The organism is Pragia fontium DSM 5563 = ATCC 49100 (assembly GCF_900112475.1).
Classification (GTDB): domain Bacteria; phylum Pseudomonadota; class Gammaproteobacteria; order Enterobacterales; family Enterobacteriaceae; genus Pragia; species Pragia fontium.
In genome coordinates, this window is record NZ_FOLW01000002.1 from 305584 (window position 1) to 536269 (window position 230686).

Consider the following 230686-nt stretch of genomic DNA (forward strand, 5'->3'; position numbering starts at 1 on the left):
GGGGATGAAGAACCCAAGGTTCGAGTCGAACGCAGAGAGACAACGTTGCCAGCGGCAACGGCCCGGAGGGCAATCACTCCTGTCATTTGACGTATAGATACCGTTATTAAGGGCGATGCTGATCAGTTAAGTATTTTTCATTCCATTCACCCTGTCATTCCGGCGAAAGCCGGAATCTAGGTTTTAGCTTAATGACAATGTTTGACCTAAAAGCGAAGTCTCTGCTTTTAACAATGTCAGGAGACTAATGTTTAATTAAACGCGTTCAGCGTTATAGCAGGTAATATCTACCTCGACTTTGCAATCAACAACTAAGTCCGCAACAGCACAAATTCGTGCCGGTGGGTGTTCGGCGAAGAATTCACTGAAGACTTTATTAAATGACTGAAAATAACGAGCATCGGTTAATATCACTTTGACGTGCACAACGTCTTTCAGCTGATATCCGGCATTGGTCATAATATCCAGACAGTTTTGAATGGCGAGTCGTGATTGTTCAATAATACCGCCTTCGACAATTTCACCCTCTTTCATTGGTGTTTGTCCTGAAACATAAAGCCAACCGCCAGCCTCTACTGCTTTAGCGAAGGGAAGGTGCTGTCCACCGGTTCCGGTACTACCGCTAACACCATAACGTTTAATTGACATGATTTTCTCCTGTAGATTAACGAGTCAGAAAACGTCTCGCTCTTGGTTTATTGACAGTTTTGTCCTGATAGCTGGAAGGTTGATATGTCGGTCATTTGAACGATGGCAACCTTTCTCTATAACGGAATCAGGGAGCATGGGGTATCGCATCCCGTTCATCATATTATAATAAATCGCTACAACGAGCATTAGGTAAGCCGAATGGCTAAGGCAATCACGGCCGCTTTTTGCAGACCGTTCTTTCTCCTCCTGTGCTAAATTGGATTATTAATGATTATATAATCCTCTATTGTTAGTACATTTGTCCGCGTGTTCCGGAGTTTCTTGAACATATGTTTAATATGGGCGGTATTTACCACGTAAAGCACTGTAATTAACAATGTTTGGCTACCCGGTTGTTTGATGGTAGGGGATTGTTGTAGGCTGTAGGCTTATATATTGGGCAAGACACCGGACGGATAAAATGAATTACCAAAATGATGATATAAGAATAAAAGAGATTAATGAGCTATTACCTCCGGTTGCACTGCTGGAAAAGTTTCCTGCGACAGAAAAGGCGGCAGTCACCGTGGCCAGTTCTCGTGAATCTATTCACAATATTCTTGCAGGAGAAGATGACCGTTTGTTAGTGGTGATTGGACCATGTTCCATTCATGATACTGAAGCGGCTCTGGAATATGCTCGTCGCCTAAGTGATATACGTAAGCGTCTGGATAAAGATCTGGAAATCGTGATGCGAGTTTATTTTGAAAAGCCGCGCACCACTGTAGGCTGGAAAGGGCTGATTAACGATCCTCACTTAAACCACAGCTATCAGATTAATGATGGTTTACGTATTGCTCGTAAACTGCTGCTGGATATTAATGACAGTGGTTTACCAACTGCTGGTGAGTTTCTGGATATGATTACGCCACAGTATCTGGCTGACTTGATGAGCTGGGGTGCTATTGGCGCTCGAACTACCGAGTCTCAGGTTCATCGTGAGCTGGCTTCAGGTTTATCATGTCCGGTTGGCTTTAAAAATGGCACTGACGGTACCATTAAGGTTGCGATTGATGCGATCAACGCTGCTGGAGCACCGCACTGCTTTTTGTCCGTAACCAAATATGGACATTCTGCGATAGTGAATACTCGTGGTAACCACGACTGTCATATTATTTTACGCGGTGGAAAAGAACCAAATTACAGCGCTGAGCATGTTCAGGCCGTAAAAGAGGGTCTGAATAAGGCTAAGCTACCGCTTAACGTGATGATTGATTTCAGCCACGCTAATAGCAGCAAGCAGTATAAGAAACAGATGGAAGTTTGTGATGATGTCTGTCAGCAGATTTCTGGCGGCGATACAGCGATTACCGGTGTAATGGTGGAAAGTCATTTGGTTGAAGGGGCTCAAAATCTGGAAAGTGGCGATCCGTTAATTTACGGTCAAAGCGTTACCGATGCTTGTATTGGTTGGGATGATACTGAACTGCTGCTGCAAAACTTGGCGTACGCTGTGCGGGCGCGTCGTGGTTAGTTGATGATGGTTTCGTGTTATTAAGAACGGGCCATGGTTGGCCCGTTTTATTTTTGATTTGTGGGTAGCTGAGAAATTACTTTGCTTTACCCTGATTGGCTACCGCCGCCGCTTTGGCCGCAATTTCATCCGCATTACCTAAGTAGTAGTGTTTTATCGGATTCATATTTTCATCAAATTCGTAAACTAACGGTACGCCGGTAGGAATATTGAGTTCAAGAACCTCATCTTCATCCATATTGTCCAGATATTTGACCAGTGCCCGAATCGAGTTACCGTGTGCGGCAATAATGACTCGTTCGCCGCTGGCAATACGCGGTTTGATGATATCGCTCCAGTAAGGGATAACCCGCTCGATGGTGGTTGCCAGGCTTTCGGTTACCGGCAGTTCTGATGGTTTCAGATTGGCATAGCGGCGATCATGACCAGGATAACGCTCATCTTCTTTTGTTAGTTCTGGGGGCGTAATAGCAAAACCGCGTCGCCAGAGTTTAACCTGCTCATCACCATATTTTTTTGCTGTTTCAGCTTTGTTCAAGCCCTGCAAGGCACCATAGTGGCGCTCATTCAGTTTCCATGATTTTTCTACCGGTAACCACTGACAATCCATGGTATCCAGAATATTCCAAAGGGTATGAATAGCGCGTTTTAAAACGGAGGTATAGGCAAAGTCAAAGACAAAACCTTCGGCTTTTAACAACTCCCCGGCCTGCGCAGCTTCAGCTCTGCCTTTATCGGAAAGTTCAACGTCAGTCCAACCGGTAAAACGGTTTTCTTTATTCCATTCACTTTCACCGTGTCTAACGAGAACTAATTTTGTTATAGCCATTGTTTTCTCCTTACAGCAGGAATGATTTAATGATAACGATTCTTATTATACTCTCATTGTTAAGAATTCAAAGATAAGACTAATACTTAATAATAGGTGAAAATGTGAAGGTCAGCGCCATTGTCAGAAAAATAACAAAATCTCTTTAGTATCAGTTTGTTGATAGGTAAAAGGGATGGGGTATCGGGGCGATAGCGGGGATAATCCAGCGAGCCGTAAGCAGAGGGGATTAGGCGATAACCATTATTGGAATCGCCATAAAATAGGGGGTTACTTAACTCAATTGCCGATCAATCTTATTCCGTGATGCTTTCTGATTGGCTGTAGTGGATGTCACTCACCGCGCGCAGGCGCTCGGCGGCCTGTTCAGCAGTAAGATCGCGTTGGGCTTCCGCTAACATCTCATAACCAACCATAAATTTACGGACGGTGGCAGAACGCAACAGGGGAGGATAGAAGTGAGCATGTAGCTGCCAGTGTGCATTCTCCCGTTGATTAAACGGCGCACCGTGCCAGCCCATAGAGTAAGGAAAGGCGCATTGAAACAGGTTGTCATAGCGGCTGGTCAGCTTTTTTAGCGCGAGTGCCAGATCGGCCCGTTGTTCAATATTCAGTTCGGTTAATTGGCGAATAGGGGTTTTGGGTAACAGTAGCGTTTCAAACGGCCACGATGCCCAGTAGGGAACAACAGCCAGCCAGTGCTTTGTTTCAACGACGGTACGCTGACCATCAGCCAGTTCGCGCTGCACATAATCCACTAACATTGGTGAATGATACTGGTCAAAATAGGCTTTTTGTCGTTGGTCTTCTTGCTCAGCTTCATTAGGGAGAAAGCTGTTAGCCCAAATTTGACCGTGGGGATGAGGATTGGAGCACCCCATGACTGCACCTTTGTTTTCAAATATCTGAACCCAAGGATAGTGCTCTCCCAGCTCCCGCATTTGTTGCTGCCAGGTAGTGATAATCTGTTCCAGAGCAGCAAGGGAAAGCTCTGGTAATGTTTTGCCGTGGTCAGGAGAGAAGCAAACAACCCGGCTGGTACCACGAGCACTCTGACAACGCATTAATGGATCGGTCGATATTTCTGCATTGGGGGTATCGGGCATCAGAGCGGCGAAGTCATTGGTGAATACATAGCAGCCTTGGTAGTCTGGATTGATATCACCGGTTATGCGGGTATTGCCCGCGCAGAGAAAACAGTCGGGATCGTGCGCTGGGCGTTTATCCTGCGCGATGGATTCCTGCTGGCCCAACCACGGGCGTTTAGCCCGATGAGGGGAAACTAAAATCCATTGGCCGGACAGTGGATTAAGCCGGCGATGGGGATGATCGATGGGATTGAAATCTTCAGTGGTTGGATGATTCATCGGGATACCCTTGCGGATTTGCCTGTTGCCAGCGCCAAGTATCGGCACACATATCATCCAGGTTCAGTTTTACTCGCCAGTTTAATTCATTGGCGGCTTTATTTGGATCGGCCCAGTAACTGGCTAAATCACCATCACGTCTTGGTGCAAATTGATAGGTAACCGGTTTACCACAGGCTTTACTAAAAGAATTAACCACGTCCAGTACGCTATAGCCAAAGCCCGCACCGAGATTATAGATATGGATACCGGCATGGTGGGTTAATTTATTCAGGGCAGCGATATGGCCGTCGGCTACATCGACAACGTGAATATAGTCACGTACGCAGGTACCGTCAGGCGTCGGGTAGTCATTGCCAAAGATGGATAGATGATCGCGACGACCTACGGCGACCTGAGCGATAAACGGCATGAGATTATTCGGAATACCCTGAGGATCTTCACCCATTAAGCCAGAAGGATGTGCGCCAACTGGATTGAAGTAGCGTAGCAGGGAGATACTCCATTCCGGCTCCGCTTTTTGTAGATCCTGTAAGCATTGTTCAATCATCAGCTTACTATTGCCATAGGGGCTGGAAGGGCGACCAGTTGGCATAGTTTCAGCATAAGGTGTAATGGGTTGTTCGCCGTACACGGTGGCGGAGGAGCTAAAAATAAAGTTTTTAACGCCCGCACGACGCATGGCCTCCACCAGAACCAGAGAACCATGGATATTATTATCATAATATTCCAGGGGCTTATTGACGGATTCACCAACGGCTTTAAGCGCTGCAAAATGGATCACTGCATCTATTTTGTGTTGATTAAAAATCTTATCCAGCAAGGCAGCATCGCGAACATCTCCCGAATAAAATACCGGTTGGTGTCCGGTGATCTGTTCAATTCGCTTTAATACACTCGCCTTGCTGTTACATAGATTATCAATAATAACGGGAGTATGTCCGGCTTCAATTAACTGCACACAGGTATGACTGCCAATGTAACCCGTACCGCCTGTGATAAGTACATTCATTGATGCTTCTTCCTTAAGATATATTTTAGATAGGTTAACACAGCCCATTAATTCAAAAGCTGATAGCGATCGAATTATGAAAACGTTTACATCTGAGGGGCTTTCTAAAGCGAGAGAATAGGGGAATTGATAATAAAAAGGAAATACTTATAGCATGCCCCGCACTGATAATTGCAGGGCATGTTTGGATGATTAACGGTGTAACCAACCTTTAGTGGCAGATTTGCTCTTAATTTTGATGCTGTTTGGTGGGGTAACAAACAGATAATCAATCGCGTTATCCAGTCCAATAGACTTATAACCGCCTAGCTCAAATTCGTATGGATTTTCGTTGGCATTACCATAGATAACGGTTTCAAATTTTAATGGGCGAGTCCCATTATTGATTAACCAAGATTTATCCATTTTAGTCTCTGGCACTAAACGCACGGTGGTGCCGTTAACCAGATCAAAATCGCTGGTTTTAATCAGAGCATATTCCGTAACCTGATTATCATCAGTCACAATATAAACATGGTTCACAAAGAAGAAATAGACGCCAGCAATAGCAAACAGGGCGAGTGCGGGTACGCCTTTTTTCAGTTTGTCGTGTTTACGAAATACAATGAACAACGCGAGCGCAATGATTGCCGCAGTAACACCAAAAATGATGTATATAGTATTGATTGGAAACATGAAGTGTTAATCCTTAAACATAGCCAATGTGTAATTTATATTTATTTTGAACGGCTGGTATCAACCTATTTTATGCACAAAGCGTGGTCTTCCCTAACCAGTTCATGGTGGAGTCTAGCACTATAGCTAACGGTATCCAATAATTGACGAGTTTAAAAACACGCTTTAGATGTTTGGTTTGATGGTTCAGGCTTGCCAGGATTCACTGGTGATAACCTGAGCAAGGGGGATAAGGGCATTCATGCTTTGCTGATGAAGTTCTAACGTTGCCGCGGCACAGAGATCCTCCAGAATAGTAACCCGGAAGCCTAAATCATGTGCCTGACGAGCGGTGCTCTGAATCGCCATGATGGAGCTGACGCCTGCCAGCACCACATGCTGGTAACCTCGACCGGTTAACCAGTCATACAGATGATTACCGGCAAAAGCAGACACCGCCTTTTTCACCACCACTTCATCTTCGGGCTGAACATCCAATCCTTTTACCCAGTGACATCCAGCATCGCTCAAGCGTAGAGCTCCATTTTGTTTTGCCGTATTAAACAACGGTGAATAAGGGGGAATGTCGTGATAATCATCGGCAAATCCCACTTTTACCCAAATGACAGGAATATGTTTGATGCGAGCATAAGCAACGGCCTGATTGGTTCGAGAGACGATTTGACGCAGCTGAACCTGTTGATAGCTGCCGTTAGATTTTTCGTGTTCACCAACAATGTCTTCGATTAAATCAATAATAATGAGTGCGCTGGACATACAATGGCCCCTATTTATTTATCCATATTCCCTTGTCATTCCGTCTCAGGATGACAGCTGTTCAATACCATAAGCATAGCTGCTTGCCATCGGAATAAAGCTCAGGCGGTGAGTGATACATTCTGGTGCATCTTCCGCATGATGAGAAACAAACAATAGCTGGCTTTTTCCTTCCTTGATCAGCACGTCTATCCAACGTTTGACCAATTGACGGTTTAATGGGTCCAGCCCCTGAAGGGGTTCATCAAGAATAAGCAAGGCCGGATGTTTAACCAGCGCTCGGGCGATCAGGGTTAAACGCTGTTGTCCCCAGGATAAAGCCTGAAATGGCGTATTAGCGAGATCGGCCAGACCTAATAAATCCAGCCACTGTTGGGTCAGGCTATCTTGGGTATCGGATGTTGCCTGATAAATACCAATAGAATCTAAATAACCAGAGAGAATCACATTACGCACGCTGACGCTTACTCGGTAATCCTGATGCAGACTGCTGCTGACGTAACCGATGTGTTTTTTGATATCCCAGATTGTCTCTCCGCTGCCACGACGACGGCCAAACAGCGTCAGGTCATTGCTATAACCTTGAGGATGGTCACCGGTAATTAAACTTAATAGGGTGGATTTACCTGCGCCGTTAGGCCCGATAATTTGCCAGTGTTCGTTGGGATTTACTTGCCAGTTGAGCCCATCAATGATTGGACGATCGTTATACGAGATATAGCAATGGTTTAAGGTGATCAGGGGCAAATCTGCCGGCAGCGGCGTATCAATTGTGAATTCAGGTGGAGGTAATGACATGCCTGATATGCGTTCGGTTTGGGCCAGTTGTGCGATTAACGCTTCAGACATAATCTCTTGGCGTAAACCGGTGCGGGTGAGATGACAGTCTGCCAGAATACCGGTGTGGCTAATAAAATCCGGTATTTCATCAAAGCGATTTAACACCAATACCAGCGTTAACCCTTTATTTGACAACTCGGCCAACAGAATCGCCAGTTGTTCTCGTGAAGCGATATCAAGACCGTCAAAAGGTTCATCCAAAATCAGTAAATCAGGTGAGGAGAGTAAAGCCTGACACAGCAGCGTTTTACGCGTTTCACCGGTGGACAGGTATTTAAAACGACGGCTTAATAAATGAGATATACCGAACATGTTAGCCAAACGCAGACATTCTGCTTCATCGTGATGGTTCATCTGGATAATTTCAGCGGTTGTTCGGCCGGTATCATTTTCCCCTTCACTAAGCAGGTCGGTATTATTACGCAGCCACTCTTCCTCTATGAGTTTTTGTAATTGTTCGAAAGAGAGCCTGACAATATGCTGAAAATGGTTTTCACGTTTACCGCTTAACAGGATTAATTCATCTGAGAGTGCGCGGGCAAGGGCTGACTTACCACTACCGTTGGCACCGACGAATGCCCAACTTTCTCCTTCATTCAGGCATAAGTCCGGCAGAGAGAGAGTTTTAGTATCGCTCAGGCGAAAGCAACCCTCTGAAATAGTTAACTGTTTCATATCCTAACCCCTTCACTTGCCATATTGGTAAATTGTTATTTATTTTTTATAGTGTTTGCGGTTTAGCATGACAAAATAAATATTAAAAGACAGCAACATAATGTGCGGGTTTTAAAAAGTTATGCTGAATATGTATTGAATAGGATGAGCCGTGGTGAAAATCGACAGCCCAATGACTTGGGCTGTAAGCGGCATATTTATCAGGGCATGACGATGACTAAAAATTATATTTTACTGAATAGATAATTCCGTCCTGTAAGAAGCTTTCACCGAGCTTATTATCCGCATAGCGATATTGGATACCGGTAGTGATTTTGCTATTGGGTTTCCACCAGAGAGCTTGAGCACCATTAATACCATCGCGTCCACCATTGCCTTTAGCGTACTTATCAGCCCGATCAAATTCATATTCGGACCAGTTGGTTAGTGCGAATTTCTCTCCCCATAGCGTGAAGTCATATCCGGCAACCCAGCCAAAGACATAACCATTATTGCCACTGTAATAGGTTTGATCGGTGTAACGCTTGGCAATAAACGGTTTATACCAGAAGTTATCGAGTTTGAGGTTATAGCCGATACCGTATAGTCCCATCACATCATGAAAATTGCGTCCATTGGGTGAACCGTAAGTCCCATAGAGATGGGTATATAAGTTAAAACCGCTGTCCCATAAATAGATGCGGTTAGTATTTTTAAAGGTATATCGCTGTTCGCTGCCGGGCTTATCGTGTCGGTTATTGAATGGGTTTTCCCAATCGAAGAAACCGTATAGTTCACCCCAGCTAAAGCCAGCACCACCTTCCAGTTCCAGATAGGCAAAGTCATCTTTATGGGATTGTTTCGACGTTCGATGGGTGGTGTGTGAAGTCCAGTCAAGATAATGCAGCCCGATATCGGCAAAACTCCATAAATATTCAGCTTGAGCGGTAGGGGGAACGGTGAACGAGGTCATCACAATCAGAGCAGAAAGATGTTTTTTCATTGACGTTATATCCTTTATGTCAGAAGTCTATTCAGAGAAAAATTCTCTGATAAAGTGAAATATTATTGTTATGGGATGCCGATAAAGAATGGCGCTTTATTATTAGATAGTGAGAGGAGGTAATACCAATACTCTATTTTTGATTATCGATATAAATTTAATATTAATCTTCTGGTGTTTTTTAATGGCCATTTAAAGGGTAATAACAACAATTCGTTATTTATATTTTGTGATGTAACGCATAAATAAATGCTTATTATTTTTTGGAATAGATAATCTTAAGGAATGAAAAGAGAGCTGTCGCGAAATAATAAATTTATTTGAAGTTTAATCCGAAAAGTTGATTTAGGCCTTAGCGGTTATTGTAGGCGTAAATGGTTGATAGAGCATAGTGTTGGTCAATTAAGAAAATGTGAGGCGTTTATTCTTTGGTTTTTTCTATTGAGCGCTGGAATTCAGCCGACAACTGAGAGAGGGAGCACGGCCAGCATGGAAGCTGGGCGAGGCGCTGCTTTGCCGGGAGCAAATCAGCGCCGGTGCGTTAACCCGAATGAAGGCGGAGGGGAGTCGCGAAGCGACCTGAATTCGGGGGCGAAGGCGCGGGGTGCAGGGGCGTTCGCCATAACGCCCTCTGCTCGGCCACGTATACTGATGTTGATTTATTCTCTGTACTGATAGTGGACGAAACTTTCGCTGTTATTAAGCTTAATTAACAAACATTACCAATAAGGCATGTTTTTCTCACAACAACACCTGACTCAACACTCATGACTTAACCTTGGTTAAAAAACTTTTTCCTTCACTAAACGACGGTAAATTAAACCAACTCGCCAGACTTTGGCCAATATCAATAAAGGTTTCTCTGACGCCCAGATTTTCAGCCGGGATTTGTTTGCCATAGACCAGTACCGGAATATGTTCTCGAGTATGATCGGTACCGGGCCAACTGGGATCACAACCGTGATCGGCGGTAATAATCACGACATCATCGTCGCGCAGTCGTGAATACAGTTCCGGCAGTCGGCGATCGAACAGTTCCAGTGCGGCGGCGTAGCCAGCAATGTCACGGCGATGGCCGTAGTTTTGGTCGAAATCAACAAAGTTGGTCATAATAATGCTGAAATCGTTATCTTCAGATGTCGCTTTTAACGTGGCGTCCCATAAGTTATCCAGCCCATTAGCCTTTATTTTTTGCGTAATGCCAACGCCGGCATAGATATCGGAAATTTTACCGATGGCGATAACGTTACCGCCAGCATCAGCCAGCTTTTTCAATACGGTATCCGCCGGTGGTGGTACTGCCAAATCCTGACGATTACCGGTTCGATTAAAGCCGCTGGTGGCATCACCGACAAAGGGACGGGCGATGACCCGACAGATATTATAGGCATCAACCTCTTCACGCGCGATTTCACACAGCTGATACAGTTTCTCCAGACCGAAGGTTTGCTCATGACAGGCAATTTGAAACACTGAATCGGCAGAGGTGTAAAAGATGGGTTTGCCGGTTCTCATATGTTCCTCGCCATACTGTTCCAGAATAACGGTGCCGGATGAATGGCAGTTTCCCAGATAGCCGGGCAAATTGGCTCGCTTGACTAGATTATCCAGCAGAGATTGAGGAAACGAATTAATGGGTTGACTGAAATATCCCCAGTCAAAGCGTACCGGCACCCCAGCCAGCTCCCAGTGACCAGACGGCGTATCTTTACCGGAAGACGCCTCTTTGGCTGCACCATAAGAACCTATCAGCGAAGGGTTGGCTGAAAAACCCGCCGGCAGGCTACCACTAGCCATTTGTCCCGCTAGCCCTAACCCCAGACGTTCCAGATTAGGCAGGTGTAATGTGCTGTGAGCATCGGATTTAGTGCGTTTGGTCGCACAATATTCAGCAATATGCCCCAAGGTATTTGAACCGACATCGCCAAAACGATCGGCGTCGGGAGTGGCTCCGAGACCAAAAGAATCCATAATTAAAATAATTGCGCGCATCTTATTTCCCAATAATTAAACGTCAGTCAATTGAACACATCTTTTATATATAACAGGAATTCCACTTCGATAGGTAAATTTAATCGATATTAAATTCATATCGATCCTGTGGCTAAACAATATTGGTAAAGCTCTTTTATATATCGGTATAAATAAAAAGGATTAAAAAAGAATGGCTCAATATGTTGATTAACATTTTTAATAAGGGATGCATTATGTCAAAAATAGAATTATCTCAGAATCCATTTTACGCGGCCGATATTATTCGTGCATACAGACCTGACTTTACTCCCCGCGTTGCCTTTATTTTAGGTTCGGGCTTGGGGGCTTTAGCGGAACAAATAGAAGATGCCGTTGCTATTTCCTACCAGAAGTTGCCGGGATTTCCGGTCAGCACGGTACACGGCCATGCCGGCGAACTGGTATTAGGAACGCTGGCGGGAGTGCCAGTTGCCTGTATGAAAGGGCGAGGTCACTTCTACGAAGGGCGAGGTATGTCGGTGCTAACGGATGCCATCCGCACCTTTAAGCTCTTGGGCTGCGAACTGCTGTTTTCAACCAATGCAGCGGGTTCACTGCGTCCGGAAGTTGAACCGGGCAGTCTGGTTGCTCTGTATGACCACATCAACACCATGCCGGGCACACCGATGGTGGGGCCAAATGATGACCGCTTTGGTGAACGCTTCTTCACGCTTGCTAATGCCTATGATGCGGATTACCGCGCACAGTTACAACAGGTGGCTAAAGCGTCCGGATTCCCGCTTTCCGAAGGGGTATTTGTTTCTTATCCCGGGCCGAATTTTGAAACCGCCGCTGAGATCCGCATGATGCAGATGATCGGAGGAGACGTGGTCGGCATGTCGGTGGTGCCTGAAGTGATTTCCGCCCGTCACTGTGGGTTGAAAGTGGTCGCGGTGTCGGCAATTACTAACCTGGCAGAAGGTCTGGGGAACGTGAAGCTCTCCCATGAACAGACCCTCGCGGCAGCTAAATTATCCAGTGCCAACTTCATTACGCTGATTTGTGGTTTCTTACGCCAGTTGGCTTGAGACAGAAAGCAACGTTGAGGAGACAGCGATGTCAGCATTGATGGGGTTATCTGTTAATTCGAACGCAGTATGGATAAATAACGCGAAGGGAAAACAGCATGGGCATTAAAAGTCGATTAAAAATCATGTCGTTTTTACAGTATTTCATCTGGGGAAGCTGGCTGGTCACGCTGGGTTCTTACATGATGAATACGCTTCATTTTAACGGCTCATCCGTCGGCATGGTCTATAGCACCAAAGGGCTGGCTGCGGTGCTGATGCCGAGTCTGGTTGGTATTATTGCCGATAAATGGATGTCTGCGAACCGGGTTTATACCTTGTGCCACTTCCTCTGTGCTGGCGCGCTGTTCTATTCGGCAACGGTTAACGACCCTAACCTGATGTTTTGGGTGATGCTGGTGAATGCGATGGCATTTATGCCGACTATCGCTTTGTCTAATACCATCTCCTATAGCTGTCTGGAAAAAGCGGGGCTGGATACAGTAGTGAACTTTCCCCCGATTCGAGTATTTGGCACGCTTGGTTTTATCGTGGCGATGTGGGCCATCAGCCTGATGCGTCTTGAGCTGAGTAATATACAGCTCTATATCGCTTCTGGTGCTTCTCTGCTGCTGGCCCTGTACTCATTAACCTTACCGGCTATACCCACTGCCGGGAAAAAGCGCAATCAGGGTTGGGTCAGCTCGCTGGGTTTAGATGCCTTTGTCTTGTTTAAAAAGCCCAGAATGGCGGTGTTCTTTCTCTTCGCCATGTTATTAGGGGCGGTTCTGCAAATCACCAATACTTTTGGTAGCCCATTCCTGCATGATTTTGCTTTAAATCCTGAGTTTAAAGACAGTTTTGTGGTGCAGTATCCGTCTATTCTGCTGTCCGTTTCACAGATGGCGGAAGTGCTGTTTATCTTAGCTATTCCGTTTTTCCTGAAACGTTTTGGCATTAAAACCGTGATGTTATTAAGCATGGTGGCATGGACGCTACGTTTCGGACTATTCGCTTATGGTGATCCTTCCGCCAGTGGTTTTGTGTTGTTAATGCTATCGATGATTGTTTATGGCTGCGCCTTTGACTTCTTCAATATCTCTGGTTCGGTTTTTGTTGAGCAGGAGGTCAGTTCTGATATTCGCGCCAGTGCACAGGGGCTGTTTATGACCATGGTTAACGGTGTTGGCGCCTATGTTGGTGCGATTCTGAGTGGTCGAGTTGTTGACTATTTTTCAGTGGATGGCATCAAGGATTGGCACACCATCTGGTTGGTTTTTGCTGCTTATGCTCTGATTCTGGCGGTGATATTCCATTTCACTTTTCAATATCAGCATCGGCCAGAGAAGTTAGCAAAAGCCAGTGTTGCTCAATAGTTGAACTGAGGGGCCCATTCAGGCTCCTCAATAACGCAATCTTTAAGAAAGCATGACGTAGCAACAGATATTGCTGCGTTGATTACCGTATTTTAATGGAGTAATGAATGAAAGAAATCCTTATGTCTTCCGGGGTTGGTTTTGCCGTCGGTGCGCTGTGTACTTTTCTCAGATTGCCGATTCCTGCCCCTAATGTGTTACCTGGGGTATTGACGATAGTTTTTATGTACTTCGGTTATCTGACGATTAAATGGTTCATACAGTAATAATGAAAGGAAAAGACAGCATGCACAACTTGAAAGCAACGGCACAACAGGCTTTGAATTTGATGGATTTGACGTCGTTAAACGCTAACGATACCCGCACGGTGATTAATCAACTTTGTCACAACGCTAACACGGCTTATGGTCATCCGGCGGCAGTTTGCGTTTACCCGGCGTTTATTGCTGACGCCAGACAGGCTTTAGCACAGCAGGGGATATCGGTGGTTAAGATTGCCACGGTAACTAACTTCCCTTATGGGGCAGATAATATTGAACTTGCCGAGCAAGAAACCAGAGCCGCGATTGCGGCGGGTGCCGATGAAGTCGATGTGGTATTTCCGTGGCGTGCATTACAGACCGGCAATGGGCAGATCGGTTACGATTTGGTGGTTGCATGTAAGGCGGTTTGCGGCGATAAACTGCTGAAAGTCATTATTGAAAGTGGTGAGCTGAAAACCCCTGAATTGATTCGTCAGGCTTCGGAGATTGCCATTGATGCCGGAGCGGATTTTATTAAAACCTCTACTGGTAAAGTGACAGTGAATGCAACGCCGCAGGCCGCGCAAATTATGCTGAGCGTTATTGCTGAAAAAGGCGGTCGCTGTGGCTTTAAAGCGGCTGGTGGGGTGCGTTCTGCCGAAGAAGCTCGGGTTTATCTCTCTATCGCCGCTGATTTACTGGGGGAGGCATGGATTACGCCGGCGCATTTCCGCTTCGGTGCCTCCAGTTTGTTAACTAGCCTGCTGGCAACATTGGATGGTCAGCGATCTACGGTTTCAACGGCGGCTTATTGATTAAACCTGCAATCTTGCTTACCGAGTGAAGTTCTGACCAACGACTTTTTATAATAAAAAGATAGGCATTGCCTAAACAGGAGTCTTTGTGAATCAGACTGAGCGGGTATATCGCACTGACCTGAAATTATTACGTTATTTTCTGGCCGTTGCGGAAGAACTCCACTTTGGTAAGGCGGCGGCTCGGTTGAATATGTCACAACCACCGCTGAGCATTCATATTAAGGAGCTGGAATCTCAACTGGGTACCATGCTGTTTTTACGTCACTCCCGCAGCGTAGCCCTGACCCATGCCGGGAGAGTATTGATGGAAGAAACTCGTAATCTGTTGTCTACCGCGAATCAGGCATTGGCTCGGGTTGAGCAAATTGGTCGTGGTGAGCGGGGTAGAATCGAACTGGGCATAGTGGGTACTGCGCTGTGGGGATCATTAAGGCCAGCGCTGTATCGTTTTATCAAGGATAATCCTACCGTAGATATTATCTTCCGCGAGAAATCTCCCGGTGTGCAAATGACATTGCTGGAGCGACATGAGATTGATGCTGGTATTTGGCGCATGGCGGATACACCGCCCCTTGGTTTAAACAGTCTGCGTTTGCAGCAGGCCTCTTTTTTAGTCGCGTTACCCACTGAACATCGTTTAACTCGATATTCATCCATTCCATTACATGAGTTGAGAAACGAACCGTTTGTCGCTTTACCCGCGGTACATTCTGACTGGTCTTTTTTACAAAAGGTATGTTTTCGAGCCGGTTTTTCGCCCCATATTGTTCGGGAAGCGATTGAACCACAAACCGTATTGGCGCTGATCAGTATGGGGCTGGGGATTACCTTCATGGCGGATAGCTATGCGCAGATGAACTGGCCCGGTGTGGTATTCCGTCCTTTGGACGAGCGTATCCCCGCAGATTTATATGTGGTTTACGATGAACTACAAGTGACTTCAACCACACTGCGGCTGATTGAAGAGATGAAACAGGTTTCTGAGGTGGTATAACTCTATTTACCGTTATCTGTGGAGGCAGATAACGGTACGTTATGGATTTAGCAAAGTGTAGCGATAATCACACTTTCAGCGCTAAAGGTTGCCCAAAGTTGCTGTCCAGCTACCGGAGATATACGGTCGGCTTGCTGATTACTGATGGTGGAACACAGGGTTTCTCCATCGTCCAGTTTAAGCAGAATCTCACTGCGATGTTCACTGCGCGTGACTGAAATGACCACACCTGACAGGCAGTTATCGCTTTCAATGACCGGTTTGGTATGCAGGTCAATCAGCGGTGCTTTGATCAGCGCCAATATCTCTTTGCCATCCGTTAGTTGCAGCCGCTCAATACTTTGTTGGGTGAGGGAAGCGTTAATTCGCGTTTTACCATCGGCCATCAATAGCGTAATGCACTCAGGCAGCGTCGTTTTATGCTGAGTATCGATGGTGCCGAAAAACTGATTACGGGCGCTGGTTTGTAGTGAAAAGCGAGCAATAGCCCCCAACAGGCTATCAAGCGGCATGGTATCGTCTTGTAGAACGTCGAAGGCTTTTTGCTGTATTTTTTCCAATAGATCGTAAAGCTGAATCAGACGCTGACCGTAAGTGGTCAAATGTGCACCGCCGCCGCCTTTACCGCCGGTAGCTCGCTCAACTAATAGATGCTCGGTTAGCTGATTCATTTCATTAACGGCATCCCAAGCGCTTTTGTAGCTGATACCCGCGAGTTTGGCGCCTTGACTGATTGAACCCGTATGGGCTATCTGTTTTAATAGTGCGATACGACGCGGATCGGCAAACAGATTTCCCTGTAGTTTTAGGGTAAGCAGAATTTCAGCATTCATGGCGAATAGGTCCGTTTAATCAAGGCGTGATACATTGTCACTCATTTTAGACATTCTGCCAAACGGGCACGCCGCACATTTAGCTGAAATTTAGCGGCAGATTGCTGTTAGACTCTGTGCTAATATTTATCTATCCGTCAGATATTGAACAACAGGAAGTGCTGAAGCGCTTTGTACTGAATTGAGGAACTTATGTCTGAGTTGTTTTCACTATTAAAAAGTTTGCTTTTTGCGGCCTGCATGGTTCCCGTGGTAATGGCACTGATTCTGGGAGCTATTTACGGATTGGGTGAAGTCTTTAATATGATTTCCAGATTCGGTCGTAACGATCACCGTCAAACTGAACATAAAAACTGATTTTTATCAGCTAATGATTTTAAATACCGGCCCTGTTTATCAGGGCCGGTATTTTTTTGCCTCAGGATACCTCCCTCGGCTTATTCTGGCATAAAGCCAATTTGAAGCGGTGACAAGCCAATAACAAAGCGTTATATTATTCTTTATATATCGATAAGCGTATTGACCGTCCTGACAATAGAATAATAATGAGGCTAGATAGATGAAGACAAAATTGCAGTTTACCGCCGTTGTGGCGTTATTAGCCGCCAGCCTGTTTCAAACGGCGGCCGCGGCTGAGAAAGTTACCGTATTTGCAGCGGCTTCGTTAACCAATGCATTGGGTGAGATTGCTACGGAATATCAGAAAAAAACCGGCGTAGAAATCAAATCTTCTTTTGCTTCATCTTCAACTCTGGCTCGTCAGATTGAGCAGGGCGCTCCGGCAGATCTGTTTATTTCTGCTGATCAGCAGTGGATGGACTATGTGATAGACAAAAAACTGATGGATGATAAAACCCGCGTTACGCTATTAGGCAATGATCTGGTGCTGGTTGCCCCGCTGAATAGCCCGCTTAAGCACGTTAATGTCAATAAAGTGACTGACTGGTCATCGCTGTTAAAAGACAGTCGTTTGGCGGTTGGTGATCCCGATCATGTACCGGCAGGTATTTACACCAAGCAGGCTCTGACCTATTTAGGCACATGGGATCAGTTGGCACCAAAAATGGCTCGTGCGAATAACGTTCGTGCTGCATTGGCATTGGTTGAACGAGAGGAAGCGCCGTTGGGCATTGTGTATGGTTCCGATGCGGTGGCCAGCAAGAAGGTGAAAGTAGTGGGTATCTTCCCGGAAGAGAGCCACTTACCGGTAGAGTATCCAATGGCCACCGTGAAAGATCATTCAACGCCGGTGGTTGAGGCATTCTTCAAATATCTGGCAACGCCTGAAGCGTCTGCGGTATTTGAGCGTTATGGTTTTAGCCCACGTCATCAATGATGTTATCTCAATATGAATTAGAAGCCCTGCTACTCAGCCTGAAAGTAGCCGGAGTGGCAGTTGCCTTTAGCCTGCCAATAGGGATTTTTGTCGCATGGATTCTGGCTCGCTGCAACTTTCCCGGTAAAGCGCTGGTTGATAGCGTCATTCATCTACCGCTGGTATTGCCGCCGGTGGTTATCGGCTATTTGCTGCTGATTGGGATGGGGCGTAAGGGAATTATTGGTGAATGGTTGTATAACTGGTTTGGTTTTAGTTTTACCTTTAGTTGGCGAGGGGCGGCACTGGCCTCGGCAATTATTGCTTTTCCGCTGATGGTGAGAGCGATTCGCTTGGCATTAGAGGCGGTCGATACCAAACTGGAGCAGGCTGCCCGAACCTTAGGGGCGGGTTTCTGGCGGGTACTGTTTACCGTGACGTTACCGTTATCGTTTCCCGGGCTGCTGGCTGGCGTGGTGCTGGCTTTTGCTCGTTCACTGGGGGAGTTTGGTGCCACCATTACCTTCGTGTCCAACATTCCCGGTGAAACTCGCACCATTCCATTAGCCATGTATACGCTGATTGAAACCCCCGGCGCGGAAGGGGATGCCGCCAGACTGTGCATTATTGCTATTTTATTGTCGCTGCTATCGCTACTGATGTCGGAATGGCTATCGCGTTGGAGCCAACGGAGGTTGAAAGGCTAATGCTAACCTTGAACTTTAAACAGCGTTTGGGTGACTTAGGGCTGGATGTGTCCGTTCAGGTGCCCGGCAACGGTATTACCGCCGTTTTTGGTTTATCCGGAGCGGGTAAAACTTCGCTGATTAATGCCGTTAGTGGATTAACGCATCCTGACAGCGGAGAAATTATCTTAAACCAGCGAGTTTTGGTTGATTGTGCTAAAGGTTATTTTTTACCCCCTGAAAAGCGACATATTGGTTATGTGTTTCAAGAAGCCCGGCTATTTCCCCATTACAGTACCAAAGGTAATCTACAGTATGGAATGAAGCCCAGTATGGCTGCTCAATTCGATACCATTGTTGAGCTATTGGGTATTGGTCATTTACTTAAGCGCTTTCCGATGACCTTATCCGGTGGTGAAAAACAGCGGGTAGCAATAGGCAGAGCTTTGCTGACCGCGCCGGAGCTACTGTTGATGGATGAGCCTCTGGCCTCGCTGGATGTACCGCGTAAACGGGAATTGATCCCTTATTTGGAGCGTTTGGCACACGATGTAAATATTCCTATTCTGTACGTGACCCACAGTCTGGAAGAGATTTTACGCTTGGCTAAACAGGTTATCATTCTGGATGCGGGGAAAGTCAGGGCCTCTGGAGAACTGGAAACCGTTTGGGCCAGTGAAGCGATGAGCCCATGGTTACATCAGGAAGAGCGCAGCAGCATTCTTAATCTAACGCTACTTAAACAGCATGATAACTATCCAATGACTGGTTTGGCGTTAGGGGATGATTGCTTATGGGTCAGTAAGGTTGATGCTCGACCCGGGGAAAAACTACGCGTGCGTATTAACGCTGCGGATGTATCTTTGGTATTAGCGCTGCCGCAACAAAGCAGCATTCGTAATATTCTCGCCGCTGAGGTCGTAGACGTGTATACATCGGAAGATAAGGTAGACGTCAAGTTATCCGTTGGTCAGCACTACCTCTGGGCTCGGATCACGCCATGGGCCCGAGACGAATTAAATATTGTCGTAGGGCAGCGGCTGTACGCTCAAATTAAGAGTGTATCGATGAGTCGTGAAGCCTGGTAAAACAGCTGGTTATTCAGGGGAACCTGAATAACCAGTTTGGCCCAGCTACAGCACATATTGCCGAATAGTATTGGCAATTGCGGGTGTTTCATTCTCGCCAATAACCATATCGGCGTGGACTTTGACATCTTGGTTACTATTCCCCATCGCGACGCCTAATCCTACCTGCGTGAGCATACTCACATCGTTGAGGTTATCACCGAAGGCGATAACCTTATCCATACTGATACCCTGAGATTCAACCCATTCACGTAGCCGGTTACCTTTGCTGTTACCCTGTTGAGCAAGGTCGATCTGGTTATGCCAGGAACGCTCACAGGAAAGCCCCAGTTCATCTTCTATCAGTGCGCTGAAGTGGTTTAAGGCATCGGTATCTTCGCTGGACGTGGCAAATTTCCACACGTTCTCTGCATTGTTAATGGCTGTTTCAAACGTATCGACGTGCAGTATATTCGGCCGTTGGTTCTCGGGCAGGCGCTCTGACCAGGCATACCAGCGGGTAATATTGTCATCACGCTGTTCAAAGGTCATGGCATTATCAATATACATCAGGCTCTGAATAGGGTAATCACGTAACAGTTGTGCTACGCGTATTGCCTGTGGCTTGGTTAGCGGTGTTCCCGACAGAACCTGCTGTTTTTGATAATCATAACTATAGGTGCCATTACAGCAGATGGCAGGGGTATCAAGTTGCAAGGCCTGATAAAAAGGGTGAATGGCCACATGGTGACGGCCGGTCACAATGATCACCTTCACGCCTTGCTTACGCGCCTGAGTGAGCGCTTCTAGCGACTCTGGCAAGATCTGTTTCTGTGAGTTAAGCAAGGTTCCGTCTAGGTCAAGGGCAATAATTTGATATTTCATAACCTGTATGCCATCTGTTTTTTATGAGTGAAAGAAGAAGAATATCGGCATTAATTCGAGCATAAAAGCCTCCTATTATCAAAGTTTAATTGTCGACATAGACGGATAAGCATGATTGGTAACATATCTGTAATATTACTGGAATATTCTATGTAAACGCATAACAGGACTTACTGTATTTCTTGTGTGGCAAGTAAAGGCTTATTGACAGGTAAGTTATACATATTATTGGAAATCAGGCGGATAAGCGTATTTATTCTATTGATGAGATAAAGCCTGTGTAATGTAGCATTGTTAGAATGTCATAAAGATTTTTTTCAGACTTTTTTAAGCATAAATCTCTAGTAAACCAGTGTAAAAAAAATTTCTTAAAGCAGAATTTCGACACGAATTGAAGTTACCCGCCTTACGCAATGTAGCAGTATTAGTAGGAATTTTTTACTTATCCACTATTCCTGTGGATAACCTTGTGCATTAACGTTAGAAAAGCGGTTTTGGCCTAGGTATCATGCGGCTTGTTCGGATTTTGTCTGCATTCTCGACGATGATTAAAAATCATTTATTATCATGCAGTTAATTAAAATCAAGAGGCCTAAAACCAACGCATTTCCGTTTAGTATTATTCACCTATAGAATAAGTCGAAATATAAAATGTCAACTTTTTTCTGGGGATAAATTACATTTCTATAGCTTGACTATTCACCTTTATGGTTATACCTAGCAACTGACATTTTTGTTGTTTTAAAATTAAGCAGTTAGCTAAAGTTATTTTATACTGGATTAATATACAGTATAATGCGAGTGGCAAAAACCTGTCTAGCTCCACATAATAGATTTTGCGATCTTCACCGAACTTTGTTTTTAGGTCACTGGTTTTTCAATTCAGGTAGCATGAGCGATGAGTAAAACATTCAAATTAAATTCAGCCTTTCAACCCGCAGGGGATCAACCTGAGGCCATCAGACGGTTGAGTGAAGGATTAGAAGATGGATTAGCCCATCAAACGCTGCTTGGCGTAACGGGCTCCGGTAAGACCTTTACCATTGCCAATGTCATTGCTCAACTTGATCGACCAACAATGATACTTGCACCAAACAAAACGTTGGCGGCACAGTTGTACGGTGAAATGAAGGCTTTCTTTCCTGAGAATGCGGTAGAGTATTTCGTTTCTTACTATGACTACTATCAACCCGAAGCGTATGTACCCAGCTCTGATACGTTTATTGAGAAAGATGCCTCTATTAACGAACATATAGAGCAAATGCGCTTGTCTGCGACTAAAGCGTTATTGGAACGCCGCGATGTGGTGCTGGTTGCGTCGGTGTCTGCCATCTATGGTCTGGGCGATCCTGATGCTTATTTAAAAATGATGCTGCATTTGACCCGCGGGATGATTATCGATCAGCGTTCCATTCTTAAGCGGCTATCGGAATTGCAATATACCCGCAACGATCAGGTTTTTCAGCGCAGTACTTTCCGGGTACGTGGCGAAGTGATTGACGTTTTCCCGGCGGAATCCGATGAGTATGCACTGCGTATTGAACTATTTGATGATGAGGTTGAGCGGTTATCGGTATTTGATCCGTTAACCGGTCAGGTTCAACAAGTGGTACCTCGTTTTACCATCTACCCTAAAACCCACTATGTCACGCCGCGCGAACGTATTCTGGAAGCGATTGAAGGCATTAAAGTGGAGTTGGCGGATCGCCGCAGAGTGTTGCTGGCAAATGATAAGCTGGTGGAAGAACAACGTCTGACCCAACGTACTCAGTTTGACATTGAGATGATGAATGAGCTGGGTTACTGCTCAGGAATAGAAAACTATTCGCGCTACCTGTCCGGACGTGGTGAGGGCTATCCGCCGCCAACCCTGTTTGACTATCTGCCGGCAGACGGTTTATTGGTGATTGATGAGTCTCACGTCACTGTGCCACAGATTGGGGGGATGTATCGCGGCGACCGTTCCCGTAAAGAGACGCTGGTAGAGTACGGTTTCCGCCTGCCTTCGGCACTGGATAACCGACCGCTGCGCTTTGAAGAGTTTGAACAACTGGCACCACAGACCATTTATGTCTCCGCTACGCCGGGCAATTACGAGCTGGAAAAATCTGGCGGAGAGATCATCGAGCAGGTGGTGCGTCCGACAGGGCTTCTGGATCCGGAGATTGAAGTCAGGCCGGTGGGCACTCAGGTTGACGACCTGTTATCCGAAATTCGTATTCGGGTAGAGAAGAATGAACGGGTACTGGTTACCACGCTAACCAAACGTATGGCTGAAGATCTGACGGAATATCTGGAAGAGCACGGCGAGCGAGTACGCTATTTGCACTCAGATATTGATACCGTTGAACGGGTGGAGATTATCCGCGATTTGCGCCTAGGCGAGTTCGACGTTCTGGTAGGTATCAACCTCTTGCGAGAAGGTCTGGATATGCCGGAAGTGTCGCTGGTTGCCATTTTGGATGCCGATAAAGAAGGCTTCTTGCGCTCAGAACGTTCGCTGATTCAGACCATTGGTCGTGCGGCGCGAAATCTGAACGGTAAAGCGATTCTCTATGGCGATAGAGTGACTAACTCGATGGCTAAGGCGATAGGAGAAACCGAACGGCGTAGAGCGCGGCAAATAGCGTATAACGCCGAGAATGGTATTGTGCCGCAGGGACTGAATAAGTCCGTTGAGGATATTCTTGAGTTAGGCCAGGGTCTGGGTACGCTGAAAAATAATAAAGGTCGCGGCAAGAAGAAAGCCGCAGAGCCAGCGGCAGATTACACTGCACTGACACCGCAGGCGTTGGATAAGAAAATCCGCGAGCTGGAAGGCAAGATGTATGAACATGCGCAGAATCTGGAGTTTGAAGAGGCTGCTCATCTCAGGGATCAATTACAGAAACTGAGGGAACAGTTTATTGCCCTGTCATAACTCTCGTTAAAATATTAGCGACTGCGGCCAGCTTGTTAAATACATGACTGGCCGTTTTTATTGGCGACGATTGCGGATTAACCGATCTTGCTCCACGCCGGCATTCGCGGTTGGCTCGATGTTTTTGAGTTGGCCGTTTGACTGTATCAACTGCCAGCCCTGACTTTTATCATAGTAATAAACGTTGCCGTCTTTACCTGCGTAGACACGTTGTGCTGAACGAACTGAATTGCTGTCGATGCTTTGGGGAGATGGCGCATTACGGTAAACGCCAGAATCCAGGTCATTTTGAGCATGGCTGCTGCTGTAGCTAACTGTTCCCCGCTGTTTATTTCCGGTGATTTTATGATAGCCACTGCTGCCGATATGGTCATGATTGATAGTCGAGTCCGACCAGACTATTCGAGTGGTCTGATCCAAGGTGTTTCCCTGACCCGCATCAAGATTATTAAGCATCACAACAGGGCCATTGCCCCAGAGATTGCCAAAAGGTCGGTACCAGATGGAAACGTCGCTTTGGTTGGAAATCAACTGATGTACGCCTTCTGGCATAGTATTGGCAAACTGATTGAGATTCACCATTAGCGTTTTCTGCTGAAGGGCGGTATTGATCTGTGCTAAATAGTTAGCTCGATCGGATGCGCTGCCGGGAAGGTTGGTTTGTTGAATAATCATGTCGTATAGCCGGGTGGTACCGGCCAGCATATTGCTTTCAATCAAGGCCGAGAACCAGATAACGCCATATAACCTCTGGCTGGCGCTATTTTCATGCTTATTTGTTGCCATGCCTCGATTAAATGAAACGGCCAAACGTCCGGTAACTTGATGACCTTGCAGACTATCTAGCTGGGGTGGATAAAAGGTTACCGGAGCGCGGCTAATTACCGTGTAATGACGAGATGGCTGAGTATGTTCTGAATAGGTAATTTGACCCGAAGATGAAATGGTTTTAGCTGCCAGTACCGGTTGGGTAGAGGTAAGGACGAGACTTAGCAATGCTATAGACAGGGGCACAGCTTTATTTAACATGGCAATGTTTCTCCGGTATAGACCGCTAATATTGAATAATATAGGATTTGCAACTCAGTCATCTTTAAATGCAAAAGCGACATAAATCGGTCTTATCTTTAATGATACGTTAGACGATCAAGACGTTGTCAGTTGCAAAAGATTATCTTCCAACCCGGTAAATTGGTGAGTGTAGGGCCGTGACCAGACAGCGGCATCTTGCTATACTTTGCCCTCTTTATAACAGTATAAGTGGTTATTTAATGCAACATCAGTCAAAAGATCCCCTTCACGGCATTACGCTGGAACGTTTATTAACGACGTTAGTAGAAAAATACGGTTGGGAGTCGCTGGCTCGTGAAGTGAGTATCAACTGTTTCAAAAATGACCCCAGCATTAAATCCAGCCTGAAATTTCTGCGCCGTACTCCATGGGCCCGTAAACAGGTAGAAGATCTGTATATCCATAGCCTCAACGATAATCTTGATAATAAACGTGATGAAGTTAACAATCCGTGGGGAAAGTGGGTTAAGTAACTAATTGATGGTTAAATGAATTTTTCTATTATGCTATGTTATTCATACCCTTATGTTTGCATAGCGATAGGTTATGGATGACTTTTCTCCCTCCGATCTCAAAATCATTCTACATTCCCCAAAAGCTAATCTTTACGGCCTTGAACACCTTTTAAGGAAAACTGGCGAGGACAGTTGGCAGTTCGCCCAAAGTTTGCAAATTTTGACGGTTTTGGCTGCGTTATTTCATGATGTAGGTAAGTCGTCCGTTGGTTTTCAAAACAAACTTAAAGGTATCGATAGCGGACTGAAAGGTGATCCATTTCGCCATGAATGGGTCTCTATGCGAATTTTTCAGGCGATTGTTGGTAAGGCTGAAACCGATGAGCAATGGTTAACTTTCCTGAAAGATTTTAACCAGTTTGAACAGGATTATCCCCAGTGGCAGCAGGATATTTTTAAAGATGGCATTGATAATGACGATAAACAAGATGCCAGATATTACGCCTGGCAATCGTTGCCTCCACTGGCCCGTGCCGTTGGTTGGCTAATTACCTCCCATCATCGGATGCCGTTTTATGCTGATGGGGAAGAAAATAGTGAACGTTCAATTGATGAGGCATTTTTCAAACATCTGAGTCCGGTTAATGGCTGGGTACAGAATCGATATGAGCCTGTGGCCAAGGAATATATTCAGTCGTTCTGGACGTTTGAGAGCATGGTTACCGAGAGTCACTCATGGCGGAAAAGTATCGCTCGTTGGGCAGATAAAGCCCTGAGTGACAGATATTTAGCCCAGCAGAACAATTTTAGCTTTTTTGACCCGCTCTTGATGCACTTATCCCGCATGAGCCTGATGGTGGGGGATCACACTTATTCTGGTTTACCTCGCCATCGTCAGTACGGCGATAAAGATTTTTCTCTATATGCCAATACCGAGAAAAGGGATGAAAAAGCATCTCAGGTCAAGATGCGTCAGCGATTGGATGAACACCTGTTAGGCGTTGCCCGTCAGTCTGAACAGTTTAGTCAACTGCTGCCAAAGATTGCCGATAATCTGCCATCCATTGCCGATCATAAAGCGTTTAAGAAACGCACTGCCGATCCACGTTTTAGTTGGCAAAATCAGGCTTATGAGTTGGCCTGTCAGTTAAGAACTAAAAGTGAACGTGGCGGGTTCTTTGGCATCAATATCGCCTCTACCGGATGTGGTAAGACTCTGGGTAACGGCCGGATTATGTACGGATTAAGCGATCCGGATAAAGGTGCGCGTTTTACCATGGCGCTGGGCTTACGCGTGCTGACGTTACAAACCGGTCGGGAATACCGACAGCGCATGAGCTTAACCAAAGAGGATTTAGCTATTCTGGTTGGTGGTCAGGCGGTTATCGATGTGTTTAACCTGCGTCATGATGATAAAGAGAAGCGGATGGTGCTCAATGATGAAACGGAGCACCATCAAGCCCAGATAAATCATTATGGGATTGGTAGTGAGTCAGCGCAGGATTTTCAAGATGATTACGTTTACTTTGACAGCCCGATAGAAGATCACCATTTAGGTTCGGTTCTGCGCGACGAGAAAGCCAAAAAGTTACTGTATGCGCCCATTGTCACCTGCACCATTGATCACTTGGTTGGAGCGACAGAAACTGCCAGAGGCGGCAAATTTATCGTGCCTATGCTGCGGCTGTTGTCATCGGATTTGATTCTGGATGAACCGGATGATTTTAATCTGGAAGACTTACCGGCCCTGACGCGATTGGTGAATATGGCTGGGATGCTCGGTAGCCGAATATTACTCTCTTCAGCAACCTTGCCACCGGATATGCTGGCTGGACTATTTGAGGCCTATCAGGCCGGGCGGATGATTTGGAATCGTCATCATGCTATTCAGGCATCGCCGGTTGTCTGCGCCTGGTTTGACGAAACCGAGGTTAAATCGGTGGATTGCGTCGATAAGGCGCAGTTTACTCAGGAAAATACTCAGTTTGTTGCTAATCGCGTTATCAGGCTGAATCAATCTCCAATACTGCGGCAGGGGGCTATCTTGCCTTTGTCGGTTAAGCCAAAGAAAAGCCTTGAATTTAATCAGTTGGCGCAGGATCTGTTGCAGGGTATACAACGGTTACATAGCGATCATCAGCAAACCTGCCCGCAAACCGGCAAGCGAGTGAGCTTTGGCTTAATTCGATTAAGTAACATTAGTCCATTGGTTGAACTGGCTCAGGCCCTTTATCAAAGCGATGGTTTGGCCGATGCTGACATCCGGTTATGCGTTTATCATGCCAGACAACTTTTTGCCCTGCGTTCTGATTTAGAAAATCAGTTGGATCAGATTCTTCATCGTAAAGAACAACAGAATATATTTCGCCATCCGGCGGTGGCATCTGTATTAGCTGAATCGGCGTCACCGAATGTGATATTTATCGTACTGGCTACACCGGTGGCGGAAGTTGGGCGCGATCATGATTATGATTGGGCGATTGTTGAGCCTTCCAGTATGCGTTCGATTATTCAATTAGCCGGGCGGATACAGCGGCATCGGCAGGAGCCGGTATCGACGCCGAATATGCTGATGATGAGTACGAATATTCGGGCGTTGCAGCAGGGGAAAGACTTGGGAGCGGGTCATATACCGGTGTTTTGTCTGCCGGGGTTTGAATCTACCTCGAATAAACTAAGCGGGCCAGAACTCATATTACGTTCACATAACTCGGCGGATATCTTACTGACTGCGTTAGACAATATTAATTCAGTTTCGCGTATCAGTAAGCCTAAACCGCAGATTCCATTAATTGCTTTGGAACATGCGGCGATTGCCCGAGTCATGAATAAGCCTGATGGAAAGCTGAATTTAGTGAATGCATGGTGGCGTCCTTCGCCCAATTCGGTGGTTCAATCAGCGAATCCTTATTTATTTCATTTACAAAAGCAAACACCATTTAGGAAAAGTGTTCGGCAGACGCATTATATTTGTTTAATTAACGATGAGGAAAAGTTTGAATTCAGGGATATGAAGTATATCACTCAGACGGAACAAGCTAAATTTGAGGTGGATATCAATATTGTGCATAACCATAAGGTAACTCCATGGTTGAATCAGCAGTATAAAACAGTATTGGAAGGGCTGGCGGATGACATTGGGGAAAAAGACTTAAATAAGCTGGGGATTAAATTTGGCTTTGTTGATTTAGATGAACGTCAATTATCATGGAAATTTCATCCATTGCTGGGTTTTTGGCCTAAATAAAATAGGAAAAGTTTTATGTTGCCTTTGGTTTGTCAACTTTTTTATTTAAATGACCCGTCTAAAAACGCTAATATTTTGCAAGATTTAGGTTTTAAATAGTCACCAATATATAGATAAATGAGAAAGGGATGTTTATTTGTTGTACTACTGAATAGTTTTTTCAATATTAATGTTGATATTAATCATCTTAATATACGGTTGACTGCTACGATGATGTTTTTTATGCGTAACATCTAATATTTCAATATTCATTATTGAATTGGTTTTCTCTAAAATTAATTATAACTCATCGACTTTATTCATATTTGTATTGTATTGAAAGGAGATAGGCATGCCGGTTCAACGGGCAGTTCATGCTTTTATCAATGAGCGCTTGCAGGCTAAACTTGATAAAGCAAAGTCGCCGCAGGAGATTAATGACTTAAAGTTAAAATATCACCCTCACGAATGGATCGCGGATGCTGCACGAAGAGCATCACAAATACAGTTCGCGACTCATACGGTTAAAGGTATTCATCCTGATAGTAAAGGGACGAATATAAATGCTCAGTTAATTAAAATAACTGATGGATTAGTGAGTTCAGCAGATTTAAATACACACGCTTTAGATATTGTTGGTAATGCTGCCGCACTTGATGTTTATAAATTCTTAAGCGTTAGCGTTGATGAAAATAGCACCATATTAGATTTAGTATTAAAGGAAGATTCCCAACTGTTATCGGTTTTTTCCGAGAGTCCACAGCAGGCAAAACAATATTTAGCGGCATTTAAAAGCATTACTCAACGCTCAATGGAAAATGTGAAAGTCTATGAGCTAATGAAACAGCTCTTATGGCCCGTTAATATTGATGCCCAACAGCAAGATAATTATCTTAATATTGTTCCTTTATATCCCACCAGTTTTGTTCATCAGGTGTATCAAAACCTGCAAGAAATTCGATTTAGCGATGAAGTTAAATTAGCCAAAGACGCGCGCAAAAATGAAAAAGGTCATGAGGTCGGATATACCATTGTGCCTGATATTGCCTATGTAAAATTAGGGGGAACCAAGCCACAAAATATCTCTCAGCTTAATTCAGAACGCGGCGGGCGTAATTATCTCCTGCCATCTCTCCCGCCGACTAATCAACCAGAAGATACCTCTGCATGGCGGGTTAAACCTCCGGTATTGGAAAGTTCAATTTTTGACCGGGCATTCAATTATTTTGCCAAAAAACATATCAGGCGTTTCTGCCAGAACGTTATTGATGAATCTCGCAACAATGCATCCGTTCGTGAAAAGCGGCAATTGATTATTAAAGATATTCTTGAAGTTTTGATGAGGTATGGTGAACAAGTCCGTGGTTTTGACGGTGGTTGGTCTAAACATGGTGGCTTAAAGGCTTCTCAGGCGTTTTGGTTAGATCCTAAACGTGCGGATATTGATGCCGAATGGGCTGAACTAAGGGAGACAAGCGATTGGAAAATGGAGCTGGCTCATGATTTTGGCGTATGGCTTAACCACCGCTTAAATGATGCCTACCGGGATAATAAATACATACATCTGGCGGATACTGAGCAGAAAGAATGGAAATACGACATGGCGGATCTGATCAAACAAAGTATTCGGGAAGGATGGGGAATATTTGAATGAAATACTATTTAGTGATTCCTCATATCAAAATTCAGAATGCCAACTGCATTTCCAGCCCGTTGACCTATGGTTTTCCAGCAATCACCGCATTTACCGGTGCTGTACATGCGCTGAGTCGCAAGTTAACTGAAACATTTGATGTCAAATTAGAGGGGGTTGCCATTGCCGCCCATCGTTGTGACGTTCAACGTTCCAGACCTAATAATTACGCTTCAGACTGGAGCTTTATTCAGTCTCGCCATCCGATTAAAAAAGATGGCAATTCCCCTTCAATTATTGAGGAAGGGTATGCACATCTGGATGTAAGTTTAGTGATTGAAGTTATTGGTGACATGGATTGGAATCCGCAAGAGAAACAGCTTTTTTGTGACGCGGTATATCTGCAATTAATGCAACAACGTTTGGCGGGTGGAAGCGTTTTAAGTATCGGAACGGCTCAGCGTCGAATTCAGCTGCATAACGATCCTAAAGGCGATAACGAGGCCATTAAAGCGATCAAAATTCAAATTAGTCCATCGTTTCTATTGATGGATAGCCAACAGGCTTTGATTAAACATACCAAGAAGCTACAGGCTAAACATCCTGATAAAACAGCGCTGGATGCCTTAATTGACCTGTGTAGTATCCATGTGCATCCAGAGAGCGTTGGTGATGCCAGAGATGATATTAGCAAGGGGAACGTCACCTGGACGATGTCATCAGAGAAAAATGGCTGGTTAGTTCCCATCCCCGTTGGCTATAAAGGGATTGCGCCTGAATTTGGCGCTAATCAGGTAGCAGATATTCGAGCACCTCAATATCCGACTCACTTTGTTGAAACGGTCTATTCAGTCGGCGAATGGCGTTTTACCTATAAGGTTAACGATTTCAATACCATTTTCTGGCGCCATCACACCGATCTCGATAATCAATTATTTCTTGTCAGTCAGTCCTCAGCGAATGATGAAAACTTACAAACTTTATTTTAATTAAATAGTTAATCAGAATTTTTTCAAGGAGAGTCTCCATGTCTAAAACCATATTAAAAACAGCCTCAGTATTAGCTTTTGAACGTAATTTTGATGTATCTGACGGGGTGTTTTTTCAGACCAACTGGCAACAGCGTGATGGTTTTAACAAAGTTAAAATTAGTGAAAAGTCAGTACGCGGCACTATTTCAAATCGGTTAAAAAATGCGATTGCCAGCGATCCAACCAAACTAGATTCAGAGATCCAGAAAGCCAATTTGCAAACCGTTGATATGGCAGCCCTGAGTCAGGAAAACGACACTCTGGTTGTGAAATGGAGCCTGAAAGTATTACCGTTTACCGGCAAGCCCTGCGTTTGTAATGACGCCAACTACCAAAACAAACTGGAGCAAACGTTAAAAACCTATATTGATAAGGTCGGTTTTGATGAACTGGCTAAACGCTATGCCAGCAATATTGCTAATGGGCGTTTCTTATGGCGTAACCGTATGGGTGCTGAGTTTATTGATGTGGTGGTTAAGGCGGAAGGGGAGAAGCCGCTGACGTTTAAAGCCAAAGATTACTCGCTGATGAGCTTTGATAAACCCGATGGTGAATTGGAGAAATTGGCAAGCTGGATCAAGCAGGGCTTAAGCGGTGAAAAATTTGTTCTGCTGCATATTGAAACTTATGCCAAAGTCGGCAGCGGGAAAGAAGTTTATCCTTCTCAGGAACTGATTCTGGATAAGGGGAGAAAGAGCAAAACTCTGTATCAGATTGATGAAGCCGCAGCGATGCATTCACAAAAAATCAGTAATGCGTTAAGAACCATTGATACATGGTATCCGGATGCTCAATTCCCTATAGCGGTTGAGCCTTATGGCTCAGTAACGTCAATGGGTACCGCTTTTCGTCAGCCAAAAGCGAAGGCAGATTTTTATACGCTGTTTGATGCATGGGTACTAAAAGATCAGGAATTGACGTTGGAGCAGCGGCACTATGTGGCGGCTATTCTGATTCGTGGTGGCGTATTTGGTGAAAGCGGTAAGGAGTAACTGATGGATCGTTATATTGATATCCAGATTTTGCACAATCCTGAAATTGCGTCGGCGTTGGTGATGAATCAGCTTTTTTACCAACTGCACCTTACGCTGGTGGAGAATGCGAATCCAGTAGCCGTTAGTTTTCCTGATTATCACGTGGATGCCGATAATCACCGGAATAATACGCTGGGGAATCGGTTAAGGCTGCATGGTTCGGCGACGGCTTTGAATTCACTGAATATTCAGCAATATCTTATCGACATATCGAATTATGCTTTGCTGGGAGAAATTAAACCGGTTCCAGACGTGGTGCAAGGGTATGCGGCATTTGTGCGTAAACATAGCAAAAGCCCCAGAGATATTGATAGAAAACGTCAATATTTGCTTAAAAAAGCCGGTGGTGAATGGAATGATATGGCCGAGAAAAGCCTGAGTCGTTTTATTGAGAAGTTACGCTGTCAATTGCCGTTTATCCATCTGGTTAGCCATAGTTCTAAACCGGCAGAAGACGGGGGAAAAAATTATTTCCACCTGTTTATCAACAAAGAGACTGGCGAAGTGCAGCAAGGAAAGCTGACGAAATATGGGTTAAGCGATGCGCAACATCGGACAACGGTTCCTATTTTTTGACCGAATAAATTGATGTTCTTTAAAAAAATAGCGTTAACTTAAATAAACCCTTTTTTTAGCGATGTATTTTCGTTTTATATAAAACAATAAGTTACGATGACCGCTGAAAAAAGGGTATTTTGACTTAATTTCGGATAGATGTCTGATATTATCGGGGCTGTAGAGGGATTTATTGGTAAAATTTCTACTGAACCGCCGTATAGGCGGCTTAGAAAAAAGCGGTCGGAGTCAGCATTAACACGCTCTACTGAACCGCCGTATAGGCGGCTTAGAAAATAACGGGTGCTCTACGGGTGCTCTAACGGGTCTGAACCGCCGTATAGGCGGCTTAGAAAATACGGGCGCTGTAATCTATTTGCCATGTTTCCTGAACTGCCGCATAGGCAGTCCAACCCACAGTCATAAAACCAGCAACTCTTTTTATCTTTCCTTTATGTAAATCACCGGGTTTTTCGCTACATTGACGACGGCTTTTGGCTTTAATCCCTTATTTATCGTCATCTCAGCATCAGATCGCACCTTGATCCACCGCATTTATTTTCCGTGCTGTTATACTTAATTCATTCACCTGACAGGAAAGTCAGTGTCGGTGTATCAGGATAGATATCAGACTATTTGATTTATTGAGGGAGAAAAAATGAAGTCGTTCATTCTTAAAAGTATTGGTGCCGCCTGTATTGCGTTAAGTATGGCAGGATGTGCCTCTAATATTTCTTCAGATTCTTATTCTGATCAGCAGGTTGGTCAGGCTAGTCGTACCTTTGCCGGAACTATTGTTAGTTCCCGAGTGGTTAACGTGGAAGGTAACAACGAGGTTGGTGGGCTGGTGGGGTCTGTTGCTGGTGGTGTTGCCGGTTCTGCCATTGGTGGTGGTTTCCGAGCGAATGCGCTAGGGGCCATTGGTGGAGCATTGCTTGGTGGTGTGTTGGGTTCTTCTGTTGAAAAGGGTGTGTCCCAACAGAAGGCGATTGAGTATGTGATTCAGACTGAACGTGACGGACTGATTACCGTTGCTCAGGGTATAGACAATCCTTTGGGTAACGGTCAGAAGGTATTAGTGATTCAAGGGAAAACAACCCGAGTGATAGCGGATACCCGCCCATAGTCAGGCGTTCGATAATAAAAAAGCGCGTTAAGTACGCGCTTTTTTATTGACTGAAATATTATTCGCCAAACTTCCGTAGTGCACATTCCAGCGCTTTATGTAGCATATCGCGATCGTGGCGATAGGGAATATCCTCCGCTTCCAGCGGCTGCTGGACAATCACCTTATCTTTAATGCCTTCAATGCTGGTATGCGGGCCAATAATAATGCCATCAATTTTTCGCCCGCCAATGGCTTGCTCAATGATGCCCATTTTAATCTGTAGAGTGAGTGATGCTGCTGCGGGGCTAAGCTCTTTAGCCAAATTACCAATATAGATAATACGTGCTTTGCTGCGCTGCATCGCCTCAGCGATTTCTTTTAACAGCAGCGGTGGCATCAGACTGGTCATAAAGCTACCGGGACCGACCAGAATCAGTTCAGCCCGATCAATTGCTTCAACCGCTTCATAGGTCGCAGCCACGTGCGGCTCCAGCATCAATTGCTGCGGCATCTGTTTCAGGCTATCAACGTTAACTTCACCGTGTATTAGATTTCCCTCAACGTCAATCGCCGCCAGATCGACCGGATGTTCCGACATGGGAATTAAATAGGCTCGTACTTTTAGCATATTGCGAATAAGATTAATCGCGTCTAATGGGCGAACGCTCAGATTATCCAGCGCTTTTAACATTAAATTGCCCAAATTATGACCGGCCAGTTCACCATTGCCACTAAAGCGGTATTCAAACATGGTGGAGGCAATGCTAGGCTCAGTGATTAATTGATTCAGGCAGTTGCGCAGATCGCCCCAGGCTATTCCGCCTTCAGATTGACGAATACGCCCGGTTGAACCGCCGTTGTCGGTGGTGGTAACAATACCCGTAAGGCGAGAATCAAGAGAGGAAAGTGCTGACATAACGCGGCCTAAACCGTGTCCTCCGCCGAGGGCCACCACGTGTTCCAAATCACTTAACGTGCGATTACGCATGCGATTCCTTCATATAGGGATTGATTTTGCGGCATAAGTTACCCGATTTTGTTACAAAAGGCGAAGGTTGCGTTATTTAACATGACATTTATTAATATTGACTTATATCAAGCTGGCCGCTGCGTTTTTTCAGTATGGTCACAGCCACTAAAATAAAGAATAAACGTTATGTAATTATTTATATAGCGATTATTAATGCTGGTAGTCGTCGTTATTAAACATTAATATCTATATATTGCACGGTCAACTGCCCAATTACGGGTAGTAAAACCGGCAAACAATGAAACTCTGAGCTGCTTCAACCTAAGTCAGTGAATGATATGGTGCTGCAGCCGTGACATTAAGTCACCAGGGTGTAAGGTAGAAATGCCTGCACCTCCCGAATTGGAAAGGTGTTTTATGGTATCGCAATTAACCGATGCTTTTGATCGCAAGTTTTATTATTTGCGCCTATCGATTACAGACGTCTGCAACTTTCGTTGCAACTACTGTCTTCCTGATGGTTATAAACCAAACGCCAATAAGCGTTTTTTAACGCTGGATGAAATTAAGCGCGTGGGTAGAGGCTTTGCTGAACTGGGTACAGAGAAAGTGCGTCTGACCGGGGGAGAGCCTACACTACGTCGTGATTTCGTCGATATTGTGGCGGCTATCCGTGAGAACTCAGCGATTAGAACGTTGGCGGTAACTACCAACGGCTATCGCATGGCGCGAGATGTCCAGAGTTGGAAAGATGCCGGTTTAACCTCAATTAACGTCAGCGTAGATAGCCTAGACGCGCGTCAGTTTCATACTATTACCGGTCAGGATAAATTCCGTCAGGTGATGGACGGGATTGATGCTGGCTTTGCCGCTGGTTTCAATACGATTAAAGTGAATACCGTGCTGATGCGCGACGTTAACGATCGCAGTCTGGCCACCTTCCTTAACTGGATTAAAGATCGCCCCATCCAATTGCGCTTCATTGAACTGATGGAAACCGGAGAGGGTACCGATCTATTCCGTAAGCATCACGTATCTGGTGACGTCATTCGCCGCCAACTGCTGGAGCAGGGGTGGCAGCAAAGGGTTAGAGATCGCAGCGACGGTCCAGCACAGGTGTTTACCCATCCTGATTATCAGGGCCAAATTGGCCTGATTATGCCTTATGAAAAAGATTTTTGCCTGAGCTGTAACCGCCTGCGGGTTTCCGCCGTGGGTAACCTTCATCTGTGTTTGTTTGGTGAGCAAGGTATTTCTCTACGGGATTTACTCACCGACGACAATCAGTTAGAAGCGTTGAAAGCGCGCATTCAGGATAAGCTGTTGACGAAAAAGCAGACGCACTTTCTGCATCAGGGCAACAGCGGTATTACGCAAAATCTGTCATTTATTGGCGGCTGATATCCGCTCAAGTGGATATCGCCGTACATCATGATGTTAAGGAGCTAAGCATGGGACATGCAGCCAGTGAATTTATTCCCGTTTCTCTTGCGGTATTAACCGTTTCTGATTCTCGCAGTGAAGCGGAAGATACCTCAGGTCATTATCTGGTTGAAGCGGCGGCAGCGGTTGGCCATCAGGTCGTCGATAAACGTATTATTAAAGACAATATTTATCAAATTCGAGCGGTGGTGTCGGGCTGGATTGCCGATCCATCGGTGCAGGGGATAGTGATTACCGGCGGTACTGGTTTTACTGCCCGTGATAATACACCGGAAGCGATACAACCGTTATTTGACCGTCAGGTAGAAGGCTTTGGTGAGCTGTTCCGCATGTTGTCTTATGAGGATATCGGCACCTCGACCATTCAGTCTCGTGCTCTTGCCGGTATAGCTAACCAGACCATTATTTTTGCCGTGCCGGGTTCAACCAATGCCTGCAAAATGGCTTGGGAACGCATTATCGTTGAGCAACTGGATGCCCGTCATCGTCCGTGTAACTTTCTTCCTCATTTGAGCAAAAAATAGAGATAGATTTAACCATGTCACAGTTAACCCATATTAATGCTTCCGGTGAAGCACACATGGTCGATGTTTCTGCTAAAAGCGAAACCGTGCGCGAAGCGCGTGCCGAAGCCTACGTTGAAATGAGTGAGCAAACGTTAACCATGATTATGCAGGGTAGCCATCATAAAGGTGATGTGTTTGCTACCGCACGCATTGCCGGTATTCAGGCGGCAAAACGTACTTGGGAACTGATCCCTCTCTGTCATCCGCTGCTGTTAAGCAAGGTCGAAGTTTCTCTTGAGGCGCAGCCAGAGAATAATCGAGTGCGCATTGAGTCCTGCTGTCGATTAACCGGTAAAACCGGCGTAGAGATGGAAGCGCTGACTGCCGCATCCGTGGCGGCGCTGACCATTTATGATATGTGTAAAGCGGTGCAGAAGGATATGGTGATCGGCCCGGTGAGACTATTAACCAAGAGCGGCGGTAAATCCGGTGACTTTCAGGCGGAGGCATAATGATTAAGGTGATCTTTTTTGCTCAGGTCAGAGAACTGGTGGGTACCGACCAACTGGCGTTACCGGCAGAGTATCCGACGGTAGAGGCATTACGTCAGGCATTGTGTAGCCGCGGTAACAAATGGCCTTTGGCACTGGAGCCGGGCAAGTTGTTGATGGCGGTAAACCAGATGCTGGTGACTGCCGAGCACCCGATTGCAGATGGCGATGAAGTGGCATTTTTCCCACCGGTCACAGGGGGCTAAGATGTCTGAAGATAAGAATACGCGTATAACTGTCAGTCCGGCGGCGTTTAATGTCGGTGATGAATATCAATGGCTGTCCCAATGTGATGATGATGGTGCGGTAGTGACCTTTACCGGCAAGGTGCGCAATCATAATCTGGGGGATAGCGTAAGCGCTTTGACGCTGGAACACTATCCGGGCATGACCGAGAAGTCTCTGGCCGAGATTATTATCGCCGCTCGCCAACGCTGGCCTTTACAACGGGTGAACGTTATTCACCGCATCGGTGAACTGTTCCCTGGTGATGAAATCGTGTTTGTCGGTGTGACCAGCGCCCACCGCAGTTCAGCCTTTGAAGCGGCTGAATTTATTATGGATTACCTGAAAACCAAAGCCCCATTCTGGAAACGCGAAGCGACTCAGGAAGGGGACCGCTGGGTGGATTCTCGAGAGAGTGATAAGCAGGCGGCAGAGCGTTGGTAGATCCTGTATTCCCTCCTTTATTCCAGTGGTGCATACCTTCGTCATTCCGGTGAAAACCGGAATCCAGGTTTTAGCTTAATGACCACGCTTGGCTTAAGGGCGAGATGATTCGCTGCGCTCACCCTTCGGGCCATTCACTATGTGAATGTTTGTTTCGCCTACGGCTACGCGTTCTAGCTTCCGCTAGGATGACGGTATAAATGCAGGGATAGCAACAATCAGACTATAGAAATCCCCCTAATCGTGATTTCCTCCTCCGTCATTCCGGTGAAAACCGGAATCTAGGTTTTAGCTTAACGACCACGCTTGGCCTAAGGGCGAGATGATTCGCTGCGCTCACCCTTCGGGCCATTCACTATGTGAATGTTTGCTTCGCCTACGGCTACGCGTTCTAGCTTCCGCTGGGATGACGGTATAAATGCAGCGATGACAATATAAATGTTGGGGTAGCGACAATCAGACTATAGAAGTCCCCTAACCGTGATTCTCTCCTCCGTCATTCCGGTGAAAACCGGAATCCAGGTTTTGGCTTAATGACTACGCTTGGCTTAAGGGCGAGATCCTAGCTTCCGCTCTGAGGAATCCCCACAAATTTTTTCTTTAGGGATTCAAAGGATTAAAGTAGGCATTTTGTGAGCGATTTGTTCCATCTTATGAGTGACTCAGTCAGAATATGATCGCATTCCCCCCTTCGTCATTCCGGTGAAAACCGGAATCTAATGTTTTAGCTTAACGACAACGCTTGGCTTAAGAACGAGGTCCCCGCTTTCGCAGGGATGACGGTATAAATGCGGGAATGACAATATAAATCATAGTTAAGAATTCATGTTTATTTTTCTGGGGATTCCTCAGAGCTTCCGCTAGGATGACGGTATAAATGCAAGGATGACAATGTCACTACTGGGATAACAAGAGAAAGACACATACATATTAATGTTGCGGGCCTCATTCAAATAATCAGTTCTCAGTTTGAATCTTTGAGAGATCCCAATCATTCTCTACTAACCAAGCATTTATCCTTAGTTATTTAAATGAAACAACCTTGTGTTTACATTCTTGCCAGTCGCCCAAAAGGCGCTTTATATGTCGGAGTGACATCTAATCTGCCTAATCGAATAGAGTGTCATCAACGGGGCGAAGTCTTGGGTTTTACCCAGAAATATAATATTAAACGCTTAGTTTGGTATGAATTACATTCTTCAATGTATCAGGCCATCACTCGAGAAAAGAATATTAAACATTGGCGACGTATATGGAAGATTGAATTGATAGAAAATATGAATCCTGACTGGGATGATTTGTCGAAAACCTTAAGTGCTTAGACCTATTAGTGGTGCTTTATCCCCATTTTTCACACCAAAAATGATATAATCCCCCAGTTCCAGAGCCTGTTTTGCGGGCTTTCTTTTTTTCAGTTTCACAGAGGCTTTAATGACACGCGTTGCAATTGTATATCACAGCGGATATGGACATACGGCAAAAGTCGCAGAGGCGGTAGCGAAAGGATTGATGGAAGTCAGTGATACACTGGTTGATATGGTGCCTATTGATGCGGAAGGTAATTTACCCGAACAGGCATGGGATGCGTTAGCCGTTGCAGATGGAATTATTTTTGGTAGTCCTACCTATATGAGCGGTCCATCGTGGCAGTTTAAGAAATTTGCCGATGGGTCATCGGCTCCTTGGGTGGCTCAGCAGTGGAAGGATAAGTTGTTTGCTGGGTTTACCAACTCGGCAAGTATGAACGGCGATAAGCTCAGCACGTTGGATTATATGTTTCATTTGTCCCAGCAACACGGCGGCATTTGGGTAGGAATGGGAATGCTGCCTTCCAATACCAAAGCGGCAACCCGTAATGATGTTAACTATATTGCTGGCGTTTCTGGTTTGATGACCGTATCACCGGCAGATGCCTCAGTTGAGGAAGCACCGCTGCCGGGTGAGTTAGAAACGGCACGTTTATTTGGTCAGAGAATTGCACAGTTAACCTGTCGCTGGGTCAGATAATTCTTTAACCAGAAGTGAGATGGTTATCGCGCGATTTGTCACGTTTCTTTACCAGACATGACGAAATTATTTTTACCATCAGATGTCATAATATGTGGTAACCTTAATCTAAGTTCGTTCGTTTTTATAACACTATGTTTGACTCTTAAGATAGAAGGACAAATTTAATGGATCCACGTCACAACGGTACTATCGTAGAACACGCCAATACCGGTCTTCAGGCGTTTATGGCTCAGGTCTACGGATGGATGACCTGTGGTCTGTTATTGACCGCATTTACTGCCTGGTTTGTTACCGGAACAGCGTTGCAGAGCTTCATTTTCTCCAGCAACATTACCTTTTTCGGGCTGATTATCGTACAGCTTGGTGTGGTGTTTTTCCTATCCGGCATGCTGAACCGCATTAGTGGTTCCTTAGCCACTACGCTGTTTATGCTTTACTCCGTGCTGACTGGCTTGACCATGTCCAGCATCTTTGTGGCTTATACCAGCAGTTCTATTGCCAGCACGTTCTTTGTTACGGCAGGAACTTTCGGTGCCATGAGCCTGTATGGTTATACCACCAAGCGTGATTTAAGCGGTTTGGGCAGCATGATGATTATGGGCCTGATCGGTATTCTTCTGGCTTCTCTGGTGAATATCTTCCTGAAGAGCCCGGCGTTAACTTGGGCGATCACCTATATCGGTGTGATTGTATTTGTGGGCTTAACCGCTTATGACACCCAAAAGCTGAAGCAAATTGGTGAGCAGGTGTCTCTTGATGACCGCGAAGGTTATCGCAAGTCTTCTATTATGGGCGCGTTAACCCTGTATTTAGACTTCATCAACCTGTTCTTAATGCTGCTGCGTATTTTAGGCGATCGTCGCTAATATCGGCATCTGATTGAATGTAAAAGGGCGCGATATATTCGCGCCCTTTGTTTATTTAACGCCTGCCATATCATTTCTTCTGTGGTTTCCGGACATAAAAAAGGCCCTCAATGAGGGCCTTTTACGATCAACGATAAAAATCAGAACGGTGCATTAATATCAACGATATCGATCAATTTATGGTTAGCAAACTCTTTAAGTCCTAAACCAATCAGTTCACGGCCAAAGCCTGAACGACGCACGCCACCGAATGGTAAGTCAGCTTTTACCATGGTTGGGTGGTTAACGAAGATCATACCGGTAGAAATGCGCTTAGCAACTTCAGCACCGTGTTCCGGACGAGCGGTAAAGACTGAACCACCTAGTCCAAAAGGTGTATCGTTGGCGATACGTACTGCATCATCTTCGTCTTTGGCTTTAAACAGCATAGAAACTGGACCAAAGAATTCCCAGTAATAGGCTGGGTTATCAGGTGTCACATTGGTGAGGATAGTTGGCTGTACAAAAGCACCTTGAGAAGGAACTTTAGGGCCAACTTCGATTGCTGTCGCACCGTGAGCCACCGCCTGACGAACTTTATCTTTCACTTCATCCGCAGCTTGCTGGGAAGAGAGTGGTGCCAGCGTGGTTGTTTCATCAAACGGGTCGCCTGCTTTTAATGCAGCAACGCCTTCCTGATATTGGCTAAGGAAGTCATCATAGATTTTTGCATCGATAATCATACGCTTAGATGATACGCAGACTTGACCACCATTCCAGTGACGGCCAAATACCGCCCAGCGTACGGTTTCTTTCAATGGCGCATCGGCTAAAACCACAAAGGCATCAGCGCCACCTAATTCCATAGTACATTTTTTCAGAGCTTTACCAGCCTGAGAGGCGATAACTGAACCCGCGCCTTCAGAGCCGGTTAATGCGACACCGTGTACACGAGGATCGTTGATAATGGTTTCAACCTGAGTGCGGGTGGCATACAGGTTTTGCAGTAAGCCTTCCGGCAAGCCTGCTTCAAGAACAACGCGCTCAAATGCCGCGGCGCTTTGTGGTACGTTGGACGCATGTTTCAGCAGCAGGGTATTACCCACCGCCAATTGAGGTGCCAGGATGCGTGCAATTTGGTAATAAGGGAAGTTCCATGGCTCAATCGCCAATAAGACACCCAGCGGATCGCAGACCAGAATTGCCTGACCTTCCGCCGGATCGGCTACCGGCAGCTTCTCTGGCTTCAGCAGTTCTTCCGCATTTTTAACATAGTATTCAAATATTTGAGCGGATAGCTCTACTTCTCCCTGAGCTTCGCTGTAGAGTTTGCCCATTTCAATGGTCAGTAATTTAGCAATCTCTTTCTTTTCCTTGCGCAGGCCATCGGCAACGCGCTGTAGCAGAGCAAGACGCTCGGCAATCGGTTTTTCTTTCCAACTCAGAAAAGCATTGTGTGCTTTATCAATGGCGCCGGCCACTTCAGCATCGGTTGCATCAGGGAAAGTTTTAAGGGTTTCACCGGTGTAGGGGTTTACGGTTTTGTAACTCATAGTGGTATCCTTATTATTGTTGACGTCGCACACGCAGAGACGTGTGGTGATATCTAACAGATGGGGAAACATGATCCTTATTGTGTCAGAGGTATCTGACGACTGGACGGTATAATGACTCATCCAGAAAAGAAATTATAAACTAGTTACATATTTGTAGCATGTCTATTATCTGATTGATGCTATAAACAAAATCTATGATAGGCGTTAATTTGTGCTAACTCTTCGTATTAGAAGGTTTATCTGATCTATTAATGAACAGAGTGGCTTGGTATTTTATTCAATTACCTGTAACAAAAAATATACAATGTAACGGATAGCATTTAAGTTTGTTAAGGTTGGCAACTGGCATGGTTAGCGTTATATTTTGAATTGTTGCACTAAGTCTGGGAAGTTCTGCTATACTTACTCTAATCGGCGTACTTTCGGTCTACGCCATATTCCTCGCGGTCATGTCACAATGTCATACCTCGTATTAATAATCTCGTCAGGACCGTAGCAAATAGTTATTCCTGCTTAGGATAATTTGCCGGGCGAGTCTGGAGTTTTTCCTTTTATGTCTTTTGATTCTCTCGGCTTAAATGCCGAAATTTTGCGCGCGGTTGAAGAACAAGGCTACCGTGAGCCAACCCCTATTCAGCAACAGGCTATTCCGGTGGTGTTATCCGGCCGTGATTTAATGGCCTGTGCTCAAACCGGTACGGGTAAAACCGCCGGTTTCACGCTGCCACTATTACAGCTGTTAACGGCAAACAATGACTCGCCTCGCGGCCGTCGTCCTGTACGTGCATTGATTCTGACGCCGACCCGTGAGCTGGCTGCGCAGGTTGGTGAGAATGTGCAGGAATATAGCCGTCATTTAAATATTCGTTCGCTGGTGGTGTTTGGCGGCGTTAGCATTAATCCACAGATGATGAAACTGCGTGGTGGTGTTGATGTACTGGTAGCGACTCCTGGTCGTTTACTGGATCTGGAACATCAGAATGCGGTAGACCTTTCTAAGGTTGAAATTTTAGTCCTGGATGAAGCGGATCGCATGTTGGATATGGGCTTTATCCATGATATCCGTCGGGTTCTGGCTAAACTGCCGGTGAAGCGTCAGAACTTGCTGTTCTCAGCGACGTTCTCTGATGAAATTAAAGGATTGGCATCGAAGCTGCTGCATAATCCGGCTTCAGTCGAAGTCGCCAAGCGTAATACCCCATCAGAACTGGTAGATCAGAAAGTCCACTTGGTTGATAAAAAACGCAAGCGTGAACTGCTATCTCAGATGATTGGTCAGGGCCAGTGGCAACAGGTGTTGGTCTTTACCCGCACCAAGCACGGCGCTAACCATTTGGCGGAGCAGCTTAATAAAGATGGTATTACTGCTTCGGCTATCCACGGTAATAAAAGTCAGGGTGCCCGTACCCGAGCGCTGGATGAGTTTAAGAATGGTAAAATCCGCGTTCTGGTAGCAACAGATATCGCCGCTCGCGGTTTGGATATCGACCATCTGCCGCACGTGGTGAACTATGAGCTACCAAACGTACCGGAAGATTACGTTCACCGTATCGGTCGTACTGGCCGTGCTGAATGTACCGGTGAAGCGGTTTCTCTGGTTTGTGTCGATGAGCATAAGCTATTGCGTGATATTGAGCGCCTGTTGAAGTTAGAGATTCCACGTATCGCTTTTGAAGGTTACGATCCTGATCCAACTATCAAAGCTGAGCCGATTATCAATGGGCGTCAGGGAAGAGGTCAGGGACAAGGACCTCGTCAAAATTCAGGTCGCGGACGTTCTTCCTCTCAGGGGAATGGTCATAAAGATGGCGGCCCATGGGGTAACAGAAATGGTCAGGCGGCTGAAGGCCGTGCTGATAGTAAGCCTCGTAGCCAGAAGCCGCGCTCAGATAAGCCAGCGCAGCAGAAACGTGCATCGTTCTCTGGCGCACGTCGTTCAGGTTCTGGCGGCGAATAAGCGGTAGCTAACGATTTTTAAATTAAAAAGCCTTCCTTGATGGAAGGCTTTTTTTGCTATTTTGTTTGATTCTGAAAGGTGTTGTACTTGAAGGACGGGCGACGGGTAATAAAAAGCCCGCTAAAATATATAGCGGGCTTGTTGCCATCTCTAGATAAGTTTTAGTTAGCGATACCCTGACTACGCAGGTAATCATCATAGTTGCCGCTGAAGTCTGTGACTTTCTCTGGCGTAATTTCGATGATGCGTGTTGCCAATGAGCTAACGAACTCTCGGTCATGGGAAACGAAAATCAAGGTGCCCTGATAGAGTTCCAGCGCCATATTCAGTGATTCGATAGATTCCATATCCAAGTGGTTGGTTGGTTCATCCATAATCAGAATATTTGGGCGGGTCATCATCAATTTGCCGAACAGCATGCGTCCTTTTTCACCACCGGACAGCACCTTAATGGATTTCTTGATGTCATCCTGAGAGAACAGCAGTCGACCCAGCACGCTGCGTACAGACTGTTCGTCATCGTTTGGCTGCATCCATAGGCTCATCCAGTCAAATACGGTCATATCCACTTCAAAATCGGTGGCATGATCCTGAGCATAATAGCCAATGCTGGCATTTTCAGACCACTTCAGACGACCAGCATCCGGGGTTAATTCTTCGATCAGGGTTTTCAGCAGGGTAGTTTTACCCACGCCGTTGGTACCCAGAACCGCCACTTTTTCGCCGACTTCCAGCATTAGATTCAGGTTTTTAAACAGCGGTGGATTGCCATCATAACCTTTGGACAGGTTTTCCACTTCCAGTGCATTACGGAACAGTTTCTTATCTTGTTCAAAACGGATAAATGGATTCTGACGGCTGGAGGCTTTCACTTCTTCCAGTTGGATTTTATCAATCTGACGGGCGCGAGATGTTGCCTGACGAGATTTAGAGGCATTGGCGCTAAAGCGGCTAACGAAAGATTGCAGTTCGTTGATCTGCGCTTTTTTCTTGGCATTGTCCGATAATAGACGCTCGCGAGCCTGAGTCGAGGCAGTCATATAATCATCATAGTTACCCGGATAAACCCGTAGCTCACCGTAATCCAGATCGGCCATATGGGTACAGACCATATTCAGGAAGTGACGGTCATGGGAAATGATGATCATGGTACTGTTACGATCGTTCAGGGTTTGTTCCAACCAACGGATAGTATCGATATCCAGGTTGTTGGTTGGTTCGTCCAGCAGCAGAATATCTGGATCGGCAAACAGTGCCTGAGCCAGCAATACCCGAAGTTTCCAGCCGGGTGCAACTTCGCTCATTGGGCCATAGTGCTGTTCGACCGGGATACCGACGCCCAGCAGCAGTTCGCCCGCGCGGGACTCCGCAGTGTAACCGTCCATTTCGCCGTACAGCACTTCAAGATCGGCCACTTTTAGCCCATCTTCTTCGCTCATTTCCGGCAGGTTATAGATGCGGTCGCGTTCTTCTTTGACTTCCCACAGCTCACCGTGACCCATAATTACGGTATCCAGTACGCTGAACTCTTCATAGGCAAACTGATCCTGCTTTAGTTTACCCAGACGTTCGTTAGGATCGAGGAATACGTTACCGCCACTCGGCGCAAGATCGCCGCCGAGGATTTTCATAAAGGTTGATTTACCGCTACCGTTGGCACCGATTAAACCGTAGCGGTTTCCACCGCCAAATTTGACAGAGATGTTCTCAAACAGCGGCTTGGAGCCAAACTGCATAGTAATATTATTGCTGATTAACAAGGCGCATACTCATAGGTTGAAAATGTGATATTAGGCACATTATGCCACAGTTTTATAGCATTTAGGCAGTGATGTCAGCGGATAGTTTGTAAATCGGTTACCGATGGAAGATGGGCGATTAAATTCTGAAGAATGAGGAGAGAACATTAAATAATTTCATATTTTTTTTATTGCCATCTTTATACGCTTAAATCGTTGTAAGAGTGTTATCTCGCCACTAGTATAGCCGTGTTGATATTTATTCTATTTTTTAGCAAGGAGTGCTAAACGTGCCGGTTATCTTAGTTGTTCTTATTCAAATTATGTGCGGCGTGCACGTGGTGAAAACCGGTCAGGAGCGCTATTGGCTCTATCTGATTATTGGTTTACCGGGTATCGGTTGTGCAGTTTATGCATTAGCCATTTTAGTGCCGGATTTATTGGGTAGCCGTGATGGTAAACGCCTGATTCGCCAAGCTCATGACAAGATGGATCCTGAACGTCATGTACGCATGCTGCGTGATGAATTGGTGATCTCCGAAACCAGCCAAAACCATGTGCGTTTGGCCGATGAGTTAGCGCGAATCGGCCAGATGGAAGAGGCGGTGGTTCATTATCAGAAAGCCTTAACCGGTATTTTTACCCACGATCCCGATATTATGGTTAAGCTGGCTAAGGCTCAATTTGATAGCCATGATGTCGTTTCCTGCAAGAAAACCCTGGAAACCTTGATTCAGATGAATCCTGATTATCAGTCTCAGGACGGTCATTTACTGTATGCCCGAACGCTACAGGAATTGGGTGATCTGCATAAAGCCGACGAAGAGTTTCGGGTGTTGGTTGAGTACTATACCGGTCCGGAAGCGCGCTTTCGCTATTACCTGATGCTGCGTGAAAAAGGTGAGCTGATTGGGGCAAAACATCAGCTAGAGACGATTACCGTTATGGCGCGTCGGGCGAAGCCACACTACCGTAAACTGCATAAAGAATGGCTGGTCAAAGCGAATCAGGAATTGAAGACATTTGCTTAATTTGTGTTTGAGTGTGATAAAAATAAAATGGCCGACAGAATTCTGCGGCCATTTTTTATTGAACAGTGGAATAATGCTGTCAGTGATATTTATCCCACTTCGGATACGTTAGCCAATTGTCATCAAGCTGGCGTTTCCTCCTGCGGCGGCAGTATTGATACTTAATGCCCGTTCCAGTAACAATCTCTCCAGCAGAATGTTGGTGTCACCGCTGGCAAAACCTTGTACAGACACGATTGGACCGTTACGCTGGGCAATCTGCTTGCTAACCTGTTGTAATTTATCGCTGTCGCCATGATAAATCACTGCGTCAAACAAGACATCGGTTTTGCTCCAGTCGGCAACCAAGCCAATTTGTTGACGAACTTCATCCGGAAGCGATTGGCACAGTTCCTGTCCTAAAGCGTTGTCCACTAATAGGGCTTTACAACCGCTGGCCAGAACGGCCGCCAATTGGTTCAGCGCATCGATATCGTTGTTATTCAGACAAAGTACCCGATGGCGTGGTAGCAGGGCGTAGCTGTTGCGTTCACCGGTTGGGCCGTTTAGCAGACGAACGGTTCCAGCCTGTGAATAGTCAGCATAGTTGTCACAGAGTGCGGCCAACTGGTTTTTGCCCTGTGACTGCGCCCATTGTTTAAATTGCTGTAGTGGTTGAAGCAATATTTCTTTAGTCTGGCTATCGACTTGCCGCAGCTTATCACTGCGTAATAAAGCGGTGGACAGGGCATCTTCCGGGCGCTGTGATAGCAGGCGATAGAGATACAGCGGACCACCGGCTTTAGGTCCTGTGCCGGACAGACCTTCACCACCAAACGGTTGCACGCCGACGATCGCACCGACAACGTTGCGGTTTACGTAGAGGTTACCCACCGCTGCACGCTCGGTAATTTGCGTGATGGTTTCGTCAATGCGCGTATGGATACCCATGGTTAAGCCATAACCGGCGGCATTAATTTGTTCAACAAGTTGACCAAGGTTTTCCCGACGATAGCGAATAACGTGTAGCACCGGGCCGAATACTTCTTTGGTTAGTTCATCGAAACTTTTTAGCTCAATTAAGGTTGGTTTAACAAAAGTTCCTTTTGACCAGAGCGTCTGATCGGCATCGTTGCCAAAAGCAGCCTGATAAACCGGGCGTCCTTTAGCGCGCATGGTTTCTATATGTTTTTCAATATTGGTTTTGGCCTGTTCATCGATAACTGGCCCAATATCGGTAGACAGACAGTCTGGATTAGCCATGCGACATTCACTCATAGCGCCTTTCAACATGGTGATAGTACGATCGGCGATATCTTCCTGTAGACACAGCATACGCAGGGCGGAACAGCGTTGGCCTGCGCTGTCGAAGGCAGAGGCAACCACATCGGTCACCACTTGTTCGGTTAAGGCCGAGGAGTCGACAATCATGGCGTTTAGTCCGCCAGTTTCTGCAATCAACGGTGTGGTATGACCAAAAGCGTCTAATCGTCCGGCTATGTTACGTTGTAACGTCATCGCAACTTCAGTGGAACCGGTGAACATCACGCCGCGGATACGACTGTCATTGACCAGTTTGGCTCCGATGGTTTCGCCTTTACCTGGCAGCAGTTGCACAGCGCCAAGTGGGATTCCAGCCTGATGCATCAGTTGAATAGCCTGAATCGCAATCAACGGTGTTTGCTCCGCGGGTTTAGCCAATACGGTATTACCGGCAGCGAGGGCTGCGGCGACCTGACCGGTAAATATTGCCAGCGGGAAGTTCCATGGACTGATACAGACCACCGGGCCTAATGGGCGGTGAGTATCATTACTGAAGTCATGCTGTACCAGTTCAGCGTAATAGCGTAAGAAGTCGATGGCTTCCCGAACTTCCGATATCGCATTACTGAAGGTTTTACCGGCTTCTCTCACCAGTAGGCCAATTAATGGCTGTAGCTGGTTTTCCATCAGTGAAGCGGTGCGGTTAAGCAATTCTGCGCGTTGTTCCGGTGGAGTAGCAAACCAGATAGGGGCAAAATTGACCGCGCTATTTATCGCTTGTTCTGTTTCTTGCTCGGTTGCTTCTCTAACCTCACCAACGCAGTCACGACGATCGGCAGGGTTATAGACCTTAATCGGGCTAACGTCAGCGGAGAGTTCACCGTCAATTAACGGTTGAGCCATACAAACGTTGGATACCCCCGACAGCAGCGCCGAAGAGAGTGAGGCCAGCCGATGTTCATTAGAGAGATCGAGGCCGTTAGCATTGAGGCGTACGCTGCCGTACAGGTTTCTCGGTAATGGAATTTTCGAGTGCGGCTTGCCCATTCCTCCTTCAGACAGGGATTGAGATTCAATCACTTTGACCGGATCGGCCACCAGTTCTTCCAGAGAGATGGTACTGTCAGCGATGCGGTTAACGAATGAGGTGTTTGCGCCATTTTCCAGTAAGCGACGAACCAGATAGGCCAGTAAGGTTTCATGGGTGCCTACTGGTGCGTAGATACGGCAAGGACGCTGTAGCTTACCATCTGTGTGTTTTCCCACTACGTGGTAATACAGTGGTTCACCCATACCGTGCAGGCACTGGAATTCATACTGCCCTGGGTAGTAGTTCTGACCCGCCAGATAATAGATAGCGGCCAGAGTATGGGCATTATGGGTGGCGAACTGTGGATAGATAGCTTCCGGCACCGCCAGTAATTTACGGGCGCAAGCCAGATAGGAAACATCGGTGTAAACTTTACGGGTATAGACCGGATAACCTTCCAGCCCATCAACCTGAGCGCGTTTGATTTCGCTATCCCAGTAAGCGCCTTTAACCAGACGGATCATCAAGCGGTGCTGGCTGCGGTGAGCCAGATCGATCAAATAGTCAATCACGTATGGGCAGCGTTTCTGATAGGCCTGAACCACAAAGCCAATACCGTTCCAGTTAGCCAGTTTGGGTTCAAAGCAGAGTTTTTCCAGCAGATCTAACGATATTTCTAAACGGTCGGCTTCTTCCGCATCAATATTCAAACCAATATCGTATTGGCGAGCCAGTAGGGTTAGTTCTAACAGGCGAGGATACAGCTCATTCATGACCCGGTCATATTGTGCTCGGCTATAGCGCGGGTGTAGCGCTGATAGCTTGATGGAGATACCGGGACCTTCATAAATACCGCGCCCGTTGGCGGCTTTACCAATTGCGTGGATGGCTTGCTGATAGGAGAACAGATAACGTTGAGCGTCGTCTTCGGTTAATGCCGCCTCTCCCAACATATCGTAAGAGTAGCGGAAGCCTTTATCTTCTTGCTTATGGGCATTAGCCAGTGCTTCAGAAATGGTTTCGCCGGTAACAAACTGTTCGCCCATCAGACGCATGGCCATATCAACCCCTTTACGAATCAGGGGTTCGCCACTTTTACCAATGATTCGGTTAAGGGAGGATGATAGCTGAGATTCATTATGGGTAGAGACCAGCTTACCGGTGAGTAACAGACCCCAAGTCGCGGCATTAACAAACATCGAAGGGCTTTGACCGAGATGGGCGTTCCAATTGCCGCTGCTAATTTTGTCTCGAATTAACGCATCGCGGGTGGCTTTATCAGGAATACGCAATAAGGCCTCAGCTAAGCACATTAACGCGACGCCTTCAGAGGAGGACAGGGAGAATTCCTGTAAGAGCCCCTGAACCATACCGGCTCGACCGATGCCCGTTTTCTGATTCCGCAATTTTTCTGCCAGCTTATAAGCCAATTGATGTGCGGATTCACTTTGCTCCGGTGTCAGGCGAGCCTGTTCCAGCAGGCGAGGGATCACTTCTGTTTCAGGCGGACGATAGGCGGCGGTAATCGCCGCCCGGTTAACCGATTGTGGTTGCACATTTTCGGCAAACTCGAGGAATGGTTGGTACGCCTGTTCAGGCATAACCTCCAGTGAGGCGTCATTATCCTGTGGATTGCCTCTCTCGTTGGCTGAAAGTTCAAGAGGAATATTGCCATTTTCCAACTGTTCCAAATAGTTGAAAATAGATTGTTTAATTAGCCAGTGGGGAGTGCGATCCAATGATTGGGCCGCTTTTTTTATTCTATCGCGCGTTGCTTCATCCAGCTTCACGCCCATCGTGGTCATTCCCATTCTGCTTCCTCTACGCCTGTTGTATTAAACAGGTGGTTATTATTTGTGGTTCACTCTCTTTGCTATCGATTCATGGTAAGGCGGGCAAAAGAGAGACAGAGAAAAATTGAAAATCCAATAAATGGTTATGCTGATATCAATGCATATTGCCCATTGAGAATAGGCGGTAACACCTTAATGTTGCAACTTTGTTTTAATATGGTTGCACCTGTTATGTGATCTTGATCCATATCGGTGAATAATTCTATAGAAAAGGCTTTTTTTGGAACATCTATCGTAAACTTGTAATCTATTGATAAGATATGGATAATTCCAAGCTTTTGTTCAGCGTAGTCTTAGGCAGTAATTTTTTGGTCTCGGGATAATAATGCCAAAATTGTGATCCAGTGTAATATTTTTGTAATTAGTTTGTTAAATATGTTGTTGGTTTTTTGTTTTGTTGTCTAGGATGAATGGGACCGACCAGTAGAAAGGTAGCACCTGAAGCAAGGATGAAGTGATCCATCTTCAATGGATGAAGTAATACTGAGTTAACCCAAATTTACAGAAGTGCTACCCGTAGCAGCGATATAAAAACGTTAACTTAATAATAGAAAATACGTGAATGTGGAGAGCTGCATGAACGCAAGCATACCGATGTTAGTGACCTTTGTGGTCTATATAGTGGGAATGATCGTGATTGGATTGGCTGCTTATCGGGCAACCAACAATTTTGGCGATTATATTTTAGGTGGCCGTCGTTTAGGCAGTTTTGTTACCGCATTATCAGCTGGCGCATCGGATATGAGCGGTTGGCTGCTGATGGGGCTACCCGGCGCAATATTCCTGTCGGGCATTTCGGAAAGCTGGATTGCCATCGGTTTAACCATCGGGGCTTATTTAAACTGGCGTATTGTTGCCGGTCGTCTGCGAGTACATACCGAAGTTAACCATAATGCTTTAACGTTACCGGATTATTTTACCACCCGTTTTGAAGATAAAAGCCGCGTTCTGCGTATTTTCTCTGCCGTCGTTATCCTTATTTTCTTCACCATTTATTGTGCGTCTGGCGTAGTAGCCGGTGCGCGTTTGTTTGAAAGTACCTTTGGTATGGATTACAGCACCGCCCTGTGGGTTGGCGCTGCGGCAACTATTGCCTATACCTTTATCGGTGGTTTCCTGGCGGTAAGCTGGACGGATACGGTTCAGGCTTCCCTGATGATTTTTGCCCTGATTTTAACGCCGGTGATGGTGATCATTGCCGTTGGTGGTATTGATAGCTCAATGCTGGTGATTGCGGCGAAGAATCCGGAATATCTGGATATGTTTAAAGGCTTAAACTTTGTGGCGATCATTTCGTTAATGGGTTGGGGCTTGGGCTACTTTGGTCAGCCACATATTCTGGCACGTTTTATGGCGGCAGACTCTCACCATGTGATTCATAATGCGCGTCGCATTAGTATGACCTGGATGATTTTCTGTTTGGCTGGTGCAGTGGCGGTGGGTTTCTTCGGCATTGCATTCTTCTCTAATAATCCATCGTTAGCCGGTAACGTTAGCCAAAACGGTGAGCGGGTGTTTATCGAACTGGCGAAAATTCTGTTTAATCCATGGATTGCCGGTATTTTACTGTCGGCTATTCTGGCTGCGGTAATGAGTACCCTAAGTTGTCAGTTATTGGTTTGTTCAAGTGCTTTAACCGAAGACTTTTACAAAGCATTCCTGCGTAAGAATGCCAGCCAGCGTGAGTTGGTATGGGTTGGTCGATTGATGGTGCTGTTAGTGGCGGTAATTGCCATTGTGTTGGCGTCTAATCCTGAAAACCGCGTATTGGGTCTGGTAGCTTATGCTTGGGCCGGTTTTGGGGCTGCTTTTGGTCCGGTTATTCTATTGTCGGTGATGTGGTCTGGTATGTCCCGTAATGGAGCGTTGGCAGGGATGGTTGTCGGTGCAGCAACAGTGCTTATCTGGAAACAATATGGTTGGTTTAATCTGTATGAGATTATCCCTGGCTTTATTTTCGCCGCCATTGCGATTGTTGTTTTTAGCAAGATAGGTAAAGGCCCGTCAGAGAATATGTTGAACCGTTTTAATGAAGCTGAAAAAGAGTTTCAGAGCGTAAAAGAGTAATTTATTGCGGTTGTCTTATGGCGCCGAATGGCGCCATTCTTGTTAGTTAAGTTTTATAATAGCGAAAGTTTCGTCCACTATTAGTACAGAGAATAAATAAAAATAGGAGCACGTGGCCGAGCAAAGGCGCTAAGGCGAGCGCCTCTGCACTCCGCGCCTTCGCCCCCGAATTCAGGTCGCTGTGCGACTTCCCTCCGCCCTCATTTGGGTTAACGCACCGGGGCTGATTCGTTCCAGACGAAGCAGCCCCTCGTCCCGCATCCTTGCTGGACGTGCTCCCTCATTCAGTTGTCGGCTGAATTCCAGCGCTCAATAAAAAAGACAAAAGATAAAATTCACTTATGGCACTTTTTTAACTGATTTTTATTATGTCCAATGGCGTCATTTTTACTAATATTTCATTTACCCTTTAATCGGCAAATAGATATCGGTTATCAGCTCGGCCTCTGGCGTGTCGTGAGGGTTATTCATATAGATTTCAAACGCGGGGTGGTCGGCACACTCGTAGCCGCTGGTTGGTAGCCATTGGCCATAAAAAGTTTGGTAGGCCTGATGTAGCGTGGAGTAGGGGCCAATATGACGATATTTGGCATAGCGACCGGCAGCCAGCTTTATCGGTTGAATCTGTTTGTCCGATGGTTCGCTTTCTAGCGGTTGGTTGAACTGGATACAAGCGTCGGAGCGGCATTTTTCCGGCGCGGTACCTAAAGGGTCATCATAATAGATACCCAGTCCATAACGTACTTGAGGGGCTAGCCCGCTGGCGATAGTCCAGTCCCAAAGCTGGTTAAAGGCCTGATAAATTTCCATGTAGGGGCCGTTATGTCGGATGCCATAAACCGTTTCTTCCTGACGAGTTTCAATGGTGATGTTCACGTTAATAATCTCCGTATGTATTGGTGGATAGATAAAATTAGGGCGAGAGTCGTCCGCGTTGTTACCGGCCTTGCGATACTGTGCCGGTGACAGGGAAAACTGGGTTTTGAAGGCTTTGGAAAATGACTGCGGGGTTTCATATCCTGCCTCCATAGCGATATGGGTAATCGGCAGTGAACCTCGTGCAATATGAGCCGCCGCGCGGTCTAACCGTAAGCGACGGTGGGTGTCGGCGACGGTTTCTCCAGTGAGCGCCGTATAAATACGGTGAAAATGGTAGAGTGAAAAAGCAGACTCTTTGGCCAGAAAACCAATATCTAACGGATTATCCAGATTACGGGCAATAAATGCATAGGCATGACGGATACGTTTTTGATAATCCTGTTCGGTTTTGGGCTTTTTCATTATGCTCTATTCCATTTTAAGCTTTTATTGATGATTGCGGTTTAGTGGGAATTATAGCGGCACTTTGCCACGATACTTATCCGTGGTTGCGGAAAATGCGATAGGCCGTAGTGAATAGCAAAATCAAACGCGCATCCGGCTGATAGCGGGATGCGCGTTGGCAATCTAACAATAGTCAGGGATAAAAGGCGGAATTATTTTTCGGTAATTGGAAAGTAGATATCGGTGAGCAATTGGTCTTCTGGTGTGTTCATCGGGTTATTCAAATACACCTCAAATGAGGGTTGGTCTGTTTTTTTATAATTACTTTGGGGCAGCCACTGATTATAAAATTGGTCATAGACCGTTTCCAGTGCGGCATAAGAGCCAGTATGGTGATACTTGGCATAGCAGCCACCGGTAATCTCTACCGGACGGACAATTTCAGACAACTGCTCATCTTGTAACGGTTGGTCAAGCTGCATGCAGGCATCGGAGCGGCATTGTTCTGGTGCTTTGGTTTTGGGGTTATCAAGAAAAATGGCAACCCCGTATTTAATATGGGTGGTAATTCCTTCAGCCTGAGCCCAATCCCATATTGCCTGAAAGGCTCTGTGAATTTGTGGATAGGGGCCACAATGCCTTATGCCATACACAGTAATGGTTTCGCGGGTTTCAATGGTGATATTCATGTTAGATCTCTCCATATTATTGGTGTTAGGTCACTATGGGTTTAAGCGATCTCCCGGCCTGAATGAACGGCTTTCAGTAATTCATTAACTTCCGGATGTTCAAACATCTCTTGCAGTTCACAAGAAAGCTTCCTGCGCCAGTTTGGATATTGATCGGTGGTGCCCGGAACATTAACTGGCATCACGATACCTAGCCAATCCTCCGGTTGTAACCCCACCAACAGACTGGCGGATAAAGCGATAAACTGATGAATCGCATAGCTTAACTCAGCGGTCATCATTGACATATCTTGGGGTTTTTCTGTCAATAAACCGCATTCTATTAGTGTTGCTATCAGCGCCCGTTTATTTTCTTCCCGGCTTAGCCTTAAGGCGTTATAAGTGGCTTTATCCGGGTATAAGCCAAGAGATTCTCCCAGTTCCAAATCGCCAGCGTGCCAATAGCTACGCAGGGTTGGCAGGTCGTGAGTGGTAATGGTGGCCATCGATTGAGCTGGATAGTCTTGCGGTAGCTTAAAGTGGTTAATGCCGGCCTGTTCAAAATAGAGGACTTTATAAGAGTATACACCGTACTGTTGCAGCTTATGGACGATCTCCGGTGGCACGATGCCTAAGTCTTCACCAATCACCATACATTTTTGCCGCTGACTCTCCAAGGCTAAAATAGCCAATAGGTCATCAACCGGATAAGTCACATAACCGCCCATATCTGCGGTTTCACCATAAGGTATCCACCATAAGCGTAGCAGAGACATCACATGATCGATGCGCAGCGCACCGCAATGAGTCATATTATCCCGCAGCAGATCGATAAAGGGCTGGTAGGCTCGTTGTTGGAGAATCAAAGGGTCCATTGGTGGTAATCCCCAATTTTGCCCTAAAGGCCCCAACGGGTCCGGTGGTGCACCGATGCTGGCTTTCATACGATAAAGGGTTTTATCACACCAGGTATCGGAACCGCCTTCGGCTACTCCGACCGCTAAATCTCGGTAAAGGCCAATGGCCATTCCTTGACGTTGACTCAGCGCAAAGCATTCTCCTAGCTGAGTATGTGCCAACCACTGGAGCCAAGCGTAAAAGCGAACCTCATCCGGATGTCGCTGAACAAACTGCCGCACAGCTGGATTAGCGGCGTCATGATACTCCACAGGCCAAGCCGGCCAGCCCCACATCTGCTTATTCTCTGCCGTTAGCCAGCCATGTAGGGCATCGAACTCGGCCTGTTGTTGTAGCGCTTGAGCGCAATTCTGCTGAAAATAGGCGAAGGCCTGTACCCGTTCATGGCGTTCATCTAACAGTTTAAACTGTTGGTAGGCAAGGTCTAATCCTTCCAGCTTTAACGCCATTACCTGAGGATAGTCAACCAATACGGTTTCGCGTGCTTCCCGCAGGCGTTGCTGGATGGGCTCGTTATGCAACCAATGCTGTGCCGCTTCATTTTGCTGAAACTCGGGCACCGCCATCACATCAATATAGATAATGTTCAGCCAATTGCGGGAGGAAGGGCTATAAGGACTGGCGCTTTGTGGGTTAGCCGGATATAACGCATGGATTGGGTTCAGACCGATAAAAGCCCCACCGCGTTGGGCTATTTCCCGTAGAGCGTGTTTTAAATCGCTAAAATCACCAATTCCCCAGTTAGTTTCTGAACGCAGGCTATACAGTTGAATACAGCTTCCCCATAACCGCTCGCCGTTGAGTAGGGAAGAGGGTTCAAAGCAGCGCTCAGGTGTAATAATCACTTTGCACTGCCAGTTACCTGTGGGGGAATTGAGGATTAATTGATGGTAGCCCAGCGGTAGAGATGATGGCAGGGTGATGGCGATATCGGTACTCTGAGTTTCACCGTGATAGGGCTGTTCATAAGGTAGCGCGACGAGTGATAAATCCTCTAATTGCAGATGCCATTGATATTCACCGGGCTGATTGAGGATCAGTTGATATTCACTACCATAGTAAAAAACCTTAACCGGACTAATCACGCTGTGATCAACCTGCGTCTCTGATGCCGCCATGGCAGAAAATAGCCGTTCCCGAATATCGGGATGGATAACTTCATGTTGCCCTTTGGCGTTAATATAGCTGGTGGCAATACCGGCAAGATCGAGCTTTCGGTTAGTTGCTGGAATATCACTCACTATCGGGCTGGGAGGAAGCTTGTCCATGAATCTACCTATAATGACGTCCCCTGCTGGTTTGAGCAGGGGACGTTAAGCGTTGGGGTATTCAATAATCAACCGACTACAGTCTGGTTGGTTCAATTTCCCAAATCTCTTCTGCATACTCTAAAATAGTGCGGTCAGAGGAGAAATAGCCCATATTGGCGATGTTGAGCGCTGCTTTACGTGCCCATAGGTCAGGTTTTCGGTAAAGCTTATCTACTTCATCCTGAGTGTTCACATAAGAACGATAGTCCGCCAGCAGTTGGTAATAGTCACCAAAGTTAACCAATGAGTCATACAACGCACCGTAGCGATGTGGTTCTTCAGGATTAAACACCCCGGTGGCGATTTGACTTAATACTTGATTAAGTTCGACGTCTTTTTCATAAATTTTACGCGGGTCATAGCCGTTCGCTCGTAGCGCTTCAACCTGTTCCGCGGTATTGCCGAAAATAAAGATATTGTCATCACCAACGTGCTCTTTGATTTCGATATTGGCACCGTCTAGCGTACCAATCGTCAGTGCGCCGTTCATGGCAAACTTCATGTTGCTGGTGCCTGATGCCTCGGTACCCGCCAGCGAAATTTGTTCGGACAGATCGGCAGCCGGAATAATCAACTGTGCCAAGCTAACGCTGTAGTTAGGGATAAACACCACTTTAAGTTTGTTTTTGATCCTTTCATCGTTGTTAATGACTTTGGCAACGTCATTAATTAGTTGAATAATCAGCTTGGCATTCACGTAAGAAGAGGCGGCTTTACCGGCAAAAATCACTGCCCGTGGTACCCAGTCTTCATCTGGTGCTTGCAGAATACGATTATAGCGGGCGATGACCTGTAGCAGATTAAGCAGTTGACGTTTATATTCATGAATCCGTTTAACCTGAACATCAAACAAGGCATTCGGATTAAGAATCACGTTGAGGTTTTCGGCTACATAGGTAGCCAGCTCTTTTTTATTCTGTAGTTTGACTCGTTTGATTTGATCGATAAACGCAGGGTAATCCACCATCTCATTCAAATAAGAGAGCTTACTTAAGTCGGTGCGCCAGGTTTTATCAATGGACTCATCCAGTAGGGCTGATAAGGGGCGATTAGCCAGCCCCAACCAGCGTCTGGGTGTAACGCCGTTAGTTTTATTACAGAAGTGATGAGGGAAGACTTTGGCAAAATCGGCAAATAGCGATTGAACCATTAATTCAGAATGTAGCGCTGACACGCCATTCACTTTATGACTGCCAACCACCGCTAACCAAGCCATTCGTACCCGACGACCGTTACTTTCATCGATCAGTGAAACACGGCTAAGGAGCTCCGGATCGCCAGGATAGTTTTCCTGCACGACCCGCAGGAAGTAATCATTAATTTCGAAAATAATCTGTAAATGGCGCGGCAGGATTTTACCCATCATATCCACCGGCCAGGTTTCCAGCGCTTCGCTCATCAATGTATGGTTGGTATAAGAGAAGATACGAATGGTCATTTCCCAGGCATCTTCCCAGTTAAAATTATGATGATCGATTAATAAACGCATCAATTCAGGAATAGCCAACACCGGATGGGTGTCATTTAAATGAATGGCAACTTTGTCTGCCAAATTGTCATAGGTTTCATACAGGAGCCAATGGCTGCGTAGAATATCCTGTAGTGTGGCGGAAACCAGAAAGTATTCCTGACACAGACGTAGTTCGCGGCCTGAGGAAGTTGAATCATTAGGATAGAGAACGCGGGAAACGTTTTCAGAGTTGTTTTTATTTTTTACTGCGGCAAAGTAATCGCCCTGATTAAACTTACCCAGATTAATTTCGTCACTGGCCCGTGCCGACCACAGGCGTAAGGTGTTGGTGGCGTCGGTATCATAACCGGGAATGATTTGGTCATAGGCACAGGCCAGAATTTCCTCGGTTTCAACCCAGTGGGAAATTTTTCCCTCAGTCTGAACTCGACCACCGAAGAACACCCGATAGCGTATGTCATGGCGTGGAAATTCCCAGGCATTACCGTATTCCAGCCAGTTATCCGGTGATTCTGCCTGTTGTCCGTTAACGATATTTTGTTTGAACATGCCGTATTCGTAACGGATACCATACCCGCGTGCCGGTAGACCCAGCGTAGCCAAAGAATCAAGGAAGCAGGCGGCTAAACGCCCCAAACCACCGTTACCCAGACCGGGGTCGTTTTCTTCATTGATTAATTGCTCCAGATTGAACCCCATACTATCGAGGGCCTGAGCTAAGTCATCATAAATGCCCAAATTCAATAAAGAGTTGGAGAGGGTTCTGCCGATTAAAAACTCCATGGATAAGTAGGACACCCGACGACCTGACTGTGAAAAGTGCGCGCGGGTTGAACGTAGCCAGCGCTCAACCATCAGGTCGCGTACCGAAAAAGAGATGGCGTTTAGCCAGTCGTGTTCTGTGGCTAGGGCAGGTTCTTTACCAATAACAAACTTCAATTTTTCCTGAATGCTATTTTTCAGATTTCTGATGCGTTCTTCTGGTGTTTCAAAGTTAAATTGTGAAGACATGTTTTTTATCCATATTTAATGTAGTTAGTGTTAAGGGTAAATCCATGATTTGCCTCGGAGGCCTACCGTTGTTTTTTCCAGCGGTAGGCTTGATTCCCGATGCCCTTATCCTTGTCGATAACAACAGGTCATGTCAGTTCATCGTTAAGTTACTGTTCAATGTTTCAACACAATAAGAAAAATTAACCTAATTGTTGGTACATGGCTAAATATTGTTGCGCGGCAATGTGCCAGCTAAAGTCTTTCTCCATGCCCTGACGCTGCACCCGGCGCCACTTCACCGGTTCTGACCACAGGGCAAATACCCGACGGATGGCATCGTGTAATTCATCAACTTGACTGTCGCGGAAGACAAAACCGGTGGCGGTTTTATCCGCCAGATTTTCCAGAGAGCAGTCAACAACCGTGTCGGCTAATCCGCCGGTGTGTCGCACCAAAGGAAGGGTGCCGTATTTCAAACCATAAAGTTGCGTCAGGCCGCAGGGTTCGAAACGGCTGGGGACCAAAATGACATCGGCGGCGGCAATAATTTGGTGGGCGAAGGATTCGTCATAGCCAATTTTAACCGCAACCTGTTTCGGGTACTGTTTAGCCAGCTTCTGATAAGCGTTCTGTAAATCAGCATCGCCGCTGCCCAGCAACATCAACTGACCACCAAACTCCAGTAGTTTAGGTAGCGCAGCCAGCAGTAAGTCCAGACCTTTCTGACCGCTGAGCCGACTAATGACGGCAAATAGGGGAAATTCTGACGTGATGGTTAAGCCTGCCTGAGTTTGCAGTGTGGCTTTGCATTCAGCTTTACCGGCCATTTTTCTGGGGCTGTAGTCAGCGGGTAGCAGTTGGTCTTTTTGTGGGCTCCAGATGTTGTAGTCAACGCCATTGAGGATTCCCATCAGCTTGCCATGTTGTTTACGCTGGTTAAGCAGGTTTTCCATACCAAAGCCAAATTCCGGGCGTGTGATCTCTTGCGCGTAGGTAGGACTAACGGCGGTAATCATATCAGCGTAATACAGACCCGCTTTTAGATAGGAGATTTGGCCATAAAACTCCAACCCTTCCGGCTGCATAAAGTGGGATGGTAATTCAAGCTCATGTAGATGACGGGCAGAGAAATTGCCCTGATAGGCCAGATTATGCACGGTAAATACCGAGCGAGCCGGGTAACCTCGGGCGGCAAGATAGGCACCGGCGAGTCCGGCGTGCCAGTCGTGGGCATGTACCACATCCGGTTGCCAATAGAAATCGATACCGCAGGCCAGTTCACAGGCGACCCAACCAAGCAGAGCAAAGCGTTTATAGTTATCGGCATATTCGAGTTGATCGCCGTCGTGATAAGGGCTACCTGGGCGTTGGTAAAGGTCGGGGGCATCGATGAGATAGATGCCAACGTGATTATAAACCCCGTAGCGTAGGGTTATTTTGCCAGCAAAAGTATTTTGCTCACTGACTATCGAGGTTTTGCCAATTCCTTGCAACAGTGCTGGAAAGCCGGGCATCAGCAGCCGAACTTCGGCACCTGCGGCTATCTGCGCGTTGGGGAGGGCGCCAAGCACATCGGCCAAACCTCCGGTTTTCAATAAGGGAAATAGTTCGGAACATGCGTGTAAAACTCGCATCATAACTCCTGTTTGAATATGTCTTCATAACCCTGATTGATGCTCTGTTGTTGATTAAAGCATAGCTGATAAACGTTAATGATTATCAGAGGTTGGGGGCATCAACCCAACCTCGGTTTTATTTAACTATAGCCTTGACAGCATATCTTTAGTAATCAGCACAATACCGCCTTCTGAGCGGCAGAAACGGCGCTCATCTTCTTCCACATTTTCTCCCACCACTAATCCTTCAGGCAAAATGCAGCCGCGGTCGATAATACAGCGGCGTATCCGGCAGGAGCGGCCAATGTACACGTCCGGTAGCAATACGGCGGAATCAACGGTACAGAATGAATTCACCCGAACTCGGGGAAACAGCACCGAGTTGACAATCACTGAGCCAGACACGATGCAGCCGGCACCAATCAGTGAGTTCATGGTCATACCGTGGCTACCAGAACGATCCTGCACAAATTTCGCCGGTGGTAAGGGTTCCATATAGGTACGGATTGGCCAGGTTTTATTGTACATATCCAGCTCAGGTGTGATGGAGGCCAGATCGAGGTTGGCGCTCCAGTAGGCGTCAATGGTTCCGACATCACGCCAGTAAGGTTCCGCATTGACGTCTGATGTGACGCAAGAGAGATTAAATGGATGAGCCCAAGCCACGCCCTGAGATACCGCCTTAGGAATCAGATCCTTACCAAAATCATGGTGGGTTTCCATGTTAAGGCTCTCTTCTTCCAACAGCTTATACAGATATTGAACGTTGAAAACATAGATCCCCATACTGGCTAATGACATGTCGGGATTATCGGGCATAGCGGGTGGGTCAGCCGGTTTTTCCAGAAAATTGAGGATACGCTCATCTTCGGTGATCGCCATGATGCCGAATTCGGAGGCGACAGTGCGGGGAACGGCGATACAGGCCACGGTACACTGGCTGCCTTTCTCCACGTGGTCTAGCAGCATGCGCGAGTAGTCCATCTTATAGATGTGATCGCCGGCCAGAATAACAATATATTCCGCTTTGTAGCGGCGGATAATATCCAGATTTTGATAAATTGCGTCGGCGGTGCCCCGATACCATCCGTCATGGTCTTCACGCTGTTGAGCGGGGAGTAAATCCACAAATTCATTCATCTCTTCATTTAGAAATGACCAGCCCCGTTGAATATGCTGTACCAGAGAATGGGAGTGGTATTGGGTCAGTACACCAATACGACGGATACCCGAGTTCATACAGTTGGATAAGGCGAAATCAATAATGCGGAATTTACCGCCAAAATGTACCGCTGGCTTTGCTCGTTTGGAGGTTAAATCTCTGAGTCGTGAACCGCGCCCTCCGGCCAGAATTAATGCCACGGACTGCTTAGGTAGCTGCCTTGCCAACATCAATTGATGATTTGTATCAGGTTTAACCATTTTTCCTCCAGACATCTTCACTTCCTATACGATAAATTGAGCCAATAAGCCGCCAAACGGCGTGATTAAATGTGTTTCTTATCTTGATGTAATACGCTGATGCTACGGGGTTCAGCAGTACACTGGTTTTCTGTAACAGATACTTCTCGCAGTGAGAACGGCGCTGTTACGCGCCAGTTTACTGATGGTAACGTCAGGGTTTGTTGACTGTCGCAGTGGTTAACTATCACCAGCCACTCACCGGACAACAAAATTTGTAGCGGTTGGTGTTCTCCACGCTGCCACTCTTCCGGCGACATGGGGGCACCTTGCTGATTAAGCCAATCGACGTCTTTACTTTGGGTTTCTGCTGTAACTTCGCCAGACCACCAGCTTTCAGTAGTTAACGCAGGAATTTTTTTCCGCAGGGCGATCAGGCCAGCGGTGAATGCGATGAGTTCTTCATCGGCCTGAATCCAGTTAAGCCAACTGAGCGGGGAGTTCTGACAGTAGGCATTGTTATTACCTTGCTGACTATTTCCTTGTTCATCGCCGGCCAACAACATGGGCGTTCCTTGAGAAAGCAACAATGTGCTGAGCAGAGCCCGTGCGCTGGTGGAGCGACGTGACAGGGTTGACTCATCAGCGTGCAAGCCTTCAATACCGTGGTTGTTACTGTAGTTACTGTTACTACCATCCCGGTTATCTTCCCCATTGGCTTCATTGTGCTTATGGTTAAAGCTGACCAGATCCCGCAGGGTGAAGCCATCATGAGAGGTGATTTTATTCACCGAGGCGGAGGGCAAACGTTCGCTATGGTGAAAGATATCGCTGGAAGCCGCATAGCGGCAGGCAAATGTACCCAGCGACATTGAGCCTTCCAGCCAGAAACGACGCATATCATCGCGGAAGCGATCGTTCCATTCAGCAAAGGGTTGTGGAAAGTGACCAAGCTGGTAGCCACCGATGCCAATATCCCAGGGTTCAGCAATCAACTTTAGTTTAGATAAGATTGGGTCTTGAACGATTTTAGTCAGCAATGGTGAGCCAGAGGAAAACGCCGGGGTTCGTCCTAATACGCTGGCTAAATCAAAGCGGAAACCGTCAATATGGCATTCACTGGCCCAAAAATGCAGACAGTCCAGCACCCATTGCATGGCGGCAGGGTGAGTCAGACGAGTGGTATTGCCGCATCCGGTCCAGTTATGATAATCGCCATCTTCTTTCTGCCAGTAATAGCTACTGTTATCAATTCCCCGTAACGATAGCGTTGGGCCAGAAAGATCAAGTTCCGCGGTGTGGTTAAACACCACGTCGAGAATCACTTCAATACCGGCCTGATGCAGGGTTTTAACCATATCGCGAAATTCGGACAGTGGCGTGCTACCTGCGCGCTCAGACCAATAGTCCGGCTCAATCGCAAAAGGTGCCAGGACGTTATAGCCCCAGTAGTTAGTTAACCGGTGCTTTTGCAGTCGCGGTTCATCGAGATGCATTTGAACCGGCAGCAGTTCCAGCGTGGTAACCCCCAGTTTCTGCAAGTACTGAATCATCACCGGATGCGCTATTGCGGCGTAAGTGCCGCGCAAAATAGCCGGAATATCCGGGTGGGTTTTGGTCAGTCCGCGGACGTGGGCTTCATATAGCACGGTTTTTGCCCAAGGAATGTCAGGCAGGGTATCGTTCTGCCAGTCATAGGGTTCATGAGTCACAATGCTCTTTGGGGCAATCTCGGCGCTGTCCTGCGGGTCAGGCTCTGCGCCACCGTCACTTAACCACGGGCTATCAATAGCTTTACTGCTTAACGCCAAGCTATAGGGATCAATCAGTAGCTTTTGCGGATTGAAGCGCCAGCCCTGCTGTGGATCCCATGGCCCATAAACCCGATAGCCATAGTGCAAACCGGGTTGCCGTCCGGGCAGATAACCGTGCCAAACGTGATGAGTGCATTCGGGCAGCAGGAGTCTTAACTCTTCGCCTTTATCATCAAACAAACAGAGCTCGACCCGTTCTGCGTGCTCAGAATAGAGAGCAAAATTAACCCCTTTACCATCAAAGTGACTACCGAGAGGATAAGGGACGCCAGCGAGTATTTGAGTATGACTCTGCTCCATTAGCCCTCCCGCTGTAGGTAGAGGGTGGCAAGAGGGGGAAGAACCAAATTCAGCGAATGTTCTTTATGATGCGATGGCAGCGGCTCGCTGTGAACGCCACCCAGATTGCCGGCATTACTGCCGCGATAAAATGCAGAATCGGTATTCAGTATCTCTTGGTAGTGCCCCGGCTGGTTGATGCCGATGCGGTAGTTTTCTCGCAGTACCGGTGTGAAATTGCTGATGACGATGATTTCATTGCCTGCGGCATCACGGCGTACAAAGGCAAAAACTGAGTTTTCATGGTCATTTACCACCAACCACTCAAAGCCTTCTGGCGCGTAGTCCAACTGATATAGCGCAGGCTGTTGCTGATAGCAGTGATTAAGGTCGCGTACTAAATCTTGTATGCCGTTATGCCAACCGCCTTGAATGGGGTCAAGCAGGTGCCAGTCAAGGCTGGCATCATGGTTCCATTCCCGTCCCTGAGCAAATTCATTACCCATAAACAGCAGCTTTTTGCCGGGATGACCCCACATAAAGCCATAATAGGCGCGCAGATTGGCAAACTGTTGCCAGGTATCTCCCGGCATTTTGCCTAGCAGAGAACGTTTACCGTGCACGACTTCATCATGGGATAGCGGCAGAATAAAGTTTTCGGTATGGGCATAGAACATACCGAAGGTCATAAGATTATGGTGGTATTGGCGATACACCGGATCCAGCGACATATAGTCCAGCGTGTCGTGCATCCAGCCCAGATCCCACTTGTAATGAAAGCCGAGGCCGTCTGCTTCTGGTGGTAGCGTCACGCCGGGATAATCGGTTGATTCTTCCGCAATAGTGATGGCCCCAGGGCACTCGGTACCAATAATTTTATTGGTGTGGCGTAGAAACTCGATGGCTTCAAGGTTTTCTTTACCACCGTACTGATTGGGAATCCACTCCCCGTCGGCGCGGCTATAGTTGCGGTAAATCATGGATGCGACGGCATCAACTCGTAGTCCATCAAGGCCAAAGCGTTCAATCCAGTAAAGGGCATTACCGGCCAGATAGTTACAAACCTCATGACGGCTGTAGTTATAAATCAGGGTGTTCCAGTCTTGATGAAAGCCTTCACGCGGATCCGCATATTCGAACAGAGCGGTACCGTCAAATTGAACTAATCCATGGGCATCATCGGGGAAGTGGGCGGTAACCCAGTCAAGCAATACGTTAATACCGGCTTTATGGGCGGTAGTAATCAAATAGCGAAAATCTTCCAGAGTGCCAAATCGGCGGGTTGGGGCATACATACCAATTGGTTGATATCCCCATGACCCATCAAACGGATGTTCGTTAATCGGTAATAGTTCAATATGGGTAAATCCCATATATTTAACGTAAGGGATGAGCTGGTCGGCCAATTCCCGATAGCTAAGCCAGCTATTATCATCAGTATGGCGTCGCCAGGAACCGAGGTGTACTTCGTAGATGGAGATGGGCGATGAGAAATCATTAGCCTTGCGACGTTGGTCCGACATCACGACGCGCGTTGGCAATTGAGCGATGCGTGATGCGGTATCCGGGCGCATTTCTGCGGCAAAAGCATAGGGATCGGCTTTCAGTATGGTCTGGCCGTGACAGTCAATGATTTCATACTTATACAGCTGTCCAACTTGCACATGAGGGAGAAACAGTTCCCAAATACCGTTCTCTTTACGCAGACGCATCGGATGGCGGCGACCATCCCAGAAGTTAAATTCACCAACCACCGATACTCGCCGGGCATTAGGTGCCCATACGGTAAAAGTGACACCGTCGACATTATCCATTCGGGTTGGGTGTGCGCCAAGTCGTTCATAAGGGCGCAGGTGGGTACCTTCAGCCAGCAACCAAGTGTCGAGTTCTTGAAGTAGAGGGCCAAAACGGTAGGGATCTTCTATGACTTGTTGGGTTTCTCCCCAATCAATTAAGAGTTGATAGCGATAGGGGGTATTCCGCGGAGATAGGGTGGCGGAAAAGAAACCCGTTTGCTCCGTTTGCTCCAATACCGCGAGTATTGTTTGACTCTCTTTATCTAATACCTTGATCTGCTGGGCATTAGGGGCAAAGGCTCGGATAGCAAATCCATGGTGGGTTTTATGGATACCCAATATGGAAAAAGGGTCGGCATAATGGCCTGAAGTTAGCTGTTGGATAACAGCCCTGTCGATAAGATCTGACATCCATATTCCCCAAATTTATTTTTAGCTGGCGGTAAATTTAAATAGCCTAAAAAATATAATATCGTTAAATAATAGTACGATATTAATAAATTACTCATTTAACCTTACTTAACTACCAGATTAAAACTGTGAGTTAGTTCTGGTATTTATATAATAGACGCTATATAGCTCAACATGCTAAAAAATTGATATTTTTATTACGGGAAAGGATAAAAAAACAGAGTTGGAAAATATGGGTGATTAAATAAAAACATGGGAGATGAGTCTCATAATTTGATTTGTAAAGCCATTGTTTATCAGTACGTTAGTTGAAAAGGTAATCGTTGGGTTAGTGTGGTTAATTGCGACTTCTATCTTATTTTTTAATATTTTATAGCTGTGTCATTGTATCATATTTCATGCGCCCATTAGTGTGATGCCGGTGGGGTGGTATATTATTATTTAAAGTTATTTCTTGGTTATTTATATTGCTCTTTTACGTCATTACAGAGAGGTTGTTGATGTGAATATTATTTAATATTTTTTATTGTTATATAGCACAACAACATACGAACAAAGAGAGACGGAAATACCGTTTAGTTTATTGTTTTGTCATTCCTGGTGATGTTCCTTCCTTAAGAGAATTCCGCGGTGAGTCGTTTATTAAAGCTATGGTCAATCCATTGTGGAGGACTGGGCTGTCTTACGGTATGTGTGATTTTTATTAATCATTCTGATTTTAAATAATCAAAAATATGTAAAGTGCAGTAGAGATCACAGTTTAATGTCAATGATTAAATATAATCATTTATGAATAATAAAAATCATTTTGCTGAGGGTACTATGAATATTAAAAAAACGATTGAGAAGATCCCTGGCGGTATGATGGTGGTTCCACTGGTACTGGGAGCCATGATCAATACGTTTGCGCCGGAAGCGCTCAATATTGGTGGCTTTACCACTGCGTTGTTTAAAGGTGGTGCAGCGCCGTTAATCGGGGCATTTCTATTGTGTATGGGGGCGGGTATCAGCGTTAAAGCGGCACCTCACGCCATATTGCAGGGCGGTACCATTACCTTGACCAAGCTGTTGGTAGCGGTGGTGATTGGACTCGCAGTTGAACGTTTTTTTGGCGCTGATGGTCTGTTTGGCTTAACCGGTTTGGCGATTATCGCCGCGATGAGTAACTCCAATGGTGGATTATACGCCGCGCTGGTAGGTGAATTTGGCAATGAGCGTGATGTCGGCGCAATCTCGATTCTTTCCCTGAATGATGGTCCATTCTTTACCATGATTGCCCTAGGGGCCGCGGGTATGGCAAACATTCCTATTATGGCATTGGTGGCGGTACTGGTGCCTTTAGTTGTGGGCATGATTCTCGGTAACTTGGATCCACAGATGCGTGATTTCCTGACCAAAGGTGGCCCTCTGTTGATCCCATTCTTTGCTTTTGCCCTGGGGGCCGGTATTGACCTGCATATGCTGGTGAAAGGTGGACTGGCGGGTATCGCGTTGGGTGTGTTAACCACATTGGTTGGTGGCTTCTTTAATATTAAAGCGGATCGCTTAGTGGGTGGCACCGGGGTCGCTGGTGCGGCAGCATCAAGTACTGCTGGTAATGCGGTTGCAACGCCGTTAGCCATCGCAACTGCCGATCCGTCACTTGCCGAAGTCGCCAATGCTGCTGCGCCATTGATTGCCGCTTCGGTGATTACGACGGCCATTTTGGTACCGATATTGACTTCCTGGGTAGTGAAACGCAATGCCCTACGTGAAGCAAAACTGGCCGGAGAAAACTAAGATGAGAATGCTGGTGATTGCCGATGATTTTACTGGCGCCAATGATACCGGTGTTCAGTTGGCCAAAAAAGGTGCCCGAACCGATGTCCTGCTAGAGGAAAAACCGTTACGTCACCATAAGTCGGATGTATTGGTGATCAACACCGAAAGTCGAGCTGATACAGCTCATCAGGCTGCCGAAAAGGTCACTCGGGCGATAAATACCCAAGGTTCATCACTACAGGTCTATAAGAAGATTGACTCGACTTTCCGCGGCAATGTAGGCGCGGAAATTGAGGCGGCGATGAAAGCCTGTGGGGCGAAGATTGCGTTGGTCGCTGCCGCTATCCCGGCTGCGGGACGCGTCACCCTCGGTGGAATGTGTCTGGTTAATCGGATTCCGCTCGTAGAGACTGAGTTTGCCAGCGATCCGAAAACACCGATTAACTCATCACGCATCAAAGATATTATCGGCCAGCAAAGTTGCTTACCGATTCATGAAGTTTTTATGTCTCAGGTTCGTTCCCCTGCGCTGGTGGATACACTTATTCGTTTAGCTGAAGGGCCGGAAAGCATTGTGGTACTGGATGCTGAAGTAGAAAGCGATCTTTCTGCAATAGCGGATACGTTGGTGCATCTTCCCCAGCCTTATTTGCTGGTGGGAGCCGCAGGACTTGCTGGCGCTTTACCTTCCTCTCTGTATCTGGAAGACCGGCAGAAGCTGCCGGTGCTGGTTGTCGCTGGCTCAATGAGTGAGGCGACCCGTAAACAGATTCTCTACGCTCAGCGAGAAAAAGCACTGGGTATCATTGATGTTGATGTCGAACAACTGCTGCAAGCGGATAACCGCAGCGTAATGAAGCAGATTATTGAACAAGCGGCAGAAGTATTACATGAACGCAGACATTGTGTATTGCGTACCTGCCGGGATGAAGCCGCTCGCCAAATGATCGACCAACTGTGTGAGCGCTATCAGCTTAATCGACAACAATTGGGCGACAAGATCAGCGCAACGCTGGGTTCGATTACTCTGGAATTACTGGCGTTATCGCAAATTGGTGGCCTGTTTTTGACCGGTGGCGATATTGCCATTGCCGTGGCCCGTTCACTGAATGCCGAAGGATATCGAATTTCCGGTGAAGTCTCTCCCTGTATTCCTTGTGGCGCATTTGTTAACAGCGACATTGATGACCTGCCGGTCATTACTAAGGCCGGGGGATTTGGTGCAGACAGCGCACTGAGCGACGCTATTTATTATATTGAGGAGATGTACCATGGGTAGTAAAACAATTGCCGTTACAATGGGTGATCCTGCCGGTATCAGTCCGGAAATCATTATTAAAGCCATGGCAGAAGGTTCGTTGTCTGGTGCACCGGCGGTGGTAATTGGCTGTCTGTATACGCTACGTCGGGTACAGGCTTTGGGTATTGTGCCGAAGGTTGAACTCAGAGAAATTCAACGCGTGTCAGAGGCGAAATTTACGCCGGGGGTGATTCACGTTCTGGATGAGCCGTTAGCTAATCCGCAAGAGTTAGTGCCGGGTAAGGTTCAGGCACAGGCGGGGGATCTGGCTTATCGTTGCGTTAAACGTGCGACAGAACTGGCGTTGGCAGGGGAAGTTCAGGCGATTGCTACAGCACCATTAAATAAAGAGGCGTTGCATTCTGCCGGACATCTATACCCGGGACATACAGAGTTGTTAGCGAAGCTGACCGATACCCGTGATTATGCCATGGTGCTGTATACCGATACCTTAAAGGTGATTCATGTCACCACGCATATTTCGTTGCGTAAATTCCTTGATACATTGAACCGAAATCGGGTTGAAACGGTGATTGGCATGGCGGATACCTTCCTGAAGCGCGTGGGCTTCCCGAATCCGCGTATTGCCGTCGCCGGAGTAAACCCTCATGCTGGAGAGAATGGCCTGTTTGGTGATGAAGAAATTAACATACTCACGCCATCCATTGACGCCATGAAGGCCAAAGGAATAGACGTTTATGGGCCGTGTGCGCCGGATACGGTATTCCTGCAAGCCAATGAAGGGCGTTATGACATGGTGGTGGCGATGTATCACGATCAGGGGCATATTCCACTAAAACTACTGGGTTTCCATGACGGCGTAAATATTACAGCCGGATTACCGTTCATCCGTACCTCGGCGGATCACGGTACCGCCTTTGATATTGCATGGACAGGCAAAGCCAAATCTGAGAGCATGGCGATATCTATGGAGCTAGCTCTGAAACTTGCCTGATTTATACGAGTGCTATGAAAGGACAAAGTCGCCTTGACCAGATTATGGACTTCCTGAAAAGCCATAATCTGGTTACCGTTGAACAGTTAGTTGCTGCTATTGATGCCTCTCCGGCGACGATTCGCCGCGATTTAATTAAGTTGGATAAACAGGGTGTGATTATTCGCAGTCATGGCGGCGTCACACTCGATCGTTTTATTTCCAACCAGCCCACTACCAATGAAAAAATTCACCGTAGCCAACATGAAAAGCAGGCTATTGCCCAACATGCGGCCAGCATGGTAAAAGCCGGTGATTCTGTGGTGTTGGATGCCGGCACCACCATGATGGAATTGGCACGTAATTTAACTCATTTACCGCTAAGGGTGATTACCGCAGATTTACATATTGCCCTGTTTCTGTCGGGGTTTAAGCAAATCGAAGTCACCATCATCGGTGGGCGGATTGATGATAGCAGTCAGTCCTGCATTGGCGATCACGGTCGTCGTTTATTACGTCATATCTATCCTGATATTGCTTTTATTAGCTGTAACTCCTGGAGTTTGGAGCGGGGGATTACCACACCAACGGAAGAGAAAGCCGGATTGAAGCAGGACTTAGCCGCCAACGCGCGTAAGCGCGTGTTGTTGGCTGACAGCAGTAAATATGGTGCTTACTCACTGTTTTGCGTGACACCGCTGAATACATTGACGAATATTGTTACCGACAAAGGATTGTCGGCAGAGGTTCAGAGTCAGCTTAAACAGCAGCCGTTTATCTTGAAGTTGGTGTAATGCTGGCCTGATAAATCGCCGGTATCAGGCTCTGATATCCTGATATTCCGGCGTGACATCAAATTCGTGCTTGGCAAACGGGCAGAGTGGAATAATTTTTCGTTGTTCATTACGCATTTTCTCCACCACTTTTAACACCAGATTTTTGCCTACCCCCTGACCTTTAAGGCGCGCATCTACATAGGTGTGGTCAATAATAGCCAGCTTTTCTCCGGTGGGGACAAAAGCGATTTCTGCCAGCATATTACCGTCTGGATCATTCACATAAAAACGGTTTTCACCCTCAAGAATATTGATACTCATTTTATTTCTCCTGGTATTGTAGTGCGCCGCTGGGACAGGTATCGATTACCCGTTTTACTTCTTCAAGGGTCGCGTTATCAGGCACAATCCAGGGTTTACGTGACAGGTTAAAAATGGCGTGATTACCGCGTACGCAGTTGCCAGAATGCTGACAAATGTTGGTGTTAAAATAAACATCTATTTTATTCCCGACGTAGCGACGATAACCTTTTTCGATTAATTCATTATTCATCGACAGGGCTCTCTGTGAGGATGGTGTGGTTAAATCATTGGCTTTAAGTATAGATAACCACAAAAAAACGGGCTGACGAGTGGCAGATAATTAATCGATATGGGAAAGATAAAAGGGCACAGTCGTTGAAGATTGCGCCCTTTTAGCGATTAAGAAATGGTATTACCAGAAATGAGCCCCGTAGCCCCAAAGCAATACGGTAATGGCTAACAGCGCTTCCAGAACTAACACACCGATGGCCAACGTTGAACTGGAGAAGATAAATCCTTCACTGCGGTCAATATTCATAAACGTTGGAATACCAGAATAGAGCAGATAGGCGCAATAACATAGACCGATAATGCCGGCCAATAGGCACAGCCAAACCAACGGATATAGCGCGACCAGACCGCTTAAAAACATGGGGGTAGCGGTATAACCAGCAAAAATAATACAACGTTCAAGGCTAGGGCGTTGTTCATAACGTCGGGCTAGCCGATAGATCACTTGACCCACCAGAACGACTGCCGCCAGTAACATGGCATAAAAAATAATGGCGATATAGCCTGCGGTAAACATCGATACTTTCATTGGCGGTATATCGTTGAGCATCCAACCAAATTGAGTGGTACCGATAAATGAGCTGACAACGGGAATCGCCGCCAGAACTAACAGATTGCGGGTATAGAGATGGGAAAGCGTCTCTTTTTCCTGACTGATTTGTTGGAATTCCCGGCCCGGATGAGTCAGAAGTCCCCATACATGATTAAACATCATAAGACACCCCATGTTTGCCAATGGCCGCACCGGGAAAAAACTAAACCTGTAGATCAGGCCTATTTTGCGGTCTCAGATCCAGTATAGATAACGGGGGATGCTTTGTTGTAAAGGGGAGCGGAAATGTATTTCAAAACGTGTAAGCCTGTCGATAATTAGCGACAGGCTTCAGAGAGAATTAGTTTGATTTATTTGCTGATTTTTTAGGTATGACCTTGCTGATAACAGACACACCAAGTAACACCATAGCACCGGCAATAACACCAAATAGCATGTTGAGCAAAGTCGGTGACAACGCTTGTAACAGGCTACCGATGGCAGGAACTGAAGCGGTGGCGGCAGACCAGTTAGTAATGAGCTGGCTGATGGGGGCGAGCCCATGAGTCAAAATGCCGCCACCTACCATAAACATGGCGGCGGTACCGACAACTGATAAGGTACGCATCAGATAAGGCGTTGTGTTTACCAGCCCGTTACCCACGGCTTTCGCCAAACGGGCTTTTTTATCACGCAGGTAAAAACCAACATCATCCAACCTAACGATGCCGGCTACCAGACCATAAACACCTATGGTCATTGTAATCGCAATACCCGACATCACCAGCACCTGCTGGAGAAAGCCGGTGTGGGCGACGGTACCTAGGGTAATCGCGATAATCTCCGCTGATAAAATAAAGTCAGTGCGGATAGCACCTTTGACTTTTTGTTTTTCATAAGCGGCGATTTCTTCTTGAGATAAGGCGGGCGTATTAGCTTGTGGATCATTATCGTTGTGGGGCGCTTTAGGGTGCAGATATTTATGCGCCAGCTTTTCAAACCCTTCATAGCAAAGGAATGCGCCGCCGAGCATCAGTAATGGTGTGACCGCCCAGGGAATAAATGCGCTGATCGCTAATGCCAGCGGTACCAAAATCAGCTTATTGATAAACGAGCCTTTCGCAACGGCCCAGACCACCGGAAGTTCCCGATCGGCTCTGACCCCGCTGACCTGTTGAGCGTTAAGCGCCAGATCGTCACCTAATACCCCCGAAGTTTTTTTAGCGGCAACTTTGGTCATTAGGGCGACATCGTCAAGGACGGCGGCAATATCATCAAGTAATGCGAGTAAACTGCTTCCTGCCAATTTGGTAGGCTCCTAAAATTAAAAATAGTTAAGGGAGACGGAATGTTAACAGAGGAAATAGTATATTAAGGCTGATTCATCTGCTATAGAAATATAGCAGATGAATAGAGGGTTCATACCACAGAGCTCATCTCAGAATTGCTAATTAAGCGTGGTTTGTAACGCTTTTTGCTTGCGGTAATTTTTAGCCGCTTGAGGCACGGGTGGCGCTTCTCCGGTTTCCATCCATTTCCGTAGGCGGTTGGCATCGGCAAAGTGGGTGTATTTGCCGAAGGCGTCGAGTACCACTAACGTCACTTCGCGATGATTTATGGTGGTGCGCATGGCTAGGCAATGGCCGGCCTGATTGGTGAAACCGGTTTTGGTTAACTGAATATTCCAGTCGTCTTTTTTAACCAGATAGTTGGTATTGCGGAATTCTAAAGTGTAGTTAGGCTTCTGGAAGCTGATAGTTTTTTCCTGAGTGGTACTTAATTGACTGAGCAGAGGGTATTGTTTACTGGCAAACAGCAGACGGGTTAAATCGTTGGCCGTTGATACGTTCTGCTCGGACAGACCAGTAGGCTCGACATAGTGCGTGTGAGTCATGCCCAGCGCTTTGGCTTTATCATTCATTGCCTTAATAAAGGCGTTATAGCCACCGGGATAGCTATGGGCCAGCGCCGCCGCGGCTCGGTTTTCTGATGACATTAGCGCCAGCAACATAATATCTCCCCGAGAAACCTCACTGCCCACTTTAACGCGAGAATATACCCCTTCCAGTTCTTTGGTTTGATTGATGGTTACCGGGATGATTTCAGTCAGCGATAGCTTTTTATCCAGCACCACCATAGCGGTCATTAATTTAGTAATAGAGGCAATCGGTACCACTTTATCCGGATTGGTAGAGTAAATAACCTTGTTATTTTTCATATCAATGACCAGCGCACTGCCGGAAGCAATCTCTGGCTGTGCTGCGGACTTGGAGGCTATTGTTGGCGCTCCGGTGGCCTGAACAGTGGAAACAGAAAAGGTACCGGCAGAGAGAATGAACAGACTTAGCAGAGAGTAACGAATTTTTGTGCGCATAGTGACTAACTTTTGGCTTCTTTTGGTAGTGAAAGGGGGTGTTAATTGGCAAGAAGTATAAGTGAGAATGCGGATTTTCGCCTATGGCAGGATTTGTAATTAATTGTGTTATTGAGATTAGCAAATCGTTATCGGGGATGAAGTGGGAGTCGTCTTCAAGATCAGACCCCGGTTTTCACCGGGGTGACGAAGGGCAGATACCGCGTGTAGACATTATCCTTGGCGTAAGGATTTAGCTTTCTGTTTCTTAGTATTTTTATTACTGACTTCGGCAATTGATAGACTTTGACCGGATTCCATCCAATTACGTAAGCGATTCGCATCGGCAAAATGGGTGTACTTACCATAAGCATCAAGCATGACCAGCGCGACTTCTCGGTTGCCAATGGTGGTACGCATGGTTAAACAACGGCCAGCTTCATCGGTGTAGCCCGTTTTAGTCAGTTGAATTTTCCAATCATGATTGCGGATGAGGTGATTGGTATTGTGAAATTCAAGGGTATATCGTGGATTCTCAAACGAAACGGTTTTCCCCTCAGTGGTACTGAGCTGGCTGAGCATGGGATATTTCTTGGTTGCGATGACCAAGCGACTTAAGTCTCTGGCCGTGGAGACATTCTTCTCTGATAAGCCGGTAGGCTCAACATAGCGAGTATTCTTCATACCAAGAGATTTAGCTTTGGCATTCATCGCCTTAATAAAAGCGCGATAGCCACCGGGGTAGTTGTGAGCCAGACTAGCTGCCGCTCGGTTTTCTGAAGACATTAAAGCTAACAGCAGCATTTCCTTACGGGTTATTTCACTACCCACTTTTACGCGGGAGAAAACCCCTCTTAATTCTTTGGTTTCATTAATTTTTACCGGAATGACCTGGGTTAATGGTTGCTTGGCGTCCAGTACCACCATCGCAGTCATCAGTTTAGTTAGGGAAGCGATAGGAACCACTTTATCCGGATTACTGGAATAGAGCACCTTGCGGCTTTGTATATCCACCACTAACGCACTTTTTGACGAAAGCTCAGGCTTAGCCGGTGAGCTTTGGGAAACCCCGTGCGTATTCTTAGCCGATACTGTGGTAGCCGCCAGAAATCCCGAAGTGAAAATCGCCAGACTTAATAAAGTAAAACGAATTTGTGTGCGCATATGATGATGACTTCAATAAATTATTAATGAATGAACAGAATGTTCGACCAGTGAAATTATAATTTATGCTTTAACTCTACGAACAGTAAAACAACGACTTATTCAGCTTAATATGGGGTGATTATTTGTAAGTAATTGTATTTTTCTGCTGATTTATAGATAGTTATAGTTCTAGCTAAGGAATTAAGCCATTTTTTGATATGATTTTTTATTCAGTTAATCATTAAGATCCCACTACATGGATTTACTTAGCATAATAATCAGGTGAGTTTCAGGTGAAAAACGTCCGTCTTCAACCGCAAAAACAGCCGGTAATGGTCGCCACTTCCGGTGGTAAAGATGCCACTCTGGCGCTGCATCGTCTGCGCCATGATGCAAGGTTTGCTGAATATCAGCCGATTGGTTTAATGACAATGTTTGATGCGAATACCGGTCGATCAACCGCCCACCATATCCGCCAGAACGTTTTACAGGCTCAGGCTGATGCCTTGGGGCTTGAGCTGCATATATTAACGCTGGAAGATAAACGCGGTCATGCCTATGCGGATTACGATGATAAGGTTGGGCAGTTTTATCAGGAGCTTGTTCAGCAGGGAATTAATCATGTGATGTACGGCGATATTCATCTGGAGGATGTTAAAGCCTATCGGGATAACCTCAACCAACGCCACGGTGTGCAGGGAGTTTATCCGTTATGGGGGGCAACGACGCAACAGGTGACGGACGAGTTTCTGGATTTGGGCTATAAAACCACTATTGTTGCCGTTGATGGCACTCGACTGAGTTCAGACTATCTGGGACAAATAATTGATACGCAACTATTGGATAATTTGCCGGAAGGGATCGATCGCTGTGCGGAATATGGTGAATATCATACTTTTTGCCTTGATGGCCCGATGTTTACTAAGGCTGTAGAAATCCGCCAAGGTGAACTGTGGACGGATGGACGCAATAACTATGTTGATTTGCTGTTGAGATGAATGTTTGTGAGCTTCTTTAAGGTAAAACAGCCTTGTTTGAAGGGGATGAGATAAGGAAGGTTTCAACGGCCTTTTTAATTTCAATTTCAGGAATGTTATTAACATTGTTGGTATCAAAGAGACAGATTGCCTGTTCCGATAGCGGCCCCCATTTCTCTAATGATGTTCCCGCGTACAGAGCTACCAGATTCTTGTTCATGCAAGCAGCAAAGTGACATATCCCGCCATCACCAACCAGAACGATATCGGCCAGATTGAGTACTGATAAGAAGCTGTTTAAATCAGGGGTAATAAATATCTGTGATGGCATATTGAGGGCATGTTGTAGTTCCTTTGCTTGCTTTTTATCTTTCTTATGGCAGGAAATGATCAAGCTAATATCATGTTTTTTATAAATATCATTGGCGATACTTGCTAATGATGTTGATGAGAGTGTACTGCTGATTCGGTTATTGGATACTGAAACTAACAGATAGGGGGAAGGTAATGATACAGAGAGCGGAGTCAGTCTATTGAGACTAATTTTGGGGTAAAGATCAGAAGAAATATGTTGGATCGCCGGATCAAAAATTCGCAGACATTGTAGTGCCTGATGGCCTATTTTATACAAATCTGCGTTTCGTGGATGATTGATAAATTTTGAATGCCAGCTTTTCTCATCAACAATCGCCAGATTATGTTTACCGCCAAGAACAGCCAGAAATAGGTTATTTAACTTCATGGGTGATGATTTCACCGAAATCACCAGATCAAATTTTTCAGCACGGTATGTTAAACCAGCTCTTAGTAACGAAAGATATTTGTTTCCGGCAGGGATAACGACCGTTTTAAGATGAGTAAAAAAGTAGGGGACGATGCTGTGATTACGTTCATCAACGAATAACGTAATCACAGCATCTGGATAGGTTTTCTCCAGATGCATGATGAGTGGAACTGCGCAGATAAAATCTCCAAATCCATTTCGGCGAACGATGGCAATTTTTCTAATATCCTGTTGGTACATGTTCTTGTTCGTTCCCTCAAATCATTGGCTAAATTGATACGATCTTTTCTATTAATTGATGCTTACTTATTGATCGTTCTGGATAGACTCCATCGTTTGTGAAAACGATAATATATTAAATTGATCTGTTTTGACTATCAATAAGTTAATTATGATCGGTTTTGGCGATTAAATCTATTGATAATGGATTATCGATCGTTAGTATCGATCGATTGAGTGGGATAAGGATGGTTTAGTATTTAGGGGTAATTAATCTACTATTCGTTTCAACATTACACGCTTCAGATTCACTGGACAGATAGAATTGATAAAAAGCATCGGTATCTGGCATAGAAAAGATATATTCGTCACTCTGAATATAATCGGCAATATTGACTTAATGGGGTAAGAATGTGCGAATGGTTATACTTTATATAAAAAAACCATATAAATTCAATATAACAATCTGCAATCCTTATCATGTGTGAGTTTTAGTTTTGCTGTTTTTTGCTTATTTTGTTTTTTATATTAATTTAAAATGAAGCTCTTTTGTTTTTGTTTTTCAATTTTTTTATTCTTTTTTATTACTTTTTATTTTTTTAACTATTTCATTCGATTTTTTATATTTCTATTTTAAATCAATTAGTTGTTTGTTTTTCTTTAATTTTATAGCATGATTTTTATTGAGAGATAAGCTGTGGCTGAGATTGGGCTCTCTATTTTAGGTGGTTATTCTTCGTGGTATGATTTAAATGGTTGGCTTATGCCAGTTTATTAATTCAATTTGTTTTTATTTGTAATTTCAATTACAGATTTATTATTCTGATTCATTAACTAAATAACTCATGTATATCTGTTGTATATAATATAAATACTCATGTGATTTTTTGGCATTCTAAATTTAAATAAGTTTAGTTTAGGCCACGATTTAGTGTTTTTTATAAAAGTGCACGGTAAATAACAAGGAAAGAAGGAACTATCGTTATGGAATATGGTTTACGTAAAACGTATTTAAGCTTGGTTATTTCATCTATTTTCACTGCATCTCTATCCGTGTCCGCTTATGCCGCCCCTTGTGGTGGATATAGTGTTAAAAACGTTTGCGAGCAAGATAAATTTGGACCAGATGAGTTCTATAGTATTAGCCCCGGAGATGGTGTTTCCATCGGTAGTGAAGATCATCATTTTATTCTGAACGGTGATGGTTATGAACTTTATAATCCACAGGCTCATTTTCGCGCGCAGATAACTTCAGGTACCGTTAAATATACTGAAATGAATAATAGCCGGCTGAATATTAGTTTGACCAGTTTTAGCGGTAATTCGACGAGTTATTATGGCCGGGCAGAAAATACCACATTAAATGATAGTTTAATGTGGGTAACAACGACGGCAGATCAAACGGTAGCCAAAGGAAAATCAAAGATTGTCGTATCTACTCAGTTTAGCAACAGAGGGGAGGCTTTTGTTAGTGTCAATGATGATGGTTCAATTTCGTATGCACCGTTAGTGACGAATAGCCGTTATTATGACACTTCAGGTGAGATGCTTTGGGGTATAAAGCGTGAGGATAAAAATTGGGATACTCAAGCGACAACACAAAATTCGGTTTTTTTTGATCACAGCGAGCAAGTTATTGAGTCAAGTGGCCACAGTATTGATGCCGAGTTTAACGATAGCTCGAATCAATGGGTGAAGGTCGAAGGTGTATCTAGCGGAGCGCGCTTTTATGGTTCTGCAATGCAGTTAATATCCGCAGGCGGTGAGGCGAAAGATACTTCATTAAATGACCATGCTTCCTCCCGAGTAGGGATGGGGGGCTTGCTGAGTGGAACCACGCAGCTAAATGATGCTGCGGCCCTTTATATGGATACCGCCAGTCGCGATGGTGCCGTGGCGGACAAGGTGGTACTCAACGGCGAAAATAGCGCCTTGGTGGTCAATTATAGTGATGAAAATGATGCTTTTGCTACGGTGAATGACCTGAACATGATCGGTGGTACGGTAAGTTTTGAGAACGGTGGTGCTGATAACTACGTTAATCTGCATTTAGGCTCGCTTTCTGGCTCCGGCGTATTTAGCTTCAATACCACGATTAATCAGGGCAAGGGAAATACGTTGTTTGTTGATAATGCCAGTGGAAGCCATAAGGTAATGATTACCGATTCAGGTGAAGAGATAACTTCCGCCGAGAATCTGACGCTGAATATCATTAATGATAAAAGTAGCGGCGCTGATTTTTCTTTAGCCTCTATTTCCGGTGAGAATATTGCCGGTGTTGACGGTGGTACATACATGTATAGCCTTAAACAACAAAGTGGCAAAGATGGTTTAGCCGGTAGCGTGTGGTATTTAGGAGCCGACTGGCAACCCGCTCAAGAAATAGAACCAGAAATAATGTCTCCGCTAACCCCGCCAAACGGCTCTAAAAAAACCACACCATCAACCGATGCAGTGCTCAGTTTAGCCTCAGCCAGCCAGTTTATTTTTGATGGTGAATTACAAACTCTACGTCAGAGAAAGGGAGATTTAAAGACTGGTGTTGGTCATAATTATGGGACATGGGGGCGTTATTTAACCAATAACACTCGGGTTGAAACTTCATCGGGTGCGGCCTATAAGCTACAGCAGAATGGCGTTGAGATTGGTGTAGATAAGGCAATAAGCTTAGACTCAGGAAAAGTGCTGATTGGCGGATTAACCGCCTACAGTAACAATAAGTTGAAACATGCGCGCGGCGGTAACAGTGAGATAGATAGCTATAGCCTGGGTATTTATGCCACTTATTTGGATAACCTTGGTTATTATCTTGACGGTGTCATAAAAGCCAACCGCTTTAATCATTCTCTTAATGCCCGGATGACCAGCGGTAATACCGTCAAGAGCGATTATCATCAGAACGCTATCGGGGCGGCGATTGAAACGGGTTATAACTATCAGGCCGGTTTGGGGATGTTTATTGAACCTTACTTGCGAGCCAGTTACTTTAGTGCTGAAAGCAAAAGTATCACCTTGAATAATGGTATGAAGGCTGATATTGATCAAAGTCATTCAGCGAAAGGGGAAGTGGGTATCACCGTTGGCAAAGCATTTGACTTAAACAATGGCACCAAGCTTAGCCCTTATGTGCGAGTGGCGATTGAACGTGAGCTTATCCGTTCGAACAAAGTACGAATAAACCAACGATATGATTTCAATAACGATTTTTCAGGTAATATTGGCAAATATGGTGTGGGTCTGAGTGCTCAAATTTCCGCTCAAACCTCACTATATATGGAAATGGATTATCGTAAAGGCAGTCAGGTTGAAACACCGATTGAAGGAAATCTGGGCTTCCGGTTTAATTTTTAATTAATCGTATTGTCATTCGTCACTAACCGAAGGGGGGGATCCTCTTCGGTTTTTGTCTATTTAATGATATTGAAGGGTGATGGGGCGCTTTCTTTTTTGTGTTGAGGTGTTTTTAACTGAGCTAAACTAGGCTTTAAATCCCTGAATTTGCAAAGCTAGCTGTTTAGCATTATTACTTGCTCTAACAACAGTAAATAGCTCTGAAGCTTGTTGGTATTCTTTCTTTAAATATCCCAGCCACTGCTTGGTTCTGGCAATATTATAGAAACCGGTATCATACGGATTCTCAGTCTGAACGTATTTCTTTAGCAGTTCTAACACGTCTTCCCAAGGCATTTTCTCTTGTTGATGTTTCACCACTGATCCCAGATTGGGGATATTTAAGCCACCGCGACCAAGCATAAGGGCATCACAGCCGGTTATTTCCAGGCAGCGCTGAGCATCTTCATAACTCCATATCTCGCCGTTGGCGATCACGGGTATGGATAAACGTTGGCGAATGTCGCCAATGGCCTGCCAATTAATTTTATCTGCTTTATAGCCGTCTTCTTTAGTACGTCCGTGCACCACTAATTCGCTGGCTCCGCCTTGTTGCGCCGCATCGGCGATTTCAAAACGATGCTCAATAGAATCCCAGCCTAAGCGAATTTTCACCGATAGCGGTTGATGTGTAGGGATGGCTTGGCGCATCGCTTTTGTAACCTGATAGATAGTTTCAGGCGTGCGTAACAGGCTGGCACCACCATCGCCACCCACCACACGCTTAGCCGGGCAACCGCAGTTGAGATCGATACCATGTGAACCCATCTCAATCGCTCTGGCGGCGTTTTCAGCCATCCATTGTGGCGAGTTACCCAATAGTTGAACGCGAACCGGTGTACCGGACTTGGTACGTCCACCGTTATGTAGCTCAGGGCAGAGGCGATAGAAGGCCTTCGTTGATAGCAGGGTATGCACCACACGTACAAACTCCGTTACGCAGAGATCGTAGTCGTTAATTTCCGTGAGTAATTCACGAACATAAGCATCCAATACGCCTTCCATTGGCGCCAACATTACACGCATCTGGTTCACCGAGTAGATAAAATTGTTCAAAAGCGGCGGCATTCTCGCATGGAAAAGAGAGATTCGCCATCTTGAGATAGCCGGTAAGATTGATTTGATGGGTAAGTGTGCGTAACTGGTTCTATTTTATATAAAATAAACAGAAGTCATATGTTAAGGTGTTATTTTTTTTGGTATTTTGTTTTCTTGGTTTTAATTTTTTATTGGAGAGCCCTGTTTTTTATATGTTTTTTTGTTTTTTATTTTGGTTTTATTTTTTATTTATTTTTTTTGTTATTTTGTTTTTTTAATTTTTAATTAAATTTTATGCATATTATTTTTGTTTTTTTTCAATGTTGTTTTTTTATCGTTATTATTTTTATTTTAACTCACGAATTTAAAATATATGATTTTATTTTTTTCATTTAAAATCATATGGTTGAGTTTATTTTTTTATTTTAAGTATTTGTTTAAATAAATAAAGCACGCATTTGATATTGTTATTTTTATTAATTTTTTTGTTTTTGATGGTTATTTTATATGTTAGGATATAAAAATCAGGTCTGTAATTTTGTTATTGTAATAGGTTCTGATTGCTATATTGATTTTTAGACTTAACATTTCAATTGATTAAATTTAAAGCGCATTATGCTTTTGTTTTTTATGACAAAAATATGCTCTATAACTTTTTCATTCTAAATTTAAATAAATTTAGTTTAGGCCGAAATTTGGTTTTTTTATAAAAATGTACGGCGAACGACAAGGAAACAAGGAACTGTCATTATGGAATATGGTTTACGTAAAACGCATTTAAGCTTGATTATTTCCTCTATTTTTACTGCATCTCTATCCGTGTCCGCTTATGCGGCCCCTTGTGGTGACGGTAATATCGAGAAAATTTGCGAACAGAATAAGTTTGCACCGGGAGAGTTCTATTCCATTTCACCTGGCGATGGTGTTTCCATCGGTAGTGAAGATAATCATTTTGTCCTGAACGGTGATGGATATGAGAGGTATGAGCCATTGGCTCACTTTTACGCTAGTGTATTTTCTGGCACCGTTAAATATACTGAACTGAATAACATTCAGTTGATTATTTCCGGAACATATTGGAAGACTGATTATTATGGCCGGGCAGAAAATACCACATTAAATGATAGTTTAATGTGGGTAACAACGACGGCAGATCAAACGGTAGCTAAAGGAAAATCAGAGGTTGTTGTATCTACCCAGTTTGCGAAGGGCGGATCTACCTGGGTTGAAACTACTGAGGATGGTTCATCAGTTTTTTATGCGCCGGTAGTGACAAATAGTCGTTATTATGACACTTCAAAGGAGACGGTTTGGGGTATAAAGCGTGCGGATAAAAATTGGGATACTCTGGCGACATCACAAAACTCGGTTTTCTTTGATGGCAGCCATCAAACTGTTTTGTCAAATGGCCATAGTATTGATGCCAAGTTTAACGATAATTCAACTCAGCAGGTTAAAAAAGAGGGATTATCGAGTGGCGCGCGCTTTTATGGTTCAGCCAGTCAACTGATATCTGAATATGGAGAGGCAAAGGATACCTCATTAAATGACCATGCATACTCCCGAGTGAATGCTAGGGGGTTGCTGAGTGGAACCACACAGGTTAATGACGCAGCGATCCTTTATATGGATACTGCCGGTCGCGATGGTGCCGTGGCGGATAAGGTGGTGCTCAACGGCGAAAATAGCGCCTTGGTGGTCAATTATAGTGATGAAAATGATGCTTTTGCTACGGTGAATGATCTGAATATGATCGGTGGTACGGTGAGCTTTGAGAACGGTGGTGCTGATAACTACGTTAATCTGCATTTGGGCTCGCTTTCTGGCTTCGGCGTGTTTAGCTTTAATACCACGCTTAATCAGGGCAAGGGAAATACGTTGTTTGTTGATAATGCCAGTGGAAGCCATAAGGTAATGATTACCGATTCAGGTGAAGAGATAACTTCCGCTGAAAATCTGACGTTGAATATCATTAATGATAAAAGTAGCGGCGCTGATTTTTCTTTAGCCTCTATTTCCGGGGAGAATATTGCTGCTGTTGATGGTGGTACATATATGTATAGCCTTAAACAACAAAGTGGCAAAGATGGTTTAGCCGGTAACGTGTGGTATTTAGGGGCTGACTGGCAAGCCGATCCAGAACCAGAAATAACAACTCCGCTGACCCCGCTAATCGTATCTAAAAAAACTACGCCGTCAACTGATGCGGTACTCAACATGGCGTCAGCCAGCCAGTTTATTTTTGATGGCGAATTACAAACTCTACGTCAGAGAAAGGGAGATTTAAAGACTGGGGTTGGTCATGATTATGGGACATGGGGGCGTTATTTAACCAATAACACTCGGGTTGAAACTTCATCGGGTGCGGCCTATAAGTTACAGCAGGATGGCCTTGAGATTGGTGTAGATAAGGCAATAAGTTTAGCTGCCGGAAAGTTAGTACTCGGTGGTTTCACTGCCTACAGTAATAATAAATTGAAAAATGCGCGCGGTGGTAACAGTGATATAGATAGCTATAGTCTGGGTGTTTATGCCACTTATTTGGATAACCTTGGTTATTACCTTGATGGTGTCATAAAAGCCAACCGTTTTAATCATTCTCTTAATGCCCGGATGACCAGCGGTAATACCGCCAAGAGCGAGTATCATCAGAACGCTATCGGAGCGGCGATTGAAACGGGTTATAACTACCAGGCCGGTTGGGGAATGTTTATTGAGCCTTACTTGCGTGCCAGTTACTTTAGCGCTGAAAGCAAAAGCATCACCTTGAATAACGGTATGAAGGCCGATATTGATCAAAGTCGTTCTGCGAAAGGGGAAGCGGGTGTCACCGTTGGTAAAGTGTTTGACCTAAACAATGGTGCTAAGCTTAGTCCTTATGTGCGAGCGGCGATTGAACGTGAGTTTATTCGTTCGAATAAAGTACGAATTAACCAACGCAATGATTTCAATAACGATTTTTCAGGTGATATTGGCAAATATGGTGTGGGTCTGAGTGCTCAAATTACCGCTCAAACCTCACTATATATGGAGATGGATTACCGTAAAGGCAGTCAGGTTGAAACGCCGATTGAAGGTAATCTGGGCTTCCGCATTAATTTTTAATTAATAACGCAATTTGCCTATTATGAACCGAAGAGGTGTGAATCTCTTCGGTTTTCGTGTATTTAATGATACTGAAGGGTAATGGGGTGCTTTCTTTTTTGTCTTAAGCTGTTTTAACTAAGCTAACCTCGGCTGTAAATGCCTGAATTTGCCAAGCCAGATATTTAGCATTATTACTTGCTCGAATAACAGTCAATAGCTCTGAAGCTTGTTGGTATTCCTTCTTTTAATACCCCAGTCACTGCTTAGTCGGGCAACCGCCGTTGAGAACGATACCATGGGAACCCATCTCAACCGTTCTGGCGGCGTTTTCTACCATCCACTGCGGTGAGTTACCCAGTAATTGCACGCGAACCGGTGTACTTGATTTGGTGCGTCCTCCATTATGTAGCTCAGGACAGAGGCGATAGAAGGCCTTCGGTAATAGGAGGGTATACAGCACACGTACAAACTCCGTTACGCAGAGATCGTAGATGAGTAGTCGTTCACGAATATAAGCATCCAATACGCCTTCCATTGGCGCCAGCATTACACGCATCAGGTTCACCGAATAGATAGAATTGATAAAAGCAGCGGCATTCTCGCGTGGAAAAGAGAGATTCGCTATTTTGAGTAGGGGGTGAGGTGTAGCGGGTAAGAACTATTTAGTGGGTAATAATTTAAATAATGATTATTTTTATATGGATCAAATATAAAAATGTTATTTAAATATGGTTTTATCTTTATCTATATGATTTTGGTTTGAGTTGTTTTATTTTTATTTTTAATTTTATTTAAAACTCTTTTATTTTTTAATTTTTCAATATTGTTGCTTTATTTTTAAAATATTTTCATTAAAAGTGGTTTTTATTTTTTACTTTAAAAACAATTGATTGCCATTTAATCCCTTACGAGTAGTATTGTTATGACGATCGATTTATTGTTTTTAATAGTTACCACCTATCAAATGATTTGTATCGAACGTTTATATCAATTTGTTAATAAAGCTGGGTTTAATTATTATTTTAGAGGTTGAATTTTCGATTTTGAATCTTATAGAATCGGATTTAAAACTTATTTGCATTTTAATTTTTATAGAAGTTAACATACTTTTGTAATTTCCTGGCCAAAGATAAATTTAAATAAATTTAGTTTTGGCCACGATTTAGTGTTTTTTATAAAAGAGCATGATAAACAACAAGGAAACAAGGAACTGTCGTTATGGAATATAGTTTACGTAAAACGTATTTAAGCTTGGTTATTTCATCTATTTTCACTGCATCTCTATCTGTATCCGCGTATGCCGCACCTTGTGGTGGGTATGTCGTTACGGATGTTTGTGAACAGGATAAATTTGGACCAGATGAGTTCTATAGTATTAGAGCTGGAGATGGTGTTTCCATCGGTAGTGAAGCTAATCATTTTGTCCTGAATGGTGATGGCTATGAGCTGTATGATCCACAGGCTCATTTTCGCGTGCAGATAGCTTCAGGCACCGCTAAATATACTGAAATGAATAATAGTCGGCTGATTGTTAGTGGAACCAGTTTCAATGGTGATCAAGGGAGTTATTACGGCCGAGCAGAAAATACCACATTAAATGATAGTTTAATGTGGGTTCTAACGACGGCTGATCAAACGGTAGCCAAAGGTGAATCAGTGGTTTTCGTATCTACTCAGTTTGCTGACAATGGGGATGTCGCTGTTCAAATCAGTAGCGATGGCTCAATTTGGTACGCGCCGTTAGTAACAAATAGTCGCTATTATGACAATTCAATTGAGATGCTTTGGGGCATGAAGGATAAGTCGAAAAATTGGGATACGCAGGCAACATCAAAAGACGCTGTTTTCTTTGATGCCAGCAAACAGATTGTTGAGTCAAATGGTCACAGTATTGATGCTCAGTTTAACGATAATTCAATTCAATGGGTGAAGGCTCAGGGACTATCTAGCGGATCACTCTTTTATGGTTCTACCAGACAGTTGATATCCGCTGGCGGTGAAGCGAAAGATACCTCATTAAATGACCATGCTTATTCTCAAGTGAAGGCTGGGGGCATGCTCAGTGGAACCACACAGGTCAATGACGCTGCGATCCTTTATATGGATACGGCCGGTAGTAATGGCTCTGTGGCGGATAAGGTGATTCTGAACGGTGAAAGCAGCGCGTTGGTGGTCAATTACAGTGATGAAAGTAATGCTTTTGCTACGGTGAAGGATCTGAATATGCTCGGTGGCACGGTAAGCTTTGAGAACGGTGGTGCTGATAACTACGTTAATCTGCATTTGGGATCGCTCTCTGGCTCCGGCGTGTTTAACTTTAATACCACGCTTAATCAGGGCAAGGGAAATACGTTGTTTGTTGATAATGCCAGTGGAAGCCATAAGGTAATGATTACCGATTCAGGTGAAGAGATAACTTCCGCTGAAAATCTGACGCTGAATATCATTAATGATAAAAGTAGCGGCGCTGATTTTTCTTTAGCCTCTATTTCCGGGGAGAATATTGCTGCTGTTGATGGTGGTACATATATGTATAGCCTTAAACAACAAAGTGGCAAAGATGGTTTAGCCGGTAACGTGTGGTATTTAGGGGCTGACTGGCAAGCCGATCAAGAACCAGAACCAGAACCAGAACCAGAAATAACAACTCCGCTGACCCCGCCAATCGTATCTAAAAAAACTACACCGTCAACTGATGCGGTACTCAACATGGCGTCAGCCAGCCAGTTTATTTTTGATGGCGAATTACAAACGCTACGTCAGAGGAAGGGAGATTTAAAGACTAGTGTTGGTCATGATTATGGGACATGGGGGCGTTATTTAACCAATAATACTCGTGTTGAAACTTCATCGGGTGCGGCCTATAAGTTACAGCAGGATGGCCTTGAGATTGGTGTAGATAAGGCCATAAGTTTAGCTGCCGGAAAGTTAGTACTCGGTGGTTTCACTGCCTACAGTAATAATAAATTGAAAAATGCGCGCGGTGGTAACAGTGATATAGATAGCTATAGCCTGGGTGTTTATGCAACTTACTTTGATAATCTTGGTTATTACCTTGATGGTGTCATAAAAGCTAACCGCTTTAGTCATTCTTTGAATGCCCGGATGACCAGCGGTAATACCGCCAAGAGCGATTATCATCAGAATGCTATCGGTGCTGCAATTGAAACGGGTTATAACTACCAGGCCGGTTTGGGAATGTTTATTGAGCCTTATCTGCGCGCCAGTTATTTTAGTGCTGAAAGTAAAAATATCACTTTGAATAATGGTATGAAGGCCGATATTGATCAAAATCGTTCAGCGAAAGGGGAAGTGGGTGTCACCGTTGGCAAAGCATTTGACTTAAACAATGGCACCAAGCTGAGTCCTTATGTGCGAGCGGCGATTGAACGTGAGTTTATTCGTTCGAATAAAGTACGAATTAACCAACGCAATGACTTCAATAACGATTTCTCAGGTGATATTGGCAAATATGGTGTGGGTCTGAATGCTCAAATCTCTGCTCAAACCTCACTATATATGGAGATGGATTACCGTAAAGGTAGTCAGATTGAAACGCCGATTGAAGGAAATTTGGGCTTCCGTTTTAATTTTTAATTAATAACGCAATTTGCTTATCATGAACCGAAGAGGTGTGAATCTCTTCGGTTTTTTGTATATGGGGGATGACAAGATATTAAACAACATAATGATATTGAAGGGCGATGGGGCATCTTATCCAGATGACAAAATTGCTTAGGCAGAAACACCGGTTGGCTTCCAGAACAGCAAGTGATTTGAAAATTTAATCAATTGCGCAGTCATTTAGCCTGCTTATTTAAGGGTATTATCATCCAAACTATCAACTTTGCTGACTTCGCCAGATACCAGCTATAGTTATTATTATCATCCTGAGATCACAGAGGAAATACTCAGTGGCTAAAAAGCATAGCAGTTCAAATAGATCTATTTATCGTGATATACAACGGCTGTTATGGATAGGGATCGTCAGTCTGGTATTTGTTGGCTATGCCAATGCTGCAACGGATGAAATATCGTTTGCCGGGAAATATCAGGCAGTAAACCCGGAGAGTGGTGATGTATCTGAACCGTTATTGCTGGTCGTACCGTATGAGAAAGGCATGGAAGATCAAAAGAATCTTACGGAAAAGCAGCTAAGCATGAGAGCCTGGGTGGTTGAAAACTTAAAGACGAAAGAAAAGTTTTTTCTCGATCGTCTGGGCGAGCAGGATAACGAATTATCACAGAGGTTAGCTGCGAATGGTTGGTCTTGCGCGGCCTCTTCCCGTTTGATGTTGTGCGGTGGTGAATCTGGCGTTCAACCGTTTGATGGCGAAGATTTTACCAGTCAAACTGGGTGGTTATTGATTATTTTGCATCAGGGTCCAATAGAATTAGTGAAGTGTGAATCAGACGATTGTCAGGCTGAACCTGAAGATCAGAATGTGCAGAGTAATGACGATAATACGTTGTAATCGTGGGATGAATGCCGATACGGTTATCAAGCCGTATCGGTTATCGCAGTCGTGATTGGCATTAATCCTGATGCCTGCATACCGGGCAGGCGGGATCGCGCAGTAGCTTCATTTCCCTAAACTGCATGGTCATGGCATCAATCATTAGTAATCGACCGGTTAGTGGGGAGCCAAATCCAGTAAGTACTTTAATGGCTTCCATAGCCTGCATCGAACCTATCATGCCAACTAATGGCGACATTACCCCAGCTTCTACACAGGTAAGTGCTTCGCTGCCAAACAGGCGACTCAGGCAGCGGTAGCAGGGCTCATTATTCTGATAGGTAAATACGCTGACTTGACCTTCCATACGAATGGCTGCACCGGATATTAGCGGTTTAGTTAAGCTAAAGCAGTGCTGGTTGAGTCGATTACGAATTTCTACGTTATCCGTGCAGTCTAATACCACATCAACCTGTTGAATTAGTTTGAGCAGTTCCGGATCGTCGAGATTAGCATCAACCGTATGCAGAGCAACATGGGGGTTGATTTCTGATAGTGTCATCCGAGCAGACTCAACTTTCGGCATGCCGATACGATCGTCTCGATGCAGGATTTGACGCTGTAGATTAGATAAAGAAACCGTATCAAAATCCAATAGCGTCAGTGAACCGATGCCAGCCGCGGCAAGATATTGTGCAGCCGGGCTTCCAAGTCCACCTAAACCAACTATCAGCGCCGAAGACGCTTTTAACTTCTCTTGTCCATCAAAGTCAAAACCGCGCAGAATAATTTGGCGGTTATAGCGCAGGGCTTCGCTATCGCTTAATTCCGGTAGCATGCTTAACTCTCCAGTAATCCATTGAAGGGTTCAACGGTTACCCATTCTCCGGCGGCGACAGAACCACGCTCTTGCTCTAAGACGATAAAGCAGTTGGCCTGACTAAAGGAGCTAAATACATGAGATCCCTGATGGCCGGTCGTTTGGACTTCTAACTCGCCCTGAGCATTGCTGGATAAAATCCCACGTTGGAAATCCATACGTCCCGGCGTTTTTTTCAGAGGTGTGGTGGTTTTAACTTTAATCTGGCGGGGCTTCTGCCATTGGCTGTAGCCATTAAGCTTCATCAGTAAAGGTTGCACCAACTGATAGAAGGTCAGTGCGGCAGAAACAGGATTACCCGGTAAGCCACAGAATAGTGAATGGCTTAGTTTGCCGAAGGCAAATGGTTTACCCGGTTTGATAGCCAGCTTCCAAAAGCTGATTTGCCCCAGCTCATCTAAAATTTGTTTGGTATAGTCGGCTTCACCCACGGAAACGCCACCGCTGCTGATCACCACATCAGCCAGACTATCGGCTCTAGCAAAAGCGTCACGAATCGCGCTTTCATCATCACGGATAATACCCAGATCGATAACTTCGCAATCCATCTGTTCTAACATCAGGCGAACCGCAAAACGGTTAGTATCGTAAATTTGCCCGTCCTGTAACGGTTGGCCGATGGTTTGTAGCTCATCACCGGTGGAGAACAGGGCAACTTTCAATCGGCGATACACATTGACCTCAGCTACGCCTAATGAGGCCAGTAAAGGTAATTCAGCCACACCCAGTTTTGCTCCAGCGGGTAAAACTTCCGCCCCTTGGCGAATATCTTCACCGGCTAAGCGAATATTTTGACCGGCTTTAGGCATAGTGCTGAAACGAATACCATTTTCCAGTACTTCAGCCTGCTCTTGCATGATGACCGCTTCGGCTCCCGAGGGTACCGGTGCACCGGTCATAATGCGAAGACAGGTGCCAACCGGCCATTCACCATGAAATGGCTGACCAGCAAACGCTTTGCCTGCAATGGGTAGAATGGCAGATGCAGTCACATCACTCAGACGCACCGCATATCCATCCATCGCTGAATTAGCGAAAGGGGGAACGTTAATCGGTGAAGTGATGGCCTGAGCGGTAATACGTCTGGCAGCCTGAGTGAGGGCTATTTGTTCCGTTTGGCAAACGGTAACGGCCTGAGACAGTAATTTTTCTAACGCTTGATTAAGGGTTAGAAGGGATGAAGAAGTAGAACAACAGTCCATCTGACGGCTCCATTACAAACCATAGCGATCTGGGGTGATGAAAATCATAAGGCTATTATGCCTGAACTGTTGTTTGGCCTCAAAACTCGTTTGGGGTATTTGTTTGGGGGAAGGGGCAGTGTGATGAAGGGAAAGATTATAGTGGTTAAGAAACACTGGTCTGTTCTTTTTCTGTTTATTATAGAAAATAAGTTTGTAGGGATTTTTCTCGTACAGAGATGTGCTGTTAGCTTCATTGTATAATCTTCTTAGATCGTGATAATGAGGTAATTACTAATTTAACGTCTGAGAAGCGACATGAAAAAAATAATTTTAGCGGTAGCTGTTTTGATTCTCGCAGGATGCGCACGACCTTATGGGCCAGCTGAAATAGTATTAAATCAGCAATTAGTCACTCCAAATCCTACAGAACAACAAACTAAGATAACGGTGACGCGTTTAAAGCAGTTTAGTGGCAATACATCGGGGGGGAATTGTAAGTTTCTCATAAACATTGATAAAACTGACGTTGCCTTACTTCGACAGAATCAGTTTATTACCGTCTATCTAAAAAATGGGCCTCATAAATTGAGAGTCAGTAATGAGTGCAGTACTTTCGATTTAGGAATGAGAAAAACGTTAGATATCAGTGCCGACGGAACTCCGCAGGAATATGTCACAGAGGTTGGCGTCTGGAGACAATATAGGATGTGGCGAACGAAATAGTTCTATTTGTTTAAATAACTAAACCTCCTTCAGGAGGTTTTTTGTTGCATTAATATACTAACAATATACTAATTCACCAAAACGAAAACGGGCTAGCCTAAGCTAACCCGTTGAATTTGATGGCGGAGGAGGAGAGATTCGAACTCTCGGATGGTTGCCCATCGGCGGTTTTCAAGACCGCTGCCTTCAGCCACTCGGCCACCCCTCCGCAATGGCGTGCAATATAGAACAGCTTGAGGGACCTTGTAAAGAGGATAATTCATTTAATTCAATCGTTCGGCTGAAAAAACATCAAAAACGCTATTTTTTGACTGAATTTCCATCATCCATGCCTTTTATCGACTGTTTGATTTTATTACAGGGGAACCTCTGAGGAATTTTTTCGGTTACAATAAGCCAAATTATTTCTAGTACTGAGGTTGTATGTTCGAGTTTGAAGGGCGTCCTATAGAAACCGATGCTCAAGGGTATCTGATGAATAGCAATGACTGGTGTGAGCCGATGGCGGTTATTTTGGCTCAGCAGGAAGGTATCGAGTTGACGGAGGAACACTGGCAGGTTATTCGTTTTGTTCGTGAGTTTTATCAGGAGTTCAACACCTCTCCGGCGATACGTATGCTGGTAAAGGCCATGACGCAAAAATATGGTGAGGAAAAGGGGAACAGCCGCTATTTGTATCGTCTTTTTGTTAAGGGGCCAGCAAAGCAGGCAACAAAGATTGCAGGCTTACCTAAGCCGGTAAAATGCATTTAAAGTGTAAAGTTAAGTCAGATTGAGTAATAAACCGCACGAATAGCACAATTTGTCTTGAAAAATAGCGAGTCCCCCTCATATTTAAGGAGAAGGCAGAGCCTGAATATGAGGAGGATATGATGATTACCAGTAAATTTACTATTGGTCAGCAAGTTAGACATAGGTTATTGGGTAATTTAGGCGTGATTATTGATATTGATGCTGAATATTCCCTTGATCAACCAGTTTCTGATGAGATGGCTGCTGACGATACCCTAAAAAATGCGCCCTGGTATCATGTTGTAATGGAAGATGCCGAGGGTCAGCCTGTTCACACTTATTTAGCTGAGATACAGTTGGCTCAGGAAGAAGATGATACTCATCCTGAACAGCCATCCCTTGATGAGCTTGCCGCTTCAATCAGGCATCAATTGCAAGCGCCCAGACTTAGAAATTGATCTCATTGACAGGCCATTTTTGTTTAAGGTGGCCTGCCTAATTTTTTAAATAATTTGTTGCGTATTGAGTAATTCAGAAATACCGATAGGTAGTTTGGCTGTAAAAAGGCAAAAAAATAGCCGTGAAACCCAAATATGTGTGGAGTCGGTTTCACGGCAAACCAAAAACAATTAAGTTATAACTGATAAAACGCTTAGGTAATTATCACCGAGATTTGTCACCTAAAACAAGCTGGTAATATCACTAGTTTTTTATAGGGGATTTCGTACAGAAATAAACCAGAATCCAGATGGTTTCTGTACGAAATCGATCTGTTATTTTTTGTTTTCACTTATTATACAATGTGTTATCCATTCTCAAGAAACTTCCCTTTAAAATAACAGAACGACTGTTTATTTTTTTACTATCTTTCCATAAGAGAGTTGTTCTGTAATTTTACCCTCTAGTTATTTGTGTTGGTATTGTTCTTATATAACTTATCTTCTAAGTCAATCTTGTTTAAGAGACTCTGATGTTTTTATTTGGCGATCACCGATAGCTTATGAATTTAAGGCTATGGTCTAAAACCTATTCGACTAAAACCAGCTGTTTTTATGTCGATATAGATTGGAATATACGCAATCCATAAGCTTACATGATAATGATAGCTACCAGGAGTGGGAGTTATCGTTACCTATCTATGAAAGTAATATCAAATTCTCATATTAAACGCTTTTTCTGTTATTTAGCTAATAGTGGGGGAGGGGTTTTATTAACGTTTTTCTTTAAGAGAATTGACCTTGCTAGATGCAGAACTATCTATTTCTATGGCGTGTTTTTTGAATTTTTTAATTCATAAATCCAAAAATAGGCAGAATAACATCATGCAAATTATTATAATTACATTATTAATTTTGTTAATTATGCTGCGATTTAGCTTTTTTTTAACAATAAACATATGTTTTGTATCTATATGATTCTAAGTAATTAAAGTCTGAACGGCATAAGTATCTTTACAAAAAAAACTTTAAAAAAATATTAATCAATTGATTTTTAAAGTGTTTTTTTGTTAAGAAACTGGTTGTTAATGATGTAATTCTAACTTATTGATATATTTAATTAATATCTTTGCTTTTGTAAAATCAAGCAAAATTAAATCCATCTTATTACATGTAATTAATATTTAATGAATTATTTATCATTTGATTGTGTGTTTTTTTTATTCTTTTTAGGTGAAAATATGTCTGCAAACTTATATTGTTCATTTTAGATTTAAAATTCAATTTAATATCTTTTAACGGAGTTGGGACGATATATCTATATTATTAATAGGAGTGGCTAGTTCTATATTGACCGAATATATCTATTTACGAAGGTGTGTTTTATTAAGCATTCCGCCGTATGTGGTTAGGCGATAACTTTCAATCGGTCTGATATTAGCGTCTGGTACTCAATAGTTTAGAGAATTACCATGATTGATTTTTCAAACACAGAATATTTACAGCAGATAAATGTTCTGCGTTCAAAACCTAAACATTTTTTAAAAGATATTGGTGATCAGTGGCGTACACCTGATGCGCTGTTTTGGGGGATTAACGAGCTATATGGCCCGTTGGTTCTTGACTTGTTTAGCGATGGCGAAAACAGCAAGTGCCCGAATTTTTACACGGCAGCAGAAAATGCATTAACCAAAAGCTGGTCTGAGCGGCTATCGGAACTTAAAGGGGCGGCATTTGCTAATCCTCCTTATTCCAGAGCTAAAAAACATAACGGTCATTATCTTACTGGTATGGCGCATATTATGCGTCATACTATCGCGCAACGAGAGTTGGGAGGGCGTTATGTTTATTTGGTTAAGGTTGCTACCGCTGAAGAATGGTGGCCAGAAGAGAATGCGGATCACATTGCGTTTATTCGCGGCCGGATCCCTTTTCATGTTCCTAAATGGTTTGTCGCTGCCAATAAACAGCAGGAAGTCACAACGGCCTCTTTTGGCGTTGCAATTTTGATTTTTGACAAAACATGGAAAGGTTCACAGATTAGTTATATTGGTCGCGATGAATTATTAAATCTGGGGAATCGGGTAATGGATAGGATGAAGACTGGCGCTAAAAATATCATCATTGCAGCCTGAAAGCGGGATGACATAACTGAGTAATATATTATGTCATCCTGGCGGGCTAGCTGATGTGTCCGCGGGTAATTTTAGTTAATGGCAGATTGATATCAAAGATTTTACCGTTTGCATTTTTAACACCAAATGACGCTATACGTTTTTGATGCATTTCCCAGTAACGTTCAGCCGATGCGCGATCGGTAAACAGATAAATACCACCGGCTTCTTCTGTTTGTAGATTTTCGGTCCAGATTTTTGAAATAAAACCGGGTTCTTGAGTAATGCTTTCAGCAAGACCGATTGCACTTTTGGATAAGTTTTCACCTAGCATTTCAGCGGGCATACTGAAATCGACCTGAAGTAAAACAGCCATGAATATCTCCTGATTATTTAGTAGGTAGTTAAATATTAGTAGATATATAAAGTTGTTATGAATCAATAAGATTTTCCCTATCTATAAAATAGTTAAATATTTTCAATTAGTTGGGTTTATTTGGTCGATGCTGGTCTGAGAAGTAGCAAATCAATTGAAACCAGCAAAGCTAGTGTCCTTAATGCGTTGACTTATCATTTGTGGATTAAGAGGGGGATCAGAGTGAACGCGATAAAATCATCAGGGATGATTTTTACCTGAGTACTTTGCCGTTAACTTTGATTCGATGGTTTTTTAAATCTGTTCACAGATTGGCAGTGGGTATTTTTTTATGATTGATGGTTTATTGATCGCTTTTTAAATAATAATTAATAAATCAATATGATATGGTGTAGGTGATAAAACGTAGTATTTAAACATTTGGTCGGTGCTCTCTTTTCTAAAATGTGAATATTTATTTCATTAACAGGCTATTTATTTCCCTGCTAATTAATAAGACGTCAATGTTATTTTTTTGGGGATTTTAGAGGTGCGAATAAGATTTTAAACCGGCAATGGAACCACCTGATATCATAGAGTATTAGTTTGATTAATTTAGATATTACACAATCATTACAGACGGATAATTGTATTTTTGATATTATCAGGAAGGTAATAACTGGGTACGACATCTTTTCATTGAGTTTAAAAGAAAGATATGTAAACCTAAGCCGCATTGCGTACATTTGAATTATGTTTAAAGGATGATTTGTTGCCAAAAAAATCCTTAAAGTATAAGAGTATTTTTTTGATTATTGTCAATGAGTTAAACTTTTTTTATGATGGATCGAACTACGATTAAAAGTATCGCGATCAAATTCTTTTTTGTTTGGAGACTTTCTGTTGATAAGCGTTCTTCTTGTTGATGACCACGAATTGGTGCGCGCAGGGATTCGACGCATTTTGGAAGATATTAAAGGAATAAAAGTTGTTGGTGAGGCCCAAACGGGTGAGGATGCCGTAAAGTGGTGCCGTTCTAATAGTGTTGATATCGTGTTAATGGATATGAATATGCCAGGTATCGGTGGTCTGGAAGCGACACGTAAAATTTTACGTTATTCTCCAGATATTAAAGTGATTATCCTGACCATTCATACCGAAAACCCTTTGCCGGCAAAGGTTATGCAAGCAGGGGCATCAGGTTATCTGAGTAAAGGTGCAACACCTCAGGAAGTGATTAGTGCGATCCGTGCTATTGCTTCTGGTCAACGTTATATTGGCGCTGAGATTGCTCGCCAAATGGCGCTTAGCCAATTAGAACCAGAGGCAGATACGCCATTATCCAGCTTATCTGAGCGTGAGCTTCAGATTATGATGATGATTACTAAAGGCTTAAAGGTTAATGAAATTGCGGAGACGCTGAATCTTAGCCCGAAAACGGTGAATAGCTATCGCTATAGGATGTTTAGCAAATTGAATATTAGTGGAGATGTTGAACTGACGCATCTTGCTATACGTCATGGTATTGTGACTTCAGAGAAATTGTTAAATAGTGACTGACGGTTTTGATAGTAAAGCTTTTTTAAAATATGTAACTAATGAGCCAGGGGTTTATCGTATGTACGATATCTCTGGCGTTGTTATTTATGTAGGGAAGGCAAAAGATCTCAAAAAAAGATTATCCAGCTACTTCCGCATAAACGTAAGCAGCCGCAAAACGGAAGCGTTGGTTAAAAGTATTGCCAACATTGATGTCACCGTTACCCATACCGAAACAGAAGCTTTATTGCTTGAGCATAACTACATCAAACTGTATCAGCCTCGATACAACGTTCTGTTACGTGATGACAAATCTTACCCACTCATCTTTCTTAGTTCTGATAAACATCCGCGATTGAAAATACACCGGGGAGCAAAGCACGCGAAAGGGGAGTATTTTGGGCCATTTCCTAATTCAGGTGCCGTTCGTGAAACGTTAGCACTGCTACAAAAACTTTTCCCTATCCGCCAATGTGAAGATAGCGTCTACCGCAATCGCTCACGTCCTTGTTTGCAATATCAAATTGGACGTTGTTTAGGCCCTTGTGTTGCCGGACTGGTGAGTGACGAAGAGTATCAAAAGCAGGTTAACTACGTTCGCTTATTCCTTGAAGGTAAAGATCAGCAGGTACTTAACCAATTAATTACCAGTATGGAACAAGCCAGCCAATCCCTTAATTTTGAAGAGGCGGCTCGCATTCGCGATCAGATTCAGGCTATTCGACGCGTGACTGAAAAGCAGTTTGTCTCAGGGGACAGTGATGATTTAGATGTTATCGGTGTTTCTTATGAGTCGGGTATGGCCTGCATGCACGTGCTGTTTCTCCGTCAAGGGAAGGTGTTGGGCAGCCGTAGTTATTATCCAAAAATTCCTAAAGGTACTGATCTGGATGAACTGGTTCAAACCTTTGTTGGGCAGTTTTATTTACAGGGTAGTCAGTCAAGGTCTTTACCCGGAGAAATTTTGCTCGACTTTTCTTTACCGGATAAAAGCGCACTTGAAGACACGCTATCTGAAGTTGCCGGGCGTAGAATCCAAATACAAAGTAAACCTCGTGGGGATCGTGCTCGCTACTTGAAACTAGCACGTACCAATGCCCAGATTGCGTTGAAAACCAAAATTTCACAACAGTCCACGATTCATCAGCGTATGGCATCGTTGGCCGAAGTGTTAGGTTTGCCGCAGATCAATCGCATGGAATGCTTTGATATTAGCCATACCATGGGGGAAGAGACCGTTGCTTCTTGTGTGGTGTTCGATAGCAACGGCCCTCTGCGTTCTGAGTACCGCCGCTATAATATTACCGGTATTACCCCCGGCGATGACTATGCCGCAATGGCGCAGGTGTTGAAACGTCGTTACGGTAAGGCATTGTCGGATGAAAAAATTCCCGACATCATTTTTATTGACGGTGGTAAAGGGCAGTTAGGTCAGGCATTTGATGTTTTTGAGCAACTTGACGTGAGTTGGGATAAAACAAAACCATTGCTGATTGGTATTGCCAAGGGCAGCGATCGAAAAGCTGGCTTGGAAACGCTGTTTTTTGTGGCGGAAGGCGAGGGGACCTCTTTGCCTCCTGACTCACCGGCATTACACGTGATTCAGCATATTCGTGATGATTCACATAATCATGCGATATCAGGCCACCGTCAGCGCCGAGCAAAAGTAAGAAATACCAGTGCCTTGGAACATATTGAAGGCGTTGGCCCTAAACGTCGTCAGATGTTGCTAAAATATATGGGCGGATTACAACCATTATTGAATGCGACTGTCGATGAGATCGCAAAAATACCGGGAATTTCACAATCTTTAGCAGAAAAGATACACAATGCATTGAAACACTGAGGACTATGTAGCAACATATACATAAGCCACCCTTTATTTGAGCAATAGAGCACCCGAGTACTATGCAATTTAACATACCCACTCTGCTTACGCTTTTCCGTATTATTTTGATTCCATTCTTTGTTGTGGCTTTCTATCTACCCTATCAATGGGCTCCGATGGTTTGCGCGGCTATTTTTGTGATTGCAGCGGTAACCGACTGGTTTGATGGTTTTCTGGCCAGACGATGGAAGCAAACTACCCGCTTTGGTGCTTTCTTAGACCCGGTAGCTGATAAGGTCATGGTAGCGACGGCGCTAGTGCTGGTTTCCGAGTATTATCACGTTTGGTGGATCTCTCTACCGGCTGCGACCATGATAGCGCGTGAAATCATTATCTCTGCCCTGAGAGAATGGATGGCGGAAATTGGTAAGAGAAGTAGCGTTGCCGTTTCCTGGATAGGTAAAGTCAAAACGTCGGCTCAAATGCTTTCGTTGGTGGGTTTACTTTGGCATCCCAATGCGATTATTGAGATCCTGGGCTTTGTTTTACTTTATATTGCGGCGATATTAACCTTCTGGTCGATGTTCCAGTATTTGAAGGCTTCGCGCAATGATTTGCTGGAACCATAGACGATACGTCGGAAAAAGCAGCAAACGAACCAAATGTTGTAATAATTCTATTGACTCACCTCGTCAGGTAAGTAGAATGCTCAGCATCTGATGACGGACAGACTAGTCAAAAGATAATACAGTTAAATCAGCAGGTTCTAAAATGAACCATGATATGATTGTTTAGGCGCGGGAATAGCTCAGTTGGTAGAGCACGACCTTGCCAAGGTCGGGGTCGCGAGTTCGAGTCTCGTTTCCCGCTCCAATTTAATGTTCTGATTGAATGTTAATGTTAGTTAGGCGCGTTGGCAGAGTGGCCATGCTGCGGATTGCAAATCCGCCTACCTCGGTTCGACTCCGGGACGCGCCTCCAGTTATTTGTTATGCCCGGGTGGTGGAATCGGTAGACACAAGGGATTTAAAATCCCTCGGCGGCAACGCCGTGCGAGTTCAAGTCTCGCCCCGGGCACCATTATTATCTTTAGCTGTTTAAGTAATTCATGACTGCCAAAAGGCAGTTTTTTTTCGTCTAAAATTTGGCTGTTGCGGTAAATGGTCTCGATATCCATATGACCAAACAGCGCTGGCCCACAGGGTTAGCAGGCCAGTTTTAAACGTTGTTATTTATGTCTGGTGAACGGCTTTCTTTTCTATAGTCACCTTGCCTGAGCCGTGAATAAGGGGAAATTAACTCTTCGTCACGATCTCGTAATTGATCACATCGCTATAGTCGCCTAATTCCTGATCCTCATTCCCATACAAATCAAAAGTAGGGGTAAAGCAGGTTTGATTGCCGCTGTCTTCAAATCTTATGCTGGAATTGTTGATGTTCGGTAACAGAATCTGTTTGCCCATATTATCCAGCGTTAAAGTATAAGGAAGTAGGCTAGTGGGGTTCAGATTGTGTTTGAGGACAAAGCGATTGTTAACAATTCCGTTAGCATTGGTTGCAGTCACAATAAAATCCTTACCGGCACTTTCCGTAGACAGATAGCTGATACAGAGACGATCGGCGGCATTGGTCATCACTTTTTGTTGTTTCCCTGCGGCAATTTCACCTAAGTCCCAGTCAGGGGCATTCATCGTAAGGTTAACGATTGCCGGTGGCTTATTAGGGTTATCCATCAGTTGACAAGTTTGTGTTGCTTGTGAAGCAGCAAAATATACCGCGCCAACCTGATCGTAGATGATGCCACTGGAATAGACGTTAGTGGGATACAGAGCCACTATCGCGACGTTAGCATCCTTTACGTTAATAACAACGTCAGCCGTATAGGGATCATAGATGTTCCATTCAGGAGAGTAATTGTATCCATAGGTTAAATAACCATTGCCGTTGGTGTAAGTACCATAGTTACTCCCTATGGGGGCATGACCATTCATTTTGATATTATCAGGAGGAAAATAAGCCTTAATGGGGGTACCATTTTTGTCATATTGGAAAATCAAAAAGCCTCGTCCGGTACGGACACCCCAATCGCGATCCGGTGGAATACTACCCATAAGCGCCCAGTTTGCTGTAAAGCTGGCTTGCCAAGTATCGCTGCCGGTGTTGGTCATTAGGCAATTACTGACACCAGAAATGACGTTGTGAGGCATGCCCGCAAGTTGAATGCTATAAGCTGAGTTGGGGCTAATCAGTAATAAGGCGAAAAAAGAATAAAGGTACTTCATGATGCTCCCTTTCAGATTAGATAAATTAAAACTATGGTTTTAAGCGGCGAATAAAATTTGATGTCACGATAAAATATTTTTTATGTCACTCGTTATGATTGCAGCGATGAAGCTGCTTATCAGGTCATGGCCGAGGAGAGATATGCTGCGGCTGGCGATGATTGAGAATAATGATATTCATAATTATTTTTCCATACGTTGACCGGCGAGACAGCCGCCATAACCGGGTAGAGAAATATGTTTACCCGATAAGCGTTGAGGGGTTCCTGGGTAGATATTGATATCTTCAGGGGTGCTGCCATCGGTCTGGATTCCTTTTAGAGCAACGTGGACATTTCCCGTTGCCGTAAGGAGAACGCCTTTTTGTTCGCATTGGACATCAAGCTGTACTTTCTCTCTTTCTGGTCGCTGGCGTATTATCGCGCTGAAACTTAGGTTCACAGCGATACTGGCTGTTGCTCGGTCTGCCGATGTGCCATGAAGTTGTACTATTGGGCGAACATTGAGGCGATAGACCGTTTCTTTATCCACACTTTTTAATGGCCGCAGTGTGATCAGTTTATGCTGTCGTGGATTGAGCTGTAGTTTAAACGGCGAGGCATAGAGCGTAGGCTGGTAGATCAACCCCATAGGAATTCGTTGTTCTTTGGAAAAGTGAACGCCGGGATTGGTGACTAACGACGTTGAGATCGTGACATATTCAATTCTATCGCCATTATTACTCACCTTGATAGTTTGAGGTGTGTTACCCCTCAATTCAATACGCTTTGGCGAAATGTCGATTGCCGCTTTTACGGTACCAATGGAAAGATATATGCTGCTCAGGCAAGTGAGCCACAGTAAAAAATGGCTCTTCATGGCACGGCCTTAGCAACAGGTTCAAAAGTGAGTCTTAATTCTCCCTGATAAATACCGGCATTAGTTTTGAAATCCCCTTCAGGCGGTAGAGCGCTAATGGCGAGGCTATAATCCCCAATGGTATCCTGTAAGGGGTCTGCTGACGGGGTATTATAGAATACTGTCGGTGCTCCTACGGATAATATTTTTGCTGCGCTGTCTACATTTGCCATGCTGACTTCGGCCACCTGAAATTGCAGGGTAGGCGTTTGTGCATGGCGGAGTATTAATGCCTGATCCAAGCTGACCTGAAAGATACCGGTACTGGAGGTAATGCGGAGTGGTAACTCAATTTGATAGGGAGAATTTGCACCACCTTGCTGGAACATCTCCATTTCTTGCGTATACCAGCCACCGTTGATGTCATTAACAAAGAGGCGATTGGGCTTAATGATGGTAGCACTAACACGGCTTGACGTTTTTCCTTTTACCATGATGATAGCGGCATTGGCTACCGAGGCAAAGGTGGATGCTACTAACGCCAATAGTAATATGTAGGTTGCTGAGCAAGTTATTTTCATGATTGGCTCCCTATTTGATAAATCACCACGCCATAGCCAATACTGATAAATAAAGGCGTTCGGATCGGGGTTGTCCCTGTCGTGATAACATTCAGATTTTGCTGGGGGCGGAATGTAATACGCCATACCTGAGTTGTTTCTGGCTGTGAAAGCACGCGTAGCTGCATCGTTCTTTTTTGACCGGGGCCAAGAGCCAGCCTTGATGGTGTGACCAACAAGGATGGAGACTCGACATGACCAACGCCAATTAACGTCTCCGGCTGAAGGCCTGGATTTGTTAGCAGTTGTTGCTGGATATCCAGATACAGCGTGGCATCACCACTATTTTCCACCACCAATTCCGGCAAATGACCCTGCTGTGGGATCGTCAACTCAGCCTGAGAGAGGGTCAACAAACCACCGGCATAGCTATGTTGTGCTAACAGGAGGGCGGCTAATACGCCAAAACAACGTGAAAAGATCAGGGACATACTATTTCAATCCGTTTACCGTCCAAGTCGGCACTCAATTTTCTTGTTTTCAGGGTTTGTGGCGTACCCGGAAATAGTGCTATGACTTCGGTAGCGTTACTGTTGGCAGAAGCCATTTTTACCTGTTCAAGAAGCAGACGAACATTGCCATTGTTAAGCAGGGTAATCTTATTGGCTTCACAACGATGACCTAACTTAGGACGCTGATTAGCCGGGGCAGGGAGATGACGTATTAATACGCCATACCCTACGGATAGCGTCATCGGGGCAGTAATCTTATCGTCAGGAGCTCCGCTGACCTCAAAGGATTTAACCGGGACAACATAAAGCCGATACACTGTTTCATTGGCTGGTTCTTTCAACGAGGTAAGTAAAATATCCCGCGATTGGTTTGGTCCAAGCGTCAATTTATTTGGCGTGGCCATAAGTTCCGGATGAGGTAACTGTTGAATTGGCGTCTTATGTTCCTGTGCATCACCAGGGTTATCCACTTTTGCCAGAGAGATAGTGAGGTAAAGTGGGGCATCGCCGGTATTCCGCACAGAGATGCGCTGTTCATGCTGGTTAAAAACTTTAATGCTGATTGGTGTCACCATCAACTGTGGTCCGGCATTGACGTTAAGCGGGAAACCGTTGAGGCTGGCTAGTAGGATAAGAAGTGAAAGTGTTTTTTTCATAATGACTCCGATAAGGCCCTGCTCGGTACTACAGTGCCGAGCAGGTGTAAAAGTTGTTATGGGATTGGCTCAGATCGCAGCGGAAGCGCCGGTTTTTATTTTCGACATCGATAGTCGGTAACAGCTGTTTGCTGGCGATGGAAAATAAGCCGTTGGGGTAGGCGACATCACCAGTTTCCCGGATGGTGCCACTGACCGGATTTCCCTGAGTATCTTGCAGAAATCCGTTATAAAGGAGGTTGATATCCACGCTGGCTTTAGCGGCGTAAACTTGACCAGGATGCGCCCGAGGGATATTGGCCGGTACTTCGACGTTGATATCTTGATCGTTATCCTGACTATTGACGCGGGCAAAAGTGATATCGTTGTAACTCTTGATGGGAATAGCATAAACACTATTGCTACCAACGGGTGCTCCTTCAACTTCAAAACCGTAGTCAATACCTTGCAACATGGGAGTAGAAAGCAGCATGGCTGAACCGCTGCTACTGTAGCGACCCAGAGCGACACCTTGAGTATTGGCGGCAATCATGCCACGGTAATTCAAGTCGGCATTATTGCTGTTCGCACTACGGCCCAGATTAAGTGACACATCGCCACGGCTACCTTCTCGAGTGGCATACAAGTTAACGTTATTCAGGTCATTAATACGGCTGACGGTGGTACCCAATGTGGTGGTGCCAAATGTATCAGTGCTAATATGCCGATAGTTACCGCTAAGTTGAGTTTGTCCCCCTGAACGGGCGGCAGAAAAACTGCCCTGTATGCGATCAAGCGTCCAGGTGGTATTGAAAAAAATACCGTAGTTGTTACCTGACTGCTGGAAGCCACCTTTTTGTACCCCCAACGAGAATGTTGACCATAGTCCATTAGGACGATAGTTCCAACGCAATTCGATTTGATGTGATTCGCTGCTGGAAAATTGACTGTAGTTATAGGAAATAAGCGAGTTTCCCAGTCCACGGCTGTAAGATAAAGCGCTGCTTGATGTACCGTAGCTATAATAGGACACATCACTATGCTGATAGCGGCTGTAGGAAAGGTTACCCAGTTCGCTACCATATAATGACAGGTTGAGATAACCGCCGTTGCCTTTTTCACCGCTCATCACCCCCAGAGTTGGTGATACTTGGATACCCCCGAATGTACTGGGGCGGCTGATATTTCCTTCGGTAGCCCATTTACCTTCGGAGCCACTAATAGCGGTACCATTGAAGAAAAACCATAATAAATCTCGGCTCAGTCCGCCTTCTAATAAATTGCCATCATTGCTGATATCTTTTCCTGCCGTCAGATGCCAGGCCATATAGCCGGGATAACCGCTATAATTAACATTACTGATGGCATGGTTTTCACGGCTAATGGTATTGCCGTTACGGTCAACCAGACGAACCTCGGTTGAGTAGTAACCGCCGGGTAAATCGTTAAAACTGATGGTATTCCGTCCCAGTACTGCGGGGCGTTTTAGAATCATTCGACCATCGCGATAAAACTCGTAGTTACCTTCAGCGGTGGAGAACAGAACCAATTCTCCTTTACCGTCGCCAATTCGAAGGTTTGATTGACTCCCAATGGTAACAAATTGGTCAAAACTGGGAGATAGCGTGGTACTGATGCTATCAGAGGCAAAGTCGATACTGTTCTGTCGGCCTGCGCGTAAATAGGTCGACGAGAAGTTTTTTTGTATATAGTAGGTTGAAATGCCTTGATTGTGCGTATTCTTTTCACCCATGCTGGCGTAGTTGCTATACCAGTTAAGATAGCCAAAACTTTGCCATGGCATACCCAGCCAGGCATTGCTGTTGAGGTTAATGGCACGATAATTCTCGCTGGAAGCTCGGATATCTACGTTTTGGTTGTGTACTAATCCCAGAGAGGTTTCAGGCAAAATGTAGTCGTTTTCACTGCTACGTAATGTAATGGCGCGTCGTGTTTTATCCACGGTCACGTGCTTTCCCTCAATAGTGAGATCGCAGCCGTTCAAACACTGTTTGTAGTCTAGTTGATCGAATATTTTTTGTAGGTTGGCAATGATTTTCGGATCAACCGCGTTACGGCGATATTTTTCCCGATCAAAATCCAATTTATTCAGCTGTGGTGAATAACTGATAAAATCCGGTAAGGTAATACCATCAATGGTCGCAACATATTTAGCCGTATCATCTATTTCAGATTCACTAAAACCGTCGGGTACGCCATAGACGAATGTGATCCGATCATCAGCTTGAGCCTGAATAGTCAGCATAAACGTCAGGAGTGTCGACTGAAATAGTGTCAGGTAGACACTTTCTTTTGCAGAAAGCCTTTTTTCCTTGATGATCATTAATTATGCATTCCCTGCGAATTGAATGTAAAACAGGTCATAAAGGCCACTTCATTAATATAAAGTGGCCTGAGGGGGTTATTTATTTTGCTGTTACAACGGGTTCAAATACCATAACCAGGTCGCCGTTATAGCTGCCATTGGTACTCAGACCATTTACAGCAACAGGTGCGTCAAGTTTAACGTTCAGGTTATAAACTTGATCAAACTCAGTACCAGATTTTTCAGTTTGTTTGATTTCCACTGTTGTGCCTGTAGCTAATGGCTTAGAACCGGCACTTGTATCCATTGTGATGCTGGCATTTGGCATTTCATAATTACCGTTGCTCATTTTCAACGGCTGTGCCAAAGTCACCTTAAAGGATTCATTTTTACTCCATACGCGAATTGGCAATGTTGTAGAAAACTTCTGCTGTTTATAATCCAGCGCTCTAACTTCTTCTACGTCATACCAACTTGAACCATCAGGCTTAGATACAAATAACGCATCGTTAATTTGTGCCGTAAGGTGAATGGTCTTAGGGAGCTGATTGCTTGGTTCGGCATTAGCAACACCGGCGCCAAAAAACATGCTCATACCTAAAATCAGTGCGTATTGATTAAATTTCATTATATTTCTCCATGTGGAAGTCACTCATCCATAACGATGATATCGCGCTATATTTCCGATCGAGAGAGATGACATAAGATAGCTATAGATGAATAAATATTATTTTCTGTAACTAACTTATAACGTTATCTCACCAAGATTGGATTTAATACGCAGTCATTTTTTTATCCAGTTAGTCCACATTTCTAGACTTTCCAGATGGGGGGCATTTTAGTCGTGTTAATGTTTTTTTGGAATATAAGATCATTTAACTTGCCAAATACAGAATTTAATATTGATTTGCATAATTTTGAAGATTTATGTGTCGATATGTTAGGTGGTGCAAATTAAACAGCGGTAAATCAAGTTAAGTAGCATATAGTTTACATTAATTGTTTATTTTGAATTTTTGATTATTGGTGAATTTTTAACAACTCATTAATATTAATAAATTGCAACTTATTTAAATATGTGTAATAAGCTCGGGCTAGAATTTCATTGCGATGAATTTTCAGGATGGTTCGGCAGCATAAGTAATATTTTATTTGAGGTGAAGCTAGGCGTAATAATAGAGCCTATTGTAAAAAATTATGGAATATATCTTTAATGACAGCGTAATCTTCAATGAGTCTGGGGGATTACGTTTTAAGCATAAAACTCAGCCTGCTATCTCTATGACTGTAATACAGGCAGGCATATTGATAGAGCTTATTAAGGCACAAAGTAAACCAGTACATCGTAATGATTTGCTTGATAAAGTGTGGGAAGATAATGGATATCCTGCTTCCAATAATAGTCTAAACCATAATATTGGATTTTTACGTAAGACATTAAAAGATTACGGAATTAATGATGCCATTATTACCGTACACCGCGTTGGTTTTAAATTAAATAAAGCGGTTGATGTGAATGTCTATCATTCCGATGCAACATTATTCGTAGCAGAAGGCGGTAATGAGCATGGTGTACTTTCTTCTATTGATCATGCGACCGAGATCGAGAGTAAAGCACGCACTTTATTACGGCCTAAGCGGTGGTTGGGGCTAGGTTTATGGCAAACGGGGCAACAAAAAAAATGGGGCCTCTTGCTCGCTATGCTATTACCGTTACTTTTATTCGTCATGGTTATCTTTTATCAGGCCAAACCGGTTACGAAAACCCAACATTACTTAGCAACAATTATGGGGTGTAAAACCTACACGGTTGAGCCCGTTGATGAGAGCCAGCAAGATAAATATCGTTTTTATAGTGAGTACTTTTTGAAGTCGCAAAATAAGCATTGCGGACCTAATGATATTTTATTGGCATATGTCCAAGATGCCCATGATTTTCAGAAGTCTCTTAGAAGTAATGATAGGGCGTTCTTTGCTATTTGTAACTTCGACCAAAAAAAGACCGATTCTTGTGACAGCTTTTATTCTTATTCTATGGTGCCTCAATGAAAATACGCTGGGTTGTAGTAGGTCTGCTGTGTGTTGTCGCCACTATAACGACGACGTGGTACTGGAAGAATAAGATGAAGGAACCAACAATATCATTGAATTGCCAATCCCAAGGGAAATTTATTTTTAATGAGAGACCTGATTCACCAATTTTCCAGGGTACTTACACATTGATTTTTGATAATAATGGGTCTGGTACCATCAGTTTGGCGGGGATGTTGACGATGGGGACATCTCATTATCGAGTATTGCGTACCGCCATTATGCAGTATCAAACTATTGATGTAGAGAATGGTTGGTTTAATCTGAGTCATACTGGTGATGCCATTCAGGACTATGATAATGCACCAAAAGATGTGATTGATACTTACCTGTTGAGAGGGACGGACGGGAAAACTAAGCGTGTCTTTCGCGCTATGCCATTAAATGACCATGCATATTTGGTTGGAAATGCATATTCCCCGGTTATGGTCTGTTCTAAGGTGAACGGCTAAGAATAGCTTATCGTCAGCAATCTGATTTATCGTGCCAATTTTAAGATGGCCCATCTTTTGGAGTCGGCCATCTTAAATGGTATTGGTGTTTATAAAAATCGGTGATGGATACGGGAGAGATAAACTGGCTTAGTTAAACTTGCCATTAGTGGTAATAAACATATTGATTGCCTCCTGAATTTCCCGCTGTTTCTTGGTATCATCCGTTTCGTTAATTAAATCTTCTAAAGTACTAATAATGGCCTCACGGGAGATATTAGCCCCTTGAGTGTTCAACCGACATACGGCTTTACCAATAAGGCGACGGATTTCATCCTGCATAAACTGCAGTGTTTCAATGCTCATGATATTCATTTTTCCTGATGTTGGCATAATTGGGTTGAGATGTTTTCAATAATATCATTATGTTAATTACGAGATGTTACCGTTTGAGGGATATCTGCGATTGTTAGCTTCAGCGATTAACCCTATTCATTCATGACTGCTTTGCATAGAGACTTTATGGAAATTAGCGATTTTATTTTTGGTGCTCAGCAGGTAAAACCTGATGCTTTGGTGACATTGCAAATAGATCCTGTGAAAAGTTCATTACTGGTTCAGTGGTGCTGGGGAAGCGATAAAGATTTTAGCCGCTCTATTTTGCTTAAGGAGCTTAATTATGATGAAGCCGTTAACGTTTTCTTTGCACATTGTAAAGCAGCGATGACGAGGTAGATTGTTACTTAGTCACGGTATATCGCACCACTTCCCCAAGGCTTGCTAATAAAGGAAAATGGATGGACAGGGCAGAGAGGCTGATGGTTCATTTGATACCAGAAAGTGATGATCTGATATCAAATGATTTAGCGTTGCTATTTCTTATCTGATTTCTTTTTGAGCACCACGATTAAAGACCCCGCTAATCCGATGACCAGCAAGGCGACGGGTAAAATCATTAATCCATTCATTACCGCGGTTTGATTGTGTTTAAAGAATGGGGTCAGACTGATCAGGTATCCCAGACCGGTGACCACACTGACCCATAACACCGCACTTAACCAGTTGAATATTTGAAAGCGTTTGGCATCGAGTGCTGATAACCCGGCAATGGTTGGCAATAGCGTTCTGACAAAGGCCAGAAAGCGGCCGATCAATAAGGCAAAGAAACCATGCCGATAAAACAGCTGATGAGCACGTTGATGATAATGGGCAGGGATCTTGGCCATCCAACCTTGTACTATTTTAGTTTTTCCCAACCATCGTCCTTGAAGGTAACTAAACCAGCAGCCTAATGCGGCGGCAACGGAAAGGACGACTACCGTTAAGGCAAAATGTAGTGAGCCTTGCGCAACCAGTGCACCAGCCAGCAGCAGCAGGCTATCTCCTGGGAGAAATGCTGCGGGTAACAAACCATTTTCAAGAAATATGATGATAAACAGAATGCCGTAAATCGACCAAAGAAACTCAGGATTTGCTAATGTCTTAAAGTCCTGATGGATCAGGGCCTGAAATAAATCTGTTATCGAACCCATTTTCTTTCCTGTGCATAACATTAATGAGGTATCTGTTTTGAGATAGCGTTAATGCAATAGAAGGTGAGATGAAAGTCAAAGAGTGACCGCTATGAGCTAGTTTAACACTATAAGAATTAACTATACAGGTTGAGCGGTTTTATCATTGAAAAATTGCTCTGATATATCAAGGTATTCAATTTACGACTAAATACAAAGGATAAGTACTTTATTGCGCCTATCCGAAAGTCTGCTTTATATCTTGTCAATAGCCTTAAGCCGCTGTTTATATACTTTAATATCATATTAATTCGATGAAATATAAATAAAAACAATTAATAAAGTTAATTGTAGACTTCCATCTCAATAAAAAATAAAACCGGTTCACCCGATAATCGCCCTATGATACCGTAAATCAAAATAGGTCAATTCATTAAAGGTAAATATCATGGATATTGTTGAGCGTTTTATCTCTTATACCAAAATTAATACCACAACAGACCGAGATAAAGGGGCCGCAGGCATTATGCCGTCATCCGAAGGTCAACGAGTGTTGGCCAATAAAGTGGCTGATGAGCTCCGGGCATTGGGATTGCAGGATGTTCAGGTGAGCGAACGATCAATTTTGACGGCAACGTTACCGTCTAATGTTGATTATCCTTTACCGACGGTAGCATTCTTTGGTCATCTGGATACCAGTGCTGAACAAACAACAGATACACACGCTCAGATATTACCTTATCAGGGGGGAGATTTATGCCTTAATCAAGAGCAGCAAATCTTCTTACGCCAAAGCGAATTCCCCGAGCTTAGTGAATATATCGGCGATGATATTATTGCCACCGATGGAACCAGCCTGTTAGGGGCAGATGATAAAGCGGCGATCGCCTCTATCGTGAATATGATTCAATATTTACAACAGCATCCTGAGATTAAACATGGTGCCGTTAAGGTGGGGTTGGTACCGGATGAAGAACAGGGTTTGCGCGGCGCAAAAGTCTTTGATGTGAAGAGCTTCGGCGCTGATTTTGCCTATACCCTCGACTGTTGCGGTATTGGTGAACTGGTGTATGAAAACTGGAATGCCGGTGATGCTGAAATTATTTTTACCGGCCAGTCGGCTCACCCTATGTCAGCAAAGGGCAAACTGAAAAACTCATTGCTGATGGCCCATAAGTTTATTGCCATGTTACCGGGTGGCGAAGCACCGGAATATACCGATGGTAGGGAAGGTTATTACTGGGTCAAGCAAATGCAGGGTAACAGTGCTAAAACGGTGCTGAAAATGGACGTTCGTGACTTTACCGAACAGGGTTATCAGCATCGAATGGCGTTTCTGGCTAAGCTGGCTGAAAACTGCGCCAGTCTATGGGGAACTGAAAGCGTAAAATGTCATCTGGCGGATCGCTATGCTAACGTATTTAATAGTTTGCAGGGGGAGTCAGCTTACCCGATCGATATTGCTGAGCAGGCTTATCGTAATCGTGGTATTGAACCTAAAGTCATTCCTATGCGCGGTGGATATGATGGTGCGGCGCTGTCGCAAAATGGCCTACCTTGTCCGAATATCTTTACCGGAGCGCATAATTTCCACTCGATTTACGAATATCTGCCGGTTATATCTCTCAGAGCTGCCAGTGATGTATTAGTTGAGGTGGTAAAACTCACTCACGATCGTTTCAGGGATGGTACTAAAGCATGATTCAGGTCATCATCGCACTGGTGGTCATTGTGATTGTCGCCCGCTTAATTCTAAAGGGCTACAAAGCTGAACCAGTGCTGTTTGCCGCAGGTTTGATTTTGATGATCTGCACTATGGCATTTGATTGGGGGAGCGTTTTACCCAAGGGGCTCCAGTCGACGGGGATTTCGTTTTTTGATCCCTTTGAAGTAATGCGTAATTTATTCAGCACCCGCGCTGCCGATCTTGGCTTAATGATTATGGCTTTAATGGGATTTGCCCATTATATGGATCATATCGGTGCCAATAAGGCGGTAGTACGCGTAGCGACCCGACCGCTGAAAAAGCTACGTTCCCCTTATATCTTACTTTTTTTCTCTTTCTTATTAGCTAGCATATTACAACTGGCGATTCCATCCGCTACCGGTCTTGCGGTTCTGTTAATGGGAACCATGTTTCCAATTATGATCGGACTGGGGCTTTCTCCTGCTTCGGCTGCTGGTGTTATCGCAACATCATTGGGCGTCGCTTATACGCCAATGGCCGTTGACGCAATTCGGGCAACAGATGCGGTTGGTATGGGCAAGGATGTGGTCGGCTACGTTATTGGTTATCAAGGGCCGGCAGCGGTAGCAACGGTGCTGGTGGTAGGTATTGCGCATATATTCTGGCAGCGCCATTGCGATAGAAAGATCGGTTTTGTCGCGGAAATCGCGACTGAAGAAGCCGTGGGAGATGAGAAGGGGGTTCCCGGTTTCTATGCCTTGTTACCCATGTTGCCGATAGTGATGGCGATCGTTTTCTCTAAGTTATTTGTCAAAGATATTAATCTGGATGTGGTCACCATTGTTCTGATTTGTATGTTTGTTTGTATGGTGATTGAGACATTACGTTTGCGTAACTTTAAGCAGGTTTGTGAAGGGTTCAGTCAGTTTCTAAAGGGAATGGGAAGCGCTTTTACTGGTGTGGTAGGCCTGTTAGTTGCTGCTGGTGTATTTGCTCACGGTATTAAAGTGATCGGTGCTATCGACCAGCTGATTATTATGGCTGAACACGTTGGGTTACCACCATTCGCCATGGCGATTGTCTTTGCGATTGTCACTTTGGCAGCGGCGGTGATTATGGGATCGGGTAATGCACCATTTCTGGCCTTCGTTGAGCTTATCCCTCAGATTGCCCATAGTATGGGGGTCAATCCGACGGGGATGATTTTGCCAATGCAGCAGGCATCTCATATGGGACGGGCAATGTCACCGGTATCTGGTGTGGTTATCGCCGTTTCAAGCGGGGCAAAACTATCGCCTTTTGATGTGGTGAAGAGAACGTCGATTCCACTCTTGATTGGTTTGGTATTCCATACGCTGATTATCGGCATGTTTTATATGAGTATGCCGGCATTTGGGTGAGGGTTGTTTTGGCATTAGACAAAATAAAAAACGCGCCAAGGCGCGTTTGAGACTGTTGATAACCCTTTTTAAAATTGGGTACGGTGGATATTCCGGCTGTAAAAGATTTACCACAATATTACCTAAGTAGCACAGCCGGGAGAGTAGTAAATTTCAGCGGCGGAGTGCGTCGGGCCTAGCTGGGCTAGGGGCACTTCGTTGGCTTACGCCAAGTCGACCCCCACGCCCATCTCTCCCTCTAATTGGCTGTGAGGGTACTATGTCATCAATAAAAAAACGCGCCTTGGCGCGTTTTTTTATTGATTCACGGATGAGCTTATTTTAATTTACTCACCATCTGAACGGCGTAACCAATATAGTTGGCCGGGGTCATGGTTTTCAGGCGCTGTTTTTCTGCTTCTGGTAGTTCAAGTCCATCAATAAAGACTTTCATATCTTCCGCGGTAACGCGCTTGCCACGAGTGAGTTCTTTTAGTTTCTCATAAGGTTTTTCGATGCCATAACGGCGCATAACCGTTTGGATCGGTTCGGCCAGCACTTCCCAGTTATGGTCTAACTCATTAAGCAGATTGCTTTCGTTCACTTCCAGCTTGTTGATGCCTTTCATGGTGGATTGATAAGCGATCAGAGCATAACCAATGCCCACACCCAAATTACGCAGTACGGTAGAGTCGGTTAGATCGCGCTGCCAGCGGGACACCGGAAGCTTGGCGGCTAAATGATTTAAGAGCGCATTGGACAGACCCAGATTGCCTTCGGAGTTTTCGAAATCGATAGGGTTAACTTTATGCGGCATGGTTGAGGAGCCAATTTCACCGGCAATGGTTTTTTGCTTAAAGTGATTGAGAGAAATATAACCCCAAACGTCACGGTCGAAATCCAGCAAAATGGTATTGAAACGCGCTACGCAATCAAACAGCTCAGCAATATAGTCATGCGGCTCGATTTGGGTGGTGTACGGATTCCAAGTAATGCCTAAGGAGCTAACAAAACTTTCGCTGAACTGATGCCAGTCTACTTCCGGATAAGCCACAATATGGGCGTTATAGTTACCTACTGCACCGTTGATTTTACCCAGAATTTCAACTTGGGTTAGTTGCTTATATTGACGTTCCATACGATAAGCGACGTTGGCAAATTCTTTACCTACCGTGCTTGGCGTAGCGGGTTGACCATGAGTGCGCGACAGCAGAGGGATGTCACGATATTGCGCAGCCAGCGCCTTAATGGCATCAATCATATTACGCCATTCAGGTAACAACACTTCAGTACGAGCGGTGGATAACATCAGGGCATGGGACAGATTATTGATATCTTCTGAAGTACAGGCGAAGTGAATAAACTCTGAAATAGCATGCAATTCGGGAATCGCTGCGACTTTTTCTTTTAGAAAATACTCAACCGCTTTGACATCATGGTTGGTTGTTCTTTCAATTGTTTTAATGCGTTGAGCATCGGTTTCGTTAAATTCAGCGACAATTTTATTGAGGAAATCGTTTGCTTCTTGGCTAAAAGCAGGAACTTCTTTAATTTGTGCACAATCGGCCAATTTCTGTAACCAACGAACTTCCACAGTAACGCGGAACTTCAGCAAACCAAATTCGCTGAAAATAGCGCGTAGGGCGCTGACTTTATCGCCGTAACGTCCATCAATAGGGGAGACGGCGGTCAGTGAAGATAATTTCATCAGTAAGACTCCTGAAGTCTGAAAAATTTAACGATTAGCAAGAATTTCTCTCACCTGGTTTAACAGGCGATTACGTGAAAACATAAATTGCAGTCGGCTACCGCCAACCTGTTGCCAGAGTACCGCTGCGCGGATACCGGCCAGTAACGCGGCTCGGACTTTCGCTTGAACCAAGGGTTTTTGCAGCGCATCCGGAGAGCCGGTTACCTGAATCCGCGGACCAAGAGGGCTGACAATATCCACATAGAGACTGGCCAGCGAGCTGTAAATAGTTTCGGATTCAATATCAAAATGAGCTAACTGGCGCTCAACCTGACTAATGCGTGTAGCAAGCTCATTCAATGCTTGATGATTAGCGGATAGCTTACGTTCCAGCACCATAATACTCAACACGTAGCGAGTGAGTTCTGCACTGAGCTCTTGACGATTATTGGTCAACACGCTGGGCAGGGTTTCCAGACCCATGGTTAAATCCTTCTCCAGTCCAAAGATGGCCAGCGTAGAAGGGGAGTCGGTCACCATAATACTTTTTAATGAAACCGATAGCGCCTCGGTGTCACATTGACCATTGTGGGCCAACTGTTGAACCAAGCGGGCTGACTGAGCGATGCCCGCCAGCGCAAGGGTAATGTCGTAATAATTTTTGGCCACGGATTAATCCTGTAAACGTTCTTCAATAACACCGCCACCAAGGCAAACGTCACCCTGATAGAAAACGGCTGATTGTCCGGGCGTGACTGCCGCGACCGGTTCATCAAAACGAACTTCGATACGATCTGCACCGTGAGGAATCACAGTACAAGGGATATCCTGTTGGCGATAACGGGTTTTTACCGTACAGCGGAAGGTTTCCGTTACCGTGTTGCGATCAACCCAATGCAGTTGTTGAGCTATCAGGCCATTGGAGAACAGGCTTGGGTGATCGTGGCCCTGAGCAACAATAAGACGATTATTGACCAGATCTTTATCTACGACGTACCACGGATCTTCGCCGCCATCTTTCAGGCCTCCGATGCCTAATCCTTTACGCTGTCCCAAGGTGTGATACATCAGCCCCTGATGCTGACCAATGGTTTCACCATCAACAGTGACGATATGGCCTGGTTGAGCCGGTAAATAACGGGCTAAAAAATCTTTGAATTTACGTTCGCCAATAAAGCAGATACCTGTAGAGTCTTTTTTCTTGGCGGTAACTAAATCTAACTGTTCAGCAATACGGCGTACTTCGGGCTTTTCCAGTTCACCAACCGGAAACAGGCTTTGAGCGACCTGTTCGTGGCTTAAGGTATACAGAAAATAGCTTTGGTCTTTATTATTATCGACGCCCCGTAGCAGACGGCTTTTACCATCAACATCCTGACGGCGGACATAGTGACCAGTCGCGATATAGTCTGCCCCCAGATCTTCTGCGGCAAACTCAAGAAACGCTTTAAACTTAATTTCTTTATTACACAGAATATCCGGGTTTGGCGTGCGCCCTGCTTTATATTCAGCCAAGAAATGCTCAAAGACATTGTCCCAATATTCGGCAGAAAAGTTGATGGTATGCAGTTCGATACCCAACTTATCACAAACGGCTTGAGCATCGGCGAGATCCGTGGCAGCGGAACAGTACTCGTCTGAATCATCCTCTTCCCAGTTCTTCATAAATAAGCCGGCCACCTGATAGCCTTGCTGCTGAAGCAAATAGGCTGAAACGGAGGAATCGACACCACCGGACATTCCGACAATGACTTTTTTCTGACTGTTATCTGACATGGGGCTCTCGCGTACTTGTTGTGACTTAAAATTGATATAAAGTGTGCTGTAATTCTTAACGCAGGATTTTAGCACGTTGGTGCGGTTGGTGCATCGCCTAAGACAAACGCTTTTTCGTCCAGTTATAGCTTTCTATAATGGATAGCGGATAGCGTTCTGGTTGCTGATAGCGCAACAAGCTTTCTCTCACCAATGGGGAACGTAGATTAGCAGCATTGAGAATCTCTTCAGCGCTGAGCCAGTGACAGCATTCGATATCGCTATCATGCGGGTGCGTTGCCAGCATTTCGGGTAAATCAATGGCAAAAGTAAAACGAATAAACGGTGTACCATCACGCGCCATCCATTGATAGATTTGTAGCAGCGATTGCGGGGCGGCCTGAATGCCGGTTTCTTCCCACAGTTCTCGCTGTGCGCCCTCGAATAGTGTCTCATCGGCTTCTAAATGGCCGGCTGGTTGATTTAATGTCGGTGATCCGTTTATCAGTTCTTCAACCATTAAAAATTTATTTTCGGCTTGCACAACGCAGGCCAACGTGACGTGTGGTTTAAATTGGCTGTCAGACATCGTTAACTTCTCTCCATTCACCGGGTTGCAGATTATCGAGGTTCCAATGATGTAAACTGTAGCGGATTAAGCGCAAAGTAGGAAAACCAACGTGGGCGGTCATTCTGCGAACCTGTCGGTTTCTCCCTTCATATAAGGTGATTTTTAGCCAGCTGGTTGGAATGGCTTTTCGTTCACGAATGGGGGGATTTCTCGGCCATAGCCACTCTGGCTCGGGCACAATTTCTGCGCCGGCGGGAAGAGTAGGGCCATCGTTTAATATTATCCCCTGACGCAATTTTTCTAACGCCTCGGTGTCAGGAATTCCTTCCACTTGCACCAAATAGACTTTCCCTGTTTTATGTTGCGGCTGTGTTAATTCAGCCTGTAATTTACCGTCATTTGTTAGAACAAGTAGTCCTTCACTGTCGCGATCTAATCTTCCGGCAGCATAAACATCGGTTAAGGGAATGAAGTCTTTTAAGGTTATTCTACCCGCCTGATCGGTAAATTGCGGTAACACATCATAGGGTTTATTAAATAGAATAACGCGCCGCGGACCTTTTGGACCACGGGGTTTGCTTTTTTGCCGATGACGATTGGCAGAATTTCTTTTAGTTGCTAGTTTAAACATGATATTTCGCGTGGTGAATCGTTAAATCATTATACTTGAAAAAGTTTTTGATTGGCGGACAGAAAGTTATCAAGTAGTATCAGAGTGCATCTTACAAAAAATTAACAAACATGTCCTTAGAGGAGAGTTTGATGGAAAGCAAAGTAGTTGTTCCTGCCACGGGTAAAAAAATTACGGTTGACGCTAAAGGCAAACTCGCGGTTCCGCACGATCCTATTATTCCCTACATTGAGGGTGATGGCATTGGTGTTGATGTTACACCAGTAATGATTGATGTTGTTGATGCTGCAGTACAGAAAGCTTACGGCGGCGAACGCAAAATCTCCTGGATGGAGATTTATACTGGCGAAAAATCAACTCATGTCTATGGAAAAGATGTCTGGTTACCAGATGAAACATTAGACCTGATTCGTGAATATAAAGTGGCGATTAAAGGCCCACTTACTACACCGGTCGGCGGTGGTATTCGTTCTTTGAACGTTGCGTTACGCCAACAGTTAGATCTGTATATCTGCTTACGCCCTGTGCGTTACTATGAAGGTACGCCAAGCCCGGTTAAACGCCCAGATTTGACCGATATGGTTATTTTCCGCGAAAACGCAGAAGATATTTATGCTGGTGTTGAGTGGAAGGCGGGAACGCCGGAAGCGGATAAAGTGATTAAGTTCCTGCGTGAAGAGATGGGCGTAACTAAAATTCGCTTCCCTGAACAGTGCGGTATCGGCGTTAAGCCATGTTCAGAGCAGGGCACTAAGCGTTTAATTCGTGCTGCAATTGAATATGCGATTGATAACGATCGTGATTCCGTTACGCTGGTGCACAAAGGTAACATCATGAAGTTTACCGAAGGCGCTTTCAAAGACTGGGGTTACCAGTTGGCAAAAGAAGAATTCGGTGGCGAACTGCTTGATGGCGGCCCATGGTTGAAGGTGAAAAATCCGAAGACTGGCAAAGACATTATTATCAATGATGTTATCGCGGATGCATTCTTGCAACAAATTCTGCTGCGTCCGGAAGAGTATGATGTAATTGCCACCATGAACCTGAACGGTGACTATATTTCTGATGCGCTGGCGGCACAGGTTGGCGGTATCGGTATCGCACCGGGTGCCAACATTGGTGACGATTGTGCACTGTTTGAAGCCACGCACGGTACAGCACCGAAGTATGCTGGTCAGAATAAAGTGAATCCAGGTTCAGTTATTCTGTCTGCTGAAATGATGCTACGTCATATGGGCTGGTTCGAAGCTGCTGACCTGATTGTCAAAGGTGTAGCAGGGGCGATTAAAAATAAAACTGTTACCTATGACTTCGCTCGTATGATGGATGACGCTAAAGAGCGCTCCTGTAGCGAGTTTGGTCAAGATGTAATATCTAATATGTAATTGTCTAAATGACTTAAAATTATTCGGGGGCTTTGGCCTCCGATTTTTTAATTGCAAAGCTTGAAATCTCTTTGTGGCCATCTTTAATTACTCCTGCTGTTTGATAACCAATATATTTCCTATCGTTAACCTATTTCATAAATCATCACCGAACTATCGATCATCTTAACGCAGCCTGATAATCTACTCCTCCCCATAGACAATTTTAATAAGGTATTCAGTGAGTATTGAATGGATTATCGCCTACTTGATGTTAGGTGCTGTGGTTGGTTTTATGGCAGGGCTATTAGGCATTGGTGGCGGTGGTATTATGGTGCCTATTTTAACCACATTGTTTGCTGCACAAGGTATTGGACAAGAGCATTTAGTGCATATGGCTCTGGGAACGTCGATGGCCTCGATTGTTATTACTGCGTTTTCCAGTGTACGGGCTCATCATCGTTATCAGGCGGTATTATGGCCGGTAGTCAGAAAAATAACGCCCGCTATATTGATTGGTACTTTATCGGCAACCTGGTTGGCAGCCATATTACCTGCGAAAGCGTTAGCTATCTTTTTCTCCTGTTTCATGGGGTACGTGGCTTTACAGATGATATTAAATATTAAGCCAAAGCCCAGCCGTCAGTTGCCCGGTACGTTAGGGATCTCTTTGGCAGGATTATCTATTGGTGGAATATCTGCACTGGTCGCGATTGGGGGCGGTTCGTTAACGGTAGCTTTTCTGACGTGGTGTAACGTTCGTATTCAGAATGCTATTGGTACGTCGGCTGCGGTTGGCATGCCAATTGCCTTAGCCGGTACCGTTGGTTATATGATCAACGGTTGGCATGCTTCAAATACCCCTGATTATAGCGTTGGCTATGTTTACCTGCCTGCAGTAGTCCTTATTTCTATTGTCAGCTATTTTACTGCACCAATAGGCGCTAGGTTAGCGCATAAGCTGCCAGTTGCGCTGCTTAAAAAGATATTTGCCGGATTATTAGTACTGCTAAGTCTTAAAATGCTACAGACGATTTTTAGTGGTTAGTGGGAAGCATAAAGACACAGATTAATCTGTGTCTTTATTACATCCTAGCGGTAGGAATTAGTGGTGTTTTGTCAGGTATAAAGAGTGTGTTATCTATTTAACCGATCTTGGCAGGCACGGTTGTTGAGAACTATCAATTTTTCTGATGAAATAATCATCAGATGAGAGGCGTTTGTTATTTTTATTTTCAGCATTTGGCGATACATACGGTAGGGCTGGTGAGTGATAGCATTCCTGCAGATTATAATCTTTTGATGATTTTAAAAATTGGGGCGCCAGCCATCCCATTACTCCAGCAATGACCACAATGAAACCAATAACCGTACAATCGAGACACTTTATTCTCATCTGATGTTCTTCATGTCATGAAATGAAATCAATTAATTTCTAATTATTTCAAATAGTAATAATAACCTATCACAATGCCCATAAGGTTTTACCTATAGCTGAAATAGGTAAGGTCTATCAATTTTCCATTGGCCGTATTGCCTAACCATCTGATTAATTAACTTTTAATTTCAATTAGTTAAGTGATATGGGTAAGTGACAATTTTTAATAAATTAACCGCAAATTTCATTCTTAAATCTGTCAGATAATAAATAGAGTGTACAAAGAGACAGGTTAACGAGTCATTGGCCACACAATGAAGAAAAATAAACTACCATTTGATTACCCACTGTTTAAATCAGGTAAATCAACCGTATATGAATACAAAATGTAAAGTATGTGATTCAGTCTATTTTGAGCTTAAGATTTCAACGGAAATGAATGGATTCGGACATATTATTTACACTATTCAATGTACCCGCTGTGGGTTCATTATGGCGACAATCAACAAAACACGGATTGTTGAAGGGATCGCGAAAACAGTAGGTATTAACTTATCTGATGAGAGTATGCTTTAACGGTGCTCTGTAATAGTCAGAATGTTTTGATGTGATAGGCGGTAGCGTATTATTTTATAGGTTATCGCCTGTTTTTGTATTGGACATAGAGGGTTAACCAATCTCCTTGGTTTTCAGTTAGTGTAATTTTGTGTGCGTGGGGTAATAAGATGATATTACTCAATATAGAGTAATTGGGATAGCATGATTATTTCTATATGGGATAGAGGGTTATTTTGGTTAAATTTTTTACTTCTTATTATGTTACTTGGAATAACACCTCTATAGATAGATAAAATGTAGGGGAATTAAAAAATTATTTAATAATACACTCTTTAATCGTAAAAAAAGTCCGTTCTTTTGATATCTCAGATACCATCCATCCAGTGAGCCCCGCCGTTATTGTTATACAAAGAACAAGAGTGAGTTCAATAAATGATATTTTCATTTGATGAATAACCTTTTGGACAATAGATAAGTAACAAGACTTGTTAACAAAACCCTGTCAATCTACCATGTAAGACCAAGGCCGTCACTCGCTTTTTGTGCTGCGAATGAAAATTAATCTGAATGAGTTGATATTAATCAGGACCTAATATTGAATTATATTGGTCTTATTATATTCAACTATAATAAGTAATATCTTTTTAACATCAATTTAATATTTTCATTTTTAATATATTATTTTGATCTTAATGGGTTAGGTAACTTAAAAAATCATATAGTTAAATATAATGATAGGTGGCGATTCTTTTCAGTAGCTGAAATATAGGAGAGGTGCATATGTACAAATCCATTTTAGTCCCTGTGGATATTTTGGAAGAAGAACTCACCCGTAATGCGTTAAAGCATGCGGTATATTTGGCCAAACTGGCTGATGCGAAAGTGTACTTGCTTCATGTACTACCCATTTCATCTGCAATTATTAACTCTTATGCCCTTGGATATCCTGAGCTAAAAGATCGCGCTTCGATTAAAGCGGAGGAGGATTTAAAGACGCTGGTTGATTCATTGGATCTTCCAAAAGAACGCGTTTCCTATTCAATCGCTTTTGGTTCCCCAAGGGATGAGATCGCTATTAGTGCCGAAAGTATTGAGGCCGATCTGATTGTCATTGGTTCCAGACGCCCTGGTATTACTACCCATTTATTAGGTTCTAATGCATCAGGTATTGTCCGGTATGCCAACACATCAGTTTTAGTGGTGAGATAATAATCTATAAATATAATTTCACCAGCTATCGCTGATATGAAAAACGCCACAAGTCAGTGGCGTTTTTGTTCTTTTAGCTAAAGAAAAATGTGCCCATAATTATTTTGTGCGACTACCTATTGTCTGACTTCTGCATCTACTGGCCGTGGAATAAAAAATGACACCAACAATGCCAAAACGGTAATGGCTAATCCCATCATGATACCGTTGAAATACCCCTCAGTAGAGTAAGTCCCCGCAGGAGTTGAAATTATTTGGACGGCTGGTAAGAGGGCAAAACTCAACCCAGCGCCAAGATTAAAGGCTCCGGCATTCATTCCTGGGAGAAAACCGGGATTGTCTTTGGGGGATAAGACAATGCCTAAACCATTAAGGATGATATTGGTGATACCGGCATAGGTCACGCCAATCAGCAATATAGCCGTGATAAGCATAGGTAGTGAGTTTAGCCCAACAAATAACATCATTAGAATAGCGATGATGCTACCTAACAGCCCAATACGTAGCACATTGGTATAGCCTAGTGTCGGTGCCAGCCGTCCGGAAAACGGACCAACCAGCCAGCCTATCAGAGCATAAGGAGTTAAGAAGGCGAGAGCAGCCTTATCGGCACTCATGGCGAAACCGACGGTATGATTTTGGGCAAATGACATGACTAGCCCATTCACGATGGCAAAAATACCCGTCATTGTCAGCGTTGTGGTGAGTAATAAGGCCCAGGTACTTCGCTGTTTTAGGTAGAATGTGGTGACTAGTGGGTGCTGGCTGTTTTTTTCTACCAGCCAGAAGGCAATAAACATCAGGATAGAAAAGATAGCCAGAGCAATAACGAGCGGCCAGTTAGCGGCCGAAAGGTTGCTGGCTTGACCTAAAGCGATAAGCATTGCGGCCAGAGAAATAACCAGCAGGGTTACACCTATCCAGTCCATACGAATACCGGAAGAGGGTTTAGATTCTGGCGCATATTTAATCAGCAGTAATGTCGAGACGGCGGCAACGGCGGTAATGACCCAGAATACCGAGCGGAATCCAAAGTGAGTAGCCAATAAACCACCGGCAATGGCATCTATTCCTGCGATACCACCATTTACTGCGGTGACTACCCCCATCAACGTGCAATACAGTTTCTTATCCGCTATTTCATGATGCAGCATCAGTAAGCATAGCGGAACGACGGGGCCTGAGACGCCTTGAATAATTCGTGCAACATAAAGTACGCCAATATTGGGTGCCAGTGCAGCAAGCACGGTACCTGCGGTCATGATAGCGAGCATCCAGGTCAATACTTTTTTGCGTCCTTTAATATCGCTAAGGCGCGGAAGGAACAGCGAAAATAGAGCAGCGGCAGTAAAGAAAGCAGTTTGTGATAGTGAAACAGCTGCTTCATCGGTATGTAATTCTTGCGCGATAGTCACCAGAACAGGGCCTAACATGCTGGCATTTAACTGAAATGCTATGCAGGCTGCCAGTAACGTGAAGAGCAATGTGCCAACGTTACTCCGGGTATTTTGTAAAGGCGAATCGGTCATATATGTACCTCACCGATCCGTTTTAAGGCATCAACGATGAGATCCCAAAAGTATGGGTGATTGAGTTTAACGCCTACCTGAGTGTGACAGTCTGCTGGCGGCGGCGCTCGGAAATCGGCAACGGTCATGCCTAGGGTAAGTGTACCTGTTAGCTCAATATCGATTGGCACTTTTTGTACGCTCATGACTGCTGGATCGATAACGTAGGCTACGGCACAGGGGTCGTGCACCGGAGGGGCGTCAAAACCCTGTGCGCTTTTGTACATGGTGCCGAAAAACTCCAGCATTTCCAGAACAAATGTGGCTGGTTTGGTACCCACAGCACGTATTTGTTCAATCACATCTGGTGTCGCGAGTGCCTGATGAGTCAAATCTAACCCCACCATGGTAATGGGCCATTTTTCATTGAATACAATATGGGCAGCTTCTGGATCAATTTTGATATTAAATTCAGCGACCGGGCTCCAGTTACCGACGTGATAGCCTCCTCCCATTAAGACCACTTCTTTAACGCGTTCTACAATACGTGGCTCCAGTCGAGCAGCAAGGGCGATATTGGTTAATCCTGCCGTAGGAACCAAGGTGATGGTTTTTGGTGGGTGAGACATAATGGTTTCGATAATTAAGTCGACGGCATGACGAGAATCAACACTGATTGTCGGCTCGGGTAAAACCGGGCCATCAAGGCCGGAATCCCCGTGAATATCTGGAGCGGTTTCCACCTGACGAATTAGTGGGCGAGCCGCTCCGGCAGCAAAAGGAATACCGGTGATATTCGCAATGCGTGCAACGGCGAGTGCATTACGGGTCACTTTTTCTAACGTTTGATTACCAACAACGGTAGTGACCGCCAGCAATTCAATATCAGGATTACCATGAGCCAATAGAATAGCAATAGCATCATCATGGCCAGGATCGCAGTCGAGAATTATTTTTTTTGCCATATCTTATCTGTTCCTTAAAGTGAATTTTTCGTTGATATTCATTGCTAAGTATTGGGTTTGCAGTCAGTCGTATCGCAGTCGGATAGATAGATATACCCCATGTGAAGGTGAGAATAGTCAATTAATCAAGGATAAAGAGTGACACGGGTCATAGGATTGGGGTATTGATTAAAAACAACAGCGCGCGTAAGCAAAAAATATTTTCCAATAACTTATGGATTACAGCAGGTTAGAAATGGTCTTTATAGGATAGTTGAATATTTTGAAAACAGAAGTACAGGTAGCACTAAGAGGCTACCTGTATGAATTGGTCATTGGCGTAGGATGGTAGAAGGTATTAAGAGAACGATTATTTTTCTTTGGCCACGTAAGGCATTTTACCTAAGTGGTAGGGATTACCGCGAAAAAACTCCACGCGCTGTTTAAAGTAATCTTGAAGGCCCGCTGGGATCAATACTTCTATATCACGGTAGTTAAAGGGCATGCCATAACGCTCTTTATAGGCAATACCGGACGCATGCAAGTCAACATCGACTTTTTCACGCTCTTCTTTTGGAAGGTCAGCCAGATTGTAACTCATCGTATACTCCTCTTGTTCCGCCGTGATTATACAGGGTTATTCTGGTGATTCCATTGTGTTGTATGTAAAGCGTATAGATCGCCCACTTGGCATCATGAATTTATCCTTGGGGAGAGGGGGACAGACAGTAAGCATAGTATGAAGAGATACTCTGTTGACCAAATTTGGTATTGGATGGGAGCGATTGCCTGCCATTTAGGATAAAAAATGAGCAGGGGATAACTATTTGAAAATAAATAATGCGGTAAGCCAAAAAACGCAATAAGTAGGTAACATGAACGCTGGCTAATTTTTTATCATATTATTTTAATATATTATTCTAAAAATAATTTAAATGACGATCTTTATCTCTAATACAATCTGATTATTTATATTTTTTATATATGAATGCTGTGTTTTATATTGATTTTTACTTCTCTTTAAATACAACTCTTTTTGTTTTTTATGCAGGGTTCTTTCATTTTTTTTGTTATGTTTGAACTTTTGCCTATAAATTTTTCAATTGTTTTTCTTCATTTTTTTTATATAAATTACATAAGATTAATATGTGATTTTTGTTTTTTAATTTTATTTTTATTCTTCTTATTTTATTGAATTTATTAACTTTGTTTGTATTTTTTGATTTTATCAATTTGTTGCTTTTTGTTTTTGTTGTTCGTGGTTTTTCATTGTGATACTTAATGTTTTTAATTCTTAAGTCTTAAAATGAAATAACTTTTTAACTTTATTTTTTTATAAGAGAAGCTATAGTTCAATTGGGTTGTTTATAGATGATTTTTTTACCTTAATTATCCTAAGGTGTTATTTATTTTTGCTATGATACATGGTTGTTTTTATCTTATTAATTAAAGGTTTTAATTTATTTCATTCTGAGTATTAACTTATTCAGGGTAAGTAATTATTGTATAAAAGTTAATATTATCATTCTATTTTTTTGAATTTTAATGCCGACAAAATGGAAGATAATATGTCTCAATAGGGAAGTTTATATGTCGTTCGTTAATATGAAATTGAATCCGTTGTCCATTATGATAGCCAAAGCAATACCGGCTATAACTTTTGTGACTGCTGTAGGCTATAACTCAATAGCTCAAGCCTTTGTTTTGCCTTCAACTGCCGAAACGATATCGACCAACATCGATTTGAATATGTACAATGCAATAATACCATCAGGGGAAACTTTGATTATTGCTGTAGGGGCTAACCATAATGCTTTAACTGCGAATAACGGTTATCGCATTTATGAGACTACTCCAGGTACATTGTCTGGAATTTATACAAATAGCGGTTATGGTATTAATGCCAATACCGGTGGTAACGTTACTTTTAATGGTGATTTGATTATTACGTCTGGCGTTACCACAACAAACAGTAATGGTTTAATTACTTCAGCTTCTCCATCGGGGGACAGTGGGTCAGCCATTCTGGCTGATGGCTTGAATAGCTCCGTTCTTTTAGGAAAAGGAGCAACGATTACCTCTTACGGTTCATCAAGCTCTGCCGTTATCGCAAGCAATGGCGGTGATGTGGCATTGAAAGGTAATGCAACTATTCAAAGTGACGGTATTAGCCTTTGGGCCCACGATACAGGTAAAATTACGCTTGATAATAACGTCTCTACTGTTTCAACCTCCGGTTCTGTCATCGATGTACAAACTGGCGCTATAGTGAGTGTGACCGGCGGGAGTATGTCAACTCAGGGGATTGATGCCAATGCCGTTAACGTTGATGGTACCAATAGCCATGTTAAGTTGACCGGCGTGAGTTTGGAAACCCAAGGGCAAGGTAGCAAGGCTTTGGTCATCAGTAATAACGGCACAATTGACGTTATCAATGGTAGTGTTAACACCAAAGTCGGCGATCTCACTTCAACTGTAGCGCTATTTAATGATAGTGGTGCGGTAAAAAGCGGTACCCTGAACGTTAGTCAGTCTAATCTGAATACGAGCGGCACTCATGGTATTTATGCTGAGGAGGGGAGTTGGACCGTTAATCTGGATAATTCATCTACCTTATCGGCAGCACAGAATGCCATTTATTTATCTGGCGCAACTGGCCCTTCAGTCGTTAATTTTAGCGCGACCAACCAATCTGTTATTAATGGCAATCTGATGGTTGATCCAGCCAATGCGGCCTCCCGTCTACAGATGACCATGGATCAGTCCATGCTGACCGGTATGGCTGAGGGGAATATCGATCTTACTGCCAATAACGCCAGCCGTTGGAATATGACGGAGTCATCTCAAATCAATCAACTGGCATTGTTAAACAGCTCGGTTCATTTCGCGGCTCCGGTGGCCAATCGCTATAAGGTATTGACCATTAATAACTTGTCAGGCAACGGTACCTTCTATATCAATACTGAGTTGAATGAAGGTGGAGCCAATACCCACTCCGATCTGATCCATGTGACTGGTAATGCCAGCGGTAACCATTTGTTAAATATCAATATTACCGCTAATAATCGTACGCAAACGGTTGATGATGGGATTAAAGTTGTTCAAATAGATGGTTCATCATTAAATACTAAGCTGTTTGCGCTGGACAATGAAGTCAGCATTGGTGCTTTTGACTACTATCTGTTTGAAGGTAGTAAAGATGGCGCGGATACAAATGACTGGTATCTGCGTAATGAGGCACCGCCGGTAGTAACTCCACCCGTAACACCGCCAGTTACGCCGGATCCACCAACCGGGACAACCCCTGAATCGGATGGTTCGTCTGGATCGGGCTCTAACGTCACTAATCCGCTGCCGAAACCAGCGCCAGCTCCTACGCCGTATCGTAAGGAAGTTCCGGGCTATATTGCCGGACCATACGTCAATATGCTGTATGGTTATCAAACGGTGGGAACGCTACATGAAAGAATGGGCGATACCCAACAGTTTGCCCGTGGTTATGATGATAAAACCTGGGGTCGTTACGGCGGTCAGCATCTGGAGTCGAAGGCGGGGCGTTTTAACTATGATATCGATATCATGTTTGCCCAGTTTGGTCGTGATTTATACCAGAGCGAAACCGCTGCCGGAACACTGATTACTAGCGGTGCCACGGTAACCTTGGGTCGAACTCAAACCGATACCCGTGATAAAGGCCGGGCCTATGTGGGTGACAGTATTCATACTGGGGGAATCACCACAAACGCTTATAGTCTGGGTGGTTATTATACGCGCTATGCGCAAGATGGCGGTTATATCGATGCGGTGACGCAGTTCACCTACTACGATAATCATTATAACAGTCGTTATGATGCCGACCAGAAGAGCTATGGTTTAATTTTATCTCTGGAAGGCGGGAAACCTTACGGTGTAACGGATAACTGGAAAATCGAGCCGCAGGGGCAAATTGTCTATCAGCTTCTGAAGGCTGAGGATTTCAGCGATAAGATATCTAATATCTATGGCGATAGTCATAACACTGGGTTAGCGCGTGCCGGTGTTCGCTTCTTCCGTGATCAGGTTGAGGATAAAGACAATGAAATCTTTAAGCCTTATTTAACATTAGATGCGGTGAGCTCTTTAACTAAAGCGCCATCGGTTAATGTTGGCGGCACTAATGTACGGGCTGATTTTGACTCTAGTTGGTGGCAGGGGGGCGCAGGTATCACGGCAAATGCCGCTAAAAATACCTCGTTCTATCTGGATGTAAAATATCTGAAAAGCTTTGAAGGTGATTTAGATGGTTACTCTGCTCATCTAGGTGTCCAAGGGCGTTTCTGATTATTCTTTTCTTGTTATAAATTCCCTTTGTCTGGCTTTATCTGGAGCCAGACTTTTTTGTTGTTTAAACAACATAGTACTGTGCAGCCGACTCGGGCTATAATCTATTCATATTTTATTGGATTGTGATCGATGTTTAACCGATCAATTTATGGGTAGCATTCATGGATTCAGAGTCTCTTTTCCGCATCGCTATTTTAGTTGGGTGTTTGGTGTTAGCCGCCAGAGGAACCCGCTTTCACCTCCGTTATTTCCTGATTGCCATCGCTGCAATTGCTGGCCTGACATTAATTATTGATGCTTTCAGCTAATGATATTGCACGCTTATCGCACCATAGAATCAATGAATTAACCCGCTGGCGCTTGAAAGCATGGGATTATCTACTCATACTGAACGGATATTGAATTTTCTTATAGAGAGCAAAGGAGTAAAACATGGCTGAAGAGACTATTTTTAGTAAAATTATTCGTCGTGAAATTCCATCGGATATCGTTTATCAGGATGAACTGGTTACGGCATTTCGCGACATTTCTCCGCAGGCTCCAACACATATTCTGATTATTCCTAATATCTTGATCCCAACGGTTAATGACGTTAAGCCTGAGCACGAACAAGCTTTAGGGCGAATGATGGTTGTTGCCGCCAAAATTGCTGAGCAGGAAGGGATTGCTGAGGATGGCTACCGTTTGATTGTTAACTGTAATCGCCACGGTGGTCAGGAAGTTTATCATATTCATATGCATCTGGTGGGTGGCAAGGCGTTAGGACCAATGTTATCCCGCTAGTGAGTATTGCAAAATATTTGTCTGGCACAGTAAGCATTATTGTGGAGTAGGGAATGAAAAAAGTTCTGTTTTTAGGGCTGGGTTTGGCCGTATTGGCACTGAGTGGATGTCAGGTAACGAATAATAAGCAACCGACCAAGCCGCCGGTAACCGTTACGCCTCCGCCACCTCCGCCGTATCAGCCACCACCGACACCGCCAACGCTTCCTCCGGCAGAGCAGGCCATTAACTGGATGGCCAGCGTAGAACCGCTGGTGTCTAAAATGGTGAGTTCATCAGCAGAAGCGACGGATAACGGTATTTTATTGCTGGATCAGGTGAAAAATAATACCTCCGGTCGGGTGGAAACGGCTGCTGCAACAAAAGCGCTAAAAGAGTCATTAATATCGACCCGACATTTTGAGCTGGTACCGGACAGTAAGTTGGATGAAGGCCGTCAGGCTCTGGGATTACAGGGTGACGATAGTTTAATTTCCCGATCAAAAGCCATCAGTCTGGCGCGCTATCTCGGGGCTAAATACATTATTTATGCATCGGCTAACGGTAATCCGGGAATGCCAGAAATTATGCTGCAGCTGATTCAGGCTTCAACCGGTGAAATTATCTGGTCCGGTAAGGGTAATGTTCAGCGTTAATTCTCAGTTAACACAACTAATATCCCGGCATCTACCGGGATATTCGGCAGAAGAATTAAGCATAACCTCGGTTTCCGGCTTAACCGGAACATCATGGCAAATTGCCAATCATCATCCATGCTGGTTGGCGAAACCGCTGGCAAGAACGGATGCTGTATTAGGCATTAACCGTTGGCGTGAATATCACTTTTTAAAGCGATTGTCAGCCGTCGGGCTGGCAGCAGCGCCTTTATTGATAACCAATCAATGGCTGATATCTGGCTGGATAGACGGTCAGTTAATGGATAAGGCAACATGGATATCCGCTGACGGTCGTAGCATGTTAGCGGATAGTCTGGTTAAACTACATCGGCAGCCAACCGTTGGATTTTCTCTTGATTTACATCAGCGCTTTATTCGTTATTGGCAATCCATCGATCGGCATAGAATCACGCCTAACTGGTTGCGATTGCATCAGTCTATGCTGCGCTCACCTTGCCCCAGACCGCTAAAGCTAGCGCCAACCCACCTTGATTTGCATCCAGATAATATAGTGCTGACGGCAAACGGCCCGGTTTTAATCGATTGGGAATATGCGATTGATGCTGATATTGCTTTTGAATTAGCCGCGCTGTTTGATGGTAACCGTTGGGATCAAGCCGCAGAAGCCGATTTTTTACAGCATTATATTCGAGCCGGGGGCTATGAGGATCTGGAAACGTTAGCCCGACAGGTAGCGCTCTGGAAACCGTATACCCATTATCTGATGTTGATGTGGTATGAAACACGTTGGCAGCAGACGAGAAATTCGCTGTATCTTGAGGCGAGTGATTTGCTCAGAAGTGATTATGCTATTTAGTTATTGTCTCACACTGATTAGAATGGTTGCTGTTTTTCGCCTTGGGTAAAAGGCTGGTGGTTTTTTTCCGGGCATTTGGTGTGAGCCAATCAGCCTGTCTCTATTTTTACGCTAAAGAATGTAGCAAAGTGAGGTTAATGTGGGACCAGTGATGTTAGATGTCGTCGGCTATGAGCTGGACGCGGAAGAGCGTGAAATATTAAAGCATCCATCGGTGGGTGGTTTGATATTTTTTGCCCGTAACTTTCACGATCCTGCACAGCTAACGGAGCTGGTGCGTCAGGTACGGGAAGCATCACGTCATCGTTTATTGATTGCTGTCGATCAGGAAGGTGGCCGAGTACAGCGTTTTCGCACAGGCTTTACGCAATTGCCTGCCCCGCAATCATTTGCTGCCTTACTGGAAGAGCGTGAAGCGGAAAAAATGGCACAGGAAGCCGGGTGGCTAATGGCAGCTGAGTTGGTCACGCTGGATATCGATATTAGTTTTGCACCGGTGCTGGATGTTGGTCACAACAGCGCAGCCATTGGCGATCGCTCTTTTCATCACGATCCTGAAGTGGTCACCCTGATGGCCAGTCAGTTTATCCAGGGAATGAACAGTGCGGGTATGCGCGCTACCGGTAAACATTTTCCCGGCCACGGTGCGGTATCTGCCGATTCCCATAAAGAAACGCCGGTGGATAACCGTAGCTATCAACAGCTCTATGATAACGATATGGCGGTGTTTCGCCGCCTGTTTAGCGCAGGACTATTGGACGGCGTGATGCCAGCGCATGTGATTTACAGTGAAGTGGATCCTCGCCCGGCCAGCTGTTCAGCACATTGGCTGAAAAGCGTCTTACGCCAGCAGTTAGGATTCAGTGGCGTCATTTTTTCCGATGATATGTCAATGGAAGGGGCGGCTATCATGGGTAGCTACGCTGAACGTAGTCAGGCCGCTCTGGATGCCGGTTGTGATATGGTTTTAGTTTGTAATAATCGTGAAGGTGCGGTTAGCGTTCTGGATAATATACCGTCCGATATTCGTGCTGAACGGGTTAGTCAGTTGTTTCATAAAAATAAATTAACGCGTCGCGATTTACTGGCGTCTTCTCGTTGGCAACAGGCAAATAAGCAACTGACGCTATTAAGTGAACGCTGGGAACAGTACAAGCAACAAAACCTGAAAGCATAATGTATATCAGAGAAAAAGATTGAAGATAGTGATACTTTTTCGGCAAGATAGGTTGATTGGCCAGTACAGAGCAGGCAGTGAGGCTAAATATGATTATTTATTTACACGGTTTTGATTCAACCAGCCCCGGGAATCATGAGAAGGTTTTACAACTACAGTTTATCGATCCCGACGTGCGTTTTATCAGTTACAGCACGCTGCATCCGCGCCATGATATGCAACATCTGCTAAAAGAGACGGATAAAGCCGTTCAGCAGGGCAAAGACACGCAGCCGTTGATTTGTGGTGTCGGTTTAGGCGGTTTTTGGGCTGAACGCATTGGATTCTTGTGTGGGATTCGTCAGGCGATTTTTAATCCTAATTTATTCCCTCATGAGAATATGCCGGGGAAAATTGATCGTCCTGAAGAGTATCTGGATATTGCCACCAAATGTGTGAGTGAGTTTCGCACCAAGAACAAAGATAACTGCTTGGTGATTCTTTCCCGCAATGATGAGGCGCTGGACAGTCAGAGAAGTGCTGATGTGCTCAATCCTTATTACAATATTATCTGGGATGAGAATCAGGCGCATAAGTTTAAACAGATCTCTCCTCATCTGCAGACGATTAAAGCCTTTAAACAAGGTTAAACTTAAGTCAGTTCCAGTGAGTTAACGCTAGTTTGAGCCGTAATGCCGTTAGTTTAAGAATTTTCACGTAAGTATGTCATGACTCAACAACTTCACCAGCAACTACCGTCATCCCGGTGAAAACCGGGATCTCGGTGTTAACTAACAAATGAATACTTGGCCTAAACACTGAGCCTCATTGTATTTCTATAATCTTTAACTGGCCCGTATGGGCTAATGCTATACCTTCAAATTTCCCCGGCAGTTTTCCTGCTAATACTGACAAAATCACCCAAAATAGGTAAAAATTGATTTATATCAATTTTGGTATGACCAAATGCCCAGTTATGTTATTCTGCCGATAATTTTATAATGAGAATCGCCCGGTACCAAGGTCTGTAGGCGATTTCGCGTATTCATTACCCTAATTTTTGGTTTATTTTTAGTGGGATATCAAAGTGAAAACAGAAACTAAAAAAATTGTTATTGTCGGTGGTGGAGCCGGCGGGTTAGAACTTGCAACCAGTTTGGGTAAAAAACTAGGGCGTAAAGGTAAGGCAGAAATTACGTTGGTGGATCGTAATCAAAGCCATTTATGGAAACCGTTACTGCACGAAGTGGCAACCGGAGCGCTGGATGATGGCGTTGATGCCTTAAGCTATTTGGCTCATGCGCGTAACAATGCTTTTCATTTCCAGCTCGGTACGCTGATTGATATTAACCGGGAAGAGCAGAGTATTCGTTTGGCGCGCATTGAGGGCGAACAAGGCGAAGAATTAGTGCCTGAACGCAATATGTCTTACGATATTTTGGTGATGGCATTAGGTAGCGTTTCTAACGATTTCGGCACGCCTGGCGTCAAAGAGAATTGTATCTATCTGGATAATCCACAGCAGGCTCAACTATTTCATAACAAAATGTTGAACCTGTTCTTGAAATTCTCCTCGCATCCTCATGAAAAAGAGCGGGTGAATATTGCCATCGTGGGTGGCGGTGCGACTGGGGTAGAGTTATCTGCTGAATTACATAATGCAGTTAAACAGCTGCACAGCTACGGTTATCGTGGATTAGATAATAAAGCGCTAAACGTCACTTTGGTGGAAGCCGGAGAGCGTATTCTGCCAGCCTTACCAACCCGAATTTCATCTTCCGCCCATCAAGAATTGACTAACCTGGGTGTGAATGTTCTGACGCAAACCATGGTAACCAGCGCCGATGCCGATGGCCTGCATACCAAGAGCGGTGATTTTATTAAGGCCGATTTGCTGGTTTGGGCGGCGGGTATCAAAGCGCCTGACTTTATGAAAGATCTGGGCGGACTGGAAACCAACCGAATTAACCAGTTAGTGGTTAAACCAACCCTACAGACAACGCAAGATCCTGCGATTTTCGCCATTGGTGACTGTGCTAACTGCATGCAGGAAAACGGCACGCCAGTTCCGCCACGCGCTCAAGCAGCACATCAAATGGCCAGCCTGTGTTATAGCAATATTTTGGCACTGCTGAATGGCGGGACGCTGAAAAATTATCGCTATACTGACCGCGGCTCTTTGGTTTCACTGTCGAAATACAGCACCGTTGGTAGCCTGATGGGGAACTTGACCAAGGGTTCTATGATGATTGAAGGCCGACTGGCTCGATTGGCGTATATCTCCTTGTATCGTATGCATCAGGTGGCGTTATTTGGCTATATCAAAACCGGATTGATTATGTTGGTGGGAAGTATTAACCGGATTATTAGACCGAGATTAAAACTCCATTAATTCTACATAGTATTGGTGTTGAGCTTTGGCCTTCAATATATGCATCAGAATGTTGCCGAAGGAAGGCCAAAGGTAGCATGCGTAGCAAGGATGTTGCAGAAAATTGCGGAAAAAATAGGTTTATAAGGGGCTTTGGCTATAAAGCCCCTTACTCGAGCGCAATACTAACGCTCTAATCGATGTTCCTCGAACTGACCCAACAACGAACTAATAAACTCTAACCGCTTTAGCCTATCGCTTAAATCAACGTTGAACTTCAACTTCGTCGGGCCATCAAGGCGATAGCGTTGTGGTTGCTTTTGCAGCAGGCCAATCAAATAACTTGGATTAACGTTATTATTTTCGCTGAACTCAATAAATCCGCCTTTCTCATTCCCCTCAATACGCTTAATGCCTAGTTTCTTGGCGCGTTGGCGCATTAAAGCGGACTGAAGCAGATTGCGGGTTGCATCCGGTAGCAAACCGAAGCGATCGATCAGTTCGATTTTCAGTTCGTCCAACTCATCTTCCGTTGAGGCGCTGGCAATACGTTTATAGAATGACAGTCGGGTATTGACGTCTGGCATATAGTCATCAGGTAGCAGGGCAGGAACGCGTAGTTCCACCTCAGTTTGGTTGACGGTGAGATCTTCCAGCGATGGCTCCCGACCTTCTTTTAAAGCATCGACGGCACTTTCCAGCATCTCCATATACAGAGAGAAACCGATGGTGGTGATTTGACCACTTTGATCTTCACCCAATAGCTCCCCGGCACCGCGAATTTCCAGATCGTGAGTTGCTAACGCAAAACCAGCACCCAAATCCTCTAGTGAGGCAACGGCTTCCAGACGCTTAACGGCATCGGTGGTCATGGCCTTCGGATGAGGGGTAAGCAAATAGGCATAGGCTTGGTGATGAGAGCGCCCAACCCGCCCACGTAACTGATGCAATTGCGCTAAACCGAAACGGTCAGCACGTTCCATAATGATGGTATTGGCATTGGGAATATCAATACCGGTTTCGATAATGGTGGTACAGACCAGCACGTTGAAACGCTGATGGTGGAAGTCAGACATCACCCGCTCAAGATCGCGTTCATGCATCTGACCATGACCAATAGTAATCCGTGCTTCCGGTACCAAATTAGTGAGATGCTCCGCGGCCTTATTGATATTGGCAACGTCGTTATAAAGATAATAAACCTGCCCACCGCGCAACACTTCACGCAAAATAGCCTCGCGAATAATCAGATCGTCATACTCGCGTACAAAGGTTTTTACCGCTAAACGGCGCGCGGGTGGCGTAGCAATAATCGATAAATCACGCATGCCGCTCATCGCCATATTCAGCGTACGCGGAATCGGTGTGGCGGTTAAGGTCAGAATATCGACGTTGGCACGCATGGCTTTGATTCGCTCTTTCTGGCGAACGCCAAATCGGTGCTCTTCATCAACAATCAGCAGACCCAAGTCTTTCCAATGGAGATCGCTTTGCAATAGCTTATGGGTACCAATCAGAATATCGATTTTGCCTTCTACTGCGGCTTGCAGAATCTGTTGCTGTTCTTTAGCGGTACGGAAGCGCGACATCACTTCAATACGGATTGGCCAATTGGCAAAACGATCGCGGAAGTTATCATAGTGCTGTTGTGCAAGTAGGGTGGTGGGTACCAGAATAGCGACTTGTTTAGCATTAATGACCGCTAAAAATGCCGCCCGCATAGCCACTTCCGTTTTACCAAAGCCCACATCGCCACACACCAGTCGGTCCATGGCATTGGGGCGGCACATATCACCGAGAACCGCACCAATGGCGTTAGTTTGATCGAATGTCGGCTCATAAGGGAAGGCTTCGCAGAACTGTTGGTACTGTTCTTTATCCTGCTTAAAGGCAAATCCCGGCTTGGCTTCGCGGCGGGCATAAATATCCAGCAGTTCTGCCGCCACATCGCGCACTTTTTCTGCTGCTTTTTGACGGGCCTTGCTCCAGGCTTCACCACCCAATTTATGTAATGGGGCGTTCTCTTCGGCACCGCCGGAATAACGGCTGATCAGGTGCAAAGAAGAGACCGGAACATACAGCTTATCTTCACCGGCATAGGTCAGGATCAGATACTCAGCTTTGATACCACCGGCTTCTAAAGTAGTTAAACCAACGTAGCGGCCTACGCCGTGTTCCAGATGGACCACCGGTTGACCGGGGCGAAGCTCCGCCAGATTGCGAATCAGGGTATCGGTATTGATCGCGCGCCGGTTATCCTGTCGACGAGTAACGACACGTTCCCCTAACAGGTCGCTCTCACAAATAACCGCTGTTTGGTTTTCATTGTCCAAAAAGCCATGTTCGCAGGCGCCAACCATCAAGTATGAGCCGGGTTCTTGCGCCTGATCCAACTCGTCAATCAATGATGGTTTTAATTTGATGCGTGTCAGCAGTTCTTGCAGGGTTTCACGACGGCCTTCACTTTCCACCGAGAAAACCACGCGACCGCTGAAGCTTTCTAAAAAGCGTCGTAGATTATCCAGCGGCGATTTGTGCTGATGCTGTACTGAAACATCAGGTAGCGGTTGATAATCCAGATTCAGACTACCGCCTTTCTTGGCGACGCTATCGCTGCTTAATTGAATGCGAGGCCACTGCTTTAATTCAGCAAATAACTGATCGACGCGTAGCCACAGGCTTTCTGGCGGTAACAGTGGACGCATGGGATCAACGCGGCGATTTTCAAAACGCTGGGAGGCATCGAGCCAAAAACGATCTGCGGCACTTTCAATATTGCCCAGACTGACCAGTAGCGTATTTTGCGGCAAATAGCTAAATAGCGCGGGAAGAGGCTGACTGAAAAACAGCGGTTGCCAATATTCAATACCTGCAGGCCAGATTTCCTTAGAAACCTGCTGATAGATGTGTTCCGCATCTCGGCGAACCTCAAACTGCTCGCGCCATTGGCTACGGAACAGTTCAATGGCGTTTTTATCCGTTGGAAACTCATGGGCTGGCAACAGATTAATATGGTCAACTTCGTTTAGGGTTCGTTGGCTGTCAACGTCAAACAGACGAATACTGTCAATTTCATCATCGAAGAAATCCAGACGATAAGGCTCATTGCTCCCCATCGGGAACAGATCCAGCAGAGCTCCTCGGGTAGCAAACTCCCCGTGCTCCAACACTTGATCGACGGAACGATATCCAGCCTGTTCTAACTGTGCTCGCAGGTTATCCCGCGATAAGCGATCGCCTTTTTTAGCTACCAGCGCATGGCCCATCAGGAAAGCGTGGGGACAGACTTTCTGCATCAAGGTATTGACCGGCAGAATCATCACTCCATCCTGCATCTGCGGTAGTTGATACAGGCTTGATAAACGCGAGGAAACAATCTCCTGATGAGGAGAAAAACTGTCATAAGGCAGCGTTTCCCAGTCCGGTAAGGCGGTCACGGTTTTATGGGTAAACTGGCGTAGCTCATCGTTGATGCGCAAGGCCTGCTGCATATCAGAAGCAATGAGTAATACGGGCCCATTGTGCCGATTAATAATCTCAGCGCTGATAACCGTAATCGATGAACCATATAAATGACCTATCTGGCGTAGATCACCCGGGCGTTCTGGTAAGGTAAAACGATGTTGAAGGGACATGCTGTATATAAAGTCTCTTTAAATTAGACGGGTCATCAAACCCGCTGAGATCCGCTGGTTGGCGCAATCCCATTCCAATCTGAATCAAATTGTGTAAGGCTACGCGGCTCACGCGTAGGCTAGATTGTTATATATTAATCTAATCTGCGGGTGGTTGTCCGGTGAAATAGATTTAAATCTGCGTTATCTGTCCGATAACGGGGATTTTTCCGTCATACTATCAGTGATAAAATGCAGCCCGGAAAAAATATGGTGGGATAAGCGTTTAGTGGTTCCATAAAGTAGAACCAGCCTTTATCATTCCCGGGCAATTTGGTTGTCATTGTAGAGAGTTAGGGTTATCCGATGATGATAGTCTGGCAACGACAAGACGATTTTCTTACTGGCCGAGTCACTTACTGTCTGTTGGCAGCAAGCGTCCATAAAAAGAGTAAACAGAGCTAAATGTATCAGCCCGTTGCGTTATATATTGGCCTGCGCTACATGCGTGGGCGAGCATCAGACCGGTTTAGCCAGTTTGTTTCATGGCTGTCGACGATTGGTATTATTCTCGGTGTCATGGCATTAGTGACCGTTTTATCGGTGATGAATGGCTTTGAACAAGAGCAAGAAAAAAATACGCTTGGGTTAATGCCTCATGCGTTGGTGACAACCAAGCAAGGCAATCTCAATCCGCAGGAACATCCTGCCTCCCAACTTAAATCCTTGTCCGGCGTTAGTCGTATTGAACCGCTCACTACCGGCGATGTGATTTTGCAAAGCGTCAAAGGGTTGTCCGTTGGCGTTATGCTGGGGATTAATCAAGAAGATAACGAACCGTTAGCCGGTGATGTTTATGGTGCCAGCGTTGCTCAGCTAGAGCCCGGCAGCTATCGGGTTATTTTGGGCGAAAAACTGGCTGAGAAGCTGGGTATCCGATTAGGTGAACAGGTTCGTTTAATGGTGACCGGAGCAAGTCAATTTACGCCGATGGGGCGAATTCCCAGTCAGCGACTGTTTACGGTTATTGGCACCTTTGCTGCCGGTAGTGAAGTGGATGCCACTCAGCTGTTGGTAAACCAGCAAGATGCCTCCCGTTTAATGCGTTATCCCATCGGAAATATCAGCGGCTGGCGTCTGTATCTACAAAAACCGTTAAATATCGTCTCGGTAAGCGAACAAGCGCTACCGGATGGGTTGGTGATGAAAGACTGGCGCGAACGTAAAGGTGAATTGTTTCAGGCCGTTCGGATGGAGAAAAATATGATGGGGCTGTTGATTGGCCTGATCATTGCCGTTGCGGCGTTTAATATCGTCACCTCTTTGAGCCTGTTGGTGATGGAGAAACAGGGGGAAGTGGCGATTTTAAAAACCCTGGGTCTGAAGCGTCACCAGATTATGTACATATTTATCGTTCAGGGAGCCAGTGCCGGAATTATTGGCGCTTTGCTGGGCTCGGGGCTGGGTATTGCTCTATCAAGTAATTTGAATGCTCTGATGCCGTTTATCGGTCAATCGCTATCCGGTGTCGCTTTGCCGGTGGTGATTGATTATTCCCAGGTGATGACGATTGCGCTGTTCTCGATGGGACTGGCGCTGCTTTCTACGCTTTATCCTTCCTGGCGGGCCGCCGCCGTTCAACCCGCAGAGGCGTTACGCTATGAATAATTCTTTGTTACTGCAATGTGTAGATCTTTGCAAAACCTATCAGGAAGGTAAGTTAAAAACTGAAGTCTTGAAAAATGTGTCTTTTTCGATGATGCCGGGTGAGTTAATGGCGATTGTTGGTAGCTCTGGCTCAGGTAAAAGTACCTTACTGCATTTGTTGGGTGGACTGGATGCACCTACTTCCGGCGATGTCATTTTTAAACAGCGTTCTCTTAGCTCGATGAGTTCCTCCGCCAAAGCTGAGTTGCGTAATACTCAACTGGGATTTATCTATCAGTTTCACCATTTGCTACCGGATTTTACCGCGCTAGAGAATGTCGCTATGCCGCTAATGATTGGTCATATTAAACCGTCAGAGGCTGAAGATAGAGCCCGCGCCATGCTTGCTGCGGTTGGCTTGGAGAAAAGGGCGGCTCATCGTCCGTCGGAGCTGTCCGGTGGCGAGCGTCAGCGTGTGGCTATCGCCAGAGCGTTGGTGAATAATCCGGCCTTGGTGTTGGCGGATGAACCAACAGGAAACTTGGATCAGCGTACCGCTGACAGTATTTTCGAACTTTTAGGTGATTTAAACCGCAAGCAAGGAACCGCATTTCTGGTGGTTACCCATGACTTGAAATTGGCTCGTCGTCTCGATCGTCAGCTTGAAATGCGCGATGGCCATTTGAATCAGCAGTCGATGATGCTGGAGGCTGAATAATGTCTGCTGTGCCACTGTCATTAAAGATAGCGCTACGTTTTAGTCGCGGGCGTCGCCGTAGTGGTATGGTTTCACTGATCTCCATTCTTTCTACTATTGGTATCGCCTTAGGCGTGGCGGTATTGATTATTGGTTTGAGTGCAATGAATGGGTTTGAGCGTGAGTTAAAAAATCGCATTCTGGCCGTGGTACCACACGGTGAAGTGGAGCCGGTTGATCAGCCCTTTAATGATTGGCCCATTGCCCAAAAACGCATTGAACAGGCTGAGGGGGTTGCCGCTGCCGCACCCTATATTCTCTTTACCGGCTTAGTGGAAAGCGGTACCCAGTTACGGGCCATTCAGGTCAGAGGCGTTCAACCTCAGGATGAAGAAAAGCTCAGCGCCTTACCCCAGTTTGTATTGGATAACGCTTGGCAGCAATTTAAAGCCGGTGAACAACAGCTGATTTTAGGTAAAGGCATTGCCGACGAGCTAAATGTGAAGCAGGGTGATTGGGTCACGGTGATGATTCCTAACAATGACCCAAGCGGTGAGATGAAGATCGGCCAGCCTTTGCGAATCCGACTGCACGTTACCGGTATTTTACAGCTTAGCGGTATGCTCGATCATAGCTATGGTATGGTGCCTCTAAGCGATGCCCAACAATATTTGGATATGGGTGACAGCGTCACTGGCATTGCATTTAAGGCAAAAGATCCTTTTGTTGCCAATATTGTCTCGAAGAATGCTGTTGAGGCCAGCGGTAAATACTCGTACTACCGCAGTTGGATTTCCTCCTATGGTTATATGTACCGTGATATTCAGTTAGTGCGCAGTATCATGTATCTGGCCATGATTCTGGTGATTGGCGTAGCCTGTTTTAATATCGTTTCCACTCTGGTGATGGCAGTTAAAGATAAGAGCGCTGATATCGCAGTGTTGAGAACGTTAGGCGCTAAAGACCGATTAATTCGTTCAGTATTTATCTGGTATGGTCTGATGGCCGGCTTGGTGGGCAGTATTTGCGGTGTTGTGGTCGGCGTGGTTGTCTCTTTACAGCTGACTCATATTATCAAAATGATTGAGAATTTGATTGGACACCATTTCCTTTCCGGTGGGGTCTATTTTATTGATTTTCTACCGTCAGAGCTTCACGCATTAGATGTGATCATTGTGCTAGTAACATCCATTATATTGAGCCTGGTAGCCAGTTGGTATCCGGCAAGGCGCGCCAGCCGCATTGATCCTGCTCGAGTACTTAGCGGCCAATAATGGTCACTCCAGCCGTAGCAGGCTAGTCGTTCTGAAAAGGAAGGGGTATGTACTACGGTTTTGATATGGGAGGCACCAAGATTGAGTTTGGTGCTTTCGATGCGCAACATCGCCGTCTGATGCAAAAACGGGTACCTACGCCGCGTGATGATTATCAGGCTTTGCTAAAGGTACTCACGCAACTGACGCTCGAGGCGGATATCGCATTAGGGTGTGAAGGCAAAGTGGGTATCGGTATTCCCGGTATGCCAGATAGAAACACCGGCGAATTATTTACCGCAAACGTTCCTGCATCGATGGGGAAGCCCTTAGCTGCCGATCTTGAGCGCTGCATTGCTCGCCCGGTGCGTATTGATAATGATGCGAATTGCTTTGCCCTTTCAGAAGCCTGGGATGGTGAGTTCCGGCAGTATTCCAACGTGCTGGGCATTATTCTGGGAACCGGTGTGGGAGGGGGAATTGTTATCGATGGTAAAATATTTTCCGGAAATAACTACATTGCCGGTGAGTTTGGTCACCTGAGATTACCGGTAGACGCACTGGAAGTACTGGGCAGGGATATTCCACGGGTTCACTGTGGGTGCGGCCATAATGGCTGTATGGAGAACTATATTTCCGGTCGCGGATTTGAGTGGCTATATCAGCAATTTTTCGGTGACAGATTAGAAGCTCAACGAATTATTGAACATTATCGTAGCGGTGAGTCAAAAGCGGTAACCCATGTGACGCGTTTTATTGATTTGTTGGCGATTTGTCTGGCCAATATTTTTACCGTTCTCGATCCTCATTTAGTGGTATTTGGCGGTGGATTATCTAACTTTGATGAGATGTATCCGCTATTACCTGAACGTATTAAACCCCATTTGCTGAATGTCGCAAAAGTTCCACGTATCGAAAAAGCCCGTTGGGGTGATTCCGGTGGTGTTCGTGGTGCTGCATTTCTCAATTTAGTGGATTAGATTCTGGACCATAAAAGGAGCTTCCAGTTATGCGAGTTCATCGCCGCTTGTTTCGTACCAAAGTGAAGCATGTACGCCACCAACGTCAACGTATGCGATATTTACACAGTATTTTATCTTCAGCCTGCGATGAAGTGAAAGCCAGCCATAATCCATCGGTGGTGGTATTAACCGGGGCCGGTATTTCTGCTGAATCCGGTATTCGTACTTTCCGCGCCTCTGATGGGCTATGGGAAGATCATCGAATTGAAGATGTGGCTACTCCGGAAGGCTTTGAGGCTAATCCTGAGCTGGTACAGGCGTTCTATAATGCCCGCCGCCGTCAGTTAATCAGCCCGGAGATTTTGCCAAATGATGCCCATAAAGCATTGGCGAAACTGGAGGATTTGTTAGGAAACAAGTTCTTATTGGTGACCCAGAATGTGGATAATTTGCATGAGCGAGCAGGCAATATGCGGGTTATTCATATGCACGGGGAACTGTTGAAGATTCGCTGTACGCGCTCCGGTAAAGTGGCCGAATGGAAAGGGGATCTCTCGGTTAACGAGCGTTGCTATTGTTGTGAACCTCCTCAGCCAATGCGTCCTCATATCGTTTGGTTTGGTGAAATGCCGCTTGAGATGGATAAAATTAGTCAGGCTATTGCTGAAGCCGATTATTTTATTGCCATTGGCACATCCGGGCATGTTTATCCCGCTGCGGGTTTTGTACGTAGTGCTCGCTTGTATGGTGCTCATACTGTGGAACTTAACCTTGAACCTAGTCAGGTAGCCAACAGCTTTGAAGAAAAACACTGTGGTTTGGCCAGTCAGGTGGTGCCTGAATATATCCAGCAAACTTTTTTAGATGTTATTTCGAAGGACTGCTGTAAAAAAGCGTAAGTAAGGCAATCCGTTACCTGAGGTTATTGTGATTAGGTAACGGATTCAAATTAATAGTATCAAACAATATTATTACCGTAATAACTATTTCAAATTTTCTTAACTAGATGATTGCTAGTGAGCTTTTATTGATTTAAACGCAGATGTTATGATATTTTTATTCTCTAAGGTAACTTTTTGAAGTTATTTTACTTATAATTAAACACGCTTTCGTTGTTTTTTTGTATTTCAGGGACAATATATTAGGGATATTCAATGCTGCTATCTTCACGGAGCTTGCTGGCTTTTTCTGTCAGTAGTGCTCTCATATCTGGTACATGTCTTTATTCTCATCAAGTCCAGTCGGCTGACAATTTACTCATTATAAATAGCAACATAGAAGAATGGATTAAGGATCTTTCCTATTTATCCAGCATAGATAATCAGTCCGCAGTTGTTGTTGATGGTAATGGAACTTATGCAAATCTGGCTCAGGTCAATGCATCAACCACTGGCTCTAATGCATCTGCTATTTTGATTTCTAATAATGCTTATCTGACGAATAAAGGCGCTAATACTAAAATATTAACCAGCGGCGTAAACAGTCATGGCATTTCTGCAATAGACTCTGGTTATTTTAACGTTGTTGAATTAACGATTAAAACCACGGGTTCAGGTTCTGATGCACTAAGAATTCAGGCGAGTAAGGGTAATTTCGTTCAAAATCTAAAGGTCCGCACGGATAATATTAATTCAAACGGTGCTTATCTGATTGGTCATGATAGCGCGGAAACTTCGCTATATATTAACCAGAGCCAAATCGATACCTTGGGAGACGGCAGTGCTGGCGTTCGTATGAGGTCGCTTAACGCCAGTGAAAAAGTTTTCCTGTATATGGATGGGCAAACGAACATCACTACCGCTGGTGAGAAGAGCGAAGGGATTAATGCAGTTGGCGCTGGAACCTCAGGTTGGATTGCCGGTGGTGATAACGATCGCTTAACCATTCAGACTTCCGGTAATACTTCTAGTGGAGTTTTTGTTGGTTCTGGGGCCAATCTGACCATTCATAATATGAATGTGTTGACAACAGGAACCTTGTCTAACGGCATTCAGGTCAGTGGTAGCGGTTCGAGTCTAAATATCAAGGACAGTGAAGTTAAAGCTAAAGGCAGTCGCTCGTTTGGTATTATTGCTCATGATGGCGGTAAGCTTGTTGGTGATAACTTATCGATTACCGCTGACGATACCCACGGGGTTAAGTCTTGGAATAGTGGTGATATCTCAATCAAAAACAGCACCATCAAGGCAGCCAATAAAGGCTTATTCTCTGAAGTGACTCTGGATAATAAAACTTCCCTACTTGATGCCCAAGATATGGTCATTGATGCGGATTCCCATGGTGTGATGGCATCTGCTTCATCGACGTTGTCCCAGGCCCATAATACGCGGGCAACGGTCACGCTCAGCGGAACAAATCAAATTCGTTCACAAGACAGCACATTGTTTGCGCGTTTGGGCGGTAATATTTTGGCTGATATTCAAGGTGGCTTGCTAAATACGGGCTCGATTAGCGGTGCGTCAACATTACATGCACAAGGCGGCGTCATTGATGCATTGTTGGATGGAACAACGGTGATGAATCAGGGGATGCTGATAACATCGGTTGTTGACCAATACGCTAACGCTGGTGAAGTTTCCCTAACGGCGAAAAATCTGGCTATGAGTGGGGATGTGCTGGCTGATGTTCAGAGTATCGCTAATTTATCGCTGGAAAATGCTAGTTGGACTGGCCGAGTGACGAATGGAACGACATTTTCAGTTGATGCCAGCAGCCAGTGGAATGTCTCCGGGAATTCTGATGTTGCTTCATTGGCTCATAGCGGTAACATTCGCTTTATTTCACCGACGGTAAATGACTTTAAGACTTTGACAGTGCAGGGTGACTATCAGGGAAATGACGGTACTTTGACCATTAACACCATTATCAATGATGACCTTTCTCCAACGGATAAGTTAATTGTTGAAGGCAATACTCAGGGAATGACCAACTTACACGTCAATTCTGTCGCGGGTTCTGGCGGCCTAACCAGCAATGGTATTGAAGTGGTTCGTGTTGCTGGTTCATCAGATGGCCGATTTGTTCTGGTTAATCGGGTCAGTGCCGGCGGCTATGAATATTTACTGCATCAGGGCGGTGCGGTTAGCGGAAATGATGGTAACTGGTATTTACGTTCAGAATTACCTAAAGAGCTAAATCCAGATCCTAAGCCAACCCCCACACCAAACCCAGACGCTAATTCTGGAGCAGGCGCGAAGCCTGAACTTATATCCCCAGAAGTAGGTGCTTATGCCACTAACGTCGCTTTAAGCAATACTCTATTTATGCATAGCTTGCACGATCGTTTGGGCGAGCCTCAGTTTACCGAACGTCTGAAGGGGCAGATGGCTAACCCAACCTCCATGTGGTTACGTGTGGTTGGGGCGCGTGAAAAAGGGCGGGTGGCTGATTCACTGCGAACCCATACCAAGAGTGCCTTGGTACATTTGGGGGGAGATATCGCCCAGTGGAGCGCTAATGGTCAGGACCGTTTACATTTAGGCGTGATGGGCGGCTATGCGGATGCGAAAACTAAGGTGCGTTCCGGGCGGCTTGGTTATCTGGCGGAAGGTAACGTTCACGGCTATAGCGCCGGTATGTATGCCACCTGGTATGCAAATGAACAGGATGGAACCGGTTTATATACCGATAGTTGGATTACCTATAGCTGGTTTGATAATCAGGTCAAAGGCGAGAAAATGCGTGATGAAAATTACGATTCATCGGGTATTTCAGCTTCACTGGAATCCGGATATACCTATAAAACCTATCAGGGGAAAAATAAGAGCGTATTTATTCAACCTAAAGCTCAATTGGTATGGTTGGGCGTCAAAGCAGATGACCATAGCGATGCATCAGGCAATCGTATTGTTCAGGATAATAATGGTAACCTGATGAGTAAGTTAGGGATGAGAGTGTTTATGCAGGGGATTTCGCCGGCAAATCGTCAACAAACATTCCAGCCGTTTGCCGAAGTTAGTTGGATCCACAATACCCATCCTTACGGGATAAACTATCAGGGAAATCAGGGACCCTCATTCTCCCAACAGGGAACGCGTAACCTGGGAGAGGTGAAACTAGGATTACAAGGGAGCTTAACCGACAACTTCTCTATTTGGGGGCAGGTTAGCGACCAGATCGGTACGCGTGGTTATCATCGTACTGAAGGTGTGATTGGCGCGAAATACAGCTTCTGATGAATAATCACAGACGGTAAATTAGACCGGGTCGTTTATGGTGAACGACCCGGTTTTTTTATTGATGTAGAACGGCTGTATTTTAATAATGTAAATTCAGTTAGAGCGTAATTTAGGCACGTTTTATGAAACTATTTTTACGTAGGTTTCAGTCCTTTTCTATTCACTGTGCCATTATATCTGCTACAGACATATTCTCATTAGACTCGGTCTATTTATAATTTATTAACTATACTAAATAAATCCAGCATATTTTTGGTTTTATTTGGAAAATGTGTTGTGGAAAATTTTAAATAAAAAACTTCATTGTCCTAGGTTATTTTTATTAGGTGATGAATAAGGGTTAACAAAGAAAGTGTCTAATGATTATAGGGTTATTTGTTTCTTGTGACGCCTGTAATTAGATAATGTGCAGGAATGTTTAATGAAACTATTTTCACGTAACTTGCAGGCTTTTTCTATTGGTAGTGCTCTTATATCTGGTGCATGTATATATTCTTATCCGGTTCAGGCGGATGAGAATGTATTAATTATAAATAGCAATATTGAAGAGTGGATAAATGATGCTGATTATTCATCTAGCACAGCTAACCAGCCGGCAATTTTGGCTGATGGTAATGGTACTACTGCCAACCTCTCTAATGTCAACGCATCAACAACGAGCAACCGAGCATCTGCTATTTTAGTTTCCAATAATTCTTATCTGAAACATAACGGCGAAAATACATTAATATCAACCAGTGGTATCAGGAGTCACGGTATTTATGCCACCAGCGGTGGCTATTTCAATATATCAAACTTGACTATTACAACCACGGGTTCAAGTTCTGACGGATTAAGGTTAGAAGGAAGTGAAGAGAACGTTATTCAATCTGTAATAGTGAAAACGGATGATAATAATTCACAAGGTGTTTACTTATTAGGTAACGGCAGTGGGAGAACTTCGTTAACGATTACAAATAGTGTTATTGATACGGAAGGCCTTAATAGCATTGGTGTTCATCTGCATTCTGCAAGTACCGATGAGAACGTTGATCTGAAGATAGATGGAAAAACGACGATTATTACCGCTAATGAGAAAAGTCATGGTGTCTATGCTTTTGGCGCAGGGATTTTAGGCTCGATCGCAGGTACCGAGAATAATCGTATAGCCATCAATACTGCTGGTTTAGACTCTCGCGGTATGTTTATTACCTCAGGCGCTAATTTTACCATCAATAATCTGGATTTGCTGACCACCGGGCGAGCATCCAACGGAATACAGGTTGGTGATGTGGATTCGAGTGTGGATATTGATAACAGCAGCATTACAGTCAAAGGTAATACTTCAATTGGTATTGTTGCTCACGATGGCGGAAAGTTGGTTGGTAGTAAGCTGTCAGTGAGCTCTGATGATACTCATGGAGTAAAGTCTTGGAATGGTGGTGATATTTCAATCAAAGATAGTATGGTTGAGGCTAGGTTCCACGGCTTATTATCCGAGTCTACTGCGGAGAATACGGTTTCGCATTTTAAGGCTGAAAATATCATTATTAACTCAGGTTTGGAGAGTGTAAGAGCGTCAGTGACCAATGAGGCTTTGATTTTAGGGCAAGAAGCCAATATTACGCTTAGCGGTGAGAATACGATAGTTTCAAGAGAAAGAAGTACTCTGTATGCGACTGGGGGTAAGATTACTGCTGATATGAAAGCCGGTTCGTTGGCTGCCGGTTCGGCGGCAGGGGCATCGGTATTTTATGCTCAAGGGGGCGTCATTGACGCATCGCTGGACGGTACAAACATTGTTAATCAAGGGATGCTGGTCACATCGACTATTGATAACGATGGCAGGGCAGGTGACGTTTCCCTAACGGCGAAAAACCTTGCTATGAGCGGAGATATTTTGGCAGATGACCAGAGTACCGTTAATTTATCATTGCAAAATGCTAACTGGACCGGTCAGGCGACTAGCGGCACGCAGTTTTCAGTTGATGCTTCTAGCCAGTGGAATGTTTCCGGTAGTTCAGATGTTGTTTCATTGACCAACAACGGTAATATTCTCTTTAGTTCCCCGACAGCCGATGGCTTTAGAACCTTAACAGCTTATAGCGTTAAGACTTTAACAGTCCATGGTGACTATCAAGGCAATGACGGTACATTAACCATTAACACCATACTTAACGATGATGCTTCTCCAACCGATATGCTGATTGTTGAAGGCAATACTCAGGGTAAGACAAATTTGTACGTCAATCAGATTGCTGGTTCTGGCGCCTTAACCCGTAATGGTATCGAAGTGGTTCGCGTTGGTGGGCTTTCAAATGGTCAATTTATGCTGGTTAATCGGGTCAGTTCTGGTGGTTATGAATATTTACTGCATCAGGGCGGTGCGGTTACCGGAGATGATGGTAACTGGTATTTACGTTCAGAACTGCTAAACCCAAAAAAACCAGAAAGTCCAGATCCAGAAAACCCAGATCCAGAAATAGATTCCAAGCTTAAGCTCATATCGCCAGAAACGGGGGCATACGCCACTAACGTTGCTTTAAGCAATACCTTATTTATGCACAGTTTACATGACCGTCTGGGAGAGCCGCAGTTTACTGAACGCCTGCAAGGAAAAATGAGCACGCCAACCTCCATGTGGCTACGTGTGGTTGGGGCGCGTGAACAAGGGCGAGTGGCGGATTCACTGAGAACTTCTACCAATAGTGCATTGGTGCATTTAGGGGGAGATATCGCTCAGTGGAGCACCAATGGACAGGACCGTTTACATTTAGGCGTGATGGGCGGTTATGCGGATGCAAAAACGAAAGTGCGTTCCGGGCTGCTTGGTTATCAGGCGGAAGGTAATGTTCACGGCTACAGCGTCGGCCTGTATGGCACCTGGTATGCGAATGAACAGGATGGAAGCGGTTTATATACCGACAGTTGGGTAACCTACAGCTGGTTTGATAATCAGGTAAAAGGCGACAAAATGCGTGATGAAAATTACCATTCATCGGGTATTTCAGCCTCACTGGAGTCCGGATATACCTATAAAACCTATCAGGGTAAAAATCACAGTGCGTTTATTCAGCCTAAAGCCCAACTGGCATGGTTGGGCGTCAAAGCAGATGACCATCGTGATGCGCTAGGAAACCGTATCGTTCAGGATCATGATGGTAATCTGATGAGTAAGTTAGGGATGAGAGTGTTTATGCAAGGGACCTCGCCGGCAAATCGTCAACAAACGTTCCAGCCGTTTGTCGAAGCCAGTTGGCTCCACAATACCCATTCCTATGGAATCGGTTACCAAGGAGGCCAAGGGGCAACCTTTTCCCAACAGGGGACGCGTAATCTTGGAGAGCTGAAGCTTGGACTGCAAGGAAGCTTAACCGACAATTTCTCTATATGGAGTCAGGTTAGCGAACAGGTCGGTACTCGCGGTTATCATCGTACTGAGGGTGTGATTGGTATGAAATACAGTTTCTGATAAACAATCACAGACAATAAATCAGGCCGGGTCGTTTATGGAGAATGACTCGGTTTTTTTATTGCCGCTGTTTAGGCCGCTAAAATTTTTCCCAATCTGTATCATGTTTCAGAATAGGATAATGCCAATAATTTTATCATGTTATGCTGAGTATGATAAAAAGAGGTGATAACGTTTTATCGCGTTTTTAATACTCATAGTTAGCAACATCATAAATTCGATGGTTAATAATAATGAATAAGATAGAGATACATGCGGTTAAAGAGAAGGATTACCCCGAACTTACCGCTTTATGGGAACGCTCCGTCAGGGCGACTCATGATTTTTTACCGGAAGCGGATATTCTGTTCTTTCGACCATTAATTTTAAATGAATTTTTGCCAATGGTGCATTTAATGTGTACTAAAAATTCTCAAGGAATCATTAGTGGCTTTATCGGTGTAGCAGATAACAAGGTTGAGATGCTATTTATCGATCCGGCTTATCGAGGACAGGGCCTAGGTAAGGCACTGCTTAATTACGGGATAGAGCAATTAGCGATTACTGAAGTGGATGTGAATGAACAAAATCCGCAGGCGCTGAATTTTTATTTAAAGTGCGGCTTTAACGTAGCTGGTCGTTCTGAAGTTGATGGTATGGGAAAACCTTACCCGCTACTGCATCTGATTTTGCAGTAAATGGAAGATAATAAGGGAATACAGTGAAGCGCTTTATGGCTTGGTCGATGACGATCTTTTTCTCAATATTACTGATTGCTGTGCTGAGTTTTATTGGTTACTACGTCGTAGAGATCTATCCGGCCAGAGATGAATTAAATGCTTCTGCCGCCAAGTACGTTGATGATAAATCTCAGACGGTTTTGTTAAATCGTTTAATGTCCGCGAATTACCCAGACAATCATTATTATCATCACGTCACGCGGGTCATGTCGTATAAATATTTGTCTGGAGAGCGGCAAACAACGCTTCGCCGCATTACCAGAGAAGGACTTTGGTCTTTATGGTTGAAGATGCTGTATAGCAGGGAAGAGATGGGGTCAATTTGGCTATCGCTATTTATCTGGGGCGTACTGATGATAACCACGCTATTTATGGTATAGAGAATGGCGCGGGTAGCCTGTTTTCTACAGCGTTGTCTGACCTGAGCTGCGAACAGTTGGCTGAGTTAATAATTATTCCTCAATCACCGTCATACTATAAGCTTGGTTCGGAGAGGTTGTCAGCAAGAACTAAACGCTTATTACCGGTGTGCGCTGAATATGAGCAGTCAAAATAGCAAATCAGAAACAAAAAAATAAAGCAGAGGGGGATTTTCTCTCTGCCTTTAGAAAATTCTAAAAATCATAGGATGCTTGAGTTAACTATTTGTCATTATGAGCTGAATAATATCGATGATATCTGGATAAGTCCTCTAATTTTTCTTATATAATTTCAAAAGTATAATAATATAATCAACTAAGTGTTTTTGTTATTTAATTGAGATGTAAAAACATAAGTTTCAGTAATTTAAAGAGACTATCAAAGGTGTGTGCTTGTTGTTGCGATATAATTATTAATGGATTATAGAGTGTTAGCTCTATTTGCCGATATATAAAATATTCTCAATTAATAAGGAAAGAGATCATGCGTGAATTAAATACTCAAGAAACCAAAATGGTTTCAGGTTCCGGCGTTTCTTCTGATTTTGGTAATGCCCTTAACGGTGCAAATAGCACGAATACGGCTGCTGGCGATGTTACAGGCAGTTTTGATGATTTTCTGAAGGCGATTAGCGAAGCTTTCAATAAAATCAGCAGTATTTTAAATTATTATACTAATTTATTTCCACTGCCGGGCTCCAGCAAAAAGTAATGATGAGTTCGATTAATTAATTATTGTTTATGGCTTTATTTATTTTTAATAAAGCCATTGTGAATGTATTTATTATTTGGTTAACTTGATTTAACCTCGTCATTCCGGCGGATGCCAGAATGACGTAGAGTAATATAACTTATTTATTCAGTTTGTCAGGTATCAGGCGTCAGCCAGTTCCCCCATCGCCTGCTGTAAAATTTCAGCCGCCAGAATAACATCATCAAATTCGCTATATTCATCCGGATGGTGACTGACACCGTCTCGGGATGGGATAAACAGCATACCGGCAGGGAAGTCTTGTGCCATATACATGGTATCGTGGCCTGCACCGCTCATCATGGTAGTAAATGGAACGCCTTTTTCCTGACAGATACGTTCCAGACGATGAACGATATCATCTTTCATCAATACCGGCATATCGTTAGCCAGTTCACTCACGTTAATAACCACATCTTGTGCCGCTTTAGCATGTTCAACGGAAGCCTGGAACTTGGCAACTACGCGGTTTACGCTGGCTTTGTCTACGCCACGAATATCAACGTAGAAGGTCACATCACCGGGGATAACGTTGATAGCGTTAGGTGAAACGTCTAAGCGACCGACGGTACCCACCGTACCATAAGCAGACTCATAGCCAGCTGCCGCGTTGATATCGGTAATAATAGCTGCGCTGGCGACTAAGGCATCGTGACGTTGGCACATAGGCGTTGCGCCTGAATGGTCAGCATGGCCGTGTACTTCGACGCGATAGCGGCATGGAGCGGCGATACCGTTGACGACACCGATACGTTTATGCTGATGTTCCAGCACTTTGCCTTGCTCGATATGGGTTTCAATAAAGCCATCAAAGTAGTGAGTTGGCAGGCGACATTCATCCAGCTTTTGGCTTTGATAACCACAGTTATCCAAGACCTGGAAAATATTGTTACCTTCACTATCGGTATTTTTGGCCCACTTATCAAAGTCGGCTTGTCCTGCCATCACCTTACTGGCCATACAGGCGAAGCCGAAACGGCTGGACTCTTCAGCGCGGAAGATGACCAGCTCAAGAGAACGCTTTAACTGCTGCGGTTTAAACTGAGAAATGGCATATAAGCCGGCAATCACGCCGATCACACCATCGTAAGCACCACCTTGAGGAACGGAGTCAATATGGGAACCGGTACCAATGGCAGGGAGTTCAGGATTTTTCCCCGGCAGGCGAGCAAAAATATTGCCCATCATATCCTGACGTACCTGTAGACCCATTTCTTTCATCTTTTCGATCATCAACTGATGCGCTAGCTCATCTTCTTTGGAGTAAGCTAAGCGGGTGATACCCGGCGTGGCGTCATTGACGCTAAAGGCGGTAATTTGTTCGAAAAGGTTGAGTGCCGATTGCTTGGTTAGTGCTTGAACCATTTCAGTTTTCCTCTTGTCATCCCATTATCAACAGGATATTTGGTAGTGCGATAAGGTGCCGGTTACTCTTTATATCAGGAAAGGGAACCGTAAATAAACCAACGCATAAGAAACAATCTTATCAATGCGAGCAACTATACTTAGTCATCATATCAGGGCAGGTAAGAGACTTCAGTCTAATTTAAGCGGTGGTTTGATATACATCAACAGGGAGCCATTTCTGTTATATGGGAATGTTAAAGACCGTGCTCTTGTGTAATGTAAAATGTGAGGGGGATTTTTGGCCCTTTTTATTGAGCGCTGGAATTCAGCCGACAACTGAGTGAGGGAGCACGTCCAGCATGAAGGCCGGTGCGTTAACCCGAACGCCTTCTGCTCGGCCACGTATACTGATGTTGATTTATTCTTTGTACTGATAGTGGACGAAACTTTCGCAGTCATTAAGCTTAACCGACAAGCATCTCGTTATCGTGTGAGAAAAAAATACCGAGAAAAACCACGTTGGTTGTTCCCGGTATCTTTGTCATAAAGCGTTGGTATAAGGTATTAACCGCCGGCTTTCAGGTTCTGGAAGAGCGTCTCATAGAGTAGACCTGCTTCACCCACGGAACCTTGCCATTGGCCTTGCTCCAGAGTTTCGGCATCTGGATAAAGCGATTTATCTTCCGTCAATGATTTTGGCAGCAGTTTTCTGGCCTCAATATTTGGCGTCGGATAGCCAATTTCGTTCGCGATTTTCGCCGCCACTTCCGGGCGTAGTAGATAATCAATCAGCTTCAGCGCGCCTTCGACGTTTTTAGCATTGGAGGGAATGGCCATGCTATCCATCCAGAATACCGCCCCTTCTTTAGGCCAAATATATTGCAGATGAACACCTTCCTGACGGGCCATATATGAAGAACCGTTCCAGAGCATGCCGATATCAATATCGCCTTCAATGTAAGGATTCGCGGGAGCATCAGAGTTAAACACCACCACATTCGGCATCAGCTTACGCAGTTCTTCATAAGCTTGCTGAATTTGCTTGGGATCGGTGGTATTAATCGAGTAACCCAGCTTGGCCAAAGCGATAGGGAAAACTTCCCGCGCATCATCAAGAATTAAGATACGATCGCGAAAGCGCTGATCCCAAAGATCTGCCCAACTGTTGACGGTTTTCGGGTCAATCACATCGGTATTTACCGCGATTCCCGTGGCACCCCAAGTATAGGGGATAGACCATTCATTGGTTGGATCAAAGGGTTTAGATTGCAATGCCGGGTCAATATTTTTAAAGTTTTTCAGCTTGCTGGTATCAATCTTTTGAATCATACCTTCATCACGCATCCGCGCCACGAAGTAGGCTGAAGGTACCACCAGATCGTAAGCCCCATCTTTGTAGGTTTTCAGCTTGGTGTACATGGTATCAATCGACTCAAAGGAAGAGTTGATAACCTTAATACCGGTCTCTTTGGTGAAATCATCCATTAATCCCGGTGGAACATATTCAGACCAGTTATAAAAATAGACCACTTTATCATCGGCCTGAGCTACGGCGCTGGAAAGTAGCATTGCTCCTGCAGCAAGCAGGTGAGACCACTTTTTCATTCAGCGTATCTCCTTAAAAAGAGAACAAGGGGAGATTCAACGCCGACACTTCATCATGCCGGCGTTGCATCTATTTGGTACTGCGATCGCGCAAAACCAGCTGACTGGCTAAAACCATGACCAGTGATAACATCAGCATAATCGTGGCTAACGCGTTCACTTCCGGCGACATACCTACTTTTACCATTGAATAAATTTTCAACGGCAGGATTTCGTAGGATGGCCCGGTGACAAAGGAAGATACCACCACATCATCCATCGACAGCGTAAAGCTCAGTAACCAACCGGCGACCACGGCAGGCATGGCAATCGGCAGTATGATCTTACGCATAATGGTGAACTCGGTGGCACCGAGATCGCGTGCTGCTTCCAGCATTCTGACGTCAAATCCTTTCATACGGGAATAAACGGTAATCACCACGAAAGGCAGACAGAAAGTAATATGTGCCAGCATCAGTGACCAAAATCCTAATGACAGCCCCAGCAGCATGTATAACGCCAGCAGGGAGATGGCCATCACGATATCCGGCGACATCATCACCACAAACAGCATACCGCTGACAAAATGTTTGCCGCGGAACTGATAACGGTATAAGGCTACCGCGGTCAGTGAACCGATTAGGGTGGCAAACGTCGCTGAAAGCGTAGCGATAACGATGGAATGCCCGGCAGCCTGTAACAGGCTGTCGTTGTTCATCAGGATTTCATACCATTGGGTAGTAAAGCCTTTCCATGTCACGCCATACTTTGCGGAGTTAAAGGAGTTAACGATCAGAATAACGATCGGAATATATAAAAAGGCATAAACGGCGGTCATAAAGCTGCCACGGAAAAGGCGTCCAATCATTCCAGTTCATCCTTCCGATTAAGTAGCTTACCCACACGATAGTAGATATACAGCATAAAGCCCATCATGATAGTCAGACTAATACTGGTTGCTGCACCAAATGGCCAATCGCGTAATCTCAGGAACTGGTTCTTGATGACGTTACCGACTAATAGGTTTTTGGCTCCGCCCAACAGGTCGGAAATATAGAACATGCCCATTGCCGGCAGCAGAACCAGTAAACAACCCGCGATAATACCCGGCATAGTGAGAGGAATAATCACTCGGGTAAAAGTCTGTAGTTTACGCGCACCTAAGTCACGAGCCGCTTCAAGATAAGTCTTATCCAGTTTTTCAATGCTGGAATAGAGAGGCAATACCATAAACGGCAGCAGGATGTACACCAGACCAATAATCACCGCCTGTTGCGAATACATGATACGCAGCGGTTCATCAATCAGGCCAATACCTAACAGAATCTGATTCAGAACGCCTTTAGTACTGATAAAAATCTTCAGACCATAGGTACGAATCAGCGAGTTAGTCCAAAATGGAATAATCAGCAGGAATAACATAATGGGTTGGATGCGTTTCGGCATATTGGCGATGCAGTAAGCAAACGGGTAGCCAATCACCAAGCAGAAAAACGTGGCGATCAGTGCCATATTGAGCGAATGCAACAGCACTTGCGCATACATCGGGTCAAACAGTCGAGTATAGTTATCCAGACTGAATACCAGCGAGATGAGATTTGCATCGTCCCGGGTCAGGAAGCTGGTTCCAATAATCATCAGGTTGGGTAAGAACACAAACAGAACCAACCAAGATACGATGATGGTGATGGAAACCTGCTGAAACAGCTTACGCTGTGATGGTTTATTGTGCGCCTTCATCTGCCAGTACCACCTCCCAGCGTTCAACCCAGGTCACTGCGACTTTATGGTCCAGTGAGTGATCGACATCAGGATCGTCTTCGTTGAAGAACTCACTGATCATCACCATCTTGCCGTTTTCCAATTCGACTACCGTGTCTAGCATCATGCCTTTATAGTTATGTTCACGGATATAGCCCACCAGGCCATCCACTTTTTCCCCTTCTTTAACGGCCACAACCGCCAGATCTTCAGGGCGCAGTAGAACTTTAACTTTATCCCCTGGATTAACATCCAGATCGGTCAAAATGCCACATTCGCGGCCTTCAACATTAGCCCATACTCGTTTTTCATCAATACGATTGATAATTTGGGCGTCGAACACGTTAATTTCGCCGATAAAGCGGGCAACGAACATGTTCTTCGGTTCTTCGTAAATCTCACGCGGTGTGCCATCCTGCTCAATACGCCCATTACGCATAACGACAATGCGGTCGGACATGGTCAGGGCTTCTTCCTGATCGTGAGTAACAAAAATAAAGGTGATACCTAATTGACGTTGTAGCGCCTGTAGCTCACTTTGCATCTGCTTACGCAGTTTGTAGTCCAGCGCAGACAATGATTCATCAAGCAACAGGACTTTCGGTTTATTGACTACCGCACGGGCGATAGCTACACGCTGTTGTTGACCGCCAGAAAGCTGGTGCGGTTTACGCTGGGCGAAGGCATCTAGCTGTACCATCTTCAGCGCTTCCATCACGCGCGGAGTAATTTGATCTGCCGGTGTTTTCTGCATACGCAGACCAAAGGCAACGTTCTCAAAAATACTCATATGCGGGAATAGTGCATAACTTTGGAACACCGTATTAACATGACGTTGTTCAGCGGGTTGATGCGTGATGTCCTGATTGGTCAGCAAAATTTGGCCTTCATCAACGGTTTCTAAACCGGCGATTAAGCGAAGTACCGTAGTTTTGCCACAACCAGAAGGGCCGAGAATAGTCAGAAATTCACCATCATTAATGGTTAAATTAAACTGGCTTATGATGTCACGACCGTCGAAACCTTTGCGTATATTTTTAAGTTCGACAACCGGTAAAAGAGAGGAGTTATCAGTCATTTAATTTAATACTCTATCCCGTAAACTAAGGCAGATAGAACCATCACTGGAAAAGACTGCAATGAATAAGTATCAAGGTAACGAAATAAATTTATTTCGTCTGTTTCCACTTATTCAAAACCAGTGACCCCATTCGATTTTTCGAGCGCGGATAATAGACCCTGACGGTAATAAATGAAAGCCTATTTAAACATTTTAAGGGTGTTTTTTTACTAATAATATTTTTTATGTATAACAACGAGTTGTTATACAGAATCAATTAAGACGGCAGTATTATTTAATATTGGTTAATTTCCTTTAATTATCATGTGAAAACGTGTCTAAAACTGACTTGACGCAATATTTAGAATGGGGGGATACGCATAATAAGAAAGTTAATTTTGGGGGTATAAAAATGGATAGATTATTGGATCGCTTTTTTCATTATGTTTCTTTTGACACACAATCAAGACCGAATGCTCGTCAGACGCCAAGCACCGAAGGGCAAATGGTATTGGCTAAAGCATTACAGAGTGAACTTATTGAGATAGGAATGACAGACATTGTTTTAAGCGACAATGGGTGTTTAATGGCAACATTACCGTCAAATGTGGGCTGGCGTACACCGGTTATCGGATTTTTGGCCCATATGGACACCTCTCCGGAAGTTATTGGTAAAGGTGTCAAACCTCAAATTGTTGATAATTATCGTGGTGGTGATATTGCATTAGGCATCGGTGATGAAGTTCTTTCTCCGGTGATGTTTCCGGTATTGCATCAACTCAATGGACAAACGTTGATTACTACCGATGGTAAAACGCTATTAGGTGCTGATGATAAAGCCGGCATTGCTGAAATTCTGACGGCCATGGTGCGTCTTAAAGCCAGTGATATCCCGCACGGCGATATTAGAATCGCTTTTACCCCAGATGAAGAGGTGGGTAAGGGCATGAAGTATTTCGATATTCATCAGTTTGGTGCCAAGTGGGCCTATACCGTTGATGGCGGTGGTGTGGGTGAACTGGAATGTGAAAACTTTAATGCCGCTCAGGCGACGATAAAAATTGTCGGTAATGGCGGACATATTGGCCGAGCAAAAGGCGTGATGGTTAGCGCATTAGGGCTAGCGGCTCGTTTTCAACAGGCATTACCGGCGGCGGAATCACCGGAATATACGGAAGGCTATGAAGGGTTCTATCATTTAAGTGCCGTACGCGGCAGTGTGGACTACGCTGAAATGAACTATCTTATTCGTGATTTTGAGCGTGATGGTTTTGAAAAGCGCAAAAAGATGATATTCGATGTGGCTAAACAGGTGGGAGAAGGATTACACCGCGACTGTCATATTGAAGTCACCATTAAAGACAGCTACTACAATATGCGCGATGACGTTGCCCGCCACCCACACGTGGTTGATATTGCCCGTCAGGCTATGTTGGATAATGGTATTGAACCACAAGTGGTGCCCATTCGTGGTGGTACCGACGGAGCCATCCTGTCACATATGGGTTTACCGTGCCCGAATATCTTTACCGGGGGTTATAATCCGCACAGTAAGCATGAGTTCGTTACCGTTGAAGGGATGGAAAAGGCGGTTTCAGTGATTATGCGGATTGCCGAAATTACGGCGGAAAGGGCCAAAGAAGGCAGTCTGTAATCGCTATTTCCCAATAAGCTGTATAAATGAGACGTTGTCACTTTTTATACAGCTTGTTTTTGTTTGTTTTGTGACCAGTCTCAACTGCGAAACTGTGATGAATTTCAGAGTTTTAAAAGTAATTTTTTTCACATCGAGTAATCCTGCTTTTTTTCACCGGGTAAAAATTATTGATAGCGAATTTTTATATGGTGCCATTTCATTTTTTTTAATTTCATAAGAATTTTGCGTTGAATTTGTTTTTTTATTTGGTTAATTACTCCGGTTTTGTTTCTGAAGTCCTTGTTGAAATTTTGTGACTATACTTCGTTGGCATAAATGTTAATGAAATGTTTTTTCATATTAGTAATGGGGGTAAACCCAGATGCTAGTTGATTTGCCAACAAAATCAGCAAACAACATCCTATGACTGTGGGAGTGAATAATGAAAAAGAAGTTACTTAATTTGAGTATTGGATTGGCCACATTAGCGATGGTTGCTGGCGTTCAGGCCAATACCTTGGTGTATTGTTCTGAGGGTTCCCCAGAAGGATTCAGTCCTCAGTTGTATACTAGCGGAACTTCATTTGATGCCAGTTCTGTGCCTATTTATAATCGCCTTGTGGAGTTTAAAATTGGTGGCACAGAGACGACTCCTGGCCTGGCAGAGAAGTGGGATGTCAGTGCAGATGGAAAAACTTACACCTTTCATTTGCGTAAGGGAGTGAAGTTCCAGAGTAATAAAGAGTTTACCCCAACGCGTGATTTTAATGCGGATGACGTGGTTTTCTCTTTTATGCGGCAGAAAGATCCTAATCATCCATTCCATAAAGTTTCTGGTGGAAACTATGCCTATTTTGGCGATATGGGCATGCAAGATTTGATTCAGAGCGTAGAGAAAGTGGACGATCATACGGTCAAGATTGTGCTAACTCGTCCTGAAGCCCCGTTTATTGCTGATATTGCCATGGACTTCGCCTCTATTTTCTCTGCGGAATATGCCGATGCCATGATGAAGGCCGGTAAACCTGAGCAAATCGATTTATCGCCCATCGGTACCGGGCCTTTCCAACTGATGCAATACCAGAAAGATGCGCGCATTCTGTATAAATCATTCGATAATTATTGGGGCACTAAACCCAAAATAGATCGTTTGGTCTTCTCCATTACGCCTGATGCTTCAGTGCGCTATGCCAAAATTCAGAAAAATGAATGTCAGGTGATGCCATACCCAAATCCGGCGGATTTGCAAAAAATGAAGCAGGATAAAGATATCGTGTTGCAACAGAAGGCGGGGCTCAATATCGGTTATCTGTCATTCAATATGCTTAAGCCACCGTTGGATAACCTGAAGGTTCGTCAGGCGCTAACCATGGCGGTCAATAAGAAATCAATTATCGATGCAGTGTTCCAGGGCGCCGGTCAACCGGCTAAGAACCTGATCCCACCAACAATGTGGTCTTATAACGATCAGGTGAAAGACTACGAATATAATCCAGAAAAAGCCAAGGCCTTGTTGAAAGAAGCGGGATTGGCAGATGGTTTTAGCATCGACTTGTGGGCAATGCCGGTACAGCGCCCTTATAACCCGAACGCTCGCCGTATGGCCGAAATGATTCAGGCTGACTGGGCCGCTATTGGGGTAAAAGCCAAGATCGTGACTTATGAGTGGGGCGAGTATCTGAAGCGCACCAAGAATGGTGAGCATCAGGCGATGTTAATTGGTTGGACCGGTGATAATGGGGATCCAGATAACTTCTTTGCCACGCTATTTAGCTGTGCTGCCGCCAAAGATGGTTCTAACTATTCTCGCTGGTGCTATAAGCCATTTGAAGATTTGATTCAGGCTGCCCGAGTTGAATCTAACCATGACAAACGTATTGCACTGTATAAGCAGGCTCAGGTGGTCATGCACGAGCAGGTTCCGGCGGTAATGATTGCACATTCCACCGTGTCAGAACCGGTGCGTAAAGAGGTGAAAGGCTATGTGATTGACGGTCGTCGTCACTCTTTTGCTACTTCATCGGTTGAAAAATAAAAGTAGTTAATTGGCTCCGTCCCGAAACTTGAAGTCGGGCGGAGTCAATCAATAAATGGACAATAGCTACCCGTAACAGAGAAACCTGAATAGGTTTTGTTTTTGCCACGACCGTTTCTCCAGGTGAAGTCACACGGGCCTGTGAGCAGCGTTCGAACAGCTGTCGTTATTATAATAACTACTGAGATCTGCAATTATGCTGCAATTTATCCTTCGACGTTTCGGACTAATCATCCCGACCTTCATTGGAATTACCCTGCTAAGTTTTGCCTTTGTCCATGTGATACCCGGCGATCCGGTTATGATTATGGCCGGTGAGCGGGGAATTTCTGCTGAGCGCCATGCCCAAATGATGACGCAATTGGGGTTGGATAAACCGCTTTATGAGCAATATATAACCTATGTAGTTAACGTATTACATGGCAACTTGGGTATCTCTATCAATACCAAGATTCCTATCTGGGATGAGTTTGTCCCTCGCTTTATGGCCACTTTTGAACTGGGCTTTTGTGCCATGCTGTTTGCCATTGCCGTTGGCATTCCGGTTGGTGTTTTAGCGGCGGTTAAACGTGGTTCGGTCTTTGACCATGCCTCTGTTGGTCTTTCTCTGACGGGCTATTCAATGCCAATTTTCTGGTGGGGGATGATGCTGATTATGCTGGTTTCAGTACATCTCAATCTCACCCCGGTATCCGGAAGAATCAGTGATTCCATTTTTCTTGATGACAGCCAGCCGCTGACCGGCCTGATGCTGGTGGATACCCTATTGTTTGGCGAGCCGGGTGATTTTTGGGACGCGGTACATCACCTTATTTTACCTGCATTGGTATTGGGAACTATTCCTCTGGCGGTGATTGTGCGCATGACCCGTTCTTCAATGCTGGAAGTCTTGGGAGAGGATTATATCCGTACGGCACGAGCCAAGGGGCTGAGCCGTATCCGGGTTATTGTGGTACACGCCTTGCGTAATGCGATGTTGCCGGTAGTGACCATCATTGGTTTACAGATAGGCACATTATTGGCCGGAGCGATCCTGACTGAAACCATCTTCTCATGGCCGGGGCTGGGTCGCTGGTTAATTGATGGCTTACAACGCCGCGATTATCCGGTGGTGCAGGGTGGCGTCTTGCTGGTGGCGATTATGATTATTTTGGTCAATCTACTGGTTGATATTCTGTATGGCGTGGTGAATCCGCGCATTCGGCATAGAAAATAAGGGGCGCACTATGAGTGAAGTAACGATATCGGCGCCAAAACCCATGACCCCGTTACAGGAGTTTTGGCACTATTTTCGACGTAATAAAGGTGCCGTCGTCGGCATGATTTATATTGCCATTATGTTGGTGATTGCCGTCGGGGCTAACTGGTTAGCGCCATATTCACCGGCGGAACAGTTTCGTGATGCACTGCTTACGCCGCCGGCATGGCAGGATGGCGGCAGTATGCAGCATATTTTGGGCACCGATGACGTAGGGCGGGATATGCTCTCTCGCTTAATGTACGGTACTCGGCTATCCATCTTGGTTGGTTGTCTGGTGGTCAGTTTATCGCTGGTACTTGGGGTTGTACTGGGGGTTACCGCGGGCTATGTTGGCGGTATTATCGATATCGCGATTATGCGTATTGCCGATATTATGCTGGCGTTACCGAGCCTGCTGCTGGCATTGGTGCTGGTGGCTATTTTTGGCCCATCAATTCTTAATGCCTCTCTGGCATTAACCTTTGTTTCTTTACCCCACTATGTACGTTTAACCCGCGCTGCGGTGCTGTCAGAGGTGAATCGAGACTATGTTATCGCCTCGAAAGTGGCGGGAGCCGGTCCATTACGCCAGATGTTTATTAATATTCTCCCTAACTGTTTAGCGCCGTTAATTGTTCAGGCCTCCCTCGGTTTTTCCAATGCCATTTTGGATATGGCCGCATTAGGCTTTTTGGGTATGGGAGCGCAACCGCCAACCCCAGAATGGGGAACGATGCTCTCCTCAGTATTGCAGTTTGCCCAGAGCGCCTGGTGGGTGGTGACTTTCCCAGGTCTGGCGATTCTATTTACGGTGCTGGCATTCAACTTAATGGGAGACGGCTTACGTGATGCGCTGGATCCTAAACTTAAACAGTAACCGGAGGCGACATGGCGTTATTAGAGATTGAACAGTTGTCGGTTCACTTCGGTGATGAGAGTGCTCCATTCAAAGCCGTCGATCGCGTGAGTTATCGGGTTGAAAGAGGAGAAGTGGTTGGTATTGTCGGTGAATCAGGTTCCGGTAAGTCAGTCAGTTCATTAGCCATTATGGGATTGATTGATTTTCCGGGAAAAGTGAGCGCGAAAGATTTGCATTTTGACGGTCGGGATCTGCGGACTATTTCCGAAAAAGAACGTCGGCAGATTGTGGGTGATGAAATCGCCATGATTTTCCAAGACCCCATGACCAGCTTGAACCCTTGCTATACCGTGGGGTATCAGATTATGGAAGCGCTGAAAATTCATCAGGGCGGAAACCGTAAAACGCGTCGTCAAAGAGCCATCGATTTACTCACTCAGGTGGGGATACCTGCTCCAGAATCACGTTTAGACTGTTACCCGCATCAGTTATCCGGTGGAATGAGCCAGCGCGTGATGATTGCGATGGCTATTGCCTGTCGTCCCCAACTGCTGATTGCTGATGAACCGACCACGGCGCTGGATGTCACCATTCAGGCACAGATTATCGAACTGCTATTGGAACTGCAGCAGCGTGAAAATATGGCGCTGATTTTAATTACTCACGATTTGGCACTGGTTGCTGAAGCCGCACAATACATTATTGTGATGTATGCCGGTCAGGTGATGGAAAGTGGTAAAGCTAAAGAGATCTTCAGTACTCCGCGGCATCCTTATACTCAGGCGCTATTGAGAGCGTTGCCCGAGTTCTCCAGTGAGAAGGCGCGTTTAACCTCGTTGCCCGGTGTGGTACCCGGTAAATACGATCGGCCATTAGGTTGCTTACTCAGTCCGCGCTGCCCGTATGCGACAGAGGTGTGTCGTCAGCAGGAACCGGAACTCAGGGGGGAAGACCGTAGACAGGTTAAATGCCATACACCACTCGACGATCAGGGGAGGCCGACGCTATGAGTCAGCATCAACCATTGTTACAGGCCATTGAGCTGAAAAAATATTATTCGGTAAAGAGTGGGATATTCTCGCCACAGCAGCAGGTGAAATCGCTGGACGGTGTCTCCTTTTCTCTGGAGAAGGGCAAAACGCTGGCGGTAGTTGGTGAGTCAGGGTGTGGTAAATCCACGCTGGGGCGATTATTAACCATGATTGAGTTGCCTACTGCCGGTGAGCTTTATTATCAGGGGGAGAATTTATTAAAACACGATCCGGCAGCGCAGAAGTTGCGTCGCCAGAAAATTCAGATTGTGTTTCAGAACCCTTATGGCTCGTTAAATCCGCGCAAAAAAGTCGGCGATATTCTGGAAGAACCTTTGCTGATAAATACCACATTATCTAAAGCGGAGCGGCGAGAAAAAGCCTTAGCTATTATGGCGAAAGTGGGTTTAAGAACCGAACATTATGATCGCTATCCGCACATGTTTTCCGGTGGTCAGCGTCAGCGTATTGCCATTGCTCGTGGCTTAATGCTCAATCCAGATATTGTGGTTGCGGATGAGCCGGTTTCTGCTCTGGATGTCTCCGTTCGGGCTCAAGTATTGAATTTGATGATGGACTTACAGCAGGAAATGGGACTGTCCTATGTATTTATCTCTCACGATTTGTCGGTGGTTGAGCATATTGCCGATGAGGTTATGGTGATGTATTTGGGTCGTTGTGTGGAGCAGGGTAGCAAGACACAGATTTTTAATCATCCGCAACATCCTTATACGCAGGCCTTACTCTCTGCAACACCGAGGTTAAATCCGGACGCGCGTCGTGAACGGATCAAGTTGACCGGTGAATTACCGAGCCCGCTGAATCCGCCACAAGGTTGTGCATTTAATGCCCGCTGCCCGCGCGCATTTGATACCTGCTTTGAAGTCAAACCCAGCTTAAAGGATTATAACGGTCAGTTGATTGCCTGTTTTGCGGTGGATAGGGATAGGGAAAATGGTGTTGGCGCTCAGTTAGAGGGAACCATATAAGGTTTTTGTTATTTTGGTTTGATAATGTTTGGCTTAAGGGCGAGATCCCCGCTTTCGCGGGGATGACGAGAATAAAAATGGGATGACGATACAAGTCAGGTTATTGGGAAATCTCAATAACCTTTAGTCATTAAAATACCAATATCCATTATTCACCAACTGCGCCAACACAGCGACGAATGCCGGATCTTCCAACGCCTCACCCAGTTCTTTTTGCCCAATTAACGGGTAACGACATAAGGCATCTGCCGCTTCCAGATAAGGGGTATCGATCAGTTCACCGTTGGCAAAACAAAGATCGCCAACGCGCAGTACGCGTAAACCACTCAGGCGAATCAGGCTTTCACCCTGCACCAGCGAGTCATAGATTTCATCAGAACGGTAAGGTGGTTCTGCCGGGGCGATATCCAGCTCATGGCGTGATGTGGTGACAAAACCGCCAAACCATTGATTGAACTCTTCCGGCTGATTGATGAGGTCGGTCATCATCTTACGCAGGCGTTCCAATTCATAGTCTTCCACTATAGCGGGATGAGCTCTCAACTTTAGGTCAGGATCGCTATAGTGTTCACCACCCAAGTCGTGTTCCAGAACATAGTCGGCAAAGTTGCTGAGCAGATCACGGCCATTAGGCCCACGATAACCAATGGAATAGTTCATAGCGGTTTCGTGCGTGAAGCCATCGTGTGGGAATCCTGGTGGAATATAAAGAATATCGCCGGGCTCCAGATCTTCATCAATAATGGGGTCAAAAGGTTCAACGTGTAATAAAGCCGGATGCGGGCAGTATTGTTTAAGGGGCTGTTTATCACCTACGCGCCAACGACGGCTGCCCATTCCCTGAATAATAAACACATCATATTGGTCGATATGCGGGCCTACGCCACCACCGGGAACGGAGAAGGAGATCATCAGATCGTCAAAACGCCAGTCGGGCATTTTACGGAACGGACGAACCAAGGCAGCGGAAGGAGCATGCCAGTGGTTTACTGCCTGAACTAACAGTGACCAGCCTTTTTCACCCAAATGGTCATAGCTTTCAAATGGACCATTGCTGGCCTGCCAGTGACCGTTCGGTTGACTCACCAGACGGCTATCAACCTCATTTTCCATTGCCAGTCCTGCTAACTCATCAGGAGAGATTGGATCAATAAAGTTTTTAATAACATTTTTTAGTACCACCGGACGTTTTTGCCAGTAGCGTTCTAAAAAGTCATCCCAGTCTAAATCAAGTTGATAATCCATCGTTTCAGTTACCATTCAGCAGGAAATTGCGGTTGATTATAGCGAAGGTTGGTTAAGAATACCGGATTGGTTTCGCAGTTTTTTCATTTGTTCTGGGGGATTGATTTATTCCTCGGATATTAAGGCGTGTTGTTGGAGGGTGTGACCGGAGAAAACAGTAGAAATCGGGCTAAAAACAAATAAATCCCATTATCCGTTAGAAGGTGTTGGCTTTCGGAGGTATTATATCCAGCAAGGATATTAATATTATCTTAAAAGATTTTATGCAGAGCTGACCTTTGGCGTTTGTTTGCCTTTTCTAATCGGAATATATTGAGTTTTCATGTCTTGTGATACCTCCCCACAACAGAGTGATAAACGGCAGTGTGCTGAAGCATCAGAGCGTTATCTGGCTGAGCTACCCCGTTTCCCGCTGTACGATCTACACAGTCATACCGTAGCCTCTGACGGTATGTTGACGCCTGCCCAATTAGTACAGCGAGCGGTGGAGATGCGCGTGAGCGTATTGGCGATTACTGACCATGACTCTACCGCCGGTCTGGCTGAGGCACAGCAAGCGATTGTTGAGCAAGCACTGCCGATACGCTTGATTAACGGCGTGGAAATATCCACCGGTTGGGAAAGTTTTGATATTCATATTGTTGGGTTGAATATTAATCCGCAGGCTCCGGCGATGTTAGAACTATTAGCCGCTCAATGCCTGAAACGCAGCGAGCGAGCGCAGGAAATTGCCCGCCGACTGGAAAAGAGTCAGATTCCTGATGCCTTAGCTGGGGCGCAGCGCTTTGCCGGTGACGCAGGCATCACCCGTGCACATTTTGCCCGCTATTTAATTGAGTTGGGTAAAGCCACGGATATGGCGCAAGTATTTAAAAGCTATCTGGCGCGTGGGAAAACCGGCTATGTTCCTCCAGTCTGGTGTACAATAAACGAAGCGGTAGAGGCGATTCATCTTTCCGGTGGTCAGGCGGTTTTAGCCCATCCGGGGCGTTATGATTTATCTGCAAAATGGTTACGCCGTCTGATTATCGATTTTAAGCAGGCGGGCGGTGACGCGATGGAAGTATCTCAATGCCAACAAGCCCCTCAGGAGCGAGCGCAGCTAGCGCTGTATGCTCAAGAGTATCAACTGTTGGCTTCTCAGGGATCTGATTTTCACTATCCTTGTGCATGGGTTGAATTGGGGCGGCGTTTATCGCTGCCGGATAAAGTGATCCCCGTGTGGCAGCACTGGTTTGCAGAACCGGTTGTTAACTGATATTTATTTTTGACCCTGTAGTATTTTTTGTTGCAGCAATGAACCGATATGTACCCGCGTTTTTCTCTGCTGCCAATGACAGGAAGAGTTAAAGGAGTTTTCCATGAGTCAGTTTTTTTATATCCATCAGGATAACCCACAGTCGAGACTGATTAGCCAGTCGGTTGATTTTTTGCGTAAGGGTGGGGTTATCGTTTATCCGACTGACTCCGGATACGCGTTAGGTTGTATGCTGGAAGATAAGCATGCCATGGAGCGCATTTGCCGTATCCGCCAGTTAGATAGCCACCATAATTTTACATTGATGTGTCGCGATTTGTCTGAGCTCTCCACTTATGCTCATGTAGATAACGCGGCATTTCGTTTAATTAAAAATAATACCCCAGGTAACTACACCTTCATTCTGAAAGCCACGAAAGAAGTTCCGCGTCGCTTGATGAATGAAAAGCGTAAGACCATTGGTTTACGTGTGCCGTCGAACCCGATTGCCTTGGCATTGCTGGCGGAGCTTAATGAACCTTTGATGTCGACCACGCTGATGTTACCGGGGAATGATTTTGCCGAGTCCGATCCGGAAGAAATTCGCGATACCTTATCCAAGCAGGTTGATTTAATTATCAACGGCGGTTATTTGGGGCAACAGCCGACGACAGTAGTGGATCTGACGGAAGATGCGCCAGTCGTTGTGCGTGAAGGTGCTGGCGATCCCACACCGTTTCGTTGATGGCGACGTCCGCATAAGGTATGATTTACGTTCACTGATTAATCCATGGTGACATGGATTAATCACTATTATGACGCCTGTGAAGGCGACAACAGAGGTTGCTCAATGAGCGAGAAGTTACAAAAAGTTTTGGCTAATTCAGGCCATGGTTCACGTCGTGAAATTGAATCGATGATTCAGGCCGGGCGAATTAGCGTTAACGGAAAAATCGCCACATTAGGCGATCGTGTTGAAGTTACTGCTTCCATCCGAGTACGTATTGATGGGCACGTTGTTGCTCTGCGTGAGCCGGAAGAAGATGTTTGTCGAGTGCTTGCCTATTACAAGCCTGAAGGTGAGCTCTGTACCCGTAAAGATCCAGAAGGGCGGCCAACGGTGTTTGACCGTTTGCCTAAAATGCGCGGGTCTCGCTGGATTGCCGTTGGTCGTCTAGATGTGAATACCTCCGGTTTACTGCTGTTTACCACCGATGGTGAACTGGCCAACCGCTTAATGCACCCAAGCCGTGAAGTTGAACGTGAATATGCCGTTAGAGTCTTCGGCCAAGTGGATGAAGAAAAGCTAAAACAGCTGCGTAAAGGTGTTCAACTGGAAGATGGTATGGCCGCGTTTCGCACCATTAGTTTTCAGGGTGGCGAAGGCATTAACCAGTGGTATAACGTTACGCTAACAGAAGGTCGTAACCGTGAGGTTCGTCGCTTATGGGAAGCAGTAGATGTGCAGGTTAGCCGTCTTATTCGTGTACGTTACGGTGCTTTAGGACTTCCTAAAGGATTGCCGCGCGGAGGATGGACTGAACTCGATCTTAATGCCATCAATTACTTGCGTGAAATGGTTGGATTGTCGCCAGAAACCAAAAGTAAGATGCCAGTAGAACGTGATCGTCGTCGCACGAAAGCAAATCAAATTCGTCGAGCGGTGCAGAAGCATAGCCAAAGACCTGCTTCCAGAAGTGGTTCCAGAAGGGCAAATCCGACCAAGCGCGGATAGCTGAAATTGTTGAAAATAGCGCCTGTTTAGGCGCTATTTTTTTAGCTGAAAACTGACATTAAATATCCTTATTTTTTGTTTTTAGATTTAATTATCAATTAGTTATTTGTTTTTATTGCCATCGTTATTTTTCAGCGCTGCGTTGACCTAACCTCTTTAGATACGATTCCACTTATTTCCACTTCACTTTGCTTTTGGTCTAACCACATCCATTTTATTTCCACTTTGAACCGGAAAAAGTCGGGATCCTACCGGCGAAATAAAATGTGTAGTGTGAACTCATCGGAAAAGAATGGGATGACCGATAAGTACCAGCGGCTATTTAAGCTGCAAGTTACCCAACTCGGGTTCGTCGTGCTGACATTAGCAGCCTCCACGGAGGGATAAACGACAGAATTCATTAATTTATTCAAATTTACCATTTAGAGATCGGTTAAATGAGTGAAAGTCATATTCGTTTCAATATGGTGGAAGATGGTCTGGACCCAACCGCAGTGACCAAGGAACTTTTGATGGTTATCGATGGTTGGCTAAAGGAAGAAGGAGCCTATACCACTGAGGTGCAGCAGCAAATGCTGGAGTCACACGTTAAGGCGATGGTTCTGCGGGCTAAAACCGGCGAACCGCTACCGGAAGTTGATAGATCTCTGTTTGAAGAGATCTCATCTGAATCTATGCAGTTAGCTGAACGTGCCGTTAACGCATTACCGGGCTTACCCATCGAAGAAGCCTATTTATTGTCCGTACATTTTGAAATTGCGCGTTCGAACGCTTAATTCCATTGGAGATAGAACCTATGAAACAAATCGTTGTTGTTATCGGAGACCGTTTAGGTAAAGGCCAGAAAGTTGCTGCCGGTGTTGAAGCTGCGGGTGGCAAGGCCATTGTTATTCCTGGTGTGGCTGCGGATATGAAGCTGGGCGACATTATGAATGCTGAGCAGGGTGATATCGGTATTTCCTTCTGCGGAAGCGGTGGGGCCGGAGCCATTACTGCTCAAAATAAATATGGCTATAAAGTTCGCCATGGCATGCGCTCAATTGAGGAAGGGGAAACCGCGATTAAAGATGGTTGTACCGTACTGGGCTTTGGTTTTATGGATAAAGAAGAGCTGGGTGAGCGTTTAGTTAAGGCATTTAATAAAAAATACGGCAACGCATAATGAAAGAGCATCTTAAAACATCGGTGCGCGTCAGTGGACGGGGCGATACAAAACAAAAAGCGATCGCTGACGCATTGAACTCCGTGCAACGCACGGTATTGAAGGAAAGCAGCAACATCATTCTACGTATTGAACCTCTCGACGTTGAAGTGATTAACGCCACGGTAAAAGTGACGAAAGAAAAGTTTCTGTTTGTCTTTTTTCCACGGGATCGTGAGTTCTATTCGGTTGTTTTAGATGTGGCTTTAGATGTGACCCTGCTGAATGTTCAAGAGATACGTTTCGAGTCGGTGTAATACACCGACCGGGATGTTTTAGAGGAAAGACAAATGGATGCAACTACAACCGTTTCTGTGTTTGAAATCCTGATAAAGTCGTTAATTATCGGGGGACTGTGCGGTGTTGGTCTTGGTGCCGGTGCTGCGCGTATGTTCCATGCCCCGACGATTCAGGGGATGGGCGCATTTCGTACTTTAGGTGAGCTGAACTCTTGTGAAGGAGATCCGGCGTCTCACTTCTCGTTTGGTTTAGGCTTCTTCTTCAACGCCTGGGCATCATCCGTTGCTGCTGGTGCGTTTACTCAGGACGTCGATCACCGCATTATCCCTAACTGGGGGGCGGCGGCGCTAATGATCAAAAACCGCAATATATCGGAAACTCTGCATAATCCTAAAAAAATGGCGATTGCCTGCGGCATTATTGGTGCTGTGGTGGTGGCTTTCCTGAATACCACTGCTTCCGCGGTTCCTGCTTCATTACAAACTACGGCAACTAACGTACTGGTGCCTGCGGCTAACCTGCTGGTTAACACCGTGATGCCGGTTATTTTCTGGTTAGCTGCCATGGATGCGGGTCGTCGTTCTGGCTTCTGGGCAACCCTGTTTGGTGGCTGTGCACAGTTAATTATGGGTAACGCTATCCCGGGTTTAGTGCTGGGTATCTTGATCGGTAAAGGCGTTGAGGATAACGGTTGGAACAAAGTCACAAAGGTCATGATGTTTGCCGTGATCCTGCTGTTTGTTCTAAGTGGATTCTTCCGTGGTTTCGATGTGAAGCTGCTGCAGTCTTTCGCGTTAGATGTACCGAACTGGTTAGAACACGTTCATAACGTAATGACTGGTAAATAATTTCATTGGTAGAGCCTTCATCAATGTTTAGTGAAGTATCACGGCTCTGCTGACAAGCGATTAATCAATGACAGTAAACACAATTACCAGGACTTGATAATGAATACAGAATTAAAAAGCGATTTTTGGTATGCGGAGTGGACCTTTCCCCTCTTCGTTGGCCTGCTATCGGCCGGGGTATTTGCCGGTACGCATATGTATGTAGTGTATGGTTTCGGTGCATTTAACGAAGTGGCATTTGTGGCGATGTTACGCTCCGGTATTGATACCGGTGTGTATGGTGCGGTAGCCGCGTTTGGTGCCAGCTTCCTGTTTGCACGGATTATCGAAGGTTCTCTGGTTGGTATTCTGGATATCGGTGGGGCGATTCAAACCGGTCTCGGTTTAGGCGTACCGGCACTCTTACTTGCCGGTGGTTTTGACTTCCTGGTGATGAACTTCTATGCGGCGTTAGCGACTGGCATGGTGTTAGGTATCGCGGTAGGTGTGATTATTATTCTGGCGCGTATTTTTACCGTTAATCAGGGTAACTCCACCTATGGTGCTGACGTCATGATGGGAGCCGGTAATACTTCCGGTCGTTTTCTGGGGCCGTTGATTATTCTGGCGGCAATGGCGGCTTCTATTCCTATCGGTATTGGTTCATTAATTGGCTCTCTGCTGTTCTACGTGTGGAAAAAACCGGTAGCAGGCGGGGCAATTTTAGGGGCCATGGTTTTGGGTTATTTCTTCCCGATTGCCGCATAAACAGTTGTATTCAGTGTAACAAGTGAGCAGATATCATGAATGATTTAATCATTAAGCAAGCAAAACTGGTTAATGGCGACGTCGTGGACGTGGTGATTAACGAAGGGAAAATCCGTGAAATTGGTCCGTTAGTCGGCGATGGTCTGACGGCAAAAAAGCAGATCGATCTCGACGGAAAGTACTATATCAGTGCTGGCTGGATTGATGCTCACACCCATTGTTACCCGGCATCCCCCATTTATTTTGATGAGCCGGATTTAGCCGGCGCGGCCTGCGGAGTTACGACGGTAATCGACGCTGGTAGCGTTGGCGCTGACGATGTTGATCACTTCTATTCGCTGGTGAAGAAGGCGAAAACCAATGTGTATTCATTTTTAAATATTGCACGCATTGGCATTATTGCGCAGAACGAACTGTCAGACATGAGCAAAATTGATGACGCCAGTCTGCAGCAGGCAATAAAACGCCATCCTGATTTTGTGGTGGGCATCAAAGCGCGAATGAGTAAGAGCGTGGTGGGTGAAAATGGTATCGCGCCGCTGATTCGTGCCAAAGAGATGCAAAAAGAGAGTGGCTTACCATTAATGGTGCACATTGGTAATAATCCGCCAAATTTGGACGAAATTGCCGATCTACTCACCAAAGGGGACATCATTACCCACTGTTTTAACGGTAAACCCAATAAGATTTTAGATGTGGACGGTAATTTAAAACCGGCCATTCAACGCGCTTTAGCACGTGGCGTGATTCTGGACGTTGGTCACGGCGGTGAAAGCTTTAGTTTCTCAGTCGCCGAACAGGCGATGAAGATCGGAACCTATCCTGACCTTATCAGCTCGGATATTTATCATCGTAACCGCATTAATGGCCCGGTCTATAGTCTGGCTGCGGTCATGACCAAGTTTTTATGTATGGGATTCTCACCAAAACAGATTCTCGACTGCGTGACGGTGAAAGCAGCCGATTTATTGCACCTTAAAGGTAAGGGGCATCTGGACGTCGGCTACGATGGCGATGTGACTATTTTCGATATTAAAGATGAAAAAATCGAACTGTCCGATGCAGAAGGTCAAGTAAGAATCGGTACGCAAAAATTCGTTCCTATCGCAGCCATCGTTGCGGGGGAAAGTCTTATAACTAAAGAAGGTGAGTCAGACTATGCCATCGATTTATGAAAAATATAATTTAAGAAAAGTGATTAACGCCTCAGGACGTATGACCATACTCGGCGTCTCAACGCCTAAGCCAGAAGTGGCGGATGAAGTTCTTTTTGGTCTTAATCACTATTTTGAAATCAAAGATCTGGTGAATAAGACCGGTGCCTATATCGCCAAATTATTAGGCGTAGAGAATGCCGTGGTGGTTTCTTGTGCCTCGGCGGGGATTGCCCAATCAGTAGCGGCCGTTATCGTTAAAGATGACCAAGATCTGTTATTGAATCTCCACAGTTCGGATAAAGCTGTACCGCGTGAAATTGTGATGCCGAAAGGGCATAACGTTAACTTTGGCGCCCCGGTTGACACCATGGTGTCGCTGGGGGGCGGTAAAGTGGTTGAGGCCGGCTTTGCTAATGAATGTAGTGCCGAGCAATTAGCGGCGAAAGTTACGCCGCAAACGGCGGCCATTCTGTATATCAAGTCTCACCATACGGTACAGAAAAGTATGCTGACGGTGGTTGAAGCTGCCGCAGTTGCCAGAAAATATGCTTTACCACTGATTGTTGATGCGGCAGCAGAAGAAGAGCTGACGGCTTATTATCAGATGGGCGCCGATCTGGTTATCTATAGCGGCGCTAAAGCCATTGAAGGGCCAACCAGCGGTCTGGTTATCGGTAAAAATCAGTATGTTGAATGGGTGAAGTTGCAGAGTAATGGCATTGGTCGGGCCATGAAGGTGGGCAAAGAAGGCATCCTCGGTTTGACATTGGCCATCGAACTTTATCTGACCGCTAAAAAAGAAACCGGTCAGGAAATGGTGGAGAAAATGACACCGTTTATTAACGATCTGAATGCTATTCCCGGTATTACTGCCAAAGTGGTGTGGGATGCTGCCGGGCGCGATATTGCCCGCACCGAAATCTCGTTTGATGAAAAGGCTATTGGCAAAAATACTTTCGACATTATGAAACAGCTGAAGCTAGGGGAGACGGCGATTTATTTCCGCGAATACAAAGCGAATGAAGGCAAAGTAGAAGCTGATGTCCGTAGCGTTACTGCACCTCAGCTTGATGTTATCTCTTCTTCTATTCGTCAATTAGTTACCGGAGTATAAATTATGAAATTAAGTCCTAATTATTATAAAGATCGCGTTTGTCTTAACGTATTAGCGGGCTCAAGAGAAAATGCCCGTGATATCTATGCGGCTGCTGAAAAACATGTGGTGGTGGGGGTGCTATCCAAAAACTACCCTGATTTAGCCAGCGCGATTGAAGATATGACTCAATATGCCAACGATATCGAAAATGCACTTTCTGTTGGTTTGGGCGCAGGGGATCCAAACCAGTCAGAAATGGTTTCCCAAATTTCTAAAGTGGTTCAGCCACAGCATGTGAATCAGGTATTTACCGGTGCACCCATCAGTAGAGCGTTGTTGGGGCAGAATGAAACCATCGTTAATGCGCTGGTTTCGCCAACTGGTAAAGTGGGTCTGGTTAAAATCTCCACCGGTCCGCTAAGCTCCACCTTCCCGGACGCTATCGTTCCGGTTGAAACCGCGATTGCCATGTTGAAGGATATGGGTGCTAGTTCAATTAAATTCTTTAATATGAATGGATTAGCCCATAAAGAAGAGTTTGCTTATGTGGCGAAAGCCTGTGCAGAACATGATTTTTATCTGGAACCTACCGGCGGTATTGATTTAGACAATTTTGAAGAAATTCTCAAAATTGCGCTGGATGCCGGTGTAGAAAAAGTGATTCCGCATATTTATAGCTCAATTATTGATTCAAAAACCGGCAATACTCGTCCCGAAGATGTGAAAACGCTTTTAGCCATGGTTAAAAAATTAGTAGGTTAATGAACTCGAGCTTTCATGCTATCTATTGGAAGCTTTATCACTAAACGGCAGGTTGATGACAGGTGTTTAAGCCTGCCGAGTGTTGATGGTCTTCCGGCTTAACGCGTAACGATGAGTGCATTACGGTTACTGCCGGAATATCAATAGTCATTAATTTGAAAGGTTTATTAGTCGTCTCCGGCTTTTTTGTCAAAAGACTTCTATCTTTAATTATTCCTACTGGTTTTATTGCCGACTGGCTTTTCATTTTTCTAATTGGGTTAAGGGTATATTTGTGGCGCTGTTTCCTTATCAACGTCTTGCTTATTTATTTAATGCCATTCAGTCCGAAACACTGCCGCAGGAAGAGCTGGCTAAACGTTTCGATGTATCAACTCGGACTATTCGTACCGATGTAACGGCACTAAATGATGTCTTAATCAGCTATGGCGCAAATATCGTGTATGACAGAGGGTTAGGGTATCGTCTGAAGATCACGGACTCCCAAAGCTTTGCCACCTTGCCGATGCAGAAATACCAAAGTAAAAGTATCCCACGTACCGCAAAAGAGCGAGTGGATGCGTTGTTGTTGAAGTTTTTAATGGCATCACTTCCCATCAAACTGGATGATATTGCCGAAGAGTGGTTTGTCAGTCGTGGGACGTTACAGCACGATATGACGGCCGTCCGAGAACAACTGACCAAATATCAGCTCACATTAGACACCATTCCTCGACAAGGGATTAAGCTGTCTGGGGTTGAACAGGCGATTCGAGCCTGTATTACCGATGTGCTGTGGCAGCAGTTTTCTACAGAACCAGAGCGTTCCCTGAACAGCTTTAAACAGGATATTTTAACCAATATTGATCTCACCTATATTGGAAAAATTCTGCAAAACAGCGTTAACCGCTTTGATATTCGTCTGACCAATGAAGGTCGCCAATATCTGATTTTTAATGGAGCGGTGTCTATCCTACGTATTACCCGCGGTCACGAGATTGTTAACTTTGACGTAGAAGACATTGATAGCGTGATTAAAAGTGCTGCTAGTGAGATTTCTAAAGGCTTTGTGTACTTTCTTGGCAGTGAGATTTCATCGGCGGAAGAGGAGTATCTGGGGGTTCAAATTTCAGCCCAACGGATACCTTATAATCAGGGTTCGGTGGTGGCTGAAAGTAATAGCGATGAACTGGTTGATTATATTCTCAGCTATATTAATGATTCCTATAATTATGATTTACGCGGTGATGTGAAGTTAAAGACTGACTTATCTACGCATTTAGCCGCTATGTTGACCCGCGTTCGCTACCAGATTAATACCAAGAATCCGCTGCTATCGGATATTAAACAATATTATCCATTTGCTTATGACGTGACGCTTAGTGCCATGGCCAACGTAGAAGATAAACTGCCTTACACTATTAGCGAAGATGAGCTGGGGTATTTAGCGGTGCATATCGGCGTTGGCCTGGAGCGTAATTATAATGTGGGCTACACCCGTCATCCGCATGTGCTGGTAGTAACCGACTCCGGTAACTCCACGATTCGTATGATCGAAGCTAAAATTGTGCGCGAGTTTCCACAGCTTAAACTGCATCGGGTGATTGCACTGCATGAGTATGAAGAGCTGGATTCGGTGGAAGAAGACTTTGTGATTACCACCGTTCGGCTAACAGAGAAAAATAAACCAATCGTTAAAATCGCGCCGTTTCCGACGCCTTATCAGTTAGAGCAGGTAGGGCGTTTAGCGATGGTGGACAGAACTAAGCCTTATATTCTTGAGCGTTTCTTTGATGAACGGCATTTTATGATCGTCAAAGGTAAAATGACGCAAGAAACCTTGTTTAAGCGAGTATGTAAAAAATTAGAAGCCGATGGTTATATTACTAAGGACTTCTACCCGTCATTGGTGGAGCGAGAATCTATCGTTTCAACGTTGTTAGGAGAGGGGATTGCTCTACCTCACTCACTGGGACTATTGGCGAATAAAACCGTCGTTGTGACCATATTGGCACCAAACGGTATTGAGTGGAATAAAGAGAAGAAAGAGACGGCAAACGTTATTTTCCTGTTGGCTATCAGTAAAGCCGAGTATGAAGAAGCGATGGCAATCTATGATTTGTTTGTCACCTTTGTACGAGAAAAAGCCACCAAACGTTTATTGAATAGTAAGAGTTTTAATGACTTTCAGGTGATAGCTAAAGATAGCCTTGGTCGTAGCGCATAAGATAATGAAGGGAAAGCTAAGCGGTGTCACAACCTTAGCCCCTTTTATTAGCTTAACCACAGGTTATGATTTGGCTAATTAGCTAAATAACGTGCAACACCATGAATGAAATTCAATCTTTGTCTGTTTTATTCAATTAAAAATAAACCATGTTAATAGCATGGTTTATTTTTTTATTTTTAATTTATTATTTCTTGATATAGCTTTAGCCGCGTTGAATAAAAAACATTAACATGATCGTGTGTTTATTAATCACCCTGTGCTTTTTTTATTCGGTCTCAATAACAGGTGTTATTAAATTGTTGCTGGGTGTGGGTCGTGACTCGATAAGGGGAAGCAATTTTTTAATATTAGATTACATGTAGTTAATTCTATTTTTTGCGGCATCCATTATTCATAATGGGATAGATTAGTTTACATTTTATATACACTAACTCTTTTTGCTTACTGAGTGTGTTGTTTTTTTGATATCCATCAACGATATCAATGGGGCAGTTGCCTATAGTGCAGTGGTGCAAAAATATAATTTTAAGATTATAGTTTCTTAGTGTGGAAACCTGAATAATTATAGGTTGATGATATAGGTAATATTGTGTGGAAGCAGTCTATGGATTGCCATTTTAATTAGCAAACAGTGAGTATAATATGCTTCAAATAATTGCTCTGGTGGTTGTTGCAATCACTATTTTTTTACTGATAAAACAATATGAAACGCGGATGGTGTTAATTGGCTCAGGTTTGATTATGTGCCTGTTAGCGTTGAGTCCAATGGCCGGTCTGGATGCTTTTAGCGAGCGAATGACTTCCGGCAGCCTTATTCAGGCGATTTGTGCCAGTATGGGTTTTGCTTATGTGATGAAGTATACCCAGTGTGATATGCATCTGGTGCGTACGTTGGCTGGCATGATGAACCGTCTGGGTTTCTTCCTGATCCCTGCGACGGTTATTGTTACTTATATCATTAATACCGCCATTCCTTCTGCTGCTGGCTGTGCTGCGGCAGTAGGCGCGACATTAATCCCACTGTTGATTGGTGCGCGTATTCACCCGGCTATCGCTGCGGCAGCGGTATTGAGTGGAACTATTGGTTCCTTCTTAAGCCCGGGCATGTCCCATAATGCTTTCGTTTCTAACCTGTTTAATGAAGTCATGCAAAATACGGCCGATTTTAAAGAAATGTCGGTTATGGACTTAATTGGACTGCATGCTCCGTACAGTGTTGCCGTTGGTCTAATCGGTGCGGTATCACTGTCAGTTGTGGCTTTGGTTCGTAAAGAGTATCGGATTACGCCAAGTGAAGATGCAGTGGTTGCTCAGGGTAGCGAAGAAAAAGAACAGGTTAAAGCTAACTATCTGTACGCTACCGCGCCATTTATTCCCTTAATTCTGTTGCTGATTGCTGGCCTGACTGATTGGTTTGGTGCAGTTAAAATGAGCGTACCGGCCGCCATGGTTATCGGTGCTATCTATGCACTGTTGATTACTCGTTGTAACCCAACCACCATGACTAAGCAGTTCTTCAACGGTATGGGTAATGCCTACGGTGATGTTCTGGGTATCATCATTGCTGCTGCGGTGTTTGCCGCAGGTTTGAAAACGTCTGGATTAATCGACAGCTTTATTTACTTCCTGACTCATAATCCGGAGCTGGCTCGTTGGGGCGGTACTATCGGTCCATTCTTAATGGGTATTATTACCGGTTCTGGTGATGCTGCGGCATTAGCCTTTAACGAAACGGTGACGCGTAGCGCTGCTGCTTTAGGCTACACCATTCCTGATATGGGTATGGCTGCGGCGATTTCTGGTGCTTTAGGTCGTACCATGTCACCGATTGCCGGTGTAACGATTGTTTGTGCTGGCTTAGCCGCTGCCAACCCGGTAGAGGTTATTAAGCGTACCGCACCCGGTATGATTATCGGTGTCATTTTTATCGCCCTGTTTATGTTATAAGAACTAAAATAAGGAAAGTGTAATGTCGACTATTGATTTAAACCAATTAGTAACATGGCGTCGTGAACTTCACCGTTTTCCAGAAATCGGCTGGTCCGAATTTACGACAACGGCGCGTTTAATCACTGAACTACGTAATATGGGCCTTGAGGTTATCGCTGGACCAAAAGTGATTAATCGTGAATTTGTTCGTGGTCGCAAAGCTGACGTTGTGGAGCGTGGGCTGGCACTGGCGAGAGAAAGAGGCGTTGATGAAGCGCTGTTGGCTGAGATGGATGAACTAACCGGCTGTATGGCAACTTATGACACCGGTAAACCAGGTCCAACTATCGCTTTGCGTTTTGACATTGACTGCGTGAACGTGCAGGAATGTGCGATCGGTGAGCATGTGCCTAACAATGAAGGTTTTGCCTCTAAAAGTGCGGGTTTAATGCATGCCTGTGGTCACGATGGACATATGTCTATTGGTTTAGGTATTGCAAAATGGTTAGTAGAAAACGGTAGTTCACTGAGCGGAAAAGTGAAGTTGCTTTTCCAACCGGCTGAAGAGGGCGTTCGTGGCGCAAGACCGATGGCAGAAAGCGGCATTGTTGATGATGCTGATTACTTCTTAGGTATGCACCTTGGCTTTATTGCTAAAACTGGTGAAATTGTGGTTAATCCTAACAGTTTCCTGTGTACCACCAAATATGACTTCCGTTTCTACGGTGCGCCAGCTCATGCGGGCGCTGAACCACATTTAGGTCGTAATGCACTGGCGGGTGCCTGCCATGCTGCGACACAAATGCTGGGTATTTCCCGTCATGGTAAAGGTATGTCTCGTATTAACGTTGGCGTTATCCGTGCTGGTGAAGGCCGCAACGTGGTACCTGCTTATGGTGAACTGCAGGTTGAAGTTCGCGGTGAAGATGAGACTATCAATAGCTTTATGGCTGAACAGGTTGAGCGTATGGCTGCGGGTGCCGCACATAGCTTTGACTTGCGCCTGGAAAGTGAAGTGATGGGTGAAGCGGTTGATTTGCAAAACGACAAAGAGCTGATCGATCTGTTGACTCAGGTTGTGGGTCAGTATCCAGAGCTAACTGCAGTACCAGAGCGAGTGTTCGGCGGTAGTGAAGATGCAACCATTCTGGCTAAGCGCGTTCAGCGCCACGGCGGAAAATCACTGTACTTTATCGTCGGTGCGGATCTGAAAGCAGGTCACCATCAGGCAGAGTTTGATTTTGATGAAAAGCAGTTGGCAACGGCGGCTAATCTATTCATCGGATGTCTGCAAAAGCTAATGACTAAATAATTAGTTTATTGCGTTAAAAAGCCGCCTTTTTAGGCGGCTTTTTTATGATATGGCGATCATAACCGATTATTGGGCTGGGCCAGCGACTCTTCCCGGCTGTGCATCAAAACTGACGCCTGATTCGTGGCGACTATCATTACCCATCACATAGAGATAGGTCGGCATGATATCCGCAGGGGTTTTTAGCAGTGCTGAATTCTCATCGGGAAAGGCCGAAGCCCTCATTGAGGTACGAGTACCGCCAGGATTAATACAGTTAATCCTCAGGTGGCTTCCTTGATATTCATCCGCCAGTACCTGCATTAGACCCTCGGTCGCGAATTTAGACACCGAATAGGCTCCCCAACCACGACGTCCCTTACGTCCCACGCTTGAACTACTAAAAATCAAAGAGGGGGAAGAGGCTTTAAGCAACAGTGGTAATAGCGCCTGAGTCAGCATAAACCCAGCATTAACGTTAACCTGCATTACCTGTTGCCACTGAATGGGGTCTTGTTCTGCAATCGGGGTAATTTCTCCAAGAAGGCCGGCGCTGTGAAGCAAACCGTCTAAACGATCGGTTAGATGAGCAATTTTCTCAGCCAGCGTTTGATACTCTTCTGGGGTCGCCGTTAGTAAATCAAAAGCAAACAGCGTGGCCGGTTGACCTCCCTGTTGACTAATTTCTTGTGCAACTTGCTTAAGCTTGCTTTCACTTCGACCGAGCAGGATGAGCTGCGCACCGTGGCGTGCATAGGTGAGTGCGGCTTCTTTACCGATTCCATCACTGGCGCCAGTGACCATAATTATCTTCTGGTTAAGTAAATCGCGCGGTGCCTGGTAGTGCATAATCTCTCCTTACGGTATATTTGTCCGGTTAACGGACTGCGTTGCTGTATAACGGAATGATAGATGATAGCGCCTAAATTGAATTCTGCGCCAGTAGTCTCAATATAAAGTTCTATACTTCATCCATTGTTGTTTAGGCAACGTTCGCTTATTGCCAGCTTAATTTATAGGAAAATACTTGTGGAGTGGATTTATCAGTACGGCCTGTTTTTGGCAAAAATTGCCACCTTTGCTATCGCTATTGCTGCTATCGCACTATTGATTATCAGCGCTACTCAGCGTAAATCAGGGCGTCGTGGTGAGCTGACATTAACTGATTTAAGCGAACAATATCGCAATATGCAGGAAGAAATGGCGTTTGCGCGTTTACCTCCGGCAGAACAGAAACTGTGGAATAAAGAGCAGAAGAAAAAGGATAAGGCCGAAGCCAAAAAAGCCAAGTTAGAGGCTAAAAACGGCGAGAAGAAAACTGAAAAGTCCTGCGTATACGTCCTTGGGTTTAAGGGCAGTATCGATGCACATGAGGTTGAAGCATTGCGGGAAGAAGTGACAGCGATTCTGGCAATAGCGAAAGCCGGAGATGAGGTACTGCTGAAGCTGGAAAGCCCTGGTGGTATGGTGCATGGTTATGGATTAGCGGCATCTCAATTAGATCGTTTACGTAAGAAGGGCATTCGCTTGACGGCGGTCGTGGATAAAGTGGCGGCCAGCGGTGGTTATATGATGGCCTGTGTCGCGGATCGCATCGTAGCGGCACCTTTTGCAGTGATTGGTTCTATCGGCGTGGTGGCTCAGTTGCCTAACTTCCATCGTTTACTGAAGAAAAACGATATTGACGTAGAACTGCATACCGCCGGTGAGTTTAAACGTACGCTGACGCTGTTTGGTGAAAATACCGATCAAGGGCGAGAAAAATTCCGTGAAGAGTTGAATAAAACCCATCAACTATTTAAAGATTTTGTGCGGGAACAGCGTCCATCGTTGGATATTGATCAAGTGGCAACCGGTGAACATTGGTTTGGTATTCAGGCTAAAGAAAAAGGGCTGATTGATGATATCGGTACCAGTGACGATCTGGTCATTGACTATATTCAGCACAGTGATGTGATTAGTGTGTGTTATGCACAGCGTAAACGCTTGGTTGACCGAGTGACTGGCAGCGTTGCAGAAAGCACTGACCGATTGTTATTACGCTGGTGGCAGCGTGGGCAGAAACCGTTGGTTTAAGCATTATTCAGTGAGATGGTGTTTAAAAAGGGAGGTTCTGTTAGTCCTCCCTGCGATGACTGATAAATCTTCTCAAATCAGCAGAAGCGGAAATTCCGGCTGTAAATATTAATGAGTAAATATCGCCATTACGCTCAGCCGGAAGACCATCAGCTTTTAGCTACGGAGCGCGACAGGCCTACTTTTACTATGGGCGCTCCGGCAGCTTTCGCTGCTACGACCCAAACGTAAAACTCTCCTGTCGTTTAGCGATGAGCCCTTTGCCATCAAATTGAGGAGGCGCTCATTTTCATATGGTAATCCCTCACACTGAACAACGCTTCTGCGCGTGAGTAACTAATCCTGTAAATAATATTTAGCGGATAGCACATGGGCAAGATGCTTAAACATATTAAATACCGCGGTGGTTTTAGCGGTCGGTAAATCGTTTTCATCGAGAAAGTAATCACCGCGAAAAACCAGAACACTGCCTTTTTGCTCTACGTCAGTGGCTTCCATACCGTGAATATAATCTTCATGGTGACGAATTATCTGATTGGCTTCATCCAATAATGCCTGACGGCCGATCGGGGTTGTTTCATTACGCATTTATAGCTCCAATAGAAGAGGACAGATAGATTATTTTAATCATCGGTGCTCAGCAGAGCAATGCGTTAAGTTATCCGTCAGAAAACGATTTTTCCAATAGAAGTGTTGAGTATTGCCGCGATAAAAAATCGTTTGTTGAGCTAATTTTGTTGCGTAGCGCTTTTTATCAGGTAGAGTTATGGGCTTTCGGATGAAGAGTCAGCGTGATTGTTTGTGGGTCTTGACTGACCTCTATTGATTTTAACATCTTGGTTTTTATAGCACATTCAGTTTTACAGGTTGACATCCTGTATTTTGCTACAATATAACAGTCATGCTTCTTTATCAGCGGCTGAATGTCGAATTTCCTTCAAGAAGGACTAATTTAGGTAAACAACATTATGGGTAAAGCGCTCGTTATTGTGGAGTCCCCGGCCAAGGCCAAAACAATCAATAAATATTTAGGAAGTGACTACGTAGTTAAGTCCAGCGTTGGTCATATCCGGGATTTACCAACGAGTGGTTCGGCAACTAAAAGCACTGCTGCCAAAGGCAGTAAAGTTAAAAAAGATGCCAAACAGGCTCTGGTTAACCGTATGGGAATCGATCCCTATCATGACTGGGCCGCTCACTATGAAATTCTTCCCGGCAAAGAGAAAGTTGTCGCGGAACTAAAAGCGTTAGCCGAAAAAGCTGACACTATCTATCTGGCAACCGACCTTGACCGCGAAGGGGAGGCCATAGCATGGCACCTGCGGGAAGTGATTGGTGGTGACGACGACCGTTATCGTCGTGTGGTATTTAATGAAATTACCAAAAATGCCATCCAGGAAGCGTTTAAAGAGCCGGGAGAGTTAAACCTCGATCGTGTTAACGCCCAGCAGGCGCGTCGCTTTATGGACCGAGTAGTGGGCTATATGGTTTCCCCTCTGCTTTGGAAAAAAATTGCCCGTGGTTTATCCGCTGGCCGGGTACAGTCTGTGGCTGTGCGTCTGGTGGTGGAGCGTGAGCGTGAAATTAAAGCATTTGTGCCAGTAGAGTATTGGGAACTGCATGCCGATTTAAACTACGGTAGTGATGCCCCATTACAAATGCAGGTTACTCATCGCAACGATAAAGCATTTAAGCCGGTTAATCGTGATGAAACTCATGCGGCTGTTGCTCTGCTGGAAAAAGCGCAGTATCAGGTTTTAGAACGCGAAGATAAACCGACTAGCAGCAAACCCAGCGCACCTTTTATTACCTCAACCCTGCAACAGGCGGCGAGTACTCGTCTGGGCTTTGGGGTAAAGAAAACCATGATGATGGCCCAACGCTTGTATGAAGCGGGTCATATTACCTACATGCGTACTGACTCAACCAACCTGAGTCAAGATGCGTTGAACATGGTACGTGGTTATATCAACGATAATTTTGGTGAAAAATATTTACCATCCCAGCCGAATCAGTACAGCAGTAAAGAAAACTCACAGGAAGCGCACGAAGCGATTCGACCTTCTGATGTGAATGTGCTGTCTGAACAACTGAAGGATATGGAATCGGATGCTCAGCGTCTTTATCAGCTGATTTGGCGCCAGTTTGTTTCTTGCCAAATGACGCCAGCAAAATATGATTCAACCACGCTAACGGTTAAAGCGGGCGATTTCCTGCTGAAAGCCAAAGGGCGTACGCTGCGTTTTGACGGTTGGACTAAAGTATTACCAGCCTTGCGTAAGAATGATGAAGATAAGACCTTACCGGTTGTGGATGTAGGTAGCCAATTGACCTTAGAACAGCTACTGCCAAGCCAGCATTTTACCAAGCCACCGGCGCGTTTTAGTGAAGCATCGTTGGTTAAAGAGTTGGAAAAGCGCGGTATTGGCCGTCCGTCAACTTATGCGTCAATCATTTCGACTATTCAGGATCGAGGCTATGTCCACACTGAGAATCGTCGCTTCTACGCAGAAAAAATGGGTGAAATTGTAACCGACCGTCTGGAAGAGAATTTCCGTGACTTAATGGATTACGACTTTACCGCACGGATGGAAAACGATCTGGATAGCGTGGCAACCAATAAAGCACCGTGGAAAGGGGTATTGAATAATTTCTTTACCCACTTTAGCCAGCAGCTTGAACAGGCAGAGCAAGATCCTGAAGTCGGCGGAATGCGCCCGAATCAGGTGATCCTCACCTCGATTGATTGTCCAACCTGTAACCGTAAGATGGGCATACGTACTGCCAGCACCGGGGTATTCTTAGGGTGTTCAGGTTATGCTTTACCGCCAAAAGAGCGCTGTAAGCAGACTATCAACCTGATTCCTGAATCAGAAGTGCTCAACGTACTGGAAGGGGATGATGCTGAAACTAACGCATTGCGTTCACGTCACCGCTGTAAGAAGTGCGGTACAGCAATGGATAGTTACCTGATTGATAATCAGCGTAAGCTTCACGTTTGTGGTAATAACCCGGAATGTGATGGTTACGAGATTGAAGAGGGTGAATTCCGCATTAAGGGCTATGACGGCCCGGTGATTGAGTGCGAGAAGTGTAGCTTTGAAATGCATCTGAAAGTCGGCCGCTTTGGTAAATACATGGGCTGTACCAATCCAGACTGTAAGAATACCCGTAAAATTTTACGCAATGGTGATATTGCGCCGCCAAAAGAAGATCCTATTCCTTTGCCGGAGTTGCCATGTGAAAAATCAGACGCCTACTTTGTGTTACGCGATGGTGCGGCAGGTCTGTTTTTAGCGGCGAATACTTTCCCTAAATCTCGTGAAACCAGAGCGCCAAGAGTAGAAGAATTGATCCGCTTTAAAGATCGCTTACCGGAAAAACTGCGCTATTTGGCAGAGGCTCCGGCGGCCGATCCTGAAGGCAATAAAACGATTGTTCGCTTTAGCCGTAAAACCAAGCAGCAATATGTGTCCTCTGAAAAAGACGGGAAAGCGACCGGTTGGTCGGCATTTTATATTGATGGCAAGTGGTCTGAAACGAAGAAGTAACGAAAGTGACTGATTAAGTAGATACTGCTTGATATAAAACGCCCTGTATGTAACTTAGCTACAGGGCGTTTTATTTTGTGAGCCTGATATGGGAGCAATAAGAGTGGTGTATCATTTTATTGCCTTGTGACGTTTGATCTCGATTTGATGAGACTCACTTTTAGTCTTTCTGAGCCTTCACCGAATGACAGAATAAAGCATAAGTTTCTTTTTAGAATCGTGATACTTGTTAAGTGGTGGTGTAAAGCATGAAATTACAACAACTTCGCTATATTGTTGAAGTGGTAAATCACAATCTGAATGTCTCTTCTACGGCGGAACGCCTGTATACTTCACAGCCAGGCATCAGTAAACAGGTGCGAATGCTGGAAGATGAGTTAGGCATTCAGATATTTACCCGTAGCGGTAAGCATTTGACGGAAGTGACGCCTGCTGGACAGGAAGTGGTGCGTATCGCACGTGAGGTGCTGTCTAAAGTTGAAGCCATTAAGTCTGTTGCCGGTGAGCATACTTATCCGGATCAGGGCTCACTCTATGTTGCAACCACCCATACCCAGGCGCGTTACGCCTTACCAAAAGCTATCAAAGCCTTTATTGAACGTTATCCTAAGGTATCTTTGCATATGCATCAGGGCTCGCCAACGCAGATTGCAGAGGCGGTATCCAAGGGGAATGCGGATTTTGCCATTGCCACCGAAGCCCTCCATTTATACGACGATTTGATTATGTTGCCTTGTTATCACTGGAATCGGGCAATCGTTGTGAAGTCCGATCATCCATTAGCCAGCAAAAAACATATCAGCATTGAGGAATTAGCTGAATATCAGCTAGTTACCTATACCTTCGGCTTTACCGGTCGTTCGGAGTTGGATATGGCCTTTGGACGGGCAGGGCTGACGCCTAAGATTGTGTTTACCGCCACGGATGCTGATGTGATTAAAACCTACGTGCGCTTGGGGTTAGGCGTAGGTGTATTAGCCAGCATGGCCGTCGACCCACAAGAAGACTCAGATCTGGTGGTTTTAGACGCCAGCCATATCTTTTCCCACAGCACCACCAAGATTGGCTTTCGCCGTACTATTTTCTTACGTAGCTATATGTACAGCTTTATTGAGGGTTTCGCGCCACATTTAACGCGCGATATCGTTGATAAGGCCATAGCACTGAGAGATGCCGACGCTATCGAAGCATTGTTCAAGAATATTGAGCTGCCGGTAAAATAAGATAGGGTTGGTACGTAGGATAGAAGACGTATAGCCCGCGTTAATGGCGGGCTAATGCATAACGGTTATTTGGATAGTAAATGGCCCATCTTGGCGGCTTTAGTATCAAGATATTTTTCGTTTTTCGGGTTACGTCCAACCAGCAGCGGTACTCGTTCAACAATATTGATGCCCGCTTCAGTCAAGATCTCTACTTTCTTCGGATTATTGGTTAACAGACGTACTGCGCTCACATCCAAAAGCTTGAACATATCGGCACAGAGAGTAAAGTCCCGTTCATCAGCAGCAAAGCCCAATTGGTGATTAGCTTCAACGGTATCCGCGCCGAGATCTTGTAGTGCGTAAGCACGAATCTTATTCAGCAAGCCAATATTGCGACCTTCCTGACGGTGATAAAGTAAAATACCACGGCCTTCTTCCGCTATGTGTTGTAATGCGGCTTCCAGCTGAAAACCACAGTCACAACGTAAACTAAATAGCGCATCACCAGTCAGACATTCTGAGTGAATACGAGCCAACACTGGCTTATCGTCGCTAATATCGCCAAATATCAAGGCGACATGGTCATGCCCCGTGGCAAGCTCTTCAAACCCCACCATCAGAAAATCGCCCCATGGTGTTGGTAATTTTGCTTCCGCCACTCTTTTTAACTGCATGATACTCTCCAATAACCAATTTTTACGTTGTGTATCTAAAATCAGGTACAAGGACTGCCTGTAATAATCAGGATTATACTGCTTATGACTATGTCAGTCAGTTAAAGCCAATCATTATAATCTAATCGAGGGCGTTTTGTTGCTAAAAAGTTAAGAAAAAATCAGCATTTCAGTCACGGTATTTTTATTCATTTTGCCATTTTTATGGGATTATAGGCGGTCACAAGCAATATTAATCAGAGTTGAGAAGTAATATGTTGTCGAATAGCTTTACCAAGTGGATAGTTTATGGTGCCTTGATTCTACTGACGATGCCGTTAGTGGTGTGGTTTTGTGACTGGTTATGGACGCCAAACGAAGATAATCCTTTGCTTATTGTTCTATTCTGGGCAACGGAAACCGCCAGTTCACCTTGGGGAGCAATAACCAGCGCTATTTTGGCGTTGTGGTTTGTTTGGCGCATGCAGCTACCGGTGAAACGCGGTATTGCTCTGATAGCTATTCTGGCTGTGGCCATCGTTGGTGGCCAAGTGGTGAAATCTATTGTCAAAGAAACCGTTGAAGAACCTCGTCCTTTTGTTTTGTGGCTAGAGGATGAGTATCAGGTTGATGACCAGTTTTTTTATTCATTACCGCGTAAAGAACGGGCTAAAATCGTTGAGCAGCATTTAAAAGGACAGAAGCGGGTACCTGCATGGCTTTCCAAACATTGGGAGCAGGAAACCGGCTATTCATTCCCTTCAGGCCATACGCTATTTACTGCGACTTGGGCGCTGTTAGGGATGGGCATGCTGGTGCCGCGCCGTCGCTATATTAGCGCAGCGGTATTGATGATATGGGCGGTTACCGTGGCGGGAAGCCGATTACTCTTGGGTATGCACTGGCCTGAAGATTTAATCGTTTCTATATTATTAAGTGTAATATGTGCATTTTGGGCCTGCTGGAGTGCAGAGCGCTGGATTTTTTCTTCACCGGAGATTTCGCCGATTTTGTTGAAAAAATGTGAAGAGTAATCAAGAGAATGACCGAGGATAAATTGAATTATGTGGTAGTATTGCTTACTTATATCAGCAATAAACATAATGATATAGAGAAAGACAGATTTTCTATCTGTGAAGATAAATGCTAAGTTAGATAGATGGTTATTGAAGTATTCTTGGTACAATTCATTCGTTTATCTCTATTTTGGATAGCACTGTGAAATATTTACTGATTGGACTCGTCGTCATCGTTATTCTGGTTATTTCCGTAACGCTGGGCGCACATAATGAACAGGTTGTTACCTTTAACTTTTTAATTGCAAAAGGTGACTATGCATTATCAACGCTGCTGGCGGTACTTTTCGGTAGTGGCTTCATTTTTGGTTGGCTGCTGAGTGGGCTGTTTTATATACGTCTGCGCCTGCGTTTAGGCCGTGCAGAACGTCAGATTAAACGCTTACAGCAAACTGAATCTCCATTATCAGAGGTGAACGCTATACCTTCGGTAATGTCGCAGCAATCCACTAAGGAATAATGCTGTATGCTTGAACTGCTGTTTCTGTTACTGCCCGTTGCTGCTGCATACGGTTGGTATATGGGCCGAAGAGGTGTACAGCAGGAGCGTCAACAGGAAGCGAATAAACTTTCCCGTGGTTACGTGGATGGGGTTAACTTCCTGCTGGCTAACCAACAAGATAAAGCCGTCGATCTTTTTGTCGATATGTTGAAAGAAGACGGTGGTGCTTTTGAGGCACATCTAACGTTAGGTAACTTATTCCGTTCTCGCGGTGAAGTTGATCGCGCCATTCGAATTCACCAGTCTTTGGTGGAAAGCGCCTCTCTTTCTTTTGAACAACGCTTGTTAGCAACGCAACAGCTAGGCTGGGATTATATGGCCGCCGGTTTGTACGACCGCGCCGAGCATATGTTTAACCAATTGGTGAATGAAGCCGATTTCCGTATTTCCGCCTTAAAACAGCTGCTGATTATTTATCAGGCGACCAGCGATTGGCAACAGGCCATTGAAGTGGCTGAAAAATTAGTCAAAGCAGGCAAAGACGGTTTCCGTGTAGAAATCGCACATTTTTACTGTGAGTTGGCGCTGCAAGCTATGGGCTCTGATGATTTGGACAAAGCCATGGGCTTGCTGAAAAAGGCCGCAGTAGCAGATAAAAATTGCGCTCGGGTATCCATTATGACCGGCAGAATCTGGATTGCGCTTAGTGATGATGAGAAAGCAATAGAAGCCCTTGAGCGCGTTATTGAGCAGGATAAAGATTTTGTCAGTGAAACCATCCCAATGCTGCATGAGTGCTATCAGCGTTTAGAACGACCAGAACAGTGGATGAACTATTTAAAACGTTGTGTCGCGGAAAACACCGGCTCTGCCGCTGAACTGATGTTAGCCGATATGCTGGAGCGGTTGGAAAGTCGAGACGTCGCCCAAACATATATTAATCGCCAACTACAATATCACCCGTCAATGAGAGGGTTTTACCGCTTAATGGATTATCAATTAGCCGAGGCTGAAGAAGGTCGAGCGAAAGAGAGTCTGATAGTGCTGAGAGAAATGGTAGGGGAACAGATTCGCACCAAGCCACGCTACCGTTGTGAAAAGTGTGGATTGACGGCGAATTCATTATATTGGCATTGTCCATCTTGTAAGGCGTGGTCAACGGTGAAACCGATCCGTGGCTTAGATGGTCAATAACACGATGACTGCTCGACGATAGATGGGTCGAGCGTGAACATGAAAAATAGTATTACAGGAAAACAGTATGTCGACTTCACCTATCATTGTCGCTTTGGACTATGATAATCAGCGCTCAGCCCTTGAACTGGCCGATAAAATAGCACCTAAAGATTGCCGGTTAAAAATAGGTAAAGAGATGTTCTCTCTTTGCGGTCCGGAGCTGGTACGTGAATTACACCAGCGTGGATTTGATGTTTTTCTGGATCTAAAGTTTCACGATATTCCTAATACCGTGGCTAAAAGCGTGGCGGCGGCGGCGGAATTAGGCGTTTGGATGGTCGATGTTCATGCCAGCGGTGGCGCCCGTATGCTGAAAGCGGCAAAAACTGCGTTATTACCTTATGGGAAAGATGCACCTAAGCTGATTGCCGTAACGGTACTCACCAGTATGGATGAGAGCGATTTGCGCGGTATCGGTATTCAGTCCTCTTTAACCGAGCATGCTGAAAGACTAGCGAGACTGGCTAAAGACAATGGTCTGGATGGTGTGGTATGTTCTGCACATGAAGCTAACCATCTGAAATCGCTGTTTGGTGCCGAATTCCAATTGGTGACACCGGGTATCCGTCCTGTTGGCAGTGAACTGGGCGATCAGCGCCGAGTGATGACACCGCCACAAGCATTAGCAGCAGGTGTTGATTATATGGTGATAGGCCGACCTATCACTCAGTCGGTGAATCCTGCTCAGGCTTTGCAGGATATTTTAGCCAGTCTGAGGTAAGCGCCATGGCGGATAACAATAGTCGTTTAGTGTACTCCACGGATGCCGGGCGAATTAAACCGGAAGAGGTTGAAGCGACCCGTCCAAAAGGCGATGGGATTGTCAGAATTCAACGGCAAACCAGTGGACGAAAAGGGAAAGGGGTCTGTATTATTTCGGGCCTTGATCTGGATGACGCTGAATTACAGAAGCTGTCTGCAGAACTGAAGAAAAAATGTGGCTGCGGTGGCGCAACGAAAGACGGTATGATTGAAATTCAAGGCGATAAGCGCGATGAATTGAAAGTGCTGCTAGAATGTAAAGGCTTTAAAGTTAAGCTGGCGGGTGGTTAATCTTAACCGCCGCTATTTTTCCGTTATGATGTGATAAATCCATTGTGAGCTATCATATTTTACTGTTGATATTGATAAAATGAATAAAAAAGCGTTTTATACTGAGCTGCAAAGAGATTTGGCCGCATTGATTGAGGGCGAAAGCGATTTAATTGCTTTATTAGCCAATGCCAGTGCACTGCTGTTTGAACGGCTTGAAAACGTCAACTGGGCTGGGTTTTATTTATTGCGTGACGATGTTTTGGTATTAGGCCCATTTCAGGGAAAAATTGCTTGTACACGCATTCCGGTTGGGAGAGGTGTGTGTGGTACTGCCGTAGCGGAAAAGCGTATCCAGCGTATTGATGATGTTCATCAGTTTGATGGGCATATTGCTTGTGATGGTGCGAGTAATGCCGAGATCGTGTTGCCCATTTATTGTGGTAGCACGATTATCGGGGTATTAGATATAGATAGTGTAGTATTTAACCGTTTTGATAGTGAAGATGAACAAGGGCTAAAAGGTATTGCTGAACTGCTTTCCGGGCAGATTAAGCATTATTGAACCGTTGTTTACGATCATTAGTTTAAACTTGAAGTGCGGATAACGTAGCTTTTACTGAAAGCGTGATTATAATGGCGCGTAATCTACGCCTGCGCTTTTGGGTTAGTTCGTTGTAATCAGGAAATTTCATGGAAAATCAACCTAAGTTGAACAGTAGTAAAGAAGTCATCGCCTATTTGGCGGAAAAGTTCCCGCTGTGTTTTACCCTTGAGGGTGAAGCTCGGCCGCTGAAGATCGGTATTTTTCAGGATGTTGTTACACGACTGCCTGAAGAAACCTTATTCAGTAAAACCCAATTAAGGACTGCTTTACGTTTATATACCTCCAGTTGGCGTTATTTGCATGGGTTGAAATCCAATGCGCAGCGTGTTGATCTGGATGGTGCTGATTGTGGCATGCTGGAAGAGCAGCATGTTGAACATGCCCGCAAACAGCTGGAAGAGGCCAAGGCTCGCGTTCAGGCTCAGCGTGCGGCACAACGTAAAGAAGCGGGTGAGAGTGCGCCAAAACGTCGTCCTCGTCCGGCGGCTAAAAAATCGGCTCAGGGTACCAATCCAACTCAGCCATCCTCTCGTACACAGCCTCAGGCTAAAGCCAATGCTAAATCAGCTCCTGTGCGTGCTGAAGCTCAGGCTAAACCGGTGGAGAAATCTCGTCCGGCTTCTGCCGCAGATATTGCTGCGTTGAAAGCAGGGCAGAATGTTCGTGTTCGTGCTGGTCAAAGCGCAATGGATGCAACGGTTCTCGAAATCGCAAAAGATGGTGTGCGGGTACAGCTGGCTTCAGGTTTAGCAATGCTTGTGCGTGCAGAACATCTACAGTTCTAAGTTGGAGGTCAGCCAGAGCATGAATAACTTAGTCCGGTTAACGGCCATTGCAAGCTTATTTCTCGCAGGATTAAGTTATGCTAAAGAGACGACATACCGTATCGATCAACTTCCCGATTTAAAACAGGAAGCTCAACATGCCACGGTGAGTGAGCGTGTAACTGCACGGTTCACGCGTTCACATTATCGTCAGTTTGAACTTGATGATGCATTTTCAGAGAAAATTTTTAATCGTTATCTGAATATGTTGGATTTTAGCCATAATGTGTTGCTGGCGTCTGATGTTGCGGCATTTGCCGATAAAAAAACGGCATTGGACGATGAGTTAAAGTCTGGGCAATTGGATACCGCTTATGCGTTATATAACTATGCCCAAAAGCGCCGCTTTGAACGTTTGAATTACGCATTAACGTTGTTGGATAAGCCAATGACGTTTGATGGTGATGACTCCATTGAAGTTGACCGCAGTAAATCACCTTGGCCGACCAGTACTGAAGAGTTGGATAAACTCTGGTACGAAAAAGTTAAGTATGATGAGTTAAACCTGAAGTTGGCAGGTAAACAGTGGCCAGAAATCAAAGAGATTTTGACCAAACGTTACCAGTCAGCGATTAAGCGTTTAACCCAAGCCAAGAGTGAAGACGTATTCCAGACCTTTATGAATGCGTTTGCCCGTGAGATTGATCCGCATACTAGCTATTTGTCCCCGCGTAATACTGAACAGTTTAATACTGAAATGAGTTTATCTCTGGAAGGTATTGGTGCGGTATTACAGATGGAAGATGATTATACCCAAATCAACTCCTTAGTTGCCGGTGGTCCGGTGGCGAAAAGTAAGTCGATTGCCATTGGGGATAAGATTATCGGGGTCGGACAGCAAGATAAGCCAATGGTTGATGTGATCGGCTGGCGTCTTGATGATGTGGTGGCCTTAATTAAAGGTCCTAAAGGAAGTAAAGTCCGTCTGGAAATCCTTCCTGCAGGCAAAGGTGCCAAGTCCAAAACGGTAGTTCTGACTCGCGAACGTATTCGCCTGGAAGATCGTGCCGTTAAGATGACGCTAAAAACGATTGGCAAGAAAAAGGTCGGCGTGCTGGATATCCCTGGCTTCTATGTCGGGTTAACTGAAGATGTCAAAACCCAGTTGCAGAAGCTGATCAAGCAGAATGTTGACAGTATTATTATCGATTTAAGAACCAACGGAGGCGGGGCGTTAACTGAAGCCGTTTCTTTATCTGGTCTGTTTATTCCTAGCGGCCCAGTGGTTCAAGTTCGAGATAATAATGGCAAGGTGCGTGAAGATAGCGACACCGATAGTATTGTTTACTATAAAGGCCCGCTGGTTGTCTTGGTCGATCGCTTTAGTGCCTCGGCATCAGAAATTTTTGCCGCCGCTATGCAGGATTATGGTCGGGCATTGATTGTTGGCGAACCTACCTTTGGTAAAGGTACCGTTCAACAGCACCGTGCATTGAACCGTATTTACGATCAGATGCTGCGTCCTGACTGGCCAGATTTGGGTTCTGTTCAATACACTATTCAGAAGTTTTATCGCATTAACGGTGGAAGTACTCAGCGTAAGGGTGTGACACCAGATATCGTTATGCCAACGGGTGTTGATCCAGTTGAAACTGGGGAAAGCTTTGAAGATAACGCTTTACCATGGGATAGTATTGATAAAGCCACGTATACGTTATTGGGTGATGAATCGCGCTATATTCCTACGCTGAAGAAAGAACATGATGAACGGATTGCTAAAGATCCGGAATTCCAGTTTATTATGCAGGATATTGCACGTTATAAAGCCAATAAGGATAAACGTAGCAGAATTTCGTTAAACTATGCCCAGCGCGAGAAAGAGAGCAATGAGGACGATGCCATCCGTCTGAAACGCATCAATGACCGTTTGACTCGCGAAGGTAAGAAGCCGCTGAAGACTTTAGAAGATCTACCGAAAGATTATAAAGAAGCCGATCCTTATCTGGATGAAACCGTATTGATTTCACTGGATTTGGCCACACAAGAAAAGAGTGATGCGGCAGCCGTTCAGAAAAAGTAATGGCTAAATAGATAGCAGAAAATAGGGCGCTTATTGAGCGCCTTATTTTTTTGCTACTGTTTATCATTGGCGCTTTAATAAGAAAGAATTGTGATTTTAATCACCCACCAATGTAAAGTTATGATCTATTTGTTATAGGACTGTTGTTTACCCTTGAATTTTGCAGATTAGCCCATAAGATCGGGATGGTAAGAAACAACATTTTATTTCTCTAAGGAAACTATCTTTTTATGATGCGTATAGCGTTATTTTTATTAACAAACCTCGCAGTTATGCTGGTTTTTGGTATTGTTCTGAGCCTAACGGGTATTCAGGGGCGTAGCGTGCAGGGCCTGATGATCATGGCAGGTCTGTTTGGTTTTGGTGGCGCATTCGTTTCTTTATTAATGTCAAAATGGATGGCATTACGTTCCGTTGGTGGTCAGGTGATTGAACAACCGGCCAATGACGTTGAGCGTTGGTTAGTTGAAACCGTTAGACGTCAGGCACAGCAGGCGGGTATTGCCATGCCACAGGTAGCAATCTATCACGCGCCTGATATTAACGCATTTGCCACTGGAGCAAGGCGCGATGCCTCACTGGTTGCGGTAAGTTCCGGGTTATTGCAGAACATGAGCCGTGATGAGGCGGAAGCGGTACTGGCCCATGAGATTAGCCACGTCGCAAATGGTGATATGGTGACGATGACGCTGGTACAGGGCGTAGTGAATACTTTCGTTATCTTTGCTTCTCGACTGATTGCGCAGGTAGCCGCCGGTTTTCTTAACCGTGACAATGAAAGTTCATCGGGTAATACCATGGTTTATTTTGTTGTCTCGATGGTATTGGAATTGGTGTTCGGTATTTTGGCCAGCATCATTACCATGTGGTTCTCTCGTCATCGCGAATTTAAAGCGGATGCTGGTTCAGCCAATTTAGTGGGTCGTGAGAAGATGATTGCAGCATTGCAACGTCTAAAAACCAGTTACGAACCGCAGGAAGAGTCAACCATGATGGCATTTTGTATTAACGGTAAGCCAAAGACATTTAGTGAGCTGTTTATGTCTCACCCTCCGTTAGATAAGCGCATTGAAGCATTACGCGCGGGTACTTATCTCAAGTAATAATCAAACCGCGTTAATTGATAATCGGGAGGCCTTAGGGCTTCCCGATTTTTTATGCCATTCAATTAGCAGATATATATTTATTCAAAAAGATAGGCATCATCATTACGGAATTCTAACTTAGGGTTACGCAGGGTATGATCTAACTCTAGTCGGTGTGCGCCTTTACTCTGGTAATCTGCAAAAATAATTACTTTACTGGCAGGGCGACCATAAAGTGGTATGTCTTTTATGGTGGTATGTGAATCTGCAACAATGTTAACCGGCCAGATAAATAGTTTTCCAGGATTTTGTTTTAGCCAGCGTTGTTTATCCGCGAACCATTGTGCAGACGTCAGGTTCTCTAACTGTTTTGTTAAATGATCACCGTTAACGGCAACAAAATCTACGTTAAGTGGGCGGCCTTCGTTGACCTTATCGGTCACGCTTAATTCAATGGAACGAAGTTGAACACGGGATGCGCTAAAGATTGGTAGATTAACGGAAGAGCAGGCCATCAGAGTCATACTTGCGGTGATGACCAGCAGGTTACGTAGCACATTACGATAGAGATAGAGTGATGTCATAGCTTCACCACTTGATAATGAGTGTAGCAAACGGGTTTATCGAGATTAGAGCCTTTATTGAAGAACAATAGATTCCGAATAAGACCAGTGTATCTCTTTAACTATAGGTAACCAATAGCGTTGAATCAATCAACTCATGTTTCCTTGACTACATTGATGATGGATTGGATTGTAATTTATTGATCTAAATGATTTTAAGTGAAGGAATACTGGAAGTAATACCCCACCATCAATGAATAGTGGGGTAAAGTAAAGCAGATTACTTGTTTAAATAAGGGCCGTCAGCGACAGAGTTACGCTCCACTAATTCAGGGTGTAGCTCAATTGAATGATAGGTTTCACGCTTATTGATGATTCTGTCTAACAACATATCTAGCGCCATTTCAGCCAGACTCTCTTTAGGTTGCTGAATAGTGGTTAACGGCGGATTGTAGTAACGGGTATTGCGAATATTATCATACCCGATCACCGATATATCGTCCGGCACTCTTAAACCCATTTCACCTGCTGCACAAAGTGCTCCCATGGCAATAACATCCCCACCACAAAATAGGGCAGTAGGACGTTGTTTGGTATTGAGGATTTTCATCATACCGTCATAGCCTTCTTGCGGCTGGAAGTCGGCTTCAATAATCCACTCATCAGGAATAGTGATCCCTGCCTCTTTGAGTGCATGCAGAAAACCTTTGTGGCGTTCACGCCCGGTGAATTCATTTAACTGACCGGTGATAGTAGCAATTTCCCGGTGACCGCGGTCAATCAGATAACGGGTTGCCAGATATCCCCCCTGGAAACCATTATCTTCAATGTTATCGGTAAAATCGCTGTGTTTGCCCCAGTCCATAACCATCATCGGAATATGCGGATATTCCTGTAGCAGACTCAATAGTGGGGGATGATACTCTGAACACATCACCAATAGTCCGTCGACGCGTTTTTGTGCCAGCATCGCCAGATAAGCCTGTTGTTTTTCTAAATCATTCTGGGTATTGCAAAGGATCAGCGTATAGCCTTTTTGATAGCATGCCGCTTCGACCGCCTGAATGACTTCAGCGTAATAGGGGGAACCGCTAGATGTGGCGAGTAGACCAATGGTTTTGGTGTTATTGACTTTTAGGCTACGGGCAACGGCGCTGGGTGAATAGCTTAATTCTTTTATCGCGGCCCAAACGGCGGCTTTGGTATCGTCAGCGACGAAACGTGTTTTATTAATAACGTGGGAGACGGTTGTCGTTGAGACGCCGGCATGTTTTGCCACATCTTTTATTGTTGCCATAAGACAGAGTTCTCCTAAACTTACACAGTATCCGTTACAGTGTAAGCAGATAAGTTAACGTTTGCTTTTTCTTTTGATAAACAAATTACACATTAAAAGCAAAACGGTATAGAATTTGTTATATATCACTGATTTTAACTTAAGTTGGTTGGTTCAGTGATAATAAGCGGTGAATTTTGGCGCATTTAATACAAATGTCAAAGAGATATCATGGAGATTCTGGCTGATATGGGTATTTTTTGTATGCAGACCAAAAACATCTGAGTGCTAGACAGTTTTTTGAGGAAGGAAAATAAGAGATGTCAGCTGAATTAAAATGGTCCCTGAGCACTGTTGTATTTGCATTAGCTGTTATTGTTACTTATAGCTTAATTGCTGTAACACACTAAAAATAATTAACTTTATGGCCTGATATCACGTCCAGAATGTTAGCTTGTGGGCTAATATCTATCGGCGCGTGTCCGGCCATTATGATTTTTTATTAAATTATGTTCCCTTCAGCGTGGAACATAATTTTTTTGTTATCAAATTGATGAAAAATCGGTGTTTCAACATGGAGGCAGAATGACTCACCATCAGGCCAGTGCGGTTGCGTTACTGAAACGTATTGCAGGGATTGTAATTTTTATACCAGCACTGATATCGACGGTTATTTCAGTATTAAAATATCTGATTGAACCGAAGACCAATATGCAGGAAATGACCGCAACCATTATGGATTTCCTGCAGGTTATTATTAAGATGGTTCGCCAGTACACCTCATTTTTTGAGTCATTCTGGGTGAGCTCACCGGTACCGGATATTAGTAATTGGTCATCAAGTAACAGTCTTTGGTTTATGGTGATCTTTCTGTTGATGTTTGTCGGCTTGGCTTTGAGTGCGTCCGGCATCCGTTTGTTTAAACGGATACATAACGTGCGTGAAGGCGTGACAGAAAGAGCCATTTTAGAGGCGATGAACGGCGATCAGGCTCGTTCCCGTGAAGAACTGCAAAAACTGATTTCGATACCGAATACCTCAATTTTTGCTCAGTTTGGTCTGTTATATGTTGCTCCGGTTTTTTGGGGTATTTTTATCTATATCATCCTGTACTTCATCAATCTGCTTTAATAATCCACCAATAGCTTCTACGCTTAATAGACATAGTCGGCATGCGCGCCGGCTATGTTGATAAATTCGTTAATATCAGCGCCAGCAAGATGCATATCGAAATTAAACGTCATGTTTAACCTAAAGCTGTGCATTGGATCGAAGTTTCTCTGGAATCAAACGGTTAACCTGAGAATATCTTGATCATAACCTTGGGGTGATGTCATGTGGCAATCCGTCAGTCGTTTATTGAGTGAACATTTGGGTGAAACTTATACAATTACTGAAAAGGAGGAGTTGTCTGGAGGAGATATTCATCGGGCACGTCGAGTCACTAACGGAAAAACCGACGTTTTTGTTAAGTACGATACCCGGGATCTTTTGCCCATCTTCACCGCTGAGTCCGATCAACTTAGTGCCTTAGCCAAGAGCGGAACCGTCCGCGTTCCGCAAGTTTATGGGGTAGGGTATGACCGGGATTACAGTTTTCTACTGCTTGAGTATCTTCCTTTAAAACCATTGGATGCCCATCATGCCTACTGTCTGGGGCAGCAATTGGCCAGATTACATCAGTGGAGCGATCAGCCGCAGTTTGGATTGGATTTTGACAGTGATTTAGCGACCACTCCCCAGCCGAATCGCTGGCAGCGCTACTGGAATGTGTTTTTTGCCGAACAACGTATCGGTTGGCAGCTTCAGTTAGCTAATGAAAAAGGGCTGCATTATGGTGATATTGAGCAGATTATTGCGATAGTTAGCCATCGTTTGAAAAGCCATCATCCACAACCATCATTACTTCACGGGGATCTGTGGCCAGCAAACTGTGGGGTTAGTGCCGCAGGGGCATTCATTTTTGACCCGGCTTGTTACTGGGGCGATCGTGAATGTGATTTGGCCATGTTACCGCTTTATCCTGATTTGCCAGCACAAATTTATGATGGCTATCAGAGTATTTGGCCGTTGCCCGCCAGCTTTATAGATCGACAGCCGTTATATCAACTCTACTATTTATTAAATCGGGCTAACCTGTTTGGTGGAGAATATATCGAAACGGCTCGGCAGGCGGTGGAGTGTTTGTTTGGTGATGAACTAAAATAGTTAATTATTGTGTCTGCCGGAGTGATATTCTGGCAGACATGGTTATTCAGCAGCACAGCTTTAGGGAGAGAGTGTGCAGGCGCCTCAATTATTTCGGGATTTTTTACATCCTCGGCCTCAGCCAGCGGGTATCGATGTTATATGTAGCCTGCAACATTTTTCAATTATTACCTATGCCATTACGCCCAATCGTTTTGAAGGGCTGATACCCGAGCGTTTTAAGTTAGATACGGTGGTGATTGACGGGCAAGAGAAAGGATTATTGTCCGTCGTTCCTTTTGTCGATATTGATTTTACTTCCGCCGTTTATCCATTCCCTAAATTTACTATGGGACAAACCAACTATCGTATTTATGTTGTTGATACGCTAACGGAAGAAAAATGCGTTTGGTTTTTAGGGACGACGCTGGATTCCTGGGCACTGTTTGTTCCTCGACTATTATGGAACTTGCCGTGGTATAGCGGAGATGTCAGTTTTGATTGTGAATATAGCCATCAACAAGCTCGCTATCTGAAATATCGCATGGAAACACGTGCCGAGTGGGCACCGGCTCGTTTGGAACTCACTCAGGATGTGGATGATGTGATTTCACTTCCTGGCTTTCCTGACTTGGAGAGCGGCATGGTTTACCTAACTCATCCATTAACGGGATTTTACTATCGCCGGGATGGTAAGTTAGGGAGTTATCGCGTTTGGCATCAACGGCTAAATGTGAAACCCGGCAGGTTAGGTTATGCGTGTTTTGGTTTGTTGACTCGACTTGGACTGGTGACTGAGGCTGAACAGCAAACGCCTTATAGCGTATTGATGGAACCTCTCAATGAATTTACCGTCTATCTTCCTCCGCGAACGATAGATTAATGCTACTCGGTATGAAATGTGTCGCTATCCCTTTTTCTGTCAAGGTTTTTTTCAATTTGTACTATTAACTCACTAATCTCAGTGCTAAAATCTGTCGTTCGTTTGGATAAAGCATAGGCCATCGAATCAATGTGTCTGCACCATTGGAGAGCCGTTCGATAACCGTGAGTCGAAAAATGGCACCAATCCATTGATTTTATTTAAAATTATTATTTTACACGTGATCTTTCGTGTGGGTCACCACTGTAACTAAGGACTTATCATGCCAGTTATTACTCTTCCTGATGGAAGTCAACGTCAATACAATCATGCTGTTTCCGTGATGGATATCGCTAGCGATATCGGCCCGGGTTTAGCAAAAGCCTGTATTGCCGGTCGTGTTGATGGTGTTCGTGTTGACGCCTGTGATTTAATTGAGAACGACGCTAAATTAGAAATCATTACCGCGAAAGATGAAGATGGCTTAGAGATTATTCGCCACTCTTGCGCTCATTTGTTAGGACATGCCATCAAACAACTATGGCCTGATACTAAAATGGCGATTGGTCCAACCATCGATAATGGTTTTTACTATGACGTTGATATCGACAGAACGTTAAATCAGGAAGATCTGGACCTGCTTGAACAGCGGATGATGGAACTGGTTAAGAAAGACTATAACGTCGTTAAGCAGCCGGTTAGCTGGCAGGAAGCTCGGGATACCTTTGAAGCCCGAGGTGAAATTTATAAATTACGTATTCTTGATGAAAACATTAGCCGTGATGCTCGCCCGGCGTTGTATCATCATGAAGAATATATCGATATGTGCCGTGGTCCACACGTGCCAAGTATGCGCTTCTGCCATCACTTTAAACTGCAAAAAGTGTCAGGTGCTTACTGGCGCGGCGACAGCAATAATAAGATGCTACAGCGCATTTACGGCACAGCTTGGGCAGATAAAAAGCAACTAAGCGCTTATTTGCTGCGCTTGGAAGAAGCGGCTAAACGCGACCACCGTCGAATCGGTAAACAGCTTGACCTGTATCATATGCAGGAAGAAGCACCGGGAATGGTATTCTGGCACAATGATGGCTGGACTATTTTCCGTGAGCTGGAAGCGTTTGTACGAATGAAGCTGCGGGAATACGATTATCAGGAAGTGAAAGGGCCATTTATGATGGACCGTGTGCTGTGGGAAAAAACCGGGCACTGGGAAAACTATAAAGAAGCCATGTTTACCACTTCTTCAGAGAACCGTGAGTATTGCATTAAGCCAATGAACTGCCCTGGTCACGTGCAGATTTTTAATCAGGGGCTAAAATCATACCGCGACCTGCCGTTAAGAATGGCTGAGTTTGGTAGCTGCCATCGTAATGAACCATCGGGTTCACTGCATGGTTTAATGCGCGTACGTGGTTTTACTCAGGATGATGCACATATCTTCTGTACTGAAGATCAGGTTCGGGCAGAAGTAACCAGCTGTATAAAGATGGTGTATGATCTATACAGTACTTTTGGTTTTGAAAATATTAGCGTTAAGTTATCAACTCGTCCTGAAAAGCGCATTGGTAGTGATGAAGTGTGGGACAGAGCCGAGCATGATTTGGCCGAAGCATTGACCGCAAACGGCCTTGAGTTTGATTATCAGCCGGGTGAAGGGGCTTTCTACGGTCCTAAAATTGAATTTACTTTGCATGATAGTTTGGATCGCGCATGGCAGTGTGGTACTGTGCAACTCGACTTTTCATTGCCAGAGCGTTTAAGCGCATCTTTCGTCGGTGAAGATAACGAGCGTCATGTACCGGTGATGATTCACCGTGCTATTTTAGGTTCATTAGAACGCTTTATCGGTATCTTGACTGAAGAGTGTGCAGGTTTCTTCCCGACATGGTTGGCACCGCAGCAGGTAGTGGTAATGAATATTACCGACGGTCAGGCCGATTATGTCAACGAATTAACAAAAAAACTGCAGGCTGCGGGCATTCGTGCTAAAGCAGACTTGAGAAATGAGAAAATAGGCTTTAAAATCCGTGAACATACTCTAAGACGTGTACCCTATATGTTAGTCTGCGGCGATAAAGAGGTCGAGGCTGGTAAAGTAGCCGTTCGTACCCGCCGTGGTAAAGACTTAGGTAGTCTTGACGTGAGTTACGTGATTGAAAAACTGCAACAAGAAATTCGCAGTCGTAGTCTAAATCAACTGGAGGAATAAGGTATTAAAGGCGGAAAAAGAGTTCAAACAGCGCGTCCTAATCGCATAAACAACGAGATTCGCGCCCGTGAAGTTCGTCTAACAGGCATCGATGGCGAGCAATTGGGTATTGTTAGTCTGAATGAAGCGCTGCAAAAAGCAGAAGAAGCTGGTATTGATCTGGTTGAGATCAGCCCAAATGCTGAGCCGCCAGTTTGCCGTGTGATGGATTACGGCAAATTCCTCTATGAAAAGAGCAAGGCTACGAAAGAGCAGAAGAAAAAACAAAAAGTTGTCCAGATCAAGGAAATTAAATTCCGACCTGGTACAGATGATGGCGACTATCAGGTAAAACTCCGCAGCCTGATTCGCTTTCTGGAAGAGGGTGATAAAGCTAAGATCACACTGCGTTTTCGCGGTCGTGAGATGGCTCACCAGCAGATCGGTATGGAAGTGCTTAACCGCGTCCGTGACGATCTGGTCGATTTGGCAGTGGTTGAATCCTTCCCAAGTAGGATTGAAGGCCGCCAGATGGTGATGGTGCTCGCCCCTAAGAAGAAACAGTAAGGCATACAAGTAGTAAACCCGAATGGTTTAGGCCGTTCGGGCTTTATTCGCCCAACTGGTTCGTTTTATTAACAATGCGAAGTGGATATATTTAAAATGCCAAAGATCAAAACTGTGCGTGGCGCAGCTAAGCGCTTTAAAAAAACTGCCTCTGGTGGTTTTAAGCGTAAGCATGCGAACCTACGTCATATTCTGACTAAAAAAGCAACTAAGCGTAAGCGTCATTTACGTCCGAAAGGTCTGGTCTCTAAAGGAGATTTAGGCTTGGTCGTGGCATGTCTGCCGTACGCATAACTTTTAACTCAGATATAAGTCGATAGGAGAGAGCATATGGCTCGCGTAAAACGTGGTGTAATTGCACGTGCACGTCACAAGAAAATAATGAAGCAAGCGAAAGGTTACTACGGTGCCCGTTCGCGCGTATATCGTGTTGCCTTCCAGGCAGTAATCAAAGCAGGACAATATGCTTACCGTGACCGTCGTCAACGTAAGCGTCAGTTCCGTCAGCTGTGGATTGCACGTATTAACGCTGCTGCACGCCAAAATGGCTTATCTTACAGCCGTTTCATCAATGGTCTGAAAAAGGCTTCTGTTGAAATCGACCGTAAGATTCTGGCTGATATCGCAGTATTCGACAAAGTGGCTTTTGCTGCTTTAGTTGAAAAAGCAAAATCAGTTCTGGCGTAAGTCAGATAAAAGAGGGAGTGAAAGCTCCCTCTTTTACTTTTTATTATTTTATTTAAACGCGTGAAATTAGAGAGAATTCATAGTATTGTCGGTAGCAATATTATTTATCCGCTTAATTTTAAAACCAATTTTAGTCAGTACAAGGTAACGCAAGTATGAATTCTGCTATTTTCCGTTTCTTCTTTTTCTTTAGCTCCTGAATCAGGAGGCTTGCGCGTAAGAGAAGAAACGAAAACTAGCGCCTAAAGCCTCCTAAAGGAGGCTTTTTTATTGCCTGAAGATTTCGTTAGTTAATATCGATCGTTTTATACATATAACCGGGTTTCATATCTGATATCGGAACTCCAGAGCCGGAAGAAGAGGAAAATAATGCCACATCTCGCTGAACTGGTTGCCAATGCAAAGGCCGCTATAGAAGAAGCCCATGATGTTGCCGCGTTAGATTTAGTTCGCGTGGAATATTTAGGCAAAAAAGGTCACCTGACGCTGCAAATGACATCGTTACGCGATGTCCCCGCTGAAGACCGTCCTGCCGCAGGACAAGTTATCAATCAGGCCAAACAACAGGTGCAGGATGCGCTAAATGCGCGTAAACACATGCTGGAATCAGCGGCGCTGAATGCCCGCTTGGCTGAAGAAACTATCGATGTCTCTCTACCGGGGCGTCGCATGGAAAACGGCGGGTTACATCCAGTTACGCGTACTATTGACCGTATTGCTGACTTCTTTGGTGAACTGGGCTTTGCGGTAGCGAATGGCCCGGAAATTGAAGATGATTATCATAACTTTGATGCCTTGAATATTCCTGGTCATCATCCGGCACGTGCCGATCACGATACCTTCTGGTTTGATGCTAAGCGTCTGCTGCGTACTCAGACATCTGGCGTGCAAATTCGCACCATGAATAATCAACAGCCACCAATCCGCATTATTGCGCCAGGGCGAGTTTATCGTAACGACTACGATCAAACTCACACCCCAATGTTCCATCAGATGGAAGGGCTGATTGTTGATAAAGATATTAGCTTCACTAACCTGAAGGGCACTATCCATGACTTCCTGCAAAACTTCTTTGAAGAAGACCTGCAGGTTCGCTTCCGTCCATCTTACTTCCCATTCACTGAGCCTTCCGCGGAAGTTGACGTCATGGGTAAGAATGGCAAATGGCTGGAAGTATTAGGTTGCGGTATGGTTCATCCAAACGTTTTACGTAGCGTAGGAATCGATCCGGAAATCTATTCTGGCTTTGCTTTTGGTATGGGAATGGAACGTTTAACCATGCTGCGTTACGGCGTCACTGATTTACGCGCCTTCTTTGAAAACGATCTTCGTTTCCTGAAACAATTTAAATAATAGCGGGAGCCAAAACATGAAATTCAGTGAATCCTGGTTGCGTGAATGGGTAAACCCTGCAATTAGTCGTGACCAACTGTCAGAACAAATTACCATGGCCGGTTTAGAGGTCGATGGTGTTGAGCCAGTAGCCGGTGAGTTTACTGGCGTAGTGATTGGCCGAGTGGTGGAATGTGGTCAGCACCCAAATGCGGATAAATTACGCGTTACTAAGGTCGATGTCGGTGCCGATAAACTGCTGGATATCGTCTGTGGTGCACCAAACTGTCGTAAAGGTTTGACCGTCGCCTGCGCCACCGTTGGTGCGGTATTACCCGGCGATTTTAAAATTAAGGCGGCTAAATTACGTGGTGAGCCATCGGAAGGTATGCTGTGCTCTTTTTCTGAGCTTGGTATCAGCGATGATCATGACGGTATTATTGAGTTACCAGAAGATGCGCCAATTGGTCAGGATGTACGTGAATATCTTAAACTCAACGACGCAACTATCGAAATTAGCATTACGCCAAATCGCGCTGACTGTCTGGGCATTATCGGTATTGCCCGTGATGTTGCGGTAATCAATGCGCTGCCGTTGAATCAGCCAGATATGTCTCCAGTGGCACCGACGATTGAGGATGTTATTTCGATCAAGGTTGAGGCTCTGGATGCTTGCCCACGCTATTTAGGTCGTGTGGTGAAAGGTATCAACGTTAAAGCCGCTACGCCGCTATGGATGAAAGAGAAACTGCGCCGTTGCGGTATTCGTTCTATCGATCCGGTGGTTGATGTCACCAACTATGTGTTGTTGGAGCTGGGCCACCCGATGCATGCTTTCGATCTGGATCGCATTGATAACGGCATCGTGGTTCGTATGGCGAAAGCCAATGAAGAATTGGTCCTGCTGGATGGCAATAGCGTTAAGCTGAATGACGATATCGTGGTGATTGCCGATGGTCAAAAAGCGCTGGCAATGGGCGGTATTTTTGGTGGTGAACACTCTGGTGTGAATCAAGAAACCAAAGATGTCTTCCTGGAAAGCGCCTATTTCAATCCATTGGCGATTGCCGGCCGTGCACGCCGTTTTGGTTTGCATACGGATGCTTCCCATCGTTATGAGCGTGGTGTTGATCCTGCGCTTCAGGAGCGCGCACTAGAACGTGCAACGCGCTTGCTGCTGGATATTTGCGGTGGTCAAGCGGGACCGGTTATTGATGCGACTAATCAGGATAAGCTACCAAAACCAGCCACTATCCAATTACGCCGCGATAAACTGGATCGATTAATCGGCCATGTGATTTCTGATGAGCAAGTTAGCGATATTCTGACTCGTTTAGGCTGTGACGTTACTTTTAACGGCGATAGCTGGACTGCAATAGCACCAAGTTGGCGTTTCGATATGCAGATCGAAGAAGATCTGATTGAAGAGGTTGCTCGCGTATACGGCTATAACAGTATCCCGAATGTACCATTACGCGCTGATTTAGTCATGACCTCACATCGTGAAGCTGAGCTGTCGTTACGCCGCGTGAAGACGTTGTTGGTCGATCGTGGCTATCAGGAAGCGATTACCTATAGTTTTGTTGATCCAAAAATCCAAAACTTCCTGCATCCTCAACAGGAAGCGTTAATTCTGCCGAGTCCTATTTCCGTTGAGATGTCAGCAATGCGCCTCTCGTTATGGACCGGATTACTGACATCGGTGGTCTACAATCAGAACCGTCAACAGGGACGTGTGCGCCTGTTTGAAAGCGGATTACGTTTTGTTCCTGATGAAAAAGCAGAATTAGGCGTCAGACAGGAATTAATGTTAGCCGGGGTGATTGCAGGAAATCGATATGAAGAACACTGGAACCTTGCGCGGGAAGCAGTTGACTTCTATGATTTAAAAGGCGATCTTGAGGCGGTATTAGAATTAACGGGTAAATTGTCTGAGATTGAATTTAGAGTCGAAGCAAACCCAGCACTGCATCCGGGACAAAGCGCCGCCATTTATTTAGATGGTGAACGCATTGGTTACATCGGTGTAGTGCATCCTGAGCTGGAGCGTAAGCTCGATCTCAATGGTCGTACAGTGGTGTTCGAGCTGTTATGGGATAAAGTCTCAAACCGCCGTGTGCCGCTGGCTACAGAGGTTTCCCGCTTCCCGGCGAACCGTCGTGACATCGCAATTGTAGTGGCTGAAAGCGTACCTGCTGCCAATGTATTAGAATTATGCAAAAAAGTTGGCGTAAATCAGATGGTTGGCGTAAACTTATTTGACGTATACCGTGGTAAGGGCGTAGCAGAGGGTTACAAGAGTCTAGCCATCAGTCTTACGCTGCAAGATACCACGCGTACGTTAGAAGAAGAGGAAATTGCCGCTACGGTTGCAGAATGCGTAGAGGCATTGAAACAGCGATTCCAAGCATCCTTGAGAGATTGAACCTATGGCGCTTACTAAAGCTGAAATGTCTGAACACTTATGCGAGAAACTTAACTTAAGCAAACGAGATGCTAAAGACCTCGTAGAATTATTCTTTGAGGAAGTTCGCAAAGCTTTGGAAAATGGTGAACAAGTCAAACTTTCCGGATTCGGTAATTTTGACCTGCGTGATAAGAGTCAACGTCCGGGTCGTAACCCGAAAACAGGCGAAGACATCCCAATCACTGCACGCCGGGTAGTGACTTTCCGTCCGGGGCAGAAGTTGAAGAGCCGGGTTGAAAACGCCACACCTAAAGAGTAAAGAGATCAGACCTAAAAAGGCCGCGCATGCGGCCTTTTTCTTTTCATTAAATCAATGAGTTACGTTTATAATCAGACAGTTATAGTAATACTAAACCCCCACAAAACCCTCTAAACCCCTCCTTATGGGTCATTATGTGGACATTAAATTATTAACTGGATTGAATTTAACGGCATCAATTAAATAGTCTGGCGCCAGGTGGGCATATATCATTGTTTGAGTTATTTTAGAGTGGCCGAGTATCTTTTGTAGCGCCAGAATATTGCCCCCGTTCATCATAAAGTGGGACGCAAATGTATGGCGCAAGACGTGAATTGCTTGGCCTTTGGGTAGGTGAGGAATAGTTTCCTTTAATACATTGCGAATCTCTTTATAATCAACATCATCAAATATCATTGGCCGATCGCTTTTGAGTTCGTTGTATATCTCAGGGGAAACGGGAACCGTTCTAGCTAAGCTGTTTTTAGTTTTAACAAAGGTTGCCTTGCAATTAATAATATTATGCTGCTTAAGGTATTTGGCTTCACCCCACCGGCCGCCAGTAGATAGTAGGAACCGTACAACCTTTAAGTTTTCCCCGGTTAGTTTTGATAAAAACTCTCTGATCTCATTCATTGTTAAAAATATCATTTCTGGCTTTTTAACCCTGGGCGCTTTAATGTCTCTTATCGGGTTTTTATCTTGATAGTGACCAGATTCAATTAAAACAGAGAAAACACTACTTAATAAAAAGTGCTCTTTGCTTAATGTTGCTTCGCTGATCCCTTTTGCAGAACGTGCGGCTCGATACTCGGTTAACAGTGTATTGTTAATTTGATTGGCGGTAGGGTGGTTCATTGCGCGATCCATTTTCTTTAGCTTTAATAAACAGCTTCGGCTGGATTTTAATTTATTACCGTAGTATTGAAACCAAAGATCGATTAATTCAGATAGTCGACGCCGATCGGCGGGCTTCTCTATCCAATCTTTATTATTATAATTTGCAATAAGCCACCGCTCATACTGCTGGGCTTCGCCTTTCTTGTCGAATTTCTTTCTAAATCGTTTGCCATAACGGCCTTGGGGACGTACATCAACTTCCCACCCGCCGCTATCAAGTGGTTTCACAGACATTTATTATTACTCCATATTGAACGATATGAACAGATACCGCCTTTTCCCCAATTGTTATATATTTTACTGATTGTTAACCAGCCGCGCGGGGTGGTTGGGGGTTGGACATTAAGGCGTGCCCATCAGGGGAGAGAGCCGGAGAAATTTGGCCAATTTCTGGACTAATTTCCCCGGTCATTAACCACAATGTAAATTTTTTGAATTTAGAGTGTTGCGTTATTTGAGTCAGTGTTTTGGCCGACACTTCAACGCTTTGGTTATCTTCATAATTACTAATAGTATTAGGATCTATGCCAGTAATATTACTAAGTTCACACACTGTTATTTCCTCCAACTCTCTCAATTCCTTTAATTTTAATCCGATGTATATCATTGATATTTATCCGTTTATTTTATGCTCACGGATAAATATTAACTTTTTATAGCTCGCTGTTATATGAAGATAGTCAACTTATACTTGATAAAATAGAATTGCTTTATCTTAAGCGTTGTTTTTTATCATAAAAAAACGATACATAATGACCATTAATATCAATTTAAAAGAGTGACTACTAAGAGGCGTTTTGCTTTTTTTGCATATAAGTTGCTTCTGGCGATATCTGCCCAACTTCTGGACTAGATTCACCGGTCATTAGCCATAATGTATATTTTTTAAATCGTTCGTTTTGTGTGATTTTTAATAAAGTATCGCTTCCTATACTTGAGATCCGCCCTGTCTCATAGCGCTTTATACTTCCTGCGGGTATCCCTGTTAAATCTGCGAATTCTTCCCTGGTAAGAGATTCATGCTCTCTAAGCAATCTCATTTTTATTCCGATATCGGTTGACATGGTATTGATTAGTACCCTATAGTTGCGTTCGAAGGGTACTAATTAATACCCCTTGAAACCCCGTGAAAACTCTAGATCTTTTAGGATACATCATGAGCAGAGCAGGAAAAAGCCAAATCAGCACAGGTTTTATTAATCCGCAGTATGCGTTAGTAATGGCTGAGCCAGAATTACCCCTTGAGGAGTTCGCTCGGCGCCAGGGGCGTACCTTAAAAAGTGTCCAGCAAGATGCCGATAAAGGTTTGTTGCCATTGGTCAACACCGGCAAGCGCACCCGCACCGTTAACATGGTCGCGTTATTTATGCGTGCTCTGGAAGATGCACAGTCGTTTTTGGCTCACCGCGTTTAATCGTTACCTTACCGGAGATTGTGGAATGTCTAGCCCTTCATTATCGAGCATGTTAACGCATAAAATATTTGTTAGTGGTCATCACCATAACCGCGGTTGGCTCGAAACCCCGGACGGCCGTCACGTTCAACCAAGCGCCAGCAAAGTTAAGTTTATTTCTGATCTAGATAAACCTTGGATCGCGGGTATTAAACCTGCGCGTCGTTGGTGGGCTAAGTTAATGGGTATCTTCGCATGAGGGCGCCAGTGGATATCCTTTGCGCACTCATGGCTGCTTATCTTGTATCAATGATTTTTGTGGCCTTGATAGCGGTTTTGATTTTTCTGTAGTGGTGCAGATATGCTTAATTTATTACCAGCCAGGCCAATACCATTAACCACCGATGAAATAGATCGAGGTTTAAAGGCTACAACTGATATTAGACGCAGCCACTTTAGCAAGCGGAACCCGGTCAAAGATTTATATAATCAACTTAACCAACGTGAAAAAAAGGCACTTTGTTTATTAGCCCGTTTATCAGAGCGGCATGTCAAGATGAAATATGAGGATATGAGCGAACAGGAAAGGGAACAGTTAATAGAGGGCATGATCATTATGCGCACATTAACCGAACATTTTCCGCCGCGCTTATTACATTCTTATAAAGTGTTTGAAAATAAGTAGTTCTATTTAAATTCATTAATAAATTTTCCTATGGCTTAACAGTCAGGGGATCGTTTTATCCAAAATAAGGAGTGTTACCCATGCTTAGAGAAATAGTTCGTAATAATATTGTAAGATTTCTTGATAAAAATTATAAGCAAGGTTGCGTTGTTAGGGTTTTCGCTGCCCCAGTCTTGGGGAGTTTGAAAAATACTGTAGTTAAAGTTCAGGTTTTACATAAATCATTTTCCGATTCTGGTTGTAAGAATTTAGATGTACAAGAATTTTCAAATTACCATAGATCGATTAATTCATTTATTTGTTTATGTAAAAAAATAGTTTCTGATTATATTGCATCAACCGACCAATCCGTATCATTCATTGGCTGGGACCCTGCTTCAAATTATAAAAAAATGGTAAAGCCAACACCTGAGCCAGAAAGTAATTTATTAACTGCTGCCGATCCATATTTTGAATTATTAAAAAAGGCTACTAGTGAAGGCAGGAATAATCAATTAATCCTTTCATCTGTTCAAATTGAATTATTAGCCGCTCAGGCGGGAGATAATCATTTTACTAAGGATGATCTTATTTCTGCTTTGGAAAAACTCGCCGCTGATTATTCAGGCCAGGCGAATGAATCACGTGAAGTAAATATTTAATTAAGGAGTATTGAGGATGTCACAAGTTAAATTAAAACCGTTTGATCTGGAAGCCGCTAAACGTGGGGAGCCAGTTATTCAGCGCAATGGATTGCCAGCCACCATTATTTTTTTTGATTCAAAGATTGAGGTGTTAGGTTCGCCTTATCCTATTATTGCCTTAATTACTAGCAATGATGGTCTTGAGGAAATTGGTAGCTTTAATTTAAAAGGATTATATCTCGCACTTGGGCCCACGAATTATGATTTATTTATGGCTCCAAAGAAACGCGCCGGTTATTTAAATATATATCCAGTTAATCACCCGCTCTCTGACGTCTGGCGGCGCTTTGCTTTTTATGAAACCAAAGCGGACGCGGATACCGCCGCCGATCCCCATAGAATAAATTGCATTCCTGTCGAGTGGGAAGAATAGCCGGTGATGTTATTTATTATCACAGCCGCATTTATATGCGGCTTTATTGCTGGCGCTGTAGGTTTAATTTTCTTTGATTCATATGTGACAAAGAATTTAATTAAATAATAAGGGGAATTATGAAAACGGTAACTTATACATGTGACTGCTGTAGTAAGTCTGCACGCGATGAAATGGGAGTTATTAAATTTATTGCTAGGGATACGCACGGCTATGGTATTGCATGTTTAGGAGTTGGACATTTATGTAAAGAATGTGAAAGTAATTTAAAAAATGAAATCCTTAATTCATTTAAGGAGCTAGAACTTAAATACAGTGCCGCATCAATTGAGCCAGGGGTTTAATTATGCCTCGCCCACCACGCCCGGCACCACTACGCACAATTAAATGCTCAAATTGTGAAAAAGAAATTTTATCCAGTGCTTCTTATGGTTGCTCATTCGTTATTACTAGAGCCAATCAGGAAGTATTGAGAAATCAGTTTAATGGCGTTTGTTTGAATTGTTTAAAACTCAATCTCAGGGGGAATCATGACTAATCGCTCGTGTTTAAAATGGCCAGGTGGTAAAGGCTCTATTATTAACGAAATTAAAAAGCACTTACCGGAAGGCAAGCGCCTGATCGAGCCGTTTGTTGGCGCCGGTAATGTTTTTATTAATACGGATTATCCCGAATATATTTTAAATGATATCAACGGCGATCTGATGGGGTTTTATGAAACGCTGAAACAGCCACCCAGCCAGCCGGATTTTATCAATTATTTTGAGGATTCGTTTGTTGATGCAAATGAAGAAAATATGTATTACCACCGGCGTAATAGATTTAACGATCCACTTTACGCAAGCCATAAATCAGAGCTTTTTCTTTATCTTAACCGACACTGTTATAACGGCATGTGTCGCTATAATCGTAAGGGTGAATTTAACGCACCGTTTGGTAAATACAAGAGCGTCTATTTCCCCCGCCGTGAACTAGGATTGTTTTCCGAGAAGCTGCAAAAAGCCACTTTATTATGCGGTGACTTCGAGCGCGTCATTGATCTGGCTGGCCTGGACGACGTAATTTATTGTGATCCGCCGTATATTCCTGTTTCTGGAACGTCAGATTTTACCGCTTATCATACCGCTGGCTTTTCATTGGAAGATCACGATCGCTTAACTCTCGCCTTGATTCGAGCCGTTAGCCGCGGCGCTCGTGTGCTTATATCCAATAGCAACGCGTGCATGTCCCATTTTTTATATGAGCCATTCGCGGAAATAGTGACGATAGAAACCCGCCGCTCTATTGGTGCTAAGGCCAGCAGCCGTCAGCCCATCAAGGAAATTCTCGCCGTTTCAAAGCCTCATTTTGTCCAGTGGGCACGCCAGCCAGGCAAGCAAGCCTTATTTAATGAATTGTTTTTGCAAAAGCCCTTGCCGGGATCTGTTCCTACGTGGGGGTCAGTCTTATGAGTGATTTGGATCAATTGTCAGAAAGCTATTGTGCTCAGTTTCTCGGCATTAAAGCCAATTTGATGAAATGCAGCCGGTTTCGCCGTATGTCATTTTCCTGCCAGGGGGTTGAAAGAAATGGTAAGCCGCTAAAAAAATTAAGTAGGAAATTAAGGAAGGTGCGCCCTAGGGGAAAAGTATATCAGCGCTTAATGTGGCTCCGTTTTGATGCGCATTTTAACCGCCCCTTATCTCCCCGCGGTAAACGCGTATTAAATCAGATGATGAATACCCGTGAAAATCGCTGAAATAAAAACCCTTCGCGGCTACCGATCACCGGCCAGCCGCGAAGCGGTGATCAATGTCTGGCATGAATATTATGAGCAATATGGCCGCTGGCCGTGGAACACGGATAAACAGCAGCCTTTACCCTTGCCGCCAAAACAAACGGCCGTCACGCCAGAAATGCTGGCGGCCGTGGCCCAGGCACAAAGAGACATAGAAAAACAGCCGCTATTTATCAAGATGGTATTTAGCGGCCGTTATGATTATCTGGTCAAAAATGCCGGAAGTGATCGAGCCAATAAATACTTACTGAACACATTCAGCAAGCGCGTATTGCCACGCTTACACCTGGTTAATAATAAGCATCATTTTGCGAGTAATGACGATTCGGCCCGTGTATTTCGTGAAGAGTTAAACGAATTTTCAGAGCGATTCAACCGCATTCATTCATTGTCAGTCAGCGAAGTAGATCGCTTGGCTTATCAAATCGCTTACCGGATTAACGGTGAATTCACAATATTATGCGATCACCTGGTCGGTGACGAAGGCCCGGAAATTCTATCAACGCCCGACGTTTTAGAAATGCTATACCGTCTATTTGCTGGCGCCGCTCGTTCGTTTCATGTTACCCCGTTGTTTTGGGCTAAGTATCTACGTGGAAAATTACAACCTACTGACGCCGCCGCCTCGATAGCCCGCCTGGTTAATCCTGATTGGTGGCGCCGAAAACTACGCACCCGCCGCACTCACTGGCGCGAACATCTGTACATTGCCGCTGGACAGGTAAATAAAAATATTTCTCCATATCTAAGCAAGTCCGGGTATCGAGACTGGCAAACCCAGCGCCATGCAAATATGGAGTATTTACGTAGCCATGAGCTAGAGGACGTCGAAACCGGCGAACGTATCAGCTTGATCGATAAAGTTCTGCATAGCGTAGCCAATCCCGCAATCCGTCGTCATGAGCTAATGAACGCCATGGCCGGAATTGAAAAGGCCGCTATTGAAATGGGCTGCGTCGGTGTGTTTTATACCTTGACCGCGCCGTCTAAGTATCACCCGTCAGGCGTAAAGAAAAAGGGTCGTTCCGGCATACAGTTTAATCGAAACTGGTCGGCCGCTGCTTATACCCCGAAAGAAACCCAGCAGTATTTAGCGCATATCTGGCAATTAATGCGCACCGCGTTAAAAGATGCTGGCTTGCGGGTGTTTGGCTACCGGGTTGCTGAGCCGCATCACGATGGAACGCCCCACTGGCATATGTTGTTTTTTATGCCACCGGAGCATAGGGCGGCTATTACTCAAATTTTTAGAAACTATGCATTGCTGGAGGATGGCGACGAGCCCGGCGCCCAGAAGTACCGTTTTACTGAAAAGATTATTGATCCGGCCAAGGGATCGGCTACTGGCTACATTGCTAAATATATTAGTAAGAACATCGACGGCTACGCGATGGAGGGCGAGATAGACGAGGAAACCGGCAAGCCGATGAAGGAGCGCGCCGCGAGTGTGGCTGCCTGGGCATCAACGTGGCGCATTCGTCAGTTTCAACCGGTAGGTATCCCGCCGATCGGTGTTTGGCGCGAGTTGCGCAGTATTGGCGAAACATCGATCGCGGAACAGTTTGACGAATCAGTGGATGCGGTTCGATTAGCTGCTCACTCAAGTAATTTTGCAGCCTACATTATGGCCCAGGGCGGGGCCTTTACACCGCGCCGGGATCTAGTGGTGCGAGTGGCCAGTAAGGTGGCCGATGAATTAAATCCTTACGGCGAAGAAGTCCAGAAAACCACTGGCGTGTATTCGCCATATCACGGCACAGATAAAGTGTACTGCACCCGAAAAACGAAGTGGAAAATAGTCCCTAAATCCCTGGCCCTTGATCCTTTGACCTTACAAAGCGAAGCGCCTCGGAGTTCTGTCAATAACTGTGGAAATGGCGTTTTCGTTGATGAACCAGAACTACCGCCAGAGCCGCGAGCTATTGACTGGAGTAATGCGCCGCAAGTGCGCGCGATGGTTTTTAAATTGAAGAAAGAGACGCCGAAAAAGCATCATTATCGTTTTGATTGGGATAAATCGCCGCCAAAGGAACGCCGCGGCCTGGCGATTTTATCCGACCAGGCGATCGATGCTATCCCGCAGATAGAAAATTTTACCGATCGGATCGGAATTGAGGCAGAACCGTGGACGCTGGAAGCGCTGGCGCGGGGGGCGCGCGTTGATTTTGGTGATGATTATGTTTACCAGGTCACCGGTGACCGGCTGAATATGATTAGTTTGGCGCCGGTGCAGGTAAATGAAAAGCGTCAGATTACTAAAGAGTATTTACTGAATCGAATAGCGGTTATTCGGCATAGTCATGGGTAACTATGTGGTACCCCGCTGGGAATGGAAGGATGGCCAGAGTAGTTATTTATGTCTACGTCTCAAGGTCATAGACAGAAATAACTGTACTGCAGCAAATTAAAATAATAATGGAGGAGGAATGTCAGGATATTTAGGCAGCAAGGCGGTGTCAGGTGCTTATCAACAAATCATAGCCAGAATGCCGCCGCATGATACATATATTGAAACCCATTTAGGCGGTGGTGCAGTGATATTGCGTAAGCCATTGGCTCTAAATAATATTGGTGTTGATATTGATAACCAGACATTAAATGATTTTGCTGTTAAAAATACGCTAGGTAATATCGACCTGGTGAATCAGGATGCAGTGGATTATTTAAATGGCTTTGATTTTAGCACCGCGGGGAAGGTGCATATTTATTGTGATCCGCCGTATTTACTGGAAACTAGAACTAGTCGCAAGCGCTATCGCCATGAGTATACCGAGGGCGATCATATACGGTTAATCAAAACCCTAAAAACTTTACCGGCTACTATCATGCTGTCTGGCTATCCTTCCGCGCTATATGATAGTTTATTATCAGATTGGCGCAGTTTTGAGTTCCAGGTAATGACTCGGGGTGGTGTGCGTACAGAAAAAATATGGATGAATTACGAGGAAACCGCCGCCTATAGTCCGGCGTTTGCCGGTATTAATGCCACCGATCGGCAGAGGATAAAAAGAAAGGCTGAGAGGTGGGCTAAAAACTATCGTCTATTACCCCCGGCAGAACGCCTGGCGGTAATGTCGGAATTGGTCAAGGTTGATAATTAAGCTAGGCGCGATGGATATTATTTTATATGAGGGGGTCAAAATGAAAGAACCATGTTTGTTGGTTGGTGGAACGCGGGCAGGGATGATTATTTATCTAGATTATTATCTGCCTATTATAAATTTTACTCCTTTAAAGAGTTCTGTTGATGCTCGTCCTTATACTGATGATCCTGAATTACCGTTCAAAACAGTGCCTTTAGAGAATTATAATTATCACAGTACTTATTTTCGGAGTGGGCTGGCCGAGTTGCGCGTATATAGTCATGGTTATGTCACCAGGGCTGACATTGATCATTATTTGCGTGAGTCTAAATATTTTAACTAAACAATGAAACCTGTAATCATAGTCATGGGTAACTATGTGGTACCCATGAATATGGAAGGATGGCCAGAGTAGTTATTTAGCCTTCGTCCTGGATGATCTCCTCCATACGCCAAGCCTCAGACTCCCGCTCTAGTAATAACTGCGCCGCTACAGACTGGGCAAGCCGCCATTTCACTATACTTTTTACGCCTGAAACGTTGATAAAATCATCAAATAACTCGATGTACTGATAGTTATAATCATTACTATCAGGTTCAACACTCAAGCGCTCTTGACGAGTTAGGGCTAGCATCTGTATTTTACTTATCACATCAAGAGGTATGGCTCTTTCTCCTTTTTCCCATCGTTGCCAAGTTCTTGTCTCCACATTTCCGATTTCTTCCGCTGCTTCCGATGGACTCAAGAACAAAAGTTTTCTAAGCTGTTTTAATTCAAAATTATTCATGTTTATACCCTAAGAAAAGGGGCGAAAGCCCCTTGTTAATTATGCGATAGCTTCTTCAACAGTAGCTATAATGTCAGCGAATGGTACGTAATCAATCGACGGCATAAATGATGGTTTTTCGCTCATATCAAATACAGAGCACAACTCTTCAATCATGTGACAGCGAATATTACTATCAGTGTATTCCACTGATTTAAAATCACCGTCGCTGTCATAATTAACGTGTTCAGATAGTTCTACTCGCCCTTTTTCGGTAACAAGGTCAAATTTAACCATGTCGAAATCATCAGTAATGAATTCGATACGTGCATTTTCAATTTTGAATGTGTTCATAATATTTCTCACTTTTCTTGAGTTGATTCGAGCCATCCCCGAACCGTTAAAGCCATTATGGTCGCAATCGCGACCAAATGCAAGAGTTATTTTACCTAAAACCTGTATTCAATGATTTTTTTATGCTGTTGATTCTGCATGGCCGTTAAAAACCCGGCTTAAGCCGGGTTATTCAGTAAATCAAGCGCCATTTGCTTTTGGTCTGGCGTGAGCCATGAGATTAAATCTTTAACTATCCTATTTTTGGATTTTGCCGATGGGCTAAGGGTGTGAGAAAAGGAAACGTTCATAACAAACGTATGGCCACACTCTACATCTGAGCAATAACAGTAAATATCAGATAACTGTTCGTGCTTACGATTAGTTTTTTTAATCGTCGCCTTTACGCCGCATTCTGGGCATATTATTTTCATGACGCGCATATATTTATCTCCATATTTATTATGGTGATATTTTACACTTTTTCGGCCCATTATTCACGCCGCCTTGGGTATGTTTTCGTCAATATCAAAATTAACTTGTAGTGATGAAATAGCGGCAATTTCTTTATCTTGATTAATGGCATTTATAAGGCGTTTTTGAATCGGAATAATTTCATCTTTCCGGTATGTATTCCGCGATTTTTCTGGATCGGGTAGCGTGACGCCAGGGCCAGGAATTAAACCACCTAAGCCAGCCGGGAAGCGGTGAGCAGTGAAAACGTCTTGGCCGCTGATATTCTTCACGTTTGCAAATTCATCTTTCGCCGACACATCACCGACCGGCATAATTTTAATGCCATCTGGCTCACCGTTTGGAATATTAACAAATAAGTTTCTGAAATTTCCCACGCCTTGACTATCTTGAATTTTGCGCTTTATTTCCTCTTCTATTTCATCGGTCATATTCGGGTCGTTAGCGTAAAGAATAAAGCCCATATGCGCACCATTGTGATAATACTTGCGTCTAAATAGCGTGGCTTCTGAATTTAATAAAGCGGCATGAATCCCGCTAATGTAATCCGGCAGGCCATAGATCGGCTGTTGTGGGTCATATTGTTTAATATAAATAATATCATCAGGTGAATATTCTAGCGGTTCATCGTCTTGTAAAACTAAAAAATTACCGTTTTTACGGCGGCGTAAATAAAGTGACGGCAATGGCGCCAAGCCTATCACTTGGCCGTAGCCGTTGCGGACTTTTACGATCGCCACGTCGCCAAATATCAGAAAATCAAAACAGACGGCTTCTATTTCTTCATGACTTAAACCGCCGTCGATATAGTCACTAAGCAACATATTTTTGCGGTGGTAAATAATGCCGCCATGTTGTGAATTAAGGTTTACCAGTTGAGCCAGGGCCAGCCTGTTGATCGGTAAAGTGTAATGATCGTTATCGCCGTCATAACGTATATTTTCGTAGTCGGTGCCGGTCGTCAGGACTGGCTCCGGCTTACCAAAATTTATCACACTCATATGTTTATTGTTGACGGTGGCCGAAACTTTGCCACGGCGGTGGTGTCGTTTTTTCATGCTGCTTTACTCGTTGCCCATGTTGATTTGCGTTTCCGCTCGTTATTAAGCGGCTCTTTGTACAATGCGTGTGAGATAGAAAAGAAAACGTCGGCGTGACCGGTTTCCGCCGATCTGTCAGCGACGAATGTCATTGCGTTTCCGCTTGCGGTAGAGGTGCGCCGGATGGCCATAAAACTGGCGGCAATAGTTTTATCTGAGCCATCCCAGGCGAGACGCTTGTTTCCTACAACATCAATCATTTTCATAACCAAACGGTTTTTATTCTCGACGCTATAGTTAATTGCCACGGCTTCCCGCAGGGCGAAATCCTGTACCATTTCAAAAACGCCGCGGCCAATACCGGTAATGTCGATGCCGATAAAAGTCATATTAAATTTGTTGTAGAGGGCTTTAATCTGTGATGCTTGATATTTAAAATTCATGCCCTGCCACTTATAAACGGCCAGCACTCTAAAGCCTTCATCTTCAAAAATCGGCGGCGCGACAATAACAAAAGTCGCTTTGTCGGTGGTTCTAGATGGGTCATAGCCCGCCCAAACTTCCCGCTGGCCAAAGGGGTGCGAATCGTTGGCTACATAGTCATTCCACAGTTCGACGTTGATCGCGCACTGTTCTACTTCACTGTATTTAAAGACGCTATCGCCAGAGTCGGTGAACACGCACATATACAGCTGATCGAAAGCGATCGCGCCGTATTCGTCCCTAAGTTCATCTACGTCAAATAGTTTGCTGGCACCATCTTTGACCGCATCCTCGATCGTGGTGATAAATCGCCACTGTCGATCGGGGCACATAATGCCTTGTTGCATTTGCTCAAAATCAGGAAACTCGATGTTTTCCCTATCTTTTTTACCTTTTTTCCATTCCTCACCCGTCCAGAATGAATATGCCTGGTGCATTTTTGACGATGGGGTAGATATGTAGGTTTTTCGCCATTGCTTATGTGTCGCCATGGCTGACGCAAGCCGGTTAAGTTTTTTGAAATCTCGTATCCAAAAATATTCATCAACATAGACATGGCCATGGTAAGACTGTGCGGTACTGCTGTTAGTGGAGAGAAACCGTAATTCTGCGCCGTTGCTTAGCTTGATCGGGTTGCCAGTCAGGGTTAAGCCGAGGTATTCACGGGCCATTGATACAATGTAGCTTCTGAACATTTCCGCCTGTGGACGGCTGGCTGATAAGAAAATTTGCGGATCGCCGGTGAGGATCGCGTCCATTAGCGCCTCAAAAGCCAGCAGCCAAGTAGCTCCCACCTGGCGCGACTTAAGCCAGTTCCGGGTACGGTTTACCCGCGCCGCTAGGAATTTCTTTTGATAAGCAAACAGGTTATCGATAAAAGGCTGAAAATCAGCTTCAACAATGCCGCTGACGTCGTTTTTACGGCGTTTTTTACGTGGCTTGCCGTCGTCATTGTCACCGTCTGTTGACTCTTCGCTATAGCGCGCACTATTGGCCGCGCCGATGGTGGCCATTTTTTCCAGATGTTTATTACGCTGGGTGCGTAGCTTAATTTCTTTATCGATTAACCGATCGATCTCGTCCAGTTCTAACGTGTTTTTTTTATCTCTGGCGATTAAAAGTTGTAGGCGGCGCCCGATCGCTTCGTCGAGGCTTTCCGCACTGAGTAAATCAGCCCAATTATTTTTCTCAGCCCAATAGTAAATAATCCGCGGCCCTGGAAGATTTAATTCCACGGCTATTTCTTTTGGTGTCCATCTTTTTAAATAAAGGGAACGGGCAACCGCTTTTAATTCGTCACTGTATTTGCTCATGTGCCTATTATGAGCATTTTATATTTAACTATTATCAACTGATTTTCTAATTAATGCGGTTAAGGGCTTATAACCGAATTAAGCCGAATTAATCAGAATGTTTATATTATTTTTATCGTGAATAATGCGGCCTATCAGTTATCTATTTTATATTCCTTAATAAGAGATTTAATTTTTATGCCAATGTCAGGCTCACAATTAACAACTAATTGGATTCGTATTGCGACCGAAGGCGAAACCATCGACGGCCGCAGAATAGAGGGCCAGTGGTTAATTGATATGGCTGATAGTTACGACCCAGCCGTATATACCGCATTGATTTGGCCTGAACACGAACGCTGGTTGGGTAATTATGGAGAGATATTAGAATTACATTCTGAGAAGGTGGACGGATTGCAACGGTTATTTGCAAAAATGTGCCCGTCAACTTATTTAATCCAAGCGAATAGAGACGGGCAATTATTATTCTGCTCTATTGAACCATCCGAAACATTAAATTTTAGAAATACCGGAAAACCTTATTTAGAGGGTTTAGGTGTGACTAATTCCCCGGCCAGCGTTGGCACAGAAAGATTACGTTTTAATAGCAAAAAGACCGGGCGTTTATATGGCGCACTGGAGCCATTAGTTTTTAGTGAAATAAAAGAAGAGGGCACGAAAGTGGCAGCAAAAAATAAAGATAAAAAGGGAGCAATGTCAAAAATGCGCCGCCTTTTTAGCATCGAAGATACGCCCGCAGAGGTGGAAGTAGATGGGGGCGACAAAACCCTAGAGGAAAAAGTCACTGCACTGGCTGAGGCGCTTAGCGCGCTTGATGTGCGATTAACCGCTATTGAAACCAAATCCGAAGCCACTGCGGAAGCCGTAACCGAGGTAGAGGAAACCGTTTCCGAAATGGAGACGGCGGTAGAGGAAGTCATAGAAGTTGTCGAGAGTGCCGAATTTAAAGCCCTAAAAGCGGGTTTTAAAGAGGTGGCCGGTAAGTTCTCAAAACTGGACGACGCAATCACTAAATTACCCGCCGCGTTACTAACTAACGCCGGTGAAGATAAAGGCACTAATTTTAGCCTGGTTTAATCCGCGGCCGAAAAAAGATAGGAATTTAAGCAATGCAACTAACAACGCGCGCGCGCGAACTTATTAATCAATATGCCTCGGCCCTGGCGCAAGGTTACGGCATTGAGCCGGGTGCCCTGACTAGCTATTTTTCGGTAACGCCACCGCAGGAAACCAAGCTACGTAATGCGCTACTGGAAAGCCAGGCGTTTTTAAAACTGATCACCGTCCAGGATGTGGATCAACTGTCTGGCCAGGTGGTAGCGGTAGGCGCAGCCGGTCTACATACCGGGCGCAAGAAAGGCGGCCGATTTGTTAAGCAGGTTGGTGTGGATGGTAACACTTACACGCTTGCGGAAACGGACTCTTGCGCACAGTTAACCTGGGCACTGTTGTGCGCCTGGGCGAATGCTGGCAGTGAAAACGAATTTTTCCAAAAAGTGAATGATTTTGCGAATGAATGCTTCGCCTTGGATCAGTTGCGTATCGGTTTTAACGGTACACACGCGGCAGAGGATACCGATCCGAGTAAATACCCGAATGGCGAGGACGTTAACCGGGGATGGCACCAAATTGCCCGCGATTATGAAGGTGGTAAGCAGATCATTACTGACGCGGTAACGTTGGGGGAAGGTGGGGACTATATATCGCTTGATGCTATGGCCTCAGATTTAATTAACACTTTAGTCCCGGCTGAGTTTCGCGAAGATCCGCGCTTATCAGTAATGGTTGGTGCTGATTTGGTAGCGGCTGAACAGCATCGACTTTATCAAGCTGCCGATCGGCCGACTGAAAAAATCGCCGCGCAGTTGCTTGGTAATTCGATCGCCGCCCGCCCGGCTTATGTGCCGCCGTTTTTCCCTGGAAAACGGATGGTTGTCACGATGCTTAGTAATTTGCATATGTACACCCAGCGCGGCACTCGTCAGCGTAAAGCTGAGCATGTTGACGACCGCAAAGCCTATGAAAGTAAGTATTGGCGCATGGAAGGCTACGCCCTGGAATATCCAGAGCTTTACGCGGCCTTTGATGAAAGCGCAGTAACGATTAAATCCGAGCCTACACTGGCCCCGTTTATGAGTGAATAAATATGTATATGTCGCCGGGCCAGCGTCACAAGGCACGCATTGAAGCAGAAAAAGCACTAAGCCAGGGTAAAGCGTTAAGCAGTCCCGACAGTATGCACTTGCAGCTAAATGCCCTGGATCGTGACGTTGCCCGGTGCCGCCGCCAACCGAATCGAGCGGAACGCCGCAAGATGAAAAGGGATGAATTACTGCCGCGTTGGTTGCCAACGGTCGAGCAGTACCTGGAATCGGCGGCCGTACATATAAATCCCACGTTCGTATGGTGCATTGTGTGGTTGTTCGATGTGGGGGATTTTGACAGGGCACTAGATTGGGTCGATATCGCCATAGATCAGCATCAACCGGCCCCGGCTAATTTTAAGGGCACGCTGGCCAGTTTTACGGCCGATACCGTTCTAGCCTGGGCTGAGAATGAATTTAGCCTTGGCCATAGCGTTGAGCCGTATTTTTCCCGCACGTTTGAACAGGTGCGGGATAACTGGCGGCTACATGAAAAAGTCAGTGCGAAATGGTTTAAGTTCGCCGGAATGTTGCTGTTAAGAGATAAAGACGGAAAAGCCCGCGCCAGCGCAGTTAATGACATTGAAACGCTGGAGAAAGCCGACGCCTTATTAGCTGAGGCTCATGCATTTAATCCCAAGGTTGGGGTTATGACGATGCGAGAACGGATCGCCGCCCGTATCCGGTCGCTAGCTGAAACAAATTAAACGACTACCGCAAGCCAAGCGGGCGCAGTCGAGGCAATGCGTTATTGATAACAACATTGGCCGTGGAAACTGGTCAGCCCGCTTTTTTATTTGAGGTGTATTGATGTTCAAGGCAAACGACAGGGAGTACAGCGAATCAATAATAACCAATGATGGATTTTGGCCTGATATTGATGTTGCTGATTTTGAAGTGTTTCGCACAATTCCCGGTGATATTAACCACAGTCAGATAGCCGCCGCATTAGTTGATTCGGTTGTAGAAATCAATCGCCAGTTGCAAGACATAGCCGCCCAAAGACGGGCGCAGGGGTATAACACCGCCGCTACGGTGCCGGGCGTGTCTGTTGATGGTAAAAACGAGTTAATTACTCAATACCAAAAAGCTGTATTCGCCCGCGCCAAAGCGGATTTAATTGGCGAGTACGCCAGTTTAGGCCGCAGTGAGGGCCACACCGGCCAGGATAATCCGAAAACCAAAGCCGATCTATTGGCGGAGGCTGCCTATACCGTACGCAATATTAAGGGATTAAAACGGGTTGGGGTGTCGCTGTTATGAGCCAGTTGGATAGTTTAGTAGGATTTATTAAACAGAACGTCCCTAAGCGCTATATGAATGAATTTGATAGCTGGATGGATGAACCGGTTTTAAAACGGGCACAAAAGGCGGTGGGCCTGAATCAACGGCGATTGGGGGTGCTGGTTTATAACGGGACGCTATCTTGGGGCAGATTTCCTTACCGCGAGTTTGATCCGCAAATCATTTTTGCCCTGATATTGGTTTGGTTGTCAGCTAATAGCCTTGATGAACAATTTCAGCCGGAAGAGCCGACCATTGATTTAGAAGTAAGTGACGATAAAACCGCTGATTTAACTATTCAGGTTGGTTTAGTGGATGAAATCAATGTAAAGCCGGATGAAAAAGGCCAGATCCCGATCAAGGGTGAAAAGTACGCGATATGTAGCCCAATTATCTGGACGGCGGAAGAGATTAGCCTGGTAAAAGGGGCCGCCCTGCGGGAATCCGTGAATGATTCGCGGTGAACTGAGCCGCGCCCAACTGCGGACGCTCCAGGATGAAATAAAGCGGCATGAACTGCCACAGAAAAAGCGCCAGCGCTTGTTATGGCGGATTGCTAAATATGGCTTGATTGTCGCTGCAAAACGGCACCAGAAACAGCAAAAGAACCCGGACGGCACAGCCTGGAAAGCCCGGCGCCGCGGTAAAAAACCGATGCTAAAGAATCTGCCCAAGCTAATAAAAATTAAGGAATTACCGGCGACAGAATCCATTAGATTGTATCTAAGCGGCGGTAATTACCATAACGGCGGGAAGGGCGTGGCGGCGGGTGTGGTGGGTTATGCCCATCACAACGGCATGAAAGCCACGATAAAAGCCGGTCAAATTAAAAATAAACCGGCAGCGGATAAAGCGACAAAAAGACAAGCTAAGAAATTAAGGGCATTAAATTATCAAATTCGTATTAACGGAAAATATAAAAAAGCGCCCTCAAGTTATATCACCAACAATATTAGTCAGGCTCAAGCCGGTTTATTAATTCGTATATTGAAAAACAAACCGATTAAAAAGACCTGGAACATAGAATTACCCGCCCGCGTATTTATGGGCGTTAACGATGATGAATTAATGCAAATGATTGCCCGCCAATTACAGGGCATGAATTACGGCTAATGAGGTAAAAACAATGGCTTTCCCCGAAGTAACAATAAACCAGGTCAATCTCGGTCAGGGTGAAAATAAGGAAGTCGAGAGAACACTATTATTTATCGGTGTTGCGACAGATGGTACGCCAGACTCCAATATCGGCAATGTGATCCCGGTTAATACGCAAACCGATTTTGACAGCTTAACGGGTGAGGGGGCACTGAAAAGCGATCTCTTATCTGCTGTGGTGAACGCTGGGCAAAACTGGTTTGCTTATGTGTACATACTGCCGAAAGAATCGGGTATTCCTGCCGCTATTGAAGCAATTAAAGCGATCCAGTCGAAAATCCAGGTGGAGGGCGTGGTATCAACGATCCCGGTAAGCACCAAAGCAGAGATTGAGCAATTTAATAGCCTGCGGAGTGTTGTGGTATCTAAATTCGGTACATGGCAATGGTTTATGTTGCCGGTTGACGGCGCCAATGCTGGGGAAAACTGGGCCGCAGTTTATAAGCGTTTGGACACCCTGCAAAAAGGCGTTGCGGCGGCCGGTGTAATGCTGGTTCCGCGCTTATTTGGTAATGAAGTGGGCGCATTGGCTGGTCGGCTGTGTAATCGTTCAGTAACTATCGCTGACAGTCCCATGCGTGTGGAAACAGGCCCCATGTTGGATCTGGGCAGCGCTGATAAGCCGGTTGATGCTGACGGCGCAGAGCTGGGTCTGGAGACACTAATTGCCCTGGAGAGGGTTCGTTATAGCGTGCCTGCATGGTATACCAATTTTGATGGCGTCTATTGGTCTGACGGTCGCACCTTGGACGCCGAGGCCGGGGATTTTCAGGCCATCGAAAATCTTCGAGTCATTGACAAAATGTCTCGCCGTATTCGGGTAAAAGCGATCCGCCGCATTGGTAACCGTGCTTTAAACAGCACGCCCGGCAGCATTGAGCGCAACAAAATTTATTTTGCGGCGGTGATGCGTGAAATGTCCAAATCAGTATTGATTAACGGCGTTCAGTTCCCCGGCGAGCTTAAGCCGCCAAAGGATGGCGATATCCAGATCGTTTGGAAAACTAAAACCAACGTTGAGATTTACGCGGTCGGCCGAACAGAGGAATGTCCGAAGGGGATCACTGCGTCCATTATGCTGGATCTTAAACTGGAGGATAAATAATGGAGCGTTTAAGCGGCTCGTCTTTTGATATCAACTATGGCGATGTAATGATTAATGTGGAGAACATTTCGTTAGACATTACCGATAACACCGCGGTGGCTAAAACTAACGGTATCCCGGATGGCCACACCAAAGGCGATAAATCGGCGGAAGGAGAGTTAGAACTAGATAGCCAGAATTTCAACTTATTATCTGAGGTCGCCGCCCGCGCCGGGTCTTGGAGTGATTTCCCGGTAGAGGATATTACATTTTATGCCAATACCGGCGAGGCTGAAATGAAAGTAACGGTATTCGGTTGCAAATTAGTGGTATCCGGCTTGCTCAGCATTGATCCGAATAGTGCTGATAAAAGTAAGCATAAAGTGAAGTATTTTTCGACATCGCCGGATTTTGTCCATATCAACGGTGTGCCGTACCTGTCGGCGCGCGATACGCGCAATCTGTTGGAGTAGTCGTAGTCATGGACGAAATAGAAAAAACCCTGATCCGGCTTGGTATTTTCGG

At 44.9% G+C, this 230686-nt stretch carries 208 protein-coding genes, 4 tRNA genes, 1 pseudogene, 1 riboswitch and 1 other annotated feature (1 of these 215 cut by a window edge); of the genes and pseudogenes, 139 read left to right on the forward strand and 74 right to left on the reverse strand.

All coding sequences use genetic code 11. From position 1 onward, the window contains the following. Positions 1 to 255: 255 nt before the first annotated feature. Positions 256 to 648, reverse strand: a complete 393-nt coding sequence (locus BMZ28_RS04580) for a RidA family protein (RefSeq protein ID WP_047780671.1) — start codon at positions 646 to 648, stop codon at positions 256 to 258. A gap of 463 nt (positions 649 to 1111) precedes the next feature. On the opposite strand from BMZ28_RS04580, the gene aroG reads away from it, so the two are divergent. Next, positions 1112 to 2164, forward strand: a complete 1053-nt coding sequence (gene aroG, locus BMZ28_RS04585) for a 3-deoxy-7-phosphoheptulonate synthase AroG (protein WP_047780672.1) — start codon at positions 1112 to 1114, stop codon at positions 2162 to 2164. A 76-nt stretch (positions 2165 to 2240) separates the two neighbouring features. On the opposite strand, the gene gpmA is transcribed toward aroG, so the two are convergent. From gpmA to BMZ28_RS04620, 7 genes are all read right to left on the reverse strand, one after another. Continuing rightward, positions 2241 to 2993, reverse strand: a complete 753-nt coding sequence (gene gpmA, locus BMZ28_RS04590) for a 2,3-diphosphoglycerate-dependent phosphoglycerate mutase (protein ID WP_047780673.1) — start codon at positions 2991 to 2993, stop codon at positions 2241 to 2243. 296 nt (positions 2994 to 3289) lie between these two features. Further along, positions 3290 to 4360 carry a galactose-1-phosphate uridylyltransferase gene (gene galT / locus BMZ28_RS04595; protein WP_074821017.1) on the reverse strand — a complete coding sequence of 357 codons (1071 nt, stop codon included), beginning with the start codon at positions 4358 to 4360 and terminating at the stop codon, positions 3290 to 3292. Continuing rightward, positions 4341 to 5372, reverse strand: a complete 1032-nt coding sequence (gene galE / locus BMZ28_RS04600; protein ID WP_074821020.1) for a UDP-glucose 4-epimerase GalE — start codon at positions 5370 to 5372, stop codon at positions 4341 to 4343. The genes galT and galE overlap by 20 nt, the downstream gene beginning before the upstream one ends. 192 nt (positions 5373 to 5564) lie before the next feature. Further along, entirely contained in the window at positions 5565 to 6047 is a 483-nt protein-coding gene (locus tag BMZ28_RS04605) for a hypothetical protein (protein WP_047780676.1), read from the reverse strand. A 186-nt stretch (positions 6048 to 6233) separates the two neighbouring features. Next, complete coding sequence (locus BMZ28_RS04610) at positions 6234 to 6803, reverse strand: cysteine hydrolase family protein (protein ID WP_074821023.1); 570 nt, start codon at positions 6801 to 6803, stop codon at positions 6234 to 6236. Between the two features lie 45 nt (positions 6804 to 6848). Continuing rightward, positions 6849 to 8318, reverse strand: a complete 1470-nt coding sequence (gene modF / locus BMZ28_RS04615) for a molybdate ABC transporter ATP-binding protein ModF (RefSeq protein ID WP_074821026.1) — start codon at positions 8316 to 8318, stop codon at positions 6849 to 6851. Positions 8319 to 8535: 217 nt separating this feature from the next. Beyond that, the gene (locus BMZ28_RS04620; protein ID WP_074821030.1) at positions 8536 to 9300 is read right to left on the reverse strand and encodes a nucleoside-specific channel-forming Tsx family protein; all 765 of its coding nucleotides are present in this window, start codon (positions 9298 to 9300) and stop codon (positions 8536 to 8538) included. 489 nt (positions 9301 to 9789) lie between these two features. Between BMZ28_RS04620 and BMZ28_RS17335 the strand changes: the two genes are divergently transcribed. Beyond that, on the forward strand, positions 9790 to 9975 hold the full coding sequence (locus tag BMZ28_RS17335; RefSeq protein ID WP_139211626.1) for a hypothetical protein: 186 nt from the start codon (positions 9790 to 9792) through the stop codon (positions 9973 to 9975). A 90-nt stretch (positions 9976 to 10065) separates the two neighbouring features. Here BMZ28_RS17335 and BMZ28_RS04630 read toward each other — a convergent pair whose 3' ends face one another. Next, on the reverse strand, positions 10066 to 11292 hold the full coding sequence (locus BMZ28_RS04630; RefSeq protein WP_074821032.1) for a phosphopentomutase: 1227 nt from the start codon (positions 11290 to 11292) through the stop codon (positions 10066 to 10068). Between the two features lie 215 nt (positions 11293 to 11507). Here BMZ28_RS04630 and xapA point away from each other — a divergent pair, with 215 nt between their 5' ends. From xapA to BMZ28_RS04655, 5 genes are all read left to right on the forward strand, one after another. Further along, on the forward strand, positions 11508 to 12341 hold the full coding sequence (xapA, locus tag BMZ28_RS04635; RefSeq protein ID WP_074821034.1) for a xanthosine phosphorylase: 834 nt from the start codon (positions 11508 to 11510) through the stop codon (positions 12339 to 12341). A 98-nt stretch (positions 12342 to 12439) separates the two neighbouring features. Next, positions 12440 to 13696, forward strand: a complete 1257-nt coding sequence (locus BMZ28_RS04640) for a nucleoside permease (RefSeq protein WP_047780683.1) — start codon at positions 12440 to 12442, stop codon at positions 13694 to 13696. Between the two features lie 107 nt (positions 13697 to 13803). Further along, complete coding sequence (locus BMZ28_RS04645) at positions 13804 to 13962, forward strand: XapX domain-containing protein (protein ID WP_047780684.1); 159 nt, start codon at positions 13804 to 13806, stop codon at positions 13960 to 13962. 20 nt (positions 13963 to 13982) lie between these two features. After that, complete coding sequence (gene deoC, locus BMZ28_RS04650; protein WP_083399631.1) at positions 13983 to 14753, forward strand: deoxyribose-phosphate aldolase; 771 nt, start codon at positions 13983 to 13985, stop codon at positions 14751 to 14753. An 88-nt stretch (positions 14754 to 14841) separates the two neighbouring features. Further along, on the forward strand, positions 14842 to 15750 hold the full coding sequence (locus BMZ28_RS04655; RefSeq protein WP_047780686.1) for a LysR family transcriptional regulator: 909 nt from the start codon (positions 14842 to 14844) through the stop codon (positions 15748 to 15750). Positions 15751 to 15797: 47 nt separating this feature from the next. Here BMZ28_RS04655 and modE read toward each other — a convergent pair whose 3' ends face one another. Next, a complete protein-coding gene (modE, locus tag BMZ28_RS04660) occupies positions 15798 to 16583 on the reverse strand; it encodes a molybdenum-dependent transcriptional regulator (RefSeq protein WP_074821040.1) in 786 nt (261 codons plus the stop codon). A 201-nt stretch (positions 16584 to 16784) separates the two neighbouring features. On the opposite strand from modE, the gene BMZ28_RS04665 reads away from it, so the two are divergent. The 4 genes from BMZ28_RS04665 to modC all read left to right on the forward strand — a co-directional run bounded on the left by BMZ28_RS04665 (position 16785) and on the right by modC (position 19672). After that, entirely contained in the window at positions 16785 to 16940 is a 156-nt protein-coding gene (locus BMZ28_RS04665) for an AcrZ family multidrug efflux pump-associated protein (RefSeq protein WP_126468249.1), read from the forward strand. Positions 16941 to 17142: 202 nt separating this feature from the next. Then, complete coding sequence (gene modA / locus BMZ28_RS04670; protein WP_074821046.1) at positions 17143 to 17919, forward strand: molybdate ABC transporter substrate-binding protein; 777 nt, start codon at positions 17143 to 17145, stop codon at positions 17917 to 17919. Beyond that, on the forward strand, positions 17916 to 18605 hold the full coding sequence (gene modB / locus BMZ28_RS04675; protein WP_071845449.1) for a molybdate ABC transporter permease subunit: 690 nt from the start codon (positions 17916 to 17918) through the stop codon (positions 18603 to 18605). The genes modA and modB overlap by 4 nt, the downstream gene beginning before the upstream one ends. Next, positions 18605 to 19672, forward strand: coding sequence for a molybdenum ABC transporter ATP-binding protein ModC (gene modC / locus BMZ28_RS04680; protein ID WP_074821049.1), 1068 nt, complete (start codon positions 18605 to 18607; stop codon positions 19670 to 19672). Before modB ends, modC begins: the two co-directional genes overlap by 1 nt. Before the next feature lie 45 nt (positions 19673 to 19717). Here the strand turns inward: modC and BMZ28_RS04685 are convergent, their stop codons facing one another. Then, positions 19718 to 20536, reverse strand: a complete 819-nt coding sequence (locus BMZ28_RS04685; RefSeq protein ID WP_074821052.1) for a pyridoxal phosphatase — start codon at positions 20534 to 20536, stop codon at positions 19718 to 19720. Positions 20537 to 21434: 898 nt separating this feature from the next. On the opposite strand from BMZ28_RS04685, the gene uvrB reads away from it, so the two are divergent. Continuing rightward, entirely contained in the window at positions 21435 to 23456 is a 2022-nt protein-coding gene (uvrB, locus tag BMZ28_RS04690; protein ID WP_047780691.1) for an excinuclease ABC subunit UvrB, read from the forward strand. Positions 23457 to 23513: 57 nt separating this feature from the next. Here the strand turns inward: uvrB and BMZ28_RS04695 are convergent, their stop codons facing one another. Further along, positions 23514 to 24485, reverse strand: a complete 972-nt coding sequence (locus tag BMZ28_RS04695; RefSeq protein WP_074821056.1) for a hypothetical protein — start codon at positions 24483 to 24485, stop codon at positions 23514 to 23516. A gap of 242 nt (positions 24486 to 24727) precedes the next feature. On the opposite strand from BMZ28_RS04695, the gene BMZ28_RS04700 reads away from it, so the two are divergent. The 7 genes from BMZ28_RS04700 (at position 24728) to BMZ28_RS04730 (ending at position 33587) form a co-directional block, all read left to right on the forward strand. Further along, positions 24728 to 25000 (forward strand): VF530 family protein, encoded by a 273-nt coding sequence (locus BMZ28_RS04700; RefSeq protein WP_047780693.1) that lies wholly within the window; start codon positions 24728 to 24730, stop codon positions 24998 to 25000. A gap of 73 nt (positions 25001 to 25073) precedes the next feature. Further along, the gene (cas3f, locus tag BMZ28_RS04705) at positions 25074 to 28229 is read left to right on the forward strand and encodes a type I-F CRISPR-associated helicase Cas3f (RefSeq protein ID WP_083399632.1); all 3156 of its coding nucleotides are present in this window, start codon (positions 25074 to 25076) and stop codon (positions 28227 to 28229) included. A 331-nt stretch (positions 28230 to 28560) separates the two neighbouring features. Then, entirely contained in the window at positions 28561 to 29862 is a 1302-nt protein-coding gene (csy1, locus tag BMZ28_RS04710; protein WP_074821064.1) for a type I-F CRISPR-associated protein Csy1, read from the forward strand. Further along, entirely contained in the window at positions 29859 to 30830 is a 972-nt protein-coding gene (gene csy2, locus BMZ28_RS04715; RefSeq protein ID WP_074821066.1) for a type I-F CRISPR-associated protein Csy2, read from the forward strand. The genes csy1 and csy2 overlap by 4 nt, the downstream gene beginning before the upstream one ends. A gap of 38 nt (positions 30831 to 30868) precedes the next feature. Further along, the gene (gene csy3 / locus BMZ28_RS04720) at positions 30869 to 31864 is read left to right on the forward strand and encodes a type I-F CRISPR-associated protein Csy3 (protein WP_074821070.1); all 996 of its coding nucleotides are present in this window, start codon (positions 30869 to 30871) and stop codon (positions 31862 to 31864) included. A gap of 3 nt (positions 31865 to 31867) precedes the next feature. Then, positions 31868 to 32482 (forward strand): type I-F CRISPR-associated endoribonuclease Cas6/Csy4, encoded by a 615-nt coding sequence (gene cas6f, locus BMZ28_RS04725; RefSeq protein WP_074821073.1) that lies wholly within the window; start codon positions 31868 to 31870, stop codon positions 32480 to 32482. 637 nt (positions 32483 to 33119) lie between these two features. Continuing rightward, on the forward strand, positions 33120 to 33587 hold the full coding sequence (locus BMZ28_RS04730; protein ID WP_074821076.1) for an outer membrane lipoprotein: 468 nt from the start codon (positions 33120 to 33122) through the stop codon (positions 33585 to 33587). 58 nt (positions 33588 to 33645) lie between these two features. Here BMZ28_RS04730 and BMZ28_RS04735 read toward each other — a convergent pair whose 3' ends face one another. Then, positions 33646 to 34557 (reverse strand): gluconeogenesis factor YvcK family protein, encoded by a 912-nt coding sequence (locus tag BMZ28_RS04735; RefSeq protein WP_074821080.1) that lies wholly within the window; start codon positions 34555 to 34557, stop codon positions 33646 to 33648. A 274-nt stretch (positions 34558 to 34831) separates the two neighbouring features. After that, positions 34832 to 34968, forward strand: a riboswitch (molybdenum cofactor riboswitch). On the opposite strand from BMZ28_RS04735, the gene moaA reads away from it, so the two are divergent. From moaA to BMZ28_RS04775, 8 genes are all read left to right on the forward strand, one after another. Then, on the forward strand, positions 34957 to 35940 hold the full coding sequence (gene moaA / locus BMZ28_RS04740) for a GTP 3',8-cyclase MoaA (protein WP_074821083.1): 984 nt from the start codon (positions 34957 to 34959) through the stop codon (positions 35938 to 35940). (Overlaps the previous riboswitch by 12 nt.) Positions 35941 to 35990: 50 nt before the next feature. Next, positions 35991 to 36506: a molybdenum cofactor biosynthesis protein B gene (gene moaB, locus BMZ28_RS04745; protein WP_074821085.1), complete on the forward strand. Its 516-nt coding sequence runs from the start codon at positions 35991 to 35993 to the stop codon at positions 36504 to 36506. A gap of 14 nt (positions 36507 to 36520) precedes the next feature. After that, the gene (gene moaC, locus BMZ28_RS04750; protein WP_074821088.1) at positions 36521 to 37000 is read left to right on the forward strand and encodes a cyclic pyranopterin monophosphate synthase MoaC; all 480 of its coding nucleotides are present in this window, start codon (positions 36521 to 36523) and stop codon (positions 36998 to 37000) included. Beyond that, positions 37000 to 37245 (forward strand): molybdopterin synthase sulfur carrier subunit, encoded by a 246-nt coding sequence (gene moaD / locus BMZ28_RS04755; RefSeq protein ID WP_074821091.1) that lies wholly within the window; start codon positions 37000 to 37002, stop codon positions 37243 to 37245. The genes moaC and moaD overlap by 1 nt, the downstream gene beginning before the upstream one ends. 1 nt (position 37246) lies before the next feature. Further along, positions 37247 to 37708 (forward strand): molybdopterin synthase catalytic subunit MoaE, encoded by a 462-nt coding sequence (gene moaE / locus BMZ28_RS04760; RefSeq protein WP_047780703.1) that lies wholly within the window; start codon positions 37247 to 37249, stop codon positions 37706 to 37708. A 1031-nt stretch (positions 37709 to 38739) separates the two neighbouring features. After that, positions 38740 to 39030, forward strand: a complete 291-nt coding sequence (locus tag BMZ28_RS04765; RefSeq protein WP_071845452.1) for a GIY-YIG nuclease family protein — start codon at positions 38740 to 38742, stop codon at positions 39028 to 39030. A 109-nt stretch (positions 39031 to 39139) separates the two neighbouring features. Then, positions 39140 to 39715, forward strand: a complete 576-nt coding sequence (locus tag BMZ28_RS04770) for a flavodoxin family protein (protein WP_074821095.1) — start codon at positions 39140 to 39142, stop codon at positions 39713 to 39715. 167 nt (positions 39716 to 39882) lie between these two features. Further along, entirely contained in the window at positions 39883 to 40584 is a 702-nt protein-coding gene (locus BMZ28_RS04775) for a Bax inhibitor-1/YccA family protein (protein WP_074821097.1), read from the forward strand. Positions 40585 to 40724: 140 nt separating this feature from the next. Here the strand turns inward: BMZ28_RS04775 and BMZ28_RS04780 are convergent, their stop codons facing one another. Beyond that, positions 40725 to 42116, reverse strand: coding sequence for an NAD-dependent succinate-semialdehyde dehydrogenase (locus BMZ28_RS04780; protein ID WP_047780706.1), 1392 nt, complete (start codon positions 42114 to 42116; stop codon positions 40725 to 40727). Positions 42117 to 42672: 556 nt separating this feature from the next. On the opposite strand from BMZ28_RS04780, the gene rhlE reads away from it, so the two are divergent. Further along, positions 42673 to 44076 carry an ATP-dependent RNA helicase RhlE gene (gene rhlE / locus BMZ28_RS04785; RefSeq protein ID WP_047780707.1) on the forward strand — a complete coding sequence of 468 codons (1404 nt, stop codon included), beginning with the start codon at positions 42673 to 42675 and terminating at the stop codon, positions 44074 to 44076. A 161-nt stretch (positions 44077 to 44237) separates the two neighbouring features. On the opposite strand, the gene BMZ28_RS04790 is transcribed toward rhlE, so the two are convergent. Then, on the reverse strand, positions 44238 to 45836 hold the full coding sequence (locus BMZ28_RS04790; RefSeq protein ID WP_047780708.1) for an ABC-F family ATPase: 1599 nt from the start codon (positions 45834 to 45836) through the stop codon (positions 44238 to 44240). A 269-nt stretch (positions 45837 to 46105) separates the two neighbouring features. Between BMZ28_RS04790 and BMZ28_RS04795 the strand changes: the two genes are divergently transcribed. After that, positions 46106 to 46846, forward strand: coding sequence for a hypothetical protein (locus tag BMZ28_RS04795; protein WP_197723519.1), 741 nt, complete (start codon positions 46106 to 46108; stop codon positions 46844 to 46846). Positions 46847 to 46954: 108 nt separating this feature from the next. On the opposite strand, the gene putA is transcribed toward BMZ28_RS04795, so the two are convergent. Then, positions 46955 to 50929 (reverse strand): trifunctional transcriptional regulator/proline dehydrogenase/L-glutamate gamma-semialdehyde dehydrogenase, encoded by a 3975-nt coding sequence (gene putA / locus BMZ28_RS04800; RefSeq protein ID WP_074821101.1) that lies wholly within the window; start codon positions 50927 to 50929, stop codon positions 46955 to 46957. Positions 50930 to 51547: 618 nt separating this feature from the next. Here putA and putP point away from each other — a divergent pair. Next, positions 51548 to 53038 (forward strand): sodium/proline symporter PutP, encoded by a 1491-nt coding sequence (putP, locus tag BMZ28_RS04805; RefSeq protein WP_074821105.1) that lies wholly within the window; start codon positions 51548 to 51550, stop codon positions 53036 to 53038. A 402-nt stretch (positions 53039 to 53440) separates the two neighbouring features. Here putP and BMZ28_RS04810 read toward each other — a convergent pair whose 3' ends face one another. From BMZ28_RS04810 to glgB, 8 genes are all read right to left on the reverse strand, one after another. Next, positions 53441 to 54319: an AraC family transcriptional regulator gene (locus BMZ28_RS04810; protein WP_047780711.1), complete on the reverse strand. Its 879-nt coding sequence runs from the start codon at positions 54317 to 54319 to the stop codon at positions 53441 to 53443. A gap of 194 nt (positions 54320 to 54513) precedes the next feature. Then, the gene (locus BMZ28_RS04815; protein ID WP_074821109.1) at positions 54514 to 54990 is read right to left on the reverse strand and encodes an AraC family transcriptional regulator; all 477 of its coding nucleotides are present in this window, start codon (positions 54988 to 54990) and stop codon (positions 54514 to 54516) included. A 41-nt stretch (positions 54991 to 55031) separates the two neighbouring features. Beyond that, the gene (gene malQ / locus BMZ28_RS04820) at positions 55032 to 57155 is read right to left on the reverse strand and encodes a 4-alpha-glucanotransferase (RefSeq protein WP_074821114.1); all 2124 of its coding nucleotides are present in this window, start codon (positions 57153 to 57155) and stop codon (positions 55032 to 55034) included. 76 nt (positions 57156 to 57231) lie between these two features. Further along, positions 57232 to 59679 (reverse strand): glycogen phosphorylase, encoded by a 2448-nt coding sequence (glgP, locus tag BMZ28_RS04825; protein WP_047780714.1) that lies wholly within the window; start codon positions 59677 to 59679, stop codon positions 57232 to 57234. A 182-nt stretch (positions 59680 to 59861) separates the two neighbouring features. Continuing rightward, on the reverse strand, positions 59862 to 61295 hold the full coding sequence (gene glgA, locus BMZ28_RS04830; RefSeq protein ID WP_074821117.1) for a glycogen synthase GlgA: 1434 nt from the start codon (positions 61293 to 61295) through the stop codon (positions 59862 to 59864). A gap of 126 nt (positions 61296 to 61421) precedes the next feature. Further along, positions 61422 to 62699 (reverse strand): glucose-1-phosphate adenylyltransferase, encoded by a 1278-nt coding sequence (gene glgC, locus BMZ28_RS04835; protein ID WP_047782577.1) that lies wholly within the window; start codon positions 62697 to 62699, stop codon positions 61422 to 61424. 65 nt (positions 62700 to 62764) lie between these two features. Further along, complete coding sequence (gene glgX / locus BMZ28_RS04840) at positions 62765 to 64792, reverse strand: glycogen debranching protein GlgX (RefSeq protein WP_074821120.1); 2028 nt, start codon at positions 64790 to 64792, stop codon at positions 62765 to 62767. Continuing rightward, positions 64792 to 66978: a 1,4-alpha-glucan branching protein GlgB gene (gene glgB / locus BMZ28_RS04845; protein ID WP_074821123.1), complete on the reverse strand. Its 2187-nt coding sequence runs from the start codon at positions 66976 to 66978 to the stop codon at positions 64792 to 64794. The genes glgX and glgB overlap by 1 nt, the downstream gene beginning before the upstream one ends. Before the next feature lie 822 nt (positions 66979 to 67800). Here glgB and BMZ28_RS04850 point away from each other — a divergent pair. The 4 genes from BMZ28_RS04850 to BMZ28_RS04865 are packed head-to-tail and all read left to right on the forward strand — an operon-like array spanning position 67801 to position 71767. Then, complete coding sequence (locus BMZ28_RS04850; protein WP_047782578.1) at positions 67801 to 68757, forward strand: 2-keto-3-deoxygluconate permease 1; 957 nt, start codon at positions 67801 to 67803, stop codon at positions 68755 to 68757. Position 68758: 1 nt separating this feature from the next. Then, positions 68759 to 70018, forward strand: a complete 1260-nt coding sequence (dtnK, locus tag BMZ28_RS04855; protein WP_074821126.1) for a D-threonate kinase — start codon at positions 68759 to 68761, stop codon at positions 70016 to 70018. Then, positions 70011 to 70994 (forward strand): D-threonate 4-phosphate dehydrogenase, encoded by a 984-nt coding sequence (locus tag BMZ28_RS04860; protein WP_074821130.1) that lies wholly within the window; start codon positions 70011 to 70013, stop codon positions 70992 to 70994. The genes dtnK and BMZ28_RS04860 overlap by 8 nt, the downstream gene beginning before the upstream one ends. Before the next feature lie 14 nt (positions 70995 to 71008). Beyond that, complete coding sequence (locus tag BMZ28_RS04865) at positions 71009 to 71767, forward strand: DeoR/GlpR family DNA-binding transcription regulator (protein ID WP_074821133.1); 759 nt, start codon at positions 71009 to 71011, stop codon at positions 71765 to 71767. 24 nt (positions 71768 to 71791) lie between these two features. On the opposite strand, the gene BMZ28_RS04870 is transcribed toward BMZ28_RS04865, so the two are convergent. The 6 genes from BMZ28_RS04870 to pbpG (BMZ28_RS04895) form a co-directional block, all read right to left on the reverse strand. Beyond that, on the reverse strand, positions 71792 to 72064 hold the full coding sequence (locus tag BMZ28_RS04870; protein ID WP_047782579.1) for a GNAT family N-acetyltransferase: 273 nt from the start codon (positions 72062 to 72064) through the stop codon (positions 71792 to 71794). A gap of 7 nt (positions 72065 to 72071) precedes the next feature. Continuing rightward, a complete protein-coding gene (locus tag BMZ28_RS04875) occupies positions 72072 to 72302 on the reverse strand; it encodes a (4Fe-4S)-binding protein (protein WP_047780721.1) in 231 nt (76 codons plus the stop codon). Positions 72303 to 72464: 162 nt separating this feature from the next. Continuing rightward, positions 72465 to 73055 carry a Yip1 family protein gene (locus tag BMZ28_RS04880; RefSeq protein WP_047782580.1) on the reverse strand — a complete coding sequence of 197 codons (591 nt, stop codon included), beginning with the start codon at positions 73053 to 73055 and terminating at the stop codon, positions 72465 to 72467. 181 nt (positions 73056 to 73236) lie between these two features. Next, the gene (locus tag BMZ28_RS04885) at positions 73237 to 74181 is read right to left on the reverse strand and encodes a DUF808 domain-containing protein (protein ID WP_047780722.1); all 945 of its coding nucleotides are present in this window, start codon (positions 74179 to 74181) and stop codon (positions 73237 to 73239) included. A gap of 141 nt (positions 74182 to 74322) precedes the next feature. Next, positions 74323 to 75249, reverse strand: a complete 927-nt coding sequence (pbpG, locus tag BMZ28_RS04890; RefSeq protein ID WP_074821135.1) for a D-alanyl-D-alanine endopeptidase — start codon at positions 75247 to 75249, stop codon at positions 74323 to 74325. A 213-nt stretch (positions 75250 to 75462) separates the two neighbouring features. Continuing rightward, a complete protein-coding gene (gene pbpG / locus BMZ28_RS04895) occupies positions 75463 to 76392 on the reverse strand; it encodes a D-alanyl-D-alanine endopeptidase (protein WP_074821138.1) in 930 nt (309 codons plus the stop codon). Positions 76393 to 76667: 275 nt separating this feature from the next. On the opposite strand from pbpG (BMZ28_RS04895), the gene BMZ28_RS04900 reads away from it, so the two are divergent. Further along, complete coding sequence (locus BMZ28_RS04900; RefSeq protein WP_074821141.1) at positions 76668 to 77372, forward strand: Dph6-related ATP pyrophosphatase; 705 nt, start codon at positions 76668 to 76670, stop codon at positions 77370 to 77372. A 16-nt stretch (positions 77373 to 77388) separates the two neighbouring features. Here BMZ28_RS04900 and BMZ28_RS04905 read toward each other — a convergent pair whose 3' ends face one another. Further along, positions 77389 to 78375, reverse strand: coding sequence for a glycosyltransferase family 9 protein (locus tag BMZ28_RS04905; protein WP_074821144.1), 987 nt, complete (start codon positions 78373 to 78375; stop codon positions 77389 to 77391). A gap of 963 nt (positions 78376 to 79338) precedes the next feature. Between BMZ28_RS04905 and BMZ28_RS04910 the strand changes: the two genes are divergently transcribed. Beyond that, positions 79339 to 81705 carry an autotransporter outer membrane beta-barrel domain-containing protein gene (locus BMZ28_RS04910; protein ID WP_074821146.1) on the forward strand — a complete coding sequence of 789 codons (2367 nt, stop codon included), beginning with the start codon at positions 79339 to 79341 and terminating at the stop codon, positions 81703 to 81705. Positions 81706 to 81831: 126 nt separating this feature from the next. Here BMZ28_RS04910 and dusC read toward each other — a convergent pair whose 3' ends face one another. Then, positions 81832 to 82770: a tRNA dihydrouridine(16) synthase DusC gene (gene dusC, locus BMZ28_RS04915; protein ID WP_047782581.1), complete on the reverse strand. Its 939-nt coding sequence runs from the start codon at positions 82768 to 82770 to the stop codon at positions 81832 to 81834. Between the two features lie 762 nt (positions 82771 to 83532). Between dusC and BMZ28_RS04920 the strand changes: the two genes are divergently transcribed. After that, positions 83533 to 85887, forward strand: a complete 2355-nt coding sequence (locus BMZ28_RS04920; protein ID WP_047780728.1) for an autotransporter outer membrane beta-barrel domain-containing protein — start codon at positions 83533 to 83535, stop codon at positions 85885 to 85887. A gap of 244 nt (positions 85888 to 86131) precedes the next feature. Here BMZ28_RS04920 and BMZ28_RS04925 read toward each other — a convergent pair. Further along, positions 86132 to 86425, reverse strand: a pseudogene (locus BMZ28_RS04925) (tRNA-dihydrouridine synthase); the annotation flags it as partial. Between the two features lie 662 nt (positions 86426 to 87087). Between BMZ28_RS04925 and BMZ28_RS04930 the strand changes: the two are divergent. Both BMZ28_RS04930 and BMZ28_RS04935 read left to right on the forward strand, forming a co-directional pair. Beyond that, positions 87088 to 89466 carry an autotransporter outer membrane beta-barrel domain-containing protein gene (locus tag BMZ28_RS04930; protein WP_074821152.1) on the forward strand — a complete coding sequence of 793 codons (2379 nt, stop codon included), beginning with the start codon at positions 87088 to 87090 and terminating at the stop codon, positions 89464 to 89466. A 317-nt stretch (positions 89467 to 89783) separates the two neighbouring features. After that, entirely contained in the window at positions 89784 to 90344 is a 561-nt protein-coding gene (locus BMZ28_RS04935) for a hypothetical protein (protein WP_074821154.1), read from the forward strand. A gap of 61 nt (positions 90345 to 90405) precedes the next feature. Here BMZ28_RS04935 and moeB read toward each other — a convergent pair whose 3' ends face one another. Together moeB and moeA are read right to left on the reverse strand one after the other, a co-directional pair. Further along, a complete protein-coding gene (gene moeB / locus BMZ28_RS04940) occupies positions 90406 to 91164 on the reverse strand; it encodes a molybdopterin-synthase adenylyltransferase MoeB (protein ID WP_074821157.1) in 759 nt (252 codons plus the stop codon). Positions 91165 to 91166: 2 nt separating this feature from the next. Beyond that, the gene (moeA, locus tag BMZ28_RS04945; RefSeq protein WP_074821160.1) at positions 91167 to 92408 is read right to left on the reverse strand and encodes a molybdopterin molybdotransferase MoeA; all 1242 of its coding nucleotides are present in this window, start codon (positions 92406 to 92408) and stop codon (positions 91167 to 91169) included. Positions 92409 to 92705: 297 nt separating this feature from the next. On the opposite strand from moeA, the gene BMZ28_RS04955 reads away from it, so the two are divergent. Beyond that, positions 92706 to 93113, forward strand: coding sequence for a membrane lipoprotein lipid attachment site-containing protein (locus BMZ28_RS04955; protein ID WP_074821166.1), 408 nt, complete (start codon positions 92706 to 92708; stop codon positions 93111 to 93113). Between the two features lie 120 nt (positions 93114 to 93233). Here the strand turns inward: BMZ28_RS04955 and BMZ28_RS04960 are convergent. Next, a tRNA-Ser gene (locus BMZ28_RS04960) sits at positions 93234 to 93321 on the reverse strand. Between the two features lie 215 nt (positions 93322 to 93536). Between BMZ28_RS04960 and tusE the strand changes: the two genes are divergently transcribed. From tusE to BMZ28_RS04975, 3 genes are all read left to right on the forward strand, one after another. Continuing rightward, on the forward strand, positions 93537 to 93866 hold the full coding sequence (gene tusE / locus BMZ28_RS04965; RefSeq protein WP_074821170.1) for a sulfurtransferase TusE: 330 nt from the start codon (positions 93537 to 93539) through the stop codon (positions 93864 to 93866). 119 nt (positions 93867 to 93985) lie between these two features. Further along, entirely contained in the window at positions 93986 to 94303 is a 318-nt protein-coding gene (hspQ, locus tag BMZ28_RS04970; protein WP_047780737.1) for a heat shock protein HspQ, read from the forward strand. A gap of 1451 nt (positions 94304 to 95754) precedes the next feature. Further along, positions 95755 to 96417, forward strand: coding sequence for a phage N-6-adenine-methyltransferase (locus BMZ28_RS04975; RefSeq protein ID WP_074821172.1), 663 nt, complete (start codon positions 95755 to 95757; stop codon positions 96415 to 96417). 46 nt (positions 96418 to 96463) lie between these two features. On the opposite strand, the gene BMZ28_RS04980 is transcribed toward BMZ28_RS04975, so the two are convergent. Next, entirely contained in the window at positions 96464 to 96772 is a 309-nt protein-coding gene (locus tag BMZ28_RS04980) for a monooxygenase (protein ID WP_047780739.1), read from the reverse strand. Between the two features lie 882 nt (positions 96773 to 97654). On the opposite strand from BMZ28_RS04980, the gene uvrY reads away from it, so the two are divergent. The 6 genes from uvrY (at position 97655) to BMZ28_RS05010 (ending at position 101198) form a co-directional block, all read left to right on the forward strand. Further along, complete coding sequence (uvrY, locus tag BMZ28_RS04985; RefSeq protein WP_047780740.1) at positions 97655 to 98311, forward strand: UvrY/SirA/GacA family response regulator transcription factor; 657 nt, start codon at positions 97655 to 97657, stop codon at positions 98309 to 98311. Next, a complete protein-coding gene (uvrC, locus tag BMZ28_RS04990) occupies positions 98304 to 100136 on the forward strand; it encodes an excinuclease ABC subunit UvrC (protein WP_074821175.1) in 1833 nt (610 codons plus the stop codon). Before uvrY ends, uvrC begins: the two co-directional genes overlap by 8 nt. 62 nt (positions 100137 to 100198) lie before the next feature. Further along, entirely contained in the window at positions 100199 to 100747 is a 549-nt protein-coding gene (pgsA, locus tag BMZ28_RS04995; protein ID WP_047780742.1) for a CDP-diacylglycerol--glycerol-3-phosphate 3-phosphatidyltransferase, read from the forward strand. 168 nt (positions 100748 to 100915) lie between these two features. Further along, positions 100916 to 100991, forward strand: a tRNA-Gly gene (locus tag BMZ28_RS05000). 34 nt (positions 100992 to 101025) lie between these two features. Further along, positions 101026 to 101099: transfer RNA gene (locus BMZ28_RS05005), tRNA-Cys, on the forward strand. A 12-nt stretch (positions 101100 to 101111) separates the two neighbouring features. Continuing rightward, positions 101112 to 101198 (forward strand) — tRNA-Leu (locus BMZ28_RS05010). A gap of 215 nt (positions 101199 to 101413) precedes the next feature. On the opposite strand, the gene BMZ28_RS05015 is transcribed toward BMZ28_RS05010, so the two are convergent. The 7 genes from BMZ28_RS05015 to BMZ28_RS05045 form a co-directional block, all read right to left on the reverse strand. Continuing rightward, on the reverse strand, positions 101414 to 102400 hold the full coding sequence (locus BMZ28_RS05015; protein WP_047780743.1) for a hypothetical protein: 987 nt from the start codon (positions 102398 to 102400) through the stop codon (positions 101414 to 101416). 183 nt (positions 102401 to 102583) lie between these two features. Then, positions 102584 to 103258: a fimbrial biogenesis chaperone gene (locus tag BMZ28_RS05020; protein ID WP_047780744.1), complete on the reverse strand. Its 675-nt coding sequence runs from the start codon at positions 103256 to 103258 to the stop codon at positions 102584 to 102586. Beyond that, complete coding sequence (locus BMZ28_RS05025; protein WP_074821180.1) at positions 103255 to 103818, reverse strand: CS1 type fimbrial major subunit; 564 nt, start codon at positions 103816 to 103818, stop codon at positions 103255 to 103257. Before BMZ28_RS05025 ends, BMZ28_RS05020 begins: the two co-directional genes overlap by 4 nt. Further along, on the reverse strand, positions 103815 to 104288 hold the full coding sequence (locus BMZ28_RS05030) for a hypothetical protein (RefSeq protein WP_074821183.1): 474 nt from the start codon (positions 104286 to 104288) through the stop codon (positions 103815 to 103817). Before BMZ28_RS05030 ends, BMZ28_RS05025 begins: the two co-directional genes overlap by 4 nt. Further along, a complete protein-coding gene (locus tag BMZ28_RS05035) occupies positions 104279 to 104965 on the reverse strand; it encodes a hypothetical protein (protein ID WP_074821186.1) in 687 nt (228 codons plus the stop codon). Before BMZ28_RS05035 ends, BMZ28_RS05030 begins: the two co-directional genes overlap by 10 nt. Before the next feature lie 28 nt (positions 104966 to 104993). Then, positions 104994 to 107288: a TcfC E-set like domain-containing protein gene (locus BMZ28_RS05040; RefSeq protein ID WP_211201776.1), complete on the reverse strand. Its 2295-nt coding sequence runs from the start codon at positions 107286 to 107288 to the stop codon at positions 104994 to 104996. 82 nt (positions 107289 to 107370) lie between these two features. Continuing rightward, on the reverse strand, positions 107371 to 107898 hold the full coding sequence (locus BMZ28_RS05045) for a CS1 type fimbrial major subunit (protein ID WP_074821189.1): 528 nt from the start codon (positions 107896 to 107898) through the stop codon (positions 107371 to 107373). A gap of 569 nt (positions 107899 to 108467) precedes the next feature. Between BMZ28_RS05045 and BMZ28_RS05050 the strand changes: the two genes are divergently transcribed. Continuing rightward, on the forward strand, positions 108468 to 109319 hold the full coding sequence (locus BMZ28_RS05050) for a winged helix-turn-helix domain-containing protein (RefSeq protein WP_074821192.1): 852 nt from the start codon (positions 108468 to 108470) through the stop codon (positions 109317 to 109319). Between the two features lie 224 nt (positions 109320 to 109543). Beyond that, positions 109544 to 109813 carry a FidL-like protein gene (locus tag BMZ28_RS17480; protein ID WP_169052197.1) on the forward strand — a complete coding sequence of 90 codons (270 nt, stop codon included), beginning with the start codon at positions 109544 to 109546 and terminating at the stop codon, positions 109811 to 109813. Positions 109814 to 109942: 129 nt separating this feature from the next. On the opposite strand, the gene BMZ28_RS05060 is transcribed toward BMZ28_RS17480, so the two are convergent. Continuing rightward, positions 109943 to 110158, reverse strand: a complete 216-nt coding sequence (locus tag BMZ28_RS05060) for a hypothetical protein (protein ID WP_047780751.1) — start codon at positions 110156 to 110158, stop codon at positions 109943 to 109945. A gap of 156 nt (positions 110159 to 110314) precedes the next feature. Here BMZ28_RS05060 and BMZ28_RS05065 point away from each other — a divergent pair, with 156 nt between their 5' ends. Then, the gene (locus tag BMZ28_RS05065) at positions 110315 to 110527 is read left to right on the forward strand and encodes a hypothetical protein (RefSeq protein WP_074821198.1); all 213 of its coding nucleotides are present in this window, start codon (positions 110315 to 110317) and stop codon (positions 110525 to 110527) included. Between the two features lie 137 nt (positions 110528 to 110664). Here BMZ28_RS05065 and BMZ28_RS05070 read toward each other — a convergent pair whose 3' ends face one another. Then, positions 110665 to 111324, reverse strand: coding sequence for a DedA family protein (locus BMZ28_RS05070; RefSeq protein ID WP_047780753.1), 660 nt, complete (start codon positions 111322 to 111324; stop codon positions 110665 to 110667). Positions 111325 to 111751: 427 nt separating this feature from the next. Between BMZ28_RS05070 and pepT (BMZ28_RS05075) the strand changes: the two genes are divergently transcribed. Together pepT (BMZ28_RS05075) and dcuC (BMZ28_RS05080) are read left to right on the forward strand one after the other, a co-directional pair. Next, positions 111752 to 113005, forward strand: a complete 1254-nt coding sequence (gene pepT / locus BMZ28_RS05075) for a peptidase T (RefSeq protein ID WP_074821202.1) — start codon at positions 111752 to 111754, stop codon at positions 113003 to 113005. Further along, positions 113002 to 114390, forward strand: coding sequence for a C4-dicarboxylate transporter DcuC (gene dcuC / locus BMZ28_RS05080; RefSeq protein ID WP_074821205.1), 1389 nt, complete (start codon positions 113002 to 113004; stop codon positions 114388 to 114390). Before pepT (BMZ28_RS05075) ends, dcuC (BMZ28_RS05080) begins: the two co-directional genes overlap by 4 nt. A gap of 316 nt (positions 114391 to 114706) precedes the next feature. On the opposite strand, the gene purB is transcribed toward dcuC (BMZ28_RS05080), so the two are convergent. The 5 genes from purB to rluE all read right to left on the reverse strand — a co-directional run bounded on the left by purB (position 114707) and on the right by rluE (position 119016). Beyond that, on the reverse strand, positions 114707 to 116077 hold the full coding sequence (purB, locus tag BMZ28_RS05085) for an adenylosuccinate lyase (protein WP_074821208.1): 1371 nt from the start codon (positions 116075 to 116077) through the stop codon (positions 114707 to 114709). Between the two features lie 27 nt (positions 116078 to 116104). Further along, a complete protein-coding gene (hflD, locus tag BMZ28_RS05090; protein ID WP_074821211.1) occupies positions 116105 to 116728 on the reverse strand; it encodes a high frequency lysogenization protein HflD in 624 nt (207 codons plus the stop codon). A 3-nt stretch (positions 116729 to 116731) separates the two neighbouring features. Next, a complete protein-coding gene (mnmA, locus tag BMZ28_RS05095; protein ID WP_074821214.1) occupies positions 116732 to 117835 on the reverse strand; it encodes a tRNA 2-thiouridine(34) synthase MnmA in 1104 nt (367 codons plus the stop codon). A gap of 97 nt (positions 117836 to 117932) precedes the next feature. Further along, positions 117933 to 118403: an NUDIX hydrolase gene (locus BMZ28_RS05100; RefSeq protein WP_074821217.1), complete on the reverse strand. Its 471-nt coding sequence runs from the start codon at positions 118401 to 118403 to the stop codon at positions 117933 to 117935. After that, positions 118396 to 119016, reverse strand: coding sequence for a 23S rRNA pseudouridine(2457) synthase RluE (gene rluE, locus BMZ28_RS05105; protein ID WP_074821220.1), 621 nt, complete (start codon positions 119014 to 119016; stop codon positions 118396 to 118398). The genes BMZ28_RS05100 and rluE overlap by 8 nt, the downstream gene beginning before the upstream one ends. A 131-nt stretch (positions 119017 to 119147) precedes the next feature. Here rluE and icd point away from each other — a divergent pair, with 131 nt between their 5' ends. From icd to BMZ28_RS05125, 3 genes are all read left to right on the forward strand, one after another. Continuing rightward, positions 119148 to 120401 (forward strand): NADP-dependent isocitrate dehydrogenase, encoded by a 1254-nt coding sequence (gene icd / locus BMZ28_RS05110; RefSeq protein ID WP_047780761.1) that lies wholly within the window; start codon positions 119148 to 119150, stop codon positions 120399 to 120401. Positions 120402 to 120621: 220 nt separating this feature from the next. Further along, positions 120622 to 121428 (forward strand): sulfite exporter TauE/SafE family protein, encoded by an 807-nt coding sequence (locus BMZ28_RS05115; protein WP_074821223.1) that lies wholly within the window; start codon positions 120622 to 120624, stop codon positions 121426 to 121428. Between the two features lie 1668 nt (positions 121429 to 123096). Further along, the gene (locus BMZ28_RS05125; RefSeq protein ID WP_074821227.1) at positions 123097 to 123525 is read left to right on the forward strand and encodes a universal stress protein; all 429 of its coding nucleotides are present in this window, start codon (positions 123097 to 123099) and stop codon (positions 123523 to 123525) included. A 116-nt stretch (positions 123526 to 123641) separates the two neighbouring features. On the opposite strand, the gene uriT is transcribed toward BMZ28_RS05125, so the two are convergent. The 3 genes from uriT to BMZ28_RS05140 all read right to left on the reverse strand — a co-directional run bounded on the left by uriT (position 123642) and on the right by BMZ28_RS05140 (position 126578). Beyond that, a complete protein-coding gene (gene uriT, locus BMZ28_RS05130) occupies positions 123642 to 125054 on the reverse strand; it encodes a uridine transporter UriT (protein ID WP_074821230.1) in 1413 nt (470 codons plus the stop codon). Beyond that, positions 125051 to 125998, reverse strand: a complete 948-nt coding sequence (gene uriH, locus BMZ28_RS05135) for a uridine-preferring nucleoside hydrolase UriH (RefSeq protein ID WP_047780766.1) — start codon at positions 125996 to 125998, stop codon at positions 125051 to 125053. The genes uriT and uriH overlap by 4 nt, the downstream gene beginning before the upstream one ends. Before the next feature lie 349 nt (positions 125999 to 126347). Beyond that, positions 126348 to 126578, reverse strand: coding sequence for a DNA polymerase III subunit theta (locus BMZ28_RS05140; RefSeq protein ID WP_074821232.1), 231 nt, complete (start codon positions 126576 to 126578; stop codon positions 126348 to 126350). Positions 126579 to 127567: 989 nt separating this feature from the next. Between BMZ28_RS05140 and BMZ28_RS05145 the strand changes: the two genes are divergently transcribed. The 8 genes from BMZ28_RS05145 to BMZ28_RS05175 all read left to right on the forward strand — a co-directional run bounded on the left by BMZ28_RS05145 (position 127568) and on the right by BMZ28_RS05175 (position 136104). After that, complete coding sequence (locus tag BMZ28_RS05145) at positions 127568 to 130297, forward strand: autotransporter family protein (protein ID WP_074821234.1); 2730 nt, start codon at positions 127568 to 127570, stop codon at positions 130295 to 130297. A 164-nt stretch (positions 130298 to 130461) separates the two neighbouring features. Continuing rightward, positions 130462 to 130608 (forward strand): hypothetical protein, encoded by a 147-nt coding sequence (locus tag BMZ28_RS17485; RefSeq protein WP_158487428.1) that lies wholly within the window; start codon positions 130462 to 130464, stop codon positions 130606 to 130608. A gap of 124 nt (positions 130609 to 130732) precedes the next feature. Then, on the forward strand, positions 130733 to 131083 hold the full coding sequence (gene hinT / locus BMZ28_RS05150) for a purine nucleoside phosphoramidase (RefSeq protein ID WP_074821237.1): 351 nt from the start codon (positions 130733 to 130735) through the stop codon (positions 131081 to 131083). A gap of 53 nt (positions 131084 to 131136) precedes the next feature. Then, positions 131137 to 131718, forward strand: coding sequence for a penicillin-binding protein activator LpoB (gene lpoB, locus BMZ28_RS05155; protein ID WP_074821240.1), 582 nt, complete (start codon positions 131137 to 131139; stop codon positions 131716 to 131718). Then, positions 131705 to 132556: a phosphotransferase gene (locus BMZ28_RS05160; RefSeq protein WP_074821243.1), complete on the forward strand. Its 852-nt coding sequence runs from the start codon at positions 131705 to 131707 to the stop codon at positions 132554 to 132556. Before lpoB ends, BMZ28_RS05160 begins: the two co-directional genes overlap by 14 nt. 139 nt (positions 132557 to 132695) lie before the next feature. Continuing rightward, entirely contained in the window at positions 132696 to 133733 is a 1038-nt protein-coding gene (nagZ, locus tag BMZ28_RS05165) for a beta-N-acetylhexosaminidase (RefSeq protein WP_175474931.1), read from the forward strand. An 89-nt stretch (positions 133734 to 133822) separates the two neighbouring features. Then, positions 133823 to 134362, forward strand: coding sequence for an alpha/beta hydrolase YcfP (gene ycfP / locus BMZ28_RS05170; protein WP_074821250.1), 540 nt, complete (start codon positions 133823 to 133825; stop codon positions 134360 to 134362). A 437-nt stretch (positions 134363 to 134799) separates the two neighbouring features. Beyond that, on the forward strand, positions 134800 to 136104 hold the full coding sequence (locus BMZ28_RS05175) for an NAD(P)/FAD-dependent oxidoreductase (protein WP_047780773.1): 1305 nt from the start codon (positions 134800 to 134802) through the stop codon (positions 136102 to 136104). Between the two features lie 164 nt (positions 136105 to 136268). On the opposite strand, the gene mfd is transcribed toward BMZ28_RS05175, so the two are convergent. Next, complete coding sequence (mfd, locus tag BMZ28_RS05180; protein WP_074821253.1) at positions 136269 to 139718, reverse strand: transcription-repair coupling factor; 3450 nt, start codon at positions 139716 to 139718, stop codon at positions 136269 to 136271. Between the two features lie 444 nt (positions 139719 to 140162). Between mfd and lolC the strand changes: the two genes are divergently transcribed. The 11 genes from lolC (at position 140163) to BMZ28_RS05230 (ending at position 153735) form a co-directional block, all read left to right on the forward strand. Then, a complete protein-coding gene (gene lolC, locus BMZ28_RS05185; protein ID WP_047780775.1) occupies positions 140163 to 141365 on the forward strand; it encodes a lipoprotein-releasing ABC transporter permease subunit LolC in 1203 nt (400 codons plus the stop codon). Continuing rightward, the gene (lolD, locus tag BMZ28_RS05190; protein WP_074821256.1) at positions 141358 to 142062 is read left to right on the forward strand and encodes a lipoprotein-releasing ABC transporter ATP-binding protein LolD; all 705 of its coding nucleotides are present in this window, start codon (positions 141358 to 141360) and stop codon (positions 142060 to 142062) included. The genes lolC and lolD overlap by 8 nt, the downstream gene beginning before the upstream one ends. Beyond that, on the forward strand, positions 142062 to 143315 hold the full coding sequence (gene lolE, locus BMZ28_RS05195) for a lipoprotein-releasing ABC transporter permease subunit LolE (RefSeq protein WP_047780777.1): 1254 nt from the start codon (positions 142062 to 142064) through the stop codon (positions 143313 to 143315). The genes lolD and lolE overlap by 1 nt, the downstream gene beginning before the upstream one ends. A 47-nt stretch (positions 143316 to 143362) precedes the next feature. After that, positions 143363 to 144274 carry an N-acetylglucosamine kinase gene (gene nagK / locus BMZ28_RS05200; protein ID WP_074821258.1) on the forward strand — a complete coding sequence of 304 codons (912 nt, stop codon included), beginning with the start codon at positions 143363 to 143365 and terminating at the stop codon, positions 144272 to 144274. Positions 144275 to 144303: 29 nt separating this feature from the next. Next, a complete protein-coding gene (gene cobB, locus BMZ28_RS05205; RefSeq protein ID WP_047780779.1) occupies positions 144304 to 145155 on the forward strand; it encodes a Sir2 family NAD+-dependent deacetylase in 852 nt (283 codons plus the stop codon). A 255-nt stretch (positions 145156 to 145410) separates the two neighbouring features. After that, complete coding sequence (locus BMZ28_RS17210) at positions 145411 to 148431, forward strand: autotransporter outer membrane beta-barrel domain-containing protein (protein ID WP_083399635.1); 3021 nt, start codon at positions 145411 to 145413, stop codon at positions 148429 to 148431. 424 nt (positions 148432 to 148855) lie between these two features. Next, positions 148856 to 151885 (forward strand): autotransporter outer membrane beta-barrel domain-containing protein, encoded by a 3030-nt coding sequence (locus tag BMZ28_RS17215; protein ID WP_083399636.1) that lies wholly within the window; start codon positions 148856 to 148858, stop codon positions 151883 to 151885. A gap of 242 nt (positions 151886 to 152127) precedes the next feature. Further along, a complete protein-coding gene (locus BMZ28_RS05220; protein WP_373994788.1) occupies positions 152128 to 152562 on the forward strand; it encodes a GNAT family N-acetyltransferase in 435 nt (144 codons plus the stop codon). A 23-nt stretch (positions 152563 to 152585) separates the two neighbouring features. After that, the gene (locus BMZ28_RS17340) at positions 152586 to 152984 is read left to right on the forward strand and encodes a hypothetical protein (RefSeq protein WP_126467456.1); all 399 of its coding nucleotides are present in this window, start codon (positions 152586 to 152588) and stop codon (positions 152982 to 152984) included. Then, complete coding sequence (locus BMZ28_RS17670; RefSeq protein ID WP_074821262.1) at positions 152927 to 153160, forward strand: transglycosylase domain-containing protein; 234 nt, start codon at positions 152927 to 152929, stop codon at positions 153158 to 153160. The genes BMZ28_RS17340 and BMZ28_RS17670 overlap by 58 nt, the downstream gene beginning before the upstream one ends. 347 nt (positions 153161 to 153507) lie before the next feature. Next, entirely contained in the window at positions 153508 to 153735 is a 228-nt protein-coding gene (locus BMZ28_RS05230; protein WP_074821265.1) for a hypothetical protein, read from the forward strand. Positions 153736 to 153897: 162 nt separating this feature from the next. Here BMZ28_RS05230 and BMZ28_RS05235 read toward each other — a convergent pair whose 3' ends face one another. The 5 genes from BMZ28_RS05235 to potA form a co-directional block, all read right to left on the reverse strand. Continuing rightward, positions 153898 to 155139 (reverse strand): Zn-dependent hydrolase, encoded by a 1242-nt coding sequence (locus tag BMZ28_RS05235; protein WP_047780784.1) that lies wholly within the window; start codon positions 155137 to 155139, stop codon positions 153898 to 153900. Between the two features lie 546 nt (positions 155140 to 155685). After that, a complete protein-coding gene (potD, locus tag BMZ28_RS05240; protein WP_074821267.1) occupies positions 155686 to 156726 on the reverse strand; it encodes a spermidine/putrescine ABC transporter substrate-binding protein PotD in 1041 nt (346 codons plus the stop codon). Positions 156727 to 156796: 70 nt separating this feature from the next. Further along, positions 156797 to 157573: a spermidine/putrescine ABC transporter permease PotC gene (potC, locus tag BMZ28_RS05245; protein WP_074821271.1), complete on the reverse strand. Its 777-nt coding sequence runs from the start codon at positions 157571 to 157573 to the stop codon at positions 156797 to 156799. Continuing rightward, positions 157570 to 158445: a spermidine/putrescine ABC transporter permease PotB gene (gene potB, locus BMZ28_RS05250; protein ID WP_047780787.1), complete on the reverse strand. Its 876-nt coding sequence runs from the start codon at positions 158443 to 158445 to the stop codon at positions 157570 to 157572. Before potB ends, potC begins: the two co-directional genes overlap by 4 nt. Next, positions 158429 to 159544 (reverse strand): spermidine/putrescine ABC transporter ATP-binding protein PotA, encoded by a 1116-nt coding sequence (gene potA / locus BMZ28_RS05255; RefSeq protein ID WP_047780788.1) that lies wholly within the window; start codon positions 159542 to 159544, stop codon positions 158429 to 158431. The genes potB and potA overlap by 17 nt, the downstream gene beginning before the upstream one ends. A gap of 394 nt (positions 159545 to 159938) precedes the next feature. On the opposite strand from potA, the gene pepT (BMZ28_RS05260) reads away from it, so the two are divergent. The 6 genes from pepT (BMZ28_RS05260) to dppF all read left to right on the forward strand — a co-directional run bounded on the left by pepT (BMZ28_RS05260) (position 159939) and on the right by dppF (position 167316). After that, positions 159939 to 161180: a peptidase T gene (gene pepT, locus BMZ28_RS05260; protein WP_074821274.1), complete on the forward strand. Its 1242-nt coding sequence runs from the start codon at positions 159939 to 159941 to the stop codon at positions 161178 to 161180. Between the two features lie 424 nt (positions 161181 to 161604). After that, positions 161605 to 163197: a dipeptide ABC transporter periplasmic-binding protein DppA gene (gene dppA, locus BMZ28_RS05265; RefSeq protein WP_074821278.1), complete on the forward strand. Its 1593-nt coding sequence runs from the start codon at positions 161605 to 161607 to the stop codon at positions 163195 to 163197. Between the two features lie 196 nt (positions 163198 to 163393). Beyond that, positions 163394 to 164413: a dipeptide ABC transporter permease DppB gene (dppB, locus tag BMZ28_RS05270; protein ID WP_047780791.1), complete on the forward strand. Its 1020-nt coding sequence runs from the start codon at positions 163394 to 163396 to the stop codon at positions 164411 to 164413. A 10-nt stretch (positions 164414 to 164423) separates the two neighbouring features. Further along, a complete protein-coding gene (dppC, locus tag BMZ28_RS05275) occupies positions 164424 to 165314 on the forward strand; it encodes a dipeptide ABC transporter permease DppC (protein WP_047780792.1) in 891 nt (296 codons plus the stop codon). An 11-nt stretch (positions 165315 to 165325) separates the two neighbouring features. Continuing rightward, entirely contained in the window at positions 165326 to 166306 is a 981-nt protein-coding gene (gene dppD, locus BMZ28_RS05280; RefSeq protein ID WP_047780793.1) for a dipeptide ABC transporter ATP-binding protein, read from the forward strand. After that, positions 166303 to 167316, forward strand: a complete 1014-nt coding sequence (dppF, locus tag BMZ28_RS05285; protein WP_074821281.1) for a dipeptide ABC transporter ATP-binding subunit DppF — start codon at positions 166303 to 166305, stop codon at positions 167314 to 167316. The genes dppD and dppF overlap by 4 nt, the downstream gene beginning before the upstream one ends. A 123-nt stretch (positions 167317 to 167439) precedes the next feature. On the opposite strand, the gene BMZ28_RS05290 is transcribed toward dppF, so the two are convergent. Beyond that, on the reverse strand, positions 167440 to 168561 hold the full coding sequence (locus BMZ28_RS05290; RefSeq protein WP_047780795.1) for a ribosomal protein uL16 3-hydroxylase: 1122 nt from the start codon (positions 168559 to 168561) through the stop codon (positions 167440 to 167442). A gap of 322 nt (positions 168562 to 168883) precedes the next feature. Here BMZ28_RS05290 and rnm point away from each other — a divergent pair, with 322 nt between their 5' ends. The 14 genes from rnm to BMZ28_RS05360 all read left to right on the forward strand — a co-directional run bounded on the left by rnm (position 168884) and on the right by BMZ28_RS05360 (position 183034). Continuing rightward, on the forward strand, positions 168884 to 169819 hold the full coding sequence (gene rnm, locus BMZ28_RS05295; RefSeq protein ID WP_083399637.1) for an RNase RNM: 936 nt from the start codon (positions 168884 to 168886) through the stop codon (positions 169817 to 169819). A gap of 103 nt (positions 169820 to 169922) precedes the next feature. Then, entirely contained in the window at positions 169923 to 170543 is a 621-nt protein-coding gene (locus tag BMZ28_RS05300) for an L-threonylcarbamoyladenylate synthase (protein ID WP_074821283.1), read from the forward strand. Positions 170544 to 170648: 105 nt separating this feature from the next. Then, on the forward strand, positions 170649 to 171533 hold the full coding sequence (gene rluB, locus BMZ28_RS05305; protein ID WP_047780797.1) for a 23S rRNA pseudouridine(2605) synthase RluB: 885 nt from the start codon (positions 170649 to 170651) through the stop codon (positions 171531 to 171533). Between the two features lie 437 nt (positions 171534 to 171970). Beyond that, positions 171971 to 172309 (forward strand): transcriptional antiterminator, encoded by a 339-nt coding sequence (locus BMZ28_RS05310; protein WP_074821286.1) that lies wholly within the window; start codon positions 171971 to 171973, stop codon positions 172307 to 172309. A 20-nt stretch (positions 172310 to 172329) separates the two neighbouring features. Continuing rightward, positions 172330 to 172695, forward strand: a complete 366-nt coding sequence (locus BMZ28_RS05315) for an SFCGS family glycine-rich protein (protein WP_047780799.1) — start codon at positions 172330 to 172332, stop codon at positions 172693 to 172695. Next, positions 172695 to 172991: a DUF4312 family protein gene (locus BMZ28_RS05320; protein ID WP_074821289.1), complete on the forward strand. Its 297-nt coding sequence runs from the start codon at positions 172695 to 172697 to the stop codon at positions 172989 to 172991. The genes BMZ28_RS05315 and BMZ28_RS05320 overlap by 1 nt, the downstream gene beginning before the upstream one ends. Positions 172992 to 173024: 33 nt before the next feature. After that, positions 173025 to 173822 (forward strand): DUF4311 domain-containing protein, encoded by a 798-nt coding sequence (locus BMZ28_RS05325; protein ID WP_047780801.1) that lies wholly within the window; start codon positions 173025 to 173027, stop codon positions 173820 to 173822. A 99-nt stretch (positions 173823 to 173921) separates the two neighbouring features. Next, a complete protein-coding gene (locus tag BMZ28_RS05330; RefSeq protein WP_047780802.1) occupies positions 173922 to 174569 on the forward strand; it encodes a DUF4310 family protein in 648 nt (215 codons plus the stop codon). A gap of 35 nt (positions 174570 to 174604) precedes the next feature. Then, positions 174605 to 175744, forward strand: coding sequence for an amidohydrolase/deacetylase family metallohydrolase (locus BMZ28_RS05335; RefSeq protein ID WP_074821292.1), 1140 nt, complete (start codon positions 174605 to 174607; stop codon positions 175742 to 175744). Further along, positions 175728 to 176840 (forward strand): DgaE family pyridoxal phosphate-dependent ammonia lyase, encoded by a 1113-nt coding sequence (locus BMZ28_RS05340; RefSeq protein WP_074821296.1) that lies wholly within the window; start codon positions 175728 to 175730, stop codon positions 176838 to 176840. Before BMZ28_RS05335 ends, BMZ28_RS05340 begins: the two co-directional genes overlap by 17 nt. Positions 176841 to 176843: 3 nt before the next feature. Further along, positions 176844 to 177584: a 2-dehydro-3-deoxy-phosphogluconate aldolase gene (gene dagF, locus BMZ28_RS05345; RefSeq protein WP_047780805.1), complete on the forward strand. Its 741-nt coding sequence runs from the start codon at positions 176844 to 176846 to the stop codon at positions 177582 to 177584. A gap of 274 nt (positions 177585 to 177858) precedes the next feature. Beyond that, entirely contained in the window at positions 177859 to 179790 is a 1932-nt protein-coding gene (locus BMZ28_RS05350; protein ID WP_047780806.1) for a BglG family transcription antiterminator, read from the forward strand. Positions 179791 to 180435: 645 nt separating this feature from the next. Next, positions 180436 to 181740: a C4-dicarboxylate transporter DcuC gene (gene dcuC / locus BMZ28_RS05355; protein WP_047780807.1), complete on the forward strand. Its 1305-nt coding sequence runs from the start codon at positions 180436 to 180438 to the stop codon at positions 181738 to 181740. Between the two features lie 22 nt (positions 181741 to 181762). Further along, positions 181763 to 183034 carry an amidohydrolase gene (locus BMZ28_RS05360; protein WP_074821299.1) on the forward strand — a complete coding sequence of 424 codons (1272 nt, stop codon included), beginning with the start codon at positions 181763 to 181765 and terminating at the stop codon, positions 183032 to 183034. 66 nt (positions 183035 to 183100) lie between these two features. Here BMZ28_RS05360 and BMZ28_RS05365 read toward each other — a convergent pair whose 3' ends face one another. Then, on the reverse strand, positions 183101 to 183862 hold the full coding sequence (locus BMZ28_RS05365) for a YciK family oxidoreductase (protein WP_047780809.1): 762 nt from the start codon (positions 183860 to 183862) through the stop codon (positions 183101 to 183103). Positions 183863 to 184042: 180 nt separating this feature from the next. Between BMZ28_RS05365 and sohB the strand changes: the two genes are divergently transcribed. Next, positions 184043 to 185089 (forward strand): protease SohB, encoded by a 1047-nt coding sequence (gene sohB, locus BMZ28_RS05370; RefSeq protein WP_074821302.1) that lies wholly within the window; start codon positions 184043 to 184045, stop codon positions 185087 to 185089. A 336-nt stretch (positions 185090 to 185425) separates the two neighbouring features. Here sohB and BMZ28_RS05375 read toward each other — a convergent pair whose 3' ends face one another. Beyond that, complete coding sequence (locus BMZ28_RS05375) at positions 185426 to 185677, reverse strand: YciN family protein (RefSeq protein WP_047780811.1); 252 nt, start codon at positions 185675 to 185677, stop codon at positions 185426 to 185428. Positions 185678 to 186057: 380 nt separating this feature from the next. On the opposite strand from BMZ28_RS05375, the gene topA reads away from it, so the two are divergent. After that, positions 186058 to 188640 carry a type I DNA topoisomerase gene (gene topA, locus BMZ28_RS05380; RefSeq protein WP_074821306.1) on the forward strand — a complete coding sequence of 861 codons (2583 nt, stop codon included), beginning with the start codon at positions 186058 to 186060 and terminating at the stop codon, positions 188638 to 188640. A 248-nt stretch (positions 188641 to 188888) separates the two neighbouring features. Beyond that, the gene (cysB, locus tag BMZ28_RS05385) at positions 188889 to 189863 is read left to right on the forward strand and encodes an HTH-type transcriptional regulator CysB (protein ID WP_047780813.1); all 975 of its coding nucleotides are present in this window, start codon (positions 188889 to 188891) and stop codon (positions 189861 to 189863) included. Positions 189864 to 189928: 65 nt separating this feature from the next. Here cysB and ribA read toward each other — a convergent pair whose 3' ends face one another. Continuing rightward, positions 189929 to 190519, reverse strand: a complete 591-nt coding sequence (ribA, locus tag BMZ28_RS05390) for a GTP cyclohydrolase II (RefSeq protein WP_047780814.1) — start codon at positions 190517 to 190519, stop codon at positions 189929 to 189931. A 254-nt stretch (positions 190520 to 190773) separates the two neighbouring features. Here ribA and pgpB point away from each other — a divergent pair, with 254 nt between their 5' ends. From pgpB to htpX, 9 genes are all read left to right on the forward strand, one after another. Beyond that, on the forward strand, positions 190774 to 191532 hold the full coding sequence (gene pgpB, locus BMZ28_RS05395) for a phosphatidylglycerophosphatase B (protein WP_047780815.1): 759 nt from the start codon (positions 190774 to 190776) through the stop codon (positions 191530 to 191532). A 184-nt stretch (positions 191533 to 191716) separates the two neighbouring features. Further along, entirely contained in the window at positions 191717 to 192034 is a 318-nt protein-coding gene (locus BMZ28_RS05400; protein WP_074821309.1) for a LapA family protein, read from the forward strand. A 6-nt stretch (positions 192035 to 192040) separates the two neighbouring features. After that, positions 192041 to 193210 carry a lipopolysaccharide assembly protein LapB gene (lapB, locus tag BMZ28_RS05405; protein ID WP_047780817.1) on the forward strand — a complete coding sequence of 390 codons (1170 nt, stop codon included), beginning with the start codon at positions 192041 to 192043 and terminating at the stop codon, positions 193208 to 193210. A gap of 67 nt (positions 193211 to 193277) precedes the next feature. Continuing rightward, a complete protein-coding gene (gene pyrF / locus BMZ28_RS05410; RefSeq protein WP_074821312.1) occupies positions 193278 to 193973 on the forward strand; it encodes an orotidine-5'-phosphate decarboxylase in 696 nt (231 codons plus the stop codon). A gap of 5 nt (positions 193974 to 193978) precedes the next feature. Continuing rightward, positions 193979 to 194305, forward strand: coding sequence for a stress response translation initiation inhibitor YciH (gene yciH / locus BMZ28_RS05415; RefSeq protein WP_074821315.1), 327 nt, complete (start codon positions 193979 to 193981; stop codon positions 194303 to 194305). 79 nt (positions 194306 to 194384) lie between these two features. Further along, the gene (locus tag BMZ28_RS05420) at positions 194385 to 194849 is read left to right on the forward strand and encodes a GAF domain-containing protein (protein WP_074821318.1); all 465 of its coding nucleotides are present in this window, start codon (positions 194385 to 194387) and stop codon (positions 194847 to 194849) included. A gap of 128 nt (positions 194850 to 194977) precedes the next feature. Beyond that, a complete protein-coding gene (proQ, locus tag BMZ28_RS05425; RefSeq protein ID WP_047780821.1) occupies positions 194978 to 195676 on the forward strand; it encodes an RNA chaperone ProQ in 699 nt (232 codons plus the stop codon). 19 nt (positions 195677 to 195695) lie between these two features. After that, positions 195696 to 197735, forward strand: coding sequence for a carboxy terminal-processing peptidase (gene prc / locus BMZ28_RS05430; protein ID WP_074821321.1), 2040 nt, complete (start codon positions 195696 to 195698; stop codon positions 197733 to 197735). A 230-nt stretch (positions 197736 to 197965) separates the two neighbouring features. Beyond that, positions 197966 to 198838 carry a protease HtpX gene (gene htpX, locus BMZ28_RS05435; protein ID WP_047780823.1) on the forward strand — a complete coding sequence of 291 codons (873 nt, stop codon included), beginning with the start codon at positions 197966 to 197968 and terminating at the stop codon, positions 198836 to 198838. Positions 198839 to 198918: 80 nt separating this feature from the next. On the opposite strand, the gene BMZ28_RS05440 is transcribed toward htpX, so the two are convergent. Both BMZ28_RS05440 and purR read right to left on the reverse strand, forming a co-directional pair. Further along, positions 198919 to 199404 carry a hypothetical protein gene (locus tag BMZ28_RS05440; RefSeq protein WP_074821323.1) on the reverse strand — a complete coding sequence of 162 codons (486 nt, stop codon included), beginning with the start codon at positions 199402 to 199404 and terminating at the stop codon, positions 198919 to 198921. A 259-nt stretch (positions 199405 to 199663) separates the two neighbouring features. Further along, positions 199664 to 200680 carry an HTH-type transcriptional repressor PurR gene (gene purR, locus BMZ28_RS05445; RefSeq protein WP_074821325.1) on the reverse strand — a complete coding sequence of 339 codons (1017 nt, stop codon included), beginning with the start codon at positions 200678 to 200680 and terminating at the stop codon, positions 199664 to 199666. 299 nt (positions 200681 to 200979) lie between these two features. On the opposite strand from purR, the gene cydH reads away from it, so the two are divergent. The 12 genes from cydH (at position 200980) to ihfA (ending at position 211211) form a co-directional block, all read left to right on the forward strand. Beyond that, positions 200980 to 201069, forward strand: coding sequence for a cytochrome bd-I oxidase subunit CydH (cydH, locus tag BMZ28_RS17675; protein ID WP_114986525.1), 90 nt, complete (start codon positions 200980 to 200982; stop codon positions 201067 to 201069). Positions 201070 to 201244: 175 nt separating this feature from the next. Further along, the gene (locus BMZ28_RS05450; protein WP_047780826.1) at positions 201245 to 201790 is read left to right on the forward strand and encodes a YniB family protein; all 546 of its coding nucleotides are present in this window, start codon (positions 201245 to 201247) and stop codon (positions 201788 to 201790) included. 204 nt (positions 201791 to 201994) lie between these two features. Further along, the gene (locus BMZ28_RS05455; RefSeq protein WP_047780827.1) at positions 201995 to 202867 is read left to right on the forward strand and encodes a fructosamine kinase family protein; all 873 of its coding nucleotides are present in this window, start codon (positions 201995 to 201997) and stop codon (positions 202865 to 202867) included. A gap of 73 nt (positions 202868 to 202940) precedes the next feature. Next, on the forward strand, positions 202941 to 203729 hold the full coding sequence (locus BMZ28_RS05460) for a DUF2071 domain-containing protein (protein WP_074821329.1): 789 nt from the start codon (positions 202941 to 202943) through the stop codon (positions 203727 to 203729). A 262-nt stretch (positions 203730 to 203991) separates the two neighbouring features. After that, positions 203992 to 205920, forward strand: a complete 1929-nt coding sequence (thrS, locus tag BMZ28_RS05465; protein ID WP_074821332.1) for a threonine--tRNA ligase — start codon at positions 203992 to 203994, stop codon at positions 205918 to 205920. 3 nt (positions 205921 to 205923) lie between these two features. Then, positions 205924 to 206466, forward strand: a complete 543-nt coding sequence (gene infC, locus BMZ28_RS05470; RefSeq protein ID WP_071845455.1) for a translation initiation factor IF-3 — start codon at positions 205924 to 205926, stop codon at positions 206464 to 206466. A gap of 96 nt (positions 206467 to 206562) precedes the next feature. After that, a complete protein-coding gene (rpmI, locus tag BMZ28_RS05475; RefSeq protein ID WP_029095034.1) occupies positions 206563 to 206760 on the forward strand; it encodes a 50S ribosomal protein L35 in 198 nt (65 codons plus the stop codon). 36 nt (positions 206761 to 206796) lie between these two features. Continuing rightward, positions 206797 to 207153: a 50S ribosomal protein L20 gene (gene rplT / locus BMZ28_RS05480; RefSeq protein WP_027273088.1), complete on the forward strand. Its 357-nt coding sequence runs from the start codon at positions 206797 to 206799 to the stop codon at positions 207151 to 207153. A gap of 150 nt (positions 207154 to 207303) precedes the next feature. Next, positions 207304 to 207425, forward strand: a sequence feature (Phe leader region). Next, entirely contained in the window at positions 207309 to 207353 is a 45-nt protein-coding gene (pheM, locus tag BMZ28_RS17715; RefSeq protein ID WP_373876065.1) for a pheST operon leader peptide PheM, read from the forward strand. Its footprint overlaps the feature before it by 45 nt. 97 nt (positions 207426 to 207522) lie before the next feature. Then, entirely contained in the window at positions 207523 to 208506 is a 984-nt protein-coding gene (gene pheS / locus BMZ28_RS05485; protein WP_047780831.1) for a phenylalanine--tRNA ligase subunit alpha, read from the forward strand. Positions 208507 to 208522: 16 nt separating this feature from the next. Beyond that, positions 208523 to 210910: a phenylalanine--tRNA ligase subunit beta gene (pheT, locus tag BMZ28_RS05490; RefSeq protein ID WP_074821336.1), complete on the forward strand. Its 2388-nt coding sequence runs from the start codon at positions 208523 to 208525 to the stop codon at positions 210908 to 210910. 4 nt (positions 210911 to 210914) lie between these two features. Then, positions 210915 to 211211: an integration host factor subunit alpha gene (ihfA, locus tag BMZ28_RS05495; RefSeq protein ID WP_029095030.1), complete on the forward strand. Its 297-nt coding sequence runs from the start codon at positions 210915 to 210917 to the stop codon at positions 211209 to 211211. A 132-nt stretch (positions 211212 to 211343) separates the two neighbouring features. On the opposite strand, the gene BMZ28_RS05500 is transcribed toward ihfA, so the two are convergent. From BMZ28_RS05500 to BMZ28_RS05510, 3 genes are all read right to left on the reverse strand, one after another. Then, a complete protein-coding gene (locus tag BMZ28_RS05500) occupies positions 211344 to 212324 on the reverse strand; it encodes a phage integrase (protein WP_074821339.1) in 981 nt (326 codons plus the stop codon). 73 nt (positions 212325 to 212397) lie between these two features. Continuing rightward, positions 212398 to 212697: a helix-turn-helix domain-containing protein gene (locus tag BMZ28_RS05505; protein WP_083399638.1), complete on the reverse strand. Its 300-nt coding sequence runs from the start codon at positions 212695 to 212697 to the stop codon at positions 212398 to 212400. A 178-nt stretch (positions 212698 to 212875) separates the two neighbouring features. Beyond that, positions 212876 to 213154, reverse strand: coding sequence for a helix-turn-helix domain-containing protein (locus BMZ28_RS05510; protein WP_074821342.1), 279 nt, complete (start codon positions 213152 to 213154; stop codon positions 212876 to 212878). Positions 213155 to 213246: 92 nt separating this feature from the next. Here BMZ28_RS05510 and BMZ28_RS05515 point away from each other — a divergent pair, with 92 nt between their 5' ends. The 10 genes from BMZ28_RS05515 to BMZ28_RS05565 all read left to right on the forward strand — a co-directional run bounded on the left by BMZ28_RS05515 (position 213247) and on the right by BMZ28_RS05565 (position 220427). Further along, complete coding sequence (locus tag BMZ28_RS05515; protein WP_074821345.1) at positions 213247 to 213504, forward strand: hypothetical protein; 258 nt, start codon at positions 213247 to 213249, stop codon at positions 213502 to 213504. Between the two features lie 25 nt (positions 213505 to 213529). Continuing rightward, complete coding sequence (locus BMZ28_RS05520; protein WP_074821348.1) at positions 213530 to 213742, forward strand: phage filamentation protein Fil family protein; 213 nt, start codon at positions 213530 to 213532, stop codon at positions 213740 to 213742. 102 nt (positions 213743 to 213844) lie between these two features. Continuing rightward, a complete protein-coding gene (gene repB / locus BMZ28_RS05525) occupies positions 213845 to 214168 on the forward strand; it encodes a phage replication protein B (RefSeq protein WP_074821350.1) in 324 nt (107 codons plus the stop codon). An 80-nt stretch (positions 214169 to 214248) separates the two neighbouring features. Next, positions 214249 to 214809, forward strand: a complete 561-nt coding sequence (locus BMZ28_RS05530; RefSeq protein WP_074821353.1) for a hypothetical protein — start codon at positions 214249 to 214251, stop codon at positions 214807 to 214809. Positions 214810 to 214825: 16 nt separating this feature from the next. Beyond that, positions 214826 to 215224 carry a hypothetical protein gene (locus BMZ28_RS05535; RefSeq protein ID WP_074821356.1) on the forward strand — a complete coding sequence of 133 codons (399 nt, stop codon included), beginning with the start codon at positions 214826 to 214828 and terminating at the stop codon, positions 215222 to 215224. Positions 215225 to 215343: 119 nt separating this feature from the next. Then, complete coding sequence (locus tag BMZ28_RS05540) at positions 215344 to 215568, forward strand: hypothetical protein (RefSeq protein ID WP_074821360.1); 225 nt, start codon at positions 215344 to 215346, stop codon at positions 215566 to 215568. Positions 215569 to 215754: 186 nt separating this feature from the next. Continuing rightward, entirely contained in the window at positions 215755 to 216675 is a 921-nt protein-coding gene (locus BMZ28_RS05545) for a Dam family site-specific DNA-(adenine-N6)-methyltransferase (RefSeq protein ID WP_074821362.1), read from the forward strand. Positions 216676 to 216948: 273 nt separating this feature from the next. Next, on the forward strand, positions 216949 to 219309 hold the full coding sequence (locus tag BMZ28_RS05555) for a replication endonuclease (RefSeq protein ID WP_074821369.1): 2361 nt from the start codon (positions 216949 to 216951) through the stop codon (positions 219307 to 219309). Positions 219310 to 219427: 118 nt separating this feature from the next. After that, positions 219428 to 220102: a DNA adenine methylase gene (locus BMZ28_RS05560; RefSeq protein ID WP_074821372.1), complete on the forward strand. Its 675-nt coding sequence runs from the start codon at positions 219428 to 219430 to the stop codon at positions 220100 to 220102. Positions 220103 to 220142: 40 nt separating this feature from the next. Further along, a complete protein-coding gene (locus tag BMZ28_RS05565) occupies positions 220143 to 220427 on the forward strand; it encodes a hypothetical protein (protein WP_136655850.1) in 285 nt (94 codons plus the stop codon). A 76-nt stretch (positions 220428 to 220503) separates the two neighbouring features. Here BMZ28_RS05565 and BMZ28_RS05570 read toward each other — a convergent pair whose 3' ends face one another. From BMZ28_RS05570 to BMZ28_RS05590, 5 genes are all read right to left on the reverse strand, one after another. After that, on the reverse strand, positions 220504 to 220872 hold the full coding sequence (locus BMZ28_RS05570) for an Aca2/YdiL-like domain-containing protein (protein WP_074821379.1): 369 nt from the start codon (positions 220870 to 220872) through the stop codon (positions 220504 to 220506). Positions 220873 to 220911: 39 nt separating this feature from the next. Beyond that, positions 220912 to 221241, reverse strand: coding sequence for an AcrF10 family anti-CRISPR protein (locus tag BMZ28_RS05575; RefSeq protein ID WP_136655849.1), 330 nt, complete (start codon positions 221239 to 221241; stop codon positions 220912 to 220914). Between the two features lie 122 nt (positions 221242 to 221363). Next, positions 221364 to 221627: an Ogr/Delta-like zinc finger protein gene (locus tag BMZ28_RS05580; protein WP_428480384.1), complete on the reverse strand. Its 264-nt coding sequence runs from the start codon at positions 221625 to 221627 to the stop codon at positions 221364 to 221366. A gap of 54 nt (positions 221628 to 221681) precedes the next feature. Beyond that, positions 221682 to 222716, reverse strand: a complete 1035-nt coding sequence (locus BMZ28_RS05585; RefSeq protein ID WP_074821390.1) for a phage portal protein — start codon at positions 222714 to 222716, stop codon at positions 221682 to 221684. Beyond that, positions 222713 to 224494 (reverse strand): terminase large subunit domain-containing protein, encoded by a 1782-nt coding sequence (locus BMZ28_RS05590; protein WP_074821393.1) that lies wholly within the window; start codon positions 224492 to 224494, stop codon positions 222713 to 222715. Before BMZ28_RS05590 ends, BMZ28_RS05585 begins: the two co-directional genes overlap by 4 nt. Before the next feature lie 177 nt (positions 224495 to 224671). Between BMZ28_RS05590 and BMZ28_RS05595 the strand changes: the two genes are divergently transcribed. The 9 genes from BMZ28_RS05595 to BMZ28_RS05635 all read left to right on the forward strand — a co-directional run. Continuing rightward, on the forward strand, positions 224672 to 225571 hold the full coding sequence (locus tag BMZ28_RS05595) for a GPO family capsid scaffolding protein (protein WP_345889630.1): 900 nt from the start codon (positions 224672 to 224674) through the stop codon (positions 225569 to 225571). Between the two features lie 32 nt (positions 225572 to 225603). Beyond that, the gene (locus BMZ28_RS05600) at positions 225604 to 226638 is read left to right on the forward strand and encodes a phage major capsid protein, P2 family (protein ID WP_074821396.1); all 1035 of its coding nucleotides are present in this window, start codon (positions 225604 to 225606) and stop codon (positions 226636 to 226638) included. A gap of 2 nt (positions 226639 to 226640) precedes the next feature. Further along, the gene (gpM, locus tag BMZ28_RS05605; RefSeq protein ID WP_074821399.1) at positions 226641 to 227345 is read left to right on the forward strand and encodes a phage terminase small subunit; all 705 of its coding nucleotides are present in this window, start codon (positions 226641 to 226643) and stop codon (positions 227343 to 227345) included. Positions 227346 to 227448: 103 nt separating this feature from the next. After that, on the forward strand, positions 227449 to 227901 hold the full coding sequence (locus BMZ28_RS05610) for a head completion/stabilization protein (RefSeq protein ID WP_074821403.1): 453 nt from the start codon (positions 227449 to 227451) through the stop codon (positions 227899 to 227901). Beyond that, positions 227898 to 228386 (forward strand): phage tail protein, encoded by a 489-nt coding sequence (locus BMZ28_RS05615; RefSeq protein WP_074821406.1) that lies wholly within the window; start codon positions 227898 to 227900, stop codon positions 228384 to 228386. The genes BMZ28_RS05610 and BMZ28_RS05615 overlap by 4 nt, the downstream gene beginning before the upstream one ends. Further along, positions 228373 to 229035: a hypothetical protein gene (locus BMZ28_RS05620; protein WP_074821409.1), complete on the forward strand. Its 663-nt coding sequence runs from the start codon at positions 228373 to 228375 to the stop codon at positions 229033 to 229035. The genes BMZ28_RS05615 and BMZ28_RS05620 overlap by 14 nt, the downstream gene beginning before the upstream one ends. 13 nt (positions 229036 to 229048) lie before the next feature. Beyond that, a complete protein-coding gene (locus tag BMZ28_RS05625) occupies positions 229049 to 230182 on the forward strand; it encodes a DUF2586 domain-containing protein (RefSeq protein WP_074821414.1) in 1134 nt (377 codons plus the stop codon). Beyond that, positions 230182 to 230634, forward strand: coding sequence for a phage protein (locus BMZ28_RS05630; protein WP_074821418.1), 453 nt, complete (start codon positions 230182 to 230184; stop codon positions 230632 to 230634). The genes BMZ28_RS05625 and BMZ28_RS05630 overlap by 1 nt, the downstream gene beginning before the upstream one ends. A gap of 8 nt (positions 230635 to 230642) precedes the next feature. After that, positions 230643 to 230686, forward strand: the start of a protein-coding gene (locus tag BMZ28_RS05635; RefSeq protein WP_074821422.1) for a phage holin family protein. It continues 238 nt past the right edge of the window; only the first 44 of its 282 coding nucleotides appear in the window; its start codon is at positions 230643 to 230645; the stop codon falls past the right edge of the window.

Bases quoted from the DNA above. Each gene is read 5' to 3' on its own strand.
- BMZ28_RS04580 (WP_047780671.1), bottom strand. From the start codon at position 648: ATGTCAATTAAACGTTATGGTGTTAGCGGTAGTACCGGAACCGGTGGA.
- aroG (WP_047780672.1), top strand. From the start codon at position 1,112: ATGAATTACCAAAATGATGATATAAGAATAAAAGAGATTAATGAGCTA.
- gpmA (WP_047780673.1), bottom strand. From the start codon at position 2,993: ATGGCTATAACAAAATTAGTTCTCGTTAGACACGGTGAAAGTGAATGG.
- galT (WP_074821017.1), bottom strand. From the start codon at position 4,360: ATGAATCATCCAACCACTGAAGATTTCAATCCCATCGATCATCCCCAT.
- galE (WP_074821020.1), bottom strand. From the start codon at position 5,372: ATGAATGTACTTATCACAGGCGGTACGGGTTACATTGGCAGTCATACC.
- BMZ28_RS04605 (WP_047780676.1), bottom strand. From the start codon at position 6,047: ATGTTTCCAATCAATACTATATACATCATTTTTGGTGTTACTGCGGCA.
- BMZ28_RS04610 (WP_074821023.1), bottom strand. From the start codon at position 6,803: ATGTCCAGCGCACTCATTATTATTGATTTAATCGAAGACATTGTTGGT.
- modF (WP_074821026.1), bottom strand. From the start codon at position 8,318: ATGAAACAGTTAACTATTTCAGAGGGTTGCTTTCGCCTGAGCGATACT.
- BMZ28_RS04620 (WP_074821030.1), bottom strand. From the start codon at position 9,300: ATGAAAAAACATCTTTCTGCTCTGATTGTGATGACCTCGTTCACCGTT.
- BMZ28_RS17335 (WP_139211626.1), top strand. From the start codon at position 9,790: ATGGAAGCTGGGCGAGGCGCTGCTTTGCCGGGAGCAAATCAGCGCCGG.
- BMZ28_RS04630 (WP_074821032.1), bottom strand. From the start codon at position 11,292: ATGCGCGCAATTATTTTAATTATGGATTCTTTTGGTCTCGGAGCCACT.
- xapA (WP_074821034.1), top strand. From the start codon at position 11,508: ATGTCAAAAATAGAATTATCTCAGAATCCATTTTACGCGGCCGATATT.
- BMZ28_RS04640 (WP_047780683.1), top strand. From the start codon at position 12,440: ATGGGCATTAAAAGTCGATTAAAAATCATGTCGTTTTTACAGTATTTC.
- BMZ28_RS04645 (WP_047780684.1), top strand. From the start codon at position 13,804: ATGAAAGAAATCCTTATGTCTTCCGGGGTTGGTTTTGCCGTCGGTGCG.
- deoC (WP_083399631.1), top strand. From the start codon at position 13,983: ATGCACAACTTGAAAGCAACGGCACAACAGGCTTTGAATTTGATGGAT.
- modE (WP_074821040.1), bottom strand. From the start codon at position 16,583: ATGAATGCTGAAATTCTGCTTACCCTAAAACTACAGGGAAATCTGTTT.
- modA (WP_074821046.1), top strand. From the start codon at position 17,143: ATGAAGACAAAATTGCAGTTTACCGCCGTTGTGGCGTTATTAGCCGCC.
- modB (WP_071845449.1), top strand. From the start codon at position 17,916: ATGATGTTATCTCAATATGAATTAGAAGCCCTGCTACTCAGCCTGAAA.
- modC (WP_074821049.1), top strand. From the start codon at position 18,605: ATGCTAACCTTGAACTTTAAACAGCGTTTGGGTGACTTAGGGCTGGAT.
- BMZ28_RS04685 (WP_074821052.1), bottom strand. From the start codon at position 20,536: ATGAAATATCAAATTATTGCCCTTGACCTAGACGGAACCTTGCTTAAC.
- uvrB (WP_047780691.1), top strand. From the start codon at position 21,435: ATGAGTAAAACATTCAAATTAAATTCAGCCTTTCAACCCGCAGGGGAT.
- BMZ28_RS04695 (WP_074821056.1), bottom strand. From the start codon at position 24,485: ATGTTAAATAAAGCTGTGCCCCTGTCTATAGCATTGCTAAGTCTCGTC.
- BMZ28_RS04700 (WP_047780693.1), top strand. From the start codon at position 24,728: ATGCAACATCAGTCAAAAGATCCCCTTCACGGCATTACGCTGGAACGT.
- cas3f (WP_083399632.1), top strand. From the start codon at position 25,074: ATGGATGACTTTTCTCCCTCCGATCTCAAAATCATTCTACATTCCCCA.
- csy1 (WP_074821064.1), top strand. From the start codon at position 28,561: ATGCCGGTTCAACGGGCAGTTCATGCTTTTATCAATGAGCGCTTGCAG.
- csy2 (WP_074821066.1), top strand. From the start codon at position 29,859: ATGAAATACTATTTAGTGATTCCTCATATCAAAATTCAGAATGCCAAC.
- csy3 (WP_074821070.1), top strand. From the start codon at position 30,869: ATGTCTAAAACCATATTAAAAACAGCCTCAGTATTAGCTTTTGAACGT.
- cas6f (WP_074821073.1), top strand. From the start codon at position 31,868: ATGGATCGTTATATTGATATCCAGATTTTGCACAATCCTGAAATTGCG.
- BMZ28_RS04730 (WP_074821076.1), top strand. From the start codon at position 33,120: ATGAAGTCGTTCATTCTTAAAAGTATTGGTGCCGCCTGTATTGCGTTA.
- BMZ28_RS04735 (WP_074821080.1), bottom strand. From the start codon at position 34,557: ATGCGTAATCGCACGTTAAGTGATTTGGAACACGTGGTGGCCCTCGGC.
- moaA (WP_074821083.1), top strand. From the start codon at position 34,957: ATGGTATCGCAATTAACCGATGCTTTTGATCGCAAGTTTTATTATTTG.
- moaB (WP_074821085.1), top strand. From the start codon at position 35,991: ATGGGACATGCAGCCAGTGAATTTATTCCCGTTTCTCTTGCGGTATTA.
- moaC (WP_074821088.1), top strand. From the start codon at position 36,521: ATGTCACAGTTAACCCATATTAATGCTTCCGGTGAAGCACACATGGTC.
- moaD (WP_074821091.1), top strand. From the start codon at position 37,000: ATGATTAAGGTGATCTTTTTTGCTCAGGTCAGAGAACTGGTGGGTACC.
- moaE (WP_047780703.1), top strand. From the start codon at position 37,247: ATGTCTGAAGATAAGAATACGCGTATAACTGTCAGTCCGGCGGCGTTT.
- BMZ28_RS04765 (WP_071845452.1), top strand. From the start codon at position 38,740: ATGAAACAACCTTGTGTTTACATTCTTGCCAGTCGCCCAAAAGGCGCT.
- BMZ28_RS04770 (WP_074821095.1), top strand. From the start codon at position 39,140: ATGACACGCGTTGCAATTGTATATCACAGCGGATATGGACATACGGCA.
- BMZ28_RS04775 (WP_074821097.1), top strand. From the start codon at position 39,883: ATGGATCCACGTCACAACGGTACTATCGTAGAACACGCCAATACCGGT.
- BMZ28_RS04780 (WP_047780706.1), bottom strand. From the start codon at position 42,116: ATGAGTTACAAAACCGTAAACCCCTACACCGGTGAAACCCTTAAAACT.
- rhlE (WP_047780707.1), top strand. From the start codon at position 42,673: ATGTCTTTTGATTCTCTCGGCTTAAATGCCGAAATTTTGCGCGCGGTT.
- putA (WP_074821101.1), bottom strand. From the start codon at position 50,929: ATGGGAATGACCACGATGGGCGTGAAGCTGGATGAAGCAACGCGCGAT.
- putP (WP_074821105.1), top strand. From the start codon at position 51,548: ATGAACGCAAGCATACCGATGTTAGTGACCTTTGTGGTCTATATAGTG.
- BMZ28_RS04810 (WP_047780711.1), bottom strand. From the start codon at position 54,319: ATGAAAAAGCCCAAAACCGAACAGGATTATCAAAAACGTATCCGTCAT.
- BMZ28_RS04815 (WP_074821109.1), bottom strand. From the start codon at position 54,990: ATGAATATCACCATTGAAACCCGCGAAACCATTACTGTGTATGGCATA.
- malQ (WP_074821114.1), bottom strand. From the start codon at position 57,155: ATGGACAAGCTTCCTCCCAGCCCGATAGTGAGTGATATTCCAGCAACT.
- glgP (WP_047780714.1), bottom strand. From the start codon at position 59,679: ATGTCTTCACAATTTAACTTTGAAACACCAGAAGAACGCATCAGAAAT.
- glgA (WP_074821117.1), bottom strand. From the start codon at position 61,295: ATGCGAGTTTTACACGCATGTTCCGAACTATTTCCCTTATTGAAAACC.
- glgC (WP_047782577.1), bottom strand. From the start codon at position 62,699: ATGGTTAAACCTGATACAAATCATCAATTGATGTTGGCAAGGCAGCTA.
- glgX (WP_074821120.1), bottom strand. From the start codon at position 64,792: ATGGAGCAGAGTCATACTCAAATACTCGCTGGCGTCCCTTATCCTCTC.
- glgB (WP_074821123.1), bottom strand. From the start codon at position 66,978: ATGTCAGATCTTATCGACAGGGCTGTTATCCAACAGCTAACTTCAGGC.
- BMZ28_RS04850 (WP_047782578.1), top strand. From the start codon at position 67,801: ATGAATATTAAAAAAACGATTGAGAAGATCCCTGGCGGTATGATGGTG.
- dtnK (WP_074821126.1), top strand. From the start codon at position 68,759: ATGAGAATGCTGGTGATTGCCGATGATTTTACTGGCGCCAATGATACC.
- BMZ28_RS04860 (WP_074821130.1), top strand. From the start codon at position 70,011: ATGGGTAGTAAAACAATTGCCGTTACAATGGGTGATCCTGCCGGTATC.
- BMZ28_RS04865 (WP_074821133.1), top strand. From the start codon at position 71,009: ATGAAAGGACAAAGTCGCCTTGACCAGATTATGGACTTCCTGAAAAGC.
- BMZ28_RS04875 (WP_047780721.1), bottom strand. From the start codon at position 72,302: ATGAATAATGAATTAATCGAAAAAGGTTATCGTCGCTACGTCGGGAAT.
- BMZ28_RS04880 (WP_047782580.1), bottom strand. From the start codon at position 73,055: ATGTTTAATCATGTATGGGGACTTCTGACTCATCCGGGCCGGGAATTC.
- pbpG (WP_074821135.1), bottom strand. From the start codon at position 75,249: ATGCGCACAAAAATTCGTTACTCTCTGCTAAGTCTGTTCATTCTCTCT.
- pbpG (WP_074821138.1), bottom strand. From the start codon at position 76,392: ATGCGCACACAAATTCGTTTTACTTTATTAAGTCTGGCGATTTTCACT.
- BMZ28_RS04905 (WP_074821144.1), bottom strand. From the start codon at position 78,375: ATGTACCAACAGGATATTAGAAAAATTGCCATCGTTCGCCGAAATGGA.
- BMZ28_RS04910 (WP_074821146.1), top strand. From the start codon at position 79,339: ATGGAATATGGTTTACGTAAAACGTATTTAAGCTTGGTTATTTCATCT.
- dusC (WP_047782581.1), bottom strand. From the start codon at position 82,770: ATGCGTGTAATGTTGGCGCCAATGGAAGGCGTATTGGATGCTTATGTT.
- BMZ28_RS04920 (WP_047780728.1), top strand. From the start codon at position 83,533: ATGGAATATGGTTTACGTAAAACGCATTTAAGCTTGATTATTTCCTCT.
- BMZ28_RS04930 (WP_074821152.1), top strand. From the start codon at position 87,088: ATGGAATATAGTTTACGTAAAACGTATTTAAGCTTGGTTATTTCATCT.
- moeB (WP_074821157.1), bottom strand. From the start codon at position 91,164: ATGCTACCGGAATTAAGCGATAGCGAAGCCCTGCGCTATAACCGCCAA.
- moeA (WP_074821160.1), bottom strand. From the start codon at position 92,408: ATGGACTGTTGTTCTACTTCTTCATCCCTTCTAACCCTTAATCAAGCG.
- BMZ28_RS04955 (WP_074821166.1), top strand. From the start codon at position 92,706: ATGAAAAAAATAATTTTAGCGGTAGCTGTTTTGATTCTCGCAGGATGC.
- tusE (WP_074821170.1), top strand. From the start codon at position 93,537: ATGTTCGAGTTTGAAGGGCGTCCTATAGAAACCGATGCTCAAGGGTAT.
- hspQ (WP_047780737.1), top strand. From the start codon at position 93,986: ATGATTACCAGTAAATTTACTATTGGTCAGCAAGTTAGACATAGGTTA.
- BMZ28_RS04975 (WP_074821172.1), top strand. From the start codon at position 95,755: ATGATTGATTTTTCAAACACAGAATATTTACAGCAGATAAATGTTCTG.
- BMZ28_RS04980 (WP_047780739.1), bottom strand. From the start codon at position 96,772: ATGGCTGTTTTACTTCAGGTCGATTTCAGTATGCCCGCTGAAATGCTA.
- pgsA (WP_047780742.1), top strand. From the start codon at position 100,199: ATGCAATTTAACATACCCACTCTGCTTACGCTTTTCCGTATTATTTTG.
- BMZ28_RS05015 (WP_047780743.1), bottom strand. From the start codon at position 102,400: ATGAAGTACCTTTATTCTTTTTTCGCCTTATTACTGATTAGCCCCAAC.
- BMZ28_RS05020 (WP_047780744.1), bottom strand. From the start codon at position 103,258: ATGAAGAGCCATTTTTTACTGTGGCTCACTTGCCTGAGCAGCATATAT.
- BMZ28_RS05025 (WP_074821180.1), bottom strand. From the start codon at position 103,818: ATGAAAATAACTTGCTCAGCAACCTACATATTACTATTGGCGTTAGTA.
- BMZ28_RS05030 (WP_074821183.1), bottom strand. From the start codon at position 104,288: ATGTCCCTGATCTTTTCACGTTGTTTTGGCGTATTAGCCGCCCTCCTG.
- BMZ28_RS05035 (WP_074821186.1), bottom strand. From the start codon at position 104,965: ATGAAAAAAACACTTTCACTTCTTATCCTACTAGCCAGCCTCAACGGT.
- BMZ28_RS05040 (WP_211201776.1), bottom strand. From the start codon at position 107,288: ATGATCATCAAGGAAAAAAGGCTTTCTGCAAAAGAAAGTGTCTACCTG.
- BMZ28_RS05045 (WP_074821189.1), bottom strand. From the start codon at position 107,898: ATGAAATTTAATCAATACGCACTGATTTTAGGTATGAGCATGTTTTTT.
- BMZ28_RS05050 (WP_074821192.1), top strand. From the start codon at position 108,468: ATGGAATATATCTTTAATGACAGCGTAATCTTCAATGAGTCTGGGGGA.
- BMZ28_RS17480 (WP_169052197.1), top strand. From the start codon at position 109,544: ATGGGGACATCTCATTATCGAGTATTGCGTACCGCCATTATGCAGTAT.
- BMZ28_RS05060 (WP_047780751.1), bottom strand. From the start codon at position 110,158: ATGAGCATTGAAACACTGCAGTTTATGCAGGATGAAATCCGTCGCCTT.
- BMZ28_RS05065 (WP_074821198.1), top strand. From the start codon at position 110,315: ATGGAAATTAGCGATTTTATTTTTGGTGCTCAGCAGGTAAAACCTGAT.
- BMZ28_RS05070 (WP_047780753.1), bottom strand. From the start codon at position 111,324: ATGGGTTCGATAACAGATTTATTTCAGGCCCTGATCCATCAGGACTTT.
- pepT (WP_074821202.1), top strand. From the start codon at position 111,752: ATGGATATTGTTGAGCGTTTTATCTCTTATACCAAAATTAATACCACA.
- dcuC (WP_074821205.1), top strand. From the start codon at position 113,002: ATGATTCAGGTCATCATCGCACTGGTGGTCATTGTGATTGTCGCCCGC.
- purB (WP_074821208.1), bottom strand. From the start codon at position 116,077: ATGAAATTATCTTCACTGACCGCCGTCTCCCCTATTGATGGACGTTAC.
- mnmA (WP_074821214.1), bottom strand. From the start codon at position 117,835: ATGTCAGATAACAGTCAGAAAAAAGTCATTGTCGGAATGTCCGGTGGT.
- BMZ28_RS05100 (WP_074821217.1), bottom strand. From the start codon at position 118,403: ATGTCTGACAGCCAATTTAAACCACACGTCACGTTGGCCTGCGTTGTG.
- rluE (WP_074821220.1), bottom strand. From the start codon at position 119,016: ATGTTTAAACTAGCAACTAAAAGAAATTCTGCCAATCGTCATCGGCAA.
- icd (WP_047780761.1), top strand. From the start codon at position 119,148: ATGGAAAGCAAAGTAGTTGTTCCTGCCACGGGTAAAAAAATTACGGTT.
- BMZ28_RS05125 (WP_074821227.1), top strand. From the start codon at position 123,097: ATGTACAAATCCATTTTAGTCCCTGTGGATATTTTGGAAGAAGAACTC.
- uriT (WP_074821230.1), bottom strand. From the start codon at position 125,054: ATGACCGATTCGCCTTTACAAAATACCCGGAGTAACGTTGGCACATTG.
- uriH (WP_047780766.1), bottom strand. From the start codon at position 125,998: ATGGCAAAAAAAATAATTCTCGACTGCGATCCTGGCCATGATGATGCT.
- BMZ28_RS05140 (WP_074821232.1), bottom strand. From the start codon at position 126,578: ATGAGTTACAATCTGGCTGACCTTCCAAAAGAAGAGCGTGAAAAAGTC.
- BMZ28_RS05145 (WP_074821234.1), top strand. From the start codon at position 127,568: ATGTCGTTCGTTAATATGAAATTGAATCCGTTGTCCATTATGATAGCC.
- BMZ28_RS17485 (WP_158487428.1), top strand. From the start codon at position 130,462: ATGGATTCAGAGTCTCTTTTCCGCATCGCTATTTTAGTTGGGTGTTTG.
- hinT (WP_074821237.1), top strand. From the start codon at position 130,733: ATGGCTGAAGAGACTATTTTTAGTAAAATTATTCGTCGTGAAATTCCA.
- lpoB (WP_074821240.1), top strand. From the start codon at position 131,137: ATGAAAAAAGTTCTGTTTTTAGGGCTGGGTTTGGCCGTATTGGCACTG.
- BMZ28_RS05160 (WP_074821243.1), top strand. From the start codon at position 131,705: ATGTTCAGCGTTAATTCTCAGTTAACACAACTAATATCCCGGCATCTA.
- ycfP (WP_074821250.1), top strand. From the start codon at position 133,823: ATGATTATTTATTTACACGGTTTTGATTCAACCAGCCCCGGGAATCAT.
- mfd (WP_074821253.1), bottom strand. From the start codon at position 139,718: ATGTCCCTTCAACATCGTTTTACCTTACCAGAACGCCCGGGTGATCTA.
- lolC (WP_047780775.1), top strand. From the start codon at position 140,163: ATGTATCAGCCCGTTGCGTTATATATTGGCCTGCGCTACATGCGTGGG.
- lolD (WP_074821256.1), top strand. From the start codon at position 141,358: ATGAATAATTCTTTGTTACTGCAATGTGTAGATCTTTGCAAAACCTAT.
- lolE (WP_047780777.1), top strand. From the start codon at position 142,062: ATGTCTGCTGTGCCACTGTCATTAAAGATAGCGCTACGTTTTAGTCGC.
- nagK (WP_074821258.1), top strand. From the start codon at position 143,363: ATGTACTACGGTTTTGATATGGGAGGCACCAAGATTGAGTTTGGTGCT.
- cobB (WP_047780779.1), top strand. From the start codon at position 144,304: ATGCGAGTTCATCGCCGCTTGTTTCGTACCAAAGTGAAGCATGTACGC.
- BMZ28_RS17210 (WP_083399635.1), top strand. From the start codon at position 145,411: ATGCTGCTATCTTCACGGAGCTTGCTGGCTTTTTCTGTCAGTAGTGCT.
- BMZ28_RS17215 (WP_083399636.1), top strand. From the start codon at position 148,856: ATGAAACTATTTTCACGTAACTTGCAGGCTTTTTCTATTGGTAGTGCT.
- BMZ28_RS05230 (WP_074821265.1), top strand. From the start codon at position 153,508: ATGCGTGAATTAAATACTCAAGAAACCAAAATGGTTTCAGGTTCCGGC.
- BMZ28_RS05235 (WP_047780784.1), bottom strand. From the start codon at position 155,139: ATGGTTCAAGCACTAACCAAGCAATCGGCACTCAACCTTTTCGAACAA.
- potD (WP_074821267.1), bottom strand. From the start codon at position 156,726: ATGAAAAAGTGGTCTCACCTGCTTGCTGCAGGAGCAATGCTACTTTCC.
- potC (WP_074821271.1), bottom strand. From the start codon at position 157,573: ATGATTGGACGCCTTTTCCGTGGCAGCTTTATGACCGCCGTTTATGCC.
- potB (WP_047780787.1), bottom strand. From the start codon at position 158,445: ATGAAGGCGCACAATAAACCATCACAGCGTAAGCTGTTTCAGCAGGTT.
- potA (WP_047780788.1), bottom strand. From the start codon at position 159,544: ATGACTGATAACTCCTCTCTTTTACCGGTTGTCGAACTTAAAAATATA.
- pepT (WP_074821274.1), top strand. From the start codon at position 159,939: ATGGATAGATTATTGGATCGCTTTTTTCATTATGTTTCTTTTGACACA.
- dppA (WP_074821278.1), top strand. From the start codon at position 161,605: ATGAAAAAGAAGTTACTTAATTTGAGTATTGGATTGGCCACATTAGCG.
- dppB (WP_047780791.1), top strand. From the start codon at position 163,394: ATGCTGCAATTTATCCTTCGACGTTTCGGACTAATCATCCCGACCTTC.
- dppC (WP_047780792.1), top strand. From the start codon at position 164,424: ATGAGTGAAGTAACGATATCGGCGCCAAAACCCATGACCCCGTTACAG.
- dppD (WP_047780793.1), top strand. From the start codon at position 165,326: ATGGCGTTATTAGAGATTGAACAGTTGTCGGTTCACTTCGGTGATGAG.
- dppF (WP_074821281.1), top strand. From the start codon at position 166,303: ATGAGTCAGCATCAACCATTGTTACAGGCCATTGAGCTGAAAAAATAT.
- BMZ28_RS05290 (WP_047780795.1), bottom strand. From the start codon at position 168,561: ATGGATTATCAACTTGATTTAGACTGGGATGACTTTTTAGAACGCTAC.
- rnm (WP_083399637.1), top strand. From the start codon at position 168,884: ATGTCTTGTGATACCTCCCCACAACAGAGTGATAAACGGCAGTGTGCT.
- BMZ28_RS05300 (WP_074821283.1), top strand. From the start codon at position 169,923: ATGAGTCAGTTTTTTTATATCCATCAGGATAACCCACAGTCGAGACTG.
- rluB (WP_047780797.1), top strand. From the start codon at position 170,649: ATGAGCGAGAAGTTACAAAAAGTTTTGGCTAATTCAGGCCATGGTTCA.
- BMZ28_RS05310 (WP_074821286.1), top strand. From the start codon at position 171,971: ATGAGTGAAAGTCATATTCGTTTCAATATGGTGGAAGATGGTCTGGAC.
- BMZ28_RS05315 (WP_047780799.1), top strand. From the start codon at position 172,330: ATGAAACAAATCGTTGTTGTTATCGGAGACCGTTTAGGTAAAGGCCAG.
- BMZ28_RS05320 (WP_074821289.1), top strand. From the start codon at position 172,695: ATGAAAGAGCATCTTAAAACATCGGTGCGCGTCAGTGGACGGGGCGAT.
- BMZ28_RS05325 (WP_047780801.1), top strand. From the start codon at position 173,025: ATGGATGCAACTACAACCGTTTCTGTGTTTGAAATCCTGATAAAGTCG.
- BMZ28_RS05330 (WP_047780802.1), top strand. From the start codon at position 173,922: ATGAATACAGAATTAAAAAGCGATTTTTGGTATGCGGAGTGGACCTTT.
- BMZ28_RS05335 (WP_074821292.1), top strand. From the start codon at position 174,605: ATGAATGATTTAATCATTAAGCAAGCAAAACTGGTTAATGGCGACGTC.
- BMZ28_RS05340 (WP_074821296.1), top strand. From the start codon at position 175,728: ATGCCATCGATTTATGAAAAATATAATTTAAGAAAAGTGATTAACGCC.
- dagF (WP_047780805.1), top strand. From the start codon at position 176,844: ATGAAATTAAGTCCTAATTATTATAAAGATCGCGTTTGTCTTAACGTA.
- dcuC (WP_047780807.1), top strand. From the start codon at position 180,436: ATGCTTCAAATAATTGCTCTGGTGGTTGTTGCAATCACTATTTTTTTA.
- BMZ28_RS05360 (WP_074821299.1), top strand. From the start codon at position 181,763: ATGTCGACTATTGATTTAAACCAATTAGTAACATGGCGTCGTGAACTT.
- BMZ28_RS05365 (WP_047780809.1), bottom strand. From the start codon at position 183,862: ATGCACTACCAGGCACCGCGCGATTTACTTAACCAGAAGATAATTATG.
- BMZ28_RS05375 (WP_047780811.1), bottom strand. From the start codon at position 185,677: ATGCGTAATGAAACAACCCCGATCGGCCGTCAGGCATTATTGGATGAA.
- topA (WP_074821306.1), top strand. From the start codon at position 186,058: ATGGGTAAAGCGCTCGTTATTGTGGAGTCCCCGGCCAAGGCCAAAACA.
- cysB (WP_047780813.1), top strand. From the start codon at position 188,889: ATGAAATTACAACAACTTCGCTATATTGTTGAAGTGGTAAATCACAAT.
- ribA (WP_047780814.1), bottom strand. From the start codon at position 190,519: ATGCAGTTAAAAAGAGTGGCGGAAGCAAAATTACCAACACCATGGGGC.
- pgpB (WP_047780815.1), top strand. From the start codon at position 190,774: ATGTTGTCGAATAGCTTTACCAAGTGGATAGTTTATGGTGCCTTGATT.
- lapB (WP_047780817.1), top strand. From the start codon at position 192,041: ATGCTTGAACTGCTGTTTCTGTTACTGCCCGTTGCTGCTGCATACGGT.
- pyrF (WP_074821312.1), top strand. From the start codon at position 193,278: ATGTCGACTTCACCTATCATTGTCGCTTTGGACTATGATAATCAGCGC.
- yciH (WP_074821315.1), top strand. From the start codon at position 193,979: ATGGCGGATAACAATAGTCGTTTAGTGTACTCCACGGATGCCGGGCGA.
- BMZ28_RS05420 (WP_074821318.1), top strand. From the start codon at position 194,385: ATGAATAAAAAAGCGTTTTATACTGAGCTGCAAAGAGATTTGGCCGCA.
- proQ (WP_047780821.1), top strand. From the start codon at position 194,978: ATGGAAAATCAACCTAAGTTGAACAGTAGTAAAGAAGTCATCGCCTAT.
- prc (WP_074821321.1), top strand. From the start codon at position 195,696: ATGAATAACTTAGTCCGGTTAACGGCCATTGCAAGCTTATTTCTCGCA.
- htpX (WP_047780823.1), top strand. From the start codon at position 197,966: ATGATGCGTATAGCGTTATTTTTATTAACAAACCTCGCAGTTATGCTG.
- BMZ28_RS05440 (WP_074821323.1), bottom strand. From the start codon at position 199,404: ATGACATCACTCTATCTCTATCGTAATGTGCTACGTAACCTGCTGGTC.
- purR (WP_074821325.1), bottom strand. From the start codon at position 200,680: ATGGCAACAATAAAAGATGTGGCAAAACATGCCGGCGTCTCAACGACA.
- cydH (WP_114986525.1), top strand. From the start codon at position 200,980: ATGTCAGCTGAATTAAAATGGTCCCTGAGCACTGTTGTATTTGCATTA.
- BMZ28_RS05450 (WP_047780826.1), top strand. From the start codon at position 201,245: ATGACTCACCATCAGGCCAGTGCGGTTGCGTTACTGAAACGTATTGCA.
- BMZ28_RS05455 (WP_047780827.1), top strand. From the start codon at position 201,995: ATGTGGCAATCCGTCAGTCGTTTATTGAGTGAACATTTGGGTGAAACT.
- thrS (WP_074821332.1), top strand. From the start codon at position 203,992: ATGCCAGTTATTACTCTTCCTGATGGAAGTCAACGTCAATACAATCAT.
- rpmI (WP_029095034.1), top strand. From the start codon at position 206,563: ATGCCAAAGATCAAAACTGTGCGTGGCGCAGCTAAGCGCTTTAAAAAA.
- rplT (WP_027273088.1), top strand. From the start codon at position 206,797: ATGGCTCGCGTAAAACGTGGTGTAATTGCACGTGCACGTCACAAGAAA.
- pheS (WP_047780831.1), top strand. From the start codon at position 207,523: ATGCCACATCTCGCTGAACTGGTTGCCAATGCAAAGGCCGCTATAGAA.
- pheT (WP_074821336.1), top strand. From the start codon at position 208,523: ATGAAATTCAGTGAATCCTGGTTGCGTGAATGGGTAAACCCTGCAATT.
- ihfA (WP_029095030.1), top strand. From the start codon at position 210,915: ATGGCGCTTACTAAAGCTGAAATGTCTGAACACTTATGCGAGAAACTT.
- BMZ28_RS05500 (WP_074821339.1), bottom strand. From the start codon at position 212,324: ATGTCTGTGAAACCACTTGATAGCGGCGGGTGGGAAGTTGATGTACGT.
- BMZ28_RS05505 (WP_083399638.1), bottom strand. From the start codon at position 212,697: ATGATATACATCGGATTAAAATTAAAGGAATTGAGAGAGTTGGAGGAA.
- BMZ28_RS05510 (WP_074821342.1), bottom strand. From the start codon at position 213,154: ATGTCAACCGATATCGGAATAAAAATGAGATTGCTTAGAGAGCATGAA.
- BMZ28_RS05515 (WP_074821345.1), top strand. From the start codon at position 213,247: ATGAGCAGAGCAGGAAAAAGCCAAATCAGCACAGGTTTTATTAATCCG.
- BMZ28_RS05520 (WP_074821348.1), top strand. From the start codon at position 213,530: ATGTCTAGCCCTTCATTATCGAGCATGTTAACGCATAAAATATTTGTT.
- repB (WP_074821350.1), top strand. From the start codon at position 213,845: ATGCTTAATTTATTACCAGCCAGGCCAATACCATTAACCACCGATGAA.
- BMZ28_RS05530 (WP_074821353.1), top strand. From the start codon at position 214,249: ATGCTTAGAGAAATAGTTCGTAATAATATTGTAAGATTTCTTGATAAA.
- BMZ28_RS05535 (WP_074821356.1), top strand. From the start codon at position 214,826: ATGTCACAAGTTAAATTAAAACCGTTTGATCTGGAAGCCGCTAAACGT.
- BMZ28_RS05540 (WP_074821360.1), top strand. From the start codon at position 215,344: ATGAAAACGGTAACTTATACATGTGACTGCTGTAGTAAGTCTGCACGC.
- BMZ28_RS05545 (WP_074821362.1), top strand. From the start codon at position 215,755: ATGACTAATCGCTCGTGTTTAAAATGGCCAGGTGGTAAAGGCTCTATT.
- BMZ28_RS05560 (WP_074821372.1), top strand. From the start codon at position 219,428: ATGTCAGGATATTTAGGCAGCAAGGCGGTGTCAGGTGCTTATCAACAA.
- BMZ28_RS05565 (WP_136655850.1), top strand. From the start codon at position 220,143: ATGAAAGAACCATGTTTGTTGGTTGGTGGAACGCGGGCAGGGATGATT.
- BMZ28_RS05570 (WP_074821379.1), bottom strand. From the start codon at position 220,872: ATGAATAATTTTGAATTAAAACAGCTTAGAAAACTTTTGTTCTTGAGT.
- BMZ28_RS05575 (WP_136655849.1), bottom strand. From the start codon at position 221,241: ATGGCTCGAATCAACTCAAGAAAAGTGAGAAATATTATGAACACATTC.
- BMZ28_RS05580 (WP_428480384.1), bottom strand. From the start codon at position 221,627: ATGCGCGTCATGAAAATAATATGCCCAGAATGCGGCGTAAAGGCGACG.
- BMZ28_RS05585 (WP_074821390.1), bottom strand. From the start codon at position 222,716: ATGAAAAAACGACACCACCGCCGTGGCAAAGTTTCGGCCACCGTCAAC.
- BMZ28_RS05590 (WP_074821393.1), bottom strand. From the start codon at position 224,494: ATGAGCAAATACAGTGACGAATTAAAAGCGGTTGCCCGTTCCCTTTAT.
- BMZ28_RS05595 (WP_345889630.1), top strand. From the start codon at position 224,672: ATGCCAATGTCAGGCTCACAATTAACAACTAATTGGATTCGTATTGCG.
- BMZ28_RS05600 (WP_074821396.1), top strand. From the start codon at position 225,604: ATGCAACTAACAACGCGCGCGCGCGAACTTATTAATCAATATGCCTCG.
- gpM (WP_074821399.1), top strand. From the start codon at position 226,641: ATGTATATGTCGCCGGGCCAGCGTCACAAGGCACGCATTGAAGCAGAA.
- BMZ28_RS05610 (WP_074821403.1), top strand. From the start codon at position 227,449: ATGTTCAAGGCAAACGACAGGGAGTACAGCGAATCAATAATAACCAAT.
- BMZ28_RS05615 (WP_074821406.1), top strand. From the start codon at position 227,898: ATGAGCCAGTTGGATAGTTTAGTAGGATTTATTAAACAGAACGTCCCT.
- BMZ28_RS05620 (WP_074821409.1), top strand. From the start codon at position 228,373: ATGATTCGCGGTGAACTGAGCCGCGCCCAACTGCGGACGCTCCAGGAT.
- BMZ28_RS05625 (WP_074821414.1), top strand. From the start codon at position 229,049: ATGGCTTTCCCCGAAGTAACAATAAACCAGGTCAATCTCGGTCAGGGT.
- BMZ28_RS05630 (WP_074821418.1), top strand. From the start codon at position 230,182: ATGGAGCGTTTAAGCGGCTCGTCTTTTGATATCAACTATGGCGATGTA.